Raw genomic sequence first — 230,686 nt, forward strand, 5'->3', positions numbered from 1 at the left:
CCTGATGTCCTAATTCTGCCAGTTGGCAGGCCATATGGCCTTCCCCGCCCCCGGCGTCAAGGATGCGCAGCGGCCGCTGCGGCAACTGCGCCAGCAGCCCGGTCAGATCCTGCCAAACCACCGCCTGGCGGATTTTTCCTTTCGTGGTGCCGTAAATATTACGCGCAAATTTTTCAGCAATATCGTCAAAATTGCGATCCTGCATGGACAACGGCTCCGCTGATCTCATTCTTGCGGCGGCAAAGCGCACGCCCATTCAAACCTGCTATTTTGGCACAGACTGGCTTAGAATGTATCTTCTTGCGGCCTGTTTATGCCTGGATGCCGCTTTTTCACCCAAAAGGATCTGATTTTCGATGCTGTTCAACCTGAAAAAGTTCTTTGGCGCCCTGCTGATGCCGCTACCGCTGTTGATGCTGCTGATGGGGCTGGCGCTGTTACTGCTGTGGTTCACCCGTTGGCAAAAAAGCGGTAAGACGATTTTCACGCTGAGCTGGCTGTTTTTACTGCTTTTCAGCCTGCAACCGGTGGCCGACCGACTGCTGCGGCCGATCGAAGCCGAATACCAGACTTATCGCGGCAACGATCCGGTCAGCTACATCGTGGTGTTGGGCGGGGGCTATACCTACAATCCCGACTGGGCACCTAGCTCGAACCTGCTCGGCAACAGTCTGCCGCGCGTGACGGAAGGCGTGCGGCTCTACCTTGCGCATCCCGGCGCCAGGATGGTGTTTACCGGCGCGTCCGCCGGACGCATGCAAAGCAACGCCGCCACGGCGGCGCTGGTAGCCGAAAGCCTGGGCGTGCCGCGCAGCGATATGGTGATTTTGAGGGAACCGCGCGATACCGAGGAAGAAGCCGCTCAGGTCGCCAAGTTGGTCGGCGAGCAACCGTTCATTCTGGTGACCTCCGCCAACCATCTGCCGCGTGCCATGCGTTTCTTCAAGGCTAAAGGCCTGCACCCGATCCCAGCACCGGCCAACCAGTTGGCGATCGACTCGCCGCTGAATATCTGGGATCGCGCCACACCGTCGTCGATGTTCCTCGGCCATACCGAACGTGCCTGGTATGAAACGCTGGGCAGCCTGTGGCAGTGGCTGAAAGGCGCGGATAGCGCCGGCGCCGAGTAAAACCCGTTCAACCGGCCAGCCAGGGCAGCAGCTGTTGCGACGCATAGTCGAACGGCCGCCGCTCCAGCTTGCCGGTATGGATCAAACGCCCTACCGCTTCCCACACCACGTATAGCCAGCGCCGCGCAAGGAAAGCGTCGGCGACCGGCGCCCGCTGCAGATAGCTGAACAGCAGTTGGCTGGGCATGCCCGGCTCGCAAAGGCGGAAAAGATCGTATTCGCGCGGCGCCCACAGCACCACACCGGGATTGAGCATCGCCAGCAGTTGATCGCTTTTGGGATCTTTCAGCATACTGCGCAGCGACAGGTTGCCGTGCACCAGGACGCAGGGATCGTCGAAGCCGACGAAGAAATGAGTCAGCGCTTCGCGCGTGCGATACAGCAAACGCCGATCCGCCATGGTCAGCTGCGGGGTAGTGAGATTGACCACCGTCGCCCACAGCACTTCAACCCGCTGTTGATACCAACAAAACCAGTCGTTCTCCTGCGTGCTGTCAACGCTGCCGACGCTGCCGTGACTGTCGATGCGGTGCCAGGCCAATACCCCGTCGACGATCTGCTCCATCAACATGTTCCAGCGATCCGGCGAACGCGTTGGCGCTTCGGCCGACACGCCGCGCAGGCGTTCGATCAGCAGGATTTCCGTATACGGCGCCTGGTGGGTACACACCACGCCGTACACCGTCGGCAGGCGAATATCCCCGTCGCGCGCCAACATCGACAACTTATACGCCTCCTGTTGGGCAATACCCTGACAGATAAAACTTTTCGCCATCAGCGGGATGGCGTTGCCCTGCCGATCGTACAGCGAATACATATGCGCATAAGGCTGCTCGCTCACCCGCTCCAGCCGGCTGATGGACTCACCCAGCACAATGCTCAGTTCTGCGCGTAACTGCTCCATAAGGCATTCACCTCAGGCTAATATGGGGGGATGCGTAACATCATCGAACGGTGAGCGGAAAAATTCTTCAACGCAGATCAACAAAACGGGGATCAATATGGGAGGTATTACATCGTCGGCGCGTTGCGCGCCGCGCCGACGAAATCAGGCTCAGGGTTGAATGCTGTCGCGCACGCGCTGGAGATCTTCCGGCGTATCGACCCCCACGCTCGGGATCGCTTTCGCGACCGCCACGTGGATTTTTTCACCGTACCACAGCACGCGCAGCTGTTCCAACAGCTCGATCTGTTCCAGTTGGCTCGGCGCCCAGCTGACGTAGCGGCGCACGAAACCGGCACGGTACGCATAGATGCCGATGTGACGCAGCAGGCTGTCGCCGATGCTCTCTTTCGACGCAGCGAAACGTTCGCGATCCCACGGAATGGTGGCGCGTGAGAAATAGAGTGCGTAGCCCTGTGCGTCCATTACGACCTTCACCGCGTTGGGGTTGAAAGCCTCTTCCGCGCTCTCGATCGGCACTGCCAACGTCGCCATGCCGGCCTGGCTGCCCGCCAGATTCTCTGCGACCTGACGCACGATCACCGGTGGGATCAGCGGTTCGTCGCCCTGCACGTTAACGATGATCTGGTCGTCGGCAAAGCCGTAGTGCGCGATCACTTCCGCCAGACGCTCGGTGCCGGAATGGTGATCCGGGCTGGTCATGCACACTTCGCCGCCGGCGGCTTCCACCGCTTTGGCGACCTCAAGGTGATCGGTCGCCACGATGACGCGGCTGGCGCCGGACTCACGGGCACGCTCCATCACGTGCACCACCATCGGCTTACCGTGAATATCGGCCAGCGGTTTGCCCGGCAAACGGGTTGAGGCGTAGCGGGCGGGAATAATAGCGATAAAACTCATGCGTGCTTCTCGTCCAGCGACAGCGCACGCGCTTCATTTTCCAACAGCACCGGGATGCCGTCGCGCAGCGGGTAAGCCAACCCGTCCGCTTTGCACACCAGCTCCTGGTTTTCTTTATTGAAATAGAGTTTGCCGTTGCATACCGGGCAGGCAACGATTTCGAGTAAACGGTGGTCCATGCATCCTCCGCAAGGGGATTGGTCATCTGGGAAAGGCAGTGAGGATAGCATAACGCCCGGCCTCAGGTTAATCATCGGCGGCACCAACCCGCCGATATTTCCTCACCGCGCCGGCGCAACAGCTTGAACTGCGGCGCATCCCGGCGTAGAATTTTGTGATACAAATCACAAAAAGGTAGTAATACGTGATCAAACGTCTGCATAAAATCATCGCTCTGTTCGCTAACTTCAGCCACTGAGCCCCTTTGTAACGAGCGACGCTTAACTTCGTTTTACCCCACCGACGGCGTCGCTCGTTATCCCACTTCCCAGCCGGCACCCCATTCAGCGGCCAACACCGCCGGAATGTCGCCCAGCGCGACGCGTTGTGCACCGTGCCATTTGGCCGTGCGCGCGATGGCCTGTCGGATATCTTGCGTTCGCTGTTTGCCGAAGCGCACCTGCGGCTCCGCATGGAAACTGATGATCTCGAAGATGCCCTGGCGACGGTGCGCCTTGGCGTCAATCCGCCCCACCAGCTCGCCACGGTGCAGCACCGGCAAGGTGAAGTAGCCATAGCGACGTTTTTCTTTCGGCGTGTAACACTCTAGCCGATAGTCAAAGTTGAACAGCTCGAGCGCCCGACGGCGATCCCACACCACCGGATCAAAAGGCGAAAGCAGGCTGGTGACCGTCGATTTGAGTTTGCCCTGCTCCGCCAGCGGCAGCAATTCCGCCAGTGATTCATGCACATAGAATTGTCCTTCCAGCCCCTCTACCTGCACCGGCGTAATCTCGCCCTGTTCCTGCAGCGCTGCCAGCAAGGCTTTTGGCGCCACGCGCTTCAGCCGATAGTAGTCAGCCAACCACTCGGCGCGGAAAATGCCCAGATAGCGGCAGGTGCGGCACAGCATCTGCCGGCGCGCCTGCTCCACAGGCAGCGTATGGCGCGCATCGTCCCAGGCCGGCAGCAGCCTTTCGGTCAGATCGTAAACCCGGTGGAAGTTGCGACGTTCGGCCACCATCAGCTTGCCGGCGGTAAACAGGATTTCCAGATGACGTTTCTCCGGTTTCCAGTCCCACCACCCGCTGTTGCCCTTCTTCTCGGCGCTGAAATCGGCGGAGCGCACCGGCCCCTGTTGTTCGATGTGCCGCAGCAGGTTGTCCATCGCGGCCTGGTGCTGCTGCACCCAGGCGGCGGAGTATTTCCAGCCCATATCATGCGGCGCCAGCATGCGGTGGCGCAGCAGGCCAAAATCTTCGATCGGCAGGAAACAGGCCTCATGCGCCCAATACTCGAACAGCTTGCGGCCGGCAAGCGCCTGCTCAAGCCACTCCGGCTGATAGGCTCCCAAACGGCTGAACAGCACCAGATACGGGCTGCGAGCAACGACGCTAATGGTATCGATTTGTAACAACCCCATGCGCTGGATCGCACTCAAGACGTCATCGGGCCGAGCCTGGCGTTTAAGCGGAGAAAGCAGCCCCTGGGCGGCAAGGTGCAGCGCGCGAGCGGCGGTAAGGGAAAGGGTCGGGATGGTCATCCTGATATCCGTGGCGAGTAGGCAATGGCCTGATAATAGTGGATATCGCGGAATTTATCTTCGCCAGTGCTTGCGGGTGGCGACACCGGCACTGGCGAGGAAGGTGGGTGCGATCAGAACGCGATAACGTCTGCCGCGGACAGCCCATGCGAGCTGCGATAGATCGAGAACTCAACGTTCTGACCTTCGTTCAACGACTTATTTTTGGTGTTGGCGATAGCGTTGCGATTGACATAGATTTCGTCGCTGCCATCTACCGGTGAAATAAAACCATAGCCTTCGGCCTGATTAAACCATTTCACACGGCCCATTTTTAACACAGTATTTTTAAACATAACTTATATCCTTTTACTTGAGCATCCTTGACAACGTCATTTTTTATATTGCCTGGACGCTACCAGCCCATCCTAAAGTTTTTCGTAACAAACCTCTCGTGAGCAAAAAATTAAAAAACCCGCACGAAGGCGGGCTTGTTGAACTTAATATCTTCCGCATGATTCAGCGCTGAGGCATCACCATGGTTGTATTAAGATCTCTTATACGCGTTCCCTGTCTTCTTACAGAGCAACTACGTTAGCGGCAGCCGGCCCGCGCGGGCTGTCCTGGATGGTGTACTCGACACGCTGGCCTTCAGCCAGGGTCTTGAAACCGTCGGTCATAATAGCGGAGAAGTGTACGAATACATCTTTGCCGCCGTCGTGCTGCTCAATGAAACCAAAACCTTTGCTTTCGTTGAACCACTTAACTTGACCCGTCTTCTTAGACATTACTTTTACCTTTAAATATATTTACAAAACCTGCCATAAGAGGCAATTGTGGCCATGTCAGAAACATTACTTATGGGAGGTACTTAGAAGGTTCGTCTTTGAAGCGGAATCGGATGATAACGTTTTTGGAGGAACTGCTTAACTCTAAACTCGAACATAAATAGGTCTGGATTACAGGCCGACTTGCATTTACTCATAAAAATGATGAATGCACAAGAGGTTTATTGCCTTTAATTCATAAATACGCCGAATTTATTTTTATCCCCATGAATATACATGACTTAATTTAACGCTCGCCGCGGCCGATCCACCGCGTTCTTCTCCTCACCGGGGCATCGTTTGCCCGTCCGTGCGCTACAAATGAGAGCTAACGCATAAAACTCTAATATGCTTGCCACGTCTATAACAAATCCCAAATCAGATGGCTAAACTTGAGGGGAAAACAAGGCAGACGGCTTTTTCGCCAGCACTTTTGCCGCTAAAAACACGATTTTTCAGATTATGCTGAATCAAGGAGCTATGCGCATGACCGCCCAGCAGTTCGTTTCACCTAATGAAATCCGCGCCAGATTCTCTCACGCGATGTCGGACATGTACCAAAAGGAGGTACCGCTGTACGGCGATCTGCTGGAGCTGGTGGCGGAAACCAACCGACAGGTTCTGCGCGAAGATGCCGCACTGGCTCATCAACTGCAAATCACCGGCGAGATCGAACGCCTCGCGATGGAGCGCCACGGCGCGATCCGGGTCGGCACTGCTGGCGAACTGGCCACCCTGCGCCGTCTGTTCCGGGTGATGGGCATGGCGCCGGTCGGTTACTATGATCTGTCTGTGGCGGGCGTTCCCGTGCACTCGACCGCCTTTCGCGCCGTACACGAAGACGCGCTGCAGGTCAGTCCGTTCCGCGTATTTACCTCCTTGCTTCGCCTGGAGCTGATAGAAGACCCCGCGCTGCGTGAGCTGGCTGAGCGCTTGCTGGCGCGCCGCCGTATCTTTACCGATCGCGCGTTGGAACTGATCGCGCTGCAGGAAGCGCAAGGCGGGCTGAATGAGGTGCAGGCGCAAGAATTTGTCGAACAAGCGCTGGAAACCTTCCGCTGGCACAACCAGGCGACGGTCAGCGCCGAAGAATACCGGCAGCTACACGATCAGCATCGCCTGATCGCCGACGTGGTGGCGTTTAAAGGGCCGCATATCAATCATTTGACACCGCGCACGCTGGATATCGATCGCGTTCAACAGGCGATGCCCGCCCGCGGTATTACGCCCAAAGCGGTCATCGAGGGCCCGCCGCGCCGCCGTCGCGCGATCCTGCTGCGCCAGACCAGCTTCAAGGCGTTAGAAGAACGCGTCGATTTCGTTGAGCGCGACGGCCACGCTATCGCCGGTCACCACACAGCGCGGTTCGGCGAGATCGAACAGCGTGGTGTGGCGCTGACGACGAAAGGACGCGAACTTTACGATCGTCTTCTGCAGGCCACCAACGATGCGCTGCAGGCGCCGCCGAGCGAGAAAAATGCCGAACGCTATTATCAGCTGCTGGAAGAAAACTTCCGGGCGTTTCCGGATGATTACGCCACGCTGCGCGAGCAACAGCTGGCCTGGTTCCGCTATTTCCCGACCGAATGCGGCCTGGCGGCCAAAGAATCGCTGGATAAGCACAGCAGCACCCTGGAGCAACTGATCGAGAAAGAACACGTTCGCTTCCAGCCACTGGTGTATGAAGATTTTCTGCCGGTCAGCGCGGCGGGGATTTTCCAGTCGAATCTGGGGGACAGCCGCCACGCGCAGTACAACGCCGCTTCCAGCCGGGCAGCGTTTGAACAAGCGTTGGGCAGTGAGGTGATCGACGAGCTGGCGCTGTATCAACAAACCCAGCAGCGTTCGCTGGAAGCCTGCGCGCAAGCCCTGGGGCTTGTCACGCTGGCGTCCTGAGGTTACTTAGCCAGTAGAGACTCGATATCCTGCAGCAGTTGCTCAGCCTGAGCGGAAGGTAGCACCGCATCAACCGGTAAATACCACCAATTAGGCTGGGCAAAGGCGCGGCATTTCACCGCGTCCTTCTCCGTCATCAGCAGCGTTTGCTCTGCATTAACCAACGCCGCCAGCTGCGCCTGCTGATATTCCTGATGATCGGCAAACGCCACTTCCTGCACCACCTCGACGTTCAGCTTTTCCAACGTCGCGAAGAAACGCGGCGGATGGCCGATACCCGCCATCGCCACCACGCACGGCAGCTCGGCCGCCGGACGACGTTCACCGCTCAGCAGGTTCACTGCGTCACGCGCCTGCAGACGCATAGCAATTTCTCCGGCCTGCGCCACGCCGCCATTGGCGACACGCGCATCGACGCTGCCAAGCCGCGCAGCACGCTCACGCATCGGTCCGGCTGGTAACCACCAGCCGTTACCGAACCGACGCACACCGTCGATGACCACCAGCTCGAAGTCACGCTGTAAAGCGTAGTGCTGCAAGCCGTCGTCGGTGATGATCACATCCAGCGGCTGTTGTTGCAGCAGAGCCTGCACCGCCTCGGCGCGCTTGGGCGCGATCGCCACGGGCGCCCCGGTACGCTGATAAATCAGCACCGGCTCATCCCCCGCCTCGCGGGTCGATGTATTCTGACCCAGCACCAGAGGATAGACCGCCGACTTGCCGCCGTAGCCGCGCGACACCACCCCAACGCGGTAGCCCCGCTGCTGCAGGTGTTCCACCAGCCAGATCACCATCGGCGTTTTGCCGTTGCCGCCGGCGGTGAGATTACCCACCACCACCACCGGCACCGGCGAACGCCAACTTTTACGCAGGCCGCAGCGGTAACTGAGGCGGATCAGCCAACTGAGCAGGCCATACAGCCACGAGAGCGGCAATAGCGCCAGATAAAGCAGCGAACCGCCGGACCAGATGCGCTCAATCATTATTGACCAAACTGCATACGGTGCAGCTGCGCATAGGCGCCCTGCCGCTCAAGCAACTCGGTGTGTTCGCCGCGTTCGACGATGCGACCATCTTCCACCACCAGGATCTCATCCGCCTTCTCAATCGTCGACAGGCGGTGCGCGATCACTAATGAAGTACGGTCTTTCTGCAACTCGTCCAGCGCAGCCTGAATGGCCCGCTCGGACTCGGTATCCAGCGCAGAGGTCGCCTCATCCAAGATCAGGATCGGGCAGTCACGCAGCAGCGCGCGCGCGATGGCGATACGCTGGCGTTGGCCACCGGACAGCATCACGCCGTTCTCACCGATCACCGTATCCAGGCCGTTCTCCATCTTGTTGATGAAGTCCATTGCGTACGCCATTTCGGCCGCTTTCTCAATCTGCTCGCGGCTGTATTCACTCTCGCGTGCATAGGCAATGTTGTTGGCGATGGTGTCGTTGAACAGGTGCACGTTTTGCGAGACCAGCGCTACCTGATTGCGCAGCGAGGCCAGGGTATATTCGCGCAAATCGTGGCCATCCATCAGGATTTCGCCTTCTTGGATATCGTAGAAACGCGTCAACAGGTTGGCGATGGTGGATTTACCCGAACCGGAACGGCCCACCAAGGCGACGGTCTTGCCTTCGGCGATTTTCAGGTTGATATCACGCAGCGCCGGCGTTTCCTTGGATGGGTAGTAGAAAGTGACGTTGCGGAATTCGATATCGCCTTTCGCACGCTTCACTTCGCGGGTGCCGGTGTCTTTTTCCTGTTCCATATCCAAAATGGAGAACAGCGTCTGGCATGCCGCCATCCCGCGTTGGAACTGGGCATTGACGTTGGTCAGCGACTTCAGCGGGCGCATCAGCGCGATCATCGATGAGAACACCACGGTAATGGTACCGGCGGTCAGGGTTGCCATCACGCTTGGGAAGCTGGCGGCAAACAGCACGAACGCCAGCGCCAGCGAAGCGATCAGCTGAATGATCGGATCGGAAATCGAAGACGCGGAAACCAGTTTCATGCCCTGTTGACGCATGCGGTTGCTGACCGAGTTGAAGCGCTCGGTTTCCACCTGCTGGCCACCGAAGATCAGCACTTCTTTATGGCCTTTCAGCATCTGTTCGGCGCTGGTGGTCACCTGCCCCATCGTGTTCTGCATGTTCTTGCTGATGTTGCGGAAACGCTTGGACACCAGGCGAATAGCGATGGAGACGATCGGCGCCAGCACGATCAGGATCACCGACAGCTGCCAGCTGTAGTAGAACATCATGATGAACAGGCCAATGATCGAAGCCCCTTCACGCACCACGGTCACCAGCGCGCTGGACGAGGAGGAAGCTACCTGCTCAGAATCATAGGTAATGCGCGACAGCAAAGTCCCGGTGGACTGCTGATCGAAGAAGGCCACCGGCATTCTCATCATGTGGCCAAACAGGCGGCGACGCATCTGCATCACCACCATGCCGGAAACCCAGGAAATGCAGTAGCTTGAAACAAAGCTGGTGACGCCGCGCATCAGCATCAGCGCAATGACCGCCAACGGCATCCACACCAGCACGCTGCTGTCGGTTTTTCCAAACCCATCGTCCAATAGCGGTTTAAGCAGAGACAGCATCAGCGTGTCCCCCGCGGCGTTCATAATCAACGCAATGGCGGCCACAATCAGCCCGGTCTTAAAAGGAGTGATCATCGGCCAGAGTCGACGGAATGTCTGCCAGGTCGAGAGATCTTTATCATTCATCATGCAAATACCAGCATCGGAAGAAATAGCGGCCTATTTTACTCATTATCACCCTCTACGCCAAACCGCTGATGGTACCAACGGGGCATTAATTGTTCGCGAAAGCCTTTAATTTGCCAATCGTTGTCGAAAAAAAGTACCAATAACTGGCCGGAGCGCGTCGTATCGCGCCATATAATGCCATTTGCCCGGTATCTGGCGACCACTTTACGCGCCGGCAAACGCCATTTGTTGTAACGAGATGCTGACGCCAATGCCGCCTGAGGATTGACCGCGCGCAGAAACGGCGGCGTGGAAGAGGTTCTGCTGCCATGGTGCCCCACCTGCAACACCGTAGCCGCCAAGCGATCGCGCCGTAACCGGAGCAGCTGCGCCTCCGCCTTTTTTTCCGCGTCGCCGGTAAGCAGCATGCTGTGTTTCCCGTCGTCGATACGGATCACGCAAGAGTCGTCATTACCCGGCTTTTTACGCGTTTTCGGCGGCCACAGCACTTCGAATTGCAACCCCTGCCAGCGCCAGCGCTCACCGGCGACGCAGGGCAAGTGCCCCTCCCCGCGCATCGGGCTGCGCACCGTAGCCTGTGGAAACACCCGCCGCACAGCAGGCACCCCACCGGTATGATCGAGGTGGTCATGGCTGATAATGATCTGTTCCAGTTCAATACCCCGCCAGTTCAGCATTGGCAAAATATGCCGCTCGGCGGCGCTGCCACCCGGCCAACGATCGCCGGTATCGTACAGTATTCCTTTGCCGTTTCGCTCAATGACCACCGCCAAGCCGTGCCCAACATCAAGCATATCGACTCGCCAGCGGTAAGCCGGTTCTTTTTCCCGCCACAGCACGCAGCATATCGCTATCGTCGCCAGTCCCGACGCATAACGCCGCCACCAATGAAAGCGCCAACAGACGACGATGAGCCATCCCGCCGCGCTGGCCAACAGCGAAGCCGCGCCCAAATCCACCCAGCCGCGTTGCAGGTAATGCAGCGGCACAAATACCCACTGCAGCGTGAAGTCCGCCAGCCACCATAGCCCGTAGCTTAACGAGGGAAAGAAGCCAAACATCACCGCCAGCAAAATCAGCGGCACCGTTACTAAGGAGACAATAGGTACCGCCCACAAATTGGCCGGCAGCGAGGTCAGCGTCAGGCCCAGAAACAGCGCGGCCTGCATCGGCACCAGCAGCAACGTCATGCCGAGCTGAATATGCAGCCAACGCACCGGTGCCCAATACCAGGTCGAACGAAATCGCTCGCCGAGCGGTGCCCATTCGAACCAAAAAATCAGGCACCCCACCGCCAGTACCGACAGCCAGAAACTGTCTGACAAGACCGCCAGCGGATCGCACAGCAAAATAAGCCCGACACACCACAGCCACACCTGCCAGGAAGAACAATGAACGCCGCGCAAGCGCAGCAGCATCCACAACGTCATCGCCAACGCGGTGCGTACCGCCGGCGGCTGGGCGCCTACCAACCAGACATAGATCAGCGTCGCTACCCAACCCGCGACCAGCGGAAAGCGATAGCCAATTAGATGAGAAGGAAGAAAAAACTGCAGCGCACGCAATGTAACCCAGAACAAGATGGCGACCATCGCCACATGCAACCCTGAGATCGCCATCAAGTGTGCGATGCCGGTTTTCAACATCAGCATGCGCAAAGCCTGCTCCAGCGCGGTTCGCTCCCCAAATGCCAACGCCAGCAATACAGCCTTGTAACGCAGCTCGCCGATATTGGTTTCCGCATGGCTGATTATGCGCTGGCGTAGGCCGCAATCGCCATCCAGCAAACGAGCCTGCCTGACTTGCCCAGTCAACGGCTGGCGCTGTGCGATCGCCCAGCGTTGGCTGTCGAAGCCCCCTTCATTGAGCTTGCCGTGCACCGGCCGCAAGCGCAGTTTCAATTGCCAACGCTGCCCGGCGCACAGCCGCTGCTGTTCCGGGGCCCATAGCGAGGTAAACGCCAATGCAGGCGCCAGCCAATGGCCATCGATCCGCTCGATGCGCATTAGCGTCTGCGTGCTGGCGGCCGGATTCAACGCGATGCTACTTACCTGCACCACCGCCGTCACTTCCGGCCCGCGGCTCAAACGCTCCATTTGCCCGATCAGGCTTCCGGCGTTGAAAACCGCCCACGCGAACCCCAATCCCAGGCAGGCCAAATAACGGCAAAACGGCCAACGGATGCGCAGCAGTAAACCGGCAACAAGCAGCATCGGCCACAGCTGCCATTGCTCAGGCAACTGCGGTAAAACCAGCAGCGGCAGGATGCCGCAGATAACGGCGAATATCGCCAGATCCAGCGAAATTTTGATCGCTCTTCTCCCATCGGCTCCGCCATGAGCAAAAGCGCGTCATGGCAAGCAAGCAGGATCATTCAGCCGACATGTCACCGCCAGCGGGCTTTAATGAAGATGCGGTGAACATGGCAGGATAAGAGAGATCTATGCAGGAGCCACATCGTAAATGCGGCGCGGTGCGCAATTCCTAAGCGGAGCAGGGAGAACCGCAGGCGAAAAAAAACGGCGCCTTAAAGGCACCGTTTTATATTCTTTTCAAGCAACAACGCTATGAGCAGTCAGCGACTAGCCATAGATATTGGCGCGGTCACGCAACTCTTTACCTGGTTTGAAGTGAGGAACGTACTTGCCGTCCAGCTCAACTTTGTCACCGGTTTTCGGGTTGCGACCTACACGCGGGGCACGGTAGTGAAGAGAAAAACTGCCGAATCCGCGGATCTCAATGCGTTCGCCCTCGGCCAGCGTAGCGGCCATGTGCTCAAGCATCTCTTTCACTGCATCCTCAACGGCCTTCGCCGGAATATGAGATTGCTGGCCAGCAAGTCTTTCAATAAGTTCAGACTTGGTCATAGTACCTCCAAGCTTTGCAGCTAAACTACCGTATCGGGGCGGTCAGAAACCGCCCCCCGTCATTACTCGCCTTTAGCCGCTTTGAAAGCTTCAGCCATTGCGTTAGAGAAGTTGCCTTCTTCCTGTTTGTTGTTAACAGTTGCGATGGCGTCTTTCTCGTCAGCTTCGTCCTTAGCACGTACGGACAGGCTTACAACGCGGTTCTTACGGTCAACGCCGGTGAATTTAGCTTCAACTTCGTCACCTACGTTCAGAACCAGAGTTGCATCTTCAATGCGGTCGCGAGAGGCTTCAGATGCACGCAGGTAACCTTCTACGCCGCCTGCCAATTCAACTGTAGCACCTTTGGCGTCAACTGCAGTGACTTTACCAGTAACAATAGCACCTTTCTTGTTCATAGACAGGTAGTTATTGAACGGGTCTTCAGCCAGCTGCTTCACGCCCAAGGAGATACGCTCGCGCTCTGCGTCAACTTGCAGAACAACCGCAGCGATTTCGTCGCCTTTCTTGTATTCACGTACTGCTTCTTCGCCTGCAACGTTCCAGGAGATGTCAGACAGGTGAACCAGGCCGTCGATGCCGCCGTCCAGGCCGATGAAGATACCGAAGTCAGTGATAGACTTGATTTTACCTTCAACGCGGTCGCCCTTGTTGTGGGTCTCTGCGAACTGCTGCCATGGGTTGGATTTGCACTGCTTCAGGCCCAGGGAGATACGACGACGTTCTTCATCGATGTCCAGAACCATCACTTCCACTACGTCGCCCACGTTAACAACTTTGGACGGATGGATGTTTTTGTTGGTCCAATCCATTTCAGAAACGTGTACCAGACCTTCAACGCCTTCTTCGATTTCTACGAAGCAGCCGTAATCAGTCAGGTTGGTTACACGACCAGTCAGCTTGGTGCCTTCTGGGTAACGTTTCGCGATAGCAACCCATGGATCTTCGCCCAGCTGTTTCAGGCCCAGGGATACACGAGTACGCTCGCGGTCGAACTTCAGCACTTTAACAGTGATTTCATCGCCAACGTTGACGATTTCGCTTGGGTGCTTAACGCGTTTCCAAGCCATGTCAGTGATGTGCAGCAGGCCGTCTACGCCGCCCAGATCAACGAATGCACCGTAGTCAGTGAGGTTCTTAACGATACCTTTGACTTCCATGCCTTCCTGCAGGTTTTCCAGCAGTTGATCGCGCTCAGCGCTGTTCTCGGATTCGATAACCGCACGGCGAGAAACGACAACGTTGTTGCGCTTCTGATCCAGCTTGATGACTTTGAACTCAAGCTCTTTGCCTTCCAGGTGCAGAGTGTCACGTACCGGACGCACGTCAACCAGGGAACCTGGCAGGAACGCGCGGATGCCGTTCAGCTCGACGGTGAAGCCACCCTTCACTTTGCCGTTGATAACACCGGTTACAGTCTCAGCTTCTTCGTAGGCTTTTTCCAGCGTGATCCAAGCTTCGTGACGCTTAGCTTTCTCACGGGACAGCAGGGTTTCACCGAAGCCGTCTTCAACAGCATCCAGAGCAACGTCAACTTCGTCACCAACCTGGATTTCCAGCTCGCCCTGGGCGTTTTTGAATTGCTCAGCCGGGATGGCAGACTCAGATTTCAGACCGGCGTCAACCAGTACGATATCTTTGTCGATAGCAACAACGACGCCACGAACGATGGAACCCGGGCGGGTTTCGATTTCTTTTAAGGATTCTTCAAAGAGTTGAGCGAAAGATTCAGTCATGTTGTTAATCTTCAGGGTTCTTTAGTTTAACGTCCATTTAGCGTCCCGCCGAATGGGGTTGTTTCACATACCCCGCCATTGGCTCCATGCCGACAGGGTTTAAGGTTACAGGGGTAAAATTTTACCCGATATATTGCGATACCGCTATGACAAATATGACAAAAAGCCAATAGCGCCGCCGCGCTTATTGCTGCGGCAACGCCAACACTTTCTGTGCATACGTCAACGCCTGCTGGATCACTTCTTCGATCGACATGCTGGTAGAATCCAGCACGAGGGCGTCAGAAGCAGGCACCAGAGGCGCGATAGGCCGATTACGGTCACGGTCGTCCCGTTCCTTTATCTCGGCTAAAAGACGTTCAAAGTTAACATTAAAGCCCTTTTCCTGCAACTGCAGCATGCGGCGGTGTGCGCGCTCCTCCGAGCTGGCGTCGAGGAAAATCTTGACCGGCGCGTCCGGGAACACCACCGTGCCCATATCGCGACCGTCGGCAATCAGGCCGGGCGCTTCGCGGAATGCGCGCTGGCGGCGCAGCAACGCCTCGCGCACGCGAGGAAACGCCGCCGCTTGCGACGCGGTGTTGCCGACGGTTTCGGTGCGGATCTCATTGCTGACGTCCTCACCTTCCAAAATCACCTGCAGCTTGCCGTCCTGGGCAACGAAGCGAACGTCGAGATGTGCGGCCAGCGGAACCAGCGCTTCCTCAGAAGTGATATCCACCTGATGATGCAACGCCGCCAGCGCCAGCACGCGATAGATCGCGCCGGAATCCAGCAAACGCCAACCAAGGGACTCGGCCAACGCTTTACACAGCGTGCCTTTGCCTGCGCCACTTGGTCCATCAACGGTTATCACCGGGGCTGTAGCCGTCATTTCTCTCTCCTTCAGGTAGAAAACCTCACAGAGACACGGCGCGCTTCGACTCGAAGCCCGTGCGCTCTGCCACCTGCCCAATCAGGGGCAAATACGGTGGCGTATTATACGCTGCCCTACGGCAATCTGTTACCCTGGAACTGTCCGGTTGTTGAAAATAAGCGCACAACCGCGAAAAAGTATAGAAGAAACGCCGGTCGCCGAAGGTTAAAAACGATAAAGGCCCACAAAGGGGCCTTAAAATAAACGATTTGACGGGTTACTACGCCGGCTGGCTGATGCGCGCCAACTGCTCGAAATAATCCGGGAAGGTTTTCGCGGTGCATTTCGGATCGAGAATGGTGACCGGGGTATCCGACAGCGCCACCAGCGAGAAGCACATCGCCATGCGGTGATCGTTGTAGGTACCGATCTCGGCAAACTGCAGTTTGGCCGGCGGCACGACGTGAATGTAGTCTTCGCCCTCGTCCACTTCCGCCCCCACTTTACGCAGCTCGGTGGCCATCGCCGCCAGACGGTCGGTCTCCTTCACCCGCCAGTTGTAGATATTGCGGATGGTGGTCGGCCCCTCGGCGAACAACGCCGCGGTGGCGATAGTCATCGCCGCGTCCGGAATGTGGTTCATGTCCATGTCGATGCCGTGCAGTTCACCGCGGCTGCACTCGATGAAATCGTCGCCCCAGGTGATGCGCGCGCCCATTTTCTCCAGCACATCGGCGAACTTGGTATCGCCCTGCACGCTTTTGCGGCCGATGCCGGTCACGCGCACGGTGCCGCCTTTGATCGCCGCCGCCGCCAGGAAGTAGGAGGCGGAAGAAGCGTCGCCCTCAACCAGATAATCGCCCGGCGCGATATACGTCTGGCGCCCTTGGATATGGAACACCCGGTAGTTGTCGTGGCTCACCGATACGCCGAAGGTACGCATCAGATGCAGCGTGATGTCGATGTACGGCTTGGAAACCAACTCGCCCTTGATGTGGATCTGCGTATCCTGCGGCGCCAGCGGCGCGGTCATCAGCAACGCGGTCAGGAACTGGCTGGAGACGCTGCCGTCAACGGTGACGTCGCCGCCCAGGAAGCCGCCGCGCAGGCGAATCGGCGGGTAATCGGTCTGCTCGAGATAATCAATCTGCGCCCCGCCCTGGCGCAACGCGTCCACCAGATGGCCGATCGGGCGCTCTTTCATGCGCGGTTCACCGGTCAACACCACGTCGCCTTCGCCGAGGCACAGCGCCGCCGCCAATGGGCGCATCGCCGTACCGGCGTTGCCGAGGAACAGTTCCAGCGGCTGGCCGGCCACCAGCGGCCCGGCCACACCGGTCACTTCGCACACGGTACGATCGACGGAAAGTTGATAGTTCACACCCAACGCCTGCAACGCGTTCAGCATATGACGCACGTCGTCGCTGTCCAGCAGGTTAGTCAGCCGGGTCGTGCCTTTCGCCAGCGCCGCCAGCAGCAGAGTGCGGTTAGAAACGCTCTTCGAGCCGGGTAAGTTGACGGTGCCATTGACCAGGGCGACCGGTTGTAACGTCAGGGAATCCACCATGTGAACAAAACTCTCCAATTCTGATAAACGAAACGGCTCCGGAATAATGCCGGAGCCGCTTTAATGCAAAAGGACAACAGCCTGAGGCAGCCCGCGCCTGGCGGGCTGACGGAATCAACCGTGACGACGTTCGAAGTCGGCCATGAAGTCGGTCAGCGCCTGCACGCCGGCCAGCGGCATCGCATTGTAAATAGAAGCGCGCATGCCGCCAACTACCCGGTGGCCTTTCAGCGCCTGCAGGCCGATGGCCTCGGCTTCGCTGAGGAACACTTTGTCCAGCGCCGCATCGGCCAGTTGGAACGGCACGTTCATCCACGAGCGGTTGGCGATGGCCACCTGGCTGCGGTAGAAGTCGGATTTATCGATGGTCGCGTACAGCAGCTCGGCCTTGGCCTGATTGCGTTTTTGCATCTCCACCAGGCCGCCCTGCTCTTTCAGCCATTTGAACACCAGCCCGGACAGGTACCAGGCGAAGGTCGGCGGGGTGTTGAACATCGAATCGTTCTCGGCCAGCACGGTGTAGTCGAGGATCGACGGCACTTCTTTGCGCGCCTTGCCCAGCAGATCGTCACGCACGATCACCAGCGTCAGGCCGGCCGGGCCGATATTTTTCTGCGCGCCGGCGTAAATCACGCCGAAGCGGCTGACGTCGAGCGGGCGGGACAGGATGGTCGAGGAGTAATCGCCGATCACCACTTTGTCGCCGAAGTCCGGCGTTTCATCGATGGCCACGCCGTCGATGGTCTCATTCGGGCAATAGTGCACATAAGCCGCGTCGGCGCTGAGTTGCCACTCTTTCATCGGCTTGATGCCGCTCAGGCCGTCGATGCGGGTTTTCACGTCGATGACGTTCGGGGTGCAATACTTTTCCGCTTCCTTGATGGCGCTGTGCGCCCAATAGCCGCCGTCGATATAGTCGGCGGAGGCCTTGTCGCCCAGCAGGTTCAGCGGCAGCGCGGCGAATTGTGCGCGGGCGCCGCCGTGGCAAAACAGCACCTTATAGTTGGAGGGGACTTTCAGCAGATCGCGCAGATCCTGTTCCGCCTGCTCGGCAACCGCGATGAATTCTTTGCTGCGGTGACTGATCTCCATCACTGACGTGCCCAGGCCGTGCCAGTTGCACAGTTCCTGTTCCGCACGACGCAACACTTCCACCGGCAGCATCGCCGGGCCAGAGCTAAAATTATAAACCTGAGTCATTTCCCCTCACCACATTCACTGTTCGCCGCAGAAAAGCGACCTGTCGAAAAGATGCCCGAAGTTAACGCTCGCGTTAACCAACCCATCGGTTTTATCACTCACGCCCCATGGCTGCAACGCTTATTCGCCCGCCGGCGGCAAACGGTCGCGCCGGGTGATGACAGGCTCTGCGGCCATCGCGATTGTTTGGACGATAAAACCCTGCGACATGGGGAAATTCAGCGGGTTAACGCGGTGCTTTATGCTGTATTCAGCCGAGATGGCTGCGGGAACCCGGTCGGCCCCCGCAGGAGAGAAAACGATCAGTACTGATTGAACATCTGCTGGATTTGCTTCGCGTCTTTGGCTTGCGTCAGCGCGAGCTGCAGCAAAATGCGCGCTTTTTGCGGATTCAGCGTGCCGGCGGCCACGAAGCCGTACTTGGCGTCGTCCACTTCCGCATCTTCGGTAGTGGCGCCGGTCGGTACGCGCGAAGAACGCACCACCGCCACGCCGTTGTGTGCCGCCGTCGCCAGGGTGTCGAACACCGTTTTATACAGGTTGCCGTTGCCGACCCCGGCGCTGACGATGCCCTGGTACCCTTCGGCGATCAGCGCCTTGACCGGCGCATCGGAGGCGTTGGCGTAGTTGTAGACGATGCCGACCTTCGGCAGTTCGTTCAGCTTGCTGACGTCGAACGGCGTATCACGGGTATGCTTGCGCTGCGGTGAGCGCTGGTAATCGACCTTGCCGTTGTGGATATACCCGAGCGGGCCAAAGTTCGGCGACTGGAAGGTCTGCACGGCGGTGGTATTGGTCTTGGTGACGTCGCGCGCGTCCAGCACGGTGTCGTTCATCGCCACCAGAACCCCGCGGTTGGCCGATTGCGGATCTGCCGCCGTCACCACCGCATTATACAGGTTGAACGGGCCATCGGCGCTCATCGCCGTCGCCGGCCGCATCGCCCCGACAAGCACCACCGGCTTGTCGCACTTCACCGTCAGATCGAGGAAATAGGCCGTCTCTTCCAGCGTATCGGTGCCGTGGGTGATGACGAAGCCGTCGGTTTTGCCGCAGTCGGCGTCAATTTTCTTCACCAGCGTCAGCCAGACCTGATCGTTCATGTCCTGCGAGCCGATGTTCACCACCTGCTCCCCCTGCACGTTGGCGATATCTTTCAGCGCCGGCACCGCATCGACCAGCGCCTCGACACCCAGCTTGCCCGCGGTATAGTTAGATTTCGTCGCCGAATCGCCGCCACCGGCGATGGTGCCGCCTGTCGCCAGCAGGGTGATGTTGGGCAGCGCCAGCGCCGAGGCGCTGACGCCGGTCAACAAGAGGGTTAACACGCTGAGTTTCACTGATTTCATTAGATTTCTCCGTGACAGATAACTCGCTGAATTATGGCCTTTATCCTTAAAAAAACTGTGACTTTGCCACCGCTTTAGGAATACGTGGAGCTCCAGCGTAAAACCCCGTATCATTGCGCGTTTTTAGTACGCGCAAAAAGTGAAGACAATGACGCAAACTTTTATCCCCGGTAAAGACGCCGCTCTGGAAGACTCCATCGCCCGTTTCCAGCAGAAACTGAGCGACCTCGGTTTCAACATCGAAGAAGCCTCCTGGCTGAATCCAGTGCCGCACGTGTGGTCGGTGCACATTCGCGATCGCGATTGCCCGCTGTGCTTCACCAACGGCAAAGGCGCCAGCAAAAAAGCCGCGCTGGCCTCCGCGCTGGGTGAATATTTCGAGCGCCTGTCCACCAACTACTTCTTCGCCGATTTCTATCTGGGCCGGCAGATCGCCGAAGGCGACTTCGTGCACTACCCGAATGAGAAATGGTTCCCGATCCCGGCGGACGATACGCTGCCGGCCGGCATCCTCGACGAGCGTCTGCACGCCTTCTACGATCCGCAGCAAGAGCTGAGCGCCAGCGATCTTGTCGATCTGCAGTCCGGTAATGCCGATCGCGGCGTGTGCGCGCTGCCGTTTACCCGTCAGTCCGACCAGCAAACCGTGTACATTCCGATGAATATCATCGGCAACCTGTATGTTTCCAACGGCATGTCCGCCGGCAACACCGCCAACGAAGCGCGCGTGCAGGGCCTGTCGGAAGTGTTCGAGCGCTATGTGAAAAACCGCATCATCGCCGAATCCATCAGCCTGCCGGCGATCCCGGACGAAGTGCTGAACCGCTACCCGGGCGTGGTGGAAGCCATCGCCAAGCTGGAAGAGGAAGGTTTCCCGATCCTCTCCTACGACGCCTCGCTGGGCGGCAACTACCCGGTGATCTGCGTGGTGCTGTTCAACCCGACCAACGGCACCTGCTTCGCCTCGTTCGGCGCGCACCCGGACTTCGGCGTGGCGCTGGAGCGCACGGTAACCGAGCTGCTGCAGGGCCGCAGCCTGAAAGATCTCGACGTGTTCACCGCACCGACCTTCGATGACGAAGAAGTGGCGGAACACACCAACCTGGAAACGCACTTCATCGACTCCAGCGGCCTGATCTCCTGGGATCTGTTCAAGCAGGATGCGGACTATCCGTTCGTTGACTGGAGCTTCAGCGGCAGCACGCAGGAAGAGTTCGCCACCCTGATGAGTATCTTCGACAAAGAAGACGCGGAAGTGTACATCGCCGACTACGAGCACCTGGGCGTCTACGCTTGCCGCATCATCGTGCCGGGCATGTCCGATATCTACCCGGCAGAAGACCTGCTGCTGGCCAACAACAGCATGGGCGCGCACCTGCGCGATACGCTGCTGGCGCTGCCGGGCAGCGAGTGGGAGCCGGAAGAATACCTGGCGCTGATCGAGCAGTTGGACGATGAAGGGCTGGACGATTTCACCCGCGTACGCGAACTGCTGGGTATTGCCAGCGGCAAAGACAACGCCTGGCATACCCTGCGCGTGGGCGAGCTGAAGTCGATGCTGGCACTGGCGGGCGGCGATCTGGATCAGGCGCTGATTTGGACCGAATGGACGCAGGACTTCAACGCCTCGGTGCTGAGCCCGGCGCGCAGCAACTACTACCGTTGCCTGCAAACGCTGTTGCTGCTGGCGCAGGAGCCTGAGCGCGAAGCGGCGCAATACTACACCGCGTTCGTGAAAATGTACGGCCAGGAAGCGGTGGACGCGGCCTCGGCCGCCATCAGCGGTGAAGAGCGCTTCAACGGGCTGTTCGCCGTCGATGCCGATCTGAAGGCGCTGCCGGCCCATCAGGCGCTGCTGGCGGCCTACGAGAAGCTGCAGGCGGCCAAACGCCGCCACTGGGCCAAGGCCTAAGCATCATCAGGGGATACTGCCACTTTGAGAGTACCCCAGTTACCAAACGCCGCACTCCGTTGCGGCGTTTTCATTTTTGCGGTTTATTTCAACGCATTCAGTTTTATTTTTTCGCCGGGAAGTAGGCGGTTAAACGACCGTAAAAATAAATAAACCGCCAATTGTTACCGGACGGTGAAATAATAATTAACCGACAATTAAACTTTCAGCGCTGCACGGCGACAAAACGCCTAAAAATTTAACTTTACTCCACGCCGCCCACCCGGTGAATTCAAAAAAAATTGTAAACATTAAAAAAATGTTTTCATTTAAAAATCAATAAATTAACCATAAAAACCACACAAAAAACACGTCATTTTGGCGCTCTACTTCCCCGCCTTATGATCCAAATCAAATTTTCCCCTATACTGCTTTGCTAGTATCTCATTGCGTTGTTTTAACCCTTAAGAGCGAGAGTTAGTTTGAAAACTGACAGCCCATTCGATCTGATTTTACCTGCGGCAACGGCGAAAATCGCTGAAGATGCCGGCGTGTATAAAGCCACCAAACATCCTCTGAAAACGTTTTATTTGGCGATCACCGCCGGTGTCTTCATTTCCATCGCCTTCGTTTTCTACATCACGGCGACCACCGGCACCGCCGGCGTGCCTTTCGGGCTGGCGAAACTGGTCGGCGGCATCTGCTTCTCTCTCGGGTTAATGTTGGTGGTGGTATCGGGCGCCGACCTGTTCACCTCTACCGTACTTATCGTCATCGCCAAGGCCAGCGGCCGAATCAGCTGGGGCCAACTGGGCGCCAACTGGCTGAACGTTTATCTCGGCAACCTGGTCGGCGCGCTGTTCTTCGTGGCGCTGATCTGGTTCTCCGGCGAGTATATGGTCGCCAACGGCCAGTGGGGCCTGAATGTTCTGCAAACCGCAGACCACAAGCTGCATCACACCTTTATCGAAGCCGTCTGCCTCGGCATTCTGGCTAACCTGATGGTCTGCCTGGCGGTCTGGATGAGCTACTCCGGCCGTACCCTGACCGACAAGATGCTCGCCATGGTGCTGCCGGTCGGTATGTTTGTCGCCAGCGGCTTCGAACACAGCATCGCCAACATGTTTATGATCCCTATGGGCATCGTGGTCAAACACTTCGCCACGCCGGAGTTCTGGCAAGCCGTAGGGGCGGTACCTGAGCAATTCGCTCATCTGACAGTAAGCAACTTCATCATCGACAACCTGATTCCGGTCACCATCGGCAACATCATCGGCGGCGGCCTGTTGGTTGGGTTGACTTACTGGGTAATTTATCTGCGCGGGGGTCGCGAACAGCACTAAGCTGTGAGTTACCGCGTGCAGAGTTAGAAATCCACAATCAAAGGTAGGTGTACAATGACCGAACTTAACGAGAAATTAGCCAACGCTTGGGAAGGTTTCAGCAAGGGTGACTGGCAGAATGAAGTCAACGTTCGTGACTTCATCCAGAAAAACTACACGCCTTATGAAGGTGACGAATCCTTCCTGGCTGGCGCAACTCAAGCCACCACCACCTTGTGGGACAAGGTTATGGAAGGGATCAAACTGGAAAACCGCACTCACGCGCCGGTTGATTTCGACACCAACGTTGCTGCAACCATCACTTCTCACGACGCGGGTTACATCGCCAAAGAGCTGGAAACCATCGTAGGTCTGCAGACCGACGCGCCTCTGAAACGCGCGCTGATCCCGTTCGGCGGCATCAAAATGGTCGAAGGTTCGTGCAAAGTGTACGGCCGCGAACTGGATCCGCAGCTGAAAAAAGTGTTCACCGAATACCGTAAAACCCACAACCAGGGCGTATTCGACGTTTACACCAAAGACATCCTGAATTGCCGTAAATCCGGCGTGCTGACCGGTCTGCCAGATGCCTACGGCCGCGGCCGCATCATCGGCGACTACCGCCGCGTGGCGCTGTACGGTATCGACTTCCTGATGGCCGACAAACTGAACCAGTTCAAATCGCTGCAGGAAAAACTGGAAAACGGCGAAGATCTGGAAATGACCATCCAGCTGCGCGAAGAGATCGCTGAACAGCACCGCGCTCTGGCTCAGATCAAAGAGATGGCCGCCAAATACGGTTACGACATTTCCGGCCCGGCCACTAACGCGCAAGAAGCGGTACAGTGGACCTACTTCGGCTACCTGGCCGCGGTGAAATCCCAGAACGGCGCCGCCATGTCCTTCGGCCGCGTGTCCACCTTCCTCGACGTGTTCATCGAGCGCGACATCAAAGCGGGCAAACTGACCGAAGAGCAAGCGCAGGAACTGATCGACCACCTGGTGATGAAACTGCGTATGGTGCGCTTCCTGCGTACTCCTGAGTACGATGAGCTGTTCTCCGGCGACCCAATCTGGGCGACTGAATCCCTGGCCGGCATGGGCGTCGACGGCCGTACCCTGGTCACCAAAAACAGCTTCCGCTTCCTGAACACCCTGTACACCATGGGGCCGTCTCCGGAGCCGAACATGACCATCCTGTGGTCTGAGAAGCTGCCGCTGAACTTCAAGAAATTCGCGGCGAAAGTGTCCATCGACACCTCTTCCGTACAGTACGAAAACGACGACCTGATGCGTCCTGACTTCAACAACGATGACTACGCCATCGCCTGTTGCGTCAGCCCGATGATCGTCGGTAAGCAAATGCAGTTCTTCGGCGCCCGCGCCAACCTGGCGAAAACCATGCTTTACGCCATCAACGGCGGCGTTGACGAGAAACTGAAAATGCAGGTCGGCCCGAAAGAAGCGCCGATGATGGACGAAGTGCTGGACTATGACAAAGTCATGGCCCGCATGGACCACTTTATGGATTGGCTGGCCAAGCAGTACGTGACCGCGCTGAACATCATTCACTATATGCACGACAAGTACAGCTACGAAGCTGCGCTGATGGCGCTGCATGACCGTGACGTTTATCGCACCATGGCTTGCGGCATCGCCGGCCTGTCCGTTGCGGCCGACTCCCTGTCCGCCATCAAGTACGCGAAAGTCACCACCATTCGCGACGAAGACGGCCTGGCTATCGACTTTAAAGTGGAAGGCGAGTATCCACAGTTCGGTAACAACGACGCCCGCGTCGATGACATCGCCTGTGACCTGGTGGAGCGTTTCATGAAGAAAATTCAGAAACTGCGCACCTACCGCAACGCGGTACCGACTCAGTCCGTACTGACCATCACCTCCAACGTGGTGTACGGTAAGAAAACCGGTAACACCCCGGATGGCCGCCGCGCCGGTGCACCGTTCGGCCCAGGCGCCAACCCGATGCACGGCCGTGACCAGAAAGGCGCAGTAGCCTCCCTGACCTCGGTAGCCAAACTGCCGTTTGCCTACGCGAAAGACGGGATCTCTTATACCTTCTCCATCGTGCCTAACGCGCTGGGTAAAGACGACGACGTGCGTAAAGCCAACCTGGCAGGCCTGATGGATGGTTACTTCCACCATGAAGCCTCCATCGAAGGCGGTCAGCATCTGAACGTCAACGTAATGAACCGCGAAATGCTGCTGGACGCGATGGAAAATCCTGAGAAATACCCTCAGCTGACCATCCGCGTCTCCGGTTACGCCGTGCGCTTCAACTCGCTGACCAAAGAGCAACAGCAGGACGTCATTACTCGTACCTTCACTCAAACGATGTAATACGCCAACCGGGCGGGAAACCGCCCGGTGCCAACGACAGGGCCGGTTCTGCCGGCCCTTTTCTCCCACTGCTCTCCCCTGACTCTGTGCGAGTCTGTTTTGCCGGACATCTATACTGAATGGATAGCCGGCAAAACAGTTATCCGGCAACTGACCGGCCGACAGGCATCATTACCCCCGGTGGCGGCTCCACCCGCTGCTGCATCGCAGATACCTGGCCGGCGGCCACGCGCCTATTTTTAGACTGCGTTTGACAGTCAATATTGGAGAAAACCCCGCAATGTCAGTAACTGGTCGCATCCACTCCTTCGAATCCTGCGGCACCGTCGATGGGCCCGGGATCCGCTTTATCGTCTTCTTCCAGGGCTGCCTGATGCGCTGCCTCTATTGCCATAACCGCGACACCTGGGACACCCACGGCGGCAAAGAAGTGACCGTCGAAGAGCTGATGAAAGACGCGGTGGCCTACCGCCACTTCATGAACGCCTCCGGTGGCGGCGTGACCGCGTCCGGCGGCGAGGCGATCCTGCAGGCTGAATTCGTGCGCGACTGGTTCCGCGCCTGCCATGCCGAAGGCATCAATACCTGCCTGGACACCAATGGCTTCGTGCGCCGCTACGATCCGGTGATCGACGAGTTGCTGGACACCACCGATCTGGTGATGCTGGATCTGAAACAGATGAACGACGATATCCACCAGAATCTGGTCGGCGTCTCCAACCACCGCACGTTGGAATTCGCCCGCTATCTGGCGAAACGTAACCAACGCACCTGGATCCGTTACGTGGTGGTGCCGGGCTGGTCAGATGATGACAAATCGGCACACCTGCTGGGCGAGTTCACCAAAGACATGACCAACATCGAGAAAATCGAGCTGCTGCCTTACCACGAGCTGGGCAAGCACAAATGGATAGCGATGGGGGAAGAGTACAAACTGGACGGCGTGCATCCGCCGAAGGCCGAGACCATGGATCGCGTCAAAGGCATCCTGGAAAGCTACGGTCACAAAGTGATTTACTGATTGACGCACGCCAAAAGAAAAAACCGGCTCATGGCCGGTTTTTTTATGCTCAGGCGGCGGCGAACGGCGTGTGGTGGTGATCCGGCTTCTGCTTTTTCAGCAGCATCAGCAGGTAAACCAGCGCTACGGCGGCGATCATCACGAACAGCACACGGTCGGAGTAGTTTTGCATCAGCAGCGCCGTCATCGACGGGCCCAGCAGGCTGCCGATGGTGTAACTCATCAACAGCGCCTGGTTCATCGCCACCAGTTCGTGCGGCAGCGCCTTCTCGCAGGCCCAGGACATCGCCACCGGATACAGGGTAAAGCCGGCGCAGCCGAGGATGAACAGCGAAGGCGCCATGGCGTAGTTGCCGAGCATCGCCACGCTGGCGAGGATCACCACGAACACCTGAATGCGCAGCACCAGCAGGCGCCCATAACGATCGGCCAAGCGCCCGACCGGCCATTGCCCAACGATGCCGGAGCTGACCAGCAGCGCCATCCAGTAACCGACGTTGGCGTCGCTCATGCCCTGATGGGAGAGATACAGCGGCATCAGACCATACAGAGAACCGAGCACGATGCCGGAAATGATGCAGCCGTTGATGCCGAGGCGCGCGCTGCGACGTCTTAACATTGTCCACACCGCCGCCTGCTGCGGCTCGTCTTCATGGCGGTTGACCCGCGCAAACAGCATTGGCAGCATGGCGCTGATCACGATCGCGGTCACCCACGGCACCACGTGCAGCAATTCGGTCGAGGTCATGCTCAACAGCAATTGCCCGGTCACCGTACCGAGGTAATAGACAATCATATAGGCCGCCAGCAGCTGGCCGCGGTTGCTCAGGTTACCGCTGCGCAACAGCGCGCTCTCCACGATCACCCAGATCCAGGCGCAGCCGACGCCGGCGAAGAAACGCCAGCCCAGCCAGCTCCAAAAATCGATCGACAGCACCATGCCGGCGGTCGCGGCGGCGAACACCAGGCAAGAAAGATGATAGCTGCGGGTAAAACCGACGCGCTGGATCAGTTTGCCCGCCACCAACGTGCCCAACAGGTTACCGCTGAAATAAGAGGAGCTGACCATTCCCACCTGCCAGGTTGACAGCTGAGCATGGGTTAACCAAAGCGGCACTAACGTATTCAAAACGGCAATGGATACCGTGAGCAGCAAAAGGCCGCAGAGCAATAGGAGCACTGGGCGGGAGTATGCGGACATAGTGAAATTGTGACCGAACGCGCAATGAGAGTGCGCGCATCATGCCACTGGCGATAAAAAAGTCAATCGCCTCTTATCATTCCACCGCACGATTTGTTTCCGGCTAACCGGCTGAAAAAGCGCTATGCTCAGCGCAGAGCGAATTTGACGACGGAGAAGCAAGATGAGTCAGGCAAATGATGCGGCGGTAGAGGCCCTGCTGGCGGACATCGGCAGCACGCAAGGTGACCTGCTGGCCATTATGCAGCAGGTGCGGCGGATTGCTGCGGCGAGCGGCAACGGCGTAACCGAATCGGTCAAATACGGCGGCATCATGTTCTCGCATAGCCAATTTTTCTGCGGCGTTTTCGCCTATCGCCACCACGTCACGGTGGAGTTCGGCCACGGCTACCGATTGGAAGATCGTTATCACCAGCTCGAAGGCAGCGGCCAGTATCGGCGGCACATCAAGCTCCACTCGCCCGACGAGGTGAAAAGCAAGCATCTGGCGGACTACATTCAACAGGCTTATGCGCTGGCGACGGGCTGAATTCTCGACATAAAAAAAGCGCCCGCAGGCGCTTTTTTCGTGGTTTGCCGTTTAGCCGATATATTCCAGGCCGCCCATATAAGGACGCAACACTTCAGGCACCTGAATGCGACCGTCGGCCTGCTGGTAGTTTTCCAGCACCGCCACCAGCGTACGGCCGACCGCCAGGCCGGAACCGTTCAGCGTGTGGACCAGACGCGGCTTCTTGTCGGCCTTGCTGCGGCAGCGAGCCTGCATGCGGCGCGCCTGGAAGTCCCACATGTTGGAGCAGGACGAGATCTCGCGGTAGGTGTTCTGCGCCGGCAGCCACACTTCCAGATCGTAGGTCTTGCAGGCGCCGAAGCCCATGTCGCCGGTGCACAGCAGCACCTTGCGGTAAGGCAGGTTCAGCAGCTGCAGCACTTTTTCCGCATGGCCGGTCAGCTCTTCCAGGGCATCCATCGAATCTTCCGGACGGACGATCTGCACCATTTCGACCTTGTCGAACTGGTGCATGCGGATCAAACCGCGGGTGTCACGGCCGTAAGAACCGGCTTCCGCACGGAAGCATGGCGTGTGCGCGGTCATCTTCAGCGGCAGAGTTTCCTCTTCGACGATCTCGTCGCGCACCAGGTTGGTCAGCGGCACTTCCGCCGTTGGGATCAGCGCGTAGTTGCTGCTGTCGGCTTCTTCTTCCAGCGGACGGGTATGGAACAGGTCTTCGCCGAACTTCGGCAGTTGGCCGGTACCGTACAGCGTGGCGTGGTTGACCAGGTAAGGCACGTAGGCCTCCAGGTAGCCGTGCTGCTCGGTGTGCAGATCCAGCATGAACTGGGACAGCGCGCGGTGCATGCGGGCGATTTGCCCCTTCATGACCACGAAGCGCGAACCGGTCAGCTTAACCGCGGCGGCAAAATCCAGCCCGCCGGCCATTTCGCCCAGATCGACGTGATCGCGCACCGCGAAGTCGTACTGGCGCGGTTCGCCCCAGCGGGTCACTTCCAGGTTTTCGCTGTCGTCTTTACCATCCGGCACAGCGTCGTCCGGCAGGTTAGGCAGCGTCAAGGCGTAATCGCGGATCTCGCTCTGCAGCGTGTCCAGCTCTGCCTTGGCGGCATCCAGCTTGTCACCCAGCTCGTTCACTTCGCGACGCAGCGGCTCGATGTCTTCCCCACGCGCTTTGGCCGCGCCGATGGATTTCGATCGGGAGTTGCGTTCCGCTTGCAGCGTTTCAGTTTCTACCTGCAGAACTTTGCGACGTTCTTCCTGCGAACGCAGCAGATCCAGATCGAGTTTAAAGCCTCGGCGAGCCAGTTTGACGGCGACTGCGTCTAGCTCATTACGCAGCAGATTGGGATCGAGCATGCTAATCCTGTGCTTGTTGTTATTGAAAGAAGTGTTGTTGTTCTATGCGGCTGATTTATAGCCGCATAAAAGAAGAGTGATACCCGCTAACCTTACCGCAACGGCCTCGCTAGCGGTAGCGTTTTGTCGGGCTATTTTGATCCTGCTCAGCCAGCCATGCCAACTTTTCGCCGATTTTCCCTTCAAGCCCACGCGAGGTCGGTTGATAGTAGCGTGTCTTGGCCATTTCGGGCGGGAAATAGTTCTCACCGGCGGCGTAGGCGTTGGGTTCGTCGTGGGCGTAGCGGTACTCCGCCCCCAGCCCCATCTCCTTCATCAGCTTGGTCGGCGCGTTGCGCAGGTGCTCTGGCACGTCATAATCGGCCTGCTCTTTGGCGTCGCGCATGGCGGCCTTGAACGCGGTATAGACCGCGTTGCTCTTCGGCGCGCAGGCCAGGTAAACAATCGCTTGCGCGATGGCGCGCTCGCCCTCTGCCGGCCCCACGCGGGTGAAACAATCCCAGGCGGCGATCGCCACCTGCATGCCGCGCGGATCGGCGTTGCCCACGTCTTCAGAGGCAATCGCCAACAGACGGCGCGCCACATAGAGCGGATCGCCGCCGGCGGTAATGATACGCGCATACCAGTACAGCGCGGCGTCCGGCGCCGAACCGCGCACTGATTTATGCAACGCGGAAATCAGGTCGTAATAACGGTCGCCCTTGTTGTCGAAGCGCGCACTGCGCTCGCCTGAAACCTCTTTCAGCAGCTCCGGCGTCAGCACCCGCACGCCTTTGGCGTCGAGCTCCGCCATGTCTGCCATCATTTCCAGGCTGTTCAGCGCCCGGCGCGCATCGCCGCCCACCAACTCCGACAGCAGGCGGCGCGTTTCCGCGGGCAGCTCGACGTTCTGATTGCCAAAGCCGCGCGCCTTGTCGCTCATCGCCTGATCCAGCACCTGGCCAATATCTTCGGCGGTCAGCGCCTTCAGCAGGTAAACGCGGGCGCGGGACAACAGCGCCGAGTTCAGCTCGAACGACGGATTTTCGGTAGTGGCGCCGATAAAGGTGATGGTGCCGTCTTCGATGTGCGGCAGGAAAGCGTCCTGCTGGCTCTTATTGAAGCGGTGCACTTCGTCGACGAACAGGATGGTGCGGCGGCCGGCGTCGCGATTTTGCCGTGCCCGCTCGATCGCCTCGCGGATCTCCTTGATGCCGGAGGTCACGGCGGAGATCCGTTCGACATCCGCCTGACCGTAACGGCCGATCAGCTCTGCCAACGTCGTCTTCCCGGTGCCCGGCGGCCCCCATAAAATCATCGAGTGCAGCTGCCCGGCCTCGATGGCGCGCGGCAGCGGCTTGCCGGCGGCCAGCAGGTGCTGCTGGCCGATATACTGCGCCAGCGTGGTCGGGCGCATACGCGCGGCCAGCGGCTGGAACTCGTTCTGGGAAAAATCGAGCGACAGATTATTACTCACTTGCACCTCACTGGCGCTGGTCGTCCAGCGTCACCCCCTTCGGCGGGGTAAATTTGAATTTGGCCGGATCGGCGGCAACGTTCTGCTGGCTTTTCAGCGTATAAGCACTACGCTGGCCATCCTGCTCCACCGCGGCAAAGCTGCGGATGGTGCCGCTGTTGGTCACGCTGATGGCGAATTGCTTCAGGTTGCCGCTGGCGGATTTTGGCGTCAGCTCGAAATCATCGCCCTTTTGCTTCACGTTGTACTGCTTCCAGTCGCTGGCGTTATTGCGGGTGATCAGCATAAACGGCGTATTGCCGGTGGCGTTCTTCAGCCAGGTCGCCGTCACCTGCTCGACGAACGGGTTGTAGAACCACAGGGTCTGGCCATCGGAAACCAGCACGCTCTCATCGGGTGACGTCATGTGCCAGTTGAACAGGTTCGGCCGCTTCACCCACAGCTCGCCTTCACCCTGTTGCACCGCGGCGCCTTCGGCGCTGGTCACGGTTTGCGAGAAGCTGGCGTGGAAACTGTTCACCTTCGCCAGGCGACTTTGCAGATCCTGTGCGGCATCGGCCAGCACGGAGGTAGAAGCGAATCCCGAAAGCAGACAGCAGGCAACTAACAGTTTTTTCATTATTCCAGATACCTTATGAAATGCGTTAACCGCAGGGCGACGCCGTGCGGGTCAATCAACCCTTTACTCCGTTACTTTACCTGAAGCCGGCGATCGGCCGGTAGGCCAATGTTCCGAGAAGAAACGGGTTTACGCTTCTTTGCACAAGGGCCGCTTAAGCGGCCCTTTCTTATTGAATTGCAATGGCTAAGCGACCATCAATCGTGCCGCGGCGGCGCCAGCACCTCGCGGTTGCCGTTGTGCCCCTGCTCGCTGACGATGCCCTGCGCCTCCATCTGTTCGATGATGCGCGCGGCGCGGTTATAGCCGATGCGGAACTGGCGCTGTACGCCGGAGATGGAGGCGCGGCGTTTATCCACCACGAAATCCACCGCCTGGTCAAACAACGGATCCAGCTCTTCGTCGCCGTCCATCCCGCCACCGGCACCGCCCTCGCCATCTTCGCCGCCGCTGAGAATGCCCTCTTTATATTGGGGCCGCTCGCGCGCTTTCCAATCCTTGACCACCGCGTGCACTTCCTGATCGCGCACGAATGCGCCATGTACACGCACCGGGATCGAGGAGTTCGGCGCCAGATAGAGCATGTCACCCATACCCAGCAAGGACTCGGCCCCCCCCTGATCGAGGATGGTGCGGGAGTCGATCTTGCTCGACACGGTAAAGGCGATACGCGTCGGAATGTTGGCCTTGATCAGGCCGGTGATCACATCCACCGAAGGACGCTGGGTCGCCAGCACCAGGTGGATACCTGCCGCACGCGCTTTTTGCGCCAGGCGAGCGATCAACTCTTCAACCTTCTTGCCAACCGTCATGATCAGGTCGGCGAATTCGTCGACCATCACCACGATGTACGGCTCTTTCTCCAACACCGGCGGCGTGATGTCCATGCTGTCGGTCGGTTTCCAGAACGGATCCGGGATCGGACGCCCCATCGCTTCGGCCTGATCGACACGCTCGTTGTAGCCGGCCAGGTTACGCACGCCCAGGGCAGACATCAGTTTGTAGCGGCGTTCCATCTCACCCACGCACCAGCGCAGCGCGTTGGCGGCGTCTTTCATGTCGGTGACCACATCGGTCAACAGGTGCGGAATACCTTCGTAAACCGACAGCTCCAGCATTTTCGGGTCGATCATGATAAAGCGCACTTCTTTCGGCGTGGCCTTATACAGGATGCTCAGGATCATGGCGTTGACCCCGACCGATTTACCGGAGCCGGTAGTACCGGCGACCAGCAAGTGTGGCATTTTGCCCAGATCGGCCACCACCGGTTCGCCGGAGATGTCTTTACCCAATACGATGGACAGCGGCGACGGATTGTCGCGGAAGGCCGGGCAGTCCAGCACTTCGCGCAGATACACCGTTTGCCGCTTGGCGTTCGGCAGTTCCAGACCGACATAAGGCTTACCGGGGATCACTTCCACCACGCGCACCGCCGAAGTCGACAGCGAGCGCGCCAGATCGCGCGACAGGTTGGAAATGCGCGCCGCTTTGACGCCCGGCGCCAGATCCAGCTCGAAGCGGGTGATGACCGGCCCCGGCAGGATATCCACCACGTCGGCTTTTACGCGGTAATCGGCCAAACTGGCCTCCACCAGGCGCGCTTTCTGTTCCAGCGCGAAGGAGTCGACCGGCTCCACCTCTTTCGGCGCCTCGGTCAGCAGATCCAGCGTCGGCAGCGGCGTAGTCGGCTTCTGCAGCGGCTGATCGTTGCGCATCAGGAACGGGTGAATCAAGCTGTCCATCACCGGGTGCGGCTCGGCCGGAGCTTGCTGAGGCTGCTGCTGCACCGGTTGCTGTGGCTGCTGATATTGCTGCTGCGACGGCTGTTGATACTGCTGTTGTTGCTGCGGCTGCTGATAAGATTGCTGCTGCGGCTGTTGGTATTGTTGCGGCTGCGCATGCGGTTGCTGGGCAGCCGGCGCCGCAGGCTCAAACTGGCCAAACGGCACGTCGTCCTCTTGCTCGCTTTGCTGTTCAATGCGCTCTTCAAGCTGTGGGGACAGCGTGAACATCGGCTCGCTCGGGCCATCGTCCACTAAATCCGCCATCGGCGAGAAGCTGAAAGCATTGCGGGTATCAACCGGGCTGGCGGCCGGCGCCTGCGGGGCAGTCTCTTGCTGGCCATAACGCGCCTGCTGCTGCTCGGCGAAAGCCTGACGCAGCGCAGCCTCTTGCCGCGCCTCTTCATCGTCCTGTTGGACTTCACCGTAACGTTGGTTCTGTTGTTCGGCGAACGCTTTACTCAGCTCGGCTTCCTGCTGAGCCTGTTCATCATCCTGCTCCGGCGCGTAGCTTTCGCCATAGCGCTGGCTTTGCTGTTCGGCGAACGCCTGGCGCAGCGCGGCTTCTTGCTGCGCCTCTTCTTCCTGCGGGCTCACCGCCGTCGGCTGTTGAGGCTCCGCCTGGCGCTGTTCCTGTTCGGCAGCACGCTGCGAAGGCAGCTTGATGCCGTAGGAAGCCAGCTCACGACGGGTCGGAATACGCACCGGATTCGGCCGCGGCAACTCAGGGCCGATACCCTGTTTAACCTGAGAATTGCCGTCGCTGGTCGCCGTGAAGGCCGGCATAAAGGTCGCCGCCGCGGCGCCCGCAGCGGCAGCGGCTGCCGTATCCAGTTGTGGCTTGGCGCCGGCGGCGCTGAAACCACCTGCTCCGCTGACGTCGGCACTGTCGCGCTGCGCGGCGGTAAAATCAAAGGGAGAACGCGCTGCCGGCTGCGGGGCCGGCTCTTGCCAATTGCCCAGGCGCGGCTCATCGTCATCCTGATAAGGATCGACAGGCCGCGTCGCCTTAGGCGCTGGTGTTTCTTCCGGGATTTCGAAGGAATACAGCGGCGGCGTGGCGTCTTGCGCCGGGGTGCTCACCGGGTGCTGATTGACCGAGGCCGGCGCGGCCGGCGCCACCGTTACCGACGGCGCCTGTGTGGCGATCGGCGCGGCAACGGGCTCGTGGATCTCTGCCTTCACCGCTGGTGCAGGCGAAGCCGCCGGCGCGATTGGCGCGGCGTCGGCTTCAACCTCACTATCGTCGGCTCGCAGGCCGCTGAGCAACGGATCGGCGGCGTCTTCCCCCGCCTCTTTGGCGCTTTCGGTGACCGAGGGTGCGGAGAACAGCACGTCGTCATCGGCAGCAGCGGCTCCGGCGGCGGTCGCCGCAACCGCTGCAGCGGCGCCCTTCCCTGCCTGCTCAGGCTCGTCGTCAACGTAACGCTCGTCATCCTCGAAATAGCGATCTTCGCGGCGTGAGCGATTGGTCATCACCGTCGCGACGCCCAACACCGCACCGCCGATCTTCTCGGCGATCACCAGCCAGGACCAGCCGGTAAACAGCGTCAGCCCCGCCGCCCACACGCACAGCAGCGCCAGCGTAGCGCCGATGCCGTTGAACCACGGCAACATGGCGTTGCTCAGCAGGCTGCCGATCACGCCGCCGGAAGCGAAGTAATAGAGATCGTCAACGTTCAGCGCCGCCAACCCGCAGGAGGTAAGCACTAACGCCAAGGTACCGATCAGGCGCAGGGAGAGCGCGAAATAGTCGACGTAGTCTTTGTTGCCGCGTTGGCGATAGGCTGCCCAGCACAGGATCAGCATGATCGGCGGTATCGCGTAGGCGAGCACCCCGAAGGTGAAGAACAGCGTGTCGGCCAACCAGGCCCCAACACCGCCGCCCAAATTGTGAATCGGCTCATGCCACGCGGTCTGCGACCAGCTTGGGTCAGACGGATTGAAACTGACCAACGCAGCCATGAGGTAAACGGCAAAAATCGCTACCACGATAAGCGCAGCCTCCAGCAAACGCCGGCCACTGCTGAGTCTTTTCAGGGTAACTTCTTTATCTTCTGTATATTCCTGGCTCAAGAAAGGCTCTCCAGGTTCCTGTTAGCTGACATAGCAACAGCGCCGAGAAGCTTCCCCGGCGCCGAAACTGTATGAATAAACAGGAGTGTAACCAATTTAATCAGGTTTTGCACCTGCACCTTACCGTGTTTTGATAACCAGACGGTTACTCTGTTTCACTTCTTCCATCACTACGTAGGTACGGGTGTCGTTAACCCCCGGCAAACGCAGCAAGGTTTCGCCCAGCAGTTTGCGGTACGCCGACATGTCCGGTACGCGGGTTTTCAACAGGTAGTCGAAATCACCGGAAACCAGATGACACTCCTGAATCTCTTCAAGCTTCTGCACTGCCGAGTTGAATTGCTCAAACACATCCGGCGCGCCACGGTTCAGCGTGATCTCCACGAAAACCAGCAGGGACGCATCCAGATAATGCGGGTTAAGCAATGCGGTATAGCCATGAATGAAACCCTGGCGCTCGAGACGGCGCACGCGTTCTAAACATGGTGTCGGGGATAACCCCACGCGCTTCGAAAGCTCGACGTTCGAAATACGCCCATCCTTCTGCAGCTCATTCAGGATGTTGCGGTCGATACGGTCGAGATCTTTACCCGGGCGTTTCTTGTTGTCTGCCATTATTATTGTCTCTCTTATTTTCTTCCGTGCACTTGCCACACCCTAGCCAACGTCAATGTGTAAGGGTTCGTTCCAAGCGAAGACCCGATGCCTGTCATATGCTTCTTCACTACCATCATTCCACGCCGCGCAGCCTGTCTGTCCAACCCCGCGCGACGCCGGCAACGACGTTTAGGTCGAGAAAAAATCAGCAAACGCTTGCGCGCCCTGCTCCGCACATCCACCGCGCATTGCCGCCTCGCGGCGCAAATACGTACGATTTGCTGGTGTTACGGGGATAATTTCTTCTTCCTATGATGTTTTCGCAAATGCGCAGCGGATTGTCAAAGTAAAAGAAGCAAAATCAGAACAACGTACCGTCATGAAAAGTCTGCATCCCATTTTTGGTTATGAATCGCTGGCAGATAAACCCCGGTAGGGAGCGGCTGAAGTCGCAGAATGCGCCGTTTTTGCGCGGTTGGCGATTCGGTAGCCGAATGCGGCTTTGATAAGGTAAATTTCTGCGTTCGGCGTACGATTTGCCGACAGCGGGCGCATTAATAGGCGACAACTATCATACAAATCGTTAACAACGTCGCCCGGCGCTTTTTTTACTGCGCCATTTTCCCTACAATCGGCTTCATTGTCCGCCATTGTGGAATAAAGAGGTTATTCATGGGCACGGCTAAACATAGCAAATTACTGATTCTAGGCTCCGGCCCGGCCGGTTACACCGCCGCCGTCTACGCGGCGCGCGCCAACCTGAGCCCGGTGCTGATCACCGGTCTGGAGCAAGGCGGCCAGCTGACCACCACTACCGAAGTGGAAAACTGGCCGGGCGACGCCGAAGGCCTGACCGGTCCGGCGCTGATGGAGCGCATGCGCGAACACGCGGAGAAGTTCCAGACGGAGATCGTCTTCGATCATATCAACAGCGTCGATCTGCAGCAGCGCCCGTTCCGCCTGTTCGGCGACAGCGGCGAATACAGCTGCGACGCGCTGATCATTGCGACCGGTGCCTCCGCCCGCTACCTTGGCCTCCCTTCCGAAGACGCCTTCAAGGGCAAAGGCGTTTCCGCCTGTGCGACCTGCGACGGTTTCTTCTACCGTAACCAGAAAGTCGCCGTGGTCGGCGGCGGCAACACTGCCGTTGAAGAAGCGCTGTACCTGTCCAACATCGCCGCCGAGGTTCACCTGATCCACCGCCGCGACAGCTTCCGTTCAGAGAAGATCCTGATCGACCGGCTGATGGAAAAAGTGAAAAGCGGCAACATCGTGCTGCACACCGACCATACGCTGGACGAAGTGCTGGGCGATGAAATGGGCGTGACCGGCGTGCGTATCCGCAGCACCAAAGCGGAAAACGAAACCCGTGAACTGGAACTGGCCGGCGTGTTCATCGCCATCGGCCACAGCCCGAACACCGGCATCTTCGGCGGCCAGCTGGAGCTGGAAAACGGCTACATCAAGGTGCAGTCCGGCATTCACGGCAATGCGACCCAAACCACCATCCCCGGCGTCTTCGCCGCTGGCGACGTGATGGATCACATCTACCGTCAGGCGATCACCTCCGCCGGCACCGGCTGTATGGCGGCGCTGGACGCAGAGCGTTACCTGGACGGCATCGCCGGCGCAGAAGTCTGCTAAGACGTTCTCTTCATCAGCAAAAAGCGGCTCTCGAGCCGCTTTTTTTTGTCTTCAGCCCCCAGGAGGATGCACGCCGATGCATAATCTTCTTCACTGGCGCTTGCTGGTTGCCGTCGCCGACAACGGCACCATCACTCAGGCTGCGGCGCTCTGCGGCATGACGCAGTCTGCCGCCAGCCAGGCCATCGCTCAACTGGAGACGATGTTGAGCACCCGGCTTTTGGTGCGCCAGCCACACAATGTCGTCCTGACCCAAAGCGGCCTGCAGATCGTCGCCCATGCCCGCACGATGTTGGAAGGACTGCGGGCCATTCAACAATGCGCGCAGCAAGCCGGTAACGCGCACGCGGGCAAAATACGCCTGGCCAGTTTCCCGTCGGCATTTAGCAAGCTGTTGCCGCCGCTGCTGCGCAAGTTTCGCCGTCTGTATCCCGACATTGAGCTGATTACGCTCGAGGGCACCGACCACGAAGTGGAGAGCTGGTTAACATCGGCAACGGCAGACATCGGCGTGGTGCTCAATCCGGCACCGGAGCGGCTGTGTTTCCCTTTGGGGGAAGACACCTGGTTGGCGGTCGTGCCCAGCGCGCACCCGCTGGCGCGAGAACGGTGGCCGGTGGCACTCGATGCCCTGTTCCGGCTGCCTTTCATCCTGGCGACCGGCGGATGTGATGTGAATGCGCAAAGTTTGGCGCAGCAGTCGGGCCTGGCACTGGCCGATATCCGCGCCACCGTCAGCGATTGGCAAACGGCGTTGACGCTGGTCAGAGAAGGCACGGGCGTTGCGCTGATGCCCGCGTCGGTGATCCCGCCCGATGCGCTCGGAGTTTGCGCTCTACCGCTCGTTGCGCCGGTTTATCGTCGTTTCGGCCTGGCCTGCTCATCCGAGGCGGCGGCCCTACCGCCCGTCCAAACCCTGCTGAATTATCTGCGCGAACAGGAGCAAACCCTGGCCAGTCGCTGAGCTAATAGCGGCTTTCTGAAATTTCCATTTTCCCACCGGCATCCGCGTCGGCATGCTGTGGCAAGCGCTCTCATTGACCCACAAGGAAATAGCATGAAGCTGTATTTTGCTCCCGATGCCTGCTCGCTGGCCCCACATATCGTCCTGCGGGAATTAGCGATCCCTTTCACCCTGGTCAGGGTAAACAATCGCAGCAAGCGCTGCGCCGACGGTGAGGATTTCTATCGCATCAACCCAAAAGGTTACGTCGCCGCCCTGCAGCTGGACGACGGCAACGTGATCACCGAAGGCCCCGCCATCGTTCAATACCTCGCCGACCAGCGCCCAGAGAGCCGGCTGGCACCGCCACCGACGGCCTTTGAGCGGGTAAGGCTGCAGGAATGGCTTAATTTCATCACCAGCGAGATCCATGCCGGTGCCGCCCCCTTGTTCAATGATGCCCTGCCCGAAGATGCCAAGGCGTTGCTGCGCGACAAGTTGAGACGGCGATTGGGTTATCTCGCGCAAGCGTTGGCACAACAAACTTACCTATTGGGAACGTATTTCAGCGTCGCTGACGCTTATCTGTTTACCGTGTTGCGCTGGATGGCGCGCTTCGAGATTTCGCTGAGCGAGTGGCCACCGCTCCAGCATTATGTGACGCGGATCGCAGAGCGAGCGTCGGTGCGCGCCGCTCTGGAAGCCGAGGCCACGAGTGAGCAAGTCAAATAGTCGGTAACGCGTCTGTTATAGCCACATTTGGCCGCTTTATTATTTTCAGTCTGCCGGGTGACGAGGTAACATGGGACCTCGCTTGTTTGTCGCCGATTGCGCCAAACACTATTATTTAACAGTACGTTAACCCAGCCTGTAACAAACGGGCACCGGCGACGCAGACGCATATCTGATGAAAAAAAACAGACAGCAACAGTTAACCCGTTGGCTTAAAACCCAGAGTTCGTTGGCGCAGCGTTGGCTGCGCCTTTCCATGCTGTTGGGGCTGTTCAGCGGCCTGCTGATCGTGGCGCAGGCGTGGCTGCTGGCCAGCCTGCTGCACGCCCTGATCATCGAACATACCCCGCGCGAACAGCTGATCCCTTCGTTTATCTGGCTGGCCGTCGCGTTCGCATTGCGGGCGCTGTTGAGCTGGCTGCGGGAACGGGTCGGTTTCCTGTGTGGCCAGGTGATCCGTCAGCGCATGCGCCAGCAGGTGCTGGATAAACTGCAGCAGCTCGGCCCGGCCTGGATCCAGGGCAAACCGGCGGGCAGTTGGGCCAGCATCATCGTCGAGCAGATCGAGGATATGCAGGACTATTACTCGCGCTATCTGCCGCAGATGTATCTGGCGGTCTTCATCCCGCTGCTGATCCTGATCGCCGTCTTCCCGATCAATTGGGCCGCAGGCATCATTTTGCTGGCGACCGCGCCGCTGATCCCGCTGTTCATGGCGCTGGTCGGCATGGGAGCCGCCGATGCCAACCGCCGCAACTTCGTGGCGCTGGCGCGATTGAGCGGCAACTTCCTCGACCGCCTGCGCGGCCTGGACACCCTGCGGTTGTTCGACCGCGCGCAGGCCGAAACGGCGCAGATCGCCAAATCCTCCGAAGACTTCCGCAGCCGCACCATGGAAGTGCTGCGTATGGCCTTCCTCTCTTCCGGCGTGCTGGAGTTCTTCGCTTCGATTTCCATCGCCGTGGTGGCGGTGTACTTCGGCTTTTCTTACCTAGGCGAACTCAACTTCGGCAGCTACGGCCTCGGCGTAACGCTGTTTTCCGGTTTTCTGGTGCTGATTCTGGCGCCGGAGTTTTTCCAACCGCTGCGCGATCTCGGCACCTTCTACCATGCCAAGGCGCAGGCGGTCGGCGCGGCGGAAGCGCTGGAAACCTTCCTCAGCGCCGAAGGCGAGCAGATGGGCAACGGCACGCGGCAACTGCCCGCCGATCAACCGCTGACGCTGCAGGCGAACGCATTGGAAATCCTGTCGCCGAACGGCGTACTGCTGGCCGGGCCGCTGAGTTTCACCCTGCAACCGCAGCAGCGCGTAGCGCTGGTCGGGCTGAGCGGCGCCGGCAAAAGCTCGCTGCTCAATCTGCTGCTCGGCTTCCTGCCCTACCGCGGCTCGTTGACCGTCAACGGCATCGAGCTGCGTGAACTGTCCGCAGAAAACTGGAGGCAACAGCTGAGCTGGGTCGGTCAGAACCCACACCTGCCAGCGCAAACCTTGCGCGCCAATATCCTGCTGGGCTGCCCGCAGGCCGACGAAGCGCAGCTGCAGCAGGCGGTGGAACTCGCCTACGTCAGCGAACTGTTGCCGTATCTGCCGCAGGGGCTCGACACCGAAGTGGGCGACAACGCCGCCCGCCTGTCGGTCGGCCAGGCGCAGCGCGTGGCGGTCGCCCGGGCGCTGATCGGCCCGCGCCGCTTGCTGCTGCTGGATGAACCGGCCGCCAGTCTCGATGCCCACAGCGAACAACGGGTGATGCAGGCGTTGAATGCCGCTTCGCATCAGCAAACCACCCTACTGGTCACGCACCAGTTGGAAGACACCGAAGACTACGATCAGATCTGGGTGATGGATAACGGGCGCATCGTGCAACAGGGCGATTACGCCACCCTCAGCGCCCAGCCGGGCCTGTTCGCCACTCTGATCGCCCATCGCCGCGGGGAGCTTTAATCATGCGCGTTTTGCTGCCGTTTTTGGCGTTGTATCGCCGCCATAGCCTGCTGATTAGCCTGGGCATCCTTTTGGCGATCGTCACCCTGCTGGCCAGCATCGGCCTGCTGGCGCTTTCCGGCTGGTTCCTGGCCGCCTCTTCGCTGGCCGGATTGGCGGGCCTGCTGACCTTCAACTACATGCTGCCGGCCGCCGGCGTGCGCGGCGCGGCGATCTTCCGCACCGCCGGGCGCTACGCCGAGCGCGTGGTCAGCCACGACGCCACCTTCCGCGTGCTGTCGCACTTGCGAGTGTTCACCTTCAGCAAGATCCTGCCGTTGGCGCCGGGCGGCATCGCTCGCTTTCGCCAGGCCGACCTGCTCAACCGCCTGGTGGCGGACGTGGACACGCTGGATCACCTTTATCTGCGGGTGATCTCGCCGCTGATCAGCGCGGCGGTGGTGATCCTGGTGGTCACCTACGGCCTGAGCTGGCTGGATCCTGCGCTCGCCCTGACGTTGGGTGGCATTCTGTTGCTGCTGTTGCTGCTGGTGCCGCCGGTGTTCTACCGCGCCGGCAAACCGATCGGCGGCCAACTCACCGCGCTGCGCGGCCAATACCGTACCGACCTGACCGCCTGGCTGCAGGGGCAGGCAGAGCTGGTGGTGTTCGGTGCCGTCAACGACTTCCGCCAGACGCTGAACGCCACCGAACAGCGGTGGCAACGCCGCCAGTGGCAGCAGGCCTCGCTGAGCGGCAAGGCGCAGGCGCTGATGATTCTCGCCAGCGGTCTGACGGTGACGCTGCTGCTGTGGCTGACCGCCGCCGGCATCGGCGGCGATACTCAGCCCGGAGCCCTGATCGCGCTGTTTGTCTTCGCCGCGCTGGCGTCGTTCGAAGCGCTGATGCCGGTCGCCGGCGCCTTCCAGCATCTCGGCCAGGTGATTGCCTCCGCCACGCGGGTCAAACAGATCATCGATCGTCAGCCGGAGGTCACCTTCCCTGCCGTCGGCCCGGCCGCGGCCGATCGCGCTCAGCTCAGCCTGCAGCAGCTGAGTTTCACCTATCCCGATCAGCCGCAGCCGGTGCTGCGCGACGTCACGCTCGAGGTCGCGGCCGGCGAACACATCGCCTTGCTCGGCCGCACCGGCTGCGGCAAGTCCACCCTGCTGCAGCTGCTGACCCGCGCCTGGCGCACCGACGTCGGCAAAATTCTGCTCAACGGCGAACCGCTGGAGGATTATGATGAAACCACGCTGCGTCGGATGACCACGGTCGTCAGCCAGCGAGTGCATATCTTCAGCGATACGCTGCGGGAAAACCTGCGGTTGGCCGCACCGAATGCCGACGACGCTCGCCTGAGTGACGTACTGCAGCAGGTTGGGCTGGGCAAATTGCTGGACAGCGACGGCGGGCTGAACGCCTGGTTGGGCGAAGGCGGCCGGCAGCTGTCCGGCGGCGAACAGCGCCGACTGGGTATCGCCCGCGCGCTGCTGCATCCGGCCCCGCTGCTGCTGCTTGACGAACCGACCGAAGGGCTGGACGCCGAAACCGAACAGCAGATCCTGGCGCTGCTGCGCCGGCATTGTCAGGGCAAGACGCTGATCCTGGTGACGCACCGTTTGTACGGCCTGGAACATCTCGACCGCATTTGCGTAATGGATGACGGCCAAATTGTCGAACAGGGCGATCACGCCACCCTGATGCGCCAGCAGGGCCGCTATGCACGCTTTCGCAACCGTATCAGCAACCTGGCGCCGTAATCGGCCCGTAGAGGACGCAGAGACCTTGTATGCGCATCGTTAAGCTTTCCCCCCAGTCGCTGGCGTTTCCCTCGCCTGAGGGCGCCCTGCGCGATCCCAACGGCCTGCTGGCGATCGGCGGCGACCTCACGGCGCCGCGACTGTTGGCAGCCTACGAGCGCGGCATCTTCCCCTGGTACTCGCCGGGGGAAGCGATTCTGTGGTGGTCACCCGATCCGCGTGCGGTGCTGTTCCCTGCCGAATTTCATCTCAACCGCAGTCTGAAACGCTTTTTGCGCCACGATCCGTTTCGCATCACGCTCAATCACGATTTCGCCACGGTGATTGCCGCCTGCGCCCACCGGCCGGATGAAGGCACCTGGATCGGCCCGGAGGTGCAGCGTGCCTATCAGCATCTGCATCGCCTCGGCTATGCGCACTCGGTGGAGGTATGGCAGGATGATCAACTGGTCGGCGGCATGTACGGCGTGGCGCAGGGCGCGTTGTTCTGCGGCGAATCGATGTTCAGCCGCGTCACCAACGCCTCAAAATGCGCATTGATGGCCTTTTGCCGCCATTTTGGCGCTTATGGCGGGGAATTGATTGACTGCCAGGTGCTGAACGCTCACACTGCCCGCCTTGGCGCGCGTGAAATTCCGCGCCGTCAATTTTTGCAGCAGCTCAGCACCCTTCAACGGCGGCCTTTGGCGTCGGCGTGCTGGGCGCCGCAAGTCATATCCCCACAGCCGGTTGAACCGCCCTCTCCAGTAAACTAATTGATGGAAACGGTGCAATGTTCACCGACACATCTTTACATAATGGGGGTTTTTCGGCATTATCTTGCCGGTTAAAAACTAAGGTAGTTAGACCTAGAGGATTCGATGGCCAAAGAAGACAATATTGAAATGCAGGGCACCGTTCTTGATACGCTGCCGAACACCATGTTCCGCGTTGAATTGGAAAACGGGCACGTGGTAACCGCACACATCTCCGGTAAAATGCGTAAAAACTATATCCGCATCCTGACGGGCGACAAAGTCACTGTAGAGCTGACCCCGTACGACCTGAGCAAAGGCCGCATTGTCTTCCGTAGCCGTTAATCGGCTCACCGCGCGCCACATGCTGGCGGCATCGAGGATGTAATCCCTCGGGAGCCCTTTCCGTTTACCCCCGCAGCGACGTTACACAACGGGTTGCAGGTGCGCAGGTAAACTGAGAGGGCTCACTCGTTTCTGTTGTACGGTGAATCTCACCCATAAAAAAAAGCGATGCCGAAGCATCGCTTTTTCTTTGCCTGAAGCGGCCTTAATGCACCGCACCCTCGTCCGCCTTGCGCTTGGCGGCACTGAGGAAGTGGTAGGTCAGCTGTTTCTTGTCCTTGTCCAGCTCGACCTTCACGGAACCGCCGTCCACCAGCGAACCGAACAGCAGCTCGTTGGCCAACGGTTTCTTCAGGTTTTCCTGCATGACGCGCGCCATCGGACGAGCGCCCATCGCACGGTCGTAGCCCTTCACCGACAGCCAGTCGCGTGCTTCGTCGCTCACTTCCAGCGAGACGCCCTTCGCATCCAGCTGCGCCTGCAGTTCGACGATAAACTTGTCGACCACCTGCTGGATCACTTCGGTAGACAGATGGTTGAACCAGATGATGTTGTCCAGACGGTTGCGGAACTCTGGCGTAAACACCTTCTTGATCTCTTCCATCGCGTCGGTGCTGTTGTCCTGCTGCACCAGACCGATCGATTTGCGTTCGGTTTCCCGCACCCCGGCGTTGGTGGTCATCACCAGGATCACATTGCGGAAGTCCGCCTTGCGGCCGTTGTTGTCGGTCAGCGTGCCGTTGTCCATCACCTGCAGCAGCAGGTTGAACACGTCCGGGTGCGCCTTCTCGATCTCATCGAGCAGCACTACCGCATGCGGATGCTTGATCACCGCATCGGTCAGCAGCCCGCCCTGATCGTAACCGACATAGCCCGGAGGCGCGCCGATCAGACGGCTGACGGTATGCCGCTCCATGTACTCGGACATGTCGAAACGCAGCAGCTCGATATCCATCGCCTTGGCCAACTGTACGGTGACCTCGGTTTTCCCGACCCCGGTCGGCCCGGCGAACAGGAAGGAACCGACCGGCTTGCGCTCGTGGCCCAGACCGGCGCGGCTCATCTTGATGGCTTCCGTCAGCGCTTCGATCGCCTGATCCTGGCCGAATACCAGCATCTTCAAACGATCGCCCAGGTTTCTCAGCACGTCGCGATCGCTGGCCGACACGGTTTTCTCCGGGATACGAGCGATGCGCGCCACCACGGATTCGATATCGGCCACGTTGACGGTTTTCTTGCGCTTGCTGGCCGGCATCAGTCGGCTGCGGGCGCCCGCCTCGTCGATCACGTCTATCGCCTTGTCCGGCAGATGACGATCGTTGATGTATTTCACCGACAGCTCCACCGCGGCGCGGATCGCCTTGGCGGTATAACGCACGTCGTGGTGCGCCTCATACTTGGTTTTCAGGCCGTTGATGATCTGAACGGTCTCTTCCGCCGTCGGTTCGGTGATATCGATCTTCTGGAAACGGCGCGCCAAAGCGCGATCCTTTTCGAAGATGTTGCTGAACTCCTGGTAGGTGGTCGAGCCGATCACCCGGATCTTGCCGCTCGACAGCAGCGGTTTGATCAGGTTGGCAGCATCCACTTGCCCGCCGGAAGCCGCACCGGCGCCGATGATGGTGTGAATTTCATCGATGAACAGGATGCTGTTCTGATCCTGTTCCAGCTGCTTGAGCAGCGCCTTGAAGCGTTTCTCGAAGTCGCCGCGGTATTTGGTGCCGGCCAGCAGTGAACCGATATCCAGCGAATACAGCGTGCAGTCCGCCATCACTTCCGGCACGTCGCCCTGCACGATACGCCAGGCCAGGCCTTCGGCGATGGCGGTCTTGCCCACGCCGGATTCGCCGACCAACAGCGGGTTGTTTTTACGACGACGGCACAGCACCTGAATCGCGCGCTCCAGCTCACGATCGCGGCCGATCAACGGATCGATGCCGCCCACACGGGCCAACTGATTGAGGTTGGTGGTGAAGTTTTCCATACGGTCTTCCCCTCCGGACTGCTCTTCGTTCACCGGGTTTTCCGCATTCGGCGCTTGGCCCGGCTCGTCTTTACGCGTGCCATGTGAAATGAAGTTCACCACGTCGAGACGGCTGACGTCGTGCTTGCGCAGCAGATAAGCCGCCTGCGACTCCTGCTCGCTGAAGATGGCCACCAACACGTTGGCGCCGGACACTTCGCTGCGGCCGGAAGATTGCACATGGAAGACCGCGCGCTGCAACACGCGCTGGAAGCTGAGCGTCGGCTGAGTGTCGCGCTCTTCTTCGCCGGCGGGCAGCGTCGGTGTGGTTTGTTCGATGAAGGCTTCCAGCTCCTGGCGCAACGCGGCCAGATCCACCGTACATGCCTCAAGCGCTTCTCGCGCGGCAGGGTTGCTCAGCAACGCCAGCAACAGGTGCTCCACGGTCATAAACTCGTGTCTGTGCTCACGCGCCCTGGCGAAAGCCATGTTGAGACTGAGTTCCAGTTCTTGATTGAGCATAAGCACCTCCCCAATAGATTGCCTTATTCAGGCTTTTTCCAGCGTACAAAGCAACGGATGCTCGTTCTCCCTTGCGTACCGGTTCACATGGACGACTTTGGTTTCCGCCACCTCGGCGGTAAAAACACCACAGATCGCCTTGCCTTGATAGTGGACCGTGAGCATCAGTTGCGTTGCGCGTTCAATATCATAAGAAAAGAACTTTTGCAGAACGTCAATCACAAATTCCATCGGTGTGTAATCGTCGTTGTTAAGTATAACTTTATACATAGACGGCGGTTTTACCGCATCGATTTGTTTTTCTTCGGCCAAGTGTTCAAAATTTAGCCAGTCGTTGTTATTGCCCATCGCTGCTCATCTTCTCTGCTCTGCCCTCTGATATGGGGGCAGGTTTCGGTTATTCAAAGTGGGGATAGTTACTATTTTATCATCTTCGGCATCGTCCCGCCGCACTGTAACGTGCGCAAAAAAACGGGCCAATTGTGACTGAATCGTGGCAATAGCGTTACCTGCTTCAAACTTTGGTGAACTGCTCCCCGCCGACAAAAGCCGATCCCTTGACGCCCCGATCATTTGCTCTAGAGTGTAAATTCGTGGCTGGTGGTCTTTTAACCACCCCTTGTCCACCCTGCTACCCGCCTACGGCGGGTGCGAATTCAGTTATTCATCTCACTTAAAATAGCGTTGCGAGGGATGTAAAAGCATGGAGACGGGTACTGTTAAATGGTTTAACAACGCCAAAGGCTTTGGCTTCATCTGCCCAGCCGGCGGTGGCGAAGATATTTTCGCGCATTACTCCACCATCAAGATGGATGGTTACAGAACGTTGAAGGCAGGCCAGCAGGTCAGCTTCGACGTGCATCAAGGGCCAAAAGGGAACCATGCCAGTCTTATTGTGCCGGTGGAAAGCGAGGCGCTGTCCTAAACGCTTCCGGCAGCGTCGCGCTGCATTGACCCTGACTGCGATAAAAATGCCAGCCGCCGTGTGACTGGCATTTTTTATGCCTTTTACTTACTCGCGCGCCAGCGCATCGATCGGATTCAGCCGCGCGGCATTGCGCGCCGGCAGATAGCCGAACACCACGCCGATACCGGTGGAACAGAGGAACGCGCTCAGCAACGCCGCCGGCGGGAAGCTGATCTGCCAGCCCGGCAATACCAGCTGCACCGCCAGGCCGATGGCGAACGACAGCGTAATCCCCAGCGCGCCCCCCACCAGGCAAACCAACACCGCCTCGATCAAGAACTGCTGCAACACGTCGCCGGAACGGGCGCCCACCGCCATGCGGATGCCAATCTCGCGCGTGCGCTCGGTCACCGACACCAGCATGATGTTCATCACGCCGATGCCGCCGACCACCAGCGAAATCACCGCCACCAGCGTCAGGAACAGCTGCAGCGTGCGGGTGGTTTTCTCTGCGGTTTGCACCAGGCTGTCCATGTTATAGGTGAAGAAGTCCTTTTTGCCGTGGCGCAGCGTCAACAGGCGTGACAGCTGCTGTTCCGCTTCCTTGCTGTCGTAGCCGTCGCGAATGCGCACGGTGATCGAGTCGAAATAATTGTTGCCCATCAGCCGGTTGGCCATGGTGCTGTAAGGCACCCACACGTTCAGCGTCTTGCTGCTGCCGAACATCGACTGCTTCTCTTTAGCCACGCCGACCACCGTCGCCGGCATGTTGCCCACCAGGATCACCTCGCCCACCACGTTTTTCTGGTGCGGGAACAGCCGCCGTTGGGTATTGGCGTCGATCACCACCGTCTGCGCCTGAGACTGCACCTGCAGCGGATCGATGCCGACGCCCTGGGTAAAGCTCATACCGTACACGCGGAAGAACTGTTCGCTGACGCCGTTGACATTGGCCGCCGCGTCGACGTTACCCAGCCGCAGCCGCATGCTGCTGCTGATGCTCGGCGACAGCGCGCTGATATACGGCTGTTCGCGCAGCGCATCGAGATCGCCGTATTTCAGCGATTGCCGGTAGGTTGGATCGTCGTCGCCGAAGTCCTTGCCGGGGTAAATGTCGACGGTGTTGGTGCCGATCGATTTGATGTCCGCCAGCACCATCTGCTTGGCGGCGTCGCCGATCACCAGGATCGATACCACCGAGGCGATGCCGATAATGATGCCGAGCATGGTCAGCGCGGTGCGCATCTTGTTGGCCGCCATCGCACGCCAGGCCATCACCAGCGCTTCGCGAAAGCGGCCGCCCATCTGCCGCCAGGAAGGCGCCGCGGCGGCCAGCGCCAGCGGCTTGGCCTGGGTATCCTCCGGCGGCGCCGGACGCGAGTCGGCAATGATTTCGCCGTCGCGGATCTCGATGATCCGCTCCGCCTGGCGCGCCACCGCTGGATCGTGGGTCACCAGGATCACCGTGTGGCCCTGGGCGCACAGCTGTTTGAGGATCGCCATCACCTCTTCGCCGGAGTGGCTGTCGAGCGCGCCGGTCGGTTCATCCGCCAGGATCACCTGCCCGCCGTTCATCAACGCGCGGGCGATACTGACGCGCTGCTGCTGGCCGCCGGAAAGCTGGCTCGGCCGGTAGTTAACGCGCTCCCCCAGCCCCAGGCGCCGCAACAGCGCCTCCGCCCGTTCGCGCCGCGCCGCTTTGCCCAGCCCCGCGTACACCGCCGGCACCTCGACGTTATGCGCCGCACTCAGGTGCGGCAGCAGATGATAACGCTGGAAAATAAAGCCAAAATGTTCGCGCCGCAGCTGCGCCAGCGCATCGTCGCTCAGCGTCGCCACATCCTGTCCGGCCACCCGATAGACCCCGGCGCTCGGCTTGTCCAGACAGCCCAGAATGTTCATCAGCGTCGATTTGCCGGAGCCGGAGGCCCCCATGATCGCCACCATTTCCCCGGCGTCGATGCTCAGACTGATCCCCTTCAGCACCTCCACCGTCTGCTCGCCGGAACGGTAGCTGCGGCGAATGCCGCTCAGCTGCAACAGCGCCGCCATCAGCCGGCCTCCACGCCGCCGCGGCTGACAATCACCTCATCGCCCGCCTCAAGCCCGCTGAGGATTTGCACATCGATATTGTTGCGCAGACCGATAGCCACCTCACGCTTCTCTTCCTTGCCCTGTTTCAGCACCGAGGCGTGGTAGCGATTGTCGGCGATCTGGTCACCCAACGCCGCCAGCGGGATCACCAGCGCCTGCTCGACGCCGGCCAGCTGAATATGCACCTGCGCCGTCATTTGCAAGCGCAGCAGCCTTTCCGGGTTGGGCACTTCGAAACGCGCATAATAGAAGATGGCATTATTGACCTTTTCCGGCGTCGGCTGAATGTCTTTCAGCACGCCGTCGAAGCGCCGAGTCGGATCGCCCAGCACCGTGAACCAGGCCTTCTGACCCGGCTTGAGGTTAATGACGTCAGCCTCCGAGACCTGCGCCTTCACCAGCATGGTGCCGAGATCCGCCAACGTCAGAATGTTCGGCGCCTGTTGCGCCGCGATCACCGTCTGGCCCTGCAGCGTGGTGATCTGCACCACGTCGCCATCCATCGGGGCTTCGATGCGGGTGTAGGCCAGGTTGATCTTGGCGGTATCCAGGCTGGCCTGGTTGCGGGCGATCTGCGCATTGATGGTGCCCACCTGCGCTTTCTTCACCGCCAGCTGCGTCGCTGCCTGATCCAGATCCTGACGCGATACCGCCTGCAGTTTGGCCAGTGCCTGGTTGCGCTGCAGCGTGACCGCCGCCAATTGCTGCTCGGCCTGTGCCTGCAGCAGCTGCGCATGCAGCTCGCGCAGCGTCGCCTCGCCTTCGCGAATGCTGTTCTGCGCCTGTTGCGGATCGATAACCCCCAGCAACTGGCCTTTTTTCACCTTGTCGCCGATCTCGACATACAACTTTTCCAACTGCCCGCTGACCTGCGCGCCGACGTCAACCTTGCGCACCGCGTCCAGCTGGCCGGTCGCCAACACGTTCTGCTGCAGATCGCGCTTGGTGACCTTTACCGTTTTGAAAGCGGTTGGCGCCGGATGGCGGAAGTGCCAAACGGCCGCCGCGGCAATCGCCGCAATCACCGCCAGTGCGAGTATCCAGCGGCGTTTGTGTCCTTTAAACCCTGTCAAAATTGACCTGCCTGTGCTTGTGAATATCGACCGCCCATTGCGGCGGCGGAGCTAAATTAGCACGCACCGTAGGGAATAACTAAACCTTAGCTCAACACAATGTGGAGACACGCCTGGTTACAGTTCAGCATTGAACTCTCGTTTAGTGAAGCCTTGATGAAATAGCGCCATTCAACACAGCCAAGGATTTCATCATGTCACAGCTCAGCTACCCACTCGCCTCCGCCCGGCCGCTTAACGGCTGGCAACTGATGACGGCGCTGATCAATGGCGAAAAGGCGCCAAGCAACGCCTGGAAAAAAACCTCGTTTCGCCTGAAGTTTCTCGGCCGCTCGCTGCTCAACTGGCGCACCACCAGCGGCCTGCTCAGCACCCTGGCCAGCAACCCGCTGCTGGAGGAGATCCTGAGCGCGCAGCCGAACCTGCCGTGCAAGCTGCATCGCCCCTACTTGGCAGCCAACATGAGCAAGATCGAATGCCTGTTCGCCCTGCGCGATCATTACGATCTCATCGTGCAGCGCATGCCGCTAAAGATGCGTCTCGGCCACCTCGGCCCACAGCCTTTCGTGCTGGCCCGCGCGATGGGCAAAAACGAAGCGCCGATCACGCTGGAACTGGCGGCGATCGACAAACTGAATAAGGAAGGGGAAGCCACGCTGCTGCTGCGCAACGCCAACGGCGTGATGCTGGCGGAGATCACCTTTGCGCTGATGCATTATCAGCAGCAGCCGACGCTGTTCATCGGCGGCCTGCAGGGCGCGAACCATGAGGTGCCGCACGCCGAGATCCAGCACACCACCAAAGAGTGCCACGGTCTGTTCCCCAAACGGCTGGTGCTGGAAGGCATTTGCACGCTGGCGCGGCACCTCGGCATCCGCCAGATCGTAGCCGTCGGCAATGCCACCCATATCTATCAAAACTGGCGTTACCAGAGTAAGAAGAAGGATCAACTGCACGCCGATTACGATCAGTTCTGGCTGTCGATGGGCGCCAAACCGCTCGACAGCGGCTATTTCCTGCTGCCCGAACGCATCGCCCGCAAGCCGATCGAAGAGATCGCCAGCAAGAAGCGCGCCGAGTATCGCCGTCGCTATCAGTTGCTGGACGAGCTGGAACAGGGATTGGCGGCGCATTTCTGCGCCCGATAACGCCCGGCGGGCCGTCAGTCCGCCCGGCCGCGCGCCAGCCAGATCACCCGTGAGAACATTTTCTTCAGCAGCGGCGGCACCGAGTCCGTGCCCCATTCGCCGGCCTGCATCGCGACCTCGATCGCCAGATCCGGCTTCGACGAGTGGTGGACCGCTTTCAGGATCACCTTGCGCACCGGCATCTGCGCGTTGATCGGCACCGACGCCATTCGGTGATAGACCGGGGCGAACCCTTCGCGGAACATGAAGTGTTCCATGTCCGGCGCCGGCAGCGCGGTCAGCCGATCGCGTTCGTTGTCTTCATGATTGTCCAGCAGGCTGCGTACGGTGTTGGCGTACTTTTTGCCCGCCTCATCGCCGTCCACCAGCGCATGCCACTCGATGCCCATGCGGCGGGCAAAGCGCAGCAGCGGCTTCAGGCCGCACTGAGCGAACTCGATGACCCTCACCCCTTCCGCCTCGAAATGGTAGCCGCACTGGCGCGCCAGCTCGTTAAGCAGCCACACTTCGGTTTCGCCTTCCACCAGCAGCCAGCAGCGGGCGAACAGCGACGACGGCCGGTTGAAACGGATGTGAAACGCGATGCGCCGCCCGTCTTCGGCGCTCAGCCCGCGCGGCCCGAGACGGTAGGTCGCGACCCGGCCCGACTCGCGCACCAGCCGGCAGACGTGCTCCACCGGCACCAGCGACACCAGTTCGCTGGAGTTGGTGGTGGTGATGCGCTGCAATGGCAGCTGATTGAGCAGCCCCCAGGCCACCGACAGCATGATCGGGTGCAGGCGAGTTTCCGGGTCTTCCACCAGCAGCAGCGGCCGGGCATGGGGATCCAGCTTGACGTCGCCCTTGGCCTGCAACAGGGTGGAAAACATCCCGAGCAGGATCAGGCGCATGCTGCGGCTGTTCGGTTCGGCCACCATGCGGTTGATGCCGTCCAGCGCACGCCAGGCGTCCTGCTCCGGTTCACCGCCGCGGCGGCGTGGCCGCGCCACCTGCGAACTCTGCTCGGCAAAATAGTGCTCCAGCAGCTGCTGCATCGCCGCCAGCCCCTGACGCAGCTCGCCGTTGGTCAGCTTCTGCGGATTGCGCACCAGCTCGCGCGTCAGCTGATCCAACTGCTGCGCCAGCGCCTGGGTATCGGGTTTACGTTCATCGCCGAGGCTGCTGGGGCGCAGGCGGCGAATAAAGCGTGCGTCGCGCAGGCGCAGTACCGGATGAATGCGGATGATGGCGTGGGCCAGTTGTTCGATATGGTGCAATTGAAAGGCATTGCCGTCGGCGTCGAGAAAACCGCGCCAGGTGCACACCGTGCCGTCGTCGGCCAGCTCGCCCTCGCAGCGGTAATGAATGCGGCTCAGGCCATCCTCGCCCTTGACCCACAGCGGCGTCAGGTGGCGATAACGCGGTAGGTGCGCATGGCCGATGTCTTTTTCGCAGAAGGTGAACACCACCTGCAGGTGGCGCTCTTTGGCCGACTCTTCACCGGGGGGGAAATGGAAATCGTGCGCTTCAAACCGATACAGCTTCTGCTCCGGCGCCAGCAGCAGCGTCAGCGCATCCAGCAGGCTGGATTTACCCCAGGCGTTTTCGCCGAGCAACAGCGTGTTGTCGTCCAGCATCAGGGACAGCCGATTAATGCCGCGAAAACCTACAATTTCGATACGCTCCAAGAACATCCGCCGCCTCCCGTGCGCGCCGTCGCCTCTTCAATGAGGCGACCTTCACAGAGCATGGTCAAAAAACCCCTTGCAGGTCAAGCGGCCAGCGTCAAATCTGCCGCTTTACTCCGGCCGGGCTTTTGGTTAGCGTGTGCTCCTCGCCGCCGTTCGGCGCGCATCAAAACTCAAGGACACTCGTTGCACCATGTACTCAGGACTGTTGATTATTCTGTTACCGCTGATTGTCGGTTACCTCATTCCCTTACGCCATCGCCCGCTGCTGGTGCTGATCAACCGGCTGCTCAGTTGGATGGTGTACGTGATCCTGTTTTTCATGGGCATCAGCCTGGCGTTTATGGAAGATCTCAGCAGTAACCTGGTGCTGATCTTCCAGTACAGCGCGGTATTCTTCTTCTGCATTCTCTGCGCCAATCTGCTGTTGCTGGCGCTGCTGGAGCGGCGCATGCCGTGGCGCAGCAGCCATAAACAGGAAAAGCTGCCCTCGCGCGTGCATATGGCGCTGGAGTCGCTCAAGCTGTGCGGCGTGGTGCTCGGCGGCTTCCTGCTCGGCCTGACGCAGTGGCAATGGCTGCAGTTCGCCCATAAAGGCAGCGAATATGCGCTGATCTTCCTGCTGTTGCTGGTCGGCATTCAGCTGCGCAACAGCGGCATGACGCTGCGCCAGATCGTGCTCAACCGCCGCGGCACGCTGGTGGCGTTGGTGGTGACCGTCGCGTCGCTGGCCGGCGGCGCGCTGGCGGCGCAGCTGCTGGGGTTGCCGATCAAGGCCGGGCTGGCGATGGCCTCCGGTTTCGGCTGGTACTCGCTGTCCGGCATTCTGATCACCGACGCCTACGGCCCGGTGATGGGCAGCGCCGCGTTCTTCAACGATCTGGCGCGCGAGCTGGTGGCGATCATGCTGATCCCGACGCTGGTGCGCCGCAGCCGCTCCACCGCCCTCGGCCTGTGCGGCGCCACCTCGATGGACTTCACCCTGCCGGTGCTGCAGCGCAGCGGCGGGCTGGACATGGTGCCCCCCGCCATCGTGCACGGCTTCCTGCTGAGCCTGCTGGCGCCGGTGCTGATCGCCCTGTTCTCCTGATCCTTTTCCCTTGGGGGCTACCCGGCCCCCAAAGCGTAATCATTCCCATCCGCACGGCAAAATTGCGCTAAATCAAACTTGCCCGCAGTAGTCGCACAAAAGCCTTTTGCAACCCCGATCGCCGATCTATGCTTTTAAACAAGCATTATAAATGCAACTTTAAAAATAAAAGGAAGCGACTATGTTCTGTGTGCAATGTGAACAAACCATCCGTACCCCGGCAGGCAACGGCTGCTCGTATGCTCAGGGCATGTGCGGCAAAACGGCGGAAACCTCCGATCTGCAGGATCTGCTGGTGGCGGCGCTGCAGGGACTCTCCGCCTGGGCGCTGCAGGCGCGTTCGCTGGGCATCGTCGACCACGAGATCGACAGCTTCGCCCCGCGCGCCTTCTTCTCCACCCTGACCAACGTCAACTTCGACTCCCAGCGCATCATCGGCTACGCGCGGGAAACCCTGCTGCTGCGCGACTCGCTGGCCGCCCGTTGCCGGCTGCTGGACGCCGGCGTGCGCGTCGATCACCCGATGGCGGCGCTGCAGCTGGCCGGCAACGATATGCCTGCGCTGCTGCAGCAGGCGGCGCAGTTTGCCCTCAACAGCGACAAGGCCGAGGTCGGCGACGACGTACACGGTTTGCGCATGCTGTGCCTGTACGGTCTGAAAGGTGCAGCGGCCTATATGGAACACGCGCACGTGCTCGGCCAGTTCGACGAGCAACTCTATGCCGACTACCACGCCTTTATGGCCTGGCTCGGCACCCAGCCGCGCGACGTCGACACCCTGCTGAACAACGCCATGGGCATCGGCAAGATGAACTTCAACGTGATGGCGATCCTCGATCGCGGTGAAACCCAGGCCTACGGCGATCCGCAGCCCAGCGCAGTCAACGTGCGCCCGGTGGCCGGGAAAGCCATTCTGATTTCCGGCCACGATCTGAAAGATCTGCGCATGCTGCTCGAACAAACCGAAGGGCAAAACGTCAACGTCTACACCCACGGTGAAATGCTGCCGGCGCACGGCTATCCGGAACTGAAAAAATTCAAACATCTGGTGGGCAACTACGGCAGCGGTTGGCAGAACCAGCAGACGGAATTCGCCAAATTCCCCGGCCCGATCGTGATGACCTCCAACTGCATCATCGATCCTAACGTCGGCAACTACGGCGATCGCATCTGGACCCGCAGTATCGTCGGCTGGCCGGGCGTCAACCATCTGGAAGGCGACGACTTCGGCGCCGTGATCCGCCAGGCTCAGGGCATGAACGGCTTCCCTTATACCGAGATCGAGCACCTGATCACCGTTGGCTTCGGCCGCCAGACGCTGCTGAACGCCGCCGATACGGTCATCGACCTGGTGTCGCAGAAAAAACTGCGCCACGTCTTCCTTGTGGGCGGCTGCGACGGCAGCCGCGACGAGCGCAGCTACTTCACCGACTTCGCCCGCAGCGTGCCGCAAGACTGCCTGATCATGACGCTGGCCTGCGGCAAGTACCGTTTCAACAAGCTGGACTTCGGCACGCTAGAAGGGTTGCCGCGCCTGCTGGACGTCGGCCAGTGCAACGACGCCTACTCCGCCATCATGCTGGCGGTCAAGCTGGCGGATACCCTCGGCTGCAGCGTCAACGAGCTACCGCTCAGCCTGGTGCTGTCGTGGTTTGAACAGAAGGCGATCGTCATTCTGCTGACGCTGCTGTCGCTGGGGGTGAAAAACATCGTCACCGGCCCGACCGCGCCGGGCTTCCTGACCGACAACCTGATGGCGATCCTCAACGAGAAATTCGGCCTGCGTCCGATCACCACCGTCGAGCAGGATATTGCAGCGCTGCTCGCCTGATGCCGTTACGTTATGGGGCCGCCTGCGCCGGCCCCTTTGTTTTTTGAGGTGCCCCGATGACTCAACCCACTCCGCTTTGCCCGAACCGCATGCAGGTGCATTCCATCCAGCGTGAAACCGCCGACGTCTGGACGCTGAACCTGATCTGCGACGTTTTCTACCCTTACCAGGCTGGCCAGTTCGCGCTGGTCAGCATTCGCAACAGCGAGGAGACGTTGCGCGCCTATACGCTCTCCTCCTCGCCCGGCCAGAGCCGCTTTCTCAGCATCAGCGTGCGCTGCCTGCCGGACGGCATCGGGTCGCGCTGGCTGACGCAAGAGGTCAAGCCCGGCAACACGCTGTGGCTGTCCGACGCGCAGGGCGAATTCAGCTGCGAGCGCCACCCGGCCGATCGTTATCTGATGCTGGCCGCCGGCTGCGGCGTGACGCCGATCGTCTCGATGTGCCGCTGGCTGACCGCTAACCGTCCGGCCTGCGATATCGCCGTGATCTTTAACGTACGCACCCCCGCCGACACGATTTTCGCCGATCAATGGCGCGCGCTGTGTGCCGCCCATCCGCAGCTGCGCCTGACGCTGATGGCCGAGCAGGATCTGCAACCCGGCTACCTCAGCGGCCGTATCGATGAACAGACGCTGCGGCAGGCGGCGCCGGATATCGCCGAACGCACGGTGATGACCTGCGGCCCTGCGCCCTACATGGATCAGGTGGAGCAGCTTTGTCGCCGGCTCGGCGTGCCGGCCGAGCATTTCCATAAAGAGCAGTTCCACACGCCGACGGCGCAGGCCGACGCCACCAAAGGACTGACGCTGCGCGCCGCGCGCCCGCTGCGCGAATTCCGCGTGCCGGTCGGCAGCACGCTGCTGGCGGCGATGGAGGCCAATGCCCTGCCGGTCAACGCCGCCTGCCGCGCCGGGGTGTGCGGCTCGTGCAAAACCCGCATCCTCGAGGGCGACTACACCACCACCAGCACCATGACGCTGAGCGCGGAAGAGATAGCGCAAGGCTACGTGCTGGCCTGCAGTTGCCAGTTGCAGGGTGACGTCACGCTGGCGTGATCCCCTGGCCCCATCGCCGCGATGGGGCATTTATCGGCAAGTTCCCCGTGGCCAGCCCAGTTACACTGCTTCCCGTCCTACGCTCTTTACCCTTCCTGACCGCATCTCGTCCACAGCCGGTAAGCTATGCTTGCAGTTGTTCTGCTGCCACTCACCGGATCGAGTCCACATCGTTTTTCAAACCATGTTTGGGGGAACCATGAAGCAAACCGTAGCCACACTGATCGCCAAAACGCTGGATCAAGCCGGCGTAAAACGCATTTGGGGCGTAACCGGCGATTCGCTCAACGGCCTCAGCGACAGCCTGCACCGCATGGGCACCATCGAATGGCTGGGCACCCGCCATGAAGAGGTGGCCGCCTTCGCCGCCGGTGCCGAAGCCCAGCTCACCGGCCAGTTGGCGGTGTGCGCCGGTTCCTGCGGCCCCGGCAACCTGCATCTGATCAACGGCCTGTTCGACTGTCACCGCAACCATGTGCCGGTGCTGGCGATCGCCGCACACATTCCTTCCAGCGAAATCGGCAGCGGCTACTTCCAGGAAACCCATCCGCAGGAGCTGTTCCGCGAATGCAGCCACTATTGCGAACTGGTCTCCAACCCGGAACAGCTGCCGCGCGTACTGGAGATCGCCATGCGCAAGGCGATCCTCAATCGCGGCGTCTCGGTGGTCGTCTTACCGGGCGACGTGGCGCTGCGCATGGCGCCGGAAGACGCGACGCTGACCTGGCATACCCCGGCGCTGCCGCTGGTGCAGCCGCCGATGAGCGAGTTGAACAAGCTGGCAGAAACGCTGAACAAGGCGAAGAACATCACCCTGATGTGCGGCAGCGGCTGCGCCGGCGCGCACGATGAAGTGGTCAAGCTGGCCGAGCTGCTGCAGGCGCCGGTGGTGCACGCGCTGCGCGGTAAAGAGCATATCGAATGGGACAACCCCTACAGCGTCGGCATGACCGGGCTGATCGGTTTCTCTTCCGGCTACCACGCGATGATGAACGCCGATACGCTGGTGCTGCTCGGCACCCAGTTCCCCTATCGCGCGTTCTACCCCACCAACGCCAACATCATTCAGATCGACATCAACCCCGGCAGCATCGGCGCGCACTGCCCGGTCAATATGGCGCTGGTGGGCGATATCCACACCACCCTCACCGCCCTGCTGCCGCAGCTGGAGCCCAAGCGCGACCGGGCATTCCTCGACAAGGCGCTGGAGCACTACAGCAATGCGCGTAAGGATCTCGACGGGCTGGCGACCGCCAACGACGACCAGCCGATCCACCCACAATATCTGGCGCAGCAGCTCAGCCAGTACGCCAGCGACGACGCCATCTTCACCTGCGACGTCGGCACGCCGACGGTGTGGGCCGCCCGTTACGTGAAAATGAACGGCAAGCGTCGCCTGCTCGGCTCGTTCAACCACGGTTCGATGGCCAACGCCATGCCACAGGCGATCGGTGCCCAGGCCACCGCGCCGGATAAACAGGTGATCGCCATGTGCGGCGACGGCGGCTTCACCATGCTGATGGGTGATTTCCTGTCGCTGGCGCAGCTCAAATTGCCGGTGAAAATCGTGGTGTTCAACAACAGCGTGCTGGGGTTCGTGGCGATGGAGATGAAGGCCGGCGGCTACCTGACCGACGGCACCGATCTGCATAATCCGGACTTCGCGGCGATCGCCAACGCCGCCGGCATCAAGGGCATCCGCGTGGAAAAAGCGTCGGATCTGGACGGCGCGCTGCAGGAGATGTTGGCGCATCCCGGCCCGGCGCTGCTGGACGTGGTCACCGCCAAGCAAGAGCTGGCGATGCCGCCGCAGATCAAGTTCGAACAGGCGAAAGGCTTCAGCCTGTACATGCTGCGCGCCATCATCAACGGCCGCGGCGACGAAGTGGTCGAGCTGGCGAAAACCAACTGGCTGCGCTAAGCCAGCTGCCCCGGTGAAATAAAGGGTATATGATGCCATGTACCCTTTTCCTCTCCCTTATATTGCAGGAACCCTATGCTTATCGATCTACGCAGCGACACCGTCACCCGCCCCAGCGCCGCCATGCGCCAGACGATGGCTCAGGCAGAGGTCGGCGACGACGTCTATGGCGATGACCCGACGGTCAACGCGCTGGAGGCCGAGGCGGTGCGCCTATCGGGCAAAGAGGCGGCGCTGTTTTTGCCCAGCGGCACCCAGGCCAACCTGGTGGCGCTGCTGAGCCACTGCCAGCGCGGCGACGAGTATCTGGTCGGCCAACAGGCGCACAACTATAAATACGAGGCCGGCGGCGCAGCGGTGCTGGGCAGCATCCAGCCACAGCCGATCGAGGCTGACGCGGACGGCACGCTGCCGCTGGACAAGCTCGCCGCCGCCATCAAACCCGACGATATCCACTTCGCCCGCACTCGGCTACTGAGCCTGGAAAACACCATCAGCGGCAGAGTCTTGCCGCAGACCTACCTGCAGCAGGCGTGGCAATTTACCCGCGAGCGGCAGTTGGCGCTGCATATCGACGGCGCGCGCATCTTCAACGCCGCCGTGGCGCTGAACCTGCCGCTAAAAGAGATCGTGCAATACTGCGACACCTTCACCATTTGCTTGTCGAAAGGACTGGGTGCGCCGGTCGGATCGCTGCTGTGCGGCAGCGAGGCTTTCATCCAACGCGCGCTGCGCTGGCGCAAGATGACCGGCGGCGGGCTGCGCCAGGCCGGCATCCTGGCGGCGGCCGGTCTTTACGCTTTGGAGCATAACGTCGCGCGGCTGCGCGAAGACCATGACAACGCGGTCTGGCTGGAGCAACAGCTGCGGCAGATCGGCGTAGAGATCGCCGATCCCGGTGCGCAGACCAACGTGCTGTACCTGCGCCAACCGCCGGCGCTGGCGGCCAAACTCGGTCCGTGGATGCGCGAACGTGGCGTGCTGATCAGCAGCGGCCCGCTGACACGCATTCTGACCCACCTCGACGTCAGCCGTCAGGATCTGCAGCGGGTGGTCGAGCTGTGGCGGGAGTTTCTTCAGCAGCACGCCTGATTTCCCTCCCCGGTGCGCCGAGGAGCCTCTTATCGCCCGCCGATGGCGTCGACAAAGCGGCGGGTGATCTGTTGCGGGCGGGTAATGGCGCCCCCTACCACCACCGCATGCGCCCCCAGCGACAGGCAGCGCGCGGCCATCGCCGGCGTTTCGACATTGCCTTCGGCGATGACCGGCACCGATACCGCCGCCAGCACCGCACGCAGAAAGCCGAAATCGTTATCCGCCAGTCGGGCGCCCCGGCTTTCGGCGGTATAGCCATACAGCGTGGTGCCCACGCAGTCGAAGCCCAATCTGGCGGCCCCTTGCGCCTCCTCCAGAGTGGCGATGTCCGCCATCAGCAACAGCCGGGGATACCTGGCGCGGATCGCGGCGACCAACGCCGCCAGCTGCAACTCCCCCGGCCGCGGGTGGCCGGTGGCGTCCAGCGCGATCATCTGCGGCGCCGCCGCCATCAACTCATCGATTTCACGCAGGGTCGGCGTGATATAGACGTCGCTGCCCGCATAATCGCGTTTGATGATGCCGATGACCGGCAGCGCCACCGTGCGCATGATAGCGTTGACGTCTTCGACGCCGTTGGCGCGGATCGCCGCCGCGCCGCCTTGCTCGGCCGCCAGCGCCATGCGCGACATGATAAAATCGCTGTGCAGCGGCTCGTCGTCCAGCGCCTGGCAAGACACCACCAGGCGCCCCTCAATCTGCTGCAAAATGGAAAGCGTCATAAATCCAACAACTCCTCGACTTCGTTTTTAATGATGGTAACGTGCGGGCCGTAGATCACCTGAACACCGTTGCCGCGAACGATAACCGCCCGTGCGCCGCTGGCCTTCAGCCCGCTTTCGTCCAGCAACCGGCTCTGCTTCACCGTCACGCGCAACCGCGTGGCGCAACAATCCAGTTCGACGATATTCTCTTTGCCGCCCAGCGCCGCCAGCACCTGCTGCGAGCGTTCGGTGCCCGTCATCACCGCTTCCGGCGCAGTTTCCGCCTCGCGCCCCGGCGTTTTAAATTTGAAGCGCAGGATCAGGAAACGGAACGTGAAGTAGTACAGGAAGAACCAAGGCACACCGACCAGCGGGACGTACATCCAGTGGGTTTTCGCTTCACCCTGCAGCACGCCGAACAGCATGAAATCGATAAAGCCGCCGGAGAACGTCTGGCCGATGGTGATATGCAGGATGTGAGCGATCATGAACGCCAGGCCGTCGAACAGCGCGTGCACCACGTACAGCGCCGGCGCGACAAACAGAAACGAGAATTCGATAGGTTCGGTGATGCCGGTCAGAAACGAGGTCAGCGCCGCCGACAGCAACAGTCCGCCGACGCGTTTGCGGTTCTCGGGACGCGCACTCTGGTACATCGCCAGGCAGGCGCCGACCAGGCCGAACATCATGGTGATAAAACGGCCGGACATGAAACGCGCCGTGCCAATGTAGAACTGCTGAGTATTCGGGTCGGCCAACTGGGCGAAGAAAATGCGTTGTGTGCCTTCCACCAGCTGTCCGTTGATCACTTCGCTGCCGCCAAGCGCGGTGGTCCAAAACGGTAGATAGAAGATGTGATGCAGGCCGAACGGCCCGAGCATGCGCAATACGAAGCCGTAGATAAAGGTCCCGAGATAGCCGCTGGCGTCTACCAGACCGCCCATGCCGAAGATCAACTGTTGGAAATGCGGCCACACCACCGTCATCAGGGCACCGACCGCCATCGCCGCCAGCGAGCTGACGATCGGCACAAAGCGCGAGCCACCAAAAAAACCCAGGAACGGTGGCAGCGCTATCTTGTTATAGCGGCCGTGCAGATACCAGGTCACCAAACCGATGACCACTCCGCCGAACACCCCGGTCTCCAACGTCTGGATCCCGAGAATCGTTCCCTGCCCCACCGCGCCCGCGTTCTGCGTGGCCAGCGTACCGTTGATTTTCAACAGCGCATTGATGGTGGCGTTCATTACCAGATAGGCGATCAGCGAAGCCAGCCCCGCCGTGCCCTTGTCGCTTTTGGCCAGCCCCACCGCCACGCCGACCGCGAACAAGACCGCCAGGTTGGCGAACACGATAGCACCGGCACTGGCCATCACGGTAAATATACTTTGCAACCAGCCGACATCGAGGAAGGGATACGCCTCGACGGTATTGGGATTGGACAGCGCACCGCCGATCCCCAACAGCAGGCCGGCCGCCGGCAGCACGGCGATCGGCAGCATGAACGACTTGCCGAACAGCTGGGCTTTTTCGAACCAACCGCCGGAGCGCGGCAATTCTGGTGTTGACATAAATTTTCCCCCGACATCATTTTTATGATGAAAATTTTTACCACATTAAAATTAATTTAATGAAAATTTTATTCATAACGATGATCGGCTTCACAATCCGTCGATTTCACTGGCGAGCCGCGGCGTCTTTCCGCCACAATAGAAACGGGAATACTCAGAAAGGTAACGTGATGAATACAGGCAACTTGTTATTGCGGCTGCGGCAGGATTTGGCGGGGTACAGCCCCACGCTGCAAAAGCTCGGCAACTATCTTCTTGCGGAGCCTTCCCGCGCCGTTTACCTGACCATCACCGAACTGGCGCGTGAAAGCGCCACCAGCGAAGCCAGCGTCACACGGCTGTGCCGCCATCTCGGCTGCAAAGGCTATACCGAATTTAAAATGGCGCTGGCCCTCAGCTTGCAACAAAGCCAGCCGGAAGCGGCGACGCGCCAAAGCGCGGCGGAAAATTTGGTGGAAGAGAGCGTACAGGCGCTGCGGGATACCGGCGCGCTGTTGGATCCGCAGGCGCTGCAACAGGCGGCGGATAGCCTGCAACGTTGTGCTTCGGTGCAGATTTACGGCGTCGCCGCCAGCGCCATCATCGGCGACTTCCTGCACTACAAGCTGTTGCGCCTCGGCAAACCGGCGCAGCTGTTCAGCGACATGCACCGGGCGGCGATGAATGCAGCCTCGCTGAGTGAGCGGGATCTGCTGATCGTCATCTCCAGCTCCGGCTCAACCAAGGACGTGCTGCATGCGGTGACGTTGGCCAAAGGGCGCGGCGCACGCGTGATCGCCGTCAGCAATACCCAACGCAGCCCGCTGGCCAAGATGGCGGATACGCTGCTGGTGGCGGCTAAACCGGAAGGGCCGCTGACCGCTGGCGCCCTGCCGGCCAAGGTCGGCGCCATGCTGCTGGTGGAGTTGATGATCGCCGAACTGACTCAGCGCGATCCCGCCTACGCTCAGGCGATGCAGGCCACCGCCAGCGCGACTCTGCCGCTGCTGCTGTAGTCAGAAGATCCAGCGGCCGTAAACCCAGTACCACAGCCCCAGCACCGCCGCCAGATTGAGCGCCACGCTGAGGATGAACCAGGTTTTAAACGGCTGCTTCTGGGTTTTGTGGCGAAACAGCTGCTGTGCCGCCAGTGCGCCCAACCAGCCGCCCAGCGCGCCGAACAGCAACAGCGTCGCCTCCGGCACCCGTCGCCACCCTTTGCGCGCCGCCAGCTTATCGCCGCCGTAGATCAGAAACGTCAGCAGGTTGGCCAGCACCAACCACATCCACACCGGATGCGGCGAGAACAAACTGGCGATCAGCGTCAGACCCAGCAGGGCGTAACAAATCACATTGAGCTTCATGGCATCCGGTTTTTCGTGCGATAAGGGGCGCGTAGTGTGAACCTGCGCCAGGATGGATGCAACCGACTTATACCCATACAAAATGTGCATTTAAACCCTGAATTTGGCATCCTGTCGTTCTGCCAATCCTCTACCGCACAAGGCGGCCCGATGACACCCCAACGCGTACTGGTTCTTGGAGCCAGCGGCTATATAGGCCAGAACCTGATCCCGCACCTGATCGAACAGGGGCACCAGATTACCGCCGCCGCGCGGCGCATCGAGTGGCTGCAGGAGCAGAACTGGCCGCAGGTCAACTGCCTGTATGTCGATCTGTACCGCCCGGAAACTCTGAGCGCGGCGCTGTGGGAAATCGATACGCTTTACTATCTGGTGCACGCGATGGGCGACGGCGACGACTTTATCGAGAAGGAACGCCAGGCGGCGGAAAACCTGCGCGACGCGCTACGCAATGCCGGCGTCAAACAGGTGATCTTTCTCGGCGCGCTGCAGCCGAACGACGACAGTTCGCCGCACCTGGCGGCCCGCCGCCTGACCGGCGAGATCCTGCGCCAGAGCGGTGTGCCGGTGACCGAGCTGCGCGCCGGCATCATCGTCGGCCCCGGTTCGGCGGCGTTCGAAGTGATGCGCGACATGGTCTATAACCTGCCGGTGCTGACGCCGCCGCGCTGGGTGCGCTCGAAGTCCTCGCCGGTGGCGCTGGAGAACCTGCTGGTTTACCTTGCCGATCTGCTGGCGCACCCGGCGGAGGAACACCGCATCTTCGACGTCGCCGGGCCTGAATACCTCAGCTATCAGGATATGTTCAAACGCTTTATCGCCATCAGCGGCAAGCGGCGCTGGCTGATCCCGATCCCCTTGCCGACGCGACTGATTTCAGTGTGGTTCATCAGCCTGATCACCTCGGTGCCGACGCCGATCGCGCGCGCGCTGATCCAGGGCCTGAAGCACGATCTGCCCGCCGACGGCAAACCGTTGCAGGCCCTGATCCCGCAACGTCTGCACACCTTCGATCAGGCGGTCACCGCCACGCTGCAGCGCGAACTGGAGGTGGTCGATTCCGCCGACTGGGGCTACGATCCGGCGGCGCGGGCCCGCTGGCGCCCCGGCTACGGCTATTACCCGAAACAGGCGGGATGTTCGCTCGACACCGCCGCTTCCAGCCAGGCGCTGTGGCAAACGGTGCAGCAGTTGGGGGGCGAGGAAGGCTATTTCTACGCCAATATCCTGTGGCGGATCCGCGCCCGCATGGACGACATGATCGGCAACGGCGTGGTCTATGGCCGCCCGGCGCGCGCGACCCTGGCGCTGGGTGACGAGATTGACGGTTGGAAAGTCATCACGCTGAAACCGCTGCGGCAACTGGCGCTGTTGTTCGGCATGAAGGCGCCGGGGCTGGGGCGGCTGAGCTTCACCATTACCGATCGCGGCGATCGCCGCACGCTGGACGTGCGCGCCTGGTGGCATCCGGCCGGCTTCAGCGGGCTGCTGTATTGGTTCGCCATGATGCCCGCACACCTGTTCATTTTTCGCGGCATGGCGAAGCGCATCGCGACGTTGGCCGAGAACCTGGACCGCCAACAGCGCTGAATGCCGTTCATTTGTCGATCAACCGCACAGTTTGCCGCTGTGCTTCGGGGCTTTCCGATTGCATAGCGCACGAAATCACGGAAGAATGGCATCTTATTTGCTGGGAGCGCCGCAAGCGCCCGCCGGTATTCCGATTTTGGGTGAGAATAGAGTCCGTTATGAAGGTATTGGTCACCGGTGCAACCAGTGGGTTAGGCCGTAACGCCGTTGAATATCTGCGCCGCCAGGGCATCAAAGTGCGCGCCACTGGCCGCAACCAGGCGATGGGCGGCCTGCTGGAAAAAATGGGCGCTGAGTTCATTCATGCCGATCTCACCAACCTGATCTCTTCGCAGGCCAAAGCGATGCTGGCGGACGTCGATGTGCTGTGGCACTGCTCCAGCTTTACCTCGCCCTGGGGCACCGAAGAAGCCTTCGAACTGGCCAACGTCCGCGCTACCCGCCGCCTCGGCGAATGGGCGGCGGCCTATGGCGTGGCGCAGTTCATTCACATCTCTTCCCCGGCGATCTATTTCGACTACCACCATCACCGCAACGTAACCGAAGACTTTCGCCCGCAGCGTTACGCCAACGAGTTCGCGCGCAGCAAGGCCGCCGGCGAGCAGGTGATCCAGCAATTGGCGCTGTCCAATCCGCAGACCCATTTCACCATTTTGCGCCCGCAGGGCCTGTTCGGGCCGCACGACAAGGTGATGCTGCCGCGGTTGCTGCAGATGATCAAACGCTACGGCAACCTGCTGCTGCCGCGCGGCGGCGCGGCGATGGTGGACATGACCTATCTGGAGAACGCGGTGCACGCCATGTGGCTGGCGACGCTAAAAGAAGATACGCCGTCCGGCCGCGCCTACAACATCACCAACCAGCAGCCGCGTCCGCTGCGCACCGTGGTGCAGCAGTTGATCGACGATTTGGGCATGAAGTGCCGCATCCGCTCCGTCCCCTACCCGATGCTAGACATGATGGCGCGCGGCATGGAGCGCCTGGGCAGCAAAAGCGAAAAGGAGCCGGTGCTGACCCACTACGGCGTCGCCAAACTCAACTTCGACCTCACGCTCGATACCACCCGCGCGCAGCAAGAGCTGGGCTATCAGCCGATCGTCTCGCTGGAAGAAGGCATCGCGCGCACCGCCCGCTGGCTGAAAGATCACGGCAAACTGCACGGCCTGTAATCAACGCGCCGCGCCGTACTTCACCAGCAGCGCATCGATAATCGCCTCACTCTCTGCATCCGGCTTACCGCGAACATCGTCGGGCCGGAAATGCATCTGAAATGCCGCCAGCACATTGCGCTGCTGCCGTGCATCCCACGACGGGTCGATCGCGTAGCCGTAACGCGCCAGCTTTTCGAGCAGCGGCGCCATCGGTACCGGCGCATGGCGATCGCGCCCCGCCAGCAACCGCTGCACGTCCCGTTCATCCGGCCAGGCGCCGATGCCGGCCTGCGCCAGCTGCCGCCAGGGGAACAGCGGGCCGGGATCCTGTTTGCGCTGCGGCGCGATGTCGCTGTGCCCCACCACGTCCTGCGGCTGAATGCCATAGCGTTGGATGATGTCGCGGCTCAGCGGGATCAGCACGGCGATCTGCTCCGCCGTATAAGGCTGCCAATGGGTGAACAGCATGCTGCGGGTGAACCCCTTGTTGACGATTTCGATGCCGATCGAGGTGTCGTTGAGGTTGCTGCGGCCGCGCCAGACGCTGGCGCCGGCATGCCAGGCGCGCATCGCTTCCGGCACCAGCCGGTACACCGTCGGTTTGCCGTGTTCGCGCTGCGGGTGCGCCGGCAACAGGTAGTGTGCGCTGACGTGTTCATCGGTCAGCGTTTTCAGCGATGAATGAAAGTCTTCCGCCGTATAGTGCATCACCAGAAACCGAATGCGCTGATCGGCGCCCTGCGCCTGATGCAAGGTTTCGAGCTGGTAAGCGCCACGATCGACGAGCGTGTCCTGCTGCGGATTTTGGCATCCCGCCAACAGCGCGGCGGCGATGATCCCTGGCCAAATTTTCACTTATCCTCCTGATTGACGTCCGTGAGATGTAACGCGACGCGATTGACCTGTATCCAATCATCACGTTCGTCGAGAAATGATGACAAACAACGCCGATGTGCAAGCGAGTGTTGCTCCCGACTGGCGGCCTTTCCCGCCCATGATAGTCTCAAAGTATCATCTGCGCCGAAAGAGCGGAGTCGAACATGTTGACGCCACGCTATCTGTCCTGGTTGCTCTGTGCCGCCATGCTGCCGCTCAGCGGCTGCGATCGGCAAAAAGTCGCTGACGCGATGGGGGCAAGCGCACCGTCCCCGGCCGCGCCCATCGCGAGTGCCAGTACGCCGGCCTATACGCCGCTGACTGCCGACCAGCTGTACCAGTTGGTCAGCCCGGTGGCGCTGTTCCCCGACAAGCTGCTGGCGCAGGTGTTGGCCGGCGCGGGTTATCCTGACCAAATCAACGCCGCGGATGCCTGGCTGGCGCAAAACCGCGGGTTGCAACCGGCGGCGCTCAGCTCGGCGGCCGACGCTCAGCCCTGGGATCCCAGCGTGCGCGGCCTGGTGCAATTCCCCGACGTGCTCGATCAAATGGCGAAAAACATCCCCTGGACCACCGCCCTGGGCAGCGCCTACCTGAACGATCCCACCGACGTGATGAACGCCATTCAGGTGATGCGTCAACGGGCGGCCAGCCAAGGCACGCTGAAAAACACCCCGCAGCAGCGCATCGTCGTGGCCCCCACCACCCGTTACGTTGAGCAGCAGCCCTATCGCCAGCGCGTGGTAGCGGCGCCGGGCGAAACCATCGTCATCGAACCCAGCCAGCCGGATACGGTTTACGTCCCGCATTACGATCCCTGGGTGGCCTACGGCACGCCGATCCCAGCCTATCCGAGCTATCGGTATCAACCTTCGGGCTACAGCGGCGGCGACATGTTGGCGGCCGGCGTGATCAGCTTCGGTGTCGGCATTGCGGTCGCCTCATTGTTCAATCAGCACAACAGCGGCTGGCACAACTGGGATATGCGCTGGGACGATCGACGCCAACCGGTGGTCTACCGCGATGCGCCCTACGTATCGCATTCCACCACCGTGGTGAATCGCGTCACCAACATCAATCAATATAACAACGTGAACAATGTGAATCGCAGCACTCATACAGTGAATAACTACAACAATACGACCGCCGCACCGACGCCGCATTTCAACCCGCCGACGCCTAACGCGCAGCCGCGCGTCGCGCCTGCGGCCCATGCGCCGATGACCCTGCCAACCTTTGCGCACACCCAGCCGATAGCGGCCGCGCCGCACGTGCAACAATCGGTCATCGCGCCCCATGTACAGCAGCCGATGAGCATGCCAACGTTCACGCATGCCGCGCCGGCAGCGCCTCACACGCAGCAACCGATGGCCGTGCATGCGGCTCCGGTACAGACGCATCCGATGCAGGCCGTCGCGCCGGTGCATCCATCCGCCGTGCGGCCACAGGTTCAGGTCGCGCCGCACGTCGTTCAGCCGGGGACGCGCGAACCGGCCGCAACGCGGCATCCGACGATAGAACGCCCGTTGGCAGTGCCGCAAGCGCGCATCATGCCGCATCCAGCCCCGGCGCCGCAGATCCATCAGCCGCCCGTTCAGCCGATGCCGCATCGCCAAGCGCCAGCGCCGGTGAAACCGCAGGAACACCGCCCGATCGTCGAGCAGCACAAGGTGGGATGAACCTACAGGATGTCGCCCCGGCGGAACGGCCGGGGCGCGGAGAATGGCGTTAGCGGCTAACTTTCACCGCGGTGCCGCTGACGGTCACCATCAGCATGCTGCCGTCTTTGCCAACGGTTTCATAATCGATATCAATGCCGACCACCGCGTTGGCGCCCAGCTCTTTTGCCTGATCTTCCAGCTCTTCGAACGCAATCAAGCGCGCCTTGCGCAGCTCTTTCTCATAAGCGCCCGAGCGACCACCGACGATATCGCGCACGCCGGCGAAGAAATCACGAAAAATGTTGGCGCCGAGGATCGCTTCGCCGGTGACGACGCCGCAGTATTCGGTGATGGTGAACCCTTCCAGGGTCGGGGTAGTTGAAAGCTGCATCAGAACTCCTTGTTTGATTAATTCAACGTATCTATGACCAGAAGATTGGCGTTATGTTCGCTTAATCAATGGCACGCAGTACGAATGCAAGGCCAAAAAACGCATTTATACTGTAAGCTATCGGTCTTCATGGTAGAGACTTTCACATAAGGTAATAAGATGAAAACAAAAACGATTGCGGCTGTTTTACCCTTAGCGCTGTTGCTGAGTGCCTGTACCACGGTGGAACCGGCATACAAGGATATCGGCACCCGCAGCGGCAGCTGTGTAGAAGGCGGCCCGGATACGGTCGCGCAAAAGTTCTATGACCTGCACATCCAGCAGGGCGCCGGCCTGCCGGACAGTAACCGCCTGGCGCAGCTGCAGCCCTATCTGAGCAAAGTGCTGTATCAGGATCTGGTCAGCGCCGGCCAGAACCCGGGCAAGCACCGGATAACCGGCGATCTGTTCTCCGGCAATGCGCAAGGGCCAAGCAGCGCCTCCGTCGCCAGCGCCTCGACCATTCCTAATACCGATGCGAAAAACATTCCGCTGCGCGTCGACTTAAGCTATCAAAAAGACGCCAACAGCACCGTGAACTGGCAGGACGAAGTGCTGATGGTGCGCGAAGGTACCTGCTGGGTGGTTGATGATATTCGCTACCTGAATGTTCCAGCACACGCCACCAACGGCAGCGTGCGCCAGGTGCTGGAAAACCAGTAACCCGCGATACCCCGGCCGACGCGGGCTTGCCGCGTCGGTCATCCCCGCCGTCAGTCAACAGCTCAAATTTCGTCCAATAGAAAAAATTTCGCTACCGATATCACAGCCTGCGCCACAAATCCCCTCCCTCGGCCTGAGTCGCGGTATCTTGTGCTAATCTTTTACTTTCCCGCCGCACACTCATAAATTTTAACGCACAAAGATTGCATAAGTATTCTGTGGAAGTTAACATTTGCGGCATCAATGTCTATTCAATTCTGGCGCATGAGTATTCAACTTAACGGTATCAATTGCTATTACGGCGCTCACCAGGCGCTGTTTGACATCACGCTGGATTGTCCAGCTGGGGAAACCCTGGTGCTGCTTGGCCCAAGCGGCGCCGGGAAAAGCTCATTGCTGCGGGTGCTAAACCTGCTGGAAATGCCGCGTTCGGGCCAACTGCAGATCGCCGGCAACCAATTCGACTTCAAACAGGCGCCGGGCGAGAAAGCCATTCGCGAACTGCGTCAAAACGTCGGCATGGTTTTCCAGCAATACAACCTGTGGCCTCACCTCACCGTGGTCCAGAACCTGATCGAGGCGCCTTGCCGCGTACTGGGTCTGACCAAGGCTCAGGCGATGGAGCGCGCCGACAAGCTGCTCAAGCGTCTGCGCCTAACCGACTTCGCCGATCGCTTCCCGCTGCACCTTTCCGGCGGCCAGCAGCAGCGCGTGGCGATCGCCCGCGCCCTGATGATGGAACCGCAGGTGCTGCTGTTCGATGAACCGACTGCGGCGCTGGATCCGGAAATCACCGCTCAGATCGTTAGCATCATTCGCGAACTGGCCGGCACCGGCATCACGCAGGTGATCGTCACCCACGAAGTGGAAGTGGCGCGCAAGACCGCCAGCCGCGTGGTGTACATGGAAAACGGCCACGTTGTGGAGCAAGGCGACAGCAGCCACTTTGCGCAGCCACGGACCACCGAGTTTGCCAACTACTTATCACACTAACAATTAACTTGCTGTAATTTGGGGATTTTGCGATGAAAAAACTAATAATCGCCGCCGTTCTGGCCGGCATCAGCGTTTCCGCCTCCGCAGCCGAAACCATCCGTTTCGCTACCGAAGCCTCCTATCCTCCATTTGAATTTATTGACGCCGGCAACAAGATTCAGGGTTTTGATGTCGATCTGGCCAACGCACTGTGCAAAGAGATGCAGGCCGAGTGCACCTTCACCAACCAGGCGTTCGACAGCCTGATCCCTAGCCTGAAGTTCAAGCGTTTCGATGCGGTCATGGCCGGCATGGACATTACGCCGGAACGTGAAAAGCAGGTGCTGTTCACTAAGCCGTACTACGATAACTCGGCGCTGTTCATCGCGCAGAAAGGCAAAATCGCCGACGTGGCGGCGCTGAAAGGCAAGAAGGTGGGCGTGCAAAACGGCACCACCCACCAGAAATACCTGACCGACAAGCACCCGGAAATCACCACCGTGCCTTACGACAGCTACCAGAACGCCATTTTGGATCTGAAGAATGGCCGCGTTGATGCGGTGTTCGGCGATACCGCGGTGGTCAACGAGTGGCTGAAGCAGAATGACGCGCTGGCGGCAGTGGGCGACAAAGTGACGGATAAAGACTACTTCGGCACCGGCCTCGGCATCGCGGTGCGCCAGAAGAATACCGATCTGCAGGGCAAGTTCAATGCCGCTCTGGACAAGATTAAGCAGGATGGGACCTATGAAACCATCTACAAAAAATGGTTCCAGCAGTAATACGCCCCGATGAATGAATTACAACCTTTAGCAAGCGCCGCCGGCATGACCGTCGGCCTTGCCGTTTGCGCCCTGATCCTCGGGCTGATTCTGGCGATGCTGTTCGCCGTATGGGAATCGTCCCGCTGGAAAGCGGTCAGCTGGCTCGGCACCGCCTGGGTGACCGTGCTGCGCGGCCTGCCGGAAATCCTGGTGGTGCTGTTTATCTATTTCGGCTCGTCGCAGTTGCTGCTGATGCTCTCCGACGGCTTTACCCTCAACCTCGGTCTGTTCCAGTTGCCGATCCAGTTGGCGATCGACAATTTCGAAGTCAGTCCGTTCCTGTGCGGGGTGATCGCTCTGGCCCTGCTCTATTCCGCCTACGCTTCGCAGACGCTGCGCGGCGCGCTCAAAGCGGTGCCGCAGGGGCAGTGGGAATCCGGCCAGGCGCTGGGACTGGGCAAGGCGGCGATCTTCTTTCGCCTGATCATGCCACAGATGTGGCGCCACGCCCTGCCCGGCCTCGGCAACCAGTGGCTGGTGTTGCTGAAAGACACCGCGCTGGTGTCGCTGATCAGCGTGAACGATCTGATGCTGCAAACCAAGAGCATCGCCACCCGCACCCAGGAGCCTTTTACCTGGTATGTGATCGCGGCGGCCATCTACCTGCTGGTGACGCTGTTCAGCCAATACGTCATCAAACGCATTGAGCTGCGCGCCACGCGCTTTGAGCGGGGGCCGGTCTGATGATTGAGTATTTACCGGAAATCCTCAAAGGGCTGCATACCAGCCTAACCCTGACCGTCGCCGCGCTGATCGTCGCGCTGGTGCTGTCGCTGCTGCTGACGGTGATCCTGACGCTGAAAACGCCGATCCTGACGCCGCTGGTCAAGATCTACGTGACGCTGTTCACCGGCACGCCGCTGCTGGTGCAGATCTTCCTGATCTACTATGGCCCCGGCCAGTTCCCGGCGATCCGCGACTACCCGTGGCTGTGGAACCTGCTGTCGCAGCCCTGGCTGTGCGCGATGATTGCGCTGGCGCTGAACAGCGCGGCCTACACCACGCAGCTGTTCTACGGTGCGGTGCGCGCCATTCCCGCCGGGCAGTGGCAGTCGTGCGAAGCGCTGGGCATGTCGCGCCGGCAGACGCTGCGCATCCTGTTGCCGTTCGCCTTCAAACGCGCGCTATCGTCTTATTCCAACGAAGTGGTGCTGGTGTTCAAAAGCACCTCGCTGGCCTACACCATCACGCTGATGGAAGTGATGGGCTACAGCCAGCTGATGTATGGCCGCACCTACGACGTCATGGTGTTCGGCGCCGCGGGCCTGGTGTACCTGTGCGTCAACGGCCTGCTGACGCTGCTGATGCGGCTGGTAGAGCGCCGCGCGCTGGCGTTTGAGCGCCGCAACTGAGACCGCCTCTCCCCATGAGCCCCGCCATCGTGCGGGGCTTTTTTTATCTCTGCGGCAATATTTAATCATTTATATTGCATTTTAATTCACTCAATGGCAGGGTTATCAGCAGGCGCACACGCAAAAAACTCTGGCGATTACCAGTAAAAACAAACGATAGCGAATAATCACTTTCAGGATCCAGACAGGAGCTCTACGCATGAAAAAACTGCTGCTTGCCGCGACGATGTTGGCCGGGATGACCTTTAACGCCACCGCGGCCGAGACCATCCGCTTCGCCGCCTCCGCCACCTACCCGCCGTTCGAATCGCTGGACGCCAACAACCAGATCGTCGGCTTCGATATCGATCTGGCCAACGCGCTGTGCAAACAGATGCAGGCGCAGTGCACCTTCACCAACCAGGCGTTCGACAGCCTGATCGCCGCGCTGAAATTCAAGAAATACGATGCGGTGATTTCCGGTATGGACATCACGCCGGAACGCAGCAAACAGGTCGCTTTCACCCAGCCTTACTACGCCAACTCGGCGATCGTGATCGCGCAAAAAGGCAAGTTCAGCTCACTGGCGGATCTGAAAGGCAAAAAGCTCGGCATGGAAAACGGCACCACCCACCAGAAATACATGCAGGACAAGCACCCGGAGATTAACACCGTCTCTTACGACAGCTACCAGAACGCCATTCTGGAGCTGAAAAACGGCCGTATCGACGGCGTGTTCGGCGACACCGCCGTGGTGAACGAGTGGCTGAAAACCAACCCGCAGCTGGCGCCGGTCGGCGAGCACATCACCGATGCACAATACTTCGGCACCGGCCTCGGCATCGCGGTGCGCCCCGACAACCAGGCGCTGCTGGCCAAGCTGAACGCCGCGCTGGACGCCATCAAGGCCGACGGTACCTACAAGGCCATCAACGACAAGTGGTTCCCGCAATAAACAATTAAGGCCCGGTTATCCGGGCCTTATGTTTTATAAACGCCGCACCAACAGCGTCAACACTTCGTAGTGCGCGGTATGCGGGAACATGTCGAACAGCTGCACCCGTTCGATGCGGTACCCCGGCAACGTCTCGATATCTTTCGCCATGCTCTCGGCGTTGCAGCTGGAATACAGAATGTAATCCGGCGCCATCCGGCTCAAATAATCGCACAGCGCCTGGCCGATGCCGCGCCGCGGCGGATTGACCAGCACCAGCTGCGGCACCTGGCCTTCGGCGGTGGCGAAGCGGGTGGAGTCGAGCGCCTGAAAATCTACCTGCAATAGCCCTAACCGCTGCGCCGACTGGCGCGCGCAGGCGATCGCTTCCGCGCTGATTTCGATGCCGGTCAGCCGCGTTTGCGGCTGCGCGCAGTGCAGGCCGAAACCGCCGACGCCGCAGAACAGATCCCACATGCTGTCGATACCCAGCGCGCGCACCCAGTCGCGGGCGGTGGCGTACAGATCGGCGGCCACCTGCGGGTTGGTTTGGAAGAAGCTTTGCGGGCGGATGAACAACGGCACCTGATTGAACTGTTCCTCGAGCGCCTGCTGTTCGGTCAGCGCGATCTCGCGCTCCCCTTCCATGATCGCCATGTGCACCGGCTGAATATTGGCGGAGATCACCTTGAGCTGCGGCAGCTGCTGCTGCAGCCACGGCAGCGCAGCGCGCAGCTGCGCCAGCTTGGTTTCCGAGCGCAGCACGAAACGCAGCATCACGCCGCCGTCGAGCGTGCTTTCGGTCAGCAGCAGGTATTTCAACTCGCCGCGTTTGCGCGCCACGTTATACGGCGTCAGGCCGGCGCGGGCGATGAAGCTTTTCAGCACCGCAAACATCGGCGCAAAGCCGGCGGGATACAGCGGGCAGTCGCTCAGATCGACCGGCGTGCCGTCGCGGTGCAGCATGCCGAGCAGCGGGCGCTCCACGCTGCCGCTGACCACCATCTTGGCTTTATTGCGAAATGCGCTCAGCTCCCCCGCCATCGGCTGCAGCCACTGCGCGACGTCGCACCCGGCCAGCAGCGAGTGCAGGTGATGCTGTTTGTCAGCCAGTTGCTGCGGATAGGGCTTTTCCAGCCACTGACAGGAACGGCAGGTACCCGCCGTATACAAAGCGCAATGCATGAAGATTACCGTGAAGTTCAGGATGACGAATTAAGGGCGCAGAGTTTACCACTCCGCACGCCTAAAATCTCACTTGCGCACGGTGAAGAAGCGGCGGCTGGCGGCAGGAACGAACAGCAACGCCAGGATCACCGCGTCGGGGATCTTTTGCAGGATCAGAACGTGCAGGATTTGGCCGCTGGTTTCCCCCTCCACGGTGAACACCTCGGGGAAGACGCTGCCAATGGTGGCCAACAGCAGGTAAAGCACCACAATGCACTGGCAGACCACATAGCCCCAGCGTCCCCAGTTGCGGCCGCGCATCACCGCAAAGCCACAGCTGATTTGCAGGCACAGCAGCATCAGGCCGGCCAGAAAGATAAAGGTAGAATCCCACGCCTGCGCGCTGGTGTTAACGAACTCCTGTGCGCCGTCGACGCCCAGTTCGCCCAACAACAACACCACGCTGATACACTTGATCGCCACCATGGCGGTGCCCGCCACCATCACCGGCACCGGCGCATCCGAAGTCGATCTCATTCCCTGCCCGCTTTTCAGCATGTCTGACATATCCGTGTTCCGCTACGACGCGCCACCAATACAGATGGCGCATGTAAAGTCAGGTAGTTAGTTGCAATACTTATTGATTGCAAAAATAGCAGGTTTGTTACGATTCAGCTACGGGCCGCCCGCTGTAATTCACGCGATCGTTGTTTTTCCGAACGCGCCATAAACCACCAGGCGATCAGGCCGAGAATGCCCACCACCAGCAGGATCAGGCTGGCCAGCGCATTGATTTCCGGATTCACCCCCATACGCACGCTGGAGAACACCAGCATCGGCAGCGTAGTGGCGCCCGGGCCGGAGACGAAGCTGGCAATCACCAGATCATCCAGCGACAGGGTAAACGCCAGCATCCAGCCAGAGATCAGCGCCGGCGCAATCATCGGCATGGTAATAACGAAGAACACTTTCAGCGGCGGCGCCCCCAGATCCATTGCCGCCTCTTCAATCGAGCGATCCACCTCGCGCAGACGCGAGCTGATCACCACCGCCACATAAGCGGTACAGAAGGTGACGTGCGCCAGCCAGATGGTGAACATGCCGCGCTCCGACGGCCAGCCGAAAGCGTGCCCCATCGCTACGAACAGCAGCAGCAGCGACAGGCCGGTGATCACGTCCGGCATCACCAGCGGCGCAGTCAGCATAAACGCAAAGCCGGTCGAACCGCGAAAGCGGCCGAACCGTACCATCACCACGGCGGCGATGGCGCCCAGCACCACCGCGGCGGTGGCGGAGGCGGCGGCGATGGTCAGGCTGAGCCCCACCGCGCTGATCATCGCCGAGTCGTGAAACAGTTCGGTATACCAGCGCGTGGACCAGCCGGCCCACACCGTCACCAGCTTGGAACTATTAAAGGAGTAGATCACCAACATCAGCATCGGCGCATACAGGAAGGTAAAGCCGACCGTCAGGATGGCGATGCGCCACGGTGAACGCACTACCGGCAAGTTGTTCATTCCTGCCCCCCCATTTCCTTGTTCTGGTGTTTGTGAAACCACAAAATTGGCACGATCAGCAACAGCAGCATGATGGTGGCGACCGCCGAAGCCACCGGCCAGTCGCGGTTATTGAAGAACTCCTGCCACAGCACGCGGCCGATCATGATGCTGTCTGGCCCACCGAGCAGCTCCGGGATCACGAACTCCCCTACCGCCGGAATGAATACCAGCATCGAACCGGCGATGATGCCGCCGCGCGTCAGCGGCACGATGACGCTGAAGAAGGTTTTCAGCGGCCGGGCGCCCAGATCCAGCGACGCCTCCACCAGCGAGTAATCCAGCCGGATCAGCGCCGTGTAGATAGGCAGCACCATAAACGGCAGGTAGGAATAAACGATGCCGATATACACCGCCAGGTTGGTGTGCAGGATCACCAACGGTTGGTCGATCACCCCCAGCCACATCAGAAAGTTATTCAGAATGCCGTTGTTTTTCAGGATCCCCATCCAGGCATAGACGCGGATCAGGAACGAGGTCCAGGAAGGCAGGATCACCAGCAGCAGCAGAATGTTGCGGGTCGACGCCTTGCTGTGGGCCACCGCCCAGGCCAGCGGATAGCCGATGATCAGGCAGCACAGCGTCGAGACCGCCGCCACGCGCAGCGACTGCAGATAGGCGTCGATATACAGCGGATCGTCGGTCAGTTGCAGGTAGTTGGCGAAGTTGAGCGCGATGTTCAGCTTGCCGTCCACCCAGCTCATCAACTCGGTGTAAGGCGGCACCGCCAACGCCAGCTCCGCCAGGCTGATCTTGAACACGATCAGGAACGGCAGCATGAACAGCAGCGTCAGCCATAAATACGGCAATGCGATCACCAGCTTGCGGCCGTGAGCCATCAGCAGGCGGTGGAACAGCGCCTTGAGGGTGCCGGGCGTTTTGGCCGGCGGCTCCGGCGTGCGTTCAGAAAGCAGGGTCATATGGGTTACTCCTCAGCGGCTCCGCTACACCGTCAACACGACACAGCTGTCGGTTTCCCAGCACAGACGCACTTCATCGCCCCAGGTGGGCATCCCCTTGCGGAAACGGTGGCCGTTTTGCAGCTGGGCGCTGATAATCTGCCCGCTGTGCAGCTTCACGTGATAAATAGACAGATCGCCCAGGTAGGCAATGTGCGCCACTTCCCCTACCGCGAAGTTGCAGCCGTCTTCCGGCACCTGTTCGCACAGCAGGATCTTTTCCGGCCGCAGCGCGACCTGGATCGGCACACCGTCCACCACCGAGGCGTCCGGATCGACCTTGATCGCATGGCGCAATCCGGGGCTTTGCAGGATCAGCGCATCGTCGTGGCGCTCCTGCAATACGCAGTCGAAGACGTTGACCGAACCGATAAATTCGGCGCTGAAGCGGCTATTCGGATGCTCGTAGATCTCTTCCGGCTCGCCGATCTGCACGAACTTGCCACGGTTCATGATGGCGATGCGCCCCGCCATGGTCATCGCCTCTTCCTGATCGTGCGTCACCATCACGCAGGTGACGCCGACGCGCTCGAGAATATCGGTCACTTCCAACTGCATGCGATCGCGCAGCTTCTTGTCCAGCGCGCCCATTGGCTCATCCAGCAGCAGCAGCTTGGGCCGCTTGGCCAGGCTGCGCGCCAGCGCCACCCGCTGCCGCTGGCCGCCGGAAAGCTGGTGCGGTTTGCGTTTGGCGTACTCCTGCATGTGCACCAGCGCCAGCATTTCCGCCACCCGCTCGGCGATTTCTGCCCGCGGCATTTTGTCCTGCTTCAGGCCGAAGGCGATGTTCTGCTCTACCGTCATGTGCGGGAACAGCGCGTAAGACTGAAACATCATGTTGATCGGCCGCTGGTACGGCGGCACGTGCGACATATCCTGCCCGTCGAGCACGATCTGCCCTTCCGTCGGCTGTTCAAAGCCGGCCAACATGCGCAGTAAGGTTGACTTGCCGCAGCCAGACGGCCCAAGCAGCGCAAAGATCTCGCCCTTGTAGATGGTGAGGCTGACGTCTTCGACCGCATTCTGCCCGTCGAAGGTTTTGGTGAGGTTACGGATTTCCAGCAGAGGGGTGAAGACCTTCTGCGACTTGGCTTGAGGACGAGGGATGGCGTCGTTCAATCGGGGTGCTCTCCGGCGTAAAGCGGCACAAAACCACGGCGAGTGCCGTGGCCCAAAACAGCAGTGCAGGCGGGGAGCGCCCGCCTGCCGGTTTACCGACGATCGGGGGTATCCCCCCATCATCACTTCCCGCTTTTAACTTTAGTCCATGCGCGGGTAATGACACGATCCAGCTTCGGCGACTGCACGTTGAGCGTGAACAGCTTGGCGCGCAGATCGGCCGGCGGATAGACGTTCGGGTTCTCGCGCACCTCGGCCTTCACCAGCGGCGTGGAATCTTTCACCGCATTGGCGTAATAGACATAGTTGCTGATGCCCGCCATCACGTCAGGTTTCATCAGGAAGTTCAGGAACTGGTACGCGGCGTCTTTGTTCTTGGCGTCCGCCGGCATGGCGAACATGTCGAAGTAGGTCAGCGCCCCTTCTTTCGGGATCGCATAGGCCACGTTCACGCCGTTCTTCGCCTCTTTGGCGCGGTTGGCCGCCTGCATCACGTCGCCGGACCAGCCGATCGCCACGCAGATATCGCCGTTAGCCAAATCGTTGATGTACTGTGAAGAGTGGAAGTAACGAATGCTCGGCCGCAGCTTCAGCAGCAGATCGTTGGCCGCGCCGGTATAGTCAGCCGCATTGGTGCTGTTGGGATCCTTGCCCAGGTAGTGCAGCACGGTGGCGTAAACCTCGCTCGGCGCATCGAGGAAGGAGACGCCGCAGCTTTTCAGCTTCTCGAGGTTTTCCGGCTTGAGGATCAGATCCCAGCTGTCGACCGGCGCGTCTTTGCCTAATGCCGCCTTCACCTTGTCGACATTGTAGCCGATGCCGGTGGTCACCATCAGGTATGGGATGCCGTATTTGTTGTCTTTGTCATTATGTGCAACCAGCTTCAGCATCTCGGGATCGAGATTCTTGTAGTTGGGCATTTTGCTCTTGTCGAGCGGCTCGAAGATGCCGGCCTGCGACTGGCGCTCGAGGAAGTTGGATGAAGGAACCACCAGATCATAACCGGTGCTGCCCGCCATCAGTTTGCCTTCCAACACTTCGTTGGAGTCAAAGACGTCGTACACCACTTTGATGCCGGTTTCTTTCTGGAATTTGGCCAGGGTATCCGGCGCGATATAGTCGGACCAGTTATACACGTGCAGCGTTTTCTCTTCGGCTGACGCCGTGACGGACGCGGCCATCAACAGACCGGCAACCACACCCGATAACCACTTTTTACGTTGGGTGACCATCCGTAACTTCCTCCAAAACAGGGTAAATCATAGAATTGAACTTGTATCTGCAGCGATACAAAACCTTTCCTGATTGAGCGCAATCGTTGCAACCGCGAAATGAATGGCTATGCATATGATTGCATGCGCCTTTTTGCACTGCCCTGCTCGCGTGGTTACAAGGGAAATCGCAAGCCCTTTGCAGAATCAGCAGCATAGCCGCTGCCATCGCAACCCGCCAGCCCCCAGGGTAAAAAACGCCATTTATCGATTTTTTATGCAGTTTTTCTCTATGTGATACGCCATTAACGGCACAAAAGACGAGAAAGATCGGGCGGCAAAGGCCAAAGTGCAGAATATTTTATTGCGGAGGGGAATAACGGCAGCATGCCGCCGGAGCGACGGCATGCTTAAGGTACGGCGAGGATCAGTGCAGCATCGGCTGACGCACGGCGCCAGCGGGGATCTCTTCTTCGTCACCCATAAACAGCAGATCGTTCGCCCGCGCCTCGAGGATCACCATCGAGACCTGCTCTTCGCCCTGCTGCATGAAATGAGTGAACTGCTCGTAGGTGATGCCCACCGCCACGCTCAACGACTGGCAGACGATCAGCTTCGGCAGGTTGTCGTCCTGAATGTCGACAAAGGCCTTGATGGTCAGCGAACTGGCGTTGATCTGGCTCAGGTCCGCCACCAGCGGGATCAGCGCGGTCGGTTTCACCTCGGCCAGCGCGGAGAACAGGATGACGTTGTCCACCAGATCTATCTTGGCGTCGAACACGCCGTCGAAGTTCTGCATGTGCGGCAGGTGCAGCGCCTGGCAGGAATCGCACTCAAAGAAAGAAATGCCCGACTGATCCAGCCAGCGCCGCAACAGCGCCAAATCGGGGACAATGAGTGAATCCATAATAACCAGCCTCACAATATTCAAAACGCGAAAAGGCGCATAGCTTACGGAATATTCACCCGATACGCCACGATCAATGCGGCTTAATTCACTAATTAAGATATTGCTCGGCGGGAAAAGCGCGCCGACCGCCCCGTCAACCACCGGATTTCAGGCGGAACCCCGGCCGGCCGCGCTGCTCGATGTATTCGATCATCATGCCGGCAATGTCCAACCCGGTGGTGGTCTCCACCCCTTCCAGCCCCGGCGACGCGTTGACCTCCATCACCAGCGGGCCGCGCTCGGCGCGCAGGATATCCACCCCGGCGACGTCCAGCCCCAGCGTGTTCGCCGCTTTGACCGCAATCGCCCGCTCCCTGGCGGTGATGGTCACTTTGCGGGCGGTGCCGCCACGGTGCAGGTTGGAGCGAAACTCGCCGGGCTTCGCCTGCCGCTCGATGGCGGCCACCACCCGGCCGCCCACCACCAGGCAGCGCACGTCGCGCCCCTGCGCCTCGCGCACGTATTCCTGCACCAGGATATGGGCATTCAACCCGCGAAAGGCGTCGATCACGCTTTCCGCCGCCTGGCGGGTTTCCGCCAGCACCACCCCGATACCCTGCGTGCCTTCCACCAGCTTGACCACCAGCGGCGCGCCGCCGACCAGCTCGATCAGGTCGCCAGTGTCGTCCGGCGAATGGGCAAAGCCGGTGATCGGCAGATCGATACCCTGCCGCGCCAGCAGTTGCAGCGAACGCAGCTTATCGCGAGCGCGGGTAATGGCCACGGATTCGTTGAGCGGGTAACTGCCAAGCAGCTCGAACTGGCGCAGCACCGCGGTGCCGTAAAAGGTGATGGCGGAACCGATGCGCGGGATCACCGCGTCATAACGCTCCAACTGACGGCCGCGATAGTGAATGGTCGGCGCCGCCGGGTTGATGTTCATATAACAGGAAAGCGGATCGATGATATCGATGCTGTGCCCGCGATCTTCCGCCGCTTCACGCAGCCGCTTGCACGAATAGAGCGTTCCGTCGCGAGAAAGAATGGCAATTTTCACTCGTCACCCCAAAAGCCAACGCCTGCCCAGCAGGCGGGTTAGCGGCCGCGGCACTCAGGCGCGCGGATCGCGGTCCTGATTATCTTTCGATGCATCCGCATCTCGCGGTTTGCGGCGATCGTTTTCCGGCGGCAACCCGCCGCGCATCAGCGGGCCAAAGCCCTGCACCACGCGCCACACCAGAAATGCCGCCGCCGGCACCATCAACGCCACGCCGAGGAAAATCATGCCGACCGCCGCCTGCTGCGATGCCAGCCAGCCAGACAGCTGCAGGTGGCCGTGAATGCTGAGGTAGGCCAGCACCAACATCACGATACCCAGCCCTTCCAACACCAGCACCGGGCGCGGTAAGTCACCGAATGAACGCATATTTTTCTTCTCCAGAAGGTCTGCCCCCAGTGTAGTGAATTCCCGCCAACGGCGACAGCCCCGGCTGACTAATTGGTTACATGAATCAGATTAACAGGTAATTCCTGCTTTTTTTTCATGGCCTCAACGGGCATAGTAGGCGCCATCTGACGCAGGTAATGACTTTTTCGGTGACGGGATGTCGTTGCAATAGCGAACCATTTATTGAAAATCCAATTAAGGAGCGTTGCATGTTTGCAGTAATCTTCGGGCGTCCTGGCTGTCCTTATTGTGTCCGCGCTAAAGAACTGGCGGAAAAACTGACTGAAGAACGCGACGATTTCAACTTCCGTTACGTTGACATCCACGCGGAAGGCATCACCAAGGCCGATCTGGAAAAAACCGTCGGTAAACCGGTTGAAACCGTGCCGCAGATCTTCCTGGATGAGAAGCACATCGGCGGTTGCACCGATTTCGAAGCTTACGCCAAAGAACACCTGAACCTGTTCCAGTAAGTTTTTGAACGACAAAAAAGGCGCTTAACGCGCCTTTTTTTATTGCCGCTGCCGCCGGTGCAGCTGCTGCAGCGTCTGCAACAGGCCGAGGGCGAACAGCATCAGCATCGCGCCGAACACGCACCAGAACACCGCGCTGGTGGCATAAGCCAACTCCTGCCAGAATGAATAGGACGGCGTCAGCCAGAAGTGGCGGATCAGCAGACACAGCGGCAGCGCATACAGCGCGCCAAGCAACGGGCAAAGCAGCCGCTTGCGGCTCGACAGATAGCTGGCGATCGCACCGGGGACAACGAACAGCAGCAGGCCGGTTTCCCCGTGGTGCTCATGATCCGTGCTGCCGAACAGGCCGGTTTGCTGGCCGAGAAACACCAGGCTGAACAACAGAAAACAGCTGAGAATGCCCAGCCAATATCGATAACTCGTCATGCGAATTCTCCCCCGCCCAATTACCGCATCAATAGAAATCGGTCCGGCCACCCGTCAGGTGACGCTGAACCGAATTTTTTCCTTGGTCAAAAGAGAGTTAAATGCGCACGGCGGCGCAGGAAATCAGCTTTCTGTGCTGGCTGTCATCGGTCATAGCGTCTAGAATGAACGCCGCCGAACGATGGTTCGCTTCGCTTTCTGCTGGTGGTGATTTATGACGTCGTTTTAAGGCTGAATTTATCTCTTATAGTTATCTATATCAAGCACTTACTGGTAAACAATAAGTTATCCTCCGTGAACATAAACGTCGCTAGTTTGTTAAACGGTAACTACATTCTGTTACTGTTCGTGGTACTCGCACTGGGGCTGTGCCTCGGTAAACTCCGTCTGGGCTCCGTCCAACTCGGTAATTCCATTGGCGTTTTGGTGGTTTCCCTGCTGCTCGGCCAGCAACACTTCGCCATTAACACCGAGGCGCTGAATCTCGGCTTCATGCTGTTTATTTTCTGCGTCGGCGTAGAAGCCGGGCCCAACTTTTTCTCGATTTTCTTCCGCGACGGCAAAAACTACCTGATGCTGGCGTTGGTGATGGTCGGCTCGGCGATGGTGCTCGCCGTCGGTCTCGGCAAGCTGTTCCACTGGGATATCGGCCTGACCGCCGGCATGCTGGCCGGCTCGATGACCTCCACGCCGGTGCTGGTGGGCGCCGGCGACACGCTACGCAACACCATCGTCAACGGCCCGGCGCTGCTGGCGGCGCAGGATCATCTGAGCCTGGGCTACGCCCTCACCTACCTGATCGGTCTGGTCAGCCTGATCTTCGGCGCGCGCTACCTGCCGAAGCTGCAACACCAGGACCTGTCCACCTCTGCCCAGCAGATCGCCCGCGAACGCGGCCTGGACACCGACAGCCAGCGCAAGGTCTACCTGCCGGTGATCCGCGCCTACCGCGTCGGCCCCGAGCTGGTGGCCTGGGCCGACGGCAAGAACCTGCGTGAACTGGGCATCTACCGCCAGACCGGCTGTTACATCGAACGCATCCGCCGCAACGGCATTTTGGCCAACCCGGACGGTGACGCGGTGCTGCAGGTGGGCGACGAGATCTCGCTGGTCGGCTACCCGGACGCCCACGCGCGGCTGGACCCGAGCTTCCGCAACGGCAAGGAAGTGTTCGATCGCGATCTGCTCGACATGCGCATCGTCACCGAAGAGATCGTGGTGAAGAACAGCAACGCGGTGAACAAACGCCTGAGCCAGCTAAAGCTGACCGACCACGGCTGCTTCCTCAACCGCGTGATCCGCAGCCAGATCGAAATGCCGATCGACGACAGCATCGTGCTCAACAAAGGCGACGTGCTGCAGGTGAGCGGCGACGCACGCCGGGTGAAGAGCGTGGCGGAGAAAATTGGCTTTATCTCGATTCACAGCCAGGTGACCGATCTGCTGGCGTTCTGCGCCTTCTTCATCATCGGCCTTTTGATCGGCCAGATCACCATACAGTTCAGCAACTTCTCGTTCGGCATCGGCAACGCCGCCGGCCTGCTGATGTCCGGCATCATGCTCGGCTTCCTGCGCGCCAACCACCCGACCTTCGGCTACATTCCGCAGGGCGCGCTGAACATGGTGAAAGAATTCGGCCTGATGGTGTTTATGGCGGGCGTAGGCCTGAGCGCCGGCGCCGGCATCGGCCACAGCCTGGGCGCGGTCGGCGGCCAGATGCTGATCGCCGGGCTGATCGTCAGCCTGGTGCCGGTGATTATCTGCTTCCTGTTCGGCGCCTATGTGCTGCGCATGAACCGCGCCCTGCTGTTCGGCGCCATCATGGGCGCCCGCACCTGCGCGCCGGCGATGGAGATCATCAGCGATACCGCGCGCAGCAACATCCCGGCGCTGGGTTACGCCGGCACCTACGCCATCGCTAACGTGCTGTTAACGCTGGCGGGTTCACTCATCGTGGTGCTATGGCCGGGCATACTCGGCTGATCGATTAGCGGGAGAGATGGATCGGCGATAAAAATATTTTGATTTTTTTGTCGCCGGCCAGAACTTTCGTTGGGGGCCGCAGTCTGAATTAGTGCCACTGCTTTTCTTTGATGTCCCCATTTTGTGGAGCCCGATAATCCCGCCTTTTAGGTTCAAGATTATCGGGTTTTTTGTTGCCTGAAAAACGTATTACATCAACAGCCCTCGGACCAAAAATGCGCCTTTTTGCTGTGGTTCGGTCACACATCCCTCTTCTCATTCGTCATCTATATGTGTTAACCCGATAAATGAGGAGTTCTTATGACTACGTTAGTGAATACCGACCCTGTCAATCATGCGCAAACCATTGCCAACGTTTTTTCCGCGCTGCTGAAAGTGCATGGCGCTATCGACGCGCACAATCTAGAGCGCAAAATCTACCATCTCGTTCTCCTGCGCGCTTCGCAAATCAATGGTTGCGGTTACTGTGTCGAGATGCATACCAAAGAAGCGCGCGAGGACGATGAAACCAACGCTCGTCTGGACAGACTGGTGGTATGGGAACACGTTGATGATTTCACGCCTCGCGAGCGCGCCGCATTTGCCTGGACAGAGGCGTTAACGCGGCTTGAACGCCATACCGAGTATGGCCCGCTGCGCGCGGCATTGCGCGCGTACTATTCCGAGGAGGAAATCAGCGCGCTAACCGCAAATATCACTATGATAAATTTGTGGAATAGAATTCATATTTCCGGCCACTAGTATGAAAAACGACAAGTATGCAGCACTGTTCGAATCGAGAAGAGCGTTTCTGATCGGCCTCGCCTATCGTATTTTAGGTTCTCTGGCCGACGCGGAAGATGCCGTGCAAGATACCTATATCAAATGGTTACATGCGGATCGCCACAGCATTCTGAATCCTGCGGCCTGGCTGACCACCGTCTGCACTCGTCGTTGCCTTGACCTGCTGCGCGCCGCGCAGCAGGCTCGCGTCGATTATGTCGGTATTTGGCTGCCAGAACCCATTCAAACCGCCGCAGCCAAAACGCCCGAGCAGACGTTGGAGCTCTCATCGTCGCTGTCGACGGCCTTTATGCTGTTGCTCGAAAGACTCACTCCCCGCGAGCGCGCAGCCTATTTGCTGCATGACATCTTTGACTTGCCCTACGCGGATCTCGCCATGACATTAGGTGGAGAAGAAACGGCATGTCGTAAACTGGTGTCACGCGCGCGCGAAAAAGTTGGCCGCCCGGAGGAGCGCAACACCCAGCCCACAGAGCGGCAGGAGGCATTGCTTATCGCTTTCAAAACGGCGGTGGAAATGGCAGATATCGAACCGCTTTCGACCCTGTTGTCCGAAGACGTTAAGCTCAGTGCGGACGGCGGCGGCAAAGTGCCCGCCAACCTGGCTGAACTCGTCGGCAAACGTGACGTACTCGAGTTTATCGGCGGTAAATTGCCCGTATTTTGGCGAGCCTATCTCTGGCAACACGCGCTCATCAATGGCGTGCCGGGCGCCTTGCTATCCGAACAAGGCCGTATTACGGCGTCTGTCAGTCTCAGCTTGAATGCCGAAGGCCGACTGGCTCAGGTATTTATCGTGCGCAACCCAAGCAAACTTTCGCAACTCGACCGTCTGTGGACAATGCCTCTGCGGTAAGAACACCTTTACAACATGTGCCCAGTTTCCGGTAATACAGCGAGACGGCTTATTTACTGACAGGGAGAGGTGGCCATTTCCCACCACGCTTAATTAGCTCGTCTTTGATGCGCTCAAGAGACTCTTTCGCCTCACTGCCGTCCGGACTCCTATTAATCAGCCGTTGTAGTTGATTACCCATCGTCCAACCCGAGTTGCCTCTTATATCGCTATCGGCGCCTTTTTCTAATAAAAGAATGACGTGGTCATAGGAGTGATAGTCTAAAGCATCGATGAGCAGCGTATCACCCAGTGAATTTCTTATATTTATATCAGCACCATGCTCCAACATGACCTCTAATGTTTCTGTGTTTTTTGCAAAGATACTATTAAATATAATGGGTTGATTATGAACCTTATCCCTGGCATTTGGAGAAAGTCCGCCCTCTAACATAGCCTGTATCCAGATGCCTTTATCCGCTTTCATAACAAATTCAGCGGGGCTGCCTGGTGCGTTAGGCTGAGGTTGTAATGGCTCAGCCCCCGCCTTGACTAAATCTGTAATGATCTTGAGCCGCTCTGGCGTGTTCTTGTCAAAGATGGCGTTGTTTATCGTCCAGAATAGCAACGTCATCTCCGCCTTGGCCGGCCGATTTAACGTTTCTTTGCTTACCGTCGATAAAACTTTATCCAGCTTTTGCCTGTCACCCTCGTAAATGATGGTGGCGATGTCCAGCTGCTTCCCTTCAAAGTAATCTTGTGGTTGTAGATCCCTACCTTGTTCGCATCCCTGCATCACACATATAGACAGCACCACGGTGATAATGAGAATAATATGCTTCATGCCATACCCATCCCATCCACGTCAAACGCCAATTATTTCACCCACCTGAGAGCCAACTAATTCATAATGTTTATTTTCTCTTTAATTTTAATTAATTTCTTTATATAAGAATTATTTTTGTCTCCCTTGGCTATTTCCGCAGAAATCAAAGAAAGGAAGCTGTCATTAAAATCATCTTTGGCTAATGGGTTAGCGCCATGAGCCAAAAGAACCTCAATGTGTTCTGGGCAACTATTATACAACGCATTAATTAATGGCGTTCTGTTCATAGCACCTTTGATATTAACATCAACTTTGTAATCTATTAGAGTACTCAGCGTCTCTGTATTAACCGCTTGAAAGCTCTTGAAAATTATTGGTTGATTGTTTATTTCATCCCTTGCATTAGGCGATAGTCCGCCTTCAAGCATAGCCTGTATCCAGACGCCTTTATCCGCTTTCATAACATATTCAGCCGGGCTACTTCGCCCTTCCGGTCTTGGCTGCAGTGGATCTGCCCCCGCCTTGACCAAATCCGTAATGATCTTGAGCCGCTCTGGCGTATTCTTGTCAAAGATGGCGTTGTTTATAGCCCAGAATAGCAACGTCATCTCCGCCTTGGCCGGTCGATTTAACGTTTCTTTGCTTACCGTCGGTAAAACCTTATCCAGCTTTTGCCTGTCACCCTCGTAGATGATGTTGGCGATGTCCAGCTGCGTCCCTTCAAAATAATCCTGTGGTTGTAAATCCATACCTTGTTTGCACCCCTGCATGATGAGCGTAGACACTACCATCGTGATAATGAGTATGATTTTTTTCATATTCTTCCCTTGATTGTGGCAATGTCATCGTCTTTTTCATTTTCAATGCATTGTATCGCCTGGTCTATACCGTGCTTATCCAGCAGTGAACCTGTTCCACCAGGAAGCGTGTGTTTTACTCCCACGGCGTCAGGCGCCAACATGGACAACCGTTCTTTCGCCATCACCGCCGGGGGATAAAATTTAAGGTCTTTGGCATCCTCCCACAAATCAACCTCCTGCAACTTGGTCAACAGTTCCCCTTTTACGCGATACGCCTGAATATTATCGGTACTGCCTATAATCGAACCGCCGTATTTTTTTACGGTTCCCGCATTCAGGCCTGCAGCATTAAACGTCCAAGCCGGTTTGCCACTGGCCATGGAGGCCGCAGACGCCATGCCACCGCCCAGCGAATGGCCAGATATCCCAGCACCGCCTTTAATTGCTTTACCTATATTGACCGCTTTTTTGTAGTATTCCGAATTAAACCCCAACCCTTGAGCGCCATTATTTGACCAGTCACTCAGGTTTTTAATGCCTGACAAATCACCGTTCAGTAACGCTTTCTGGGCAGCCTTGCTTATTCCCTCCGGGAACTGAGGCGCACGCGATCCGCGGAACACCACCGTCGGATTCATCGCTTTACCAAAGACGTTTTCATCTGGCTGATAAACCCGAGCCAGAAAGCCCGGTGTATCCTCATCGTCATAGAGCATATCTTTGCTTAAACCGAGTTTACCCAGCGCCCCATCATTGTTACTGATATCCTTCCAGCCTTCAGGGATGTCTATCGTGTCCTTGAGCGGGTTAGTGGTCTTATAGACATTCTCAGCCAACTTCGCCTTTTCGACCGCAACGTTGTTCTCCGCCAGGCGCTGTGCAGCTATGCGCGCATCCGGGTAAATGCTGCGGTTGCCTCGCCCTATCAGGTACTGGCGTTCTTGCCAGCGTTCTGCCTTGGTCAGCGGACGGATGGCCTGCACCGTGGCGGCAACGGTTGCTACTGCGGTCGCGATGGCTTGCTGCAGAGGGGGATTCCGGGTCGTATTCTGCCTCGCCGGCAGCACCGTCGGTTTTGCCCGGTGGCCATAGCGGCTGACCATTTCTTCATAGCGGGCGATCACGCGCCCTATAGGATAAAAGGCGGGAAGAGAGCTGCCTGGGTAGCGCTGTAATCGGCCTTCCGCGTCGACGTAAAAAGCATATTTCGTCGGCGTCCAGGTGCCCATTCCCTGATCAATCGCCAGCAAGCCGCCCCGGTTGATCTCATCGAGCACGCTGCGCTTCACAGCCACGTCCTCACGATAACCGGTGACGCCAATCCCGGATTGAGTATTGCGGGTAATCGGATACCGGCTGCTTATCGATATGCCGGCTGCGCCGCCGAACAGATAATGCCGTTCCAGCTCATACCGCGCTGCTGTAGGGTTAAGTATCCTGGAAAAGCTTTCCGGCGCCGTGTGTTCAGAGGAGAAATGAATCAGTTTCATACGGCGCCTGCCCACTCGTAAGGTTCCGTGGTCGGCACAGACGCGCCATCACAGTGCAGCTCGCCAGATGGGCGACTTTTTCTGGTTTCGTCGAGCGTTAGCGAACGATAACGCATTGGATATCCTTATCTTCTGTGTCACGCCTAAATAGGGTATGGGCAAAATTATCACAATTCAGTAAAGATTTCTTTGCTCTATTTCTATACGCTTCTATACGCGCGCATCCTCTCCCATCCATGCAGCGGCGTGCTTCCTGTGCCCATGTGAAGAGCGTATTTCGTTGCCATGTTGCGGCTAAAAGCCACGTCCGAAAGCAATCAGTCGAGTGTCAAAGATGCGGGAATGATAAGGAGACAGGAAGGAGAAAGGCTCCGCCAACCGGGAATGGCCAGCGGAGCGGCGTCAGGCGGCGGTTATTTCTGCTCAGCCTGACTTACGGTATCTTCGGCTTTCCAGATGCGATATTTCACTTCCGCGTCTTTCGGCGCATACACCACGATCGGCAGGCGGCTGTTGTAACGCTGCATCGCGGCGTCGCCCAGGTTAGCGGCGATGAATTTCTTGGTCTTGGTGTTGTCCGGGCAGGCCATCATGGTCGAGGCCGGTTCAGACAGCTTCTCCAGCACCAGGTAGTCGTAACCCCAGCCGGACAGGGTTTTGGTCTCCAACGTGCCACCAATCATATGGCGGTTGCAGTCCACTTCCAGCGTCTTGCCGATCAGCAGCTCTACCTTGTAGTTCTCTTCGTGCTCTTGCTTCGGCAGGTAGATCACCTGGCGATTCATACCCTTCTCGGCTTTCGGGTAAGGCGCGACTTTTTCCAACGGCTGTTTGCTCATGTCCGCGTCATCGCCAGAGGTCGCCGCCATAGCGCCGGCGGAAACGGCCATCAGCAGGCCGGAAAATACAACGGATGCCTTGTTCATGTTTTATCCCTACACTTTGTCAAATAATCCGTCTATAAACTAATACACTACCGCTAAGCTCGCCACAGGTTTAATCTTCTTTACAATAGACAATCAATAGTGACAATCGCCTAATATAAACCGTTAACTGGAGCAATTAGCCAGCGCACCCTCGGGTTAAGACGAGAAAAACCAGCGATTACCTTCGTACAAGCAAGTGTATCAGATAGGGTTTTCTTACCGGCGGACTAAGGTTTTCTTAAGACAGAATTATTACAGTAACGTCATTCAATCCTGTCACTGAGCCTGCGCGTGAATCCAGAATCGTCATTAAATCAATCCTCAACGACACCGCAAATTAAGACAACCACCCTTTACTCCCTGTCGGCATCCTTTTACCGTTGGCAAGTTTTTGGCCTGCTGATCAGCGGTTTGGTGTTTCTATGGCTCTCCCGTAACGAACAGCTGGACTGGGCGATCAGCAATTATTGGTACGATGCCGCCAGCGGGCATTTCCCGTGGCAAAACAATTATTGGCTGGATCTGATCAATCACCGCCTGTTGAAGCAGATAGTGATCGTAGGGGCGGTGCTGACACTGTTTTGGGGCCTCTATCGCCGCAGCGCGCGCCTGATCGTAACCATGCTGCTGATTGGTATCGGCCCGCTGGTGGTGGGCATTCTCAAAGCCACCAGCGCGCACTCCTGTCCGTGGGATCTGATTGAGTACGGCGGCAAGGCGATGTCCTTCCCGCTATTCGGCACGGTACCGGCGCTGTCGGGCCCCGGTCGCTGTTTCCCCGGCGGGCACGCCTCGAGCGGTTTCGCGGTGATGGCGTTGTTTTTCCTGTTTTATCCGCAGCGTCCGCGCCTGGCCTGGTGGTGCTGGTGCGGCGGCATTGCGCTCGGCATGGTGATGGGCTTTGGTCAGATCATGCGTGGCGCACATTTTCTTACCCATAACCTGTGGGCGGGTTGGTGGGTTTGGTTAAGCCAGTTGGCTATTTATTGGATGATTAGCGGCTATTGGCGCCGCAAGATGAGGTAACGGTTATGGAGCAGCTAAACCATGTTCTTTTCGCCTGGATCAATGCGACCCCGGCGTCTCCCGAATGGATGATCGATTTCGCCACCTTTTTGGCGCGCGATCTTATCATTATCGTGCCGCTGCTGATCGTCGGCCTGTGGCTGTGGGGGCCGCAAAGCCAGCTGGTTTCACAGCGCGAAGTGGTGGCGAAAACCACGATCGCGCTGTTGTTCGCCATGCTTGCCGCCTCCGCTATCGGCGCGCTGCTGCCGCATGAGCGTCCGTTCGTCGCCGGCGTCGGCTATACCTTCCTGGCGCACGCGCCGGACAGCTCGTTCCCCAGCGATCACGGCACCGCCATCTTTACCTTTGCGCTGGCATTCCTGTTCTGGCACCGGGTCTGGTCCGGCGCGCTGCTGATGATTGTCGCCGCCGGCATCGCCTGGTCACGCGTGTACCTCGGTGTGCACTGGCCGCTGGATATGGTCGGCGGTTTCCTGCTCGGCCTGGTCGGCTGCCTGTTCGCGCAGCTGGTATGGAATCTGTTCGGTGATGTCCTCGCCGACAAGCTGTCGCGCCTGTATCGCTTCCTGTTTGCCTTCGCCATTCGCCGTGGCTGGGTGAAAGAGTAACCGCACAACATGACAGGGGCGTTACCGCCCCTGCTTTCACACCACGCCAGTAGTCACACAGAACGTCCGCGTTTTCCCCGCTCCCAGCATCACTCCTTCCTCCCCTTCTGGCGCATTCGGGCGGCAGTTCGCCGGCTGGATAAAAGCCAGAAGCCGCCTGTTGCCCTGAACGGCGATGCGCCGGAAACCATAGTTGAATTGTTCGGTGGCAAAACGCGTCACATAACGCCGGCCCTGCGGCGCCAGCATAAAGAATTCGGCCTGATCCACATAGCGCGTCAGATCGTCGGAGCACAACAGTTCCTGCCCGATCGTATCCCCTAATAAAGCCGGCGTCGGCAGGTTCTGGCGGAATACCGCATCAGGAATGCAGTCATAGTTGAGGCCGCAAACATAGCGCAGCGGCTGCGGCCGCTCGGCCTGATTGGTGACCTTCATCTCTATGGCGAACTGCGCGCTCTGGGCCGCCAGACGCAGCGCCGGGCCGATGCGCCAACGCCCGCCCGCCCGCTCCCCCTCGCCGTGCAACGTCAGCTCATCGCCCGCCAGCTGGATCCACACGCGTTGCATCTGCAGCGGCTCACCGTCCTGATGCGGCCAGGCGGGATAGAACGCAGCGTCGTCAGCGCGCTTTCTGCCGGCGCCCCGCACGCTGCGGCGGCCCGACTTCAGCGAGTAACCGTCAAACTCAGCGTCCCAGATCGCGAGGCCCTGATACGGTAAAACCGTCAGCGCGCCACGGCAGTTCGCCAGCGTTAACATCGGCCCACGTTCTGCGCAGCGATGCGCGCTCACCGCAAAATCCGCATTGCGGAACAGTTCCTGCCGATGCGCCCCGAAAGCTTCAGGAGCCAGATCGATGTTGATCTTCATCTTTTTTCCCTCGACGTTTCGCCCGCGCAGGCCGCGAGCCACAAAATGTTATTTAAATAACAAATGAAACGCCTTTAAGCTATACCTATAACAGCATTATAGCGACGATCGGATCGACATTTTTTAAACAGCACTAGGTTTATCGGCATCGGAATGTTATTATTTTCACATTCCTCACTCCGTTTACTGTCTTAACCTCACTAAGGAACCGCGATGACCACCGAAAACATCGATTACGCCAGCTATGTCGACCATACCCTGCTGGCCATGGACGCCACCGAAATGCAGATCGCCAAACTGTGCGAAGAAGCACAGCAGCACAACTTCTATGCGGTATGCGTCAACTCCGGCTACGTGCCGCTGGCGGCCCAGCTGCTGCAAGAAAGCACCGTGAAAGTCTGCTCGGTGATCGGTTTCCCGCTGGGTGCCGGCCTGACCGTCGCCAAGGCCTTTGAAGCCAAAGCGGCGATCGCCGCCGGGGCGCAAGAGATCGATATGGTGATCAACGTCGGCTGGTTGAAAAGCGGCCTGCTGGACGAAGTGAAAGCCGATATCGCCGCCGTGCGCGAGGTTTGCGCGGCGATCCCGTTGAAGGTAATATTGGAAACCTGCCTGCTCAGCGATGCGCAGATCGTCCAGGTTTGTGAAATGTGTCGCGAACTCGATGTCGCCTTCGTGAAAACCTCCACCGGCTTCAGCACCGGCGGCGCTCGGGAAGAGCACGTCAAACTGATGCGTGAGACTGTGGGCAGCGAAATGGGCGTGAAAGCTTCCGGCGCCGTGCGCGATCGCGCCACCGCCGAGAAGATGATCAAAGCCGGCGCCACGCGCATCGGCACCAGCTCCGGCGTCGCCATCGTATCCGGCGCCCAGCCGGCGGCGGGCAGCTACTGATCGTCGGCTTGCCCTGACGGGCATGGCCATACACTCCGATGCGGGACAATACGGGCGGCTGATGCGGCCCGATATTGCCCCGCATTGTTGTGTTTAGCGCCGGAAATGCCGGCACGCCCCTTTACCTCTACTACCTGTGGGAAGACGGATCTATGGAAACGCGGCGCGAAGAACGTATCAACCGGTTAGTTCAGGCGTTAAAACGCGCTGACAAGATCCACCTGAAAGAAGCCGCCGCGCTGCTGGGGGTCTCGGAGATGACCATTCGCCGCGATCTGAGCGCCGAACCGGCGGCCGTGGTGTTGCTCGGCGGCTACGTGGTGACCGATCCGCGCAGCAACGGCGTGACCAACTACTTCGTTTCCGATCAAAAAGCCAAACAGGTCACGGAGAAACGGCGCATCGGCCTGCTGGCAGCGCCGCTGATCAATGAAAACGACACGGTGTTTTTTGACTGTGGCACCACCACCCCGGCGATCATCGACGCCATCGCCGACGAACTGACCTTCACCGCCGTGTGCCATTCGCTAAACACCTTCCTGGCGCTGCAGGACAAACCGAACTGCAAAGTGGTCCTGTGCGGCGGTGAGTTCAAGCCGAACAACTACATCTTTTCCAGCGTCAGCGGCCGTAACGAGCTCGATCATATCTGCCCGAATATCGCCTTTATCTCCGCCGCCGGCCTCAGTCTGCAGCACGGCGCCACCTGCTTCAACTTCGACGAACTGGAGATGAAGCATCGCGCGATGGCGATGGCGCAGCAAAAGATCCTGGTGGCAGACCACAGCAAATTCGGCAAAACCAAACCGGCCTGCATCGGCCCCCTGACACAATTCGATCGGGTGATCACCGACCGCCAACCGGCCGCCGACTTCCTGGCATTCTTCAACGACAACGCCATCGCTATCCGCTATTAATCCGCCTTCAGCGCCGTCATAACCGACGGCGCACCGTTTCGATATCCCTCTTTCCTCACCCAAAAATGAACAAATAATGCGCAATCAATTCGCGTTTTTCGCTTATCCGCACGCAACATCAGGTTAATAAAATGCAACAGCTCACCCGCGTGATTATTTTTTCGCAGGCTAAACACGCGGTCGGCTGGGTGAATTAACGGCTATTTATGGCTTTTATATGATAAATCGTACCAAAGGCCAGGAAGTTTAAATAAACGGCGGTTTACGCGATTGCAGCAAATCTCACCAATACCTGTTAGCTATCTGTTATTTATATGATGAATGGTTACGCATTTTTATCCGCTAACCACGTAAGTAATTTCCCTTCGTTACTAGCGGTGAATTTTAAATAAAAATAATTAAAAACAAAAACATAAACTCAATTTACCTTAAAAACATAATGTGATCCACATCACTAAAACTGCTTAATCCGGGTTTTTCGCTAGATCCAAAACCACGCATAAAATATATTGCTCGGCTTGCTGCTGAGCACAGCGCTTTATCCGGCTAATTATTGTACAAGCCGCATAATCGCAGAAAATTTTATGAGAGCGTTCTCAGCACAAAATCTTACACAAATGTGCAACAAATGCGCGAAAAATCGATAAAAAAGCAGATAACTGCACATATTACGCATTTGAGAGCAGGATCACGGTTGTTTCTACTGTAAATCGTTATCTTGCCGCCAACAAAAATCGACAGGCAATGACCTGTCGGCAGCGGTAACGACTTTTATCACCCGTGACGGTGGGAAGTCTTTAGTGAATTACCCGGCGCTGTGCCTTGGTAATGAACACAATAAACAACCAGGGGGACGCCAAAACATCCCCGCAAGCAACACCTGATTCTTACCGCAAGCGTTGCCTGAATAGGACGTTTGACGGTTTAACCTTAAGTTTTGCCTTTTAATTTTAAATTCGTGTTCACTTCGGAGATATTTATGGACACTACACAGACCGGCACAATTGCCTCTGCGGCCTCGGGCTCCAGCAGTACCTGGCGTAAAACGGATACCATGTGGATGTTGGGCCTGTACGGCACCGCCATCGGCGCAGGCGTCCTGTTCTTGCCCATCAACGCCGGCATCGGCGGTTTGATTCCTCTGATCATCATGGCCATCATCGCTTTCCCGATGACCTTCTTTGCCCACCGCGGCCTGTGCCGTTTCGTGCTGTCCGGCAAAAATCCCGGTGAAGACATCACCGCTGTAGTGGAAGAGCATTTCGGCATCACCGCCGGTAAACTGATTACCCTGCTGTACTTCTTCGCCATCTACCCGATTCTGTTGGTTTACAGCGTGGCGATCACCAACACCGTCGACAGCTTCATTACCCACCAGTTGGGCATGACGTCGCCGCCGCGCGCCATTCTGTCGCTGATCCTGATCGTCGGCCTAATGACCATCGTGCGCTTCGGTGAGCAGGCCATCGTGAAAACCATGAGCATCCTGGTCTTCCCGTTTGTGGCGGTGCTGATGCTGCTGGCGGTATACCTGATCCCTAACTGGACCGGCGCCATCTTCGAAAACGTGTCGCTGTCCGGCAGCGGTACCGGCATGGGCCACGGCCTGATCATGACCCTGTGGCTGGCAATCCCGGTAATGGTGTTCTCCTTTAACCACTCACCGATCATCTCCGCTTTCGCCGTCGCCAAACGCGAAGAGTACGGCGCAGATGCCGAGAAGAAATGCTCCCGCATTCTGGCTTATGCACACATCATGATGGTGCTGACCGTGATGTTCTTCGTGTTCAGCTGCGTGCTGAGCCTGACGCCGGAAAACCTGGCGGAAGCCAAGGCGCAGAACATCTCGATTCTGTCTTACCTGGCTAACCACTTTAACAACCCGATGATCGAGTACATCGCGCCGGTTATCGCCTTCGTCGCCATTACCAAATCGTTCCTGGGCCACTACCTCGGCGCTCGTGAAGGTTTCAACGGTCTGGTTGCCAAATCGATGAAGAGCCGTGGCAAAACCGTCAGCACCGCCAAGTTGAACCGCATGACCGCTATCTTCATGCTGGTGACCACCTGGATCGTCGCCACCCTGAACCCAAGCATCCTGGGCATGATCGAAACCCTGGGTGGCCCAATCATCGCCATGCTGCTGTTCCTGATGCCGATGTACGCCATTCGTAAAGTGCCTGCCATGCGCAAGTACAGCGGCCACATCAGCAACGTGTTCGTGGTTGTGATGGGTCTGATCGCCATCTCTGCTATCGTGTTCAGCCTGCTCGGCTAATCACGCCCGGCCGGCGCCGCTTGCGCGCCGGCCCTCCCGCACTCCCCCATTTCCCGTATTCACCGCCTGAAACCTGAAGAAGGAGGCGAGACCATGGTCAGCGTTTTCGATATTTTCAAAATTGGCATCGGCCCATCCAGTTCCCACACCGTTGGCCCGATGAAGGCCGGCAAACAGTTCGTCGACGATCTGATCGCCCACCAGCAGTTGCAGGACACCACCCGCGTGGTGGTCGACGTCTACGGTTCGCTGTCGTTGACCGGTAAAGGTCACCACACCGACATCGCCATCATCATGGGCCTGGCCGGCAACCTGCCGCACGACGTGGACATCGACAGCATCCCGGGCTTTATTCGCGACGTGGAACAGCGCGGCCGCCTGCCGCTGGCCAACGGCCACCACGAGGTGGATTTTCCGTTGCACGGCGGCATGAACTTCCACAGCGACAACCTGCCGCTGCACGAAAACGGCATGCGCATCCGTGCCTTCGCCGGTGAACGCCTGCTGCACAGCAAAACCTATTACTCGATCGGCGGCGGTTTCATCGTCGACGAAGAACACTTCGGCCAGTCTGCCGAGGGCGCCACGCCGGTGCCCTACCCGTTCAAATCGGCGCACGATCTGCAGCAGCATTGCAAAGACACCGGGCTGTCGTTGTCCGGCCTGGTGATGCAGAACGAGCTGGCGCTGCGCAGCAAGGCGGACATCGACGCGCATTTCGCCGACGTCTGGCAGGTGATGAGCGCCGGTATCGAGCGCGGCATCAACACCGAAGGCCTGCTGCCTGGCCCGATGAAAGTGCCGCGCCGCGCCGCCGCGCTGCGACGCATTCTGGTGACCGGCGACAAGAACAATATCGATCCGATGAACGTGGTCGATTGGATCAACATGTTCGCGCTGGCCGTCAACGAAGAGAACGCCGCCGGTGGCCGCGTGGTCACCGCGCCGACCAACGGCGCGTGTGGCATTATCCCTGCGGTACTGGCCTACTACGACAAGTTCATCCGCCCGGTGAACGCCAACTCCTACACACGCTACTTCCTGGCGTCCGGCGTGATTGGCGCGCTGTACAAGATGAACGCCTCGATCTCCGGCGCCGAAGTGGGTTGCCAGGGGGAAGTGGGCGTGGCCTGTTCGATGGCGGCGGCCGGGTTGACCGAGCTGCTCGGCGGCAGCCCGGCGCAGGTGTGCATCGCGGCGGAGATCGCCATGGAGCACCATTTGGGACTGACCTGCGATCCGCTCGCCGGCCAGGTTCAGGTGCCCTGCATCGAACGCAACGCCATTTCCGCCGTTAAGGCGGTCAACGCCGCACGCATGGCGATGCGCCGGACCAGCGAACCGCGGGTTTGTCTGGATAAGGTGATCGAAACCATGTACGAGACCGGCAAAGACATGAACGCCAAATACCGCGAAACCTCACAGGGCGGGCTGGCGATCAAGGTCGTGGCCTGCAACTGATCGCCACGGCGAGGTACTTAAGGCGCCAGCCGGTGTGACTTGGCCGGCGCCGTTTCAATAGCGATCCTTTCCTGCCGCAACGCTGGGCTGAATACCCGCGCGAAGCCCCACAGTCCCGGGACAAGCGCTGTGCCGCAGCCAGCCGTAAAGTTCGGCATTACGCCGGAATCCCATTTTGCGCATGACGCTCATCTTGTGATTGCTGACCGTCTTCACGCTAATGTCCAGCATCCGGGCGATTTGCGTGACTCCCATCTCCCGCGTCATGCAGCGCATGATCTCTTGTTCGCGCAGCGTCAGGCCCCGGTGTTGGCATACGCAGCTCCTGCCACAGCGCAGTCTGCCCGGCCATTTGCTGCGCCGCTCCAGCTCGGCGCTCACCTGATACAGCGCCGAAACCAACGGCATATCGTGGTAGATGACGCCAGCCTCCAGCGAGCAGCGGTTACCGACGGTGCGTTTATGCCGTCCCTCCGGCGTTCGCAACGAGAAATACAGCGTTTTACGCCCCGCGGGCTGCGCCTCAGAGAGGTGACAAAAACAGCTTTGCACGCCGGGAGGAAAATAGCAGAACACCAAATCGGCTTCGTGAACCTGCCGCGCATCCACTAACAGCGTGCGCTTGCCGTAAGTGCTGAAATGCAGCGCCAGGGCCTCTTGCCAACCGGCGCTGAAGTATCGATTCTCATCAAATAGCGCGATTTTTATCATCGTGTTCATCCCTGTTCTCCCGCCGTGTCGGCTTCCCGTTTAACCGCCTGGGCGCCCTTCGCCGGCGCCTGGCTGTTGTCGATGCGCAATTCATAAACCATGGTGGCGTTGGGCGGCACCTTCGGCGGGTAGCCGGTTTCACCGTAGGCCAGCGCCGGCGGCACGACCATCGTCAACGAGCCGTGGTTGTGCAGATGACCTATCGCCTCCCGGAACAGCGGCGGGTATTCGGACAGCGGTTGCGACAGCACCTTGCCGCTCAGATCCATATCCTGGATCACCGTGCCGTCGGTCAGCTTCTCTTTCACCACGACATCGACCACCGCCGTTGGCGCCAGCGCGCCCTCCCCGGCGTAATCCACCCGATACCAGAAGCCCATCGCCGACTGCTTTACGCCCTTTTGTTGACTGAACTGCGCCAGATAATCTTCATCGCGCCGCCGCTGCTGGTTAACGCGTTTCTCACGCGCGGCCACGGCGGCGGCATCCGCCTGCGCCGTCAGCGTATTCAGTTCATCCGGCGGCAGCTGCAAACGCCCCGCCACGCTGTCGATAACGCCCGCCAACAGGCTGTCGCGGTCCACCGGTACCCCCCAGCTTTGACGCTCCGTCATCAACCCCTGAATATCCCGCCCCAGCGCACTGCCCGCCGCATAGGACAACCGTTTCCGTTCATCCTTCAACTGCTCCGGCGTCATCTCCCATTGCAGCCGCTTACGCAACGCCAGCAGGTCTTCGCGCGCCTGCTGAGTCGCCTTCTGCTCACCGGCCCGCTTCTGCTCGCTTTCTTCCAACGCGGCGCGCAGAGCGTGCAACGCCTCCTGGTGCTCGCGTTGACGTTGTGCAAGCGTCTGTGCCGATGCCTGCGCGGCAGACTCAAGTTCGGTGACGCGCCGTTCGGCCTGCGCCGCCGTCGTTCTGCTTTTGGCGGTTTCCTGCGTCGCCTGACGCAACAGCGCCTCGGCGCGCTGCGCGTCGGGCGAACCTCGCCAGGCAGCGCCCAGCCCGGCAATCCACTGTTGAAGCGTCGACGAGTCCGGCAACGCTGCGACGGGTGGCGCCGCTTTCTCCGCCCGCAGCGCAGTAAGTTCCTGGCGCAACATCGTCAGTTCCATTCGCTGGCGCGCCAGCTGTTGGTCACGCGTCAATAATTCCTGGCTCAGCGTAAAAGCTTTGGCCGATGAAGCAGGCTGGTGGGTGTCCGGCGGACGCTTTGCCGGCTCACGCTTTTTTTGCCCCGCCTCGCGGTCGGCGGGCGCCGCGTTTTCGCTCTTCGGCGCGGTGTTCTGCCGTTGATACTGCTCGGCAAACTGCAGCAGCGCCGGCACGCCGTCGTCCGCCTGCGCGACGCCGGTGAACAGCAGAGCCGCACAGCCCAGCAGGCGCAGCCTCATTTAACCTGCTCCCCGCGATCCGCCAGCCCGGTTAGCACCGCCTGATTCACCCCGGCGCACAGATAGTTGACCTTGTAGCGATACAGCGCATCCACCGTCTCCTGCGTGTCGCCGTTTACCCTGGCGCGCAGGTTGGCGTACTGCGAAGCGCCGCTCATCAGGCTGTCGAAGGCCTGTTTGTAGCGCTGATACTGTTTCTCGTCGATCGTGCGCAATGCACCCAGTTGCTGCTGGCACTGCTGCAGCTGCTCGGCCTCACGCTGCTTGCGCAAAGCCTCTTCTGACGGAGCTTGCACAGCCTGATTTTTGGTGTTCACGGCGGGCTTGCCCGACTTTTGGTTTTGACAGGCGGCGGCGCTCAACGCCAACAGGCACAGCAGGCCCATGCGCAGGGCGCGATTGAGGGGCTTTATCATCATTGCGTTTTTTGTCCTTGTAGACGCTTATTCGTATTCCAACGTAAAGGTGGCCACCGCGCTGAAGGTGCCGCGGCCGATGGACTTCGTTTGGATGGCCTCCGGCTCCCCCTGCACATAGGCCTGCAGCGTGAGCGTGGTGTTGCCGGCATTCAGGCGGAATTTATCGCTGGCGCGATTGAGCGGCAGCGCCTTGCCGGTGCTGTCCTCCAGCCCGATGCCGATCCCCGAGGCCAGGCTGCCGGCATCCAGCGCCAACAGGCCGGGCAGTTTGGCGTTCTCGGTGCCGGTAAACGTAATGGCCACCGTATTGCCCAGGCTGAGATCGCATTCAGTCAGGTGCAACGCGAAGGTTTGGCTGTGGGTGCGGGTGTTCAGGTACAGGTATTTGTCGACGATGGTGCCGAAATCCAGTTGGATGTCCTCATCCCCCGGTTGTATGACACACGGCTCGGCCACCAGCGTACCGTGAAAGCGCATGTTTTCCGCCGCAGCCGCCGGCTGCGCCATCATGCCGGCCAGCATGACCATGCCGGCTCCCAGCAGCGCGCTTCGGCGCCGGTTCGTCTCTGTCGCGCGCATGACGCCACTCCCTTTGGTTATGCTTGCGCCTACCAGGCGCAAGCGGCGTATTAGTCGTAATAAAGACGGAAATCGATCGCCGCGCGGTAAGCGCCGGCGCTCAGCGTCGCCGGGGTGCGCACCGGCGTCACCGTATACGTCAGGGTGTTTTGCCCCGGCGTCAGCAAGATCGGTTTGTTGCGCGCGCCGAGGCGGACCGGCAGGCCGCGGGCATCCGCCAACTGCAACCCCAATCCGGTGACGCCGGCCACCCTGACCAGACCCGGCGCGTCGTCATCCGTCGGCGCGGAAAACGCGACGGACACCGCAGGCTGGCTGCCGCTCCAGGCCAGAACCCCGGTCCAGGCGTCGCGGTTGCTCGCCGGCGCCCGCAGGCAGTCTTTCAGCGTCAGCTCGAAGGCGACCGGCGTGCCGCGATCGCCCGGACGCTGGAAGTGCGCCGTTCCGGTCTCGCCCAGCCAAACCTCCTGACGAGCGGTGGTCATTTCCAGGCTGCAGGCGCTTTCCGTTAACGCGCCGTAGACGTGGAGCGTGCCATTCGCGCCCTCCACGTCCCAGTTGTCCACCGCGCGGGCCGGCGGCATCAGCATCAGCATCGTGCCTGCCGTCAGCGGTACCATCAGCGCGGCCAACACCGTCAGGCCGATAGTGCGTCGCTGATGACGTTCATAGGCCTTTCCCAACAGCATGGGGATCTTTCGTTGCATGATTCGTTCACTCCGCTGTGTTCACTCTGTCTTCCCTGCTTGCGCGCGGATCGTCATTTGGCGACCGGTACGACCTGGCAGGCATTGCCGGCGCAGCGGAAGTTCAACTGCGGCCGACCACCGTAATCGTTGATGTACGCCAGCGACGGGCCGCTACCGAGGCTCGCGGCGGAGACGTTCAGCGGGGCGCTGGCCTTCGGCGCCACCATCAACGGTTCAAAGCCGGCGGCCCCTTTCCCGCCCTTGCCGGCGCTCGCCTCAACGATCGTCACGTAATAAGGGGTCGGGTTGTTCACCACGTACTTGTCGCCCTGCCGGGTCAGCGTCAGCTGCTCCTGCCACGGTGCGGCGTTCTTTTTCGGGGCGAGCGCCGCCGGGCGATAAAACATTTTGATGCGCGTCTGCAACGCTATCTGCAGCGTGTTCGGCTTATTACTGCGCGGCGGGATCTCGCGCAGATTGAAGTAATACAGCGTCTCCCTGTCCTGCGGCAGCTGACGTGCTGCCGGCAGCGACTGGATCTTCACCTGGCTCGGTTTGCCCGGCTCCACCCGCTGCACCGGCGGCAGCACGGTAAAAGGGTTTTGGATTTTGTTGCCGCGATCGTCTTCGATCCATCCCTGCGCCAGATAAGGCAACTGTTTGTTCTGGTTACTGATGTTGAGACTGACCGTTTTCAGGTCGCCGTCGAAAATCACACGCGTGCGATCCAGCGCAATGGCCGCATGAGCGGGCAGGCTGACCGCGCCGATCGTCAACGCGGCGGCGAGCGGGCCCACAAGGAAAACGGTCTTTCTGGTCATAGTCAGATTCATCATGTCTTCACGGTTCCAGTCGGCCGGGAGCGGACGAGCCCGCCCCGGCGGTTTAGCGGCGGAGCGAGCTCCGCCGGGTGTATGTCAGTTGGCGTCAGCCGCCGGCTTGTTGCCGGCAAGCGGGCGGCAAGGCAGCAGCAACGTGTTCATCAACATTTCGGCCGGCAGCGGCGCCGGCAGCTGGATTTCACACTGCGCCGCGCCGTTCCAGTGCACGCTCATGCGCTCGCCGGGGTTGAGGCCGGACAGGTAAACGCTGCCGCCGTCGTTGATGATGCCGGTCTCCTGTTTGCGGGCATTCAGCACCGTGGCACCGAACGGCGGCTCGCTGCCGTCCGCCAGCTTGACGATCGCCATCGCCTTCTCGCCGGCAATCACTTCAAACTTGCGGTAGCCGATGGCCCCCTCGGTCAACGTGGCCTGCACCACCGAACGCGTCGCCTCGACGTTGTCGCTCAGGCTGTTGAGATCGATGCTGGCCTTATTGCGGTAGTAGCTGTTCACATCCGCCACCACCGCCTTGCCGTAACGGTTGGTCAGCACCGTACTGCCATAGCCACGTACCGGTACACCGGCGACGCCTTCGGTATCGAGCAGCAAGCGCGTGCCGCCCGGCGTATTGACGCGGTGCAGCACCGCTCCTTCCGCCGCCATCGTCAGGCCGCCCTGCGCGCCGATGCCGACGGCGCTGTACCGGCCGGCCTGGTAGCTGGCGTTGGCATTGATCTGCGCCATATCGCCCTGATGGCTGTAATACCCGCTGGCCGTCGCCCCACTGCGCGCGGCGCCTGCGCTGATCTGATAGTTGTTGTGTTCATCAACCCGGTTGTAGTACCCGACCCGATGGGCGTTCTCTTCGCGATCGAGCGTCATGTTGTAACTGAGCGTCCCGGCGCTGCCCCAGGGCAGCGACAGCGACAGGTACATCCCGTCGTCGTTGCGCTCGTTGTAACGGTTGCGATAGGCCGACAGCGAAACGCTGACGTTCTTGAAATCGCCGATATCGAAGTAGCGCGATACCATCAGGTTGTAACGATCGTTCGGCGCCCGATCCCAGTAGGTTTGGTGGCTGTAGTTGAGATAGGTGCTGAGCCCCAGATCGCGGAACTGTTTGTTGAAGGTGATGGTGTACATCTCCTTGCTCTTGCCGCTGCGTCCCCCTTCGTAACGCGCATCGAGGTAGTCCCCCATGCTCATAAAATCTTCCTGGGAGAAGCGGTAACCGGCAAAGGTGACCTGGCTGTCGTATTCATCGAAGTTCTTCGAATAGCTCAGCCGGTACGAACCGCCGGTCAGCGTGCCATCCTGCGGCAAACGCGCACGCGACTGCGTGGCATCGAACGACAGCGCCCCCAGCGCCATCAGATCGCGCCCGATCCCCAGCGACAGCGCGTTATAATCGCCGCCGGCGATGCCCCCACCGTACAACGACCAGCCGTTGCTGATCCCCCAGGAGAACTCGCCGGTGCCAAACATCGGCCCGCGCAGATGGTGCCCCCACTCCGACGGTTTGCCCGTCGCCAGCTTGTAACGCACCGTACCCGGGCGCGTCAGATAAGGGATGTTGGCGGTGTTCATCTTGAACTCCTGCACGCTGCCGTCTTGCTCTTCGACGCGCACGTCCAGCTCGCCGGAAACGGCGTCATTGATGTCCTGAATGCGGAACGGCCCCGCCGCCACCTGCGTTTCATACAGCACGCGTCCCTGCTGGCTGACCACCACCTTAGCGTTGGTTTTCGCCACGCCGGTCACTTCCGGCGCATAGCCGCGCAGGTTGGGCGGCAACATGCTGTCGTCGGATCGCAGACTGACACCGGTAAAGCGCAGACTGTCGAAAATGTCGGAGTTCAGGTAATCCTCACCCATCGTCAACCGCGAACGCAGCGCCGGGATCGCCCGGTAGGCGTAATAGCGGCTCCAGTCGAACTGTTTATCGGTAGGCTGAGAAGAACCGGTCTGATGGTTGAGGTTGGCCTGCCAGTCGGCGCGCAGACGCCAGGCGCCCAGGTTGGCGCCGCCGGTGCCGTTGCCGCTCAGGCTGTAACTGCTGCCGCCTTTCTGGTGTTTTTGCGTTTGGGCGTTAACGTTATAGTCAAACAGCAGCCCAGGAATACCGTCATCCCAGCGCGAAGGCGGGTCCCAGTTTTCCGAGCTGTATTCCAGATAGGCCTGAGGAATGTTGAGATACAACGAGGAGCTGGCAAGATCGCCGCGGGCTTCCATCCCCGCCAGACTCGAGGCGTCAAGGCAACGGCCGCCGTGCGTCCAGTTCAGCGTGCTTAACAGTTTTTCTTTCAGCCCCAGTTGGTTGACCAATTCCGGCGAAAGACAGGCTTCGCTGCCTTTAGGATCGTTCTCAGGTGCCAAAAACGTCACCGGCTGTTCCGGCAGGTCGTTCTTATTGACGTGCACCACCATGGTATAAACGCCCGGCATGATGTAGCCGCTGCGCGTAAATTGGCTCAGATCGATATTTTTACGATCGTTGATGTCTAATACGTCAGTATTGAATTGAATAACGTCGGCGGCATAGACCAACGCGATCGGATTTCCCAGAGAAAGGGCAACACAGAGCCCCAAAGCTTGAAGACGAAATAACTTCCCTGCCGGTGAAAGCATAATAAAAGTCCTTTCAATAACGAATTAACCGTCAGTACGAGAAAAAATCAAAAATAATCCAGCTTAAAACGCACTGTGGAAAAATACGCTCCCGCCTTCAACGGCTGATGATTCGGCATCAACGTCATGGAATAATTCAGCACTCTATTTCCCGGTATTATTCCTTCCATCGGTAAGGGTTTCCCTGGAATAACCGGCGTGCCGTTGCTGTCTTTTATCTTCAATGCGACGCCGCGCGCCTCGCCCTGTACGCCAAACAGAGCGCCTTCCGCATAACCATCAAACGTGACCTGAAAGAATTTCCAATCAGGTTTGTTTTCCGGCCGTTCCAAAATGCAGTTGACCAATTCAATACTGAAAGGTTTGGTCATCCCCTGGCCGTCACGAATGATCTGCCCGAGAGGAAGAGTGTCCATATCGATCGTCTGATCGCGGCTGCCGGCGGCAATGGCGCAGGCGGTGTCGATAATGGCGCCGTGCATGTTGACTTTGCCCCACCCCTGCGCGGCGGAAGTTGCATAGCCGGGCGCAAACGCCAACGACGCCAAAAGAACGGCACCCGCTCGATTCCTTGGTAAAAACATCGCGACATTCCTTTGACAGGGAGATTCACCAGGCATGTGGCGAGCCCCATGCCTGGTTGATTAAGCCTTCGGACTCACTTACTGATAAGCCAGGGTGAAATCGGCTACGGCGGTGAAGTCGCCCGGAACGATGGCGGCGGAAGCGCCTTCGCCCTGCAGGTAGGCGGCGAAATGCAGGGTGTTGTTGCCGGTGTTCAGAGTCTGCGCGGTAGTCGCTTCACCCAGTTTGATCGGCTGGCCGTTGTAAGAGATAGCTACGCCGGCGCCGCTGGCGGTGCCCGCGATGCCCAGCAGATCCTTATCGGTAGACGATGCTACGCCGCTAAAGGTGGTTTTAACGGTTTTCAGGGTGGTGATGTCGCACTGCTCCAGCTTGATTTCAAACGGACGCGGGTTGGATTTGCCGCCGTTTTTCAACGCCACGTTGGACACCTGGCCCAGATCTACGGTCTGATCGATCGACTCAGGCGCAATAGAGCATGGCGCATCAATAATAGAGCCCGTGAAGGTGACCTTACCGTGTCCCTGATCGGCTGCCTGTGCAAAAGAACTTGCGCCAAATGCAATCACTGCAGCCATCATGATTTTGTTAAGTTTCATAGAACCTATATTCCTTATAAGAAAAAATGCATATTCCAATCAAGAAAAAGAGCCACAGGAAACCTGCTCGCGCTTATATGTGCGCAGCCCTAATTCTTTAGCATCTTGCTAGTTGGTTAACTGCCAAACCCCAAAGGCACCGACAATAAAAAAGTCGATAACGGCAAGTCTGCAGCGGCCCGCCCATTAATGAATTCGCCCTATAAAAATAAACGAAATCACAACGAGCAGGGGCCAATACTTTCTAATCCGCCCTTCTTGTTCGGCGATGAATATTCTGGCAAATGCCTCTCAGCAAAAAAAGGCTTTTTTTGATCAAGGCGAACATTCGCAATTTATTTCCTAATTGAAGTTAATTTACTGTTATTTTTAGGCTCATAGATCGTAAAAAATACTTTTATAGAGCAATATCCTGTTTTTGCGAGATTCACAAGTAATCAGATCGCAAAGTGGCGCTTTGTGAATATAATAAACCAAAATTTTAGGTTTCTGCGTGACGCCACCCCTGCCTGAACATAGGTAAAAACGGGGCGGGCAACGCCTTTTTTTTCAATCCTGATAAATAGATAGGAATTTTCTTTGTTCGCGTTTTACCTCGTTGTTGGTAGGCGGCGAATGTTTGTTTTTTCTTAGGAATACGGCAATCGGAATACAGAGGAAGTGCTATGGAAGCGTTATCTCCGAAACAAAAGGAAATACGGCAATTGCAGCACGATCTGCTGCAAACATTATTCGCGCAATCGCCCCGTCAATGTCCCGTCGCCGGGCCGCCGCCACAGCAGCAGTGGCTCTCGACGCGGCAACTGGCCAATGCCGTCAACGTCGGTGTTTACCGGGCTCGACGGCTGTTATTGGATCTTGTCGCCCGACAAGAAGTGATTGTGACGGACGGCTCCATCAACAACTCGTTGAGGTGGTATCCCACCGCGTTGCTGGACGGTGGTGATAACAACGGCATACCCAACAAAGATGCATCTCACTCTCCTTTAACGGAATAAATAGGGCCAGCCGGCCTGATTGGCAATATTTCATTGCGGAGTAACGCCGCACACCATTTATATATATCGGGATATTATCGTGAGAAAAACAGCCCTGCTATTTTTACGTTGCTGCCTGGCACTCTCTTTCTTCCTGCTGCTTGGCAACGCCAACGCATTTACCTGCCGCACGTCCGATGGCGGACTGATTCCACCCGGGGGCTCGACCACGCCGGTTGACGTCCGGGTTCGCATCGGGCCGCAGCTTTCTTATGGCAAAAACGAAATCGTCAACGTCAGCCAGGTCACCTGTAAAAACGACGTCGCGAGCTGGTATGACTATCTCAAAACCGACAGTCCGGCGCTGTCGATGAACAGTGCGATTTTTGGCGCCATCGGCAGCGGTACCACCATCAACGGCAGCGACTATAACTCCCCGGTGCCTGCCGGCATCAGCGTACTCAGCCTCACCGGCTTGCAGACCCAGTCTGTCGCCATCCGGGTCTATATCGTGTTGAACCGTTTCCCAACGCCGGACATCAAGGTGAACAAGGGCGACGTCATCGGCCAAATCAACTTTATTCAGACCAACGATCAGCCGGGTTGTCCGCAGTGCGGCGTTTATCGCTGGCGCCTGATCGCCGACAACGACGCCTACTTCGTCACCACCAGTTGCACCATTAACAACGGCCAGCAGATTAATGTCGATTTTGGTCAGATCCGCCAGGACTTTCTGACTCAAAGCGCCAGCGATGCCCAGATCAAACAGGACAAAGCGCTCAGCTACCAGTGCGACGATCAGAGTGCGACGCAGGATATTCTGATCCGCATGGTCAGCGACGCCAGCGGCTTCTCCAGCGATTTTATCAAGACCACCAATCCTAACGTCGGCGTGGCGATGGTGTATAACGGCGCGGTGGTGAAACCCAACAATGCCTTCAGAACACGCATCGTCAACGGCCTAGGTAACGATACCGTGACCTTTGTGCCGGTGAAGAACAATGTCCCTTACACCAGTATCGCCACCGGTCCGCTGTCGGGCTCGGCCACGCTGATCTTCAGCGCACCTTGAGACGGGAGCCAGAATGAACATGACGATAAAAACGGGCTGCGCCCTGCTGTTGGCGCTGGAATTGATTAGCTCGGCCGCTCAGGCCGCCGATCAGGGCACCAAAGTCAACATCACCGCCACCGTAGTGGCGCCTCCGCCTTGCGTGATCAACGACGGGCGCACCATCGATATCGACTTCGGCAAGGTCGGCATCAAGCGCATCGACGGCAACCGCTATATGCAACGCATCGATTACAGCATCAAATGCGAGTTTCTGGATAACAGCCGCCAGCTGAAAATGAAGATCATGGGCGGCGCGGCGGCCTTCGACGGCAGCGTGTTAACCAGCAGCGTCAATGGATTGGGCATCAAGCTGTTGGCCAACGGTAAGGCCTTCGCCATCAATACGCCGCTGGACATCGACTACGCCAATCCGCCGACGCTTGATGCGGTGCCGGTAAAAAACAGCGCCGTCACCCTGGCGGAAGGCGATTTCACCAGCGGCGCCACCATGCTGGTGGACTACTTTTAATCACCGCGCCGCAGAAACTCGCGAAAAAAAGCCGCAACGTCTCCGTTGCGGCTTGGTCGAGGATGGTGCGCCCGGGGCGCTCCTTACATCAGGCTATTCAGCCGAAGATCCCGCCGAACCACTGGCTCAGCTTCATCATCACCATATCCCAGATGCGGCTGAAGAAGTTGCCCTCTTTCACCTCTTGCATCACCACCAGCGGGTGCTGTTCGATGGTTTTGCCGTCCAGCTGGAAATCGATGGTGCCGACCACCTGGTTTTTCGCCAGCGGCGCTTCCAGCGTCGGTTGGGTCAGCTTGTAGCTGGCCTTCAGGTTTTTCATCTGCCCTTTCGGAATGGTGACCGAGGCGTCTTTCGCCACGCCAAGCGGCACTTCGCTGACGTCGCCGAACCACACTTTCTGGGTGACGAACGGTTTATCGGCCTTGATTGGCGTCGCGGTTTCATAGAAGCGGAAGCCCCAGGTCAGCAGCTTTTCGCTTTCGCTAAAGCGCACGCGATCGCTCGGCGCGCCTAAAACCACCGAGATCAGACGCATCGGTCCGTCGGTAGCGGACGCCACCAGGTTGTGGCCGGCGCCGCTGGTGTAACCGGTCTTGATACCGTCGACGTTCAGGTTGCTGCTCCACAGCAGACGGTTGCGGTTAATCTGGCGGATCTTGTTGAAGGTGAACTCTTTCTCTTTATGCAGCGCGTATTCGTCCGGCACGTCGCGGATCAGCGCCTGACTCAACAGCGCCATGTCACGCGCGGTGCTGTACTGCCCTTCCGCATCCAGGCCGTGCACCGTCAGGAAGTGGGTATTCTGCAGGCCCAGGGATTTGGCATAGTTGTTCATCAGGCCAACGAACGAATCCTGGCTGCCCGCCACGTAGTCTGCCAGCGCGATGCTGGCATCGTTACCCGACTGGATCACGATGCCCTTATTCAGTTCCAGCACCGGCACCTGATCGCCCGGCTTGATGAACATCAGCGAAGAGCCGCGCAGCGCCGGGTTACCGGGCGCCCAGGCGTCTTTGCCGACGGTGACCATGTCTTCCGGCTTGATCTTGCCGGCCTTGATCGCCTGGCCGATCACGTAGCTGGACATGATCTTGGTCAGGCTGGCGGGATCGAGACGGGTGTCGGCATTGCCTTCGGTCAGCACCTTGCCGCTGTTGTAATCCATCAGAATGTAGGCCTTGGCGTCTACCTGCGGCGGCGCCGGCGGCTCAGCCGCGTGCACGGCCGGGGCAGCCAGCAACAGGATGCCTACGCTGAAGGTCAGTTTTTTCAGGGAAGTGGATAAGTTTTTTTTCATCATGACGTCGCCAGAGTGTCCATTCAAACCATTGAAATAGCGTTAACTTTCAAACATGTTCACGTTTTAAGCCAACCAGCGAGAGTGGCCCGGTGCGCGCATGCCGGCCGCAACCCCCTGCGGCGCCCATAGCGGGTAACACAACGCACCGAAAATGCCCTTGCTGTGAGTTTATGTGATTTATCTTATTTTTGCAGGGTTTAGCGTGAATTTTCAGCATTTTTACATAACTGTACGCAGCCCCCCGCTTATCGTTCAAAAAAGCATCGAGGCGCGCATTTTTACACCCACCCACGGCTAAACGGCCAAGCATCTGCACCGCTAAACATCTGCGCTTCCATACGTCCAAAAAAAGATTAATATATTCCATAATGGCATATAGAACCGTTATTTGTTCTTTTTAAAGCGCTTATCCTCAGCGCTATCATCCGCACAACGACTTTTATACCGAATAATCCTGGAGATGAGTCATGGCGATCCCCCATTCCGTCATCGAGATGATTGGCAATACCCCGATGCTGGAACTGACCCAGTTCGATACCGGCCCATGCCGGCTGTTCGTCAAGCTGGAGAACCAAAACCCCGGCGGTTCGATCAAAGACCGCGTCGCGCTGTCGATGATCGAACAGGCCGAGCGCGACGGCAAACTGCAGCCGGGCGGCACCATCATCGAAGCCACCGCCGGCAATACCGGCCTGGGGTTGGCGCTGGTAGCGGCGCTGAAAGGCTATAAGCTGCTGCTGGTGGTGCCGGACAAGATGAGCCGCGAAAAGATCTTCCACCTGCGCGCACTGGGCGTGGAAGTGCTGCTGACCCGTTCGGACGTCGGCAAAGGGCACCCGGCTTACTATCAGGATTACGCCAAACGCCTCGCTGGAGAGATCCCCGGCGCCTTTTATATCGATCAGTTCAACAACCCGGCCAATCCGGCGGCCCATACCACCACCACCGCGCCCGAACTGTGGCAGCAGATGGAGCATGACGTGGACGCTATCGTCGTCGGTGTCGGCTCCGGCGGCACGCTGGGCGGGCTGAGCCACTATTTCGCCGACGTTTCGCCGCAGACGGAATTTGTGCTGGCCGACCCTGCCGGCTCTATCCTGGCGGACTATCTCGACAACGGCCACATCGGCGAAGCGGGCAGTTGGTTAGTTGAGGGCATCGGCGAAGACTTCGTCCCACCGCTCAGCGACTTTGACCAGGTCCGCAACGCTTACCGCATCGGCGACGCGGAGGCCTTCACCACCGCGCGCGATCTGCTGCGCAAGGAAGGCGTGCTGGCGGGATCGTCCACCGGCACCCTGCTGGCCGCCGCTCTGCGTTACTGCCGCGCGCAAACCGAACCCAAGCGGGTCGTGACCTTCGTTTGCGACAGCGGCAACAAATACCTGTCTAAAATGTATAACGACCACTGGATGCTGGAGCAGGGCCTGCTGAGCAAACCGCAGCACGGCGATCTGCGCGATCTGATCGCCTATCGCCACGACGAAGGCGCCGCCGTTTCCGCCGCGCCGGACGACACGCTGGCGATCGTGCACGCCCGCATGCGGCTGTACGACATCTCGCAGCTACCGGTGCTGGAAGGCGATCGGGTGGTCGGATTGATCGATGAGTGGGATCTGCTGAACGCCGTCCAGGCCGACGCCGCCCACTTCAGCCTGCCGGCCGGCAGCGCGATGACCAAGCAGGTCCAGACGCTGCAAAAGGAAGCCGGCTACGACGAATTACAGGCCACCTTCAACCATGGCCACGTCGCGGTGGTGCTCGACGGCGAGCGCTTCCTCGGCCTGATTACCCGCACAGACGTGCTTAACGCCTGGCGCCAAAAATTACGTTAATAAGGACCCATTATGGCCAAGTTTGATACGTTGACCGTTCACGCCGGTTACACCCCGGACGCGACCGGCGCAGTGATGCCGGCGATTTACGCCACCTCCACCTACGCCCAACCGGCACCGGGCGAGCATACCGGCTACGAATACTCCCGCAGCGCCAACCCGACGCGCACAGCGCTGGAAAGCGCCATCGCCGAACTGGAAGGCGGCAGCCGCGGCTACGCCTTCGCCTCCGGTCTGGCGGCCTGCTCCACGGTGCTGGAGCTGCTCGATAAAGACAGCCACCTGATCGCGGTAGACGACCTGTACGGCGGCACCTATCGCCTGCTGGAAAAAGTGCGCAGCCGCACCGCCGGCCTGCGCGTGACTTACGTGTCGCCGGCGGATCTCGCCGGGCTGGAACAGGCGATCGAACCGGATACCAAAATGATCTGGGTCGAAACGCCGACCAACCCGCTGCTCAAGCTGGCGGATCTGAGCGCCATCGCCGCGATAGCCAAAAAGCATCAGCTCATCAGCGTGGCGGACAACACCTTCGCCTCGCCGTATCTGCAACGTCCGCTGGATCTAGGTTTTGACGTGGTGGTGCACTCCGCCACCAAATACCTCAACGGCCACTCCGACGTGGTGGCGGGCGTCGCGGCGGTGGGGGATAACCCGGCGCTGGCGGAACAGCTCGGCTTCCTGCAAAACGCGGTCGGCGGCATTCTCGATCCGTTCAGCAGCTTCCTGACGCTGCGCGGCATTCGCACCCTGGCCCTGCGCATGCAGCGCCACAGCGACAGCGCGCTGCGCATCGCCCAGTGGCTGGAGAGCCAGCCGCAGGTGGAAAACGTCTACTATCCCGGCCTGCCGAGCCATCCGCAGCATGAGCTGGCGGCACGCCAGATGACGCGCTTCGGCGGCATGATCTCGGTACGGCTGAAAGGCGACGACGCCTATGCGCGTCGGGTCATCCAGCGTTCGCGCCTGTTCACCCTGGCGGAAAGCCTGGGCGGCGTGGAAAGCCTGATTAGCCAGCCGTTCAGCATGACGCACGCCTCCATTCCGCTGGAACAGCGCCTGGCAACCGGCATCACGCCGCAGCTGGTGCGCCTGTCGGTAGGGATTGAGGATGTGGAAGATCTGATCGCCGATCTGCAGCAGGCGCTGGCGGAATAATCGCCTGAATCAATCGCCATCAGCCCGGCCGGCGCGCCGGGCTTTTTTGTGCCTGATGTTCAGACGCCGATGACGTCCCGATAAAAGCGCTGTGCCACATCGGGGTGGGAACGGATGCGACCTTTCAGGTAGTTATACCCCACGTCGCGCAGCAGCGGGTTGAGCGGATCGCTGGCCGGGCCCCGAGCCTGCGCCGCCAGCGGCGGCGGCAGTTGATACAGCGGCACCACCGCGTCCAGCCGTGCGCCGAGGAAGAACGCGATCGACAACCTGTCGCGCCCCGCCGGCGGCGTCTCCACCCGGTGCACCGTGGCGCGCAGATAGCCGTTGGTCGCCAGCTCCAGCAGCTCGCCGATGTTCACCACGAAAGTGTCTTCACGCGGCCGCGCGTCTATCCACCGCCCTTCGCTCACCTCCACCTGCAGCCCTTTTTGCGCGTCCTGCAGCAGGAAGCTGAGAAACCCGGAGTCCTTGTGTGCGCCAACGCCCTGTGCGCTGCCGGTAGCCTCCCGCCCCGGATAGCGGATCAGTTTGATGTGCTCGTTGGGCTTCTCGCCGTACAAGCGATCGAACGCCTGCTCCGGCAGCGACAGCGCCAAAGCGAAAGCGCGCAGCAGCCGCAGCGACATGGCGGTCATCGCCTGTTGCCACTGCAGCAGCAGCGGTTTCAGCGTCGGTAGCGCTGCCGGCCACTGGTTTGGCCCCTGCAGGCGTGCCCAGCGTGGCGTGTCGTCAGACAACGTCAGCGCCGGGCGTTCGGCGCCGATATCGAACTGCTCGCGCCAGTCAGGCTGCCCGCGCGTGAGCTCCGCCGCCGCCCGGTTGTAACCGCGAAAGTGCGGCGAATGCACCATCTGCACCGCCAGCTTGTCGGCTTCCGGCAGGGCGAAAAATTGCCGCGCGGCGTGCTGCAGTCGCGCATTCAACGCGCCGTCTACGCCGTGCCCACGCAGATAGAAAAAACCGACGTCGCGGGCCGCCGCGCGCAAATCGTCGAGAAAGGCGCGCCGCTGGCGCGCATCACCGTCAAGCTGCGAAAGATCCAGCAGCGGCAGCGTCTTCAGCGTCGTCAGATGCGTCATCATGCGGTTCCTCTTCTTCCCCGATCACGATCGGGCTGCCATACAGACGAATAATCAACATTGTCACTCCCCGCGGGTAGCTGCATTTGCCCCATAGTTATCACCGCGCTCGCCGGAGCGGCCAATATTGTTGCGTTCTAAGTTATGCAAACGTTCAACAAACTGTCGCAAAACCGTCATCAATGTTTCTTATGCTCTGCGCAATTTCGCCGACGCCGCTGGCTGGCGATGGGCGCTATCCGCTATCCTGTAAACGACCTCATACCCTGCCTGCCGGAGAAATACTGATGGATTTAGCCTTATTCGACCTGGATGAAACCCTGATTGACGATGACAGCGCCAGCCTGTGGATCCGCTGGCTGGTCGGCCAGGGCTTCGCGCCGGCGGAGCTGGAACTGCAGGAGCAGCAGCTGATGCAGCTCTATTATCAGGGCAAGCTGTCGATGGAGGACTACATGCAGGCCACGCTGGCGCCGCTGACCGGCCTGAGCGTGCAAACCGTGGCCGGCTGGGTGCAACGCTACATTCGCCGCGATATCCTGCCGCGCGTCTATCCCGCCGCCCGTGAGCGCCTGCAGTGGCACCGCGAACGCGGCGACTGCATCCTGGTGATCTCCGCCACCGGCGAGCACCTGGTGGCGCCGATCGCCGAACAGCTCGGCGCCGACGATGCGCTGGCGATCGGCGTGGAAATCAGCGACGGTCGCTTCACCGGCCACACCTACGGCACCATGACCTACCAACAGGGCAAGGTGATCCGCCTGGAGCACTGGCTTGCGCAGCATCCGCACCTAAAGTTCGAGCACAGCCACGGCTACAGTGACTCCCTCAACGACAAGGCGATGCTGCAATTCGTCGACAGCGCCACGGTGATCAACCCCGACAGCGAGTTGAGCGCGCTAGCGGCGGAGCACGGCTGGGAAGTGTGCCGCTGGGAGCGTTGATCGGCAGACAAAAAATGCCCTGCGGTGTGACAAAAAGCGCATTGTGGCGTAGGTATTAAGGGTCTTTAATCCGCTAACGGAGTTATCCCATGCTGACCATTTGGGGTCGTGAGAATTCGAACAACGTCAGGAAGGTGCTGTGGTGCGCCGCCGAACTGGGGCTGAGCTATACCCACATCAACGCCGGCGGCGCGTTCGGCAAGGTCAACGAAGAGAGTTACCGCGCGTTGAACCCGAACGGCCTGGTGCCGCTGCTGCAGGACGATGACTTCGTGCTGTGGGAGTCCAACACCATCGTGCGCTACCTGGCGGCGAAATTCGGCGACGCGACGTTCTATCCGCAAGATCTGCAGGCGCGCGCCGCCGCCGAGAAATGGATGGACTGGACCACCTCAACCATCGTTCCGGCCTTCACCATCGTCTTTTGGGGCCTGATCCGCACCGCGCCGGAGCTGCGCGACATGGCGAAAATAGAAGCGGCGATCGCCACGCTGGAAAAACACTTCGATATCATTGAACAGACGTTGGCGCACCAGCCTTACCTCTCCGGCGACGCGTTCGGCTTCGGCGATATCCCGCTCGGCAGCTTCGCCTACGGCTGGTTCGAGATGCCGATCGCCCGCCGCCCACGGCCGAACATGGAGCGCTGGTATCAGCAACTGCGCGCTCGCCCGGCCTATCAGCGCGGCGTGATGAGCGAGCTCACCTGATGCGTGCGGGGCGTTACGACGCCCCGACCTTCAGCAGCTTGCCGTCCCGTTCGTCCGTCAACAGATACAGGTAGCCATCCGGCCCGCTGCGCACCTCACGAATGCGTTCGCCGCGATCGCCCAGCAGCCGCTCTTCCGCCACCACTTTGTCACCCTCCAGCGTCAGGCGAATCAGTTCCTTTTGCGCCAACGCGCCGATGAACAGCGAGTGACGCCAGGCAGGGAAGCGCTGCCCGTCATAGAACGCCATGCCGCTGAGGCCGGGCGAGACTCGCCAATAGTGCAGCGGTTGTTCGGTGCCGGGCACCCGCTCTCCTTTCGCCTCCGGGATCGGCTGGCCGGAATAGTTAATGCCGTAGGTGGCCAGCGGCCAGCCGTAGTTTTTACCCGGCAGCGGGATGTTGAGCTCATCGCCGCCGCGCGGGCCGTGCTCGTGTTCCCAGATCGCGCCGCTCCGCGGGTTCAATGCCAGCCCTTGCGGATTGCGGTGGCCGTAAGACCAGACCTCCGGGCGTTTACCTGCCTGGCCGACCCAGGGATTATCTGGTGGTATCGCGCCCTCGGCGGTCAGCCGCACCAGCTTGCCCTGCAGTTTGTCGGTTTCCTGCGCCGTCGGCCGCTGGTTGTTTTCACCCAGCGCGATAAACAGGTAGCCTTGCCTGTCGAACGCCAGCTTGCCGCCGAAGTGATTGCCGACCGACAGCTTGGGCTGCTGACGGAAGATCACCTTAAAGTTCTCCAGCCGCGCGCCATCGTCGCTCAGGCGGCCATAGCCGACCGCCGTGCCGGCTTTGCCGCCCTCGCCCGGTTCGGCGAAGCTGAGGTATACCCGGCGGCTGGCGGCGAAGTCGGGGGCCGGCAACACCTCCAGCAGGCCGCCCTGCCCCTCGGCGTAGACCTGCGGCACGCCGGCGATCGGTGCCGACAGGCCTTTGCCCGGCTGCCATAGCCGCAGCCGACCGGGCCGTTCAGTGATAAGCAGGCCTTGATCCGCCGGCAAGAAGGCCAGCGACCAGGGGTGTTCCAGGCCGTCCTGCAGTTGGCTGACCGTCGGCGCGGCGTGCAGCAGGCCGCTGCACAGCAGCAAACCGGCCAGCAGAGTCAATCGGGGCATGGTGTCCTCCTGGGGTGAAATGACCCGTTTAGTGTAGCCCACTCAGCGGATGTGGTCGTTTGCATTACATTTCAATAGGTTGCCTTTTGGCCGTAGTGTGCTTAAGTTAACGCATCACCCAGGAGGAAAAATGGACATTACCGTTACCGACGCGATTGACGAACAAACCCTCGATGCGATCAGGCAAGGGCTGCGCGCTTACAACCTGCCGCATATCGACGCCAGCCACCGCAAGCCGCTCAGCGTCTATGCGCGCGACGAAGCCGGTACGGTGATCGGCGGCCTGACCGCCGAAACCTGGGGCAACTGGCTGAGCGTCGAGTGGCTGTGGGTGGCGGATACCCAGCGCGGCAGCGGCCTCGGCGGCCGGTTGATGCGCGCCGCCGAACGCGAGGCGCAGGCGCGCGGCTGCCGCTACGCTCGCCTGGATACCTTCAGCTTCCAGGCGCGGCCGTTCTACGAAAAACTCGGCTATCAGTTGCAAATGACGCTGAAAGATTATCCGGTGGAACATGAGTGTTATTTTCTCACCAAAACCCTGACTGATTAATGGATGGACGGATGGACAGCAAAAGCATGGTGGTGAACTGTGTGGCGTACAAAGCCGGCCAACGGCTGGGCGAAGTGACCATCGACGATATCAGCGAGGTGGTCAAACAGCCGGACACCTTCGTCTGGCTGGGGCTGCGGCAGCCGGAGCCGGCGTTTATGCGCAAGGTGCAGGAGGAGTTTGGCCTGCACGATCTGGCGATCGAAGACGCGCTGTGCGCGCATCAGCGGCCGAAGCTGGAAACCTACGGCGACTCGCTGTTCATCGTGGTGAAAACCGCGCAGTGGGGCGAACACGACGAAATCGAATACGGCGAAACCCACTTCTTCGTCGGCAAAAACTTTCTGGTGACGGTGCGCCACGGCGCCTCGCCCAGCTACGCGCCGATCCGCGCCAAGGCGGAAGAGAACCACAAGCAGATGTGCCGCGGGCCGGGCTTTGCCCTCTATTCGGTGTTGGACTTCGTAGTGGATAACTACCGCAGCGTGGTGACGCGCTTCGAGAGCACCATCGAGAACATCGAAGCCAACATGTTCCAGTCGGAGTTCGATCAGGCGGCGATCGAGAACGTCTATACCCTGCGCCGCCACCTGCTGGCGCTGCGCAACGCCGCGCTGCCGATGGATGAAATCTGCAACCAGCTGATCCGCCTGCACGAAGAGGTGATCCCGAAAGAGCTGCGCGCCTACGTGCGCGACGTGCAGGATCACGCGCATCAAGTGGTCAGCAACATCGACGACATGCGCGAAATGCTGACCAACGCCATGCACGTCAACCTGGCGCTGGTGACGGTCAAACAGAACGAAGTGGTGAAACGGCTGGCGGGCTGGGGGGCGATTTTGGCCATCCCGACGGTGGTCTTCAGCCTGTACGGCATGAACTTCGCCGATATGCCGGAGCTGAAGTTCCCGTGGGCCTACCACGCCACGCTGGGAGTGACCGCCGTCGGCTGCATTTTCCTGTATCAGAAGCTGAAGAAATCGGGCTGGCTGTAGCGCCCAAACGGCGGCTTTTCCCGCCGGCAAAGACGCTCTGCGGGGCAGCCGGGTCCACCGACCGCCCCGCCGCTTCAATACAGCATCGGCCGCCGATCGCGATGCACGTGATTGTGGCGGCCAATGTGCTTGTCATCGGCTGTGCCGAGATCCATCGATGCCAGCACCATGCCTTCGCCCTCCAGGCTCTGCGTCAACGGATAACCATCGGCGTCGACGATCACCGATCCGCCGATCCACGCAACGCCGCGCTCCGTTTCGCAGCGATCGCACACCGCGATGAACAGCCGATTGACGGCGGCGTTGGCCTGCGCCTTGACCATCTCCGCCGGCCGTTCACCCTGCGGGCGCGGCGCCAGCGGCCAGTTGACCGGCGCGCACAGCAGTTGAGCGCCGGCCAACGCCGGCAGCCGCACCCACTCAGGGAATTCGAGATCGTAACAGATCATCACCGCCAATCGGCCAAAGCGGGTCTCGACGACCGGCGGTGGCCGATCGCCGGCGGTAAAGATCGTGCTCTCTTCATGCCACAGGTGGGCCTTGCGATAAATCGCCCTCACCCCCTGCGCATCGATCAATGCCGCGCTGTTGGCCACCTCACCCTCGGGCAGGCGCTCGCAGAAACCGGCGACGATCGCCACATCCAGCTCACGCGCCAGTCCCCCCCACAGGCTGAGGCTAGGCCCGTCTTCGGCCTCGGCCAACGCCAGCGCCTCCGCCTTATCGCGCAGCACGTAGCCGCTGTTCACCAACTCCGGTAACACGATGACGTTGGCGCCGTGCTGCGCCGCCCGGCGGATAGCCTGGGCGGACAGCGCCCGATTGTGCTCCGCTTCCCCTACCCGCAACGCTAACTGGCAGCATGCGACGCTGATTTTTTCCTTCACTCCGGTTCTCCTTCCAATAACCCCTCGCAGCGCAACGCCACCCGCCGTTCGGCTTCAAGATCGAGCTTACGGCACATTACGACATAAACGCTCCCGGCCACCAGCAGGCCGATCAGAAAAGCGATATCCGCGCCACCCAGTAAAACAGCAAAGGGACCGGTGTAAAAGCCCAACGTCATGAACGGCACCATCGCCAGCAGACCGACCGCGTAAGCCGTCAGACCGGAGCCGCCCCAGCGGCCATAGATCCCCGACGGGTTGAAGATTTCACCTATCGCGTAATGCCCGCCGCGCACCACGTAAAAGTCCATCAGGTTCACCGCCGTCCAGGGCACCAGAAAATACAGCATCAGCAGTACGAAGGTATTGAAGCTGGCGAGATAGCTCGCCGGGATGGCCAACGCCACCGCAAACACCGTCATAGCGACGACGCCAATGCCGGCCATGCGTAATTTCAACGTTGGCGTCACTTTACGGAACGCGTCAATCGCGCTGAGGCTGGTCAGCATTGCGCCATAACAGTTGACCGCCATGATACCGACCAGCGAGGGCACGGCGATCAGCACGGCCAACGTGCCAAACCCAGGATAGACGGCATTACCCACCGCCTGTACGCTGCCGATCGCATCGGGGGCCGGTAAGGCTGAAGCCAGAAACGCGCCCAGCGACATCAGCCAAAGCGCCGATCCGGCCGCCCCCAGGTAAGTCCAAAAGATCACGTTGGCCGACGGCGTTTCATGCGGTAAATAACGCGAGTAGTCGGAAACGTACACTGCGTAGCTGATTTGATAGCCGGCGGCGGCCGACAGCTGAATCAAAAAGGCCGCCCACGAAAAATGCCCAGCGCCGACGACGGCGTCCATCCGCAGCGACAACACGGCGCCGACCGTCAGCACGCCGAACACTGCCATCATCACATAGGTCAGCCAGCGCTGCACCGCATGGAGCATGTCGTGGCCGACGATCGCCAACAGCACGGCCACCGCGATCAGCAACGCATACCAAGGCAGACGGTGGCCCGGCAACACCGTGTTGATCGCATCGGTCGCGAGAATAACGTTGAACACGTTGAAACCGATGTAAACAAACACCACGGCGGCAAAGGGAACGATGGCGCCACGCAGGCCGAATTGGGCCCGTGACTGGATCATCTGCGGCAGCCCCATGCGCGGCCCCTGATTGGCATGACACGCCATGAAGAACGTGCCGAACCCCACGCCGACGGCAATGGCCAGCATCGAATAAAGCGCGCCCAACCCCAACGCCGGGCCGCTGAAACCGACCACCATCGTCGTCAAAACGAAATTACCGGTAAACCAAAACGGCGCCTGATGCCAAACCTTGCCATGCCGCTCGTGATGGGGCACAAAGTCTATCGAGCGCACTTCAATTTTTGGGCGTGACGCCACATTGCGATTGTTCATGTCCCACCTCGTCGTTTCAACGCTCGGTTTGCGGCTGCAGCTGCGCTGCCGGGCGGCTCAACAGGCTGCCCAACACGAAGGCGACGCCGCCGCCCAGCAGACCGCCGTAGATCGGGCTGTTGGCATCGATGCCGTGCCAGATCATCAGCCCCACCACACACAGGCTGCCGGTCAGCATGCTGGCAATCGCGCCGGCGCTGGTAGCGCGCGGCCAGAAGATCGCCCCCACCAACGGGATCAACATGCCCCCCACCAACAGGTTGTAAGCCAGCGTCAGCGCCGCCAGCACGTCGCGCACCACAAACGCCAGCCCCAGCATGACCACGCCCATGAAAAGCGTGGTGAAGCGCCCGGCGGCCAGCCCGCCGGAAGGTTTGCGGCGGATGGCCGGCAATACGTCCTCCAGCGCGATGGTGGAAGACGCCAGCAGGCAGGCGCTGGCGGTAGACATCAGCGCCGCCAACGCCGCGGCGGCCACCAGCCCGCTGACGCCGACCGGCAACACCGCCTGCGCGACAGCGGCGAAGGCGCCGTCGGTGTTGCTGAGCGACGGCAGCACGATCTTGCCGGCCATGCCGATCAGCGCGCCGGTCACGCCGTACAGCACGCAATAGACGCCCGCGCCCAGCCCGGCGAAGCGCGCCACATTGGCGCTGCGGGCGGTGAACACCCGCTGCCAGATGTCCTGGCCGATCAGAATGCCGAAGAAGTAGATCAGGAAGAACACCAGAATGGTGTCCAGCCCGATCGACGACAGCTGGTAGTAACCGGCGGGCAGCAGGCTGGTGAACGCCTCCCAGCCGCCGGCCTTGACGATGCTCATCGGCATCAGCACCAGCATCATGCCGACGGTCATGATGATGAACTGAATGATGTCGGTCAGCGTCAGCGACCACATGCCCCCCAGCGTTGAATACAGCACCACCAGCCCACCGCCAAGCAGGATAGACGCGCTGAACGACAGGCCGAACATCACCTGCATCACGCTGCCGATGGCGATGATCGAGGTCACCGCCACCATCAGGTCATACGCCAGCATGATCGCGCCGCTGGTGACCCGCGCGGCCGGGTGATAACGCCGCGACAGCACCTGGCTGACGGTATACAGCTTCAGTTTGAGCAGCGGCTTGGCCAGCACCAGGCTCAACACCACGATGCCCAGCCCGAGCGCGCCGCACAGCCAGACGCCGGAGATGCCGTAGGTGTAGCCGAGCTTGACGCTGCCGATGGTCGACGCGCCGCCGAGCACCACCGCCGACAGCGTGCCCAGATACAGCCCCGGCCCCAGGTTGCGCCCGGCCACCAGATACGCCTCTTTGGAATTGGCGCGGTGAATGCCCATCCATCCCACCGCGCCTATCACCAGAAAGTAAATCACCACAACCAGCAGATCGAGATTCATGGGTACCTCCACTCCGTTGTTATTGTTATCAGGGGGCCCGACGCAACCGCTCCGCCGGTAGGGTCAGTACGCCGGCCTCAGCGGGCCGGCAGCACGCACAACATTTCAAACAGCAGGTTGGCGGCCAGCAGCGCCGTGTTGCCGGAGCGATCGTAAGGCGGCGACACTTCCACCACATCGCCGCCCACCAGGTTCAGCCCGCGGCAACCACGTACGATCTCCAGCCCCTGCCAAACCGACAGCCCGCCGACCTCCGGCGTGCCGGTACCCGGCGCAAAGGCCGGATCCAACCCGTCAATATCGAAGCTGAGGTAAACCGGCGCATCGCCCATCTGTTCGCGGATCTCCGCCATCAGCGGCGTCAGCGACCGGTGCCAGCAGGCCTCGGCCGGCACCACGCGGAAGCCCTGGCGCCGTGACCAATCGAAGTCATCCGCCGCATAGCCGCTGCCGCGCAGGCCAATCTGCACCACCTTTTCGGGCGCCAGCAGCCCCTCCTCAAACGCGCGGCGGAAGGTGGTGCCGTGCGCCAGCTGTTCGCCGAACATCTCCTCATTGGTATCGGAATGCGCATCGACGTGGATCAGCCCGACCGGGCCATGTCGGCGGGCGACGGCGCGCAGCACCGGCAGCGTCAGGGTGTGATCGCCGCCGAGCGTCAACGGCATGCAGCCGTGTGCCAGGATCTCGTGATAAGCCGCCTCGATGCGCTGCACGCTGTCCGCCAGGCTGTAAGGGTTGATGGCGACATCCCCCAGATCGGCCACCTGCAGCCGTTCGAACGGGGCGGAACCGGTGCCCATGTTGTAGGGGCGAATCATCACTGACTCCTGGCGGATCTGGCGCGGGCCATAGCGGGTGCCGCTGCGGTTGGAGGTGCCGATATCCAGCGGAATGCCGACAAAGGCGGCGTCCAGACCGTGCGCCTGTTCGGCGGCGGGCAGGCGCATCATGGTGGGAATACCGGCAAAGCGCGGCATGTCGTTACCGCTTTGGGGTTGGTTCAGCATGGCGTATCCTTGTCTTGATCTGCGATGAATTGAAACATTTGAGCAACATTCGCAGACTACCCCGTTGGCCGCCTCGGCTACCATTCCCGCTTTTGCATGTAAACATCGGAAAACGCGATGCAACTAACCTATTGAAGTATTGATTTTTATTTCAAATTCATGCCATAAGGAAGACCATATCTTCAGCGCCGCACCTATTTCTTCGATGTTAAAAATGGGTTAACCGGCCGACGTTCTGCGGAGGGGGCGATGCTCACCAACCTAAGCGATATCGATCTGAAACTGCTGCGGGTGTTCGTCGCGGTGGCGGAAGCCCAGGGCGTCAGCGCCGCACAGGAAGCGCTGTTGATGAACCAATCCACCATCAGCACCCACCTGGCCTCGCTGGAAACCCGGCTGGGTTTTCGCCTGTGTCAACGCGGCCGCTCCGGCTTCCGGCTGACGCCCAAGGGCGAACGCATGCTGATCGCCTGCCGCTCGCTGTTCAACGCCGCCCGCGACTTCACCCGGGTCAGCCAGTCGCTGAACGGCCTGCTGACCGGCGATCTGCAGATCGGTCTGGTGGATAATCTGGTTTCGCTGCCGGGCAATCCGTTCAGTCAGGCCATCCAACACTTCCAACGCCGACATCAGGACGTGCAATTGCAGTGCCGCATCTGTTCGCCGAACGAGATTGAACAAGGGTTGCTGCACCGGCAGCTCGATCTGGGCATCGGCTACTTCGGCCAGCAGCTGGAGGCGTTGCGTTATCAGCCGTGGCTGGAGGAGACGCAGGCGATCTACTGCAGTAGGGATCACCCGCTGTTCGCGGTAGAAGAACCGGGGCGCGAGCAGATTGAAAACGCGCGCTGGGTCAAGCGCGGCTACCTGCTGGCACAGCAGCTGTGCCCGATCGCGCCGCCGCATCTGGCCGCGGTGGCCCACCATATGGAAAGCGTCGCCCATCTGGTGCTGAGCGGCACCTGTCTCGGCTATTTGCCCACCCACTACGCGGCGCGTTGGGTGGAACAGGGGCTGCTTCGGCAGTTGGGCGGTACGGCGCTCTCATACCGCGCCACGCTCAGCCTGGTCAGCCGCCCCGTCCAGCCCGACGAGGCGCTGAACGCGCTGCTGGAGGATTTGGCGCGCGCCGCACGCCCATCACCTCATCGCTGAGAGGCCAGCGCCCGATTCATGGCAAACAGCGTGCCGGTTAAAGACAGGACGAGTAATCCGATGATGGCCCAGGCGAAAGAGGGCGCCCCGCCCTTGTCGAGCAACATGCCGCCGACCGCGCCACCGGCTGCCACGGCGGTATTCCAGCCCGTCGTATACATGGACTGCGCCACGTCGGCCGCGCGACCGGAAAGGCGTGACAATGCCGTCTGCGTGAGGGTGGCGAAACCGCCGAAAGCCAAGCCCCAACAAGCCACGGAGAGATAGACCATCGGGATCATCCGTCCCCCACTCCCCAGCAGCACGGCAGCGAGAGCAAAGATGACGATACTCATCACCGTAAGAGATTGGACTCGCCGATCGACCAGCATCCCGGCGACGCCCAATCCGGCAATCGCGCCCAGCCCGAAGATAAACAGAACGATATCAACCCGCTCGGACAACCCCGACGGCTTGAGAAAAGGCTCCAGGTAGATATACAGAATGTTATGGGCAACGATAAAGGTGAACACCACGAACAGCACGGCGCGGATCCCCCGTTGCAAGAATACGCCGCTCAGAGACGGCCGATGCGCCTTAGCCTGGCCGGGGAAATCCGGCACGATGGCGATGATCCACACCACGAGCACCAGCGCCATCAACGTCATCAGACCAAAGGCGCCCTGCCAGCCGATGGCTCGGCCAAGCAACGTGCCGAGCGGTACGCCAAGCACCAACGCCAAAGTGGCGCCGGCGCCGGAGATCGCAATAGCGCGGCCGCCAAGGTGGGCCGGTGACATGCGCACCGCATAACCAGCCAGCAAAGACCAAACGATGCCGCCGAAAACGCCGGCGAAGAAACGCGTCGCCAATGAGACGTGATAATCGTTCGACAGCGCCGTGACGAGGTTAACGATGGCAAAACCGCCGATCGCGCTCAACAGCAAGGGGCGGCGCCGCATACCTTGCGTCAATGCGGTCAGCGGAATAGCGGCGACCAACGCGCCCACCGCATAGGCGGTGATGAACTGCCCCGCCAGGCTTTCAGATACGTTCAAATCGCCCGCGATCGAAGAAAGCACGCCCGCCGGCATGATCTCGGTCAGCAGCGTGATAAAAGCGGCCATCGCCAACGCCAGCAGGCCGCCCAGCGGCAACCGATCGATGCCCTCGGCAGGCGCAGATATCGTCGTTTGATTCATTAATCACTCCCCATTCAAAGATGTTTCCGCCCATCGCGGATGACGTTTGCATCATGCTGCCCACTCGCTGATAAAAGAAAAACAGGCTAAAGTGAACAACACTCATGACATAAAGTTCATCAATAGAATGGAAGCCTATGGAAAGTCTGGGTTCTCTCGACGTTTTCGTGCGGGTCAGTGAAAGCCGCAGTTTCACGGCGGCCGGGCAACAGCTGGGGATCTCCGCCTCGGCGGTCAGCAAGACCATCGCCCGGCTGGAGGAACGGCTCAGCGTGCGCCTGTTTCACCGTTCTACCCGCACGGTCAACCTGACACCGGAAGGGGCCTTGTTTCTGGAAAGGTGCCGACGCATTTTGAGTGAGGTGAAAGAGGCGGAAGCCGAACTGTTGCAAACGCGGGGAACACCTCAGGGCAAGCTGCGCATCAGCCTCCCGTCGCTGGGCACGCTTTTCATGCCAAAACTGGGGGACTTCAAGCGCCGCTATCCTGAGATCGAGCTGGATATTGATTATTCGGATCGGCTGGTTGACGTGATTGAGGAAGGTTTCGATGCCGTTATCCGCAGCGGAACCCCGAGCGATTCACGGCTGGTTGCCCGCCGGCTGGGTACCTGCCGCAAGGTTTTCGTTGGCGCACCGGGTTATTTCAGCAAAGTGGGTATGCCGCGCAAGCCCGAGGATCTGACAAGCCATGCCCGTTTGCATTATCGCTTTCCCAGCACCGGCAAACTGGATGTCTGGCCGCTGGGAGACAAGACGGAGATGATCCCCGAACGGCCGGCCAGCATGGTGACAAATACCCTCGATCCGCAGGTATGCTTCGCCGAACAAGGGCTGGGCATCGCTTATTTGCCGGAGATCGCCGTGCGCAGACAGCTGGAACAGGGCAGCCTGGTGACGGTTTTGGATGACTACGACCGCGAGAACATGGTTTTTCATGTCCTCTGGCCGTCGGGCCGCCACCTGTCAGTCAAAATCAGGCTGTTCGTCGACTTTGTGACGAGCCACCTTTTCCCGCTTTAAACAACGTATGCCGCCTTAACTGACCGGCATACGCGCCGGATCGGGATACTGGTACTCAAAACCCAGCTCGTTGCAGATGCGGTTGCCGTCCACCAGCCGCTCATCCTGATCCGCTTCGTCGGCGAACTGCGGCGGCGCCAGGTGCAGCTGTTCGGCCAGCGCAGGATAAAATTCGCGTTTGGCCGGATGATGCGGCGCGCACAGGTTGTACACGTGACCGCCCTTCGGCAGCTTCAGCAGCAGTTGGATGGCGGCGATGACGTCGTCCTGGTGCACCAGATTCACCCCCTGCGACCCGCCCTTCACGTCGAGTTTGCCCGCCAGGAAGCGGCCGGGGTGACGATCGGCGCCCACCAGCCCCGCCAGGCGCAGAATGTCCACCGAGGTGTTCGGCAATTCATGCAGCCAGCGTTCCAGCTCGGCCAACACCCGGCCCGACGGCGAGACCGGCCGCAACGGCGACTCTTCGCGCAGCGTGCCGGTGGTTTCGCCGTACACCGAGGTGGAACTGGTGAAGATCACCCGCGGCACGCCGAAGGCCATCGCGCTGTCCACCAGCATGCGCACCGCATTAAAATAGTTCTCGCTGCCTTCGACGGTGCGGCGCGCGGGCAGCGTCACCACCAGCGCATCCACGCGCAGCAGCGATTCCAGATCGTCCGGATCGCACACCAGCTCCGGCGTCAGCTCCAGTTGATAGCATTCAATGCCGCTCATGCGCGCGGCCTCGACGCCGTCCGGCGTGGTTTTGCTGCCGACCACATCATACCCGCGGCCCATCAGCGATAACGCCAATGGCATGCCCAGCCAACCTAAACCAATAATGGCTACCTTTTTCATCCTCTTCCTCTCCTGAAGATCGCAGCGCCCTGCCCCTAAGGCTACGCCACTGTACACGGCGATACAATCTGCCCGGCTTAAGGTTAGGTAAAGCCGTGTGTGGCTAATAACTCAACCTGTTTCAATAAATTAAATTTATGACGTTAAAAAAGGGTTGCGCGGTGGACAGCGGATAGTTTAGCTTAATTGGCATACGGTTTTTACCGGCTTTTGATTAGAGAAAAACACCATGACACGCGTTCAGTTCAACCACCATCATCACCATCACCCTGACTAGTCTTTCAGGCGATGTGTGCTGGAAGACGGTTTGTTAATCTTCCAGTGGCGCGCAGAACGCAAGAGAGAGCCCTCGGAAGATTTCTTCCGAGGGTTTTTTTTTGGCTCCGGACAGACAGAAAAGAATATTTTTTACAATAAATTCATAAAATTACAGATTAAACAGAGGTTACCATGCTGGACAAGACACGTTTACGGATCGCAATGCAGAAGTCGGGCCGCCTGAGCGATGAATCCCAGGAACTGCTGGCACGCTGCGGCATCAAGATCAACCTGCAGCAGCAGCGTCTGATCGCCTTCGCCGAAAACATGCCGATCGATATCCTGCGCGTGCGCGACGACGACATCCCGGGCCTGGTGATGGACGGCGTGGTCGATCTCGGCATCATCGGCGAGAACGTGCTGGAAGAAGAGCTGCTCAGCCGCCGCGCCCAGGGTGAAGACCCGCGTTACTTCACCCTGCGCCGCCTCGATTTCGGCGGCTGCCGCCTGTCGCTGGCCACCCCACTCGACGCCGAATACGCCGGCCCGCAAAGCCTGCAGGACGCCCGCATCGCCACCTCTTATCCGCACCTGCTGAAGCAATACCTCGACAAACAAGGCGTGCGCTTCAAATCTTGCCTGCTGAACGGCTCGGTGGAAGTCGCGCCGCGCGCCGGCCTGGCCGACGCCATCTGCGATCTGGTCTCTACCGGCGCCACGCTGGAGGCCAACGGCCTGCGCGAAGTGGAGGTGATCTACCGCTCCAAAGCTTGCTTGATCCAGCGCGACGGCGAAATGCCTGAAGCCAAACAGCAGCTGATTGACCGCTTGATGACCCGCATTCAGGGCGTGATCCAGGCGCGCGAATCCAAATACATCATGCTGCACGCGCCGAGCGAGAAGCTGGACGAGATCGTCGCGCTGCTGCCGGGCGCCGAACGCCCGACCATTCTGCCGCTGGCCGGCGCGCAGAATCGCGTGGCGATGCACATGGTCAGCAGCGAAACCCTGTTCTGGGAAACCATGGAAAAACTGAAAGCGCTCGGCGCCAGCTCGATTCTGGTGCTGCCGATTGAAAAGATGATGGAGTAACACCATGTCGACCTTCAACACGCCGATCGATTGGGCAACGTGCAGCGCCGAACGCCAGGCCGAGCTGCTGATGCGCCCGGCAATCGCCGCCTCCGACAGCATCACCCGCACGGTGAGTGAGATCCTCGACAACGTGAAGGCCAATGGCGATCGGGCGCTGCGCGACTACAGCGCCCGTTTCGACAAGGCGGAAGTCTCGGCGCTGCGCGTCAGCGCCGAGCAGATCGCCGCCGCCGCCGCGCGGTTGGGTGATGACATCAAACAGGCGATGGCGGTGGCCGTCGCCAACGTGGAAACCTTCCACAACGCGCAGCGACTGCCGCCGGTGGACGTCGAAACGCAGCCAGGCGTGCGCTGCCAGCAGGTGACCCGCCCAATCGACTCGGTGGGCCTGTATATTCCCGGCGGGTCAGCGCCGCTGTTCTCCACCGTACTGATGCTGGCGACGCCGGCGCGCATCGCCGGTTGCCGCCGGGTGGTGCTGTGCTCACCGCCGCCGATCGCCGATGAGATCCTGTATGCGGCGCAGCTGTGCGGCGTGCAGGAAGTGTTTCAGGTCGGGGGCGCGCAGGCGATCGCCGCCCTGGCGTTCGGCACCGAAAGCGTGCCGCGCGTGGCGAAGATCTTCGGGCCGGGCAACGCCTTCGTGACCGAAGCTAAGCGGCAGGTCAGCCAGCGCCTCGACGGCGCGGCCATCGACATGCCGGCCGGCCCTTCTGAAGTGCTGGTGATCGCCGACGCCGGCGCCACCCCGGCGTTCGTCGCTTCCGATCTGCTGTCGCAGGCCGAACACGGCCCGGATTCGCAGGTGATCCTGCTGACGCCGGACGCGGCGATGGCGCAGGCGGTGGCCGAAGCGGTGGAAAGCCAGCTGGCCGAGCTGCCGCGCGCCGACACCGCACGCCAGGCGCTGGCGAGCAGCCGCCTGATCGTAGCGCGCGATCTGACTGAGTGCGTGGCGATCAGCAACCGCTACGGCCCGGAGCACCTGATTATTCAGACCCGTAATGCGCGCGAACTGGTGGACGGCATCACCAGCGCCGGTTCGGTGTTCCTCGGCGACTGGTCGCCGGAGTCCGCCGGCGATTACGCCTCCGGCACCAACCACGTGCTGCCGACCTACGGCTACACCGCCACCTGCTCCAGCCTCGGGCTGGCCGATTTTCAAAAACGCATGACGGTGCAGGAGCTGACGCCGCAGGGCTTCAGCAACCTGGCCGCCACCATCGAGACGCTGGCTGCCGCCGAGCAGCTGATCGCCCACAAGAACGCCGTGACCCTGCGCGTCGCCGCCCTGAAGGAGCAAGCATGAGCATCGAAAAACTGGCGCGCGCCAACGTTCGCGAGCTGACCCCTTATCAATCGGCGCGCCGCCTCGGCGGTAAGGGCGACGTGTGGCTGAACGCCAACGAATACCCGATCGCGCCCGAGTTCCAGCTGACCGCGCAAACCTTCAACCGCTATCCGGAGTGCCAGCCGGCGCAGGTGATCGAACGCTACGCCGCCTATGCCGGGGTCAAGAAAGAGCAGGTGCTGGTCAGCCGCGGCGCCGATGAAGGCATCGAGCTGCTGATCCGCGCCTTCTGCGAGCCGGGTAAAGACGCCATTCTGTTCTGCCCGCCGACCTACGGCATGTACGCCGTCAGCGCCGAAACCTTCGGCGTGGAGCGCCGCACCGTGGCCGCCAAAGAGGACTGGCAGCTGGATCTGCCAGCTATCGCGGACAGCCTGGACAACGTAAAGCTGATCTACGTCTGCAGCCCGAACAACCCAACCGGCAACCTGATCGATCCTGACTCTCTGCGCAGCCTGCTGGAGTTGGCCAAAGGCAAGGCGATCGTCGCGGTGGACGAAGCCTATATCGAGTTTTGCCCGCAGGCCACGGTGGCCGGCTGGCTGAGCGACTATCCGCACCTGGCTATCCTGCGCACGCTGTCGAAGGCCTTTGCGCTGGCTGGCCTGCGCTGCGGCTTTACGCTCGCCAATGAAGATCTGATTGCCCTGCTGCTGAAGGTGATCGCGCCTTACCCGCTTTCGACGCCGGTGGCGGATATCGCCGCGCAGGCGCTGAGCGAAGAAGGTATCCGCACCATGCGCCAGCGCGTCACCGATATCGCCGCCACCCGCAGCTGGCTGCAGCAACAGCTGGAGAAATGCGCCTGCGTCGAGCAGGTTTTCGCCAGCGACAGCAATTACCTGTTAGCCCGCTTCACCGCCTCAAGTAATGTGTTTAAAAGCTTGTGGGATCAGGGCATTATCTTACGAGACCAAAACAAACAGCCCGGGTTGTCCGGCTGCCTGCGCATCACCATAGGCACCCGCGACGAATGTCAACGCGTGGTGGACGCCTTGTCCGCCCTGCCCGGCGCCAACCCGACTCGCCAGGAGCCAATGTGAGCCAAAAAATCCTCTTTATCGATCGTGACGGCACGCTGATCGCCGAGCCACCGGAAGATTTCCAGGTTGACCGCCTGGACAAGCTGGCGCTCGAGCCAGACGTGATCCCTTCCCTGCTGGCGCTGCAACAGGCGGGGTATCAGCTGGTGATGATCACCAATCAGGATGGGCTCGGCACCGCCAGTTTCCCGCAGGAAACCTTCGATCCGCCGCACAACCTGATGATGCAGATCCTCAGCTCGCAGGGCATTCAGTTCGCCGATGTGCTGATCTGCCCGCACCTGCCGGCGGACAACTGCGACTGCCGCAAGCCGAAGACCGCGCTGGTGAAAGGTTACCTTGAACCCGGCGTGCTCGATACCGCGCACAGCTACGTGATCGGCGATCGGCCGACCGATGTGCAGCTGGCGGAAAACATGGGCATCCAGGGGCTGCGTTACCAGCGCGGCGTGCTGGGCTGGAAAGAGATCGTGCGCCAGCTGACCCTGCGTGACCGTCATGCGCGGGTTAACCGCGTGACCAAAGAGACGCAGATCGACGTCAACGTCTGGCTGGATCGCGAAGGCGGCAGCAAGATCAAAACCGGCGTCGGCTTCTTCGATCACATGCTGGATCAGATCGCCACCCACGGTGGCTTCCGCATGGAGATCGACGTCAAAGGCGACCTGTATATCGACGATCACCACACCGTAGAGGACACCGGCCTGGCGCTGGGTGAAGCCCTGAACAAGGCGCTGGGCGACAAGCGCGGTATCGCCCGCTTCGGCTTCGTGCTGCCGATGGACGAGTGCCTGGCGCGCTGCGCGCTGGATATCTCCGGCCGCCCGCACCTGGAGTACAAGGCCGAGTTCAACTATCAGCGCGTCGGCGATCTCAGCACCGAAATGGTCGAGCACTTCTTCCGTTCGCTCTCTTACACCATGGGCTGCACGCTGCACCTGAAGACCAAGGGCAAAAACGACCACCACCGGGTCGAGAGCCTGTTCAAAGTGTTTGGCCGCACGCTGCGCCAGGCGATCCGCGTCGAAGGCAATACCCTGCCGAGCTCGAAAGGAGTGCTGTGATGAACGTGGTGATTTTGGATACCGGCTGCGCCAACCTGGCCTCCGTCACCTACGCGGTGCGGCGCCTGGGCTATCAGCCGGAAGTGAGCCGCGATCCGGAGATCGTGCTGCGCGCCGACAAGCTGTTCCTGCCGGGCGTCGGCACCGCGCAGGCGGCGATGGATCAACTGCGCGAACGCGATCTGATCGAACTGATCAAAGCCTGCTCTCAACCGGTGCTGGGCATCTGTCTCGGCATGCAGCTGTTGGCGGCCAGCAGCGAAGAGAACGGCGGCGTGACGACGCTCGGCCTCATCGATACGCCGGTAAAGCAGATGACCGACTTCGGCCTGCCGCTGCCGCACATGGGTTGGAACCAGGTGTCCGCGCAGGCGGGCCACCATCTGTTCCGCGGCATCGATGACGGCGCCTACTTCTATTTCGTACACAGCTATGCGATGCCGATATGCCCCAGCACCATCGCTCAGGCGAACTACGGCGAGCCCTTCACCGCCGCCGTGCAAAAAGACAACTTCTTCGGCGTGCAGTTTCATCCAGAACGATCTGGAGCGGCCGGCGCGCAACTGTTGAAAAACTTTCTGGAGATGTAGGCAGCATGATTATTCCGGCTTTGGATTTGATCGACGGCAACGTGGTGCGCTTGCATCAGGGCGATTACGGCCAGCAGCGCGACTACGGCAACGATCCGCTGCTGCGTCTGCAAGACTATCAACAACAGGGCGCGCAGGTACTGCACCTGGTCGATTTGACCGGCGCCAAGGATCCGGCCGCACGCCAGATCCCGCTGCTACGCAAGCTGTTGGCAGGGGTTAACGTGCCGGTGCAGGTCGGCGGCGGCATCCGCAACGAGCAAGACGTCAGCGCCCTGCTGGAGGCCGGCGCCACACGCGTGGTGATCGGCTCTACCGCGGTGAAACAACCGCAGTTGGTGCAGAGCTGGTTCGAGCGCTACGGCGCCGACGCGCTGGTGCTGGCGCTGGACGTGCGTATCGACCCGCAGGGCGTGAAACGCGTGGCCATCAGCGGCTGGCAGGAAGATTCCGACGCCACGCTGGAACAGGTGGTGGAGCAGTTCCTGCCCTACGGGCTCAAGCACGTGCTGTGCACCGATATTTCGCGCGACGGTACGCTAGCCGGTTCCAACGTGGCGCTGTATCAGGCGATCAGCCGCCGCTATCCGCAGGTGGCCTTCCAGGCCTCGGGCGGCATCGGCAATCTGGACGACATCGCCCAGTTGCGCGGCAGCGGCGTTGCCGGCGTGATCGTAGGGCGCGCCCTGCTGGAAGGTAAATTTAGCGTTGAGGAGGCGATCGCATGCTGGCAAAACGGATAATCCCGTGCCTGGATGTTAAAGACGGGCAAGTGGTAAAAGGCGTGCAGTTCCGCAACCACGAAATCATCGGCGACATCGTGCCGCTGGCGCAGCGCTATGCGCAAGAAGGTGCGGACGAGCTGGTGTTTTACGATATCACCGCCTCGAGCGACGGCCGGGTGGTGGACAAAAGCTGGGTATCGCGCGTGGCGGAGGTGATTGATATTCCGTTCTGCGTCGCCGGCGGCATTAAAAGCGCCGAGGATGCCAGCCAGATCCTGTCTTTCGGCGCCGACAAGATTTCGGTCAACTCGCCGGCGCTGGCCGATCCTGAGTTGATTAGCCGCCTGGCGGAACGCTTCGGCGTGCAGTGCATCGTGGTGGGCATCGATACCTGGTTCGACAGTGAAACCGGCAAGTATCACGTCAACCAATATACCGGCGACGAGAGCCGCACCCGCATCACCCAGTGGGAAACCCTCGACTGGGTACAGGAAGTGCAGCGCCGCGGCGCCGGTGAGATCGTGCTGAACATGATGAACCAGGACGGCGTGCGCAACGGTTACGATCTGCAGCAGCTGCGCTGGGTGCGCGAGGCCTGCAAGGTGCCGCTGATCGCCTCCGGCGGCGCGGGCACCATGGAGCATTTCCTGGAAGCGTTCCGCGATGCGGACGTCGACGGCGCGCTGGCGGCGTCGGTGTTCCACAAACAAATCATCAATATCGGCGAACTGAAAAGGTTCCTGGTCGAACAAGGCGTGGAGATTCGCGTGTGCTGACAGAACAACAGAGAAACCAGCTGGACTGGGAAAAAACCGACGGCCTGATGCCGGCCATCGTGCAGCACGCCGTTTCCGGCGAAGTGCTGATGCTGGGTTACATGACGCCGGAAGCGCTGGCGACCACCGAGCAGAGCGGTAACGTCACCTTCTTCTCACGCACCAAGCAACGCCTGTGGACCAAAGGCGAAAGTTCCGGCCACTTCCTCAAGGTGGTCAGCATCACGCCGGACTGCGATAACGACACGCTGCTGGTATTGGCCAACCCGATCGGCCCGACCTGCCACCTCGGCAACAGCAGCTGCTTCCACCCGGCCGCCAGCGACTGGACGTTCCTCTATCAGCTGGAGCAGCTGTTGGCGGAGCGCAAGCACGCCAGCCCGGACAGCTCGTACACCGCCAGCCTGTACGCCAGCGGCACCAAGCGCATCGCGCAGAAGGTCGGGGAAGAAGGTGTGGAAACCGCGCTGGCCGCCACGGTCAACGATCGCGAAGAGCTGACCAACGAAGCCTCGGACCTGATCTATCACCTGCTGGTGCTGCTGCAGGACCAGGATCTGGATCTGAGCGCGGTGATCGGCCGGCTGCGCGAAAGGCATCAGAAAAAAGCGTGACGTTAAATCACGCGCAATAAAAAGCCGCCGGGCGTTAACCTCGGCGGCTTTTTTTATCGTTCAACGAGCGGGCTTATTCCATCCATTCGGTATGGAACACGCCTTCCTTGTCGATACGTTTGTAGGTGTGCGCACCGAAGTAGTCGCGCTGCGCCTGGATCAGGTTCGCCGGCAGCACCGCAGAACGGTAGCTGTCGTAGTAGGCGATCGCGGCGGAGAAGGTTGGCGTAGGGATACCGTTCTGCACGGCGTAAGCCACCACGTCACGCAGCGCCTGCTGGTACTCGTCAGCGATTTGCTTGAAGTATGGCGCCAGCAGCAGGTTGGCGATATCGGCATCCGCCGCGTAAGCGTCGGTGATCTTCTGCAGGAACTGGGCGCGGATGATGCAGCCGGCGCGGAAGATCTTGGCGATTTCGCCGTAGTGCAGATCCCAGTTATTTTCTTTAGAAGCGGCTTTCAGCTGTGAGAAGCCCTGTGCGTAGGACACGATCTTACCCAGATACAGCGCGCGACGCACTTTCTCGATGAATTCGGCTTTGTCGCCGCTGAACGGCGCCACTTTCGGGCCAGTCAGCACTTTAGACGCGGCAACGCGCTGGTCCTTCAGCGAGGACAGGTAGCGTGCGAACACCGACTCGGTGATCAGCGACAGCGGTTCGCCCAGATCCAGCGAGCTCTGGCTGGTCCACTTGCCGGTGCCTTTGTTGGCGGCTTCGTCCAGGATCACATCGACCAGGTATTTACCCTCTTCGTCTTTCTTGGTGAAGATGTCTTTGGTGATGTCGATCAGGTAGCTGTTCAGTTCGCCCTTGTTCCATTCGGCGAAGGTTTCGGCCAGCTGCTCGTTGCTCAGGTTCAGCGCCTGCTTCAGCAGGGAATAGGCTTCGGCAATCAGCTGCATGTCGCCGTATTCGATGCCGTTGTGCACCATCTTCACATAGTGGCCGGCACCGTCAGCGCCGATATAAGTCACGCAAGGCTCGCCTTCCGCGACCGCAGCGATTTTCTCCAGGATCGGTGCCACCAGCTCGTAAGCTTCTTTCTGGCCGCCAGGCATGATGGAAGGCCCTTTCAGCGCGCCCTCTTCACCGCCGGAAACGCCGGTGCCGATGAAATTAAAGCCCTGGTCGGACAGTTCGCGGTTACGACGGATGGTGTCCTGATAGTAGGTGTTGCCGCCATCGATCAGGATATCGCCCTTGTCCAGGTGCGGAGTCAACGAGGCAATGGTTTTATCCGTCGCTTCGCCCGCTTTCACCATCAGCAGGATGCGGCGCGGTTTTTCCAGCGATTCGACAAACTCTTCTACGGTGTAATACGGCGCCAGATTCTTGCCCGGGTTCTCAGCGATCACTTCGTCAGTTTTGTCGCCAGAACGGTTGAAAATGGAAACGGTGTAACCACGGCTCTCGATGTTCAGCGCGAGGTTGCGGCCCATTACCGCCATGCCGACAACGCCGATTTGTTGCTTGGACATTTAGGAACTCCTGTCTGAGGATGACCCTGCCGGCAACGTCGGCCAGCAGGTTTTGTGATGTGGCACACATGTTAACTCAGGATTGAGCCGCGTGGGTAGTGATTGGTGCGATAGGTCACATGATGTCGCAATATATTCATATCCTCCCCACAAAAAACCACGGCACCCTAAGGTGCCGTGGTCTGCGGTTCAGTCAATCAGTACGAAACGAGGGGCTTGAGTCACCGCACCTGGGCCGCCTTGAACGCGTCTACTTTTTCCTTCAATAAACGCTCACTTTCACTGATCATATCCAGATATTGAGTATTTACGAACCCCCACAACGTGGAGGTTTGATCCTCAGCATGCCCAACCTGGAAAGGTAGAGTGGTCACCACAACCAGATTTGGCACTGACTCCAAATAGCGATCTATGGTATTGGTTTGAGCATCAACGTTACGTTCATCCCAGTGGCTAACTGCCTCTATCCCACGACGTGAGTAAATATTCATCACCGTGCTTGTCATGCGATTGATATAAATATACTCAATGCCATCGACCTCCTCGACAGCCAGAATCTCCGTATCTTCATTCAAATGCGCAATAATGCCCGAGAAAATGTGCCAATCCCAATTGCTGCGTTCCAGATAAGCAACAATCTTCTCAAGTTTAATGTCAAAGTCGTCAGGGAATAACGCATCGTCCTCGCAGATCATAGCCATTTCGGTATTACGATCGGCAAGCACGGACAGCATGTATTTATAACTCATGCCACATCCGATCCAGCCAATACGGTGTCTAACCCCCTCAATGACCTTGAAACCATGGGTAGGCTTACTGAGGAAATCTTGCTTCCGTACCGGTGTTTCCGTCAGTGAGAGGCAGAGTTTTGGAATATCCGCCTCTATCGCAGGGATAAAATCAACGCCATTTTTATAAGTTTCGAAATCAATCAAATCATTCGCCAAAAGATAGCGTTTGAAATAGCCTTCAAAGTTGTTGTCGCTATGAGTAAACAACGCAATATTTTTCTTACGGCTAGCATGATAATCTTGATCGTTCAAGAGACGATCAATTTTTTTCGCCATTGCGTCAATATCGCCAATAGGAGCAAAATCAATAACATCAATGAGAGACGTATGCTCCGCGATATCCACACTTTCTTCACTAACAATTGGCGTTCCCAACGATAGCACTTCGTAAATACGTGTGGTCTCAAGCAACGCATTCTCATAGTAATGCAGGTTAATAACCAGTTTGGCATTTTTCACCAGCCGGGTCAGCTCATCGCCGAATACACCAGAGGCAATATGAATATTAAAACGTTGTCCCAATTGTTCAAGATAATGACGACGACGCTCACAATTCGTATCACCATAGAAGAGAACGTCAATTTGCTCCTCATTGCCGTTCAACTTATGACCTTTCTGGGTCAATTTTGAGCTGTAGTCTGCAAAAGAAGCAATTGGGAGGTAGAACAATTTCTGATAAGGGATACCATGTTCTAATAAGTAATTAATGTTAGTCAGGGAATAGTCAAATATAGCCATTGCACGTTCGAGAATCGCAAAATACTCTGGCGTAAACCAACGTGGGTTAATAGATTGTTCCATTTGGAACGCAACAAAGTTTTGCGGCAGCTCAGCAAAAATTTGAGGGCAAATAACAATATGCAGTTGCCCACTGTCCGCCGGCGCTGAGTATGCTTCAATTATGGTAACGCCGCGCCCCACCTCTACAAGCGTTTTCTCAAGCAAATGGGCCACAAACAGTGTATGCCTAGTAGTGAGAATAACAATATGGTCGGTATCTATATTAACTAGCGGCATCGGCGTATTAGCGGTATTTTTCGCCACACGTAGAAGACTGCTACGCAACTCACCGAAACGGCCGGTTAGCAATAGTTTGCCTGCCACTTTAGTTTTGCGAAGCAAAGCCTTATAAGGATGCGGACTTGCACGAAACGCTTGCCAACCTTTCCCAACCAAAGAGGTCGATTTTGTCCCTTTACGCTGTCGCATGTAGTGTCTGGATATATCCCTGATTACCCCAAACTCACCGCGAATGGCCCGACCAAGCATACGAACAGGTACCGTTAGTCGCCACGACAGACTTTTTCGCATATTGTTCATGTCGGACTGACTTTCACTAAGTTGTTGACTCAGTGTTTCAACCTTTAATTTAAGAGGTTCGTCTTCAACATAATTATTATTTAAAAGAAGAACTTCTTTTTGCGCATTCTCCAACAATTGCTGAGTAACCAGCTGTTGCTCTCGCTGTTGTATAAGCGTTTCCTGAAGCAACAGCAATTGCTCTTGCATAGAAGAAATCATTGCCTGCTTTTCTTCGTTATCGATCATCAGATGATGCTCAGCAACACGAATTTTTTGTTGCATATCATCCTGCTTTTCATTTTCTTGCTTAACCTGTTTTGATAGCAACTCACCCAGAGTCAACCCCTGCATTTTTAAAAATCCTTCCTTCTCAGTAGAATAATATTCAATATGGCGACTGACTATCGCCTGTTCACTTGGCCGAGATAAACGGAATCGCAGATAATCAATATCGAAAATCAATTCGAATGGAACTAAGTATGAAAATAGATAAAATGCCAAACGATTAGTTCTTTCTTGTTCATCGTCTGCCAAGGTTATATATTTATATGAACTGTCACCAACGACTGTCGTTGGTATACCAGCGAAAATTCCTTCTAATCCCACACTAGAATTAATCGTTAAAATCTCTCGACAACGCTGGACGAAAGACAAACTGGTCGGTGAACTGTCGATCTCATACTCACCCTCCTTGAGCTGGAACTGACTACCAGGATGAGTGCGAATTAATAATTTTTTCTCTGGAAAACGTGTACGCGCATAGGAAAGCAACGTCAGATTAGTGAATTCTTCACCATAAGCAACGAGATTTGAATCGTCTTCAACCTGTAATGCGATCCCCAGATCGGCATCACACTGCTGCTCATGAGTATTTGGCACACGCAGGAAGTAACGATGCAACTCCTCTATGGAAAGATCGACCTGGCACTGTTCCTGAACCGCCAAATAGCGCTTCTCTGCCTCTGTGTGACCGTTAACACCTGAGAAATCCAAATACCCTGTACTATAATAAGAGGGCATTCTCAACGGCCCTACTTCAAAGTGCATGACAGGAATAGATAAAGACTCGGCAACGGCCTCCAGAGAAGGGCAATTGCAAATTGACAATATCCCCTCTATTTTTCCAGACTCATAGCCTTGGAGATGGTTTAGCAGCTCAGCTTCCAGCTCGGGGATTCGCTGGGTCAGCATTTTCTTGAACGCCAACATCGGATTGTAGTTTGAAGAGTCTAATAAACTCTCAAATACACTCTCTCTCAAATGGTAATAATCATGACTGGCCAATAGCTCATCAGACGGAATGCTGTAACCCAAATTATTCATTGTAGGTACATCAAATTCCCAACGTTCTGACTTGCGCCACTCTTCCGGAGACAACAAGTAATCATTACCGGCGATAAAAAGTGAACGCTGCTGCAATGAGTTAAGCAGGCGATAAAATATCCATAAATAGGGAGCTTTCACTCCCCTAAACGGATATGGCGGTAAGAATACAGCAATCATTGCTCTAATTACTCCTCGCTTAAAACACTGATAGGGGCATAAACAACCCCCCCGAGTTCACGAGAGGACCAAAACTTCAATCTCATCATTGGTCTGCGTTGATCCAACTCTTCTCGCTCGCCGCCTTGCAGCGATGCCAAGCCGCAATGAACCAGGTAATCTCCTGAGTTAATTGGCAATTTAACCTTATAAATCACATGCTGCTCACCAGCCTTGAGGATTAAAGGTTTGCCGGCTCCAATGTTGCTGTCCCCCCAAATATCTCCCCCCTGCGCTTTAGAGATGGAGATTCCCAAGGCAACATCTCGAATCTCTTCTGAAGCAAGGATAGTAAAATCCAAGGTCAGTTCATCACCAGAACGTACCAAAGGCTTATCGGAGAGTGAAGTGCCATCCGATTTTATCACTTCGAGATTTTGAATAATCGCTCGAGCACTGCCAAAGCGCTTTTCTCCCACTTCGGTATTCAACTGCCCCTGTTGCAAACCCTGCAAGTCAGATTGATTCATCACAACAGACGAGGAGATCTTGCCCGTATTCTCTCGTTTCACTGCTTGCGACAACAGCATTCCTTTCTCATAAGCCAGAACAGCAGCCAGTACGTCATAGGTGTCGCCCACTAACTCCCCATTGTTCATAACCAAACAACGGTCAGCGTATTCCAGAATACTACCGGTAGAGTGGGTCACCATGATAATAGTGACCCCCTTAGCACGAAGAGCCTCCATGCGTTTATAGCATTTATATTGAAAACCGATATCGCCTACGGCTAACGCCTCGTCCACGATAAGGATTTCAGGTTCGACACAGGCTTGGACAGCAAAAGCCAGACGAATATACATCCCGCTTGAGTATGTTTTAACGGGTTGATCGATAAACTCGCCAATATCTGCGAAGTCAGTAATCTCCTGAAAACGCTCATCGATCTGTTCACGGGAAAAACCTAGAACAGAGCCATTAAGATAGACATTATCACGCCCCGTGAACTCAGGATTGAACCCTGCGCCTAACTCAAGTAGGGCCGCAATACGGCCATTGACTTGTATTTCTCCCTGAGTTGGAGTCAGCGTACCGCATATCATCTGTAATAACGTTGACTTACCTGCACCATTTCGTCCGATAATACCTACGGTCTCACCTTTCTTAATAGAGAATGAGACATCGCGAAGTGCCCAAAACTCGCGGAAATAGCGGCGAGACTCACGTCGTACTACACGTTGTAACCTCGGAGCAAAAAACTGTTTTAAACGATCTCGTGGACGATCATAAATTTGATAACATTTGCTCAATGCAGTCACTTGGATCGCGATTTCATTAGAGGACATCAGCAAACCCCTTTCTGGTTTTCTGGAAGAATACAAAACCGAACCATGCAACTAATGATGCCGCCAGGGTGTAAACAGCTAAACCTTGCCATTCAGGCAAACGCCCCCAAATTAAGACATTCCGTGATTGCTCAATAATAAATGTTAGGGGATTAAGCATTATCCAAATGCGATATTTTTCCGGTAACGACGTGATAGGGAAAAATACTGGTGACAAAAACATCATAACCGTTGTGATAATGACAGTCGTCTGACCAACATCGCGTATAAAAACACCCAGGGATGCCAATATCCATGCCAATCCAAGGCAAAAAACGACCAGCGGCAAGAAAACTAACGGTATAAAAACGACGGTCCAGTGCAGAAAACCGTTGAATAAAAAGAATGCACATAGCAGTACAACCAAGCTGATCAGGGTATGGAACAACGCAGCGCATAACCCAATCACTGGCAACGTTTCCAAAGGGAAAACCACTTTCTTCACATAGTTGGTATTCCCTAGGATAATTTGCGGTGCCCGATTAACCACCTCGGCAAAAAAACCATGCACAATCATGCCAACAAAGAGGATTACAGCAAACTGCGTACGGCTTTCATCGCCACCGACGGACCAACGTGCTTTAAAAACAACCGAAAAAACAAATGTATAGACCGTCAACATAAACAAAGGATTGAGGAACGACCATGCCAGTCCCATAGTGGAACCCTTGTATCGCCCAACAACCTCACGTTTTGTCATTTGCAAGATCAGCGATTTGAACCCCCAAATGTTACGGATCAGAGCTAGGGGTGACAGAGGCTGCGATTTATGAGGATTACTCATTACCCCACCCCGCTGCCATACCAACATTTTGCGCTTCGAAATTGCATCCAGTCATAACAAACATAATCAATACCTTAGATGTAATTGAACTCATAAAACATAGACATCATCTTCAATCATGTTACCGCTTGATTTCAGGAGAAGTCATGGGAATAGTCTTCAAACAGGTAGTATTCACCTTGGATCTCTGTGGATCGTGCCACCATCCCCATTTATTGAAATATAAGACAACTGATTTCATGTGATAAATGAATAAATTAAGGTTTTTATAAGAACCTTTACCAAAAACATGGATGATAGTAGCACCAGGGAAGTAGACAATATCGCTCATTGACAAAGCCCGGCGGCACAAATCCACATCTTCTAAATACATAAAATACCGTTCATCAAATCCTCCTAAGTTCGCTAACAACGTGGATTCAACCAGCATAAAACAACCAGAAACTGAAGGAACTGCGAAGGATTTAGTGTAATCAGCACGCTGGATTTCATAAGTGGCATCCAGCTTAGCTCCCCATTTAGGGAAAAAGCGCCGAAGAAACAAATTGGCAGGTGTAGGCAGTAAGCGGCAACTGTATTGGAATCGCCCATCGCTATATTGAATGCGAGGAGAAACAAAGCGGTGTTTTTGGTTCCGCGCAAAATTGTAGAGACTCTCGAGCGCCCCCGAGGTAAAACTGATATCTGGGTTACAAATCAAAAAATATTCACATTCATTCAGATAACGCTTCATTGCCAGATTATGGCCGTAGCCAAAACCGTTATTGGCTTCCGCACAAATATAACTAATGCGATGATTATCTAGTTTTGCAGCCCATTCAGAACCACCGTTATCAACCAAAACTATTTTTTGAACACATTTTTCGCTAAGCAAAGAAAGTAACGTGTCTTCTAGTTGGGCATAGCTATGGTTATACAATACGATTGAAGCAACAATTTGGTATTGTTTTTGTTTTGAAAACATGCCGTATGAAGTTCCTAACCAATAATCATTTAAAAACAATCAGTTACAAGAGTGTGATGGCTGATGTATTATCACTCGTCTATTGGAACGCAAACCGTCACCAATAAACAAAAACATCAAAGGGGATAAAATTATCCCCTTTTATTCCATGCAAACCAAGATCCACCTACTGCAACAGTTTGCGAATCACAGCATGTAACTGCTGGCGCCAAGCGCTAGGTTTAAGATTCAACGCGCAGATCTTATCAGTGTTAAGAACAGAGTATACAGGCCGGGACGCAGGTGTAGGATACTCTTGCGTAGTAATCGGATTCACGATGACCTGATGTGGGTATAGCCCACTTTCAGTAGCCTGTTGGAAAATTATCTGCGCAAACTCATACCAAGAAACCATTGAATCACCACAAAAGTGATAGACACCGTATTCACCTGGTTCTTGCAGCATGGAGATTATGGCATCAGCGATATCACCGGCATAAGTCGGGCAGCCTTGCTGATCGCTTACCACGCCAAGTTCACCCCTTTGTGACCCGACGCGCAACATCGTTTTAACAAAATTATTGCCGTACTCGCTAAACACCCAAGCCGTTCTTATTACAATAGTTTTTGGATTAGCCTTCAGCGCAGCAATCTCACCTTCAAGCTTGGTTTTACCATAAATGTTTTGTGGCGAGCAGGGAGCATCTTCGCAGTAGGGTTCTTCCGAGCGGCCATCAAAAACATAGTCGGTTGATACGTGTACAAAAGGAATATTTCGTGCAGCAGCAGCTGCTGCCAGGTAGCCAGGCCCGTAGGTATTGATTGCTTTAGCTACATCTGGTTCAGATTCAGCCTTATCAACAGCAGTATAAGCGGCGGCGTTTACGATAACATCGGGCTCAAATTCCGTCACCGCTTGCTCAATCGCATCAGAATCACAGATGTCAAGTTGCTTGCTGTCCAGTGCTAGCAGGCTCCAATCGGTAGGAAACCTATCGCTGAAACAGCGTCCCAGTTGCCCCATAGAACCTGTCAAAAGTACACGCATTAAAAAAGCTCTCTAAGTAATTTACCTTGTAGATCCTTCGGCGATAGCAATGGCTGATCGACTGGCCAATCAATGCCAATTTCAGGATCATTCCAAAGCAAGCATGCTTCGCTAGCAGGATCATAGTACTCTGTGCACTTGTATTCGAAATCAGCAATGTCTGAAATCACTAAGAAACCATGTGCGAGACCTGGCGGAACCCAAAGTTGGTGGTGGTTATCTTCCGACAAGTGAACACCAACCCATTTTTTGTACGTCGGCGAATCGACCCTGATATCCACTACAACATCATAGACCTCCCCACGTACAACTCGGACTAGCTTGCCTTGGGGTTTGATTCGCTGGAAATGCAAACCACGCAATACTCCTTTAGAAGAACGCGAATGGTTGTCCTGAACAAAATCCACATCAATATCTAACATTTCTTGATAGCGGTTTTTTTGAAACGTTTCGACGAAAAAACCACGATGATCACCGAACACTTTCGGCTCAATCAACTTCACACCTGCGACTGGTGTCTCAATCACTTTCATTAGGTAACCTGCTAACTAATACGCTCACCTCAGAGGCCCAAAGGATGGCCGCCTGAACATGCATCCCCAGCAGTCTATCACTACCCACTCGCCCAGTTTTCGAACAGAAACTAAACGAGAATAAATTTTGGATAGCTCAATGAACGCACCGTAGACGAAGGTATCGGAGATTAGCACAATTAATCAAAATATCCGACACTCATCCACAAAAAATAGTCAAAAATTATGTGGCTCATTGAAGGATGAATCATGATATATCATTGTTATTAAACATATTTTAATTGCAACCAACATAGAAATGGTCAATCGAGCCCTCGTTGGTTACAATTAATTTACATTATGCCATATTTTGTCATTAACGAACTTCGCTATCAACCGGGACGATAACCCCGAGGATTGTTCTTCTGCCAATTCCACGCATCACGCATCATGGCATCCAAATCACGGGTAGCCTTCCATCCCAATTCTTTGAACGCCAATTCTGGAGCGGACCAGCATTCTGCAATGTCGCCCTCTCGACGTGGTACAATTTGGTAAGCTACATTGCGACCTGAAGCCTTTTCAAAAGCATGGAGCATCTCCAACACAGAATACCCTACCCCAGTCCCCAGATTATAGACCGTAAAACCTTGGTGTTCATCGATGTGTTCAATCGCCTTGAGATGACCTTCAGCCAAATCCATGACATGAATGTAATCTCTGACACCCGTGCCATCCTGTGTCGGATAGTCGTCACCAAAAATTGACAGTTTCTCCAGTTTTCCGATTGCCACCTGAGCAATATAAGGCATCAGATTGTTAGGAATACCATTTGGATCTTCACCGATCATGCCAGATTCGTGCGCACCGACCGGGTTGAAGTAACGTAAGGCGGTAATGGAGAATTGCGGTTCTGCTTTAGCGAAATCTTGCAGAATTTGTTCTACCATCAACTTCGACGTGCCGTAAGGATTCGTCGTACCGCCAACGCGTGACGTCTCAGTCAAAGGAACTTGCTCTGGAGTACCGTACACCGTGGCAGAAGAACTGAAGATAAACTTATGCACACCCGCACGACGCATTTCCTCCAACAATACCAACGTGCCAGTGACATTGTTCTGATAATACTCTAGCGGCTTGCGCGTCGACTCTCCGACAGCCTTTAGCCCAGCAAAATGGATCACGGCCGAAATGGCGTGAGCCTCGAAGATACGGTGCAGACACTCAGCATCCAAGATATCGCCTTGGTAGAATTGAGCACTTCTGCCCGCGAGTTTCTCAACGCGACGCAGAGACTCATCGGAAGAGTTCGATAAATTATCTAACACTACGACATCTTCGCCATGTTCCAACAAAGCCAGAACAGTGTGAGAACCGATATAACCGGCCCCACCGGTGACTAAAACCGCCATAAAAACTCCTTACTCGCGCCCCTGGCGCTCAAGATGAACTGTCTTCTTTAAGCAATCAATTGATTTTAAACGAAGCTTGGACTCACGCACGCCTTTTCGATCATAATTGACCATCCATATGTCCCCAGAGTTCCCTTGGTACACTCGTTTTTGGCCAGCAAGTAAACAATCGGCCTGCCAGGAGGCTTTGACCTGGCTCCCTACAAAGAGGCTAAAATATTTAGCCGCGTTCTTGGTTATATCAAGAGAAAACCTCACTGCCTTTCTGAAGCATCCCAAGTGTGTGTGAGACAGAACATGGGGAGTTTAAGCCTTACAAAAAAAAAGAGCTGTTCAAGACAGCTCTACAGTGTGTTCCTTACGCGTCGCACTCAGTTTGACAACAGCGCCAAAATCTCGTCGGTTTTCTCTTGCATCAGCGCAACATCGGCACGAGATTCGACGTTAAGACGCACAACCGGTTCCGTATTGGAGGAACGCAGATTGAAACGCCAGCCTGCGAACGCCATGCTGATGCCATCGGTGTAGTCCACCTCATCGGCATGCGGTAAATAGTGTTGTTTAACGCTTTCGATTGACACGACAGGCTGAGCCAGCTTGATATTGATCTCACCGGAAGACGGGTAGGCGGCAATGCGATCCTGTACCAGTTGCCCCAGAGTTTGTCCCTTCACACTGACCAGCTCAGCGACCAGCAGCCATGGGATCATGCCACTGTCACAATAAGCAAAATCACGGAAATAGTGGTGAGCACTCATCTCGCCGCCATAAATGGCGTCTTCCGCACGCATGCGTTCTTTAATGAAAGCATGACCGGTTTTCGACATCACGGGTACGCCCCCGGCACCGGTGACCACATCGACGGTGTTCCAACTCAGGCGTGGATCGTGGATTATCTTCGCGCCCGGCTGTTTCTGCAAGAAGGCCTCCGCCAGCAAGCCGACGATATAATAGCCCTCAATGAAATCGCCTTTTTCATCGAACAGGAAGCAGCGATCAAAATCGCCGTCGAACGCAATGCCCATATCAGCGCCATGCTCTCGCACCGCATCGGCGGTATCCGCACGACACTCAGGCAGCAGTGGATTTGGAATGCCGTTGGGGAAAGAGCCGTCCGGCTGGTGATGCACCTTGATAAACTCCAGCGGCACCCCCCGCGCCTTCAGTTGCGCTTCAATAGCATCGATCACATGCCCCGCAGCACCGTTGCCCGAGTTGATCACTAACTTCAACGGTTTGAAATTTTTCACGTCTACATAGGACAGAATGTGTTCTACATAAGCCCCTAATACGTCCTGGCGTACGTAGCTGCCGCGCGTTGCTGTTGCTGCTAGCGCTTGAAACTGGTTTTTCTCCGCCAGCTCTTGGATCGCCCGTAACCCGGTATCGCCGCTAATCGGGCGAGAGCCCTCACGCACTAACTTCATGCCGTTGTAATCAATAGGGTTATGGCTGGCGGTGACCTCTACGCCACCATCAGTTTTTAAATAGGTTGTGGCGAAATAGATTTCTTCGGTACCGGTTAAACCGATGTCTATCACATCAGTACCCGCATCCTGTAAACCCTTCGCCAGCGCCAACTTCAGGCTTTCACTGGTTAACCGCACATCGCTGCCCAACACGATATTTTTGGGCTTTAAAAACTCGCCATAGGCGCGTCCAATACGATACGCGATGTCCTCATTCAGCTCTTCGCCCAGTTTTCCCCGAATGTCATAAGCTTTAAAACACGTCAATTTTTGCATTACCAAACCCTATTAAACTCTGCCATAGCGATCTTGCAAACGCTCAATATCATCTTCTTCCAGATAGTGCCCCGACCTGACCTCGATCATTTCCAAATCGATTTTTCCCGGGTTTTCTAGCGTATGGACACTGCCCGCAGGAATGAAGGTAGACTGATTTTCCGACAAGAAGAACTCTTGGTCATCAACGTTAACTCTTGCTGTCCCACTCACGACGACCCAATGTTCAGCACGGTGGAGATGGCGTTGTACTGACAAGCCTTCACCTGGCCGGACAATGATTTTCTTCACCTGGAAGTGCGTGCCGCTGTCGATGTCGCAAATCTTGCCCCAGGGACGATATGCGGTGGAATGCTGGCGAAAATGATGAAGATTGCGCTTTTTAAGCTCATCAACCACTTTCTTCACATCCTGCACTTTGTCCTTGTGAGCGATCAGCAAGGCATCATTGGTGTTGACCACGATCAGGTTTTCCAACCCAATGGTCGCCACCAACGCGGATTCAGAGGAAATGTAGTTGTCATTGGAATCGATCGAGATAATGTCGCCCACATTGACATTGCCCAAATGATCTTTCTTAGAAACGTCCCACAGCGAGGACCAAGAACCAACGTCACTCCAGCCAGCATCAATGGGAATCACTACAGCATCACGCGTTTTTTCCATCACCGCATAGTCGATGGAGTCGCTCGGACAGTGTTTGAAGATCGCTTGTTCAACCCGAATAAAGTTCATGTCGCGTTGGCTTTTAACCACAGACTGCTGGGTTGTGTTAAAGATGTCTGGGCTAAACTGCTGCAACTCTTGCAAAAACTTGGCGGTTTTGAACATGAACATACCGCTGTTCCAGCTATATTCACCACTGGCGAGGTATTCTATCGCTTTCTCCAAACGTGGTTTTTCCACGAATGAATCAACCTTAAAGCAATCATGAGACAAGTGACTGCCGCGTTTGATGTAACCGTACCCGGTTTCCGGATGCTCCGGAATAATGCCAAACGTGACCAGCTGATTGTTGACCGCAAAAGAGATTGCCGTCTGAATCGCCGCGTGGAAATTATCTACTTTCGTGATCAGATGGTCTGCAGCCAGCACCAAGAGCATGCTGTCTTCGTCTTCTTCCGCTGCAAGATGAGCGGCTAACGCCACTGCCGGCGCGGTATTGCGCCCTACGGGCTCTAAAATAATGTTGGTCGCTAATTGCCCAATTCCGCGCAATTGCTCGGCAACCAAAAAACGGTGTTCCTCGTTGCAGATGACCAGAGGAGCAGCAACTTCGATACCGGTCAGACCCGACAAACGCTGTAACGTTTGTTGCAGCAGGCTCACCCCGCTGTCATCAATAGATAAAAACTGTTTAGGAAACGATTCTCGCGACATCGGCCACAGACGACTCCCAGTACCGCCGGCCATAACCACAGGAATTAGTTTGGACATTATCTACCCTTTACTCAGCCATCGTTCTTACAAGGACGACGCCGCACGTCAGCAGCATCATTCTAAAATTCGTTCGATCATTAACCAATAGTTACACTTTGCGAAAAGCATGTATCCCTCTAACCTACCGTTCCTTAACAGAAAATTATGTATAGAAATAAACCAGGCAAGTATAAATACAGAAGGAACCACCAGCCGATAACATAACGTATTAACGCAAAAAAGAGCAGCATCGTGCTGCTCTTTCAGATTAATGCTCATAGTGAATATATTGCTAACGACTGCGGGCAAAATACTGCGCCACGCGCAGCACATCCTTCTCGTCCAACGTCCCTGAGTCGCTCAGCAAGGTAATCCAGGACTTGATGTAGGCGTACTTGGCGGAGGCCAGATCGCGCTGAGCGCTATAGAGCTGCTGTTCGGCGTTGAGCACGTCAACGTTGACACGTTGCCCGGCCAGCACGCTTTGCCGGGTCGCCGTCACCTGCGTGGTGGCAGACTGTACCGCCAGCTCATAGGCCGCCACCTTGGCGCGGCTGCTGATGCACAGATTGTACTGCTTGCGCAGATCGTTGAGCGTGGTGCCCGTCTGCGCATCCATTTCATACATCGCCTGGCCATAGCGCGCCGCCGCCTGCCGGGTCGACGCCGAAACGCCGCCGCCGGAATAAATAGGCATACTGACCTGCACGCCGATACTGTCGGTACGGTATTTCTGGTTAACCGTGTTATCGCTGCTGGAATCGTTTTCCGAATGCGAAGCATACAGCTGAACCTGCGGCATAAAGCCCGCCCGATTCCTTTCGACGTCATACTTAGCGGCATCCACGCCATGACGCGAGGCGGCTAGCACCGGGTTGTTCTCCAGCGCGATCTTTTGCCACTCTTCAAATTTGGACGGGATCAGCGGCGCCACCTTAAACTTGCCCGGCCGCAAAACCTGCAATTCATCCAGTTGGTTCAGCGGTATGCCGATAATCACTTCCAATTCGCGCTGCGCGGCGTCCAGCGCATCGCGCGCTTCGATTACCTGCGCTTCGGCCAGGCTGTAGCGCGCCTGGGTTTCTGATACGTCGGTAATGGTGCCTTCACCGGCGCTCATCAGGCGATCGTTCAAGGTCAACTGTTCCTTGTAAGCCGCCTTTTGCGCTTCGGCCAACGCGATTTGATCCTTGGAATAGGCCACTTCGACATAGGCGTTAATCACCCTAACAGCAAGATCCAGCAACTTACTGCGATAGCGCTCGTCCGACATCATCGTCTGCGCTACGCCGGCTTTGTAACGCGCGTACGCTTCATAATCGAACAGCGGCTGCGTCAGCGTGATCGAACTGGAATAACTGCGATATTGTTGCCGCCGGGTGACCTCCGAAACATTGCCGAAAAAGTCGCTCTGCGGATATTTTTGCGTCTGCCAATTGCGCGGCGAATTCTGATAGTTCAACGACACTTTCGGCAGCAGCCCCGCCCTGCCGATGTTTTCGTTCTCATCTCCCGCTTCTTTCTCTTTTATAGCCGCCCGGAAGGTCGGGTCCTTTTCTAATGCCAGCGAATATGCGTCTAAAATCCCTATCGAATAAACCGGCGCAGATATCGCAAACAAAAGGGTGCCGATAACCAGACCGGCAGCCTGTCGTTTTGATTGAATCAAAATTATTCCTCGGTTAATGAAGTATGAGCGCGATCCAAAATAGGTTTAAACAGATAACTCAGCAGTGAGCGCGACCCCGTTTTCACGAACACCTCTACCGGCATCCCCGGCTTGATGTCCTCGCCACTGAGCATCTTCATGCCCTCCGGTGAGACCGTAACCTGCATCTGGTAGTAAGGCTCACCGTTGGCTTTGTCGACCAGACGGTCGGCGGAAACCAACGTGACCGTTCCCGGAATTTTCGGGGTTTTGTTTTGGTTGAAGGCGGTAAACATCAGATCCACCGGCAACCCGTTGTACACCTTATCGATCAGGTCGACTTTCAGGCGAGAATCCACCACCAGCGTCGCCTGGCTGGGTACAACGTCCATCAGGTGGTCACCCGCTCCCACGACGCCCCCCTGAGTGAAGATATTCAATCCGACCACGGTGCCGTCCACCGGTGAGGTGATGGCGGTGTTGCCCAGATCGAAATCGGCCATTTGCAGCTTATTGCGAAACTCACTGGCGTCCATTTGGGTTTGTGCCAGTTGCGTTCTGACCTCGCGTTGATAGTCGGCGAAACGTTGATCGATACGCTGCTGAGATTCTTGCAGCTGCTTTTGCAATTGGCCAATCCGCCCGACAGTTTCATCGATGCTGCTATTCACTTCGGCGAACTGACGCTGAACTTCCAGATAGCGATTGCGTGGCAGGTAGCCGTCCGCAGCCAGCTGCTTCATGCTGTTCATCTGTTCACGCAGGCTGGAAAGTTGGATCTGCTTGTTGACGCGTGAATCCTGCAGGCCTTTCAATTGGAAACGAATCCCGTCCATCGACTGCTTATAACCGTCAATTTCACTTTGCAGCCCCTGGCGGCGGGAAGCGAACAGCTGCGTTTGCAACGCGATAATTTCAGCCACACGCGGCTGATCCTTGATCTGGGTAAAAATGGGAGAAAAAGTGACGCTACTCAGACCATCGCGTTCGGCGAGTAAACGCCCTTCGGTGGCCAGCGTGGTGTAGTACTGGTCGCGCAGGGAATCGACCTGCGCCTGTGCCTGCACCTGGCTCAACTGCACCAGGACTTCACCGGCTTTCACCTTGTCGCCCTCTTTCACCGCGATATTTTTGATGATGCCGCTGGCCGGTGCCTGCACCGTTTTGCGGTTGCCGGAAACGGTTACCGATCCCGGTGATGCCACCCCTTTATCCAGGGGCGCAAACGCTGCCCAAGCCAAAAATCCGAACAGACCAATTCCCACGACCAGCCAGCCCATCCGGGTAAACCGCCGTTCATCCTGTGGGATCTCTTCAATATACGAGTCTTGCGGCTCGCCAATGTGCGTCGACATACCAACTCCTTTAAACTGCGGACGGCAATAAAGCCATCAGGCAATTCACGGCTTAATTAATTTGCGTTTTTGGGATATTGCCTTCATCTGGCTCAGAATTTACCGCCCTCACCGCTTGCTGAGGCTGTTGCGTCTGCGCTTTTTGCGCATTGGCTAACGCCTGAAGCACTTGTTGAGTCGGGCCGAACGCGTTGACGTTGCCATTCACCAAGAGCAACAGCTTGCTGGTCATCGACAGCAAATTGGTGCGATGGGTAATCAGAACCACCGTTTTATTACGTTGCTTGAGGAACATAATGGCCTGGTTCAACGCTTTCTCGCCTGCATCATCCAGATTGGAGTTAGGCTCATCCAAAACCACCAGCGAAGGGTCGCCGTACAGTGCGCGCGCCAGGCCGATACGCTGTTTCTGCCCACCGGACAGCCCAGCGCCACCGTTGCCGAGCACCGAATCATAGCCGTTCGGGAAACGCAGGATCAGTTCGTGCACACCGGCCAACTTAGCAGCTTCAATGACCTTCTCTGAGTCGATCTCGTTAAAGCGAGCGATATTCTCGGCGATAGTCCCGGCAAACAGCTCAATGTCCTGCGGCAGATAGCCGATATACGGCCCCAACTCATCCTTGTTCCACTGATAGATGTCAGCATTATCCAACCGAACAATCCCTTCACTGACCGGCCAAATGCCGACCAGCAAACGAGCCAGCGTCGATTTCCCCGACGCGCTCGGGCCAATGATCCCCAGCACGTCACCAGGCTGAATGGCAAAACTCACGTTATGCAATACCGCATCGCCTTTGGATCCCGGCGGCGTAGCGGTGACGCCTTCTACGGCAAGCACCCCTTCCGGACGCGGCAAGGACATACCGGTACCACGTTGCGGGTGCGTTTCCAGCAGCTTGACCAACCGGCCATAAGAAAGCTTCGCCGCGCTGTAGCTCTTCCAGACGTTAATAACCTGCTCAATCGGCGCCAGCGTTCGCCCCATCAGAATGGAGCCGGCAATCATCATACCGGGCGTGATGTGCCCATCGATAGCCAGCCACCCCCCCAGCCCCAACACCAGTGATTGCAGCGACATGCGCACAAACTTGGTGATCGACGTGACCCGCGATGCGCGTTCGCTGGCGATGCGTTGGCTGTTCAAGAATCGCTGGTGCAGACCGAACCACCGGCGTTTCAGGTTAGGCAACATCCCTAAAGCCTCGATCACTTCGGCATTTCGCAGATTGGTGCTGGCCAACGTACCGGACATAATCGACAGCTTGCTGGCTTCCGCCAGCGGCTTTTTCGACACCATTTCGTTGATCACCGCCAATGCGATCAACAACAGTGCACCGACCAGGGCGAACAGCCCCAACCAAGGGTTAAAGAGGAATATCACCAACAGATAGATCGGAAACCACGGTGCATCAAAGAAGGCGAACAGCGCGCTGCCGGTGAGGAATTGGCGCAGATTGGTCAAGTCGCTCAGCATCTGGCCGGCGTCAGAAGAACCGTTTTTCAGATTCGCCTCGTAGGCCGCAGTGTAGACTCGCGTGTTGAGACGCATATCCAGCTGACTGCCGATACGGATCACCACCATGCTGCGCACGTATTCCAACAGCGACATCATGCCGAACATGCCCAGCATGATCAGCGTCAGCATCAACAGCGTAATTTCATTACGCGAAGGAAGCACCCGGTCGTAAACCTGGAGCATATAGATAGAAGGAACTAGCATTAATAAATTAATAAATGCGGTAAATATGCCAACGGTCCAAAAAACCTTACTGCGAGTCCGTATAACATCCGCAATTTCATTGCGCGGTATAAATTGATTCACTTTCTGCCCTTACATCATGTGCACTGTCAGTCAAAATCCGCATTGGACTCTTATAAGGAAAATCCTAAAAAGGGAAAAATAAAATAAATCCTAAAGAACCCCCACCCCAGACATGCTCGAGACTGCAGATACTTTTTCTAACTATAGGTAGAGAAAGCGGATATCAGCAAGGCCGTAAGCAAAAAAAATCGCCTCACGAACTACAGAAAAAAACAAATGAAAACAGTGAGGTAAATAGTAGACAAGGCAACGCGAGTTTAGTACGAAAGGGAATAAATTAGAGATAATGACGTAGTTCACAATTTTCAAAGAATACGGGGTGTTTACACACCCCGTATTATTGATTGACTAACAGTTTCAATGGGCATTATAACCCACTGGAATTCATACTTACGCGTAGTGCAGAGTATCCACCAATTGCTGGTGGTTTTGCCCTGTCAGGTATACCACGGTATCGTTGAGATCCAGCGTGTGGTTATCGTTGTTGTCGATAATTACATACGAGCTTGCAGTGTTACCGCCACCGCTGAATACAACGGATGCCACACCCACTTTCGCCGTCAGCGAGTTGCTGCTATCCAGACCCAAGATACCACCCAACAGGCCGATAACGCCGTTGGTCAAACCGCCCACCAGTGTCCCCAACAACGCATCCAACGTGTCGGCAGAGCGCGTACCGTAGTTCGCTACCGCAGTGCCGCTGGCGTCATCGGAAATAGTCAGGCCGCCATGGTTCACGTCGACAATCGAGTCCTTGAGGCTATTAAAGTCCTTGATGGTCACACCCGCCTGCGTGTTACTCGCCTTGATGTCATAGGTGTTGGCACCTGCGCCACCGGTCAGCGTGGTGTTGCCAATCACGCCCAGGGTATCGGCAGCACTGGAGCCTTCTACGGTCATCTGGTAACCGTTCAGGCCCAACGCCGTCAACACCGGCGCCAACAGGTTGGTGGTAATGACACTCAGCGGCAGAATGTTCAGCAATTGAACGATGATACCGTCACCGGTACCGCCATGGCTGGAGTCGAGATTCAGCCCCCCGGTGTTGGTGGACGCATTGATATCACGCACGTTGCTGAAACCGCTGCCCAGCGTCAGATCCAGCGCGTGATCACCGGTCACGTTGATGGTCTGAACCTGCGCATTGGTGCCGGCCAGTGACAGAATGTTGTCAAAGCTGCCGGTACCGCCTGAGGCCACGTTCACCGTGGTCAGAGCGGTGCCCAACAAGGCGCTGCTGCTGCTGTTAAGGGTAATGGCGCCGGCATTCACATTGGAAGAACTCACCGCATCAAAGTTGATATTGAAATGATCGGTGGCGTTCTGCACGAAGGTGAAGTTCAGCGTACTGGCGGAAGTCGCGTCCCCTTTCACTTCCAACTGCGCGGCGTTGCCGCCGGCGGCGTTAATGACGTTGACGTTAGCCAGACCGGAGATCACGAAACCTTGTGAGCCCAGGTTGGTGGCCGCCGCGTTCTGCGTAACCGTGCCGCCCGTGGTGCCTTCCACCGTAGATGTGCCGTTGGTCAGGCCAAAGTCAAAGGTGTGGGTCGGCGTTGTGACGCTGGTGGTGGTCGGTGAACCGATTAGCGGAGTCGTAATCAGCGTACCGACGGACTTGCCGATATAGCCGGTCAGGTCAATTTTCTCAAAGTTCGAGAAGTTGTTGGCGTTGCTGGTCACGGTACTGGTGCGAACGCCCAGGGCGTTTTGGTTGGTTACTACAGTTTTGGTGATGAAGTTGGCGGAGATGGAGTCCGTACCCGCACCACCATCAGCCTTAACCGTGTTCGCGACAGTGTTCGCCCCACCGGAAACCCCGTTGCCCACCCAGTGCAGGCTGTCGTTGCCGGCGCCGAGGTTGAATTGTGCGGTACCGGTCGCGATGTTGGCCGTCGATGTGACAACTACGTCATCCGCACCCGAACTGGCGTTCAGGATGACGTTGCCGTTATTCACGGTGATATCTACACCTGGATTAACACCATTGTCAGACAAGTTGACCGTTGCTGCGCTGGTGCCGTTGATGGTCAGATTCGCCAGATGGTCGGCGAACTTCAGGTTCACGATGCTAGCGGCATTGGCGTTCAGTTGAACATTCGTCAGTACCGCTGTTTCGGCGTTGCTGATTTGATGCGATGTGCCGGTGTTGACGGTGCCGGTTGCGTTACCGCCGGCGGCTGTTGCCGTCAGAGACGCAGCGGTTTTGTACAGTAGGCTGGTACCGATGTCGTATTCAAAGCCATGCTGTTGAGTTACGGTTGTGACGTCAGTGGCCGTCGAGTTGCGCAGGTCGTTGATAATAGCCTGAGTAATCAGTGCCTTATCCGTCCCAAGCGAGCTATACGCCAAAAGCTGTGCGGCTGTCGCAGCGACACCGTGTACCCCAGTGTAGACATGTTGTATAAAGTCATCACCCGTTAGTTGGGCACCTTTCTTCTGAAACTCGCTTGACTTCAATATGGTCCCAATAAATCCCTTATAAGTCATCGCTCCTTTCGATAAATACTTACTCCAATCATCTAATCCACGAGCATCAATATCACGCTGCGGAACTGCGAGATAAACGGCAGAAACCTGCTCTTGATAACTTAATGAAGGCAGCTGCCCTGGTTGATAGCTGATAGTCGCGCTATTGAAATGTTGCTGCGCGGTAGTATCGCCTGAAGCAACAGTACCACGAAGAGAATCAATAACTTGAATCAGAACTTCTGCACGAGAAGTCCCTCCTGTCAGTTCAGTGACATAGTTAGATAATTCGGTCGCTGAGGGAGACCTTTCGTAACCCCATTTAAATAAACGAATCACATAATCGGTATTGCTAAGAGAAGTCAGATTTGCAGAGAAAATTATTTCTTGCGCTACCTGGACAAAGGTTTTCGTACCGGCATTAATCGCCGCCCCATAGTTGTTTATGCCAAGTGCTGATTGAGCCGCACCCGTAACATAATAGATAGCCTGCACGTCTGAGGCGCCTTGCCCAAGGGCAGCGGCGCTTACCGACGGGAACAGAACAGCATTTACTTGCTGATCAAGACTAGTCTGCGCAGCGGATAGAGTAGAATCAAATCCCGAATAATCAAGAACCTGATTTACAACTTTAGCCATAGCCTCTGCAAGAGTACTACCCGTCAGGTAATCTTGCAGGGTTGAGGTGGGTGCAGCAGAGCCAAAAATTTTTGTATAAACAATTTGTAAAGCATTTAAATCTGACAAGCCGTTAAAGAGGGCTACACCATCCGCAGAAGTCAATAACGTAGTGACATATGCTGAGGCTGAAAGTTCACCTCGCTGCAATTGCGCACCTATTGAGTCGAACGTAGCGTGTGACGCGCTTTTCCCTAAAACAGCGTATAAAATAGCTGCTGCTTCTTTCTGATACGCCAATGAAGCCATGATTCCCCCCTTAGAGGACTAACTTGAGAAGCCATAAAAAAATCGGAAGCATAAAATAGATATAACTCATTAATAATGCAGCTAAACATGCATTCCGACTGGTTATACCCAAACAAAGACAGCAAAGCTGTCTGAATTAAAAGAAAGGATAAGATTCAGGTTATGTCAAGGTAGGCGACGAAAGGTTTTAGCAAAAAAAACCATACAAAGACAACGGATAAAACTTTTCGCACAAAATTCCTATAAATTAAAAATCTATAGAAAACACTGAGATCACATAAAAAACAACAAAATAGTTATAAAAAAAATTAGAAAGAATTTAAGAAGAAATTGAAACCATAGGACTATGCAAATACACAAAAAAACTGAGCATCACCCCCCTGAAATCAGCACAATGAATTACTCCTAAGAAATTATACTCAAGTTATATTTTAGATATAGAAGAGGAATAATTCATAACCTTCACTGAAAAACAAGTAGCAAGTAAATAATTAGTAAGCATAGAAAAAATTCATTATTATAATTCAGGGGCAGAAACACAGAACCCCACGGAAACGAACTTGACCTTCTGCCATGCTACCGCAAGGAGTGAACACTGCGCCGAGAATATACTTTTATCGATGACATAACCCCCACAAAACTATTTAACGACGGAAAGAGTGTCGCTTCCCGCCTAGTGCCAAAGAAATTGCCTGCTCCTCTCTGATAGAGGAGTGAACACCTAAAGGGTTATATAAATAACTTTTGACAAAACTTTGTTATCAGCTTAATTACGATGAGCTGTTGCCTCTCTCTAAAAGCATGTAATATATGGCATTAAATCATGAACAGAATTTAAATAGAAATGGAAAATAGTAAAAAATGGATGGGCAATAACATCTCTATTGAGATAAAACAAAGGAGGGGCTAAAAGAAATAAATTGCAAACGCTAACCGACGACTCGCCTCGTATACAAAGTAAATCTTGATAAATTTATGGGTAGCTTAGAAAAATGATCACAACAGAGAGGAGATACATCATCAGTATCAAGGGGAAACCGCTATCATTGGGGATGGCGAAACACAGGAAATATATTATAACTTACGAGGGGGGGGGGCGGAATAGCGCTATCAATCTTGCCATAGAAATATACGAGAGAACAATGCGTTAGCAGGAACATTCTCTCGTCAAATTAGCATTGGATAATCTTTAGAGACAACAAAATGTAACAAGCCCACTAATTCAGCATAAACTTAAACAAGCAGAAATCAATCTTCAACGTATTCCTCCGTATTGAATTGCCTTACACATCGCTCAACTAATAAAAAATCATAAAACACAGGGATATCGGGAAATTAGATAATATTTAATATCACTAAAAATGAAAATATTTACTCATCTATTTTACCAAAACCTTTCCAAATCCCCGGACTGCCAGCTTCAACACAAACCCACCCCATGAAACTACCACTCTGTGGTAAGGAGTTATCGATAACATCACCAACAGAAAAGTGGCCGTTCTTTGGAGGCCCAGGCAGTAATAAGCGTCTTATCGGTGGGATAATTACGCGTGACTCTACGCCAAGAACGGTAAATCTACCGAAGACGTTATTATTTAGCCACATCCCATCTTTTGAACCAAATTTGACATCACCTGCAACCATGCAGTCATCAATTAGCACATTCGGTGCTTTTGAATCAATAAAAATATCCCCATCAATAATGGAAGAAATAACTCTTAGCCTCAATTTCTTTGAGCCAGACTTGGCAAAAAATGACTTTTTGATACGGCAGTTCTCAAGAGAAACGTCACCATCAAGGTTTGACCAGTTAATTGAATTAAAGATGCAATCTTTGAAAATTTTAAACCCTGAGGTGGATATTGCATCAACCGTATCAATAGTTACATCTTTGAAAGTGAACCTGCTATTAGTCCCTGTTTTTATTTGTATATTTTTCGCCGGGCTGCACCTATGCGAATCAATATAAAATTCACCATAAACATGCTTCAAAAGATATTTAATTTCATCACTTCCTCCGCCACTAACTTTAATTGTCCCTTTTCTCTGCATAAATAGAGTACAGCCCTCAGTACCAGAGACATCCCAATGTGCATTATATTCAGCATGCAAGTTAACAAAATAGTTTTCTATACCGCCGGCAAAGTCACAAATAGGTGAAACAGGGTTATCTTCCCATTGGCAATCATTAAAACGAAGATAATTGCAATCATCTTTAAGTGATGACATTATAACAATTGGACTAACCAGCGTTTTAGACTCATCAAAGCCATCTTTTAAATTGGCTCTATCGCCAGATGTTCTTCCACAATTGAAAACATCAACTTGTTCAAAAACAGAATCTTGGCATTTATCGATAAATAGTCCCGCACCATCAAACCCCTCCAGAGTAACCTGCTCTAGACGCATTGCATATTGATATTGCAGAAAAAAACCATGACACTTGCTCAAATTTCCAATGAGTTGAATATTGCTAATGGACACAGCACGAAAGCCAGGACTTTTAACAGATTTATCAGATTTCCCAGGAAAATGAAAAACACCGAAATTTTCGTAGCCTTCATTCATGCGAACATCAATGACCGTGCCCCCTTTCTTGCCAAACCCATCTATCTTGGCCCCAGAGTCTAAAGGAAAGATAATTGGTGTTTTAACTACCAATTTTCCTCTCGGCAAAACGATTCTACGATTGCTGGAAAAATTAATAGCGCGAGTAATCGCCGGTCCATTATCATCTTGTATATCGCTAATCCCAAAATAACTGCCTAAGATAGGCTCATCGTTTGAAAATACTCTTTTCCAACGTTTACCATCATCTGTAACAATTACCATCCCTCCATCATCAGGAGAAGTGTTGTCATCTGCATCGTAATAGAACTCCCCACCTCCTGAATGTTGAGATTGCACGGACGGCTTATGGTTAGCGACTACGCTTTTCATCACGGAATTAACTGCAGTAGTACCTGACGATGAATAATAGCTGAGTACATTTATTCGTTGACCAGGACTGATTGGAGACAGTTTCTTTAAGCTTCCAATATCAGGGCAATTACCAGCTGAAGAACCGGCACTTGCATTTTTTATTGAATCATCAGCAAGGGCATTTTCTGTCCTTGAAATAGCAACAATGGAAGCCAATGCCATAACGACACCGCTCTTGAGTGATTCTCTCTTAGAAAAATCAGGGTTACTTTTCTTCATTTTCTGACTCCAGAATAAATTTATTGGTCTTGTCCCCAGAGAGATATCAACATACTAACAAGCAGCTTTAAATGAGATCACTCCTACTTTTTGTGTGATTTGAGTATATATAGTAATAGGTCAGTATTATAAAACTATCAACAGTAAAGAATGTTACAGTGGCAGTAAAAAGAACCAAGATAACAACATCATAACTATCTAACTTCAAATACATACAGAAAAATATTATTGCGATGAGACCAATAACCCCCATCTCCATGGCAACACCTAGAAGTCCAACATTTGGCTTGAAACCGAACCCCCCCAAATAATCCACAATAGGCTGATAGTTGGTAAAACATTCGTATTCTTTTCCACACCCAATTAAGAAGCTCGGTACATTCATATTCAAGACTAAATATGATGCAGAAAAGCGATGTGCTATAGATTGATTTTCGTAGAAAAAGGCAGGAACACCGACATTGAGATAGTTGGCGATCGAAACGAAAACGACAATGAAAAGTGAAAAAGTGAGCACAACAGGAATTTTAGCCAATATACGCCGAAAAGGGTAAACAGCTGCTATAAGAAAAAGTATAACTGAGGCCTTAGACAAGCTGAAAATATATCCTAATGCAAATAATACAATCTCCCAAGCCCTTAATTTAAAATCTCTTAGTCTTATCATAAACGAGATGATTAATAGGGAAACAAAAAAACCAGCCTCTCGTGATAACCCCGACATTCTTGGCAACAGAAAAACTTCATATTGGTTAGTAAAAGTTTTAGTTGCATAGTCACCCCATATTGCAATCGATATTGCCTTTGGTCCTATTGCAGCAGAATAGTTTGTACCAGCGAATTCATATAAGGAAAATTGTAAAATACACCAGAGAACGGAAATGAGCATACAGACATATATTTTACTAAAAACAGGCTTTCCTATTTTATGAATATATGCAACACCCAATACAAGGGCAAATGTCTTGATGACTAAATCGTACCGCCAAAATGCCAAGCACAAGACAGTCCACACACAAAAAAACAATAAAATCTTTAAAGATACTGTAGACAATTTTCTTATAAACTCATAATCCATGAAAACCAAAGGAATCCAAAGATACAAAGTCACATCGCCCACGTAAGGGTTGAAAGGTGTAGCGATGAAAAAGAAGGCAATCCCCCACCTCAGAATATTTAGGAAAAATCTTTCCTTTTCGCTACTATCAACGATAGCGTGTGTTGTAATACTCATTGATTCTTGCTCTCATAAAGAAAATTTTCTTATAATATACTAACCACAAATCACAATCAATAAGCTGATTTATTAATAAATCCTTTAAAGACTGTAAGAAAAATAATTCGAATGTCGAACCAAACGCTCCAATTCCTAATGTAATCGAGATCATATTCAACTCGGCTCTGCATTTTGTCTAGAGTGTCCGTTTCACCTCTCCATCCATTTATCTGGGCCCAGCCAGTGATTCCTGGTTTAACTTTATGACGCAGCATATAACCTTTAATTAGCTTTCTGTATTGTTCATTATGCGCTACTGCATGTGGACGAGGTCCAACAATAGACATGTCCCCCATCAAGACATTTATAAATTGCGGAAGTTCATCAAGTGATGTTCTACGTAAAAAACCACCAACAGCAGTAACCCTAGCATCACCTTTTTTTGCCTGGACAACTTTATCTCCATTTTCCATAACACTCATGGATCTAAACTTCCAAACCATTATAGATTTCCCATCCATGCCATAACGTCTCTGTTTGAAGATAATCGGTCCTGGAGACGTGAACTTAACAAATATCGCAATCAATAAAAGAACGGGAGAAATAAAGATTAATATTGCAAGCGAAAGTAAAATATCCTCGACGCGTTTTATTATTTTATTGACACCGCTGATTGGCGTATCAAAAAGGGAAACTACAGAAACTCCGTTTATTTCTTCGCTACGCGACTGTAGAATATTAAAAGTAAAAACATCTGGTATAAGCATAACCGAGCAAGTTGTATCAGATAATTCAGCCACAGTATCCTTGATTAAACGTTCTTGCTCCATTGGCATCGCAATATAAATTCTATCAATCCGGCCATCTTTTGCATCCCTGATAAGCTGTTCTAAATCACCACATTTTTCAACTTTCGTGTCTATAGAGTCATATTCGTCATCATATATTCCGAGAACTTTGAAGCCCATCCAATGAGCATCATTTAAAGTTTCAGCTAGCTTGATACCTACAGGGAGTGATCCCATGATCGCAACATTACGGGTGTTAAACCCCATATTGCGCATATAGCCAAGCAATAAACGAATAATCGAGCGAGAAATTATCAAACCACAACATGCTAAGAGGTACCATTCAGCATATAGCGTTAAATCACTATAAAAACCATCGATAAAAGATATAATACCAATAGTCAATAAAACACTTAAAGACCAGTTTTTTATGATAAGTTGAATCTCTAAGGCAACACGGACCCCACGCCACGAGCGATAAAACTCGGTTATACCACCTGCCATTTGAAATATGACGATTGATATCAATACTACAACCCAATGCTGCATGGTAAATACATTGCCTGACAGCTTGCATGCTAAATAGAGACAGAGGCTTATAATGATAATATCTGAAAACCGCTGTATCATTGAAGTTAGAGATGCATTAGATTGTAGAGCACCACGACGAAAACCATTCATAGCTGTTTGCCTATTAACCAACATAGTATAACTCCTGCCCCAGTACCTGTCAGATTAAAAATATAATTTTTACAAAACAGAAGAATACATTGTATATCAGAAGAATCGCGTTCAATCTTTCTATTACAGGAAAGATATCTTCGTTGCGCTTTAAATATCATGCACCAAGATCAAGGTACACTTTTTTGGTTGCTGCAATCATCTTGTCCGCCGTAAATCTCTTACTAAACGTATCTCTTGCTGCATTCCCCATTCTCTGCCATTCCTCTCTTGATGTACTTTCGAGTATATGACATAGCTCCTCCGTTTGCTCAGGAGAAAATAACCGACCATTTATGTGATCGTCAACGACCTCGGGGAAAGAACTACAGTTACTCGCTAAAATAGGTAATCCATAGCTCATTGCTTCCAATGGAACCATTGCAAAACCTTCCCATCGGCTTGGTATTAGCAATACATCAGCGCGACAGAAATGTGGTGCCAATTGTTCAGCGGATAACCAGCCGGCATATGTGGTCTGCGGAAGATCTTGAATCTTATCATTTTCATTTTCAAGCACAAAATCGCCGACAACTGTCAAATGGAATGCTTTTCCTTCTAATTGGCGCATAGCTTTGGATAAAATATCAAAACCTTTTTGGTAGTCGAACCGACCAACAAAAAGAAGTTGAATAAGCTCATTACTTTCAAAGGAATTGACTTTTTTAGCGTAATTGTCATTACTCGGAACGCCATTATGAACGACGACCAGTTTATTCTCATTAAGCCCCGCATCAACAGCTATTTTCTTTTCACAATGACTGACACAAATGACCACATCAGTTATAGGAAGCAATAGTTTTTCGATGACAGTATATATACGTGATTTAAATCGAGATACTGTCATCATAAATGCGAAAGCATGCGGGCAATATATTACTTTTGGGCGATAGATTGGCCAGAGAAGAATCAACGACAATCGTCCTAAAGCACCAGCAAAACTACTATGCAAATGAACCACCTTTGGTCGATGTTTCAATACAACTCTCGTAAATATAAAGAAAAACTGTAGAAAACCGCGAATCCCACGCCCTAATCGAGGAAAAGATTTTATCGACCTAGAGTCAACACCATATAGTTCTGAAGCTTGGTCAGCAGGAACTAAACAACAAATGTTTTCCTGCCCTTTATCAGCAATCTGACTTTTTGCCAACTGACGAAGGACCGTAGCCACTCCCCCCTTGATTGTTTCTGCTGCATGAAGAACTCTCATCAAATCTCCCAGTAATATTTATTATAAATATTGTGAAATTATTTTATCAACTGCTTGTGCCGATTTCCCCCATGAGAAGCGACGTGTGTTTTCAAAACCCAGCCTTATGAGCTCCTCGCGGACAGAATCATTGCAGACGATCGTTTCCATTGCAGTAGCGATTTCATCAATTTTGTAGGGATCAAAATATAAGGCACTCGTCCCTAGAACCTCAGGAATCGACGCAGAAGAAGAAGCTATAACTGGACACCCGCAAGATTGAGCCTCGAGAGGAGGGATCCCGAACCCTTCATAGAAAGATGGGAAAACAAATGCTGTAGCATTCTGATATAATTTAACAAGTTCCAGGTCATCGACACGTCCCAAAAACTCTATATTTGAATTAGTATTCTCGGCGCTCGCATACATCTGCTTATTGAAGTTATCAGCAGAGCGTCCAATAATCTTTAATTTAATATCAATTTTATCGTCTAACATGGCAAAGGCTTTTAACATACCATGAAAATTTTTATGGTAATTAGGGGAGGATACAGCAAGAAGGTATTTTTCTTGTCTATCTGAATCAGTCGTCTTAAATTTGTCAGATGACGCATTATAAACAACTGATATTTTTTCCTTTTCCACATTGAAAGCTTTGGCTATCTCACCCTTAGAAAACTCACTAACCGTAATAATCTTCCGGCTATTTTTTAGCATAATAGGAATGATTAAGTTATAAATATAACGGAATTGTCTAGAAAAACTCTCAGGATATCTCTTGTAGGTAATATCGTGGTGTGTGACGATTTGATTTCTATAGAATAAGGGGGCAGTACTGCACAGGTTAAGTAACGGTGGAGAGCCAATACTTTTAAGATATTTTGGGAGATCGATTTGTTCCCATAAATGACCATGTTTTTTTCCAATCACCTTGAGTTCAAAAGAAGGATCAGCCTCAATCTTCAATTTCTCATCAGGAACGAGGAAAACCACATCGCCTCTGATTGCATTCAAACTTCGAGATATCTGTTCTGCGAAACGCTGTACGCCCGTCATATCCTGCGTAAGAAACCTTGCATTAATATAAAGCATTAAAGGCACCAATTATTAATCATTATTAAGGGAGGTTTAAATATCACGGTTGACATCAATATAGTTCGATATATTTCCCTGCAATATATTTTATATCAAAATCCAGAACCGGATTTATATTAAATGTAGGATGAGTCATAAGGTAGCTAATATTAAAGTCTTGGATGGGGAATATATTATCATAAAGTTTTGCTATTTCAGCCACCCCTCCCGTAAAATTAGTATAAACAACTTTCCCTGCATTGGCGGATTCAGCAACTGCCCGTCCAAATGGTTCGTTCCATTTATTAGGCAGAACCACAACATCAATCGACGCCATAAAATCCTCTACCTTAATAAAACCCATCGTTTTTATATTGCTGGCAGATGCTAATATTTCTAATTCATTACCTTCAGTATCATTACCGAAGCGCCCTGCGGCATAGAAATCAATACCTTTGGTATTTCTATATTTTGCAGCTAACGAACAATAATCATCAAACCCTTTGTCTCTAGTCAATCGTCCAATGAAGCCCACCCGCACATTTTCATGATTCTTTTTATCGCTTTTAAAATCAATACATGAAATAGGATTATAGATATATGCATGAGTAGAGTTAATGCCAAATTTATTTGACCTATGAAGCTTAGAAATATACTCACTGATACCCACAAAACAATCAACATTTCTACTGCATATTTTTTTCACAGCAGAAAGTAGTTTTACTCCGACACTATTAACATCAACATTATTACCCGACTTAAACAATGTACTGTTCGGATGAAAAAGATAGTAATCTCGCGTGGTGTGGACTATTTTTATTTTTTCTTTTTTAGCTGCTTTCCAAACAGAAACTGAAAAGCCACTTAAGTTGTTTGTATGTACAACATCAGGTTTTATCCTGGCCAATTCTTTACCAACAAGTGACATCATCCAAGGGTTGTACATGTCAATGATATGCCATGCGAGTTTTATTAATCGCCCTTTCCTACCATTGGAAAATGGCCAGTAAATATTTTTTAGAGGAAAATAAAAAACACGAACACCATTTAGAGTATCTTTCAATATATCACTGTGGTCGTGCAAACAAAAGATAGTCACATCGTGACCATTACGGATTAACTCCTCTGCCAGCAGTTGAACAGAAACTTCAGCACCACCTACTTTATAAGGAGCATAAAGTGTATTGATCATGACAATTTTCATAGCCTACCTATTTAAGCGTGGAAGAGTTTAATCAAAGCACCTTGTTAATCAGTTCAATGTTGGCATTATTATATCGAGAATAATTATCGTATATACAGCCGACAAAAGACTTCCACTCTGGGGACAAATTAGCCTCATTGATAACGTAAGACGTTATTTTTATCTTATCCCCGTAGATCATGATCAAATTGTCGTATAAAGAAGAATAAAACCCAGCAATCGAAGACACATTCTCTTTTTCCATTAAAGGATACACTTCGAAAGGAAAGTCAAATCTTTTCACTTTGACAAGCTCCGATATCCTTTTTATTTTTTCAGCTCTTTCTCTACGATGTGGGACATAATAAAAAACAGATTCAGGCTTTGAATTCAATAAGTCTTTTATCATATTTAATGTTAATTTAATATCATCAACCGATGTTACTCCGGCCTCAAAAAGTGGTGACCCAATAATAAACACTTTATTATCGTTACTGGGTAAGCTTGCTAGCTTTCTTTTATAATTTTCGTAACAGTGCCTTATGACAACATCACTCTTCTTGACTTTTTCTTCAATGTTATATACGGAAAAGAATGTGATTTTTTCGAACTCATTGTTAACCATACCAATGGATTTCAAGAAGAAAGACTTGATAATTTTTCGCGGACTAATTCCCTCCTCTCGATTTATTCTTAGCGTCGCCGTCCCATCATCAAGAAGAACAATGTTTCTTTTTTTAAATTTTCCGGCTAGCATCCAGAAAACACGCGCACGGTATTCTCCTGCAATAAGAGTGACTCTGTTTTTATTTATTGAATTTTCACCAATTCCTTTAAGAACACTTTTGATCTTAAATGAGTTTTTTAGAGTTCCTTCCACATCAATAGTAACCAATTTTTTGTACTTAATCATATCCACTATATTCATGATCTGATTATAATTAAGTGCAGAGTTTTCGGTTTTTTTATTGATAATCAAGATCTCCAGACTTATATTTTTAGCATCCAAAAACTCTATTAAATTAAACGCCTGCAATGGCGATTCGATATACGCAATATAAGCATCCATAATTATTTCACCATAGCACTCATTCAATTGTTATTTTTAGCCTTAAGATATATCAGTGGAATTTTTTTTCATCACGTAATTTTATATAATGCTCAACATCTCGTTGAGAAAACACTTTTGCCGGATGTCCTCCTGCAATAGCAAACGCAGGAACATGCTTAGTTACGACACTGCCTGCCTGTATGATCGCACCTTCACCAATTGTAACACCTGGAAGTATAATCACATTGACTCCAAGCCAAACATTATCACCGATAATAACATCCTTGATAATATAAGTACTATCGTATGGGATAGCATTGCCGTGGTGATTATGATTTTCCGTAATTAAAATGCATCCAAATCCACAATGAAAATTATCTCCGATGGTAACATTCCCTTTACCAATAACAGTAAGACCATTAGAGTTAAAATTATCACCCAATTTTGTTTTATTATTGACAATCGTCAAATAATTAACCTTCGGATTTTTACCGCAACTTTCCACCATGTTTACAACTTTTTGGCGATATATTGCTTTTTTTCTATTCCTAAGCCAACGTTTTAGAACTGCTATCATTTTATCTGAGACCTCCGTAACTCTCGCCTTCCACAAACAATAGTGACAACGCAGGCGAAAAGACTTGATAACGTGTATACCAAGCAAAAATACTCTACTCTTATCTCTGTCACAGTTATGATGAAGATACCAATCAAATGTGTAATCATCGACCCCATAGTGATAATTGAAATGATTTTATTTTTGCGGTAATAAAATAAAGAATGAGTAAAAACATAATAGATAGATAAGAATGCAGTTCCCGGAAGAAGAATATTAAAGTAATAAATCGCGCTGTTAAACTCAGTTTCAAATAGGTAAGGAAAAACAAACGGCAAAATGACAAAATACGCTACACAAGCGATAATCACCAAGCCTGTATAGCCATACTGAATTAATTCCACGCCTTTAAAATCATTCGCTTTAAGCTTGCGATAAATGAAAGGTTGGAAAGCCTGGTTGATAACGCCGAAAAAGAGCATAACGATAGAGGTTAGCTGAAACGCCAAACCATAAACCCCGACTACCGCTGTACTCATGTAGTGGGCTATGAAGAACCGATCTACAGAGGATTTAATCCAATAACTGCCGTGATGCGGCAATAGGGATACCCCGTAGCTAATGATTTCCTTATAACGCTTGCGCACCGGTTGGAACACACTGCGCTCAACCGCTATTTTTCTGTAAACAAAGAACTCATAGGCCAACTGAATACTGAAAAATGATGCCGCTATCGCTATCAAACGTTGTCCTGGCGTCGCCGCTATTATCTCAAAAAGAGCGATCGTGAATAAAACGTTGAATGCGGAAAGCAAAAATTGTCCGATAGCAGCAACTTTATAGGTCTGACTAATGCGCAAATGCGATAAATTGATAAAGTTCAGCGCCTGTGCCAGAGAGGCTAAAACAACCAGAAAACCATCGCTGAAAGAAACTGATATCTTGGCGACCAGTGTGACAATGTAGAATATAGCCATCAATAGCACGCTCGAAGCGAAAGCTAAGGTGATGTTATCTCTACGAAACACCAGGGAGCTCCCTTCCCCCTCCTGAATGTATTTGACCGGCAACAGACCTTGACCACTGAACGAAATGAAAATGATCAAGATCTGAATAACGGACAAATAAAGAGTCAGCGCGCCGTACCCCGACGCGCCAAGGTGTGCTGTCAAATAAGGCAATATGATGAAGCCGATGACCTTGCCGAGAATATCCCCTACCGACAAGGCCGCAGCCCCCATAATGGCTTTACTCATTTACAGATACTTTTCCAGGAAGTTAAGCGCATGCCAAAACCCTTCTCCTTGGTTTTTGTGCCCCTGCCACACTTCAGGAATAAACTGCGCTCCCGGCGCATGACAACGCAGATCATCAGCCAGCTCGTCAAAGTTCACATCGCCTTTACCGATCTGTACCCCTTCACCGTCCACTCCCAAAGCATCAACAATATGCATATGTGCGGTGTAAGGACCGACCTTCTGGGTAAAGTCATGCAGATCCCATTGGTAGTAATTGCAAGCCATCATAGAATGCGACGTGTCATAGCAGATGCGATAACCGTATTTTTCACAGAACGCTTTAATCTCGTCCGGATCAACAAACAGGTTATGATAGCTCTGACCACCAAAGTGCCATGGGAACGGAGGCATCGTCTGGATGATGATTTCAACGCCTTCTTGATTGATTTCACCCAAAGCCGCGCCAATGCGGTCGTACATCGCCTGGCGTGACTCTTTTGGCAAGAATCCGGTGGTATTGAAACCGCCCGCATTAACCACGATGACAGGACGCTCAGTTTTCGGGAAATATTGCTTCAACGCGCGAGTCACATCACAGACACGCTGCAACTGTTTGATCGAATGAGCAAGATAAACTGGATCATCCGTCGCCAAGTCTAAAATGTGATCGTTGGCGAACAGCTCAGGGCTATGTACCGCAAAACCGATATTTTCAGCGCCGGAGAAGAATTCAGTCAAATCCAGCTCCATGTCCTGATAGCTCAAATGGAACTCGACGAAATCCAGATTGGATTTATTCTTCAACTTGCCGTAATCGTGATAGCGCACAGGAATGCCGAACGGACGATTGAAATCATAGTCCTTGGCTTCTATCGCCACGTCATTCAGATCCGACTCGTAGAAATACCCTCCTTTTTCGTGGTCACGATTGGCTTTCTTACCGACCAATTGCTCCAGATATAGAGGCTGCAGGCCCTGGCCCGGACTCTTCACTTCAACCATCTCGCGAGTGATGATTTCACCTTTTTTCAGATCGCGATTGATAATCAAACTTTTTGCCAGAGTTTCGCGGTTGATCATTTCCCCTTGGGTAATAGTACGTTCGCCGGCGTTGCCCATGGACTCTTCAACTTCGCGGATACGTACGACCATCTCTTTGAACTCAGGAGGTAACAACGACACCTTGTGGTCGTTGCCTTCCATGGATTTGTCGATAGTGAAGTGTTTTTCGATCACTCTGGCGCCCAATGCGGTCACGGCGATCGGCACTGAAATGCCTCGCTCATGACCAGAATAACCGACCAGACAGCCCGTCACCTGCTGCAGACGCTTGATATAGGCCAGGTTGACGTCTTTAAACGGGGTCGGATAAGTAGAGTTGCAATGCAGGATCACAAACTCGGCACCTTTCGATTTCAAGAAGTCCACCGAGCTTTTAATTTCAGCTTCGCTGCACATGCCGGTAGAACAAATCAGCGGTTTGCCCGTAGCGGCCAACGCGGCCAACATTTCGTGGTTAGTGAAGTCTGCGGAAGCAACCTTATAACCTTCCATGCCATAGTCTTCCAACACTTGCAAGCTCTTCAGATCCCAAGGGGTACACAGCGGGGTCAGCCCCTTCTCCTTGCAATAATCGAACACTTCAATCAATTCTTCATTGCTAAGCTGGAATTTTCTCAGCAGATCCAGCGTGTACTGCGCGCCAAGATCGGCGGATTTGTCTTTATCGTTGCCGCCCTTATACAAAGAACTCAGATCGCGCATTTGGAATTTGACGCAATCGGCGCCCGCGTCAACCGCCAGGTCAACAAGATGCTTAGCCAGCTTAATGTCGCCATTATGGTTGTTGCCAATTTCAGCAATAATGTAAGTCGGCGAGGTCTCCGTGATAGTGTGTCTGCCAATCGTCAGACCTTTTTCGCTTTGCAGAGCAACGGCGACCAAACGACGATAATCGTCAACCAGCGGCAGAACGTCAACGCCATTCGAAAACAGCGATTCAATCTCATTACGTGGCGCATCCACTTTTTTATAGCGGACATTCTGATTCATCACTTCCGAAATTTCGCGGCTCAGGTCGAAATCGCCGTTAGTTATCCAACGGCGGAAATCGCCGTCCGAGAAAGAGCCGCACAGCTTGCCGTCTTCGGTGACGACAAAAATAATGCGTTTTTTATTCGAGTTGATTTTTTCTAAGGCTTTAATGATTGATTCGGTTTCAAACACTAAAAAGTCAGATATTTTTTTCTGAATTAACATGAATTATCTCCCACTCCAATTTTTCAAAATCACTTCAACAACCGCCCAGTCCAGCATGGTGTCAATTTCAAAACTTTCCTCTTCAGACATCTTATGCGCTACAACTTTGCCACCAAGACGATTACCGGTGCTGAGGAGAATTTCGCTTTTCGTTACGTAAATTGAACCATTTTCTTTGAGTTTAATACTTTCAGGCTTAATATCTTGCCGGCGCGGACGGTTTAAGTAATCGTAATAGGCTTTCGGATTATCTTCATTTTCCCACAAGAAATGCCAAAACTCACAAACGCTCAGCAATGAATCGGCTTTCTTTTCAAGAATCTTTCCGATTGCAGAATCAATCGCATCATCTTTGCGAACAGGAGAGGTAGCCTGCAACAAGACGGTATACTCAGGGTGATAATTCTCATTTTCAGCCAACCACTCCAGCGTATGCAAAAGTGCGGGCTCAGTCGCAGCGGTATCGTTCGCCAGATGGGCCGGACGCATAAAGGGGACTTCCGCGCCATATTCTCTTGCTATCGCAGCGATATATTCACAATCTGTTGAAACAATGACACGATCAATACTCGAAGAATTTAATGCCTGCTCTATGCTCCAAGCGATTAATGGCTTACCTGCAATTTCTTTAATATTTTTTTTGGGAATACCTTTCGACCCACCCCTTGCTGGAATAATTGCAAGATTACTCATTTTTTCTCCAAATATTCTGTATTATTAATTCTTCATTGAACTAAAAGCTCCTCTATATGAGGAGCTTTATTAATTTAAGAGAAGAAGAAATTACTTATACTCGTAAGCGTAATAGCCGTAAGCGTCACCGGATTTATTTTCAACGGCATTAAGAATAACACCTTTAATCTCGGTACCATTCTGTTCGAAACGACGAATACTCACTTCAATTTCTTTCAGTGAATTTATACCATGACGCGCAACAAGCAATGTTGTGCCTATGTTTCGCCCAACAATAGCTGCATCCGTAACCGCAAGGATAGGCGGCGTATCAACAAGCACTATGTCATAGTGTTCGCTTGCCCATGTTAAGAGTTCGGTTAACCGTTTATGCATTAATAGCTCAGATGGGTTTGGTGGGACTTTACCCCGAGAAATAAAGTCTAGACTAGATAACTCTGTCTTTTTAATTACGCTTTCGACAGACGTTTGACCTGATAAGAAATCTGAGAGCCCCATACCTAACTCACAACCTAACAGGCTATGTGCATAACCTTTACGCATATCAGCATCTATAAGGAGGACTTTTTGCCCAGCCTGTGAAACAACAGCAGCTAAGTTTAAACTTACAAACGTCTTACCGATATTCGGGCTAGCACCACATATCATCAACACATTATTTTTAGCTTCAATCATCGCAAAATGCAGGCTAGTACGTAGACTACGTACAGCCTCAATCGCAAGGTCTGCTGGGTTGCCTACAGCAAGCAACGAGTCAACATTAGCTTGATTCTTTCTTTGTCCTTTATTGAGGATAGAGCTATCTTTCTTCTGTTGCCATTCAGAAAGAGGAATACTCGCGTACACATTAATGCCTTGCTGTTCAAGTTCCTCAGGACTTTCTATCCCTCTGTGAAGCATATTTTTCAAGACTACTACAACAACTGAAAGCACACCGCCAAATAAAGTAGCAATAATGATGATTAGCACTTTTCTTGGTTTTACCGGTTTAGGGGCAGCCTCCGCAGAGTCAATAATGCGGACGTTACCAACGGTACTGGCTTTAGTGATCGAGAGCTCTTGCTGTTTATTCAGCAATTGCATATAGATTTCTTTCCCAGCATCAACATCTCGTGTTAAACGAAGTATTTCCTGCTGGGTTTGAGGCATCTTGCTAACACGTTTATTCAACTTATCTTTTTCTTGCTGCAATGTCGAGCGCTTCTCCATCAACGCTCGATATGCTGGGTGCTCTTTCGTATAAAGCTTGGATATTTCAGCCTCTTTGAAAGTAAGCTCATTCAATTGAGCTTCCACACCAACAATTGTATCCAGAACAGATTTTGCCTCTAAAGACAAATCGACAGAATCATTCTTTTGGCGAAAACTATTAAGTTTATCCTCTGCAGAATTTAACGACTCTCTGACTAATGGTAATTGATCTTTCAGAAATGCCAAACTACGAGCGGCTTCTTCTGATTTTCTTTCTACGTTTTGTTCAAGATAATTACGACTTATGCTATCTACAATTTTTTTAATTTGAACAGGATCATCACCATTATAACTTATTGACAGAACACCTGTGTCTTTCCCTTTATCTTCAACTGTCAGATTGTCTAAAAGGTTTAATGTTGCAGAAAGTTTTGACAGTTTTTCAATTTCAAAAACAACTCCCGGAGCGGATTCTATCCCACTGACAAGTAGAGATATATTACCACCTGACGCCAACTGCCCTACTCGGCCTTTAAATAAAAAATCACCATTCTTTGAAATGGTATAATTTTCTTTATCGACTACTGTCAATTCGATGTCAGCATCAGATAGTTCAGGTGGTACACTTAACCGCGATAATGCGATTTGCCCTGGTTCTTCCCCCATCAGCCTAGCCCAACCGCGTCCGAATATAGGGAAATATTTCTGATTCGCGATCGTATCTAGATGCAGATCACTTACCGTTTTACCCAAAATCATCCGTGAAGTTATCAGCTCGATTTCCGTTGACGACGCAGGTTGTGCATCAGGAAGCATTTGAGTCAGGTCATTAACAAGCGAATTACCATCACTCCTTTCCACCTGAATTAATGCGTCGGCTCTATATATTGGAGTGGCAAAAAGACTATACAGGATTCCCAATACACAAAACAAAGTTGTGAACCCTAAAATCAACCAGCGATGATCAAAAAGGATACTAATCAATCTGGCTAAATCTATCTCATCATTGCTTTGGCTAGCTGGAAGCTGGCCAGCTTTACTGTTGTTAGTCATGTTGTTCTCTATTCAACGGTTTAAAGCATCAGCCCATTTCTGAGCTGATTCTGCAAGCAAATTGTAGGCATATTCAAACGCCTCAGGACTTTTCCTATAAGGATCAGGAATATCTTTTTGCCCTTGCCAGTGTGCAAAAAGCATTGTCTTCCCTCTTACTTCAGGAATGAGCCTACATACAGCATCTACATGTCCCCTTTCCATTACAAGAATGAGAGAATATTCTTGACACATACTCTTTGTAAGCTGCCGAGCCACATGACCCTCAAGAGAAATACCGTTCTTACTGGCTATCAGTGCCGCTTGATTATCAGCACTGTGTCCAACTAAAGCATGTATACCTGCGGAGGCAATATTTTTAGCCGGACACAGTTTTTTAAGCAAAGCCTCGGCCGTCGGCGAACGACAGATGTTGCCTACACAAACTACCAAAATGGAATCAAACATACTCTATGCCCTATGGCCAATTACGAATGCGCAATGTACCTTCAGTCAGGTCATTGAAGCTCGATATTGTAGGTGCCAGCTGACTGATAACACGGTTCCAACGGACAATCGGTGCTGCAGTAACATAGACGATATCATAAGGCTGAAGTTGGAATTCCGCCCCCATAACCATGGCTGTCGCATCAGCCATGTTCAACTGATAGATATCAGCTAATTTGCTACCCTGTGTACCATGGAGAGGTCGGATGACAAACACACCGGTTGCATCTGCAGTCGTTTGGCTTATCCCATTGGTATTACCTAAGGCCTCTGTGAGTGTCATACCACTCCGATCCATTTTCAGTGTCGCTGGTGTTTTGACTTCACCCATAACAAATATCTTAAGATCGTCATTTCGAGGAATATAAAGAATATCACCCGGGTACAATAATCTGTTCTGCGTAAGATCGCCGTTTTGCATCATTTTCTGCAAAGACAGGCGCTCTTCTTTACCATTGTGAGTGAGCACAATATTACGCCAATCAGCATTTTCCGTCAGGCCACCCGCGACGTTAATTGCATCAAGTACCGTCAAGGGAACATTAGTGATAGCTTGTTGCCCTGACTTCGATACCTCACCAGTAATGTAAGCTTTCTGCGAACGAAACGCAGCTATATTGACATCGACCTGAGGGCTTTCAATATATTGAGAAAGCCGACTTGCTATTTCAGAACGAACCTGGGTCGCAGTTTTTCCCGCTACACGAACTTTACCAATATAAGGATAAAAAATTGTACCATCCGATTGGACCCAGTTCCCCGTATCGCTAGCGCTTCGGTATTGGCCTGCTGGTGTAGTCAACTCCGGGTGATCCCACACAGTCACATTAAGGACATCACCAATACCGATATGATATTCGTAGCTACGAAGTGCTTGTTCAAGCAACGCGTTCGGCTGAGCGACTACTCGTGGGGGACGAAGCTTGTCAATTAACTTTGGCGTAACCGGATATACATTCACCAGTTCATCGATATTAAAATCACTATCCTCTTGTTTTACCGTGTCTTTTCCTGATGTGTGTAAATGCTGTCCGGGAAGGATAGTACAACCACTGAGGATACCGACGGATACAAGTATCGATATAATTTTCAATTTTCTTTTTGCCATCGAGTTATCATCACTTTCAAGTATGTGTTTCAACAAAGCTGACAAGATAATCCTATCTAACCTTGTCAGAGCTGATTTGCAATCTAACGAAAATTCCAAGTACAAAGTCATGTGAATACTGGTCTGTAGCATTCGTCAAGACGTGCACTCTCCCGTCATTGAGCTATCGTTGAAGTGTCAGAAGATAGTATTAGGATGGGAAGAGTGGTCGCCATCCTGGCAAATCAATTACCACGTCTAACACTGACATTCGCATCCAAAGTCTACGAACTGCCGTCTGGCCGTTATCTCTTTCAATCTGGTGCAGACTCAGGGTGAAAAAAATCTAAACAATACCGGCCACTGGAGGATTTTAATATAAAAACCACTCATGCGAAATGCTGGCGTTTAAGGCTAAGCCCCTCACTATGAGGATTTATAACCTCTGAAACGCCAACTTTTCTGCCCACTCGCGGAAGGCTTTACCCTGCGTAGGATGGCGCAATCCGTAAGTCACGAATGCCCGCAGATAGCCCATCTTCTCACCGCAATTGAACGACTCACCAACCAATTCAGTGGCCTCTACTATTTGCTGCTGAGTCAGCTCAGCAATAGCATCTGTCAGCTGAATGCGTCCCCAAGCGCCCGGCTCAATTTTCTCGAGAATAGGCCAAATATCCGCAGATAGCACATATCGCCCAACGGCTGAGTAGTTTGATTTTAGCGGAACATCGCGGCCCGGCTTCTCGATTATTGAACTGATACGTGAAGAATCGCCAGGTTGCAGTGCGTTATTCTCACATTCGACAACAGAATACTCACGCAGAGTATGCTCGTCGACCGTTTGAACCAGTATCTGGCTATGGCCCGTTTCTTCGAAACGAGAAATAAGATGCGGCAAATTATCTTTTCTCAGGTCAGCCTTGGCATCGTCAAGCAAAACATCTGGCAACAGAACAACAAATGGCGAATCACCAACCAACGGTTTAGCGCAGAGAACGGCATGTCCCAGTCCTTTTGGTTGCCCCTGGCGAATGTGCATCAGCGTCACGCCTTTTGGCGTTATCGACTGCACTTCATCCAACAGCTGCCGCTTCACACGGGCCTCCAGCATCGCCTCCAGCTCGAATGAGGTATCGAAATGGTTTTCGATGGCGTTCTTGGAAGAATGCGTCACCAGGATGATCTCTTTGATCCCTGCCGCGACGCATTCGTTGACAATGTATTGAATCAACGGTTTATCAACGATTGGCAACATCTCTTTCGGAATCGCTTTGGTCGCCGGCAGCATGCGCATGCCCAATCCGGCAACGGGAATAACCGCTTTCAACTTCGTCATGGTAAACCTCATTCATTCTCGTGTTCGCTCTCAGCCGCGGTGGCGACAACCTGTTACTTTCCCAACGTCTGCTTCAACCAGTGGCTGAAATTCTCACCTTCCGAACCGTGACGCAGACCATATTGCACAAACGCCTTCATATAACCAAGCTTGTCACCGCAATCATGGGATTTACCGCTCATATGGAACGCTTCCACCGTTTGCTCTTTCATCAACATCGCGATCGCGTCGGTCAGTTGAATCTCGTCGCCTGCGCCAGGAGCGGTCTTTTCAAGCAGCGGCCAAATTTCTGCTGAAAGTACATACCGGCCGACAACCGCTAAATTGGAAGGTGCATCCTCACGGGCCGGCTTCTCAACCACCGCCGTCATCGGTGCGCTTTCTCCAGCAGCTATCGTCGCGCCTGCGCAATCTACCACACCATATTTGGACACATCTTGTTCCGGCACCGGTTCAACCATGATTTGGCTATAACCCGTATCATCAAAACGTTGAATCATTTTAGCCAGATTTTCTTTACGCAAATCCGCCGTAGAATCATCCAATAAAACATCGGGTAACAGCACAACGAAAGGAGAATCACCCACCATTGGTTTGGCGCAAAGCACCGCATGCCCCAACCCTTTCGCCTGTCCCTGACGCACCTGCATCACGGTAACATCCGGCGGACAAATACTTTGCACTTCACTCAGGAGCTGACGCTTTACGCGCGCTTCGAGCATGGCCTCCAGCTCAAAAGAAGTGTCAAAATGGTTTTCAATCGCGTTTTTCGATGAATGCGTGACCAATACGATATCTTTAATCCCCGCCGCGACGCATTCAGCAACAATGTACTGGATTAAGGGCTTATCGACCACGGGCAACATTTCTTTAGGAATAGCCTTGGTCGCTGGCAACATACGGGTTCCCAAGCCCGCAACGGGGATCACTGCCTTAAGTCTTGTTTGCATTTTCATTCCAATTCATCGTAGCGCTGCACTCACCTGTGCAGCGTGAACAAGGGGATTCAATCAGGCACGCTACCGCCCTTGGCTTGCAGCTACCAAAGTACTGTATTGACGCATCCAACCACGTCATTGTATGAGCCAGTAATTTTTATGCAAAACGGCACTCATTCTTCGTTTGAACTGTCATGCTGTTCACAAAAAAATAAAAAAATCGGTGCCTTTATAACCAAACGATGCTAGTTACTGCCGTTATATGACTAAGATTCTTATACTAATGCCTAAGTGATACAAGCCTTAGATCCCCCCAGTCAGCCGTTTTCAGAATAAGACTACTCATGCCACATACCGATAAGAATCATAGTTGAAGAAAATTGTTTTAATATTTTGATTTAAATATATTTAATAAGACGTTTCTTTTCTGAGCGCATGGCATCCCGGCAGATATTTGCTCCCTCGGCCCTTGATTCCTTGGGCCACTCGGCGCCGATCGATGTTTACGGCAATACGCCTGTGCTGATCCACGTCCTCCCGATTAAAGTTGAATTTTGCCGCCTCAACGCCCATCATTCCCGTGCGGCATAAGCCGTAGAACTTACAGGTGAAATTGGGCGTATGGAATGGATCGCTGATCCAACAATTTGGGCCGGCCTGGCCACTTTGGTCGTGCTGGAAATCGTGCTGGGTATAGACAACCTTGTCTTCATCGCCATTCTGGCGGACAAACTACCGAAACAACAACGAGATAAGGCCCGTGTCGTCGGTCTGTTGCTGGCGCTGGTCATGCGTCTGGCTCTGCTCGCCTCCATATCGTGGCTGGCGACGCTGACCAAACCGATGTTCATCGTCGCGGAGCACCCCTTCAGCGGCCGCGATCTGATCATGCTGGTCGGCGGGATATTCCTGCTGTTCAAAGCCACCATGGAGCTCAATGAGCGGCTGGAAGGCAAGGATGAAGAGCAGCATGGCGCGCGCAAAGGCGCACGTTTCTGGCCGGTCGTGGCGCAGATCGTGGTGCTGGACGCCGTCTTCTCGCTCGACTCGGTGATCACCGCGGTCGGCATGGTCGATCATCTGGCGGTGATGATGATCGCGGTCTGCATCGCCATCGGCCTGATGCTGCTGGCCAGCAAGCCGTTGACGCGCTTCGTCAACGCTCACCCGACTATCGTTATCCTGTGCCTGAGCTTCCTGCTGATGATTGGCTTTAGCCTGGTGGCGGAGGGCTTCGGCTATCATATTCCGAAAGGCTACCTCTACGCAGCGATCGGCTTCTCGGTAATGATCGAGGCGCTCAACCAGCTGGCGCAGTTCAACCGCCGTCGCTTCCTGTCAAAGGTGCGGCCACTGCGCGAACGCACCGCCGAGGCGGTGTTGCGTATGCTGAGCGGCAAACATGAAGAAGCAGAGGTCGACAGCCATTCCGCCAACCTGCTGGCCGATAGCGACAGCGAAAGCGGCGAGATCTTCAATCAGCAGGAACGGCGCATGATCGAACGCGTACTCGGCATGGCGCAGCGCACGGTCAGCAGCATCATGACCTCGCGTCACGACGTCGAATACCTTGAACTGAACGATCCGCAGGAGAAGCTGACGCAGTTGCTGGAACGTAATCAGCACACGCGCATCGTGGTGGTGGAAAGCAGCGCCAGCGACGAACCGCTGGGCGTTATCCATACTATCGACGTCCTCAAACAGCAATTGGCGCAGGCGCCGCTGGATCTGCGTGCGCTGATACGTCAACCGCTGATCTTCCCGGAGCAGCTCACGCTGTTAAGCGCCCTGGAACAATTCCGTCAGGCGCAGACGCACTTTGCCTTTGTGGTTGATGAGTTCGGCTCCGTCGAAGGCATCGTCACCCTGACGGACGTGATGGAAACCATCGCCGGTAACCTGCCGGAGGCCGGCGAAGAGGTGGACGCACGCCACGACATTCAGCAAAACGAGGACGGCAGCTGGATCGCCAACGGCTATATGCCGCTGGAAGATCTGGTGCTGTACCTGCCGATGCCGCTGGAAGAAAAGCGCGAATACCACACGCTGGCGGGGCTGCTGATGGAGCACAGCCAGCGTGTGCCGCAAGAAGGCGAGCAAATCAGAATCGGTGACTACCTGTTCGAACCGCTGGAGGTCAACAGCCACCGTATCCTGAAGGTGAAGATCACCCCGCCGCCTCCACCGGAGGACTACGAGGTTTAGCATTGAGGCCGGGCATCCCCCGGCCTTTCTTTTACTGGGGAACCAGCAGTTCCGTCGCCACGATCACCACCACCAGCCCGACAATCACTGGCACCGAAGTGCGTTTTACCACGTCGAACGGCGAGATTTTCGCCATGCCGGAAACCGCTACCACCACACCGGAGACCGGTGACAGCGTGCGGCCGAGGTTAGACGCCTGCAGCATCGGGATCACCAGATAGGCCGGATTCACGCCCATCTGCGCCGCCAGTTTCGGGATCAGTTCGACAAACGCATAGAACGGCGCATTGCCGGAACCGGTGGTCATTGCCGCCAGCATGGTGATCACCACCAGCACCAGCATCATGATCAAACCGCCGGTGCCAAACGACTGCGCAAGGCCAATCAGCCCGCTGATAAAGCCGACGGTACTCAGCCCCTGCGCGAAGACACCCGCGGCCACCAGCAACATCACCACGCTGGCAAAAGCATCCGCCATGCCGCGATAGGCTACCTCCAGGCCGCTGAACACTTGTTTGGCGCTGAAGCTGCGCGCAAACTCGATCACGGCCGCCAGCAGCATGCACCCTACCAGCACGGTAATGATGTGCAGCTCCGGCCCCCATTTTCCGTCGAAGATCAGCACGCCAAGGATCGGCGTAAACGGCAATATCGCGTAGAACCCCGGCGCATGCGTTTTGATTTCGCTGACGTCCATGATGTGATGCTGTTCATTGTTCTTTTTGTCGAGGTAGCGCTGCCAGAAAAAGTGCGCCACGGCCATACAGACGATGGCGGCAATCGAGATAGGCAGCGTGGTTTTGAACGCAAAGTCCACCAGCGGCATCTCCGCCGCCTTGGCTGCCAGCACCACGTCGCCGGAGGTCGGTGCCAGAATAATCGCCGCCGGCGAAGCGCAAATGGCCGCCGCCGCCCCGCGGCTAATGCCGACGTTCACCATCAATGGGAACAGCGTCGCCATCAGCAATACGCCGAGGCCGGTGGCGGAAGAGACCGCCAATGACATCAGGCAAGCGACAAAGTATGCCGCCACCATCAGCAGATAAGGCGAGTTGATCATCTGCAACGGGCGCGAGGCCAGCTTGACCACCACGTCGTTAGCGCCGATATGCGTCATGTACGCGGCAAAGCCGCACAGCATCATGATCATCATGCCCAGATCGCCGCCACGGCTCATCAGCAAAATCTTGACGTATTCGATCATGTCGGTCGCGCGCCAGCCGGTTGAGGTGGCGCCGGACGGCAACAGCGTTTTCCCCATCAGGGCACTGATGCCGAGCAGCAGCAGCCCCCCCACCAACAAAACGCCGGTAGCGGAATATCCCTTGATGATGTAACGGCCCACGCCCGCCGCGACTGCGGCGCCAATAAGAAGCTCTATCATGTTTCCTCAACTCGTCATGTTTTCGCGCTCAGGCGCATAGTCATAGCAGAACAGCCCTTACTCTGCACAAACTGCGCGCGAGCCTTCATGACCTTCATCAAGGTAACGGAGAGAAATTACCGCGGGAATCTCGATATTGACGCGGGCCACAATGTGGCCCGCGTCGTAGGGATTACAGTTTGTCGAGCAGCTTCTTCAGATCCTGGCCTTCGCGCGAATCCTTGTTCTTTTCAGCCCACTTGTTCAACGCATCCTTGGCCCGATCCTGCAGCGTTTTTCGCAGCACTTGATCGACTTGCAGTTGATAATTCAGCTGTTGCCAAGGCCCGTAAACCCGCAGCGGAATCGGCGTTTTTTGCAGTTGTTCGATCAGCTCGCCGCGCCCTTGCCATCCGCCGGTGACGCGCACGTTAAGCGCCATATCGCACTGCTTGCCCGGCATATCGATGCTGCCGGCGCCGGTCAGCGCCAGCAAAGGAGAATCCGCCGTCAGACCGCTGAGCTTGACCGTGCCTTGATTCAGGCTGGCCTGCGCAGAGACGCTTTTGACCTCGGTATAGCGCTGATAGCTGTCTTGCCCGCGCACGCTGTTATCGTTGCGCGCCACCGCCTGTTGGATCAGTTGCTGAATGTTCAGGCCGTGCAACTGCGCATCCTGCATCGCCAGCTGCGCCGTACCGCGCCAGCGGTGCTCAAATGACTGTGAAGAAAGACGATCGCCGGTCAGATCCCCTTTCATGCTGAATTTGCCGGTCAGCATCTGCGGCATGTCGAAGGCTTTGAGCACCGTGCCGAGTTCAACCTGGTTCAACGTCGGCTGCACGCTGATCACCGGTTTATTACCGCGCGCGTCCAGCGAGCCCGGCAAGGAGAAATCACCGCCGGCCAATTGCCCGACAAGTTTATGCAGCGTCAGTAGGCCGCGTTGATTATCCGCCGCGACGGCTAACTGGGTAACGTTCATACCGCGGTAGGTCAACTGCGCCGCCTGCAGATTCAACTGTGCATTGAAATTGCGCAGCGCTTCCAGGTTCTGCTGCCGATCGTCAACCTGGCTGGCGATCACCGGCGCGGCGGTCACGGCGGACTGCTCGGCGGTATTAGTGCTGGATTGCCAACCGGAAAGCGCGTCGAGATCGAGATTAGCCGAATTCAGATTCACCACATAGCCAGGCACCGTCCCGAGGCTGGCGCTGATATCGCCGGCCAATTGGCTGTTATTGGCACTGACGTTCAGTTGGCTGATGGCAATCTGCGCTGGCGTGTGCTGATAGACCACCTGTGCATTGCCCTCTCCCTGAATACCGCCATTAAGAATATCCGCGCCCACCAGTTGGTAATTGAACTGAGTCACTTTGGCGCCGATCTGGCGTGGGAACTGCTGTAGATCGACATCGGCCGCCATGCTGAAGGTCAGGTCACGCTGATCGCGGTTAACCCGACTGGAAAGTTCCAGCTGCGCCTGCCGTTTCTCCGTTTGTTGCAGAGTGAGATTGATATCCCGGACATTGATTTGCTCGTTGTCGGCGCGCTGCCAAACCAGCAGGCTGTCCACGACCCGTAGGTTGTCGATATCGAACTTCCAGGCCGCGTCTGCCGCGTCAGTACCGCTACCGGCGGGTGCGATCGGGGCGTCCACCTGAGAGTGCTCTTCACTGTCGGGCGTGAGGCGAATGACGGCATTTTTCAGCATCACCTGTTTAACAAACAGCTGATGCGACAATAGAGGCAATAGTTTGACATCGAGGCGCATGTTTTCCGCGCTCACTACCGGCGCCTTGGCACCCGGCGCGGTCAGCGTCATGCGCCCGGCCAGAATGCTGAGCTGTGGCCAGATATGCCAACGTAGGTCGCCTTCGAGCGTCAGTTGGTAGCCGCTCTTCTGTTCGACCTTTTTGACCATGTAACCGCGAAAATCATTCGGATTGACCAGCAGTACCAGCGCGGACATCCCCGCCACCACGACCACCAATAAAATCGCCAATGTCGTCAGTAATCTTCTCATGCCACCCTCTTGTCAGCGCCACACCGACGGTGCATCCCGCGCCGTTAGTCCTTGTCGATTCGACTGGCTACTGCGCCCTGCTGATCGCGATATTTTGCGTCCTGCCGGCTGTTATAAGGCCGGGCCGCCGGGCCGGACAACGGCTCAAAGCTCAAGGCGCCAATCAGCATCCCCGGCCGCAGCGCCAGCGGCAGCTTGCCGGAGTTGTAAAACTCCAGCACGATGCGCCCATGCCAGCCCGGATCGATACGGTGCGCAGTGACGTGTACCATCAGCCCCAGGCGCGCCAGAGAAGAACGGCCGTCGAGCCACCCCACGAGATCGTCCGGCAACGTCACGGATTCGAACGTCACCGCCAGGGCCAGCTCGCCGGGATGAAGGAAGAACGCTTCGCCTTCCGGCAGGACAATCTCGTCGCTCATCACGCGATCCAACGCGGCGCTGACTTCGTCTTTCGGTCCGCTAAGATCGATAAAAGGCGCGGTATGGCCACTGAACACGCGGAACTGATTGCCCAAGCGGACATCTACTGTGGCCCCGTTGATGCGTTCGAGCGGCGGGCGCGGGGAAATCACCAGTTTCTCGCTATCCAGCCAGGCTTCTATATCGCGGTCACACAGTCTCATGTCTCTCTTCTCCATCAAAACGCATAACTAAACAAAAATTGCCACACAACGGGCGAAAGGTCTACGCCGGGGTGCAAATAGTTGGCCGCCGGCCGGAAATGCACATTTCCGGCCATTAAGGGGCATTATTCAAAGAATTGGCTGATTTTGGCTTTCAGAATATCGATCGCGATGCGGTTTTTGCCACCGCGCGGGACGATGATATCGGCGTATTGTTTGGAAGGTTCGATAAATTGCAGGAACATCGGGCGCACGGTCTTCTGGTATTGCGCCATCACCGAATCCATCGAGCGGCCGCGCTCGTTGACGTCGCGCTTCATGCGGCGCATCAGGCAGATATCCAATGGCGTGTCGACAAAGATCGAGAAGTTCATTTCCTGGCGCAGGCGGATATCCGTCAGCAGCAAGATCCCTTCCAGAATAATGACTTTTTTAGGTTCCAGGTGGACAGTTTCTTTCTTGCGCGTGTGTTCGGTGTAGCTGTACAGCGGCAGCTCGATCGCCTTACCGGCCTTCAGCATCTGCAGATGCTGGAACAGCAGGTTGTGATCCATGGCGCTCGGGTGGTCGTAGTTGGTTTTGACCCGTTCTTCCATGGTCAGGTGAGTCTGGTCTTTATAGTAACTGTCTTCTGGAATAACGCCGATGTGCTCATCGCCGACCTGCTCGCGGAGTTCGCGGTACAACGTGCTGGCGATAAGGCTTTTTCCGGAGGCAGATGCGCCAGCTATACCAATAATGACGCACTGATGCGGATTGTCAGTCATAAAATTAAAGACCTGATTTCATAGTGTGAAGGGGGGAACTAAAACGCGACAATTATAGGGAGTCGCCGGGGTTTGCGCCACTGTATATTGCGCAACGGCGGGCGAATTCGGGCTGTCACGCCACGGGCAAGCGGCATTTTAAGAATCTCACGCCTAGGGCAACGCGCCGTAACGGGTTACACTCCACCGCGCTGACTTTTGCTCCCCGTCCCCTTTCATCGGAGATTGATGTGCTGGATTGGTATTTTCTGACTTTTTTCGGCGACAGCATGCTGCTGCTGCCCTGCGCGCTGATTCTGTTTTTGTTGCTGATCGCGTCTCCCGCCACTCGCGCGGCAGGCTGGCAATGGGCGCTGATCTTCGGTTTCACCGGCGGGCTGGTCTGCCTGTCCAAACTGGCCTTTATGGGCTGGGGCATTGGTAGCGCAAGTTATGACTTCACCGGATTCAGCGGCCATTCAGCCCTCGCGGCAAGCATCTGGCCGCCATTGCTTTGGACGTTGACCGGTCGCTTTTCCCACCCCATACGTAGCATCGCTTTACTGACCGGGTGGATATTACCTTTCGCCATCGGCGTTTCGCGGCTGGAAATTCGCGTGCACTCGGTATCCGAGGTGATCAGCGGGCTGATTTTAGGCTACCTGGCCAGCGCACTGTTCCTGTGGTTGCAGCAGAGCAAAACGCGCCCGCATCTCTCTTGGCCGCACTTCGCCATCGCGCTGGCCTTGCCATTGGCGCTGATGGGACAGCGGCAGCCGGCTCCCACCCAGGGATTGCTGGAGCATATCGCCAAAACGCTGGCACAGATCGAACGCCCTTATACCCGGGCAGATTTGCACAACCCTGCCCGCATCCTATAAAAAAACCCGGCGTTTAAGCCGGGTTCTTGCATTGCGATAGGCTGATTACAGCGCGCGGAACGCAATCTCTGTCGGGATCGCCTCGCCCTGCCAATACATCTGCGCAGCCACACGGCCGGCCAATTGACGATACATGTCGGCGAATTCGCTGTCCGGTCGGCTGATCACCGTCGGCGTACCGCGATCCAGATCTTCACGCAGCGAAATATGCAACGGCATCTGCCCCAGCAGACGACTGTTGTATTTCTGCACCAGCTTCTCGGCGCCACCGGTGCCGAAAATCGGCTCATGGTGACCGCAGTTGCTGCAGATATGCACGCTCATGTTCTCCACGATGCCCAGCACCGGCACATGCACTTTCTCGAACATCACGATGCCCTTGGCGGCATCCAGCAAAGCGATATCCTGCGGGGTGGTAACCACCAGTGCGCCGGTCACCGGAATGTTCTGCGACAGCGTCAGCTGAATGTCGCCGGTACCCGGCGGCATGTCCAGCACCAGATAATCCAGATCCGGCCACAGCGTATCCTGCAACAGCTGCATCAGCGCCTTACTGGCCATCGGTCCGCGCCACACCATAGCATTGTCGTCGGTCACCAGATAGCCGATAGAGTTGGTCGCCAGGCCGTGCGCCATGATTGGTGCCATATGTTGACCGTCCGGCGAAGTCGGCCGCTCGTGTTCGGTGCCCAGCATATTGGGGATCGACGGGCCGTATATGTCGGCGTCCAGAATGCCGACCTTGGCCCCTTCGGCGACCAGCGCCAGCGCCAGGTTGACGGCGGTGGTGGATTTCCCCACCCCGCCTTTACCGGAGCTGACGGCGATGATATTGCGCACGCCTTTGATACCGGCCTGGCCGTTGGCACGCTTCAGCGTCGTGATATCGTGTTTAAGCTTCCAATCGATGGCGCTGGCGCCGGTCACGCGCAGCAGCTCGGGGCCAACGCTTGCCTGCAGCGCTTCAAAGCCGCTCAGCCAGGCAAACGGCATCGTCAGTTCGATATGCAGCACATCGTCCAGCAACGCGCAGTGATGGATAGCCTTCAATGCGGTCAGGTTGTTTTTCAACGTCGGGTGTTCAAAGGCGGCCAGTACACCGGTCACCAGGGCGCGCAGAACTTCGGGGTTGGTCTGCTCAGGGGATTTTGCGTTCATCCCGGCTCCTTGATTTTGAATGGGTAGCTTCCGGCTAAGCATATCAGAACTGCCCGGCGGCTGGCGCGTATAACCTGCAAGAAACCGCCCTAGCAGCGAAGGGCGCGATCGGTTAACATCGAAGGCCCTTTTATTCATTACAGAAAGCAAGTTCTCACTATGGCTCAAGTCGCGAAAAAATTATTGGTGACGTGCGCGCTACCGTACGCAAATGGTTCCATCCATCTCGGCCACATGCTCGAGCACATCCAGGCGGATATCTGGGTGCGTTACCAACGAATGCGCGGCCACGAAGTGCATTTCATTTGCGCGGACGACGCGCACGGCACGCCGATCATGCTGAAAGCGCAGCAGCTGGGCGTAAAACCGGAAGAAATGATCGCGGAGATGAGCCAGGAGCACCAACAGGATTTCGCCGGCTTTGGCATCAGCTATGACAACTATCACTCGACCCATAGCGATGAAAACCGTGAGCTGTCCACCCTGATTTACAGCCGCCTGAAAGAAAACGGTTTTATCAAGAACCGCACCATTTCTCAGCTGTACGATCCGGAGAAAGGCATGTTCCTGCCGGACCGTTTCGTGAAGGGCACCTGCCCGAAATGCAAATCGCCGGACCAATACGGCGACAACTGCGAAGTGTGTGGCGCCACCTACAGCCCGACGGAACTGATCGATCCGAAGTCCGTGGTTTCCGGCGCGACGCCGGTAATGCGCGACTCCGAGCACTTCTTCTTCGATCTGCCGGCCTTCAGCGAAATGCTGCAGGCGTGGACGCGCTCCGGCGCGCTGCAAGAGCAAGTGGCGAACAAGATGCAGGAGTGGTTCGAATCCGGCCTGCAGCAGTGGGACATCTCCCGCGATGCGCCTTACTTCGGCTTCGAAATTCCGGATGCGCCGGGCAAATACTTCTACGTCTGGCTGGACGCACCGATCGGCTACATGGGTTCCTTCAAGAACCTGTGCGACAAACGCGGCGATCTGGACTTCGACGAGTTCTGGCGCAAAGACGCCACCACCGAGCTCTATCACTTCATCGGCAAGGACATCGTCTACTTCCACAGCCTGTTCTGGCCGGCGATGCTGGAAGGCAGCAACTTCCGCAAACCGACCAACCTGTTCGTGCACGGTTACGTGACGGTGAACGGCGCCAAGATGTCCAAGTCGCGCGGCACCTTCATCAAGGCCGGCACCTACCTGCAGCACCTCGACGCCGACTGCCTGCGCTATTACTACGCCGCCAAGCTCTCTTCACGCATTGATGACATCGATCTCAATCTGGAAGACTTCGTGCAGCGCGTGAATGCCGACATTGTCAACAAGGTGGTGAACCTCGCTTCGCGCAACGCCGGCTTTATCAACAAGCGCTTCGGCGGCAAGCTGGCCGACAGCCTGGCCGATCCGGCGTTGTACCAGACCTTCGTCGACGCGGCGCAGAGCATCGCCGAAGCTTATGCCAGCCGCGAGTTCAGCCGCGCGATCCGCGAAATCATGGCGCTGGCCGATCTGGCCAACCGTTACGTGGATGAACAGGCGCCGTGGGTGGTGGCGAAGGAAGAAGGCCGCGATGCCGATCTGCAGGCCATCTGCTCGATGGGCATCAACCTGTTCCGCGTGCTGATGACTTACCTGAAGCCGGTGCTGCCTTCGCTGACCGAACGCGCCGAAGCGTTCCTCAACGCCGAGCTGAGCTGGGACGCAATCCCGCAACCGCTGCTGGGCCACCAGGTGAACGCATTCAAAGCGCTGTTCAACCGTATCGATCTGGATAAGGTCAGCGAGATGGTCAACGCCTCGAAGGAAGACATGGCCGCCGCCAAACCGGTGACCGGTCCATTGGCCGATGATCCTATTCAGGAAACCATCACCTTCGACGACTTTGCCAAGGTAGACATGCGCATCGCTCTGATCAAGAGCGCCGACTTTGTCGAAGGCTCCGACAAGCTGCTGAAACTACAGCTGGATCTGGGCGGCGAACTGCGCCAGATCTTCTCCGGCATTCGCTCCGCTTACCCGGATCCGAAAACGCTGGAAGGCCGTCTGACCATCATGGTCGCCAACCTGGCGCCGCGCAAAATGCGTTTCGGCGTTTCGGAAGGCATGGTGATGGCGGCGGGCCCTGGCGGGAAAGAGATCTTCCTGCTGAGCCCGGACAGCGGCGCGCAGCCTGGTATGCAGGTCAAATAACCGCACCGGTGCGTAACATCGAGGGTCGAGCTTGCTCGGCCCTTTTTTAATGTCTCAAACCCGACGTTATAAGCAGTAAGAAAAAGTCATAACCGCTCTGATTCCCTCGCCTGCCGCATCTCGCTATGATGCTCCGCAACAACAAATAGACGTCCAGACAGAAAGACTGCTATAACAGACCTTCACCGGGATCGTTTCCCTGCTTTTTGGAGCCTATAATAATGAAAAACGTCAAGACTTCGCTGCTCGCCCTCAGCCTGCTGGCTGCCCTGCCGCTGCAGGCAGCGGAAAACGCCGCCGTGCCAGCTGCCATCGCTCAGCATCAGGGGCCGGTGCGCATCGCGGTGATCCGCAACCTCGGTTCCGACGACAACACCACGCAATTTTTGGCGGGTGCCATCCAGGAAGGACGCAAGCTGGGCTTCAAGGTGGACACCTTCCTCAGCAACGGCGACGACGCGCGCTTCCAGGACTTCGTCAACCAGGCTATCAGCCAGAAATATGACGGCATCATTCTCTCACAGGGGCGAGCCCCCTATTCCACCGAGCTGGTCAAACGCATCGCGGCAGCCGGCATCGCCGTCGCGGCGTTCGATACCGACGTCAGTGGCAGCGTTCCCGGCGTCACCGTCTCGCAGCAGGACGACGCTTCGCTGGCCAACGCCTCCTTCGGCCAGTTAGTGAAGGATTTCAACGGCCAGGCCAACATCATCAAACTCTGGGTAGCCGGCTTCCCACCGATGGAACGCCGCCAGGCCGCCTATCAGCAGCTGCTGAAACAGCATCCGGGCATTCACGAGCTGGAATCGATTGGCGCGGTTTCATCCGACGTGCAGGGCGATACCGCCAACAAGGTGGGCGCGGTGCTGGCGAAATACCCGAAAGGCAAGATCGACGCCATCTGGGGCACCTGGGACGCCTTCACTCAGGGCGCTTACAAAGCGTTGAAAGAGAACGGCCGCACCGAGATCAAGCTGTACAGCATCGATATCTCCAACCAGGACTTGCAGCTGATGCGCGAAGCCGGCAGCCCGTGGCAGGTCAGCGTGGCGGTGGATCCGAAGCTTATCGGCGCAGTCAACGTGCGCCTGGTGGCCAACAAGATCGCCGGGGAAAGCACGCCGGACAGCTATCAGTTCAAAGCGACGGTCATTCCGCAGGCGCTGCTGCTGGCGCAGCCGGGGCCGGTCAACGTCGCCGGGCTGGCGAAGATCATCCCCGGCTGGGGCAGCAGCAGCGACTTCGTGCAACCGTGGTTCGCCACGCTGCAGGCCGAACACGGTAAATAATGCTGTTTTTGACGAGGCTGCCGACGCAGCCTCTGTTTTTAAACTAATTTTCGGCTTCCCCCTTCCGTCCTCGCCAAAATACGCTATGTTATCTGCATCGCCCAATAACTGTATGCATAAACAGGCTTCGAATGAAGGGATTCCCCTCGCTGATTAACATGCTGCTGGCCAGTTCGCTGGTGTTGACCATCGGCCGCGGCGTGACGCTGCCGTTCATTACCATCTACCTCACCGAGCATTTCCATCTGCTGCCGAAGAGCGTGGGCGTGATCCTGGGCGTCAGCCTGACCCTCGGCATCCTTGCCAGCCTGTACGGCGGCTATCTAGTGGACAAATTCAGCAAGAACCGCCTGATCCTGTTGTCGATTGTATTGTTTGCGCTGAGCTTCTTCGCCATTCCCTGGATCCCGCGCCCCGGCGGCGTGATCGTGGTGCTGGCCATCTTGCATACCTGTTATTCGGTGCTGAGCATCACCATTAAGGCCTGCTTCGCCGACGGGTTGCCGGTCGAGCAGCGCATCAAGGCTTTCTCAATCAACTACACGCTGGTCAACGTCGGCTGGGCGATCGGTTCTGCGCTCGGCGTTCTGGTGGCCGGGCTTAGCCCGCTGCTGCCGTTTTACCTGTCGGGCGGGTTGGCGCTGGCGACGGTGGCGGCGCTAAGCCTGCGCTTGCGCGGTCGGCAACAGCGCGCAACGCCAGCCGCCGCACCGGCCGCGCTCCCCAACTTCCGCCAGACGCTGACAATCCTGCGCAGCGATCGGCGGCTTATCTACTTCACCCTCGGCAGCACCCTGGGCGCCGTGGTGTTCGGTCAGTTCACCGGCTATCTGTCGCAGTATCTGATCACCGTCTCCAGCGCCGAGTTCGCCTACAAAATCATCGGGCTGGTGATGATCGTCAACGCCAGCATCGTTATCGCCCTGCAATACCTGCTCAGCCGCGGTATGCGCCAGGAAAACATGCTGCGCTGGCTGGTGCTGGGCACGCTGTTTTTCATCGTCGGGCTGCTCGGTTTCATGGCGGCCGGCCAGGCGGTCTGGCTGTGGCTGGCGGCGATGGCGGTGTTTACCCTCGGCGAAATCATCGTGATCCCGGTGGAATACATGTTCATCGACTTTATCGCGCCCCCGCACCTGAAAGGCAGCTACTATGGAGTACAGAATCTCAGCGCGCTGGGCGGCGCCATCAACCCGGTACTGTGCGGGGTGCTGCTCAGCTATGCCGCGCCGCCGCTGATGTTCGTGATGCTGATCGTCGCCGCGCTGCTCAGCCTGCTGTTTTTCTTCCTCGGCCACCGGCTGGCAGAACACGCGGCGGCAGCGGCCGAAGACACGCGCTGAACCCGCGCGTGGTAGCCATTGCAGGCTGTCAACCCGCCGATCGGGTATGGCACCCATAGCGATAATTCATGGTGCGATCTGTGGCATGGCTCACAGTTTAATTGTATGATGAATGCAGCAATTAAACGGGGAAAGACAATGGCCAACGTGCTCACACTGTGCTGGAAATACCTGAGAGCCCTGCTCCTCATCTACCTGTGTCTGTTCGTCGGCAATGCAGTGGCGGCGCTGCTGCCGTTCGCCATTCCCGGCAGCATCCTCGGCATGCTGCTGCTGTTCGCCCTGCTCTCTACCCAGATCCTGCCGGCCAAATGGGTTAAACCCGGCTGCCATTTGCTGATCCGCTACATGGTGCTGCTGTTCGTGCCGATCGGCGTCGGGGTGATGAAATACTATGACCAGATCGTCGCGCATCTGGGCCCGCTGGTCATCTCTTGCCTCATCAGCACGCTGATGGTGCTGGTGGTGGTCGGCTATACCTCACACTATTTTCACCGCGAGCGCCGCATCGCCGGTAAGCCCGACGATACGGAGGGCAACCCATGATCCATGAAATCTGGTGGTCGCTGCCGCTGACGCTGGCGGTCTATTTCGCCGCGCGCTGGCTGGCGCGCAAGCTGAACATGCCGCTGCTCAATCCGCTGCTGGTGTCCATGGTGGTGATCATCCCGCTGCTGCTGCTCACCGGCATCCCCTATGAGCGCTACTTTCAGGGCAGCAAAATCCTCAACGATCTGCTGCAGCCGGCGGTTGTCGCGCTGGCCTTCCCGCTGTATGAACAGCTGCACCAGATCCGCGCGCGCTGGAAGTCGATTATCGCGGTGTGCTTCATCGGCAGCCTGACCGCCATGATCAGCGGCGGCGCCATCGCCCTGTGGCTGGGCGCCACGCCGGAAATCGCCGCCTCTATCCTGCCGAAATCGGTCACTACGCCAATCGCCATGGCCGTCGCGGACTCGCTCGGCGGTATTCCGGCGATCAGCGCAGTCTGCGTCATTTTCGTCGGTATCCTCGGCGCCGTGTTCGGCCATACGCTGTTCAACCTGTTGAAAATCACCACCCACTCTGCGCGCGGCCTGGCGATGGGCACCGCATCCCACGCGCTGGGCACCGCACGCTGCGCGGAGATGGACTACCAGGAAGGCGCATTCGGCTCGCTGGCGCTGGTGATCTGCGGCATCATCACCTCACTGCTGGCGCCGTTCCTGTTCCCGGTGCTGCTGCATCTGTTCGGCTGAATACGGCGAAACTTGCGATACATCTCGCATTTATTTATTTCATTGCATTAATTTCACCAATTAAGAGACATTAATCACACTTTAATGTCTCTGGCCTGCCTAGAATGTTACCCCGTTAACTCGTAGAGAGACCTTCTATGCATCCGCGTTTTCACACCGCTTTCAGCGCACTGCCCGCGACACTGCAATCCGCCCTGCGGCCCTATCTGGACGCGCCTGACTTTCCGGCGATGTTCACGGCCGAGCAAGCGGCGGCGATCCGCACAGGTTGCGGGCTGGACGATGATGCGCTGGCATTCGCGCTGCTGCCGCTGGCGGCGGCCTGCTCGTTAACCCCGATATCACATTTCCACGTCGGCGCCATCGCGCGCGGGCAAAGTGGCAACCTCTATTTCGGCGCCAATATGGAATTCAGCGGCGCACCGCTGCAGCAAACCGTGCATGCGGAACAGTGCGCGGTTACCCATGCCTGGCTGCGCGGTGAATCGGCGCTGGCCTCGGTCACCGTCAATTACACGCCGTGCGGTCATTGCCGCCAGTTTATGAATGAGCTGAACAGCGGCGGCGAACTGCAGATCCGTCTGCCGGGCCGCGCGCCGGCTACGCTGGCGGACTATCTGCCGGACGCCTTCGGCCCGAAAGATCTGGATATCGCTTCGCTGCTGATGGACAAGGTCGATCACGGTCACCAGCTGGCGCTGGACGACGCACTGACACAGGCGGCACTGGCGGCGGCCAATCAGAGTCACGCACCGTACAGCAACGCCCACAGCGGCGTGGCGCTGGAAACGACAGACGGCATTATCTATGCCGGCCGTTATGCGGAAAACGCCGCCTTCAACCCTAGCCTGCCGCCGCTGCAGGCCGCGCTGATCCTGCTGAACCTCTCCGGCGGCGATTGCCTGAACATTCGCCGCGCCGTACTGGTCGAGCCGCAGGAGGCGATCCTCAGCCAGTGGGACGCCACCCGCGCCACCCTGGCGGCGCTAGGCTGCCAGAACGTCAGCCGCGCCACTTTCTAAGCGCACCACGGCGGGGCCATCCGGTTCCGCCGTTAACAGCCCCGCCCGCCAAATACAATGCCCCGACGCCGCAAGAAACACTTTCTTTAGTTAAAAAATCATTTGATTGTCGATAATTACGCCAACCTGGTTCATCATCTGGCAACAAATGCTGTACATCTTCTCTTTATCTCTTAGGATCGTCGGCAATAAAGTTATCTGATACGTGAAGAGTAAAACTGATGGAACTAGAATACGAAAGCAAACGCCCGCTCTATATCCCTTACGCCGGCCCGATTCTGCTGGAATTTCCGCTGCTGAACAAAGGCAGCGCTTTCACCGAGGAAGAACGTAGCCACTTCAACCTGCACGGCCTGCTGCCGGAGGCGGTGGAAACCATCGAAGAACAGGTGGAACGCGCCTACCGTCAGTATCAGGATTTCAAGAACGATAACGACAAGCACATCTACCTGCGCAACATCCAGGACACCAACGAAACCCTGTTCTACCGCCTGCTGGACTCGCACCTGAGCGAGATGATGCCGATCATTTACACCCCGACCGTCGGCGAGGCCTGCGAACACTTCTCCGATATCTATCGCCGCGCGCGCGGGCTGTTCATCTCCTACCCGAACCGCGATCGCATCGATGACATGCTGCAAAACGCCACCAAGCAGAACGTCAAGGTGATCGTGGTCACCGACGGCGAGCGTATCCTCGGCCTGGGCGACCAGGGCATCGGCGGCATGGGCATTCCCATCGGCAAGCTGTCGCTGTATACCGCCTGCGGCGGCATCAGCCCGGCCTATACCCTGCCGGTGGTGCTGGACGTCGGCACCAACAACCCGCAGCGCCTCAACGATCCGCTGTACATGGGCTGGCGCCATCCGCGCATCTCCGGCGAGGAGTACCACGCCTTCGTCGAAGAGTTTATTCAGGCGGTCAAACGCCGCTGGCCGAACGTACTGCTGCAGTTCGAAGACTTCGCACAGAACAACGCCACCCCGTTGTTGAACCGCTATCGCGACGAGATCTGCTGCTTCAACGATGACATTCAGGGCACTGCCGCGGTGACCCTCGGCAGCCTGATCGCCGCCAGCCGCGCCGCCGGCAGCCAGCTGCGCGATCAGACCGTCACCTTCCTCGGTGCCGGTTCCGCCGGCTGTGGCATCGCCGAGCAGATCATCGCGCAGATGAAGTCCGAAGGGTTGAGCGAAGACGAAGCGCGCGCCCGCGTATTCATGGTCGACCGCTTCGGCCTGCTGACCGACAAACTGCCGAACCTGCTCGATTTCCAGAGCAAGCTGGTACAGAAGAGCGACAACCTGACCGGTTGGGAAACCGCCAGCGACGCCATCTCGCTGCTGGACGTGGTGCGCAACGCCAAGCCGACCATTCTGATCGGCGTTTCCGGCCAGCCGGGGCTGTTTACCGAAGAGCTGATCCGCGAAATGCACAAACACTGCGAACGCCCTATCGTGATGCCACTGTCCAACCCGACTTCGCGCGTGGAAGCCCGTCCGGAAGACATCATCAACTGGACCGACGGCGCCGCCCTGGTGGCGACCGGCAGCCCGTTCGCACCGGTGAGCTATAAAGAGCAGCTGTATCCGATCGCCCAGTGCAACAACTCCTACATCTTCCCGGGGATTGGCCTCGGCGTGCTGGCCTCCGGCGCCACCCGCGTCACCGACGCCATGCTGATGGCCGCCAGCCGCGCGCTGGCGGACTGTTCGCCGCTGGCCACCGACGGTCACGGCGCACTGCTGCCGAATATCGACGATATTCAGGGCGTGTCGAAGTGCATCGCCATGGAAGTGGGTAAAGCGGCGCAGCTGCAGGGCGTGGCAATCGTCACCTCCGAAGACGCGCTGTCGAAAGCCATCGAGCACAACTTCTGGCGACCGCAGTACCGCAGCTACAAGCGCACCTCGTTCTGATTGACGCGCTGAAATGACCCAGCCCGGCTCCGCCGGGCTTTTTTGTGCGGCAAAACCGCCTAAAAATGCGGCGTTGCGCGTGCTTCAGGCGGTTCGCGTCTTGCGTCGATCGGTCAGGTAAAGTAGCCTTGATCCATCTTTTTCAGCCCGGCGCGCGTAAGGCAACAACATGTGGAAACGCCTGATCATCAGCCTGTTCATCATCATTGCGGTGTTGATGGGTTCGGCTATTGCGCTCGATCGCTGGATCAGCTGGAAAACCGCGCCTTACGTCTACGACGAACTGCAGGAGCTGCCGCACCGCCAGGTTGGCGTGGTGCTCGGCACGGCCAAGTATTACCGCACCGGGGTGATCAACCAGTACTACCGTTACCGCATTCAGGGGGCGATTAACGCCTATAACAGCGGCAAGGTGAAATACCTGCTGCTGAGCGGCGACAACGCCCAGCAAAGCTACAACGAACCGATGACCATGCGCCGCGATCTGATCGCCGCCGGCGTGGCGCCGAGCGATATCGTGCTGGATTACGCCGGCTTCCGCACCCTGGATTCCATCGTGCGCACCCGCAAGGTGTTCGACACCAACGACTTCATCATCATCACCCAGCGCTTCCACTGCGAACGGGCGCTGTTCATCGCCCTGCACATGGGCATTCAGGCGCAGTGCTATGCGGTGCCGTCGCCGAAAGACATGATGACGGTGCGGGTCCGCGAGATTTTCGCCCGTCTGGGCGCGCTGACCGATCTGTACATCCTCAAGCGCGAGCCGCGCTTCCTTGGCCCGCTGATCCCGATCTCAGCCATGCACACCGTGCCGGAAGACGCCCAGGGTTATCCCGCCGTGTCACCGGAACAGCTGGTGGAGCTGGAGCACAAGCTGAAAGAAGAGAAACAGAAAGCCAAACAGCCCTGACGCAGAAAACGCCCAAAAAGAAAGGCCGGCAAAATAGGCCGGCCTTGTTGTCTGTGCTGCGGGAAATCTACTTCTTCTTGGCGTATTTCAACGAGTCCAGCGCCACGGCGAAGATGATGATGCTGCCCTTGATGATGTACTGCCAGTACGGGTTGATACCGATATAAGTCAGGCCGTAGTTGATGACGGTAAAGATGATCACCCCGGTCACCACGCCCCACACCGTACCCACCCCGCCGGCGAAGGAGACGCCCCCCACCACGCAGGCGGCGATGGCGTCCAGCTCATACATAAAGCCAAGGTTGTTGGTGGCGCTGCCGATGCGCCCCGCTTCCAGCAAGCCGCCGAAGGCGTAGAACACGCCGGACAGCGCATAGATCATGATCAGGTTCAACGGCACGTTGACGCCGGACACCTTAGCCGCTTCCGGGTTGCCGCCGATGGCGAAGATGTTCTTGCCGAAGCGGGTCTTGGTCCACAGGATCCAGACGAATATGATGGCGATCAGCGCGTAAAAGGTAATGTACGACAGCTTAAAGTCGCCGAAGCGCAAGAAGCCCTGGGCAAAGGTGGAAAACTTCGGATCGAAACCCGCGACCGGCGACGCGCCGACCGAATCGTAATACAGCGAATTGATGCCGTAGACGATGATCATGGTGCCCAAGGTGGTGATGAACGGCGTCACGTTGAGATAGGCGATAATCAGGCCGTTAACCAGGCCGATCACCGCGCCGACCGCACACACCAGCAAGATGACCAGGGGAATCGACCAGGTTTCCATGTGCGGGAATACCTTGTTGACGTTATCCATCGACTGCAGCAGCGTGGCCGCCACCACCGCCGCCAGCCCCACCTGCCGCCCGGCGGACAGGTCGGTGCCCTGAGTCACGATCAATCCCGCCACGCCCAGCGCGATGATGATGCGCACCGAAGACTGCGTCAGGATGTTGCTCAGGTTCATCAGGCTGAGGAAGGTAGGATCCTGAATGATGATGATGGCCAACAGCACCAGCAACACCACGTAAATGCCGCCTTCCTTGAAATAGGTAAATAAGGTTTTTTTATTTAGCGCGTTCATAATTCAGATCCTTAAAGGTGCAGGGAGGCGAGACGTAAGATTTCATTTTGCGAGGTCTGTTTGGTGTTAACGATGCCCGCAACCTGACCATTGCTCATCACCAAAATACGGTCGGTGATCCCCAAAAGCTCCGGCATTTCGGACGAGACGATAATGATCCCCTTGCCCTTCTTCGCCAGTTCGGTCATCAGCTGATAAATCTCGAACTTGGCGCCCACGTCGATGCCGCGCGTCGGTTCATCCAGCATCAGGATCTCCGGCTGCGTCAGCAGCCAGCGGCCGATGATCACCTTCTGCTGGTTGCCGCCGGACAGCGAGCCGATATGGGTGTGATGCCCCGGCGTTTTCACCCGCATGGCGTCGATCACCCACTGGGTGTCGCTCTTCATCCGCGCGTTATCCAGCAGGCCGAGCTTGTTTTTATAATTGCGGATATTGGAGATCAAAGAGTTGAAACCCACATCGAGGTAAGCGTAAATCCCGGTGGATCGGCGCTCTTCGGTCACCAACGCAAACCCGTGGTTGATCGCTTCGTTGGCACTGTGGTTGTCGATCGCCTTGCCGTGCAGCTTTATAGTGCCCGCCACCTTTTCACGAATGCCGAACAGCGTCTCGACGATGTCGGTGCGCTTGGCGCCCACCAGCCCGGCGATGCCGAGGATCTCGCCCTGGTGCAGATCGAAGGACACATCGCGGATCGAAGGCTGGCGCAGCGATGTCAGGTTCTTCACCTCAAGGATCACCTCACCCGGCGTGTTTTGCCTGTCCGGGAAGCGCTGGCTCAGCGAGCGGCCGACCATCATGGCGATGATCTTGTCCATATCCAGCCCTTCCAGCGGCTGGGTGGCGATCCACTGGCCATCGCGCAGCACCGTTATCTCGTCGCACAGCTGGAAGATCTCTTCCATCTTGTGCGAGATATAGACGATGCCGCAGCCGCGTTCTTTCAGCTTGCGGATGATGGTGAACAGATGATTGACCTCTTTCTCCGTCAGCGAAGAGGTCGGTTCATCCATGATGACGATCTTGGCGTCGTAGGAAAACGCCTTGGCGATCTCGATCATCTGCATCTGCGACACCGACAGGTTGCCCACCTTTTCGCGCGGGTTGATGTCGATATCCAGCTCGTCAAAGATCGCCTGGGTGTCTTTGAACATCTTGTCCTGATCGACGAACAGGCCTTTGGTCGGATAGCGCCCCAGCCACATGTTGTCCATCACGGTGCGTTGCAGCACCAGGTTCAGCTCCTGATGCACCATCGAAACGCCGTGTTCCAACGCTTCCTTCGAGCTCTTGAAATCGATTTCCCGACCCTGAAACACAATGCTGCCGCTGTCTTTTTTATAAATGCCGAACAGGCATTTCAGCAACGTCGATTTCCCCGCCCCGTTCTCCCCCATCAGGGCGTGAATCGAGTGCGGACGGACGCGTAAATTGACATTGTCCAAAGCTTTGACGCCGGGAAATGACTTACAGATATCCGTCATTTCCAGCAAAAATTCGCGTGAGCTATCGGCCATAAATACACCTGGCTTAACGATCTTGCAGTCGTAAACATCCCCGCCGGCGGTATCCCTGGTGTTGGCGCCGCAGGCGGGGTCTTAGCGGGATCTCAATTCTTATTTAACGAACTGAGACAGGTTGTCTTTATCTACGCCGACGTAAGGGATACGCACGACTTTATTTTCGACTTTATATTGGGTGCCTTCGGTGGCCGGTTTGCCTGCCGCCAGGTTTTTCGCCAGCTCGAAGGTGGCTTTCGCCTGGTTGTCGGCGTCGTTCAGCACCGTGCCCGCCATCGCGCCGGATTTCACCAGCGCCAGCGCTTCAGGCAGCGCATCGACGCCGAACACCGGGATACTGGTCTTGTTGTGCGCTTTCAGCGCTTCCACCGCGCCCATTGCCATAGCGTCGTTGTTGGCGATCACCACTTCAATCTTGTTGGCATTCGGGCCGGAGAGCCAAGCGTCCATCTTGTCTTTCGCCTGCGCGGTATCCCACATCGCGGTATCCATCTGCAGCTGCTGGGTCTTGATGCCTTTTTCGTTCAGCGTCTTCACCACGTAGGTAGTGCGCGCTTCGGCATCCGGGTGGCCCGGTTCGCCCTTCAGCAGCACGAACTGGATCTGGCCGTCTTTGTTCAGATCCCAGGCCGGGTTGGCTTGCCAGTGTTTGGCGATCAGCTCGCCCTGGATCACGCCGGACTCTTTGGAGTCGGTGCCGACGTAATATGCCTTGTCATAGCTGTCCAACGCCTTGCGGGAAGGTTCTTTGTTGTAGAACACCACCGGGATATCGTTTGCGCGCGCCTTATCAATAACCACCGGTGCCGCGGCCGGGTCGACCAGGTTGATCGCCAGCGCTTTCACGCCCTTGGCCAGCAGCACGTCGATCTGATCGTTCTGTTTGGACTGGTCGTTCTGCGAGTCATTCATCAGCAGAGTGACGTCCGGCGAAGCCTTGGCATCTTTCTCGATCGCCTTGCGCACCACCGACATGAAGTTGTCGTCGTATTTGTAAATCGTGACGCCAATACGGGTATCAGCATGGGCTGCGGCGCCAAACATCATGGCTGCGGCCATGGCGGCCAGGGTGAAAACCTTCTTATTCATTGTCAGTCTCCGGTTCTGTGTAGGGTATTACTCGTCTTTGAGCCAATGGTCACCGGCAGTGCGCACACCCCAGGCCAGGCGATTTCCACTCAACACCTGTCGTCCGTGGATCTTGTTATTTCCGAGAAATGCTGTGTCAGCGCGAGATAAAGGTTACAGCGGCAAGGGCCTTTGCGCCGGAAAACGCCTAGAGCATAGACGGCGTGATGTTAATATTCTGTGAATTTTCTCACAGATTGAAAACGGTTACACAGGATTAAATCGTCAGAGAGTGACCGTCACCTCACTTTGCCAGGGGGCGACAGAATGGCGCCGCACCAGCGTCGGCATGAACAGATGAGCGGCCTGCGGCTCCGCCAGGCCTGCTGCGCCCTGCAATGCTAGCTCGGTGGCCAGCGTGGCCATCGAAACGATCGGGTAACGCACCGTGGTGAGTTTGGGGCTGGTGTAACGCGCGATGGGAATGTCGTCGAAGCCGATCAGCGAGAAATGCTGCGGTACCGTGATACCGTTTTCTTTCAGCACCGCCATGGCGCCGGCGGCCATGGCGTCGTTGTAAGCGAACACCGCGCTCAGCTGTAGATTACGCCCCAGCAGTTCCACCATCGCCGCCTCGCCGCCCTGCAGATCCGGCGAACCGTACGCGCGCCAGTTGTCCGGCGTGGCCAGCCCGGCGGCGGCCATCGCCTGCGCATAGCCCCGCTGGCGCAGCGGCCCGTCTTCTATCGGGTGATTGGAGCCCAGGTAGCCGATGCGCCGATGGCCCTGCGACAGCAAAAGACGCATTGCCATTTCCGCGCCGCAGACGTTATCCAGCCCGACGCAGCGTGGCTCATAGCCGGGGATAATCCGATTGATCAGCACCATGCCCGGCACCTGCTCCAGAAAGCCGATCAGCTCGGCGTCGCTCAGGGCTTTGGCGTGAACAATCAGGGCATTACAGCGCTGACGGATCAGCACTTCGATCGCATGGCGCTCTTTGTCCGCCTGATGATAGCTGTTGCCGATCAGCAGGTATTTGTGGTGTTTCTGCGCCACCGTGTCAACCGCTTTCACCAGCGCGCCGAAGAACGGATCGGAGACGTCCATCACCACCACGCCCAGGGTATCGCTGCTTTGGGTCGCCAGCGCCTGCGCATTGGCGTTGGGGCGATAGCCCAGATCCGCCACCGCCTGCAGCACCTGCTCGCGCGTCTCCTTGCTGGTCAGCGCGCTGTGGTTCAACACGCGGGAGACGGTCGCCACGGAGACCCCGGCGCGTTTCGCCACGTCGCGAATGGTGATCGGATGAACTGGAGGCATGCGGGATCCTGAAATCGGGGTAGTGACCGGTGGCGCTATCCTACCCCGATTGGCCCGCTGCTCGCGTGAATTACGTCACAGGAAAGAAAACGTTTACATACATTTTTTTAACCTGCCGATCGGCACTCATTTCAGCGTTTTGGGCTCCGCTTCGCCGGCGGCCAGCTGCGTCAGCTTGCGCCACAGCCACTCCATCGGCCCCTGAGCGAAATAACGCAGCCACAATACGGAAAACGCCAGGTTGGCCAGCCAGACCAGCGGCACGAACGCCAACAGCTGCAGCCGGTCGAACTGCTCATAGAGACCGAAGCGATAAAACAACGTGGTGCAGATCAGCGTTTGCAGCAGGTAGTTGCTCAGCGCGATGCGCCCCACCTGGCTCAGCCAGTGGGCGATGCGCAGGCGCGACAGTGCGGGCCAGAAACCGTAACACAGCGCCAGATAGCCCATCGCCTGCAGCGGGGCGCCCAGCTCACGCGGCACCTGCAGCAGGAAACCGCTCCAGCGATAGTCCCACTGCACCTGCCATTGCAGCGCCACCGCCGGCAGCTGGATCAGCACCGAAAGCGGCAGCAGCCACGCCGCCTGCCTCAGGTAATAGCCGGATGAGTAGCTGCCGCGCAGCCAGCCGCTGCGCATCAGCCCGGCGCCGAACAGCATCAGCCCCGCCAGCTCCCAGCCATACTGCGCGCCGATGGCCAGCAGGCTGGACGAGAGCAGATCGGCGCGGCTGCGCCAGGCTTCGAAACCGCCCTGCAGCTTCCAGAACTTCTCGTACTGCAACTCCGCCACGCCCGGCTGCCAGAAGCTGCCCGGTTCACCGTGCGAGATAAAACCGAGCAGCAGCAGCACCGCCACGCCGATCAGGTAGAGCACCACGCCGGTTTTCACCAGTTGGAAAGTTTCTTTGGCCTCGCGGATCATGCGCCAGCACACCAGGCCGATCAGCCCGTAGGCCAGCAGAATATCGCCGTCCCACAGGAAGATGGCGTGCGCGAGGCCGAACAGCACCAACCACGACAGCCGCGCGCGGATCCAGCTTTTGCCGCGCCGCAGCAGCATTTGCAACCCGGCGCCGAACAACAGCGCGAACATCGCCAGGAACTTGGCCTGGGCGAAGAGATCCAGCAGCGCCCAGGTCCAGGCATCGCGCGACGACGGCATCCCCAAATAGGCCGGGTTGAGATAGGCGGCCTTCGGCAAGCCGAAGGCGCTGATGTTCAGCAATAAGATGCCGAGGATGGCGATGCCGCGCACGCAGTCCAGCGTAGCGATGCGCGGCAGAGGATGACTGTTCATTTTTTATCGCTGTCTTCCGCTCATGAAAAAGGCGCCCGCAGGCGCCTGTTATGCTATTGCGAGTCGCCCCGCAACGCCATCACCCCTGGTGATGACGCACCGCGCGCAGGAACTCCTGGCGGGTATTCTGGCTGGACTTGAACAGCCCCCCCAACGAGGTGGTGGTGGTGGCGCTGGTCGCGTCGCGAATGCCGCGCGCCTTGACACAATAATGGACCGCGTCGATCGATACCGCCACGTTATTGGTACCGAGCAGGGTCTGCAGCGCGACCAGGATCTGCTGGGTCAGACGCTCTTGCACCTGCGGACGCTGGGAGAAGAACTGCACGATGCGGTTGATCTTCGACAGACCGATCACCGAGTCTTTCGGGATATAGGCCACGGTAGCCTTGCCGTCGATGGTGACGAAGTGGTGCTCGCAGGTGCTGGTCAGCGTGATATCGCGCACCGTCACCATCTCATCCACTTTCATCTTGTTCTCGATGACGGTGATTTTCGGGAAGTTGGCGTAGTCCAGCCCGGAGAAGATCTCGTCGACATACATTTTGGCGATGCGATGCGGCGTTTCCGCCAGGCTGTCGTCAGACAGATCGAGATTCAGCAGCTGCATGATTTCAGTCATGTGCTCTTTGATACGACGCTTGCGCGTTTCGCGATCCAGCACTTCCCCGCGCAGCGGTGTCTCCAGACCACGCTCTTCCAGTGCCGCATGCACCAGCGCGGCTTCTTTACTTAATGATGTCATGTATTTGTTCTCCTGCGGACGGAACCCGCCGGCGGCCTGGTAGGGCGTGCGGCCGGCGAATTGCTTGCTCTCGTGACGGCAGAGTTTTCGTGATGGATAACGTGAACCCGGTCAAGATTTTGCCCCACTGTAGATGAGAGCGCGGCGATTATCCAGTGATTGTGCTTCATCCGCAGGTGAAATATTCGCATTTAGCACAATCAGGCCGGCTGCGGGATCCCGCTTTTTTTGTATGGATTTTAATCAGCGCATCGCCGTTTTTTGCGCCAATCGCCGCGCCGGGGTATTCACTACCAGCGCACCGGCCACCAACAGCGCCGCCACCGCCACGTACAGCGCCGGCTCCAGCCGATGAGTCATGGCGGTCGACAGCGCCGACAGCATCGGCCCGACCAGTTGGCCGATCGCATAACCGGTGGTCAGCAATCCAGCCATGTAGCGCGCATGGCGCGGCGCCAGTTCACGGCCGTGCTGAAGGGCGAGCTGCACCACGCAGAGGAAGCCGCCGCCGGTCAGCACCGCCCCGAGCGCCAGGCCGGCCACGCCCGGCACCGCTTCGGCGCTCAGCACGCCCAACGCCTGTATCCACAGCGTGATCGCCAACCGGGTCTGGGTAGTTAGCCGATGGCGGGTCAGAATGCCGATGACAATCCCCAGCACCGCCGCACCGCCGAACACCGGCCAGACAAACTGCGCGAACAGGCTGGCGGGAAAGCGCGCCGCCGCCATCTGCGACAAAAAGGTCGCCGGCAGGATGTAGCCGAAGCCGGCCAGGCTGTAGCTCCACACCAGGCGTTTGAGCGCCGGCGTCAGCAGCAGCGGCTCCGGGGCCACGTCCTGGCGATGCAGCTCGCCGCTGCGCGGCAGAAAGGCGCTAATCCCCCCGACCAGCACCAGCGCCAGCCCGCCATACACCAGCCAGGCCTGCGCCGCCGTCAGCCCCAGCGCGTTGATGCCCACCGCAAGCATGCCGCTAAGGAAGATGCCGGCGCCCGGCCCGGCGAATACCGCCGCGCTCAGCGCCGGCCGGCCGTAGTGCGCCAACCGCTCGTTGGTCCAGGCCGCCACCAGCACCATCGCCCAGCCGCTGGCCCAGCCGATGACGAAGCGCAGCGCGCCGTGCGTCCATGCATCCTGCGCCAGCGCCGACAGCAGCGTCAGCGCCATCGCGCCCCATACGCCCAGCCACAGGCGCCGCTCGACGTGGCGCGTGGCGCGCATCGCGTCGTAGGCGCCGCACAGGTAGCCCAAATAGTTGATCGCCGCCACCAGCCCGGCGCCGGTGAGGCTGAACTGATGTTCCGCGATCATCAGCGGCACCTGCGGGGTGAAAGCGAAGCGGCCAATGCCCATCGCGACGATCAGCGCGGCAAAACCGCTCAAGGCAATACGTAAAGCCATACCGGTATCCAAAAGGTTAAAAGAAAGTTGCCAGTATCATGCCGCAGTATTAAACTCACAAAAACTGAATAATAGTTATCAAGTTCATCACGAAACGAGAATATTATGGATCTGACCCAGCTTCGCATGTTCTGCTGCGTAGCGGAAACCGGCTCGGTCGCCCGCGCCGCCGAGCAGCTGCACCGCGTGCCGTCGAACCTGACCACCCGGCTGCGCCAGCTTGAGCAGGAGCTGGGCGCCGATCTGTTTATCCGCGAAAAACAGCGCCTGCGCCTGTCGCCGATGGGCCATAACTTTCTGTGCTACGCCAACCGCATCCTGGCGCTGAGCGACGAGGCGATGAGCATCACCCATGCCGGTGAACCGGCGGGCAACTTCGCCCTCGGCTCGATGGAGAGCACCGCCGCCACCCGCCTGCCCTCGCTGCTGGCGGCTTACCACCAGCGTTTCTCGCAGGTGTCTCTGTCGCTGACTACCGGCACCTCCGGCGAAATCGCCGATCGGGTGCGCGCCGGCACGCTGGCGGCGGCGCTGGTCGATGGCCCGGTACCTTATGACGAGCTGAACGGCTGCATCGCCTATCCTGAACATATGGTAGTGATCTCCTGTCTCGATCACGCGCCGATCCACAGCGCCAAAGACGCCAACGGCGAAACGCTGTTCGCCTTTCGCGCCAGCTGCTCCTATCGCCTGCGGCTGGAGGCCTGGTTCAAGCGCGAAGGCGCGCGGCCGGGGCAGATCATGGAGATCCAGTCCTATCACGCCATGCTGGCCTGCGTCGCCAGCGGCGCCGGGCTGGCGATGATCCCGCATTCGGTGCTCAGCCTGCTGCCGGGCCATGAGCGGGTCCGGGTTCACACCCTGCCGCCGGACGTGGCCGACACCGCCACCTGGCTGCTGTGGCGCCGCGACGCGTTCGGGCCGAACGTGCGCGCGCTGAAAGAATTGATTATTGAACAGACGGAAATCGCCGCTGTTGATGAAAGCACCCCCAACGATTTATCAGACGTTATCGATATCGCCTGATTTAAAAGAAAGCCACTGAGGAGACTATGATGGAGATGATCAAAACCCGCGCCGCCGTTGCCTGGGGCCCGAACCAGCCGCTGAAGATCGAAGAAGTCGAGCTGATGCCACCGCAAAAAGGCGAAGTGCTGGTGCGGATCGTCGCTACCGGCGTTTGTCACACCGACGCCTACACCCTGTCCGGCAAAGATCCGGAAGGCGTGTTCCCGGCAATCCTCGGCCACGAGGGCGGCGGCGTGGTGGAAGCGGTCGGTGAAGGCGTCACCAGCGTGGCGGTCGGTGACCACGTGATCCCGCTCTACACCCCGGAGTGCGGCGAGTGCAAATTCTGTAAATCCGGCAAGACCAACCTGTGCCAGGCGATCCGCGCCACCCAGGGTAAAGGCCTGATGCCGGACGGCACCACCCGCTTCTTCAAGGACGGCAAGCCGATCTTCCACTACATGGGCACTTCCACCTTCTCCGAATACACCGTGGTGCCGGAGATTTCACTGGCGAAAATCAACAAGGAAGCGCCGCTGGAAGAAGTGTGCCTGCTGGGCTGTGGCGTCACCACCGGCATGGGCGCGGTGATGAACACCGCCAAAGTGCAGCCGGGCGACACCGTGGCGATCTTCGGCCTGGGCGGCATCGGCCTGTCGGCGATCATCGGCGCGCAGATGGCCGGCGCGGGCCGCATCATCGGCATCGACATCAACACCAGCAAGTTCGATCTGGCGCGCAAGCTGGGCGCTACCGATCTGATCAACCCGAAAGACTATGACAAACCGATTCAGGAGGTGATCGTCGAGCTGACCGACGGCGGCGTCGACTTCTCCTTCGAGTGCATCGGCAACGTCAACGTGATGCGTTCCGCGCTGGAGTGCTGCCACAAGGGCTGGGGTGAATCGGTGATCATCGGCGTCGCAGGCGCCGGCGAAGAAATCTCGACCCGGCCGTTCCAGCTGGTCACCGGCCGCGTCTGGCGCGGCTCGGCATTCGGCGGCGTCAAGGGCCGTTCGCAGCTGCCGGGCATCGTCGAGCGCTATCTGGACGGCGAATTCGCGCTGAACGACTTTATCACCCACACCATGGGGCTGGAGCAGATCAACGAAGCGTTCGATTTGATGCACGAAGGCAAATCGATCCGTTCCGTCATCCACTTCGACAAATAAGCCAGGAGGCAGAGATGACGCTGTCATTGGAACTTCTCGAAGAGCACCGCATGTTCGGCGGCTGGCAACAGCGTTATCGCCACGCGGCGCAGAGCCTGAATTGCAACATGACATTCAGCATCTACCTGCCGCCGCCGCGCGATGACAACCCGCCGCCGGTGCTGTACTGGCTGTCGGGGCTGACCTGCAACGACGAGAACTTCACGTTGAAAGCCGGCGCGCAGCGCATCGCCGCCGAGCTGGGCCTGGTGCTGGTGATGCCGGATACCAGCCCGCGCGGTGACGAGGTGCCGAACGACGAAGGTTACGATCTGGGCCAGGGCGCCGGGTTCTACCTGAACGCCACCCAGGCGCCGTGGGATCGCCACTTCCGCATGTACGACTACATCAGCGCCGAACTGCCGGCGCTGATCGAACAGCACTTCAGCGTCAGCGATCGTCAGTCGATCTTCGGCCACTCGATGGGCGGCCACGGCGCGCTGATGATGGCATTTCGCAATCCGCAGCGCTTCCGCTCGGTATCGGCGTTCGCGCCGATCGTCAACCCATGCCAGGTGCCGTGGGGCCGCAAGGCGTTCACCGCCTATCTGGGCAGCGACGAGAGCCAGTGGCTGCAGTACGACAGCTGCCATCTGCTGGCCAGCGGCGCGGAAAAAATGCCGGTCCTGATCGACCAGGGCGATGACGACCAGTTCCTGGCCGATCAGCTGCAGCCGGCGCGGCTGGCCGAACTGGCGCGCCAGCGCGACTGGCCGCTGACGCTGCGCATTCAGCCGGGGTACGATCACAGCTACTTCACCATCGCCACCTTCGTGGAAGATCACCTGCGCTTCCACGCCGAGCACCTGTTCCGCTAATAAAAAAATCCGGGCGGTTATTAACCCGTCCGGATTTATTCAAAAGCCATCAATCAGAAAATCGATAGCGGCTTTAATTTGATTCCTGTGCTCATTGACATTACCAACGGCCTTCCCAATCTGCGAAATACGTACGGCAGCCATCTCATGCGTCATAACAAGAAACTTTTCGCCGTTGACCTCAATCTCCGGGCATAAACGTGCAGAAATTTTAACCCTGACGTTATCCAAAGCATAAAGGGGGATCATTAACCGGGTCGAGAGGACATCAATAAGATCGCTTTGAACGTCCAGTAAGTAGGGATAGGCTGATGCCGGATACGTATTGTCATATACGGTAAATTGCATATTTAAAATGTCCGATATTCATCAGACAACAAACCATTTTCTTCAGTGATACGATTAAGTTCTTCTAACGCCGCGCGATTTTGCTCGCGCCACTGTTGAATCTCAATATCCCTGACGCGGACGCTCAATGCGTCCGTCAATACGGATGACACATTGACGCCCAGGGATTTTGCGCGCTGGAAAAGATCGCGATCGATGGTTACGTTGACTGTCTTTTTCGTCACATTGCTATTTGCCATATCCATACCTCATCCCTGTAATATACACGGGTCAAATTTTCATCAATTATACTCGTAAAACAGGGGTATGCCAATTCAGCGATGCCCTCACCCCTTCAATTTGGGATCGAGCGCGTCGCGCAATCCGTCGCCCAACAGGTTGAACGCCAGCACGGTGATGAATATCGCCAGGCTGGGGAAGATCGCCACGTGCGGCGCGATCACCATATCGGCGCGCGCTTCGTTGAGCATCGCCCCCCACTCCGGCGTCGGCGGCTGGGCGCCCAGGCCCAAAAACGACAGGCTGGCGGCGGTGATGATCGAGGTGCCGATGCGCAGGGTGAAATAGACCACGATCGAAGACAGGGTGCCTGGCAGGATGTGCCGCAGGATGATGGTCCAGTCCGAGGCGCCGATGCTGCGCGCCGACTCGATATAGGTCAGGTGCTTCAGCACCAGCGTATTGCCGCGCACCAGGCGGGCGAAGGCCGGAATGCTAAAGATCGCCACCGCGACGATCACGTTGGCCATGCCGCTGCCCATGATCGCCACCACGCCGATCGCCAGCAAAATGCCGGGAAACGCGAACAGCACGTCGCAGACGCGCATGGTGAGGCGATCCCACCAGCCTTCATAGTAACCGGCCAGCAGCCCCAGCAGGGTGCCGATCGCCCCGCCCGCCAGCACCGAGAACACCCCGGCCGCCAGCGAAATGCGCGCGCCCATCAGGATGCGGCTGAAAATATCGCGTCCGAGGGAATCCACCCCCAGCCAGTGCATCAGCGAAGGCCCTTCGTTCAGCCGGTCGTAATCGAAATAGTTTTCCGCATCGAACGGCGCCAGATAAGGCGCCAGCAGCGCCGCCGCAATCAGCAGCAGCACCAACAGGCCGGCGACCAGCGCCGCCCGCTGGCGGCGAAAACGCCGCCAAAACTCGCCCCACGGCGTGCGTACCGCGTTGGGGTCGATAAGCGGCATCGCCTTCAGTGCGGCGTTGCGCCGCCAATGCTTAATCATGCCGCCTCCTCATTGGTAACGAATCGCCGGGTTGATCGCCGCGTACAACATATCCACCAGCAGGTTGATCAGGATGAACTCCAGCGAGAACAGCAGCACCTCGGCCTGGATCACCGGGTAATCGCGCATCTCCACCGAGTCCACCAGCAAGCGCCCCAGCCCCGGCCAGTTGAACACCTTTTCCACCACGATCGAACCGCCGAGCAGGAAGCCGAACTGCAGCCCCATCATGGTCACTACCGGGATCATCGCGTTGCGCAGGCCGTGCTTCATCACCACCACGCTTTCCCGCACGCCCTTGGCGCGCGCGGTGCGCATGTAGTCCTCCTGCAACACCTCGACGAACGAAGCGCGGGTAAAACGCGCCATCACCGCCGCCACCGCCGCCCCCAAGGTGATAGAAGGCAGAATGTAGTGCCGCCAGCTGTCGGCGCCCACCGTCGGCAGCCACCCCAGCTCGACCGAGAACACCTGCATCAGCAGCATGCCGAGCGCAAAGGCCGGGAACGAGATCCCCGATACCGCCAGCGTCATGCCGAGACGATCCGGCCAACGGTTACGCCACACCGCCGACACCACGCCGATCGCCAGGCCGAACGCTACCGCCCACAGCATGCTGGCGACGGTCAGCCAGAAGGTCGGCATAAAGCGCGAGGCGATCTCTTCGCTCACCGGGCGCTTGGACACCATCGAGATGCCGAAGTCGCCCCGCAGCGCGTTGACGAAAAAGTGCGCGAACTGCTGCGGCAGCGGCTTATCCAACCCCAGATCCTTGCGCACCAGCTGCACCACCGCCTCGTCGGCCTCCGGCCCCGCCGCCAGCCGCGCCGGATCGCCCGGCAGCAGGTGGACGAACAGGAACACCAGCACCGCCACGATCAGCAGCGTCGGGATCAGGCCCAGCAGTCGTTTCAGAAAATAATTGAGCATCTCATTCCTTCCCCCACCTGCCGCCGTCTGGCCGCAGGCGGGGATGGGCGCCTTATTTCAGATCGGCGTTATCAAAGTTGAACGAGGTATCCGGCATCACGTAGAAGCCGCTCAGCTGTTTGCTGTTGGCCGACAACAGACGTTCGGTCGCCAGGAAGATCCAGGGCGCGTCGGCCCAGATGCGATCCTGTGCGTCCTGATACAGTTTCTGCTTCTCGGCGCGATCGGTGGTCGCCAGCGCGTCGGTCAGATCCTTGTCCACCTGCGGGTTGCTGTAGAACGCGGTGTTGAACTGCTTCGGCGGCGCCGCCTGGGTGGAGAACAGCGGCGACAGCGCCCAGTCCGCTTCCCCGGTCGAGGCCGACCAGCCGGTGTAGAACAGCCGCACGCCGGTGTCTTTCACCCCGACGCTCTCCACCTGCGCCGCGCGCTGCCCGGCATCCATCGCCGTCACCGTCACTTTCACCCCCACCTGCGCCAGCTGCTGTTGGGTGAACTGCAGCACTTTCTGCGCGGTGCTGTGGTTGTGGGACGACCACAGCGTGGTGGTGAAGCCGTTCGGGTAGCCGGCCTCTTTCAACAGCTCGCGCGCCTTGGCCGGATCGTACGGCCACGGCTTGTAGCGGGCGGCGAAATCGATGGCCGGGGGCACCGGCCCTTCCGCCGGCACCGCATAACCGGCGAACGCCACCTTGATCAGCGCGTCCTTGTTAATCGCGTAGTTGAGCGCCTGGCGCACCTTCGGGTTGTCGAACGGCTTTTGAGTGACGTTCATGCTGATGTAACGCTGCAGGATCGATGGCGCAGCCACCACGTCCAGCTTGGCGTTGCCCTCCAGCACCTTGGCCTGCTCGTAAGGGATCGGGAAGGCGAAGGTCGCCTCGCCGGTCTGCAGCATCGCCGCGCGGGTGTTGTTATCCACCACCGGGCGCCAGGTGATGCTGTCGAGCTTCGGCAGCCCCGGCTGCCAGTAGCCGTCGAACTTCTTCACCTTGACGAAATCGGTCTGGTTCCAGGTCACGAACTGATACGGCCCGGTGCCGACCGGGTGGAAACCGATCTCTTTGCCGTATTGCTTCAGCGCCGCCGGGGAGATGATCGCCGCCGCCGGGTGCGCCAGATTGTTGACGAACGCCGAGAACGGCGCCTTCAGCACGATCTTCACCGTATTGGCGTCCACCGCCTCGGTTTTGTCGATCATCTTGAACAGGTTGTAGCGCTTGAGGTGGCTGTCCGGGTTACTGGCGCGATCGAGGTTGGCCTTCACCGCCTCGGCGTTGAACGCGGTGCCGTCGTGGAATTTAATGCCCTGACGCAGTTTGACGGTATAGGTCAGGCCGTCTTTGCTGACCTCATAGCTGTCCGCCAGCACGTTCACCAGCTTCATGTCCTTGTCGAAGCCGAACAACCCCTGATAGAAAGACTTGGCCACCGCCTGCGACAGCGTGTCGTTGGCGTCGTAAGGATCAAGAGTGGTGAAATTGGACGCCACGGCAATCACCGCGTCCTTCGCCGCCCAAACCGGGCCGGTTCCCGCCGCCAGCAGTATGGCGGCCAACAGCGCATTGCGTTTGAATGTGTGCTTCATGTCGCTTGTCTCTCCTGAGGTCTTTAAAAAGCACCGGCGATCGGGTGGCGGGCGACAAAATGCCCGGCGCCAACCTGCACCAGCGGTGCGGTAACGGGTTCATCGCCCAGTGCGCGCACTGGGCTCGGGATCTCATCGGCCGGCAGCGGCTGCCGTTTGTGGGCATGAGCGGGATCGGCTACCGGCACCGCCGCCATCAACTTGCGGGTATAGGGGTGCTGCGGATTGTCGAATACCGCCTGCCGCGGGCCGATCTCGACAATTTGCCCGAGGTACATCACCGCCACCCGGTGGCTGATACGCTCCACCACCGCCATGTCGTGTGAAATGAACAGAAAAGCGATGCCGAACTCACGCTGCAGATCGAGCAGCAGATTGACGATCTGCGCCTGAATCGACACGTCCAGCGCCGAGACCGCTTCATCGGCGATCACCACTTTCGGGTTCAGCGCCAGCGCGCGCGCGATGCAGATGCGTTGGCGCTGGCCGCCGGAAAATTCGTGCGGATATCGGCGCGCATGCTCCGGCTGCAGACCGACGCGTTCCAGCAGCCAGGCCACCCGCCGTTCCGCCTCACGGCCGCGCATCACGTTGTGCACCAACAGCGGCTCCATGATGGAGAAACCGACCGTCAGGCGCGGATCGAGCGAGGCGTAAGGATCTTGAAAGATGAACTGAATATCGCGCCGCAGATGCTGCAGCGCCGACCCCTTCAATTGGTCTATCCGCCGCCCGGCGAAGGTGATGGTGCCGCTCTGGCTGTCCACCAGCTTCAGCAAAGCGCGCCCGGTGGTGGACTTACCGCAGCCGGACTCGCCCACCAGCCCCAGCGTCTCGCCAGGGTAAAGATCGAAACTGACGTTTTCTACCGCGTGCACCCGGCGAGTGACCCGATTGAACAACCCGCCGCGCAGATCAAAACGCGTGACCAGATGCTCCACCCGCAGGATCGGCGCAGCGTCTGGCGGCACGGTATCCTGCGGCGCCGTATCCCCCTCGCCATCCGCCAGCGGAAACTTCGCCGGCAGCGGCCGATCGGCCATCTCCCCCAGCTTCGGCACCGCCGCCAGCAGTGCCCGGGTATAGGCCTGTTGCGGCGCGGCGAATAATTCACGCACTCGATTCTGTTCCACCTGCTCGCCGCGGCGCATCACCAGCACCCGATCGGCTATCTCTGCCACCACGCCCATGTCGTGAGTGATGAAGATCACCCCCATCTGCATCTCCTGTTGCAGCACGCGGATCAGCTGCAGGATCTGCGCCTGAATGGTGACGTCGAGGGCGGTAGTGGGTTCATCGGCAATCAGCAACGCCGGCTTGCAAGAGAGCGCCATAGCGATCATCACCCGCTGGCGCATGCCGCCGGAAAGCTGATGCGGGTAGCGCCCCAGCACCTCTTTGGCCTCCGGAATGCGCACCAGATCGAGCATGCGCAGCGCCTCCTGACGCGCGCTGCGGTGGTCCATGCCCTGATGCAGGCGCAGCGATTCGGCGATCTGCTCGCCGACCGGAAATACCGGGTTGAGCGAGGTCATCGGCTCCTGGAAGATCATCGCCATGTCGGCGCCGCGCACCGTGCGCAGCGTGCTCTGCGAGGCATGCGCCAGATCGAGCAACGCGCCGTCGCGCCGGCGCAGCGTCATGGCGCCGCTGACGATGCGCCCACCGCCCTGCTCCACCAGCCGCATCAGTCCCAGTGAAGTCACCGATTTGCCAGAGCCGGACTCACCGACGATCGCCAGCGTCTCGCCGCGATCGAGATCGAACGACAGGTTGCGCACCGCTTCCACGGCGCCGTCCGCTTGAGGAAAACGGATGCTCAGATCGCGCACCGTCAGCACCCGCTGCGGCGGCAATGACAACCCGTCGCCGGCGGGCCGGAATGAAACGTCGGTCATACACCCTCCCGGTGAACGCTTAGCGATAAATCCCGACGGACGGCGCATCGCCGATATAACCAAAACCGCGATACATCCCCTCGCAGTTAAACGGCAGCGCGATATTGCCGTGGCGATCGACGGCGATCATGCCGCCGCTGCCACCCAGTGCAGGCAGCTTCTCCATCACCACCCGATCGCTGGCCGCCTGCAGGCTGAGGCCGCCGTATTCGATCAGGGCGGAGACGTCATAGGCCGCCACGCCGCGCATGAAGATCTCGCCGGTGCCGGTGCTGGAGACCGCCACGGTGGCGTTGTTGGCATAGCAACCGGCGCCGATAATCGGCGTGTCGCCCACTCGCCCTGCCTGCTTGTTGGTCATGCCGCCGGTGGAGGTGGCGGCGGCAAGGTTGCCCAGCGCATCCAGCGCCACCGCGCCGACGGTGCCGAATTTGCGATCGGGATCGAGCGGATCGCCGGCCTGTGCCGCGCCGTCGTGATCGAGCAATACCCGGCCCTGCTCCGCCTGAGCGCGGTGCAGCTGATCAAAGCGTTCTTGGGTAAAAAAGAAGTCGGGGGTAACCATTTCCAGGCCGTGGGCGGCGGCAAACTTCTCGGCGCCTTCGGCGGCAAACAGCACGTGTTCGCTGTTTTCCAGCACCGCGCGCGCCGCCAGCACCGGGTTGCGGATATGGCTGACGCCGGCGACAGCGCCGGCGTCGCAGGTGCGGCCGTCCATCACGCAGGCATCCAGTTCGTGGGTGCCCTGATGGGTAAACACCGAGCCTTTGCCGGCGTTGAACAGCGGGCACTCTTCGAGCAGCCGCACCGCTTCGGTCACCGCATCCAGCGCGCTGCCGCCCTGTGCCAATACCGCCTGCCCGGCGGCCACGATCTCGGACAGCGCCTGGATATACTGCCGTTCTTTTTCCGCACTCAGCGCCGCCCGGGTAATTGCGCCCGCGCCGCCATGAATGGCAATCACTGGTTTGCTCATTTGCCTGACACCCTGTGTTAATCCCGCCGTTGCGCAGCGAATAAGCTGAGCGCGGTATCATTATTATTCAGTCTTTTCGACTCTATTTAGTCCTACAGTGGAAGTACAGCATAACGTCCACGTCCCGCTTTTAGCGTAGCGCGCTTAGACCATTTCGCACCTTGAAATAGCTTATTGGAATAAAAACAGCAGGTTATAAAAAGCAGTAAACCGCTGGTAGTGCGGCTGGGATTATTGGTAATTTCGCGAGAGGAAATAGCGGTAGAGCGTAATGAAATAAACGTTCGCGCTGAGTCACGCTTATTGCGGCGCCCGGCCTGCTGTTTTTACCCGGCCGGGCGCAGATAATCCAACGATTAAAAACCCGAGCCGGGCTGCCGTAAAAAGGCCTCTTCTTCCGGCGTGCTGGTGCGCCCCAATATCGCATTGCGATGCGGGTAGCGGCCGAAACGATCGATGATCGCCTTATGCCGCAGCTCGAACTCCAACTGGTCACCGTTATTGAGCTCGGTATACAGCACCAGCGCCTGCTGGTGGATCAGCGGCGATTCCGAATGCATGAACGGTAGATAGAGAAAACCTCGCTGTTCGCGGCTCAGCCGTTCGCACTCCCCGCTGCGGATCGCCTCCTGCGCCAGGACCAGCGCCATGCCGTCGCAGGCGAACGACTGCGGCGTGCCGCGAAACAGGTTGCGGCTGAACTGATCGAGCACGATCACCTCCGCCAGGCGCCCTTCGATGGTGTCGCGCCAGTGCGCCAGCTCTCCCGCCGCCGCCGCCCGCCAGATTTCGCCAAAACGGCTGTGCAGCAGACGATCGAAATCGTCGTCCTTTTTAAACCACATCACCGGTTCGATCTCGTCGAACCAGAACTCGATAACCTGTTTATGCATCATGATTCTCCTCTGTTTTACGCAGTTTATACCCGTTCGCGCTTCCGGCGCAGTGCGAAAGATGGCGGGCATAACCCGTTCTCCCCCCCGGCGTTCTCTGCCATAATACCCGCACTTTGTCGCTATCAATGCGCACCCTGATTACGGAGTTCCCCTTATGGATCATTGCCATACTTCCGATCTCATCTCCCTGGAGCAAGCGCTGGAAAAAATGCTCGGGCAGATCGCCCCGCTGCAGCAGACCGAATCCGTCGCCCTGACCGCCGCCGCCGGCCGCATCACCGCCGCGCCGGTGGTCTCGCCGCTCGACGTACCGCCGTTCGCCAACTCGGCGATGGACGGCTATGCGGTGCGCCTCGCCGATCTGGCGGCCAATGCGCCGCTGCCGGTCGCCGGGAAAGCCTTCGCCGGCGCGCCGTTCGACGGCCAATGGCCGGCCAACAGCTGCGTGCGCATCATGACCGGCGCGCCGATCCCGGCCGGGGCGGACGCGGTGATCATGCAGGAACAGGCCGAAGTGAGCGACCAGGGCGTGCGTTTTACCGCCCCGGTAGAAGCCGGCCAGAATATCCGTTTGGCGGGTGAAGACATTCGCCAAGGCGCCAGCGTGTTGCCGGCCGGCGTGAAGCTGGGCGCCGCGCAGCTGCCGCTGCTGGCCTCGCTCGGGGTCGCCGAAGTGCAGGTGATGCGTAAGCTGAAGGTCGCGGTGTTCTCCACCGGCGACGAACTGCAGCCGGTCGGCCAGCCGCTGCAGGCGGGCCAAATCTACGACACCAACCGCTTCGCGGTACGCCTGATGCTGGAGCAACTGGGCTGCGACGTGCTCGATCTCGGCATTATCCGTGACGATCGCGATGCGCTGCGCGCCGCTTTCGAACAAGCGGACAGCCAGGCCGACGTGGTGATCAGCAGCGGCGGCGTCTCGGTCGGCGAAGCCGACTATACCAAACAGATGCTGGACGAGTTGGGCCAGGTCAGCTTCTGGAAGCTGGCGATCAAACCCGGCAAACCGTTCGCCTTCGGCAAACTGGGCCACGCCTGGTTCTGCGGCCTGCCGGGCAACCCGGTTTCCGCCGCCCTGACCTTCTACCAACTGGTGCAACCGCTGCTGGCGAAGCTGGCCGGTCACAGTGACTGGCGCCTGCCGCCGCGCCTGCGCGCACGGGCGCTAACCCCGCTGAAGAAATCGCCGGGCCGCCTCGATTTTCAGCGCGGCGTGTTCAGCAGCAACGCCGCGGGTGAACTGGAGGTCAGCACTACCGGCCACCAGGGCTCGCACGTCTTCAGCTCCTACAGCCAGGGCAACTGTTTCATCGTGCTGGAACGCGAACGCGGTTCGGTGGCGGTAGGCGAAACGGTGGAGATCGAGCCGTTCAACGCCCTGCTGAGGAGCTGAACATGCTGCCGGAATTGACCGACGCCGAAGCGCTGCGCTACAACCGCCAGATCGTGCTGCGCGGCTTTGACTTCGACGGCCAGGAGAAGCTGAAGGCCGCCCGCGTGCTGATCGCCGGGCTGGGCGGGCTGGGCTGCGCCGCCGCGCCATATCTGGCGGCGGCCGGCGTCGGCCATCTGGTGCTGGTGGATTTCGACACCGTCTCGCTCTCCAACCTGCAGCGCCAGATCCTGCACCGCGACGATCGCATCGGCCAGAGCAAAGTCGCCTCCGCCAGGCAGGAACTGAGCGCCATCAATCCGCATATTCGCATCGACGCCATCGACGGCCGTCTGGAAGATGACGCGATCGCGGCAGAGATCGCCGCCTGCGATCTGGTGCTCGACTGCACCGACAACGTGGCGGCGCGCGACGCCCTGAATCGCCTGTGCCACGCACAGCGCAAGCCGCTGGTTTCCGGCGCGGCGATCCGTATGGAAGGCCAGCTCAGCGTATTCACCTATCAGCCGGGCGAGCCCTGCTACCGCTGCCTGAGCCGGCTGTTCGGCGACAGCGCCCTCACCTGCGTCGAAGCAGGCGTGATGGCGCCGCTGGTCGGCACCATCGGCACCCTGCAGGCGATGGAAGCCATCAAGCTGCTGGCCGACTATGGTCAGCCGCTGCGCGGCAAGCTGTTGATGTTCGATGCGATGAGCATGCAGTTCCGCGAGATGAGACTGCCGAAGGATCCACACTGCGAAGTGTGCGGCGGGGCGTGACGGCTTCGTCATTAGTAGCTTGAGAGGTCGGTGTTGGAAAATCGTGGCACAATATATTTTCCAATACGTTTGTGAAAGTAAAATGCCTCTGGCAGAAATTGAAGCTACCCAGCCTTATTGCAATATAAGACGAAAAGATATTAGATTCGGCAACAAGCTCACCGGAATGGAAATGGGTTGCCGCTCTCATTATCACCGAGTGCGTATTTGATCAACAGTTCAGCCGGCATGACCACACGATGGCTGCCGCTGATCATATTAACGATCACACTGCGTGGGCCTTCACGCCAGCGGGCATCAGCATAAAATTGAGTAAGCTGACTTTCCATTTCTGACTCGTTTAGAAATGACCGCACCAGATAATAATTATCAGGATCATGGAGTGAATTACCAAAGCGTAATACTTTCACCCCAATTTTCAGGTGCAGAGGTACACTCTGTTCTTTCATAATATCGTGAAATGCAGCGCCTGTGCCGGGTTTTAACGTGTATTGGAGCACTTCTATCACTGTTGTCATACGGTTTACCACCTCATTATCTCTTTTCTCTATCATGACCTGATTAGTATATCAAGCCTGTCGATATGGTGGGGTTACTCCTTCTAAGGCATTACTATACAGCAAAACCTCTTTCACTACATGATCAGTTATAATTATAAAAAAATAGTAAACATTCATTAAATTTATAGCACCATGAATTAATTCTACTACTTAGTTTTTAAACAACCCTAAGAAATACTGTTCATACATACGGATCATCCTGCCGCTAAAGCACATTCCAAAATGTTACTCTGAAGTTAACGTTTGTAGCTTTATGTGTATTGTTTGTCATTTTACGGAGTGCTAGTTTCTTTCCGCGCACCAAAAGTGTGGTCGTTATAAATAATATAATTAGCGTCAAAATCTTTATTCCAGGGAAATGACAGGTGGCAATCATTCGCAATCAATAATGCGGAGTTTGCTATACACAAAATGGATTTAGGAAAAATTTAATGCAACACACCGATCTATTAATGATTGGCTGCGGCCCATCAAACCTCGCTGTAGGTGTCGCACTTGAAGAATGTGCTGAAGTTCACAACATCAACTCTTCTCTCATTCTGGAAAAAGACACTTCTGTTTGTTGGCATAGGGGAATGTTATTTCCTGAAGCGCAGTCTCAGGTTTCCTTTCTGAAAGATCTGGTCACGCAGCGTGATCCGACCAGCCGGTTCAGCTTTCTCAATTTTTTGCATAAAACCAAACGCCTGGACAGTTTTGTCAACCTGCAGACGTTTAACCCCTACCGTAAAGAGATTTCGGATTATTTGCAGTGGGTAGCGGATGGCCTGGAGAAAACACAGGTTATTTACAACAGCAAAGTAGTGGCAGTCAGACCGGAACTTGCATCGGAAGGGCAAATTACTGGCTGGCACGTAACCGTTGAAAATGGCGACAGTTACCGCGCCCACCGTCTGATTTTTGGGGCTGGCCGCGACCTCAATATCCCGGCTGTGTTTGAGCATGTCTCACCGGATAATGTGATCCATAGTGCCAATTTCCTGACGGCTCTCGAACAAATGAAGTGCGGTAGAGTTAACCGTATCGCGGTAATTGGCGGCGCGCAAAGCAGTGCCGAAATGTATCAATCCTGCCTTGAGCATTTCCCCACGGCCAATATCACCATGATCATGCGCTCCATCGGGCTGGTGAATTATGAAGGCAGTCAATTCACCAATACGTTATTTCAGAATGACTATATCAACACGTATTTCAATTGTGACAATGAGACTCGTGAAAAGACCCTGGCGGCGATGCATACCACCAACTATTCCGGCGTGGCGCCATCAACTTTATCTGGGCTCTACCGTTTCCATTATTTGCAGGAGTTGCGTGGCGAAAATCGGGCGGTAATGCTGACGCAATGCGATATTTTACATGCGGTAGATGATGACGGCGGCGTACTGATCACCTGGAAAGATAACAAGTCAGGCCACTCACACTCTGCGCGTTTTGACGTAGTGTTGCTGGGTACAGGATATAAGAATAAAACACCGACACTCTTCGACAGCCTGTCAAATCATCTTGATATCGAAAAAATCTGTGTCGACCGCAATTACCGTGCTGTATTGCCCTATTCCCCCGGCGTTTCTCTGCATCTGCAGGGAGTTAACGAAAACACGCATGGCATTGCGGATTCGTTGTTGAGTGTACTGGCTTTCCGTTCAAAAGAAATTATTGACGATATCACGGCCTGATTTTAGGGAAAAAAAATGCATTCTTTTAAACCACTTGATCGCACCTCTATGCGATTCGAGAACAATCTGCACGCCCAGCGTTTGATGCCGTGGCCCGAACTGAACGCGCCGTTTGAAAGTTCATGGTGCGTTATTGCACCTGGCACGTCTTCGACACCGCATGATCACCACGAATACGAAATATTCGTCGCCATTAAAGGTGAGGCATTTATTGTGTGCGAAGGTGAAAAAACGCGTTTTAAAGCCGGCGACACCGTTCAATTCCCGCCATTCACCCGGCATTGCGTGCTCAATGAAAGCCCCGAGCCGTTCGAAATGTACAGCATTTGGTGGGATGAGGAGATGTCCTCACGTTTTGCTCAACGTCATCAACAAAAAAATCAGGTGTCAGACCATGTCTAAAACACTCGTTATTGCCCCACCGCCCACGCCCAATGGCGATCTGCACGTTGGCCACATGGCCGGGCCTTACTTGGCCGGCGATATTTACGCTCGCTACCTGCGCCTGACCGGAGAGCGCGTCAACTACGCGACCGGCACTGATGACAGCCAAACCTATGTTGTCACCAGCGCCTACAAACTGGGCACATCCCCGGAAAATTTATGCCGTCAGGCTGCCGACGACATCAGGCAAAGCCTGAATGACTGGGGAGTCGAGCTGGATGGCTATGCCCCGTTCGATGACGGCTATAAAGAAATGGTCTACGCCTTTTTGTCTCCCCTACATGAGCAGGGCAAGTTCCGGCTCAAAACCGTCAAACTGCCGTACTCGACACACCGCAATACGTTTATGGTGGAGTCGTTCGTGTCCGGTGAATGCCCGACCTGCCTAGCGCAGTCCCGCGGTGGATTGTGTGAAAGTTGCGGACACCCCAACAACTTTGATGGATTAAAAAACCCGGTGGCGACATTGCCCCCCTACGAATCACTGGAGTACAGAGAAACGGAGATCCTGGTGTTCCCGGTGGAGGCATACAGGGCCGAGCTGGAGCGTTATTACGCCGCGAAAAAAGGCAGCTGGCGCCCGCACATTCTTCAGCTAATGACGGAGCTGTTCAGCCGAGAGCTGATCGATTTCCCTATCACTTACCCCATTGCCTGGGGATTGCCATCGCATTTTCCCGGCACGGAGGGGCAAGTGCTCAACGCCTGGGCGGAGGGGATGCCGGCATCGATGTACTGCAACGCCTGTGGCGAAAACAACGCGGCGCCGACGGATGCAACCTGGCGTGCTGAAACAGGCAATCGCCTGGCGTATTTCCTCGGCTTCGACAACTCCTATTTTTGGGGAGTGACGCATCTTGCCTTGCTGATGGCGCATGAGGGTAAGTATCTGTTGCCTGACACCATCGTGCCCAATGAGTTTTACGAGCTGGAAAATGCCAAATTTTCGACCAGCCGCGGCCATTTGATCTGGGCCAGCGATCTGGTAAAAAACCTGCCTCGCGACTATGCCCGTTTCTATCTTTGCCTGACCAGTCCGGAACACAACCGGAACAATTTCAGCCGGGATGCCCTCAGTCAAATCCTTAACGAACGACTGATTTCCGCCTGGAATGCGCTTGCCCGTGCATACGCCACGCAACGCTGGGAATTGCGCCAGAATGACGATGAGGCCAATACTCCTCTGCTGGTGGACACCATGCGTCAGCGCCTGGCTCTGCCCTGTCGTCTCGAGACGTTCAGCCAAAGCCGATTGGCTGACTGGTGCCTGCACCATATTGGGCGCTTGCAGGAGCTGGTTGCGGAAGAAAGCGATATCAGCCTGAAGGCAATTAATCAACAGTTACGGGTCCTCGTCGACGGCCTGGGGTTGATCATGATTGACCTCCACCACGCTATCGTGAATGCCAATCCGCTGAACGGCAGTGAACAATGGGCCTTGCCTGAACTGCCGCCGATCGCCACATTCACCAACAGTGGGTCATATGCGTCCTAACATCGCCATCATCGGGGCCGGCATTACCGGCGTCATGACTGCGCTGGCTTGCGCCCGTAAGGGCGCAAGCGTTGAGCTGTATGATGCCGCCGCCATTCCGAACGCTGCCAATCTGTCGTGGGCACATGGCCGTTTGTGGAAACACGCGCACGAAAACAATGCCGCGTTGCAACCGCTGGCTGCGCGCTCGCTTGCTTTCTGGCGCCAACTCATCGACGCCGGCAGCGAGACAGCCGGTTGTCAGACGCAATCCATTCGTGTGGTGGATGACGCCGATTGTCGTCGTTTGGTGCAGTTGTATGACGCGCTGGCGATAGGTTATGACATCCAGGATCCCGTGTTGTCGACACAGAGCAGCCTGTTGCGCATGCCCAGTGCCAATCGACGGCTCTTCGTCGGCCATGACGCCATTCTTCTCGATGCACAAAAGGTGTATGCACATTTGTGCCAGGCGCTGGCAAACACGGGAAGCATCGTGTTGAAACCGCATACGCGTGTAGATCTCGGCACCATTCGGGAGGGGAGGCATTTTAGTGTTAACGGTGAGCGTAAAAGCTACACGGCGGTGATTTGCACGGCGAGCCGTCCTCTCACCCGACACATTGGCCGGTCAGGCGTCGCTCCGGCGCCGCAATATCAGGTACACCTTGACGTGCACCTCAACGATGCCCGTGCGTGCTTGTTAAAGCCGGTGCTGACGATGGGAGATGAACAGCGATCATGGTGTGTACCGTCGCCGGAACGTCGGGTGCTTAAAGTGAGCGCCAGTCGATTTTCCTACTCGATGCCGCCAGACAGTCACGACCTGCAGGTGTGTAAGCGGTATTTGCTTGACCGACTACGCGTTAAATACGACCAGGTGGATGTCGTCGTGTCGCCCTACTTTGAATTGCCGGCTGAAAAACGGCAAGGCACTGCTTACTGGGGCCGGCACGATGTCACCGGATGCATCGCCGTTGAAGCGTGCGATGCCTCTATTTTTAAGATCGCCCCGGCGCTGTCCGAGCAGATCAGCCAGTATGTCATTCACGGAGTTAACGAATGAGTAATGAAACCATTTTGCTGAACGTCACAACCCGTCAGATCAGCAAAAGAAACGAAAATCTAATCCTTGCCGCGTCGCTGGTTTCCACTCTGGGGAGCGGAATACTCACCATCGCCAACGCGCTGATCATTTCACAGAGCATGGGAACGGCGAAAGCCGTGGGCACGCTGTTCATTCTGATCGCACTACCGCAAGCCTTTTTCTCGGTGTTGTTCGGCAAGTTATCCGATACCTACGACAGAAAGAAGATCTGCATCATTACCAACGTGGTCAACGCGGCCATCGTCATTGGCGTTTTGGCCGGCATCAATACATTCACCGATCCTTCGATGGTCATCTTTGTCTGCAGCTTTATGCTGTCCATGACCATGGCTATGTTCTTCCCGGCCAATAACGCCATCATCAAAGACTCGGTAGAGTCGGGCAGAATGGCCGCATTCAATGCCAAACTCGAAATGGCAGTGCAAATTGGTGCTTTGACATCGGTGGCGATCGGTGGGTTTCTGATCCAGCTGATTGGTGTGGATTTCGTGTTTGTGCTGAACACCATCACCTTCATCGCCAGTGCGGCGCTGTTTTTCATGCTGACGCCGCGTGTACAGGGATCAGATGAAGCGCCCGAAGGCGGTACCGCCTCTGAACCAGTGCCGGCCACAACCTTACCCGCCGTGAGAAAACCCTGGCTGATGCTGCTGTATGGAGTCGGCAACATCATCGTGACGGTCAGCAATATGCTGTTGGTGCTGTTGGTCACCAAACATTTTGCCTCCGGCGCCGGCGTTCTGGGTGTGGTTGATGCACTGGCCGGCGTAGGGGTGGCCATCGCCGCCGCCATGACACCATTCCTGCAGAAGCGCTTTTCCTTACTGACGATAGTCATGTTCGGCTACGTGGCGAATGCGGCATTTATTGCCCTGCAGCCGCAATTTACGTTGCCGTGGCTGATGGTCTTCTTCCCGCTTGGTGCCGTGTGTTTTGGCCTGGCGCGTATCTCGTGCCGCACGCTGATGTTCAACACCATTCCTTCCCATTACACCGGCCGTTTCTTCGGCTTCAGCAACGCAATTGGGCTGACGTCGGCCGTCGTACTGACCTACGCCATTGGCGAGCTGGTCGATAGCACCACTGTCCTAGCCGGATATGTGGCGTTGGCGCTGGCAGTGGTCTTCCTGGCGCTTTTGGCATCAACCCTGGTCTTTAAAGGAAAAACAAAATGAAATTATTGGCGATTGAAGTCGGGCAATTTGGTGATTACTACAATTCGCGCTACCAACAGGTGGAGCAGCACGGTATTGAGCTGTATGTCTTGTCCGGAGTGGCTGACAGCGATCACTGGCATGCCGGGCGATTCTTTGTTTCCGACAGCATGGACATCAACGATTTGACCACGCTGGCCATACAGCTGCATCGGGATTTTCACTTTGACGGGGTGTTCACCTTCGCGGAGAACAGCGTGATCGCCACGGCCATGATCGCCGACGCCCTGCAGCTGCCGAGCATCCCGGTTGAGGCGGCGGTAAAAAGCCGCAACAAGCTTGCCATGCGCGAAGCCCACCGTGTCGGTCAGGCACCTCACCCAGAATTTCGGCTGACACCGACGCTGCCTGAAGCGCTTGAGGCGGCGGCGACTCTCGGTTATCCGGTGATCCTCAAACCCACACTGGGTTCGGCCAGCCAATTCGTCTACCGCGTCGACACGCCTAAACAAATGGCAGAGTTCTTCCCTAAAGCCCTGATCGGCATATCAGAAATGAGCCAATTCAAAAATGAAGGGATCACGGACGTACTGGGCCCCAACTCGCTGCTGGTCGAGTCGTATCTGGATGGACGTGAATTTCTGATCGAGGCCTATTCCTGGGACGGCGTCACGGTGCTGGGCTCCATCGTCGATCGTGTCACCCTGGAAGGGAACTCGTTTGATGATGATGTCCATCACACGCCGACCGTTCTTGATGGTCTGGATCTGCAACGCGTGCATGACGCGGTGCATGCCGGTGCCGTGGCGCAGGGACTGACGCGCAGTGTGATGCACGCAGAGATCCGGTTCCATCAGGATAAACCCTACATCGTTGAGATTGCCGCCCGGCCTGGCGGCGGCGGCCTCGATTTTATGGCCCGCATCTCCGCCGGCTATTGCCCTATCAAAGCGGTCATTGATATGGCGATTGGGCAGAAACCGGACTACCAGTGTTATTCGCCAACCGGTAAACACACGTTTGCGCTTTGCCTGATCTCCTCGCCTGGGCGGATCGACACCATCAGCGTCCCTGAACACATTACGCAGGATCCGAACACCTTCATGCTGAAAATCATTTCACCGCTCGGCAGCGTCATCAAACGGCCGCCGTTGGGGAACGATATTATCGGTTTCCTGGGCGTTAAGGGCGACAGTCGCCAGGAGACAGAACAGAAAGCGATGAACTACAGCCAGCAGGTGATTGTGACGACACGATGAAAAAGATCGGACTGGCGATAGCGTTAGGGAAAGATGCCAACAGCCATACACGAACCTTTATTGAGGCTATTAATTATAGCCTCAAGCATTTCCCAGAATTAAAACAAAACACGTTGAAAATTGTCAATGATGAAAAGTCGTCGGCAGGAGGGGAGCGCGCCGCTGTTGAGTTGATTGAATGGGGTGCTGACGTGGTTGTCGGTCATTTTTCTAGTTTTGCCGCGTTGGCGGCATTACCATTATATCTCCGACAATCCATACCCCTGATATTACCGGCCTCGACAGCGTGTGAGTTTGGTGAATTTAACAAGATTAATCGAGTCGAGGTAATTAAGTATCAGAAAGATGATGCCGCCTTGATGGCTTATTGCATTGATGACAGCATTATTAACTGTCAGGAAGGAAATGTTTATGCGGTGGTACAGAATAACTCTTATGCCAACCGGATGATGGATCACTTCCCTCTCTTGACCGATGTTCAGATCATCCGGGAGTTGCCTGGGCGAACTGAAAAAGGGGATACGTTTATTATCATTGGCCTCAGTGATTTTGCATCGGCCATCATCAAACAGTTATCTCAAACACAGGTTTATCGGATTCTGTTGGTTGACGACTCGGACAGTGTTGAAGTGCATAAATCATGCATTTTGCGGCCTCAACGTTTGTCGCGTGTTCGTTCGGCGTCGCATATTTCGCGGCATGGCATGAAGCGGCCATACTGGAATGAAACTATGCTGGCATTATCACTGGCCTGCAGCATTACCTCGCAACAGGTAGCCGAAAATGGGGAGGGATTAAGTTTCAACACCTATCTTGGATTACAGGACTTCGATAACTCTAATTGCTATGGCGATTGCATATTGATCTCAGAAGAGCTGATCTAGCCGGCTGTTTGAACGCGCAGGCTACATCTGAGCGTCTTATCGCAAAAGCGCAAAGTTTGTAAAACATTGCCTTACGCAAACCCTTTGTATAGCGCCAAGGAAGCCGAGACACTTAGCTTACTATGAAAAATGTACGGTCAGCCGCTGCGCGGCAAGCTGTTGATGTTCGATGCGATGAGCATGCAGTTCCGCGAGATGAAGCTGCCGAAGGATCCGCACTGCGAAGTGTGCGGCGGGGAATGACGGATAAAAAAAGGGCGGGATAATTCCCGCCCTGATGCGTTACCGCGAGGGTTACACGATGCCCTGGCTGCGCAGATAGTCTTCGTAGTTGCCGGTAAAGTCGATCACCTTGTTCGGGGTGATTTCCAGAATCCGGGTCGCCAGCGAGCTGACGAACTCACGGTCGTGGGAGACGAAGATCAGCGTGCCTTCGTACATCTCCAGCGCCATGTTCAGCGATTCGATGGATTCCATATCCAAGTGGTTGGTCGGTTCGTCCATCACCAGAATATTCGGGCGCTGCATCATCAGCTTGCCGAACAGCATGCGGCCCTTCTCACCACCGGATAGCACCTTCACGCGCTTCTTGATGTCGTCCTGGCTGAACAGCAAACGGCCCAGCACACTGCGCACCGCCTGCTCGTCGTCTTTTTCCTGCTTCCACTGGCTCATCCAGTCGAACACGGTCAGGGTGTCGTCGAACTCGTATTCGTGATCCTGCGCGTAATAACCGATACGGGCATTTTCCGACCACTTCACGGTGCCGCTGTCCGGCTGCGCGTCGCCCACCAGCGTTTTCAGCAGGGTGGTTTTACCGATGCCGTTGGCACCCAGCACCGCGACCTTCTCGCCCACTTCCACCATCAGGTTCAGCTTGTTGAACAGCGGGCCTTCGTCGAAGCCCTTGGTGAGCGCTTCCACTTCCAATGCGTTACGGAACAGCTTCTTGTCCTGCTCGAAACGGATGAACGGGTTCTGGCGGCTGGAGGCTTTCACCTCTTCCAGCTGGATCTTGTCAATCTGGCGGGCGCGCGACGTGGCCTGCTTGGATTTGGAGGCGTTGGCGCTGAAGCGGCTGACGAACGACTGCAGCTCGCTGATCTGCGCTTTCTTCTTGGCGTTGTCCGCCATCAGACGCTCACGCGCCTGGGTGGCGGCGGTCATGTATTCGTCGTAGTTGCCCGGGTAGACGCGCAGCTCGCCGTAGTCTAGATCCGCCATGTGGGTGCAGACCATGTTCAGGAAGTGACGGTCGTGCGAGATGATGATCATGGTGCTGTTGCGTTCGTTCAGCACCTGCTCCAGCCAACGAATGGTGTCGATGTCCAGGTTGTTGGTTGGTTCGTCGAGCAACAGGATTTCCGGATCGGAGAACAGCGCCTGCGCCAGCAACACGCGCAGCTTGAAGCCCGGCGCGATTTCGCTCATCGGGCCATAGTGCTGTTCCACCGGAATGCCCACGCCAAGCAGCAGTTCACCGGCACGCGCTTCGGCGGTATAACCGTCCA

General features: G+C 56.8%; 200 protein-coding genes, 1 pseudogene and 1 other annotated feature (2 of these 202 only partly in view). Of the genes and pseudogenes, 84 read left to right on the plus strand and 117 right to left on the minus strand.

Going from position 1 to position 230,686, the window contains the following annotated elements; translation table 11 throughout:
* A protein-coding gene (gene cmoM / locus N6G83_RS09890; protein WP_025302286.1) for a tRNA uridine 5-oxyacetic acid(34) methyltransferase CmoM crosses the window boundary here: on the minus strand, positions 1-205 show its start. The gene continues 581 nt to the left of window position 1, outside the view; the window shows 205 of its 786 coding nt (coding positions 1-205); the start codon lies at positions 203-205; the stop codon falls past the left edge of the window.
* A 151-nt stretch (positions 206-356) separates the two neighbouring features.
* On the opposite strand from cmoM, the gene elyC reads away from it, so the two are divergent.
* Positions 357-1,130: an envelope biogenesis factor ElyC gene (elyC, locus tag N6G83_RS09895; protein ID WP_025302285.1), complete on the plus strand. Its 774-nt coding sequence runs from the start codon at positions 357-359 to the stop codon at positions 1,128-1,130.
* Positions 1,131-1,137: 7 nt separating this feature from the next.
* Here the strand turns inward: elyC and N6G83_RS09900 are convergent, their stop codons facing one another.
* The 6 genes from N6G83_RS09900 to N6G83_RS09925 form a co-directional block, all read right to left on the minus strand.
* Positions 1,138-2,034 (minus strand): YcbJ family phosphotransferase, encoded by an 897-nt coding sequence (locus tag N6G83_RS09900; protein ID WP_025302284.1) that lies wholly within the window; start codon positions 2,032-2,034, stop codon positions 1,138-1,140.
* Positions 2,035-2,184: 150 nt separating this feature from the next.
* Positions 2,185-2,934: a 3-deoxy-manno-octulosonate cytidylyltransferase gene (gene kdsB / locus N6G83_RS09905; RefSeq protein ID WP_025302283.1), complete on the minus strand. Its 750-nt coding sequence runs from the start codon at positions 2,932-2,934 to the stop codon at positions 2,185-2,187.
* Positions 2,931-3,113 (minus strand): Trm112 family protein, encoded by a 183-nt coding sequence (locus tag N6G83_RS09910; RefSeq protein WP_004928237.1) that lies wholly within the window; start codon positions 3,111-3,113, stop codon positions 2,931-2,933. Before N6G83_RS09910 ends, kdsB begins: the two co-directional genes overlap by 4 nt.
* Positions 3,114-3,409: 296 nt before the next feature.
* The gene (locus N6G83_RS09915; protein WP_049204253.1) at positions 3,410-4,636 is read right to left on the minus strand and encodes a winged helix-turn-helix domain-containing protein; all 1,227 of its coding nucleotides are present in this window, start codon (positions 4,634-4,636) and stop codon (positions 3,410-3,412) included.
* Positions 4,637-4,749: 113 nt separating this feature from the next.
* Entirely contained in the window at positions 4,750-4,971 is a 222-nt protein-coding gene (locus N6G83_RS09920; RefSeq protein ID WP_004928241.1) for a cold-shock protein, read from the minus strand.
* A gap of 222 nt (positions 4,972-5,193) precedes the next feature.
* The gene (locus N6G83_RS09925; RefSeq protein ID WP_004928244.1) at positions 5,194-5,403 is read right to left on the minus strand and encodes a cold shock domain-containing protein; all 210 of its coding nucleotides are present in this window, start codon (positions 5,401-5,403) and stop codon (positions 5,194-5,196) included.
* 525 nt (positions 5,404-5,928) lie between these two features.
* Here N6G83_RS09925 and N6G83_RS09930 point away from each other — a divergent pair.
* The gene (locus N6G83_RS09930; protein ID WP_260515243.1) at positions 5,929-7,338 is read left to right on the plus strand and encodes a VOC family protein; all 1,410 of its coding nucleotides are present in this window, start codon (positions 5,929-5,931) and stop codon (positions 7,336-7,338) included.
* 2 nt (positions 7,339-7,340) lie between these two features.
* Here the strand turns inward: N6G83_RS09930 and lpxK are convergent, their stop codons facing one another.
* The 9 genes from lpxK to ansB all read right to left on the minus strand — a co-directional run bounded on the left by lpxK (position 7,341) and on the right by ansB (position 19,644).
* Positions 7,341-8,321 carry a tetraacyldisaccharide 4'-kinase gene (lpxK, locus tag N6G83_RS09935; protein WP_260515244.1) on the minus strand — a complete coding sequence of 327 codons (981 nt, stop codon included), beginning with the start codon at positions 8,319-8,321 and terminating at the stop codon, positions 7,341-7,343.
* Entirely contained in the window at positions 8,321-10,069 is a 1,749-nt protein-coding gene (gene msbA / locus N6G83_RS09940) for a lipid A ABC transporter ATP-binding protein/permease MsbA (RefSeq protein ID WP_025302279.1), read from the minus strand. The genes lpxK and msbA overlap by 1 nt, the downstream gene beginning before the upstream one ends.
* A 35-nt stretch (positions 10,070-10,104) precedes the next feature.
* On the minus strand, positions 10,105-12,369 hold the full coding sequence (locus N6G83_RS09945) for a ComEC family protein (protein ID WP_260515584.1): 2,265 nt from the start codon (positions 12,367-12,369) through the stop codon (positions 10,105-10,107).
* 282 nt (positions 12,370-12,651) lie between these two features.
* Positions 12,652-12,936, minus strand: coding sequence for an integration host factor subunit beta (ihfB, locus tag N6G83_RS09950; RefSeq protein ID WP_004928264.1), 285 nt, complete (start codon positions 12,934-12,936; stop codon positions 12,652-12,654).
* Between the two features lie 62 nt (positions 12,937-12,998).
* A complete protein-coding gene (rpsA, locus tag N6G83_RS09955; RefSeq protein WP_004928267.1) occupies positions 12,999-14,672 on the minus strand; it encodes a 30S ribosomal protein S1 in 1,674 nt (557 codons plus the stop codon).
* A gap of 184 nt (positions 14,673-14,856) precedes the next feature.
* Positions 14,857-15,546, minus strand: coding sequence for a (d)CMP kinase (gene cmk, locus N6G83_RS09960; RefSeq protein WP_028127992.1), 690 nt, complete (start codon positions 15,544-15,546; stop codon positions 14,857-14,859).
* Positions 15,547-15,808: 262 nt separating this feature from the next.
* Complete coding sequence (gene aroA, locus N6G83_RS09965) at positions 15,809-17,095, minus strand: 3-phosphoshikimate 1-carboxyvinyltransferase (protein ID WP_260515246.1); 1,287 nt, start codon at positions 17,093-17,095, stop codon at positions 15,809-15,811.
* Between the two features lie 114 nt (positions 17,096-17,209).
* Complete coding sequence (gene serC, locus N6G83_RS09970) at positions 17,210-18,295, minus strand: 3-phosphoserine/phosphohydroxythreonine transaminase (protein ID WP_043137684.1); 1,086 nt, start codon at positions 18,293-18,295, stop codon at positions 17,210-17,212.
* 302 nt (positions 18,296-18,597) lie between these two features.
* Positions 18,598-19,644, minus strand: a complete 1,047-nt coding sequence (gene ansB, locus N6G83_RS09975) for an L-asparaginase 2 (RefSeq protein ID WP_043137688.1) — start codon at positions 19,642-19,644, stop codon at positions 18,598-18,600.
* Positions 19,645-19,792: 148 nt separating this feature from the next.
* On the opposite strand from ansB, the gene ycaO reads away from it, so the two are divergent.
* The 4 genes from ycaO (at position 19,793) to pflA (ending at position 26,236) form a co-directional block, all read left to right on the plus strand.
* Complete coding sequence (gene ycaO, locus N6G83_RS09980; RefSeq protein ID WP_025302273.1) at positions 19,793-21,556, plus strand: 30S ribosomal protein S12 methylthiotransferase accessory factor YcaO; 1,764 nt, start codon at positions 19,793-19,795, stop codon at positions 21,554-21,556.
* 461 nt (positions 21,557-22,017) lie between these two features.
* On the plus strand, positions 22,018-22,878 hold the full coding sequence (gene focA / locus N6G83_RS09985) for a formate transporter FocA (protein ID WP_019454548.1): 861 nt from the start codon (positions 22,018-22,020) through the stop codon (positions 22,876-22,878).
* A 54-nt stretch (positions 22,879-22,932) separates the two neighbouring features.
* Entirely contained in the window at positions 22,933-25,215 is a 2,283-nt protein-coding gene (gene pflB, locus N6G83_RS09990; RefSeq protein ID WP_049208015.1) for a formate C-acetyltransferase, read from the plus strand.
* Between the two features lie 280 nt (positions 25,216-25,495).
* Complete coding sequence (gene pflA / locus N6G83_RS09995) at positions 25,496-26,236, plus strand: pyruvate formate lyase 1-activating protein (protein ID WP_016928325.1); 741 nt, start codon at positions 25,496-25,498, stop codon at positions 26,234-26,236.
* A gap of 49 nt (positions 26,237-26,285) precedes the next feature.
* On the opposite strand, the gene N6G83_RS10000 is transcribed toward pflA, so the two are convergent.
* Entirely contained in the window at positions 26,286-27,437 is a 1,152-nt protein-coding gene (locus tag N6G83_RS10000) for an MFS transporter (protein ID WP_033637849.1), read from the minus strand.
* 163 nt (positions 27,438-27,600) lie between these two features.
* Between N6G83_RS10000 and N6G83_RS10005 the strand changes: the two genes are divergently transcribed.
* Positions 27,601-27,966, plus strand: a complete 366-nt coding sequence (locus N6G83_RS10005; protein ID WP_025302271.1) for a DUF1801 domain-containing protein — start codon at positions 27,601-27,603, stop codon at positions 27,964-27,966.
* 51 nt (positions 27,967-28,017) lie between these two features.
* On the opposite strand, the gene serS is transcribed toward N6G83_RS10005, so the two are convergent.
* The 5 genes from serS to lrp form a co-directional block, all read right to left on the minus strand.
* A complete protein-coding gene (serS, locus tag N6G83_RS10010) occupies positions 28,018-29,310 on the minus strand; it encodes a serine--tRNA ligase (protein ID WP_025302270.1) in 1,293 nt (430 codons plus the stop codon).
* Between the two features lie 109 nt (positions 29,311-29,419).
* The gene (locus N6G83_RS10015) at positions 29,420-30,706 is read right to left on the minus strand and encodes a replication-associated recombination protein A (RefSeq protein WP_049204286.1); all 1,287 of its coding nucleotides are present in this window, start codon (positions 30,704-30,706) and stop codon (positions 29,420-29,422) included.
* Between the two features lie 67 nt (positions 30,707-30,773).
* The gene (lolA, locus tag N6G83_RS10020) at positions 30,774-31,385 is read right to left on the minus strand and encodes an outer membrane lipoprotein chaperone LolA (RefSeq protein ID WP_015377319.1); all 612 of its coding nucleotides are present in this window, start codon (positions 31,383-31,385) and stop codon (positions 30,774-30,776) included.
* 197 nt (positions 31,386-31,582) lie between these two features.
* The gene (locus N6G83_RS10025) at positions 31,583-35,242 is read right to left on the minus strand and encodes a DNA translocase FtsK 4TM domain-containing protein (RefSeq protein WP_043137706.1); all 3,660 of its coding nucleotides are present in this window, start codon (positions 35,240-35,242) and stop codon (positions 31,583-31,585) included.
* 120 nt (positions 35,243-35,362) lie between these two features.
* Positions 35,363-35,857: a leucine-responsive transcriptional regulator Lrp gene (gene lrp / locus N6G83_RS10030; RefSeq protein ID WP_004928318.1), complete on the minus strand. Its 495-nt coding sequence runs from the start codon at positions 35,855-35,857 to the stop codon at positions 35,363-35,365.
* A gap of 654 nt (positions 35,858-36,511) precedes the next feature.
* Here lrp and trxB point away from each other — a divergent pair.
* The 7 genes from trxB (at position 36,512) to infA (ending at position 43,921) form a co-directional block, all read left to right on the plus strand.
* Positions 36,512-37,483: a thioredoxin-disulfide reductase gene (trxB, locus tag N6G83_RS10035; RefSeq protein WP_049204246.1), complete on the plus strand. Its 972-nt coding sequence runs from the start codon at positions 36,512-36,514 to the stop codon at positions 37,481-37,483.
* 76 nt (positions 37,484-37,559) lie between these two features.
* Positions 37,560-38,447, plus strand: coding sequence for a LysR family transcriptional regulator (locus tag N6G83_RS10040; RefSeq protein WP_060432812.1), 888 nt, complete (start codon positions 37,560-37,562; stop codon positions 38,445-38,447).
* 93 nt (positions 38,448-38,540) lie between these two features.
* Positions 38,541-39,158, plus strand: a complete 618-nt coding sequence (gene gstA, locus N6G83_RS10045) for a glutathione transferase GstA (protein WP_049204244.1) — start codon at positions 38,541-38,543, stop codon at positions 39,156-39,158.
* A gap of 175 nt (positions 39,159-39,333) precedes the next feature.
* Positions 39,334-41,100 (plus strand): heme ABC transporter permease/ATP-binding protein CydD, encoded by a 1,767-nt coding sequence (gene cydD, locus N6G83_RS10050; protein WP_173889534.1) that lies wholly within the window; start codon positions 39,334-39,336, stop codon positions 41,098-41,100.
* A 2-nt stretch (positions 41,101-41,102) separates the two neighbouring features.
* Positions 41,103-42,842: a heme ABC transporter ATP-binding protein/permease CydC gene (gene cydC / locus N6G83_RS10055; protein ID WP_260515250.1), complete on the plus strand. Its 1,740-nt coding sequence runs from the start codon at positions 41,103-41,105 to the stop codon at positions 42,840-42,842.
* 29 nt (positions 42,843-42,871) lie between these two features.
* Positions 42,872-43,597, plus strand: a complete 726-nt coding sequence (gene aat, locus N6G83_RS10060; RefSeq protein WP_260515251.1) for a leucyl/phenylalanyl-tRNA--protein transferase — start codon at positions 42,872-42,874, stop codon at positions 43,595-43,597.
* A 105-nt stretch (positions 43,598-43,702) separates the two neighbouring features.
* Positions 43,703-43,921: a translation initiation factor IF-1 gene (infA, locus tag N6G83_RS10065; RefSeq protein ID WP_002211347.1), complete on the plus strand. Its 219-nt coding sequence runs from the start codon at positions 43,703-43,705 to the stop codon at positions 43,919-43,921.
* A gap of 205 nt (positions 43,922-44,126) precedes the next feature.
* Here infA and clpA read toward each other — a convergent pair whose 3' ends face one another.
* Both clpA and clpS read right to left on the minus strand, forming a co-directional pair.
* Positions 44,127-46,406 carry an ATP-dependent Clp protease ATP-binding subunit ClpA gene (gene clpA, locus N6G83_RS10070; protein ID WP_025302261.1) on the minus strand — a complete coding sequence of 760 codons (2,280 nt, stop codon included), beginning with the start codon at positions 46,404-46,406 and terminating at the stop codon, positions 44,127-44,129.
* Between the two features lie 27 nt (positions 46,407-46,433).
* A complete protein-coding gene (clpS, locus tag N6G83_RS10075; RefSeq protein WP_004928347.1) occupies positions 46,434-46,754 on the minus strand; it encodes an ATP-dependent Clp protease adapter ClpS in 321 nt (106 codons plus the stop codon).
* 355 nt (positions 46,755-47,109) lie between these two features.
* Here clpS and cspD point away from each other — a divergent pair, with 355 nt between their 5' ends.
* On the plus strand, positions 47,110-47,331 hold the full coding sequence (gene cspD / locus N6G83_RS10080; protein WP_004928349.1) for a cold shock-like protein CspD: 222 nt from the start codon (positions 47,110-47,112) through the stop codon (positions 47,329-47,331).
* A gap of 87 nt (positions 47,332-47,418) precedes the next feature.
* Here cspD and macB read toward each other — a convergent pair whose 3' ends face one another.
* Both macB and macA read right to left on the minus strand, forming a co-directional pair.
* Positions 47,419-49,365, minus strand: coding sequence for a macrolide ABC transporter ATP-binding protein/permease MacB (gene macB / locus N6G83_RS10085; protein ID WP_099817605.1), 1,947 nt, complete (start codon positions 49,363-49,365; stop codon positions 47,419-47,421).
* On the minus strand, positions 49,365-50,480 hold the full coding sequence (gene macA, locus N6G83_RS10090) for a macrolide transporter subunit MacA (RefSeq protein ID WP_260515256.1): 1,116 nt from the start codon (positions 50,478-50,480) through the stop codon (positions 49,365-49,367). The genes macB and macA overlap by 1 nt, the downstream gene beginning before the upstream one ends.
* Before the next feature lie 194 nt (positions 50,481-50,674).
* Between macA and N6G83_RS10095 the strand changes: the two genes are divergently transcribed.
* A complete protein-coding gene (locus N6G83_RS10095) occupies positions 50,675-51,628 on the plus strand; it encodes a VirK/YbjX family protein (protein WP_260515257.1) in 954 nt (317 codons plus the stop codon).
* A gap of 14 nt (positions 51,629-51,642) precedes the next feature.
* On the opposite strand, the gene N6G83_RS10100 is transcribed toward N6G83_RS10095, so the two are convergent.
* Positions 51,643-53,301 (minus strand): ATP-dependent endonuclease, encoded by a 1,659-nt coding sequence (locus N6G83_RS10100; protein WP_025302257.1) that lies wholly within the window; start codon positions 53,299-53,301, stop codon positions 51,643-51,645.
* Positions 53,302-53,488: 187 nt separating this feature from the next.
* On the opposite strand from N6G83_RS10100, the gene N6G83_RS10105 reads away from it, so the two are divergent.
* The 5 genes from N6G83_RS10105 to ltaE all read left to right on the plus strand — a co-directional run bounded on the left by N6G83_RS10105 (position 53,489) and on the right by ltaE (position 60,287).
* Positions 53,489-54,385 carry a lysine exporter LysO family protein gene (locus N6G83_RS10105; RefSeq protein ID WP_025302256.1) on the plus strand — a complete coding sequence of 299 codons (897 nt, stop codon included), beginning with the start codon at positions 53,489-53,491 and terminating at the stop codon, positions 54,383-54,385.
* Between the two features lie 181 nt (positions 54,386-54,566).
* Entirely contained in the window at positions 54,567-56,216 is a 1,650-nt protein-coding gene (gene hcp / locus N6G83_RS10110) for a hydroxylamine reductase (RefSeq protein WP_025302255.1), read from the plus strand.
* Positions 56,217-56,272: 56 nt separating this feature from the next.
* The gene (gene hcr / locus N6G83_RS10115) at positions 56,273-57,274 is read left to right on the plus strand and encodes an NADH oxidoreductase (RefSeq protein ID WP_260515259.1); all 1,002 of its coding nucleotides are present in this window, start codon (positions 56,273-56,275) and stop codon (positions 57,272-57,274) included.
* A gap of 199 nt (positions 57,275-57,473) precedes the next feature.
* Positions 57,474-59,195: a ubiquinone-dependent pyruvate dehydrogenase gene (poxB, locus tag N6G83_RS10120; protein ID WP_260515260.1), complete on the plus strand. Its 1,722-nt coding sequence runs from the start codon at positions 57,474-57,476 to the stop codon at positions 59,193-59,195.
* Positions 59,196-59,270: 75 nt separating this feature from the next.
* Positions 59,271-60,287 (plus strand): low-specificity L-threonine aldolase, encoded by a 1,017-nt coding sequence (gene ltaE / locus N6G83_RS10125; protein ID WP_260515261.1) that lies wholly within the window; start codon positions 59,271-59,273, stop codon positions 60,285-60,287.
* Positions 60,288-60,316: 29 nt separating this feature from the next.
* On the opposite strand, the gene N6G83_RS10130 is transcribed toward ltaE, so the two are convergent.
* Positions 60,317-61,012, minus strand: coding sequence for an N-acetylmannosamine-6-phosphate 2-epimerase (locus tag N6G83_RS10130; RefSeq protein WP_049205972.1), 696 nt, complete (start codon positions 61,010-61,012; stop codon positions 60,317-60,319).
* Positions 61,009-62,565 carry a PTS transporter subunit EIIC gene (locus N6G83_RS10135; protein WP_025302250.1) on the minus strand — a complete coding sequence of 519 codons (1,557 nt, stop codon included), beginning with the start codon at positions 62,563-62,565 and terminating at the stop codon, positions 61,009-61,011. Before N6G83_RS10135 ends, N6G83_RS10130 begins: the two co-directional genes overlap by 4 nt.
* A 167-nt stretch (positions 62,566-62,732) precedes the next feature.
* Between N6G83_RS10135 and N6G83_RS10140 the strand changes: the two genes are divergently transcribed.
* Positions 62,733-63,560, plus strand: coding sequence for a MurR/RpiR family transcriptional regulator (locus tag N6G83_RS10140; protein WP_025302249.1), 828 nt, complete (start codon positions 62,733-62,735; stop codon positions 63,558-63,560).
* Here N6G83_RS10140 and N6G83_RS10145 read toward each other — a convergent pair whose 3' ends face one another.
* Positions 63,561-63,908, minus strand: coding sequence for a DUF1294 domain-containing protein (locus N6G83_RS10145; RefSeq protein WP_197832211.1), 348 nt, complete (start codon positions 63,906-63,908; stop codon positions 63,561-63,563).
* A 150-nt stretch (positions 63,909-64,058) separates the two neighbouring features.
* Here N6G83_RS10145 and N6G83_RS10150 point away from each other — a divergent pair, with 150 nt between their 5' ends.
* Both N6G83_RS10150 and N6G83_RS10155 read left to right on the plus strand, forming a co-directional pair.
* Complete coding sequence (locus N6G83_RS10150) at positions 64,059-65,498, plus strand: DUF2867 domain-containing protein (protein WP_043137748.1); 1,440 nt, start codon at positions 64,059-64,061, stop codon at positions 65,496-65,498.
* A gap of 158 nt (positions 65,499-65,656) precedes the next feature.
* Positions 65,657-66,667: an NAD-dependent epimerase/dehydratase family protein gene (locus N6G83_RS10155; protein WP_004928393.1), complete on the plus strand. Its 1,011-nt coding sequence runs from the start codon at positions 65,657-65,659 to the stop codon at positions 66,665-66,667.
* Here the strand turns inward: N6G83_RS10155 and N6G83_RS10160 are convergent, their stop codons facing one another.
* Positions 66,668-67,504 carry an N-acetylmuramoyl-L-alanine amidase gene (locus N6G83_RS10160; protein WP_049205968.1) on the minus strand — a complete coding sequence of 279 codons (837 nt, stop codon included), beginning with the start codon at positions 67,502-67,504 and terminating at the stop codon, positions 66,668-66,670.
* A gap of 185 nt (positions 67,505-67,689) precedes the next feature.
* Here N6G83_RS10160 and N6G83_RS10165 point away from each other — a divergent pair, with 185 nt between their 5' ends.
* Complete coding sequence (locus N6G83_RS10165; protein ID WP_260515264.1) at positions 67,690-69,204, plus strand: DUF3300 domain-containing protein; 1,515 nt, start codon at positions 67,690-67,692, stop codon at positions 69,202-69,204.
* Between the two features lie 49 nt (positions 69,205-69,253).
* Here N6G83_RS10165 and N6G83_RS10170 read toward each other — a convergent pair whose 3' ends face one another.
* Complete coding sequence (locus N6G83_RS10170; protein ID WP_004928400.1) at positions 69,254-69,577, minus strand: heavy metal-binding domain-containing protein; 324 nt, start codon at positions 69,575-69,577, stop codon at positions 69,254-69,256.
* Between the two features lie 159 nt (positions 69,578-69,736).
* Here N6G83_RS10170 and N6G83_RS10175 point away from each other — a divergent pair, with 159 nt between their 5' ends.
* The 6 genes from N6G83_RS10175 (at position 69,737) to artJ (N6G83_RS10200) (ending at position 74,364) form a co-directional block, all read left to right on the plus strand.
* Positions 69,737-70,279 carry a lipoprotein gene (locus N6G83_RS10175; protein ID WP_043137760.1) on the plus strand — a complete coding sequence of 181 codons (543 nt, stop codon included), beginning with the start codon at positions 69,737-69,739 and terminating at the stop codon, positions 70,277-70,279.
* Positions 70,280-70,543: 264 nt separating this feature from the next.
* The gene (artP, locus tag N6G83_RS10180) at positions 70,544-71,272 is read left to right on the plus strand and encodes an arginine ABC transporter ATP-binding protein ArtP (RefSeq protein ID WP_016928352.1); all 729 of its coding nucleotides are present in this window, start codon (positions 70,544-70,546) and stop codon (positions 71,270-71,272) included.
* A 32-nt stretch (positions 71,273-71,304) separates the two neighbouring features.
* Positions 71,305-72,036: an arginine ABC transporter substrate-binding protein gene (gene artJ / locus N6G83_RS10185; protein ID WP_260515266.1), complete on the plus strand. Its 732-nt coding sequence runs from the start codon at positions 71,305-71,307 to the stop codon at positions 72,034-72,036.
* 9 nt (positions 72,037-72,045) lie between these two features.
* Positions 72,046-72,762, plus strand: a complete 717-nt coding sequence (artQ, locus tag N6G83_RS10190; RefSeq protein ID WP_025159684.1) for an arginine ABC transporter permease ArtQ — start codon at positions 72,046-72,048, stop codon at positions 72,760-72,762.
* A complete protein-coding gene (gene artM / locus N6G83_RS10195; protein ID WP_033637817.1) occupies positions 72,762-73,430 on the plus strand; it encodes an arginine ABC transporter permease ArtM in 669 nt (222 codons plus the stop codon). The genes artQ and artM overlap by 1 nt, the downstream gene beginning before the upstream one ends.
* Before the next feature lie 199 nt (positions 73,431-73,629).
* Positions 73,630-74,364: an arginine ABC transporter substrate-binding protein gene (artJ, locus tag N6G83_RS10200; RefSeq protein ID WP_015377297.1), complete on the plus strand. Its 735-nt coding sequence runs from the start codon at positions 73,630-73,632 to the stop codon at positions 74,362-74,364.
* A 33-nt stretch (positions 74,365-74,397) separates the two neighbouring features.
* Here the strand turns inward: artJ (N6G83_RS10200) and rlmC are convergent, their stop codons facing one another.
* The 9 genes from rlmC to N6G83_RS10245 all read right to left on the minus strand — a co-directional run bounded on the left by rlmC (position 74,398) and on the right by N6G83_RS10245 (position 82,670).
* Positions 74,398-75,528 (minus strand): 23S rRNA (uracil(747)-C(5))-methyltransferase RlmC, encoded by a 1,131-nt coding sequence (rlmC, locus tag N6G83_RS10205; protein ID WP_197770833.1) that lies wholly within the window; start codon positions 75,526-75,528, stop codon positions 74,398-74,400.
* Between the two features lie 69 nt (positions 75,529-75,597).
* Positions 75,598-76,077, minus strand: a complete 480-nt coding sequence (locus N6G83_RS10210) for a YbjO family protein (RefSeq protein ID WP_049205956.1) — start codon at positions 76,075-76,077, stop codon at positions 75,598-75,600.
* 104 nt (positions 76,078-76,181) lie between these two features.
* A complete protein-coding gene (gene potI / locus N6G83_RS10215) occupies positions 76,182-77,027 on the minus strand; it encodes a putrescine ABC transporter permease PotI (RefSeq protein WP_151428723.1) in 846 nt (281 codons plus the stop codon).
* Positions 77,024-77,986, minus strand: a complete 963-nt coding sequence (gene potH / locus N6G83_RS10220) for a putrescine ABC transporter permease PotH (RefSeq protein WP_038629107.1) — start codon at positions 77,984-77,986, stop codon at positions 77,024-77,026. Before potH ends, potI begins: the two co-directional genes overlap by 4 nt.
* Positions 77,987-78,010: 24 nt before the next feature.
* Positions 78,011-79,144, minus strand: coding sequence for a putrescine ABC transporter ATP-binding subunit PotG (potG, locus tag N6G83_RS10225; RefSeq protein WP_043137773.1), 1,134 nt, complete (start codon positions 79,142-79,144; stop codon positions 78,011-78,013).
* 122 nt (positions 79,145-79,266) lie between these two features.
* The gene (gene potF / locus N6G83_RS10230; protein ID WP_043137777.1) at positions 79,267-80,376 is read right to left on the minus strand and encodes a spermidine/putrescine ABC transporter substrate-binding protein PotF; all 1,110 of its coding nucleotides are present in this window, start codon (positions 80,374-80,376) and stop codon (positions 79,267-79,269) included.
* A gap of 406 nt (positions 80,377-80,782) precedes the next feature.
* Positions 80,783-81,262 carry a YbjN domain-containing protein gene (locus N6G83_RS10235; protein WP_004938666.1) on the minus strand — a complete coding sequence of 160 codons (480 nt, stop codon included), beginning with the start codon at positions 81,260-81,262 and terminating at the stop codon, positions 80,783-80,785.
* 136 nt (positions 81,263-81,398) lie between these two features.
* Positions 81,399-82,301 (minus strand): 30S ribosomal protein S6--L-glutamate ligase, encoded by a 903-nt coding sequence (gene rimK, locus N6G83_RS10240; protein ID WP_025302234.1) that lies wholly within the window; start codon positions 82,299-82,301, stop codon positions 81,399-81,401.
* Positions 82,302-82,355: 54 nt separating this feature from the next.
* Positions 82,356-82,670 (minus strand): YbjC family protein, encoded by a 315-nt coding sequence (locus tag N6G83_RS10245; RefSeq protein ID WP_164099900.1) that lies wholly within the window; start codon positions 82,668-82,670, stop codon positions 82,356-82,358.
* Between the two features lie 230 nt (positions 82,671-82,900).
* Between N6G83_RS10245 and N6G83_RS10250 the strand changes: the two genes are divergently transcribed.
* Positions 82,901-83,164 carry a GrxA family glutaredoxin gene (locus N6G83_RS10250; RefSeq protein ID WP_004938676.1) on the plus strand — a complete coding sequence of 88 codons (264 nt, stop codon included), beginning with the start codon at positions 82,901-82,903 and terminating at the stop codon, positions 83,162-83,164.
* Positions 83,165-83,203: 39 nt separating this feature from the next.
* On the opposite strand, the gene N6G83_RS10255 is transcribed toward N6G83_RS10250, so the two are convergent.
* On the minus strand, positions 83,204-83,593 hold the full coding sequence (locus tag N6G83_RS10255; RefSeq protein WP_025302232.1) for an inner membrane protein YbjM: 390 nt from the start codon (positions 83,591-83,593) through the stop codon (positions 83,204-83,206).
* 294 nt (positions 83,594-83,887) lie between these two features.
* Here N6G83_RS10255 and N6G83_RS10260 point away from each other — a divergent pair, with 294 nt between their 5' ends.
* The 3 genes from N6G83_RS10260 to sigJ all read left to right on the plus strand — a co-directional run bounded on the left by N6G83_RS10260 (position 83,888) and on the right by sigJ (position 87,215).
* Complete coding sequence (locus N6G83_RS10260) at positions 83,888-85,576, plus strand: aspartate:alanine antiporter (RefSeq protein ID WP_049205954.1); 1,689 nt, start codon at positions 83,888-83,890, stop codon at positions 85,574-85,576.
* Between the two features lie 300 nt (positions 85,577-85,876).
* Positions 85,877-86,317, plus strand: coding sequence for a carboxymuconolactone decarboxylase family protein (locus N6G83_RS10265; RefSeq protein ID WP_142590591.1), 441 nt, complete (start codon positions 85,877-85,879; stop codon positions 86,315-86,317).
* Between the two features lies 1 nt (position 86,318).
* Positions 86,319-87,215 carry an RNA polymerase sigma factor SigJ gene (gene sigJ, locus N6G83_RS10270; protein ID WP_197770834.1) on the plus strand — a complete coding sequence of 299 codons (897 nt, stop codon included), beginning with the start codon at positions 86,319-86,321 and terminating at the stop codon, positions 87,213-87,215.
* Between the two features lie 49 nt (positions 87,216-87,264).
* On the opposite strand, the gene N6G83_RS10275 is transcribed toward sigJ, so the two are convergent.
* The 4 genes from N6G83_RS10275 to eco form a co-directional block, all read right to left on the minus strand.
* A complete protein-coding gene (locus N6G83_RS10275; RefSeq protein WP_260515273.1) occupies positions 87,265-88,038 on the minus strand; it encodes an ankyrin repeat domain-containing protein in 774 nt (257 codons plus the stop codon).
* Between the two features lie 56 nt (positions 88,039-88,094).
* Complete coding sequence (locus N6G83_RS10280) at positions 88,095-88,838, minus strand: ankyrin repeat domain-containing protein (RefSeq protein ID WP_141969839.1); 744 nt, start codon at positions 88,836-88,838, stop codon at positions 88,095-88,097.
* A complete protein-coding gene (locus N6G83_RS10285) occupies positions 88,835-90,310 on the minus strand; it encodes a phospholipase (RefSeq protein ID WP_260515274.1) in 1,476 nt (491 codons plus the stop codon). Before N6G83_RS10285 ends, N6G83_RS10280 begins: the two co-directional genes overlap by 4 nt.
* Positions 90,311-90,723: 413 nt before the next feature.
* Complete coding sequence (gene eco / locus N6G83_RS10290) at positions 90,724-91,236, minus strand: serine protease inhibitor ecotin (protein ID WP_033642514.1); 513 nt, start codon at positions 91,234-91,236, stop codon at positions 90,724-90,726.
* 291 nt (positions 91,237-91,527) lie between these two features.
* Between eco and N6G83_RS10295 the strand changes: the two genes are divergently transcribed.
* Positions 91,528-92,262 carry a phosphatase PAP2 family protein gene (locus N6G83_RS10295; protein ID WP_197764757.1) on the plus strand — a complete coding sequence of 245 codons (735 nt, stop codon included), beginning with the start codon at positions 91,528-91,530 and terminating at the stop codon, positions 92,260-92,262.
* Positions 92,263-92,267: 5 nt separating this feature from the next.
* Positions 92,268-92,873 (plus strand): undecaprenyl-diphosphate phosphatase, encoded by a 606-nt coding sequence (gene ybjG / locus N6G83_RS10300; protein WP_025302225.1) that lies wholly within the window; start codon positions 92,268-92,270, stop codon positions 92,871-92,873.
* A gap of 36 nt (positions 92,874-92,909) precedes the next feature.
* On the opposite strand, the gene N6G83_RS10305 is transcribed toward ybjG, so the two are convergent.
* Positions 92,910-93,746, minus strand: coding sequence for a hypothetical protein (locus tag N6G83_RS10305; protein WP_164062705.1), 837 nt, complete (start codon positions 93,744-93,746; stop codon positions 92,910-92,912).
* A 213-nt stretch (positions 93,747-93,959) separates the two neighbouring features.
* Between N6G83_RS10305 and deoC the strand changes: the two genes are divergently transcribed.
* From deoC to N6G83_RS10325, 4 genes are all read left to right on the plus strand, one after another.
* Positions 93,960-94,640, plus strand: a complete 681-nt coding sequence (deoC, locus tag N6G83_RS10310) for a deoxyribose-phosphate aldolase (protein WP_025302223.1) — start codon at positions 93,960-93,962, stop codon at positions 94,638-94,640.
* A 152-nt stretch (positions 94,641-94,792) separates the two neighbouring features.
* Positions 94,793-95,557 (plus strand): DNA-binding transcriptional repressor DeoR, encoded by a 765-nt coding sequence (deoR, locus tag N6G83_RS10315; RefSeq protein WP_025302222.1) that lies wholly within the window; start codon positions 94,793-94,795, stop codon positions 95,555-95,557.
* Between the two features lie 979 nt (positions 95,558-96,536).
* Positions 96,537-97,835, plus strand: a complete 1,299-nt coding sequence (locus N6G83_RS10320; RefSeq protein WP_004938697.1) for an HAAAP family serine/threonine permease — start codon at positions 96,537-96,539, stop codon at positions 97,833-97,835.
* Positions 97,836-97,928: 93 nt separating this feature from the next.
* A complete protein-coding gene (locus N6G83_RS10325) occupies positions 97,929-99,296 on the plus strand; it encodes an L-serine ammonia-lyase (protein WP_025302221.1) in 1,368 nt (455 codons plus the stop codon).
* A 54-nt stretch (positions 99,297-99,350) separates the two neighbouring features.
* Here the strand turns inward: N6G83_RS10325 and N6G83_RS10330 are convergent, their stop codons facing one another.
* From N6G83_RS10330 to N6G83_RS10370, 9 genes are all read right to left on the minus strand, one after another.
* On the minus strand, positions 99,351-100,016 hold the full coding sequence (locus tag N6G83_RS10330; RefSeq protein ID WP_025302220.1) for a response regulator transcription factor: 666 nt from the start codon (positions 100,014-100,016) through the stop codon (positions 99,351-99,353).
* Complete coding sequence (locus N6G83_RS10335; RefSeq protein WP_025302219.1) at positions 100,013-101,401, minus strand: FKBP-type peptidyl-prolyl cis-trans isomerase N-terminal domain-containing protein; 1,389 nt, start codon at positions 101,399-101,401, stop codon at positions 100,013-100,015. The genes N6G83_RS10330 and N6G83_RS10335 overlap by 4 nt, the downstream gene beginning before the upstream one ends.
* Positions 101,398-101,820, minus strand: a complete 423-nt coding sequence (locus N6G83_RS10340) for a hypothetical protein (protein ID WP_025302218.1) — start codon at positions 101,818-101,820, stop codon at positions 101,398-101,400. Before N6G83_RS10340 ends, N6G83_RS10335 begins: the two co-directional genes overlap by 4 nt.
* A gap of 24 nt (positions 101,821-101,844) precedes the next feature.
* Positions 101,845-102,399, minus strand: a complete 555-nt coding sequence (locus N6G83_RS10345) for a fimbrial protein (protein WP_025302217.1) — start codon at positions 102,397-102,399, stop codon at positions 101,845-101,847.
* Positions 102,400-102,449: 50 nt separating this feature from the next.
* Positions 102,450-103,088, minus strand: coding sequence for a fimbrial protein (locus N6G83_RS10350; RefSeq protein WP_038629099.1), 639 nt, complete (start codon positions 103,086-103,088; stop codon positions 102,450-102,452).
* Between the two features lie 71 nt (positions 103,089-103,159).
* Complete coding sequence (locus N6G83_RS10355; RefSeq protein ID WP_025302215.1) at positions 103,160-103,924, minus strand: fimbria/pilus periplasmic chaperone; 765 nt, start codon at positions 103,922-103,924, stop codon at positions 103,160-103,162.
* An 81-nt stretch (positions 103,925-104,005) separates the two neighbouring features.
* Positions 104,006-106,540 carry an outer membrane usher protein gene (locus N6G83_RS10360; RefSeq protein ID WP_080271247.1) on the minus strand — a complete coding sequence of 845 codons (2,535 nt, stop codon included), beginning with the start codon at positions 106,538-106,540 and terminating at the stop codon, positions 104,006-104,008.
* 47 nt (positions 106,541-106,587) lie between these two features.
* Positions 106,588-107,124: a fimbrial protein gene (locus tag N6G83_RS10365; protein ID WP_025302213.1), complete on the minus strand. Its 537-nt coding sequence runs from the start codon at positions 107,122-107,124 to the stop codon at positions 106,588-106,590.
* Positions 107,125-107,202: 78 nt separating this feature from the next.
* Positions 107,203-107,724 (minus strand): fimbrial protein, encoded by a 522-nt coding sequence (locus N6G83_RS10370; RefSeq protein WP_025302212.1) that lies wholly within the window; start codon positions 107,722-107,724, stop codon positions 107,203-107,205.
* 665 nt (positions 107,725-108,389) lie between these two features.
* Between N6G83_RS10370 and N6G83_RS10375 the strand changes: the two genes are divergently transcribed.
* The 3 genes from N6G83_RS10375 (at position 108,390) to N6G83_RS10385 (ending at position 110,284) form a co-directional block, all read left to right on the plus strand.
* The gene (locus N6G83_RS10375; protein WP_025302211.1) at positions 108,390-108,722 is read left to right on the plus strand and encodes a hypothetical protein; all 333 of its coding nucleotides are present in this window, start codon (positions 108,390-108,392) and stop codon (positions 108,720-108,722) included.
* Between the two features lie 232 nt (positions 108,723-108,954).
* Positions 108,955-109,773: a fimbrial protein gene (locus tag N6G83_RS10380; protein WP_038630232.1), complete on the plus strand. Its 819-nt coding sequence runs from the start codon at positions 108,955-108,957 to the stop codon at positions 109,771-109,773.
* Positions 109,774-109,792: 19 nt separating this feature from the next.
* Entirely contained in the window at positions 109,793-110,284 is a 492-nt protein-coding gene (locus N6G83_RS10385; RefSeq protein WP_225735588.1) for a fimbrial protein, read from the plus strand.
* A gap of 97 nt (positions 110,285-110,381) precedes the next feature.
* Here N6G83_RS10385 and N6G83_RS10390 read toward each other — a convergent pair whose 3' ends face one another.
* Complete coding sequence (locus N6G83_RS10390) at positions 110,382-111,587, minus strand: serine hydrolase (RefSeq protein WP_025302208.1); 1,206 nt, start codon at positions 111,585-111,587, stop codon at positions 110,382-110,384.
* A 467-nt stretch (positions 111,588-112,054) separates the two neighbouring features.
* On the opposite strand from N6G83_RS10390, the gene N6G83_RS10395 reads away from it, so the two are divergent.
* Together N6G83_RS10395 and N6G83_RS10400 are read left to right on the plus strand one after the other, a co-directional pair.
* Positions 112,055-113,422: a pyridoxal-phosphate dependent enzyme gene (locus tag N6G83_RS10395; RefSeq protein ID WP_127146385.1), complete on the plus strand. Its 1,368-nt coding sequence runs from the start codon at positions 112,055-112,057 to the stop codon at positions 113,420-113,422.
* A gap of 12 nt (positions 113,423-113,434) precedes the next feature.
* On the plus strand, positions 113,435-114,580 hold the full coding sequence (locus N6G83_RS10400) for a trans-sulfuration enzyme family protein (protein WP_025302206.1): 1,146 nt from the start codon (positions 113,435-113,437) through the stop codon (positions 114,578-114,580).
* 59 nt (positions 114,581-114,639) lie between these two features.
* Here the strand turns inward: N6G83_RS10400 and N6G83_RS10405 are convergent, their stop codons facing one another.
* On the minus strand, positions 114,640-115,662 hold the full coding sequence (locus tag N6G83_RS10405) for an isopenicillin N synthase family dioxygenase (protein ID WP_089195703.1): 1,023 nt from the start codon (positions 115,660-115,662) through the stop codon (positions 114,640-114,642).
* Between the two features lie 287 nt (positions 115,663-115,949).
* Between N6G83_RS10405 and N6G83_RS10410 the strand changes: the two genes are divergently transcribed.
* Positions 115,950-116,606 (plus strand): HAD family hydrolase, encoded by a 657-nt coding sequence (locus N6G83_RS10410; protein ID WP_197764754.1) that lies wholly within the window; start codon positions 115,950-115,952, stop codon positions 116,604-116,606.
* A gap of 89 nt (positions 116,607-116,695) precedes the next feature.
* Positions 116,696-117,316, plus strand: a complete 621-nt coding sequence (locus N6G83_RS10415) for a glutathione S-transferase family protein (protein ID WP_025302203.1) — start codon at positions 116,696-116,698, stop codon at positions 117,314-117,316.
* Between the two features lie 13 nt (positions 117,317-117,329).
* On the opposite strand, the gene N6G83_RS10420 is transcribed toward N6G83_RS10415, so the two are convergent.
* The gene (locus N6G83_RS10420; protein ID WP_049207932.1) at positions 117,330-118,430 is read right to left on the minus strand and encodes a PQQ-dependent sugar dehydrogenase; all 1,101 of its coding nucleotides are present in this window, start codon (positions 118,428-118,430) and stop codon (positions 117,330-117,332) included.
* Between the two features lie 130 nt (positions 118,431-118,560).
* On the opposite strand from N6G83_RS10420, the gene N6G83_RS10425 reads away from it, so the two are divergent.
* Positions 118,561-118,980: a GNAT family N-acetyltransferase gene (locus N6G83_RS10425; protein ID WP_025302201.1), complete on the plus strand. Its 420-nt coding sequence runs from the start codon at positions 118,561-118,563 to the stop codon at positions 118,978-118,980.
* Positions 118,981-118,991: 11 nt separating this feature from the next.
* Positions 118,992-119,975, plus strand: coding sequence for a magnesium and cobalt transport protein CorA (locus tag N6G83_RS10430; RefSeq protein ID WP_025302200.1), 984 nt, complete (start codon positions 118,992-118,994; stop codon positions 119,973-119,975).
* A gap of 74 nt (positions 119,976-120,049) precedes the next feature.
* Here N6G83_RS10430 and N6G83_RS10435 read toward each other — a convergent pair whose 3' ends face one another.
* The 4 genes from N6G83_RS10435 to speB form a co-directional block, all read right to left on the minus strand.
* The gene (locus tag N6G83_RS10435; protein ID WP_149570447.1) at positions 120,050-120,862 is read right to left on the minus strand and encodes a nitrilase-related carbon-nitrogen hydrolase; all 813 of its coding nucleotides are present in this window, start codon (positions 120,860-120,862) and stop codon (positions 120,050-120,052) included.
* Complete coding sequence (locus N6G83_RS10440) at positions 120,859-122,286, minus strand: purine-cytosine permease family protein (protein WP_043137843.1); 1,428 nt, start codon at positions 122,284-122,286, stop codon at positions 120,859-120,861. The genes N6G83_RS10435 and N6G83_RS10440 overlap by 4 nt, the downstream gene beginning before the upstream one ends.
* 16 nt (positions 122,287-122,302) lie before the next feature.
* Positions 122,303-123,688, minus strand: coding sequence for a sodium:solute symporter (locus N6G83_RS10445; RefSeq protein WP_260515284.1), 1,386 nt, complete (start codon positions 123,686-123,688; stop codon positions 122,303-122,305).
* 77 nt (positions 123,689-123,765) lie between these two features.
* Positions 123,766-124,698 (minus strand): agmatinase, encoded by a 933-nt coding sequence (speB, locus tag N6G83_RS10450; RefSeq protein WP_043137848.1) that lies wholly within the window; start codon positions 124,696-124,698, stop codon positions 123,766-123,768.
* Positions 124,699-124,947: 249 nt separating this feature from the next.
* On the opposite strand from speB, the gene N6G83_RS10455 reads away from it, so the two are divergent.
* Positions 124,948-125,853: a LysR family transcriptional regulator gene (locus N6G83_RS10455; RefSeq protein WP_025302195.1), complete on the plus strand. Its 906-nt coding sequence runs from the start codon at positions 124,948-124,950 to the stop codon at positions 125,851-125,853.
* On the opposite strand, the gene N6G83_RS10460 is transcribed toward N6G83_RS10455, so the two are convergent.
* A complete protein-coding gene (locus tag N6G83_RS10460) occupies positions 125,844-127,034 on the minus strand; it encodes an MFS transporter (RefSeq protein ID WP_025302194.1) in 1,191 nt (396 codons plus the stop codon). The two genes, N6G83_RS10455 and N6G83_RS10460, sit on opposite strands and share 10 nt — an antisense overlap.
* Positions 127,035-127,171: 137 nt before the next feature.
* Here N6G83_RS10460 and N6G83_RS10465 point away from each other — a divergent pair, with 137 nt between their 5' ends.
* Positions 127,172-128,056 carry a LysR family transcriptional regulator gene (locus N6G83_RS10465; RefSeq protein WP_043137856.1) on the plus strand — a complete coding sequence of 295 codons (885 nt, stop codon included), beginning with the start codon at positions 127,172-127,174 and terminating at the stop codon, positions 128,054-128,056.
* Between the two features lie 15 nt (positions 128,057-128,071).
* Here the strand turns inward: N6G83_RS10465 and N6G83_RS10470 are convergent, their stop codons facing one another.
* Positions 128,072-128,896 carry an SDR family oxidoreductase gene (locus N6G83_RS10470; protein WP_260515287.1) on the minus strand — a complete coding sequence of 275 codons (825 nt, stop codon included), beginning with the start codon at positions 128,894-128,896 and terminating at the stop codon, positions 128,072-128,074.
* 229 nt (positions 128,897-129,125) lie between these two features.
* Here N6G83_RS10470 and hisL point away from each other — a divergent pair, with 229 nt between their 5' ends.
* The 9 genes from hisL to hisIE all read left to right on the plus strand — a co-directional run bounded on the left by hisL (position 129,126) and on the right by hisIE (position 136,412).
* The gene (hisL, locus tag N6G83_RS10475; RefSeq protein ID WP_100396937.1) at positions 129,126-129,173 is read left to right on the plus strand and encodes a his operon leader peptide; all 48 of its coding nucleotides are present in this window, start codon (positions 129,126-129,128) and stop codon (positions 129,171-129,173) included.
* Positions 129,149-129,275: a sequence feature (His leader region), on the plus strand. (Overlaps the previous gene by 25 nt.)
* Before the next feature lie 71 nt (positions 129,276-129,346).
* Positions 129,347-130,246 (plus strand): ATP phosphoribosyltransferase, encoded by a 900-nt coding sequence (gene hisG / locus N6G83_RS10480; RefSeq protein ID WP_015377256.1) that lies wholly within the window; start codon positions 129,347-129,349, stop codon positions 130,244-130,246.
* A gap of 4 nt (positions 130,247-130,250) precedes the next feature.
* Positions 130,251-131,558, plus strand: coding sequence for a histidinol dehydrogenase (hisD, locus tag N6G83_RS10485; RefSeq protein ID WP_025302191.1), 1,308 nt, complete (start codon positions 130,251-130,253; stop codon positions 131,556-131,558).
* On the plus strand, positions 131,555-132,643 hold the full coding sequence (gene hisC / locus N6G83_RS10490; protein ID WP_049205882.1) for a histidinol-phosphate transaminase: 1,089 nt from the start codon (positions 131,555-131,557) through the stop codon (positions 132,641-132,643). Before hisD ends, hisC begins: the two co-directional genes overlap by 4 nt.
* Positions 132,640-133,707: a bifunctional histidinol-phosphatase/imidazoleglycerol-phosphate dehydratase HisB gene (gene hisB / locus N6G83_RS10495; protein ID WP_015377254.1), complete on the plus strand. Its 1,068-nt coding sequence runs from the start codon at positions 132,640-132,642 to the stop codon at positions 133,705-133,707. The genes hisC and hisB overlap by 4 nt, the downstream gene beginning before the upstream one ends.
* Positions 133,707-134,297, plus strand: coding sequence for an imidazole glycerol phosphate synthase subunit HisH (gene hisH, locus N6G83_RS10500; RefSeq protein WP_089195697.1), 591 nt, complete (start codon positions 133,707-133,709; stop codon positions 134,295-134,297). The genes hisB and hisH overlap by 1 nt, the downstream gene beginning before the upstream one ends.
* 5 nt (positions 134,298-134,302) lie before the next feature.
* Positions 134,303-135,040: a 1-(5-phosphoribosyl)-5-[(5-phosphoribosylamino)methylideneamino]imidazole-4-carboxamide isomerase gene (gene hisA, locus N6G83_RS10505; protein ID WP_025302188.1), complete on the plus strand. Its 738-nt coding sequence runs from the start codon at positions 134,303-134,305 to the stop codon at positions 135,038-135,040.
* Entirely contained in the window at positions 135,022-135,798 is a 777-nt protein-coding gene (gene hisF / locus N6G83_RS10510; protein WP_089195696.1) for an imidazole glycerol phosphate synthase subunit HisF, read from the plus strand. Before hisA ends, hisF begins: the two co-directional genes overlap by 19 nt.
* Entirely contained in the window at positions 135,792-136,412 is a 621-nt protein-coding gene (hisIE, locus tag N6G83_RS10515; protein ID WP_015377251.1) for a bifunctional phosphoribosyl-AMP cyclohydrolase/phosphoribosyl-ATP diphosphatase HisIE, read from the plus strand. The genes hisF and hisIE overlap by 7 nt, the downstream gene beginning before the upstream one ends.
* Before the next feature lie 73 nt (positions 136,413-136,485).
* On the opposite strand, the gene gndA is transcribed toward hisIE, so the two are convergent.
* The 30 genes from gndA to galU all read right to left on the minus strand — a co-directional run bounded on the left by gndA (position 136,486) and on the right by galU (position 180,216).
* A complete protein-coding gene (gene gndA, locus N6G83_RS10520) occupies positions 136,486-137,892 on the minus strand; it encodes an NADP-dependent phosphogluconate dehydrogenase (RefSeq protein WP_025302186.1) in 1,407 nt (468 codons plus the stop codon).
* A 221-nt stretch (positions 137,893-138,113) separates the two neighbouring features.
* Positions 138,114-141,488, minus strand: a complete 3,375-nt coding sequence (locus N6G83_RS10525) for a GT99 family glycosyltransferase N-terminal domain-containing protein (protein ID WP_164068642.1) — start codon at positions 141,486-141,488, stop codon at positions 138,114-138,116.
* An 8-nt stretch (positions 141,489-141,496) separates the two neighbouring features.
* The gene (locus N6G83_RS10530; RefSeq protein ID WP_049205871.1) at positions 141,497-142,813 is read right to left on the minus strand and encodes an ABC transporter ATP-binding protein; all 1,317 of its coding nucleotides are present in this window, start codon (positions 142,811-142,813) and stop codon (positions 141,497-141,499) included.
* On the minus strand, positions 142,803-143,636 hold the full coding sequence (locus tag N6G83_RS10535) for an ABC transporter permease (RefSeq protein ID WP_049205867.1): 834 nt from the start codon (positions 143,634-143,636) through the stop codon (positions 142,803-142,805). The genes N6G83_RS10530 and N6G83_RS10535 overlap by 11 nt, the downstream gene beginning before the upstream one ends.
* Positions 143,637-143,757: 121 nt before the next feature.
* Positions 143,758-144,600, minus strand: a complete 843-nt coding sequence (locus tag N6G83_RS10540; RefSeq protein ID WP_072269816.1) for a glycosyltransferase — start codon at positions 144,598-144,600, stop codon at positions 143,758-143,760.
* A 166-nt stretch (positions 144,601-144,766) separates the two neighbouring features.
* Positions 144,767-145,627 (minus strand): dTDP-4-dehydrorhamnose reductase, encoded by an 861-nt coding sequence (gene rfbD, locus N6G83_RS10545; protein ID WP_049205861.1) that lies wholly within the window; start codon positions 145,625-145,627, stop codon positions 144,767-144,769.
* A complete protein-coding gene (gene rfbC / locus N6G83_RS10550) occupies positions 145,627-146,160 on the minus strand; it encodes a dTDP-4-dehydrorhamnose 3,5-epimerase (protein WP_049205859.1) in 534 nt (177 codons plus the stop codon). The genes rfbD and rfbC overlap by 1 nt, the downstream gene beginning before the upstream one ends.
* Positions 146,161-146,531: 371 nt before the next feature.
* Positions 146,532-147,551 (minus strand): UDP-glucose 4-epimerase GalE, encoded by a 1,020-nt coding sequence (gene galE, locus N6G83_RS10555; RefSeq protein WP_049205858.1) that lies wholly within the window; start codon positions 147,549-147,551, stop codon positions 146,532-146,534.
* A 371-nt stretch (positions 147,552-147,922) separates the two neighbouring features.
* Positions 147,923-149,296 carry a phosphomannomutase CpsG gene (gene cpsG / locus N6G83_RS10560; protein WP_043142826.1) on the minus strand — a complete coding sequence of 458 codons (1,374 nt, stop codon included), beginning with the start codon at positions 149,294-149,296 and terminating at the stop codon, positions 147,923-147,925.
* Between the two features lie 12 nt (positions 149,297-149,308).
* Positions 149,309-150,733, minus strand: a complete 1,425-nt coding sequence (locus N6G83_RS10565) for a mannose-1-phosphate guanylyltransferase/mannose-6-phosphate isomerase (protein WP_043142822.1) — start codon at positions 150,731-150,733, stop codon at positions 149,309-149,311.
* A gap of 274 nt (positions 150,734-151,007) precedes the next feature.
* Positions 151,008-152,384, minus strand: a complete 1,377-nt coding sequence (locus N6G83_RS10570) for a TolC family outer membrane protein (RefSeq protein WP_025302177.1) — start codon at positions 152,382-152,384, stop codon at positions 151,008-151,010.
* A 2-nt stretch (positions 152,385-152,386) separates the two neighbouring features.
* On the minus strand, positions 152,387-153,718 hold the full coding sequence (locus N6G83_RS10575; RefSeq protein WP_025302176.1) for an HlyD family type I secretion periplasmic adaptor subunit: 1,332 nt from the start codon (positions 153,716-153,718) through the stop codon (positions 152,387-152,389).
* Between the two features lie 52 nt (positions 153,719-153,770).
* A complete protein-coding gene (locus N6G83_RS10580) occupies positions 153,771-155,543 on the minus strand; it encodes a type I secretion system permease/ATPase (protein WP_025302175.1) in 1,773 nt (590 codons plus the stop codon).
* A gap of 390 nt (positions 155,544-155,933) precedes the next feature.
* Complete coding sequence (locus N6G83_RS10585) at positions 155,934-158,939, minus strand: beta strand repeat-containing protein (RefSeq protein ID WP_197812788.1); 3,006 nt, start codon at positions 158,937-158,939, stop codon at positions 155,934-155,936.
* A gap of 1,371 nt (positions 158,940-160,310) precedes the next feature.
* The gene (locus N6G83_RS10590) at positions 160,311-162,140 is read right to left on the minus strand and encodes a hypothetical protein (RefSeq protein ID WP_152692852.1); all 1,830 of its coding nucleotides are present in this window, start codon (positions 162,138-162,140) and stop codon (positions 160,311-160,313) included.
* 67 nt (positions 162,141-162,207) lie between these two features.
* Positions 162,208-163,374 carry a hypothetical protein gene (locus N6G83_RS10595; protein WP_197823929.1) on the minus strand — a complete coding sequence of 389 codons (1,167 nt, stop codon included), beginning with the start codon at positions 163,372-163,374 and terminating at the stop codon, positions 162,208-162,210.
* A gap of 56 nt (positions 163,375-163,430) precedes the next feature.
* Positions 163,431-164,825, minus strand: a complete 1,395-nt coding sequence (gene wcaJ / locus N6G83_RS10600) for an undecaprenyl-phosphate glucose phosphotransferase (RefSeq protein ID WP_049205980.1) — start codon at positions 164,823-164,825, stop codon at positions 163,431-163,433.
* Positions 164,826-164,982: 157 nt separating this feature from the next.
* Entirely contained in the window at positions 164,983-166,077 is a 1,095-nt protein-coding gene (locus N6G83_RS10605; protein WP_080287164.1) for a glycosyltransferase, read from the minus strand.
* 21 nt (positions 166,078-166,098) lie between these two features.
* The gene (locus N6G83_RS10610) at positions 166,099-167,148 is read right to left on the minus strand and encodes a glycosyltransferase family 4 protein (protein WP_049205847.1); all 1,050 of its coding nucleotides are present in this window, start codon (positions 167,146-167,148) and stop codon (positions 166,099-166,101) included.
* 55 nt (positions 167,149-167,203) lie between these two features.
* Complete coding sequence (locus tag N6G83_RS10615) at positions 167,204-168,334, minus strand: glycosyltransferase (protein ID WP_260523932.1); 1,131 nt, start codon at positions 168,332-168,334, stop codon at positions 167,204-167,206.
* 31 nt (positions 168,335-168,365) lie between these two features.
* The gene (locus tag N6G83_RS10620) at positions 168,366-169,382 is read right to left on the minus strand and encodes a polysialyltransferase family glycosyltransferase (protein WP_260515293.1); all 1,017 of its coding nucleotides are present in this window, start codon (positions 169,380-169,382) and stop codon (positions 168,366-168,368) included.
* A 52-nt stretch (positions 169,383-169,434) separates the two neighbouring features.
* Positions 169,435-169,941: an acyltransferase gene (locus tag N6G83_RS10625; RefSeq protein ID WP_072008281.1), complete on the minus strand. Its 507-nt coding sequence runs from the start codon at positions 169,939-169,941 to the stop codon at positions 169,435-169,437.
* Positions 169,938-171,176: an oligosaccharide flippase family protein gene (locus tag N6G83_RS10630; protein WP_260515294.1), complete on the minus strand. Its 1,239-nt coding sequence runs from the start codon at positions 171,174-171,176 to the stop codon at positions 169,938-169,940. The genes N6G83_RS10625 and N6G83_RS10630 overlap by 4 nt, the downstream gene beginning before the upstream one ends.
* Positions 171,177-173,417: an N-acetylneuraminate synthase family protein gene (locus tag N6G83_RS10635; RefSeq protein ID WP_049205839.1), complete on the minus strand. Its 2,241-nt coding sequence runs from the start codon at positions 173,415-173,417 to the stop codon at positions 171,177-171,179.
* 3 nt (positions 173,418-173,420) lie between these two features.
* Complete coding sequence (locus N6G83_RS10640) at positions 173,421-174,110, minus strand: cytidylyltransferase domain-containing protein (protein ID WP_043142452.1); 690 nt, start codon at positions 174,108-174,110, stop codon at positions 173,421-173,423.
* Positions 174,111-174,200: 90 nt separating this feature from the next.
* A complete protein-coding gene (wzc, locus tag N6G83_RS10645; RefSeq protein ID WP_049205834.1) occupies positions 174,201-176,354 on the minus strand; it encodes a tyrosine-protein kinase Wzc in 2,154 nt (717 codons plus the stop codon).
* Between the two features lie 12 nt (positions 176,355-176,366).
* Positions 176,367-176,801 carry a protein tyrosine phosphatase gene (locus tag N6G83_RS10650; protein ID WP_072008271.1) on the minus strand — a complete coding sequence of 145 codons (435 nt, stop codon included), beginning with the start codon at positions 176,799-176,801 and terminating at the stop codon, positions 176,367-176,369.
* Positions 176,802-176,811: 10 nt separating this feature from the next.
* Positions 176,812-177,948 (minus strand): polysaccharide export protein, encoded by a 1,137-nt coding sequence (locus tag N6G83_RS10655; RefSeq protein WP_043142459.1) that lies wholly within the window; start codon positions 177,946-177,948, stop codon positions 176,812-176,814.
* A gap of 415 nt (positions 177,949-178,363) precedes the next feature.
* Entirely contained in the window at positions 178,364-179,266 is a 903-nt protein-coding gene (locus N6G83_RS10660) for a sugar phosphate nucleotidyltransferase (protein ID WP_043142447.1), read from the minus strand.
* 53 nt (positions 179,267-179,319) lie between these two features.
* Positions 179,320-180,216, minus strand: a complete 897-nt coding sequence (galU, locus tag N6G83_RS10665) for a UTP--glucose-1-phosphate uridylyltransferase GalU (RefSeq protein WP_049205978.1) — start codon at positions 180,214-180,216, stop codon at positions 179,320-179,322.
* 609 nt (positions 180,217-180,825) lie between these two features.
* Here galU and N6G83_RS10670 point away from each other — a divergent pair.
* The gene (locus N6G83_RS10670) at positions 180,826-182,409 is read left to right on the plus strand and encodes a TerC family protein (RefSeq protein ID WP_025302162.1); all 1,584 of its coding nucleotides are present in this window, start codon (positions 180,826-180,828) and stop codon (positions 182,407-182,409) included.
* A gap of 31 nt (positions 182,410-182,440) precedes the next feature.
* Here N6G83_RS10670 and dcuC read toward each other — a convergent pair whose 3' ends face one another.
* The 4 genes from dcuC to udk form a co-directional block, all read right to left on the minus strand.
* Positions 182,441-183,793: an anaerobic C4-dicarboxylate transporter DcuC gene (gene dcuC / locus N6G83_RS10675; RefSeq protein ID WP_099817592.1), complete on the minus strand. Its 1,353-nt coding sequence runs from the start codon at positions 183,791-183,793 to the stop codon at positions 182,441-182,443.
* A 172-nt stretch (positions 183,794-183,965) separates the two neighbouring features.
* Positions 183,966-185,798, minus strand: coding sequence for an outer membrane assembly protein AsmA (gene asmA, locus N6G83_RS10680; protein WP_089195689.1), 1,833 nt, complete (start codon positions 185,796-185,798; stop codon positions 183,966-183,968).
* Between the two features lie 44 nt (positions 185,799-185,842).
* The gene (gene dcd / locus N6G83_RS10685) at positions 185,843-186,424 is read right to left on the minus strand and encodes a dCTP deaminase (protein WP_019454407.1); all 582 of its coding nucleotides are present in this window, start codon (positions 186,422-186,424) and stop codon (positions 185,843-185,845) included.
* A gap of 125 nt (positions 186,425-186,549) precedes the next feature.
* Positions 186,550-187,191, minus strand: a complete 642-nt coding sequence (gene udk / locus N6G83_RS10690; protein ID WP_004938922.1) for a uridine kinase — start codon at positions 187,189-187,191, stop codon at positions 186,550-186,552.
* A gap of 230 nt (positions 187,192-187,421) precedes the next feature.
* Here udk and N6G83_RS10695 point away from each other — a divergent pair, with 230 nt between their 5' ends.
* Complete coding sequence (locus tag N6G83_RS10695) at positions 187,422-188,051, plus strand: phosphatase PAP2 family protein (protein WP_049208864.1); 630 nt, start codon at positions 187,422-187,424, stop codon at positions 188,049-188,051.
* Positions 188,052-188,096: 45 nt separating this feature from the next.
* Here the strand turns inward: N6G83_RS10695 and apbC are convergent, their stop codons facing one another.
* A complete protein-coding gene (apbC, locus tag N6G83_RS10700) occupies positions 188,097-189,209 on the minus strand; it encodes an iron-sulfur cluster carrier protein ApbC (RefSeq protein ID WP_043142439.1) in 1,113 nt (370 codons plus the stop codon).
* 159 nt (positions 189,210-189,368) lie between these two features.
* Between apbC and metG the strand changes: the two genes are divergently transcribed.
* The 8 genes from metG (at position 189,369) to sanA (ending at position 199,120) form a co-directional block, all read left to right on the plus strand.
* Positions 189,369-191,396: a methionine--tRNA ligase gene (metG, locus tag N6G83_RS10705; RefSeq protein ID WP_025302157.1), complete on the plus strand. Its 2,028-nt coding sequence runs from the start codon at positions 189,369-189,371 to the stop codon at positions 191,394-191,396.
* A 221-nt stretch (positions 191,397-191,617) separates the two neighbouring features.
* Positions 191,618-192,685, plus strand: coding sequence for a sugar ABC transporter substrate-binding protein (locus N6G83_RS10710; RefSeq protein WP_049205821.1), 1,068 nt, complete (start codon positions 191,618-191,620; stop codon positions 192,683-192,685).
* 131 nt (positions 192,686-192,816) lie between these two features.
* Positions 192,817-194,028, plus strand: a complete 1,212-nt coding sequence (locus N6G83_RS10715; RefSeq protein ID WP_049205818.1) for an MFS transporter — start codon at positions 192,817-192,819, stop codon at positions 194,026-194,028.
* 138 nt (positions 194,029-194,166) lie between these two features.
* Positions 194,167-194,574: a CidA/LrgA family protein gene (locus tag N6G83_RS10720; protein WP_060421408.1), complete on the plus strand. Its 408-nt coding sequence runs from the start codon at positions 194,167-194,169 to the stop codon at positions 194,572-194,574.
* Positions 194,571-195,266, plus strand: a complete 696-nt coding sequence (locus N6G83_RS10725) for a CidB/LrgB family autolysis modulator (protein WP_147822994.1) — start codon at positions 194,571-194,573, stop codon at positions 195,264-195,266. Before N6G83_RS10720 ends, N6G83_RS10725 begins: the two co-directional genes overlap by 4 nt.
* 137 nt (positions 195,267-195,403) lie before the next feature.
* Positions 195,404-196,288: a cytidine deaminase gene (gene cdd, locus N6G83_RS10730; RefSeq protein ID WP_025302152.1), complete on the plus strand. Its 885-nt coding sequence runs from the start codon at positions 195,404-195,406 to the stop codon at positions 196,286-196,288.
* Between the two features lie 221 nt (positions 196,289-196,509).
* Entirely contained in the window at positions 196,510-198,207 is a 1,698-nt protein-coding gene (locus N6G83_RS10735) for an NAD-dependent malic enzyme (protein WP_025302151.1), read from the plus strand.
* A 169-nt stretch (positions 198,208-198,376) separates the two neighbouring features.
* On the plus strand, positions 198,377-199,120 hold the full coding sequence (gene sanA, locus N6G83_RS10740) for an outer membrane permeability protein SanA (protein ID WP_060432736.1): 744 nt from the start codon (positions 198,377-198,379) through the stop codon (positions 199,118-199,120).
* A 67-nt stretch (positions 199,121-199,187) separates the two neighbouring features.
* On the opposite strand, the gene mglC is transcribed toward sanA, so the two are convergent.
* The 7 genes from mglC to N6G83_RS10775 all read right to left on the minus strand — a co-directional run bounded on the left by mglC (position 199,188) and on the right by N6G83_RS10775 (position 207,557).
* Positions 199,188-200,198 carry a galactose/methyl galactoside ABC transporter permease MglC gene (gene mglC / locus N6G83_RS10745; protein ID WP_004938953.1) on the minus strand — a complete coding sequence of 337 codons (1,011 nt, stop codon included), beginning with the start codon at positions 200,196-200,198 and terminating at the stop codon, positions 199,188-199,190.
* 11 nt (positions 200,199-200,209) lie between these two features.
* Entirely contained in the window at positions 200,210-201,718 is a 1,509-nt protein-coding gene (gene mglA / locus N6G83_RS10750) for a galactose/methyl galactoside ABC transporter ATP-binding protein MglA (RefSeq protein WP_004938959.1), read from the minus strand.
* Positions 201,719-201,817: 99 nt separating this feature from the next.
* Positions 201,818-202,810 (minus strand): galactose/glucose ABC transporter substrate-binding protein MglB, encoded by a 993-nt coding sequence (gene mglB / locus N6G83_RS10755; RefSeq protein WP_025302149.1) that lies wholly within the window; start codon positions 202,808-202,810, stop codon positions 201,818-201,820.
* A 264-nt stretch (positions 202,811-203,074) separates the two neighbouring features.
* Complete coding sequence (gene galS / locus N6G83_RS10760; protein ID WP_173889043.1) at positions 203,075-204,112, minus strand: HTH-type transcriptional regulator GalS; 1,038 nt, start codon at positions 204,110-204,112, stop codon at positions 203,075-203,077.
* Positions 204,113-204,238: 126 nt separating this feature from the next.
* Positions 204,239-205,411, minus strand: a complete 1,173-nt coding sequence (gene yeiB, locus N6G83_RS10765; protein WP_308317657.1) for a DUF418 domain-containing protein YeiB — start codon at positions 205,409-205,411, stop codon at positions 204,239-204,241.
* A gap of 79 nt (positions 205,412-205,490) precedes the next feature.
* Entirely contained in the window at positions 205,491-206,156 is a 666-nt protein-coding gene (folE, locus tag N6G83_RS10770) for a GTP cyclohydrolase I FolE (protein ID WP_004938969.1), read from the minus strand.
* Between the two features lie 243 nt (positions 206,157-206,399).
* A complete protein-coding gene (locus tag N6G83_RS10775; RefSeq protein WP_025302146.1) occupies positions 206,400-207,557 on the minus strand; it encodes a YbfB/YjiJ family MFS transporter in 1,158 nt (385 codons plus the stop codon).
* 105 nt (positions 207,558-207,662) lie between these two features.
* Here N6G83_RS10775 and ptrR point away from each other — a divergent pair, with 105 nt between their 5' ends.
* The 3 genes from ptrR to fghA are packed head-to-tail and all read left to right on the plus strand — an operon-like array spanning position 207,663 to position 210,594.
* Positions 207,663-208,583, plus strand: coding sequence for a putrescine utilization regulator PtrR (gene ptrR, locus N6G83_RS10780; protein ID WP_025302145.1), 921 nt, complete (start codon positions 207,663-207,665; stop codon positions 208,581-208,583).
* 29 nt (positions 208,584-208,612) lie between these two features.
* Positions 208,613-209,737, plus strand: a complete 1,125-nt coding sequence (locus tag N6G83_RS10785) for an S-(hydroxymethyl)glutathione dehydrogenase/class III alcohol dehydrogenase (RefSeq protein ID WP_016928454.1) — start codon at positions 208,613-208,615, stop codon at positions 209,735-209,737.
* Positions 209,738-209,751: 14 nt separating this feature from the next.
* Positions 209,752-210,594, plus strand: coding sequence for an S-formylglutathione hydrolase (gene fghA / locus N6G83_RS10790; RefSeq protein WP_015377214.1), 843 nt, complete (start codon positions 209,752-209,754; stop codon positions 210,592-210,594).
* A 39-nt stretch (positions 210,595-210,633) separates the two neighbouring features.
* Here the strand turns inward: fghA and N6G83_RS10795 are convergent, their stop codons facing one another.
* From N6G83_RS10795 to N6G83_RS10830, 8 genes are all read right to left on the minus strand, one after another.
* Entirely contained in the window at positions 210,634-210,942 is a 309-nt protein-coding gene (locus tag N6G83_RS10795; RefSeq protein WP_025302144.1) for a CcdB family protein, read from the minus strand.
* 2 nt (positions 210,943-210,944) lie between these two features.
* On the minus strand, positions 210,945-211,187 hold the full coding sequence (locus N6G83_RS10800) for a type II toxin-antitoxin system CcdA family antitoxin (RefSeq protein WP_079449478.1): 243 nt from the start codon (positions 211,185-211,187) through the stop codon (positions 210,945-210,947).
* Between the two features lie 81 nt (positions 211,188-211,268).
* Positions 211,269-212,177 (minus strand): glutathione ABC transporter permease GsiD, encoded by a 909-nt coding sequence (gene gsiD / locus N6G83_RS10805; RefSeq protein ID WP_169540348.1) that lies wholly within the window; start codon positions 212,175-212,177, stop codon positions 211,269-211,271.
* Between the two features lie 9 nt (positions 212,178-212,186).
* On the minus strand, positions 212,187-213,107 hold the full coding sequence (gene gsiC, locus N6G83_RS10810; RefSeq protein ID WP_025302141.1) for a glutathione ABC transporter permease GsiC: 921 nt from the start codon (positions 213,105-213,107) through the stop codon (positions 212,187-212,189).
* A 52-nt stretch (positions 213,108-213,159) separates the two neighbouring features.
* Positions 213,160-214,695: a glutathione ABC transporter substrate-binding protein GsiB gene (gene gsiB / locus N6G83_RS10815; protein ID WP_025302140.1), complete on the minus strand. Its 1,536-nt coding sequence runs from the start codon at positions 214,693-214,695 to the stop codon at positions 213,160-213,162.
* Between the two features lie 23 nt (positions 214,696-214,718).
* A complete protein-coding gene (locus N6G83_RS10820) occupies positions 214,719-216,593 on the minus strand; it encodes a dipeptide ABC transporter ATP-binding protein (protein WP_164099780.1) in 1,875 nt (624 codons plus the stop codon).
* Between the two features lie 19 nt (positions 216,594-216,612).
* Positions 216,613-217,569: an isoaspartyl peptidase/L-asparaginase family protein gene (locus tag N6G83_RS10825; RefSeq protein ID WP_260515301.1), complete on the minus strand. Its 957-nt coding sequence runs from the start codon at positions 217,567-217,569 to the stop codon at positions 216,613-216,615.
* Between the two features lie 356 nt (positions 217,570-217,925).
* The gene (locus N6G83_RS10830) at positions 217,926-218,462 is read right to left on the minus strand and encodes a DUF924 family protein (RefSeq protein WP_049295271.1); all 537 of its coding nucleotides are present in this window, start codon (positions 218,460-218,462) and stop codon (positions 217,926-217,928) included.
* Between the two features lie 157 nt (positions 218,463-218,619).
* On the opposite strand from N6G83_RS10830, the gene moeA reads away from it, so the two are divergent.
* Together moeA and moeB are read left to right on the plus strand one after the other, a co-directional pair.
* On the plus strand, positions 218,620-219,858 hold the full coding sequence (gene moeA / locus N6G83_RS10835) for a molybdopterin molybdotransferase MoeA (protein ID WP_260515303.1): 1,239 nt from the start codon (positions 218,620-218,622) through the stop codon (positions 219,856-219,858).
* A 2-nt stretch (positions 219,859-219,860) separates the two neighbouring features.
* The gene (gene moeB, locus N6G83_RS10840; RefSeq protein ID WP_260515305.1) at positions 219,861-220,616 is read left to right on the plus strand and encodes a molybdopterin-synthase adenylyltransferase MoeB; all 756 of its coding nucleotides are present in this window, start codon (positions 219,861-219,863) and stop codon (positions 220,614-220,616) included.
* A 158-nt stretch (positions 220,617-220,774) separates the two neighbouring features.
* Here moeB and N6G83_RS10845 read toward each other — a convergent pair whose 3' ends face one another.
* The gene (locus N6G83_RS10845; protein ID WP_260515306.1) at positions 220,775-221,134 is read right to left on the minus strand and encodes an NIPSNAP family protein; all 360 of its coding nucleotides are present in this window, start codon (positions 221,132-221,134) and stop codon (positions 220,775-220,777) included.
* 473 nt (positions 221,135-221,607) lie between these two features.
* Here N6G83_RS10845 and N6G83_RS10850 point away from each other — a divergent pair, with 473 nt between their 5' ends.
* The 8 genes and pseudogenes from N6G83_RS10850 to N6G83_RS10885 form a co-directional block, all read left to right on the plus strand.
* A complete protein-coding gene (locus tag N6G83_RS10850) occupies positions 221,608-222,852 on the plus strand; it encodes a SidA/IucD/PvdA family monooxygenase (protein WP_147822988.1) in 1,245 nt (414 codons plus the stop codon).
* Between the two features lie 15 nt (positions 222,853-222,867).
* A complete protein-coding gene (locus N6G83_RS10855) occupies positions 222,868-223,254 on the plus strand; it encodes a cupin domain-containing protein (RefSeq protein ID WP_082996920.1) in 387 nt (128 codons plus the stop codon).
* Positions 223,247-224,791 carry a class I tRNA ligase family protein gene (locus N6G83_RS10860; protein WP_147822987.1) on the plus strand — a complete coding sequence of 515 codons (1,545 nt, stop codon included), beginning with the start codon at positions 223,247-223,249 and terminating at the stop codon, positions 224,789-224,791. Before N6G83_RS10855 ends, N6G83_RS10860 begins: the two co-directional genes overlap by 8 nt.
* A complete protein-coding gene (locus N6G83_RS10865; protein WP_147822986.1) occupies positions 224,781-225,836 on the plus strand; it encodes an NAD(P)/FAD-dependent oxidoreductase in 1,056 nt (351 codons plus the stop codon). The genes N6G83_RS10860 and N6G83_RS10865 overlap by 11 nt, the downstream gene beginning before the upstream one ends.
* On the plus strand, positions 225,833-227,053 hold the full coding sequence (locus N6G83_RS10870; protein ID WP_147822985.1) for an MFS transporter: 1,221 nt from the start codon (positions 225,833-225,835) through the stop codon (positions 227,051-227,053). The genes N6G83_RS10865 and N6G83_RS10870 overlap by 4 nt, the downstream gene beginning before the upstream one ends.
* Entirely contained in the window at positions 227,050-228,291 is a 1,242-nt protein-coding gene (locus N6G83_RS10875; protein WP_260515308.1) for an ATP-grasp domain-containing protein, read from the plus strand. The genes N6G83_RS10870 and N6G83_RS10875 overlap by 4 nt, the downstream gene beginning before the upstream one ends.
* The gene (locus N6G83_RS10880) at positions 228,288-229,175 is read left to right on the plus strand and encodes a hypothetical protein (protein ID WP_147822983.1); all 888 of its coding nucleotides are present in this window, start codon (positions 228,288-228,290) and stop codon (positions 229,173-229,175) included. Before N6G83_RS10875 ends, N6G83_RS10880 begins: the two co-directional genes overlap by 4 nt.
* A 132-nt stretch (positions 229,176-229,307) precedes the next feature.
* Positions 229,308-229,418, plus strand: a pseudogene (locus tag N6G83_RS10885) (molybdopterin-synthase adenylyltransferase MoeB); the annotation flags it as partial.
* Positions 229,419-229,469: 51 nt separating this feature from the next.
* On the opposite strand, the gene N6G83_RS10890 reads toward N6G83_RS10885, so the two are convergent.
* Positions 229,470-230,686, minus strand: partial view of an ABC-F family ATPase gene (locus tag N6G83_RS10890; RefSeq protein ID WP_025302134.1) — the 3' portion only. It continues 376 nt past the right edge of the window; only the last 1,217 of its 1,593 coding nucleotides appear in the window; its start codon lies beyond the right edge, outside the window — the gene reads right to left on this strand; the stop codon is at positions 229,470-229,472.

The sequence above is a fragment of the Serratia sp. PL7 genome (assembly GCF_945957435.1).

What these genes read in the sequence shown, in the direction of transcription:
- elyC (WP_025302285.1), top strand. Translation starts at nt 357, where the DNA reads ATGCTGTTCAACCTGAAAAAGTTCTTTGGCGCCCTGCTGATGCCGCTA.
- N6G83_RS09900 (WP_025302284.1), bottom strand. Translation starts at nt 2,034, where the DNA reads ATGGAGCAGTTACGCGCAGAACTGAGCATTGTGCTGGGTGAGTCCATC.
- kdsB (WP_025302283.1), bottom strand. Translation starts at nt 2,934, where the DNA reads ATGAGTTTTATCGCTATTATTCCCGCCCGCTACGCCTCAACCCGTTTG.
- N6G83_RS09910 (WP_004928237.1), bottom strand. Translation starts at nt 3,113, where the DNA reads ATGGACCACCGTTTACTCGAAATCGTTGCCTGCCCGGTATGCAACGGC.
- N6G83_RS09915 (WP_049204253.1), bottom strand. Translation starts at nt 4,636, where the DNA reads ATGACCATCCCGACCCTTTCCCTTACCGCCGCTCGCGCGCTGCACCTT.
- N6G83_RS09920 (WP_004928241.1), bottom strand. Translation starts at nt 4,971, where the DNA reads ATGTTTAAAAATACTGTGTTAAAAATGGGCCGTGTGAAATGGTTTAAT.
- N6G83_RS09925 (WP_004928244.1), bottom strand. Translation starts at nt 5,403, where the DNA reads ATGTCTAAGAAGACGGGTCAAGTTAAGTGGTTCAACGAAAGCAAAGGT.
- N6G83_RS09930 (WP_260515243.1), top strand. Translation starts at nt 5,929, where the DNA reads ATGACCGCCCAGCAGTTCGTTTCACCTAATGAAATCCGCGCCAGATTC.
- lpxK (WP_260515244.1), bottom strand. Translation starts at nt 8,321, where the DNA reads ATGATTGAGCGCATCTGGTCCGGCGGTTCGCTGCTTTATCTGGCGCTA.
- msbA (WP_025302279.1), bottom strand. Translation starts at nt 10,069, where the DNA reads ATGATGAATGATAAAGATCTCTCGACCTGGCAGACATTCCGTCGACTC.
- ihfB (WP_004928264.1), bottom strand. Translation starts at nt 12,936, where the DNA reads ATGACCAAGTCTGAACTTATTGAAAGACTTGCTGGCCAGCAATCTCAT.
- rpsA (WP_004928267.1), bottom strand. Translation starts at nt 14,672, where the DNA reads ATGACTGAATCTTTCGCTCAACTCTTTGAAGAATCCTTAAAAGAAATC.
- cmk (WP_028127992.1), bottom strand. Translation starts at nt 15,546, where the DNA reads ATGACGGCTACAGCCCCGGTGATAACCGTTGATGGACCAAGTGGCGCA.
- aroA (WP_260515246.1), bottom strand. Translation starts at nt 17,095, where the DNA reads ATGGTGGATTCCCTGACGTTACAACCGGTCGCCCTGGTCAATGGCACC.
- serC (WP_043137684.1), bottom strand. Translation starts at nt 18,295, where the DNA reads ATGACTCAGGTTTATAATTTTAGCTCTGGCCCGGCGATGCTGCCGGTG.
- ansB (WP_043137688.1), bottom strand. Translation starts at nt 19,644, where the DNA reads ATGAAATCAGTGAAACTCAGCGTGTTAACCCTCTTGTTGACCGGCGTC.
- ycaO (WP_025302273.1), top strand. Translation starts at nt 19,793, where the DNA reads ATGACGCAAACTTTTATCCCCGGTAAAGACGCCGCTCTGGAAGACTCC.
- pflB (WP_049208015.1), top strand. Translation starts at nt 22,933, where the DNA reads ATGACCGAACTTAACGAGAAATTAGCCAACGCTTGGGAAGGTTTCAGC.
- pflA (WP_016928325.1), top strand. Translation starts at nt 25,496, where the DNA reads ATGTCAGTAACTGGTCGCATCCACTCCTTCGAATCCTGCGGCACCGTC.
- N6G83_RS10000 (WP_033637849.1), bottom strand. Translation starts at nt 27,437, where the DNA reads ATGTCCGCATACTCCCGCCCAGTGCTCCTATTGCTCTGCGGCCTTTTG.
- N6G83_RS10005 (WP_025302271.1), top strand. Translation starts at nt 27,601, where the DNA reads ATGAGTCAGGCAAATGATGCGGCGGTAGAGGCCCTGCTGGCGGACATC.
- serS (WP_025302270.1), bottom strand. Translation starts at nt 29,310, where the DNA reads ATGCTCGATCCCAATCTGCTGCGTAATGAGCTAGACGCAGTCGCCGTC.
- N6G83_RS10015 (WP_049204286.1), bottom strand. Translation starts at nt 30,706, where the DNA reads ATGCGCCCGACCACGCTGGCGCAGTATATCGGCCAGCAGCACCTGCTG.
- lolA (WP_015377319.1), bottom strand. Translation starts at nt 31,385, where the DNA reads ATGAAAAAACTGTTAGTTGCCTGCTGTCTGCTTTCGGGATTCGCTTCT.
- lrp (WP_004928318.1), bottom strand. Translation starts at nt 35,857, where the DNA reads ATGGCAGACAACAAGAAACGCCCGGGTAAAGATCTCGACCGTATCGAC.
- trxB (WP_049204246.1), top strand. Translation starts at nt 36,512, where the DNA reads ATGGGCACGGCTAAACATAGCAAATTACTGATTCTAGGCTCCGGCCCG.
- N6G83_RS10040 (WP_060432812.1), top strand. Translation starts at nt 37,560, where the DNA reads ATGCATAATCTTCTTCACTGGCGCTTGCTGGTTGCCGTCGCCGACAAC.
- gstA (WP_049204244.1), top strand. Translation starts at nt 38,541, where the DNA reads ATGAAGCTGTATTTTGCTCCCGATGCCTGCTCGCTGGCCCCACATATC.
- cydD (WP_173889534.1), top strand. Translation starts at nt 39,334, where the DNA reads ATGAAAAAAAACAGACAGCAACAGTTAACCCGTTGGCTTAAAACCCAG.
- cydC (WP_260515250.1), top strand. Translation starts at nt 41,103, where the DNA reads ATGCGCGTTTTGCTGCCGTTTTTGGCGTTGTATCGCCGCCATAGCCTG.
- aat (WP_260515251.1), top strand. Translation starts at nt 42,872, where the DNA reads ATGCGCATCGTTAAGCTTTCCCCCCAGTCGCTGGCGTTTCCCTCGCCT.
- infA (WP_002211347.1), top strand. Translation starts at nt 43,703, where the DNA reads ATGGCCAAAGAAGACAATATTGAAATGCAGGGCACCGTTCTTGATACG.
- clpA (WP_025302261.1), bottom strand. Translation starts at nt 46,406, where the DNA reads ATGCTCAATCAAGAACTGGAACTCAGTCTCAACATGGCTTTCGCCAGG.
- clpS (WP_004928347.1), bottom strand. Translation starts at nt 46,754, where the DNA reads ATGGGCAATAACAACGACTGGCTAAATTTTGAACACTTGGCCGAAGAA.
- cspD (WP_004928349.1), top strand. Translation starts at nt 47,110, where the DNA reads ATGGAGACGGGTACTGTTAAATGGTTTAACAACGCCAAAGGCTTTGGC.
- macB (WP_099817605.1), bottom strand. Translation starts at nt 49,365, where the DNA reads ATGGCGGCGCTGTTGCAGCTGAGCGGCATTCGCCGCAGCTACCGTTCC.
- N6G83_RS10095 (WP_260515257.1), top strand. Translation starts at nt 50,675, where the DNA reads ATGTCACAGCTCAGCTACCCACTCGCCTCCGCCCGGCCGCTTAACGGC.
- N6G83_RS10100 (WP_025302257.1), bottom strand. Translation starts at nt 53,301, where the DNA reads ATGTTCTTGGAGCGTATCGAAATTGTAGGTTTTCGCGGCATTAATCGG.
- N6G83_RS10105 (WP_025302256.1), top strand. Translation starts at nt 53,489, where the DNA reads ATGTACTCAGGACTGTTGATTATTCTGTTACCGCTGATTGTCGGTTAC.
- hcp (WP_025302255.1), top strand. Translation starts at nt 54,567, where the DNA reads ATGTTCTGTGTGCAATGTGAACAAACCATCCGTACCCCGGCAGGCAAC.
- hcr (WP_260515259.1), top strand. Translation starts at nt 56,273, where the DNA reads ATGACTCAACCCACTCCGCTTTGCCCGAACCGCATGCAGGTGCATTCC.
- poxB (WP_260515260.1), top strand. Translation starts at nt 57,474, where the DNA reads ATGAAGCAAACCGTAGCCACACTGATCGCCAAAACGCTGGATCAAGCC.
- ltaE (WP_260515261.1), top strand. Translation starts at nt 59,271, where the DNA reads ATGCTTATCGATCTACGCAGCGACACCGTCACCCGCCCCAGCGCCGCC.
- N6G83_RS10130 (WP_049205972.1), bottom strand. Translation starts at nt 61,012, where the DNA reads ATGACGCTTTCCATTTTGCAGCAGATTGAGGGGCGCCTGGTGGTGTCT.
- N6G83_RS10135 (WP_025302250.1), bottom strand. Translation starts at nt 62,565, where the DNA reads ATGTCAACACCAGAATTGCCGCGCTCCGGCGGTTGGTTCGAAAAAGCC.
- N6G83_RS10145 (WP_197832211.1), bottom strand. Translation starts at nt 63,908, where the DNA reads ATGAAGCTCAATGTGATTTGTTACGCCCTGCTGGGTCTGACGCTGATC.
- N6G83_RS10150 (WP_043137748.1), top strand. Translation starts at nt 64,059, where the DNA reads ATGACACCCCAACGCGTACTGGTTCTTGGAGCCAGCGGCTATATAGGC.
- N6G83_RS10155 (WP_004928393.1), top strand. Translation starts at nt 65,657, where the DNA reads ATGAAGGTATTGGTCACCGGTGCAACCAGTGGGTTAGGCCGTAACGCC.
- N6G83_RS10165 (WP_260515264.1), top strand. Translation starts at nt 67,690, where the DNA reads ATGTTGACGCCACGCTATCTGTCCTGGTTGCTCTGTGCCGCCATGCTG.
- N6G83_RS10170 (WP_004928400.1), bottom strand. Translation starts at nt 69,577, where the DNA reads ATGCAGCTTTCAACTACCCCGACCCTGGAAGGGTTCACCATCACCGAA.
- N6G83_RS10175 (WP_043137760.1), top strand. Translation starts at nt 69,737, where the DNA reads ATGAAAACAAAAACGATTGCGGCTGTTTTACCCTTAGCGCTGTTGCTG.
- artP (WP_016928352.1), top strand. Translation starts at nt 70,544, where the DNA reads ATGAGTATTCAACTTAACGGTATCAATTGCTATTACGGCGCTCACCAG.
- artJ (WP_260515266.1), top strand. Translation starts at nt 71,305, where the DNA reads ATGAAAAAACTAATAATCGCCGCCGTTCTGGCCGGCATCAGCGTTTCC.
- artQ (WP_025159684.1), top strand. Translation starts at nt 72,046, where the DNA reads ATGAATGAATTACAACCTTTAGCAAGCGCCGCCGGCATGACCGTCGGC.
- artM (WP_033637817.1), top strand. Translation starts at nt 72,762, where the DNA reads ATGATTGAGTATTTACCGGAAATCCTCAAAGGGCTGCATACCAGCCTA.
- artJ (WP_015377297.1), top strand. Translation starts at nt 73,630, where the DNA reads ATGAAAAAACTGCTGCTTGCCGCGACGATGTTGGCCGGGATGACCTTT.
- rlmC (WP_197770833.1), bottom strand. Translation starts at nt 75,528, where the DNA reads ATGCATTGCGCTTTGTATACGGCGGGTACCTGCCGTTCCTGTCAGTGG.
- N6G83_RS10210 (WP_049205956.1), bottom strand. Translation starts at nt 76,077, where the DNA reads ATGTCAGACATGCTGAAAAGCGGGCAGGGAATGAGATCGACTTCGGAT.
- potI (WP_151428723.1), bottom strand. Translation starts at nt 77,027, where the DNA reads ATGAACAACTTGCCGGTAGTGCGTTCACCGTGGCGCATCGCCATCCTG.
- potH (WP_038629107.1), bottom strand. Translation starts at nt 77,986, where the DNA reads ATGACCCTGCTTTCTGAACGCACGCCGGAGCCGCCGGCCAAAACGCCC.
- potF (WP_043137777.1), bottom strand. Translation starts at nt 80,376, where the DNA reads ATGGTCACCCAACGTAAAAAGTGGTTATCGGGTGTGGTTGCCGGTCTG.
- N6G83_RS10235 (WP_004938666.1), bottom strand. Translation starts at nt 81,262, where the DNA reads ATGGATTCACTCATTGTCCCCGATTTGGCGCTGTTGCGGCGCTGGCTG.
- N6G83_RS10245 (WP_164099900.1), bottom strand. Translation starts at nt 82,670, where the DNA reads ATGCGTTCATTCGGTGACTTACCGCGCCCGGTGCTGGTGTTGGAAGGG.
- N6G83_RS10250 (WP_004938676.1), top strand. Translation starts at nt 82,901, where the DNA reads ATGTTTGCAGTAATCTTCGGGCGTCCTGGCTGTCCTTATTGTGTCCGC.
- N6G83_RS10255 (WP_025302232.1), bottom strand. Translation starts at nt 83,593, where the DNA reads ATGACGAGTTATCGATATTGGCTGGGCATTCTCAGCTGTTTTCTGTTG.
- N6G83_RS10265 (WP_142590591.1), top strand. Translation starts at nt 85,877, where the DNA reads ATGACTACGTTAGTGAATACCGACCCTGTCAATCATGCGCAAACCATT.
- sigJ (WP_197770834.1), top strand. Translation starts at nt 86,319, where the DNA reads ATGAAAAACGACAAGTATGCAGCACTGTTCGAATCGAGAAGAGCGTTT.
- N6G83_RS10275 (WP_260515273.1), bottom strand. Translation starts at nt 88,038, where the DNA reads ATGAAGCATATTATTCTCATTATCACCGTGGTGCTGTCTATATGTGTG.
- N6G83_RS10280 (WP_141969839.1), bottom strand. Translation starts at nt 88,838, where the DNA reads ATGAAAAAAATCATACTCATTATCACGATGGTAGTGTCTACGCTCATC.
- N6G83_RS10285 (WP_260515274.1), bottom strand. Translation starts at nt 90,310, where the DNA reads ATGAAACTGATTCATTTCTCCTCTGAACACACGGCGCCGGAAAGCTTT.
- eco (WP_033642514.1), bottom strand. Translation starts at nt 91,236, where the DNA reads ATGAACAAGGCATCCGTTGTATTTTCCGGCCTGCTGATGGCCGTTTCC.
- ybjG (WP_025302225.1), top strand. Translation starts at nt 92,268, where the DNA reads ATGGAGCAGCTAAACCATGTTCTTTTCGCCTGGATCAATGCGACCCCG.
- N6G83_RS10305 (WP_164062705.1), bottom strand. Translation starts at nt 93,746, where the DNA reads ATGAAGATCAACATCGATCTGGCTCCTGAAGCTTTCGGGGCGCATCGG.
- deoC (WP_025302223.1), top strand. Translation starts at nt 93,960, where the DNA reads ATGACCACCGAAAACATCGATTACGCCAGCTATGTCGACCATACCCTG.
- deoR (WP_025302222.1), top strand. Translation starts at nt 94,793, where the DNA reads ATGGAAACGCGGCGCGAAGAACGTATCAACCGGTTAGTTCAGGCGTTA.
- N6G83_RS10320 (WP_004938697.1), top strand. Translation starts at nt 96,537, where the DNA reads ATGGACACTACACAGACCGGCACAATTGCCTCTGCGGCCTCGGGCTCC.
- N6G83_RS10325 (WP_025302221.1), top strand. Translation starts at nt 97,929, where the DNA reads ATGGTCAGCGTTTTCGATATTTTCAAAATTGGCATCGGCCCATCCAGT.
- N6G83_RS10330 (WP_025302220.1), bottom strand. Translation starts at nt 100,016, where the DNA reads ATGAACACGATGATAAAAATCGCGCTATTTGATGAGAATCGATACTTC.
- N6G83_RS10335 (WP_025302219.1), bottom strand. Translation starts at nt 101,401, where the DNA reads ATGAGGCTGCGCCTGCTGGGCTGTGCGGCTCTGCTGTTCACCGGCGTC.
- N6G83_RS10340 (WP_025302218.1), bottom strand. Translation starts at nt 101,820, where the DNA reads ATGATGATAAAGCCCCTCAATCGCGCCCTGCGCATGGGCCTGCTGTGC.
- N6G83_RS10345 (WP_025302217.1), bottom strand. Translation starts at nt 102,399, where the DNA reads ATGCGCGCGACAGAGACGAACCGGCGCCGAAGCGCGCTGCTGGGAGCC.
- N6G83_RS10350 (WP_038629099.1), bottom strand. Translation starts at nt 103,088, where the DNA reads ATGCTGTTGGGAAAGGCCTATGAACGTCATCAGCGACGCACTATCGGC.
- N6G83_RS10355 (WP_025302215.1), bottom strand. Translation starts at nt 103,924, where the DNA reads ATGATGAATCTGACTATGACCAGAAAGACCGTTTTCCTTGTGGGCCCG.
- N6G83_RS10360 (WP_080271247.1), bottom strand. Translation starts at nt 106,540, where the DNA reads ATGCTTTCACCGGCAGGGAAGTTATTTCGTCTTCAAGCTTTGGGGCTC.
- N6G83_RS10365 (WP_025302213.1), bottom strand. Translation starts at nt 107,124, where the DNA reads ATGTTTTTACCAAGGAATCGAGCGGGTGCCGTTCTTTTGGCGTCGTTG.
- N6G83_RS10370 (WP_025302212.1), bottom strand. Translation starts at nt 107,724, where the DNA reads ATGAAACTTAACAAAATCATGATGGCTGCAGTGATTGCATTTGGCGCA.
- N6G83_RS10375 (WP_025302211.1), top strand. Translation starts at nt 108,390, where the DNA reads ATGGAAGCGTTATCTCCGAAACAAAAGGAAATACGGCAATTGCAGCAC.
- N6G83_RS10385 (WP_225735588.1), top strand. Translation starts at nt 109,793, where the DNA reads ATGACGATAAAAACGGGCTGCGCCCTGCTGTTGGCGCTGGAATTGATT.
- N6G83_RS10390 (WP_025302208.1), bottom strand. Translation starts at nt 111,587, where the DNA reads ATGATGAAAAAAAACTTATCCACTTCCCTGAAAAAACTGACCTTCAGC.
- N6G83_RS10395 (WP_127146385.1), top strand. Translation starts at nt 112,055, where the DNA reads ATGGCGATCCCCCATTCCGTCATCGAGATGATTGGCAATACCCCGATG.
- N6G83_RS10400 (WP_025302206.1), top strand. Translation starts at nt 113,435, where the DNA reads ATGGCCAAGTTTGATACGTTGACCGTTCACGCCGGTTACACCCCGGAC.
- N6G83_RS10405 (WP_089195703.1), bottom strand. Translation starts at nt 115,662, where the DNA reads ATGACGCATCTGACGACGCTGAAGACGCTGCCGCTGCTGGATCTTTCG.
- N6G83_RS10410 (WP_197764754.1), top strand. Translation starts at nt 115,950, where the DNA reads ATGGATTTAGCCTTATTCGACCTGGATGAAACCCTGATTGACGATGAC.
- N6G83_RS10415 (WP_025302203.1), top strand. Translation starts at nt 116,696, where the DNA reads ATGCTGACCATTTGGGGTCGTGAGAATTCGAACAACGTCAGGAAGGTG.
- N6G83_RS10420 (WP_049207932.1), bottom strand. Translation starts at nt 118,430, where the DNA reads ATGCCCCGATTGACTCTGCTGGCCGGTTTGCTGCTGTGCAGCGGCCTG.
- N6G83_RS10425 (WP_025302201.1), top strand. Translation starts at nt 118,561, where the DNA reads ATGGACATTACCGTTACCGACGCGATTGACGAACAAACCCTCGATGCG.
- N6G83_RS10430 (WP_025302200.1), top strand. Translation starts at nt 118,992, where the DNA reads ATGGACAGCAAAAGCATGGTGGTGAACTGTGTGGCGTACAAAGCCGGC.
- N6G83_RS10440 (WP_043137843.1), bottom strand. Translation starts at nt 122,286, where the DNA reads ATGAACAATCGCAATGTGGCGTCACGCCCAAAAATTGAAGTGCGCTCG.
- N6G83_RS10445 (WP_260515284.1), bottom strand. Translation starts at nt 123,688, where the DNA reads ATGAATCTCGATCTGCTGGTTGTGGTGATTTACTTTCTGGTGATAGGC.
- speB (WP_043137848.1), bottom strand. Translation starts at nt 124,698, where the DNA reads ATGCTGAACCAACCCCAAAGCGGTAACGACATGCCGCGCTTTGCCGGT.
- N6G83_RS10455 (WP_025302195.1), top strand. Translation starts at nt 124,948, where the DNA reads ATGCTCACCAACCTAAGCGATATCGATCTGAAACTGCTGCGGGTGTTC.
- N6G83_RS10460 (WP_025302194.1), bottom strand. Translation starts at nt 127,034, where the DNA reads ATGAATCAAACGACGATATCTGCGCCTGCCGAGGGCATCGATCGGTTG.
- N6G83_RS10465 (WP_043137856.1), top strand. Translation starts at nt 127,172, where the DNA reads ATGGAAAGTCTGGGTTCTCTCGACGTTTTCGTGCGGGTCAGTGAAAGC.
- N6G83_RS10470 (WP_260515287.1), bottom strand. Translation starts at nt 128,896, where the DNA reads ATGAAAAAGGTAGCCATTATTGGTTTAGGTTGGCTGGGCATGCCATTG.
- hisG (WP_015377256.1), top strand. Translation starts at nt 129,347, where the DNA reads ATGCTGGACAAGACACGTTTACGGATCGCAATGCAGAAGTCGGGCCGC.
- hisD (WP_025302191.1), top strand. Translation starts at nt 130,251, where the DNA reads ATGTCGACCTTCAACACGCCGATCGATTGGGCAACGTGCAGCGCCGAA.
- hisC (WP_049205882.1), top strand. Translation starts at nt 131,555, where the DNA reads ATGAGCATCGAAAAACTGGCGCGCGCCAACGTTCGCGAGCTGACCCCT.
- hisH (WP_089195697.1), top strand. Translation starts at nt 133,707, where the DNA reads ATGAACGTGGTGATTTTGGATACCGGCTGCGCCAACCTGGCCTCCGTC.
- hisA (WP_025302188.1), top strand. Translation starts at nt 134,303, where the DNA reads ATGATTATTCCGGCTTTGGATTTGATCGACGGCAACGTGGTGCGCTTG.
- hisF (WP_089195696.1), top strand. Translation starts at nt 135,022, where the DNA reads ATGCTGGCAAAACGGATAATCCCGTGCCTGGATGTTAAAGACGGGCAA.
- gndA (WP_025302186.1), bottom strand. Translation starts at nt 137,892, where the DNA reads ATGTCCAAGCAACAAATCGGCGTTGTCGGCATGGCGGTAATGGGCCGC.
- N6G83_RS10525 (WP_164068642.1), bottom strand. Translation starts at nt 141,488, where the DNA reads ATGATTGCTGTATTCTTACCGCCATATCCGTTTAGGGGAGTGAAAGCT.
- N6G83_RS10530 (WP_049205871.1), bottom strand. Translation starts at nt 142,813, where the DNA reads ATGTCCTCTAATGAAATCGCGATCCAAGTGACTGCATTGAGCAAATGT.
- N6G83_RS10535 (WP_049205867.1), bottom strand. Translation starts at nt 143,636, where the DNA reads ATGAGTAATCCTCATAAATCGCAGCCTCTGTCACCCCTAGCTCTGATC.
- N6G83_RS10540 (WP_072269816.1), bottom strand. Translation starts at nt 144,600, where the DNA reads ATGTTTTCAAAACAAAAACAATACCAAATTGTTGCTTCAATCGTATTG.
- rfbD (WP_049205861.1), bottom strand. Translation starts at nt 145,627, where the DNA reads ATGCGTGTACTTTTGACAGGTTCTATGGGGCAACTGGGACGCTGTTTC.
- rfbC (WP_049205859.1), bottom strand. Translation starts at nt 146,160, where the DNA reads ATGAAAGTGATTGAGACACCAGTCGCAGGTGTGAAGTTGATTGAGCCG.
- galE (WP_049205858.1), bottom strand. Translation starts at nt 147,551, where the DNA reads ATGGCGGTTTTAGTCACCGGTGGGGCCGGTTATATCGGTTCTCACACT.
- cpsG (WP_043142826.1), bottom strand. Translation starts at nt 149,296, where the DNA reads ATGCAAAAATTGACGTGTTTTAAAGCTTATGACATTCGGGGAAAACTG.
- N6G83_RS10565 (WP_043142822.1), bottom strand. Translation starts at nt 150,733, where the DNA reads ATGTCCAAACTAATTCCTGTGGTTATGGCCGGCGGTACTGGGAGTCGT.
- N6G83_RS10575 (WP_025302176.1), bottom strand. Translation starts at nt 153,718, where the DNA reads ATGTCGACGCACATTGGCGAGCCGCAAGACTCGTATATTGAAGAGATC.
- N6G83_RS10585 (WP_197812788.1), bottom strand. Translation starts at nt 158,939, where the DNA reads ATGGCTTCATTGGCGTATCAGAAAGAAGCAGCAGCTATTTTATACGCT.
- N6G83_RS10590 (WP_152692852.1), bottom strand. Translation starts at nt 162,140, where the DNA reads ATGAAGAAAAGTAACCCTGATTTTTCTAAGAGAGAATCACTCAAGAGC.
- N6G83_RS10595 (WP_197823929.1), bottom strand. Translation starts at nt 163,374, where the DNA reads ATGAGTATTACAACACACGCTATCGTTGATAGTAGCGAAAAGGAAAGA.
- wcaJ (WP_049205980.1), bottom strand. Translation starts at nt 164,825, where the DNA reads ATGAATGGTTTTCGTCGTGGTGCTCTACAATCTAATGCATCTCTAACT.
- N6G83_RS10605 (WP_080287164.1), bottom strand. Translation starts at nt 166,077, where the DNA reads ATGAGAGTTCTTCATGCAGCAGAAACAATCAAGGGGGGAGTGGCTACG.
- N6G83_RS10610 (WP_049205847.1), bottom strand. Translation starts at nt 167,148, where the DNA reads ATGCTTTATATTAATGCAAGGTTTCTTACGCAGGATATGACGGGCGTA.
- N6G83_RS10615 (WP_260523932.1), bottom strand. Translation starts at nt 168,334, where the DNA reads ATGAAAATTGTCATGATCAATACACTTTATGCTCCTTATAAAGTAGGT.
- N6G83_RS10620 (WP_260515293.1), bottom strand. Translation starts at nt 169,382, where the DNA reads ATGGATGCTTATATTGCGTATATCGAATCGCCATTGCAGGCGTTTAAT.
- N6G83_RS10625 (WP_072008281.1), bottom strand. Translation starts at nt 169,941, where the DNA reads ATGATAGCAGTTCTAAAACGTTGGCTTAGGAATAGAAAAAAAGCAATA.
- N6G83_RS10630 (WP_260515294.1), bottom strand. Translation starts at nt 171,176, where the DNA reads ATGAGTAAAGCCATTATGGGGGCTGCGGCCTTGTCGGTAGGGGATATT.
- N6G83_RS10635 (WP_049205839.1), bottom strand. Translation starts at nt 173,417, where the DNA reads ATGTTAATTCAGAAAAAAATATCTGACTTTTTAGTGTTTGAAACCGAA.
- N6G83_RS10640 (WP_043142452.1), bottom strand. Translation starts at nt 174,110, where the DNA reads ATGAGTAATCTTGCAATTATTCCAGCAAGGGGTGGGTCGAAAGGTATT.
- wzc (WP_049205834.1), bottom strand. Translation starts at nt 176,354, where the DNA reads ATGACTAACAACAGTAAAGCTGGCCAGCTTCCAGCTAGCCAAAGCAAT.
- N6G83_RS10650 (WP_072008271.1), bottom strand. Translation starts at nt 176,801, where the DNA reads ATGTTTGATTCCATTTTGGTAGTTTGTGTAGGCAACATCTGTCGTTCG.
- N6G83_RS10655 (WP_043142459.1), bottom strand. Translation starts at nt 177,948, where the DNA reads ATGGCAAAAAGAAAATTGAAAATTATATCGATACTTGTATCCGTCGGT.
- N6G83_RS10660 (WP_043142447.1), bottom strand. Translation starts at nt 179,266, where the DNA reads ATGACGAAGTTGAAAGCGGTTATTCCCGTTGCCGGATTGGGCATGCGC.
- galU (WP_049205978.1), bottom strand. Translation starts at nt 180,216, where the DNA reads ATGCAAACAAGACTTAAGGCAGTGATCCCCGTTGCGGGCTTGGGAACC.
- N6G83_RS10670 (WP_025302162.1), top strand. Translation starts at nt 180,826, where the DNA reads ATGGAATGGATCGCTGATCCAACAATTTGGGCCGGCCTGGCCACTTTG.
- dcuC (WP_099817592.1), bottom strand. Translation starts at nt 183,793, where the DNA reads ATGATAGAGCTTCTTATTGGCGCCGCAGTCGCGGCGGGCGTGGGCCGT.
- asmA (WP_089195689.1), bottom strand. Translation starts at nt 185,798, where the DNA reads ATGAGAAGATTACTGACGACATTGGCGATTTTATTGGTGGTCGTGGTG.
- dcd (WP_019454407.1), bottom strand. Translation starts at nt 186,424, where the DNA reads ATGAGACTGTGTGACCGCGATATAGAAGCCTGGCTGGATAGCGAGAAA.
- udk (WP_004938922.1), bottom strand. Translation starts at nt 187,191, where the DNA reads ATGACTGACAATCCGCATCAGTGCGTCATTATTGGTATAGCTGGCGCA.
- apbC (WP_043142439.1), bottom strand. Translation starts at nt 189,209, where the DNA reads ATGAACGCAAAATCCCCTGAGCAGACCAACCCCGAAGTTCTGCGCGCC.
- metG (WP_025302157.1), top strand. Translation starts at nt 189,369, where the DNA reads ATGGCTCAAGTCGCGAAAAAATTATTGGTGACGTGCGCGCTACCGTAC.
- N6G83_RS10710 (WP_049205821.1), top strand. Translation starts at nt 191,618, where the DNA reads ATGAAAAACGTCAAGACTTCGCTGCTCGCCCTCAGCCTGCTGGCTGCC.
- N6G83_RS10715 (WP_049205818.1), top strand. Translation starts at nt 192,817, where the DNA reads ATGAAGGGATTCCCCTCGCTGATTAACATGCTGCTGGCCAGTTCGCTG.
- N6G83_RS10720 (WP_060421408.1), top strand. Translation starts at nt 194,167, where the DNA reads ATGGCCAACGTGCTCACACTGTGCTGGAAATACCTGAGAGCCCTGCTC.
- N6G83_RS10725 (WP_147822994.1), top strand. Translation starts at nt 194,571, where the DNA reads ATGATCCATGAAATCTGGTGGTCGCTGCCGCTGACGCTGGCGGTCTAT.
- cdd (WP_025302152.1), top strand. Translation starts at nt 195,404, where the DNA reads ATGCATCCGCGTTTTCACACCGCTTTCAGCGCACTGCCCGCGACACTG.
- N6G83_RS10735 (WP_025302151.1), top strand. Translation starts at nt 196,510, where the DNA reads ATGGAACTAGAATACGAAAGCAAACGCCCGCTCTATATCCCTTACGCC.
- sanA (WP_060432736.1), top strand. Translation starts at nt 198,377, where the DNA reads ATGTGGAAACGCCTGATCATCAGCCTGTTCATCATCATTGCGGTGTTG.
- mglC (WP_004938953.1), bottom strand. Translation starts at nt 200,198, where the DNA reads ATGAACGCGCTAAATAAAAAAACCTTATTTACCTATTTCAAGGAAGGC.
- mglA (WP_004938959.1), bottom strand. Translation starts at nt 201,718, where the DNA reads ATGGCCGATAGCTCACGCGAATTTTTGCTGGAAATGACGGATATCTGT.
- mglB (WP_025302149.1), bottom strand. Translation starts at nt 202,810, where the DNA reads ATGAATAAGAAGGTTTTCACCCTGGCCGCCATGGCCGCAGCCATGATG.
- galS (WP_173889043.1), bottom strand. Translation starts at nt 204,112, where the DNA reads ATGCCTCCAGTTCATCCGATCACCATTCGCGACGTGGCGAAACGCGCC.
- yeiB (WP_308317657.1), bottom strand. Translation starts at nt 205,411, where the DNA reads ATGAACAGTCATCCTCTGCCGCGCATCGCTACGCTGGACTGCGTGCGC.
- folE (WP_004938969.1), bottom strand. Translation starts at nt 206,156, where the DNA reads ATGACATCATTAAGTAAAGAAGCCGCGCTGGTGCATGCGGCACTGGAA.
- N6G83_RS10775 (WP_025302146.1), bottom strand. Translation starts at nt 207,557, where the DNA reads ATGGCTTTACGTATTGCCTTGAGCGGTTTTGCCGCGCTGATCGTCGCG.
- ptrR (WP_025302145.1), top strand. Translation starts at nt 207,663, where the DNA reads ATGGATCTGACCCAGCTTCGCATGTTCTGCTGCGTAGCGGAAACCGGC.
- N6G83_RS10785 (WP_016928454.1), top strand. Translation starts at nt 208,613, where the DNA reads ATGGAGATGATCAAAACCCGCGCCGCCGTTGCCTGGGGCCCGAACCAG.
- fghA (WP_015377214.1), top strand. Translation starts at nt 209,752, where the DNA reads ATGACGCTGTCATTGGAACTTCTCGAAGAGCACCGCATGTTCGGCGGC.
- N6G83_RS10795 (WP_025302144.1), bottom strand. Translation starts at nt 210,942, where the DNA reads ATGCAATTTACCGTATATGACAATACGTATCCGGCATCAGCCTATCCC.
- N6G83_RS10800 (WP_079449478.1), bottom strand. Translation starts at nt 211,187, where the DNA reads ATGGATATGGCAAATAGCAATGTGACGAAAAAGACAGTCAACGTAACC.
- gsiD (WP_169540348.1), bottom strand. Translation starts at nt 212,177, where the DNA reads ATGATTAAGCATTGGCGGCGCAACGCCGCACTGAAGGCGATGCCGCTT.
- gsiC (WP_025302141.1), bottom strand. Translation starts at nt 213,107, where the DNA reads ATGCTCAATTATTTTCTGAAACGACTGCTGGGCCTGATCCCGACGCTG.
- gsiB (WP_025302140.1), bottom strand. Translation starts at nt 214,695, where the DNA reads ATGAAGCACACATTCAAACGCAATGCGCTGTTGGCCGCCATACTGCTG.
- N6G83_RS10820 (WP_164099780.1), bottom strand. Translation starts at nt 216,593, where the DNA reads ATGACCGACGTTTCATTCCGGCCCGCCGGCGACGGGTTGTCATTGCCG.
- N6G83_RS10825 (WP_260515301.1), bottom strand. Translation starts at nt 217,569, where the DNA reads ATGAGCAAACCAGTGATTGCCATTCATGGCGGCGCGGGCGCAATTACC.
- N6G83_RS10830 (WP_049295271.1), bottom strand. Translation starts at nt 218,462, where the DNA reads ATGCATAAACAGGTTATCGAGTTCTGGTTCGACGAGATCGAACCGGTG.
- moeA (WP_260515303.1), top strand. Translation starts at nt 218,620, where the DNA reads ATGGATCATTGCCATACTTCCGATCTCATCTCCCTGGAGCAAGCGCTG.
- moeB (WP_260515305.1), top strand. Translation starts at nt 219,861, where the DNA reads ATGCTGCCGGAATTGACCGACGCCGAAGCGCTGCGCTACAACCGCCAG.
- N6G83_RS10845 (WP_260515306.1), bottom strand. Translation starts at nt 221,134, where the DNA reads ATGACAACAGTGATAGAAGTGCTCCAATACACGTTAAAACCCGGCACA.
- N6G83_RS10850 (WP_147822988.1), top strand. Translation starts at nt 221,608, where the DNA reads ATGCAACACACCGATCTATTAATGATTGGCTGCGGCCCATCAAACCTC.
- N6G83_RS10855 (WP_082996920.1), top strand. Translation starts at nt 222,868, where the DNA reads ATGCATTCTTTTAAACCACTTGATCGCACCTCTATGCGATTCGAGAAC.
- N6G83_RS10860 (WP_147822987.1), top strand. Translation starts at nt 223,247, where the DNA reads ATGTCTAAAACACTCGTTATTGCCCCACCGCCCACGCCCAATGGCGAT.
- N6G83_RS10865 (WP_147822986.1), top strand. Translation starts at nt 224,781, where the DNA reads ATGCGTCCTAACATCGCCATCATCGGGGCCGGCATTACCGGCGTCATG.
- N6G83_RS10870 (WP_147822985.1), top strand. Translation starts at nt 225,833, where the DNA reads ATGAGTAATGAAACCATTTTGCTGAACGTCACAACCCGTCAGATCAGC.
- N6G83_RS10875 (WP_260515308.1), top strand. Translation starts at nt 227,050, where the DNA reads ATGAAATTATTGGCGATTGAAGTCGGGCAATTTGGTGATTACTACAAT.
- N6G83_RS10880 (WP_147822983.1), top strand. Translation starts at nt 228,288, where the DNA reads ATGAAAAAGATCGGACTGGCGATAGCGTTAGGGAAAGATGCCAACAGC.